Source organism: Bradyrhizobium sp. LTSP857, from assembly GCF_000938285.1.
GTDB lineage: Bacteria > Pseudomonadota > Alphaproteobacteria > Rhizobiales > Xanthobacteraceae > Bradyrhizobium.
Map to the genome: position 1 here is coordinate 112811 of NZ_JYMS01000046.1, position 223931 is coordinate 336741.

Genomic DNA, 223931 nt, shown 5'->3' on the forward strand with positions numbered 1-223931 from the left:
GCTGAAGGCTTCCATGGCGCGGAAGATCACAGGCTGCCCGCCGATCTCGCGATATTGCTTCGGGCCGCCGGCACCGGCGCGCAGGCCGCGTCCGGCCGCGACGAGGACGACTGCGGTGCGTTGTGATTTCGCCATAGGACTCAAATATTCAGTTGATGGTGAACAGTCGGGGAGTGGGTAATTGACGGCATGCCTCTAGCACGGCAGGCCCGCAAAAAAAGGGGGTTTCCCCGGATTGTGGGAAACCGCACTTTGCTGCACCGCACTTGAAAGATTTGCAGAACTGTCTAAAGTGTAGGCATGACGCTTGACTGCACAAGAATTGTGCGCAAGATAGGTCATGGCAGCGCGATCAAGCCCTGCCAAGTCAACGAGACCACCGTGACCGGCCCGGCAAGATCAGGCTCTAAGCCGTTGAAAATAGGCGACATTGAAATCGCTACCCCGGTCTTCCTGGCACCGATGTCGGGGGTGACGGACTCGCCTGTCCGACGGCTCGCCGCCGTGCTCGGGGCCGGTCTGGTCGTGTCCGAAATGACTGCCAGCGATGATCTCGTCAACGGCCATCCGATGTCGCGGTTGCGATGCGAAGCGGCTGGAATTGGCCCGCATGTAGTTCAGCTCGCTGGTTGTGAGCCGCACTGGATGGCGGAAGGTGCGCGGATCGCCGAAGCCGAAGGCGCAGATATCATCGATATCAACATGGGCTGTCCGGCCCGCCACGTCACCGGCGGCCAGTCGGGCTCGGCGCTGATGCGCGACCTCGACCATGCCGTCAGCCTGATCGAGGCGACGATCGCGGCGGTGAAGGTGCCGGTCACGCTGAAGATGCGGCTCGGCTGGGACGACCGTAGCCGCAACGCGCCGGAGCTGGCACGTCGCGCCGAAGCCGCCGGCATCAAGCTCGTCACGGTCCATGGCCGCACCCGCTGCCAGTTCTACAAGGGCGAGGCCGATTGGGATGCGATCCGCGCGGTGCGCGATGCCATCTCCATTCCCCTCGTCGTCAATGGCGACATCACGTCGTATGAGAAGGCGCTCGCAGCGCTCGAAGCGTCCGGCGCCGATGCCGTGATGATCGGCCGCGGCGCCCAAGGCCAGCCCTGGCTGCCCGGCCAGATCGGCCGCCGCCTCAAGGGCGGGGCGGCGGAAGCCACTCCGTCGCTCGAGAGCCAACTCCATTATGTCCGCACCCTCTATGAGGGCGTCTGTGCGCTCTATGGCCTGCGCGTTGGCCTCAGGCATGCACGCAAACATCTCGGCTGGGCGCTCGACGTCGCAGCCGATGTGAGCCGTGCGCCGGCTGAGAAGCTGAAAGCCTGGCGCCAGAAGATTCTGACCTCCGAAGATCCGCACCTCGTCCACCACTCACTGCAAGATGCCTTCGACGACTTCGCATGGAGCGCTGCTGCATGAGCTCAGCTGCTGAACATCGTCGGCCTGTTTTGTCCGACAGCGATGCGATCCTGGACGCTTTGCCCAATCCCGTGCTCCTGATCGGGCCGGACGGCAAGATCGTCGGCGCGAATATCGCCACCGAAGCCTTTTTCGAGATCTCGACGCAGTTCCTGAAGCGGCAGTCGCTGAAGGAACTGGTGCCGTTCGGCAGCCCCTTGCTGGCGCTGATCGACCAGGTGCGCTCGTCGAACTCGCCGGTCAACGAATACAAGGTCGATCTCGGCACGCCGCGCATGGGCGGCGACCGTCAGGTCGATCTCCATGTCGCCCCGCTCACGGAGCGGCCGGGCCATATCGTGGTGATGCTCCAGGAGCGCACCATCGCCGACAAGATGGACCGCCAGCTCACCCACCGCAGCGCCGCGCGCTCGGTGATAGCGCTAGCAGCAATGCTTGCGCATGAGATCAAGAACCCGCTTTCCGGCATCCGCGGCGCGGCACAGCTGCTGGAGCAACAGGCTTCCTCCGAAGACCGCATGCTGACGCGGCTGATCTGCGATGAGGCCGACCGCATCGTCACGCTGGTCGACCGCATGGAGGTGTTCGGTGATGAGCGGCCGGTGGTGCGCGGTCCCGTCAACATCCACTCCGTGCTCGATCATGTGAAGCGGCTGGCGCAGTCCGGCTTTGCCCGCAACATCCGCTTCATCGAGGACTACGATCCCTCACTGCCACCGGTGCTCGCGAACCAGGATCAGTTGATCCAGGTGTTCCTCAATCTGGTGAAGAACGCCGCCGAGGCCCTGATCGATGTCGCCGACGGCGAGATCCAACTCACAACCGCGTTCCGCCCCGGCGTGCGCCTGTCAGTCCCCGGTCAAAAATCCCGGGTATCCCTACCGCTCGAATTCTGCGTCAAGGACAATGGACCAGGCGTACCGGACGATCTTCTGCCCAACCTGTTCGATCCCTTCGTGACCACCAAGCAGACCGGCAGCGGTCTCGGCCTGGCGCTGGTCGCAAAGATCGTCGGCGATCACGGGGGCATCATCGAATGCGAGTCTCAGCCACGCAAAACCACCTTCCGCGTGCTGATGCCGATGTACTCGACATCGGTCAAACATGCCGATCACAGCAGTCGCGACGGCTCTGCCGGGAAGTCGTCGTCTGCATCACAGGGGGCAAAATGAGGATTAACGATGCCCGCAGGTAGCATTCTCGTCGCTGATGACGATACCGCCATCCGCACGGTTCTCAACCAGGCACTTTCCCGCGCCGGCTATGAGGTCAGGCTTACCGGCAATGCCGCGACGCTGTGGCGTTGGGTCAGCCAAGGGGAGGGCGATCTCGTCATCACCGACGTGGTGATGCCGGACGAAAACGCCTTCGACCTGCTGCCGCGGATCAAGAAGATGCGGCCGAATTTGCCGGTCATCGTCATGAGCGCGCAAAACACCTTCATGACGGCGATCCGCGCCTCCGAACGGGGGGCGTATGAATATCTGCCAAAGCCCTTCGACCTGAAGGAGCTGATCGCCATCGTCGGCCGCGCGCTCGCAGAGCCGAAGGAGCGGGTCTCGACGCCGGACGACGACGCAGAGATGGAGGCAATCCCCCTGGTCGGCCGCTCGCCGGCGATGCAGGAAATCTACCGCGTGCTGGCGCGGCTGATGCAGACCGACCTCACCGTGATGATCACGGGCGAGTCCGGTACCGGCAAGGAGCTGGTGGCGCGCGCGCTGCACGATTACGGCAAGCGGCGCAACGGCCCGTTCGTTGCGGTCAACATGGCCGCGATCCCGCGCGACCTCATCGAGTCCGAGCTGTTCGGCCATGAACGCGGCGCCTTTACCGGCGCCAACACTCGCGCCTCCGGCCGGTTCGAGCAGGCCGAAGGCGGCACGCTGTTCCTCGACGAAATCGGCGATATGCCCATGGAGGCACAGACCCGGCTGCTGCGTGTCTTGCAGCAGGGCGAATACACCACCGTCGGCGGCCGCACTCCGATCAAGACCGACGTGCGGATCGTTGCCGCCTCCAACAAGGATCTGCGCGTCCTGATCCAGCAGGGCCTGTTCCGCGAGGATCTGTTTTTCCGCCTCAACGTCGTGCCGCTGCGGCTGCCGCCGTTGCGCGAGCGGATCGAGGACCTGCCGGATCTGATCCGTCACTTCTTCGCGCTCGCCGAGAAGGACGGCCTGCCGCCGAAGAAGCTCGACGCGCTGGCGCTGGAGCGGCTGAAGCAGCACCGCTGGCCCGGCAACGTGCGCGAGCTCGAAAACCTCGCGCGGCGTCTCGCCGCGCTCTATCCGCAGGACGTGATCACGGCCTCGGTCATCGACGGCGAGCTCGCGCCGCCCTCGGTCAGCCCGGGTGCTGCGGTCCAGCAAGGTGTCGATAATCTCGGTGGCGCCGTCGAAGCCTATCTCTCCTCGCACTTCCAGGGCTTCCCGAACGGCGTGCCGCCGCCGGGCCTCTATCACCGCATCCTCAAGGAGATCGAGGTGCCGCTGCTGACGGCCGCGCTCGCCGCCACCCGCGGCAACCAGATCCGCGCCGCAGACCTGCTCGGCCTCAACCGCAACACGCTGCGGAAGAAGATCCGGGATCTCGATATCCAGGTGTATCGGAGCGGGGGCTAGTCTTCCGGGACGGTGGCTCAGCTCCCCCTACCAAAGGTGAGCTGAGCCTGTCCGGATCGCGCTGGCCCTTGTGGCTGAAGCGGTGAGCAGAAGTCCGAATCGGGCTGAAATGTTCCGCGTTCGCGCCGAGATTGGTCGTTCGGCCGTGAGGCACCGCGTCGCACTCATCTGATCAGGCGACTTGATACCGGCAGTACGCTGGCCACGTCCGCCGTCGGCTCCATGCCGGGACCATTGACCAGCAGATCAGAGGCCACGATCAGCAGCAGCACTGCTGAAACCATCATTGCGAGAAAGAACCTGTCCATGCCGGGTCAAGCCGGAATGGCGGGATTCCGTTCCCGGTCATCGGCGTCTGGTTGAGACGGCCTCCTGTGGATGCGCCCGTCCGTCGCGACGAGGGCGCCGCGGAATTGTCGCAATTCGGCAACTTTGAGGGTTCAAATTCAAGGATTACGGTGGGCCTTACGCGCGGATAATTCCTATTTCTTGCTGAATCGAATAATTCCGTCCCAACTCTCCGCGGGAGGCTCTAGCAGGAAGCCTGCCACACGATCCAGATAGATTCCGGCCAGCACGTCTTCTGGATAATCATCCGCAAACGTCTCGATGGCGTCGAGCGCACGTAACCAATCCTGGCTGGCATACACCTCGTAGACGTGGTCCCAGTCCTCGACGAGCTTCCTTATTGCCGGCGAGACGCGAAACTCGTCAGGACCGTTGATGGTGCCGAGCAGTTCAAAAATATCGATGGGTTTGTCGACACCCTTCGGCCGGCTGCGGTCGACGTGCCGAAACAGAAATTCATCCGAACAGACATCCGCGATCAGCCCGCTCGTCAGAATGCTGCTGCCGTAAAACTTATTCAAACCTTCCAGGCGAGCAGCGATGTTCACATTGTCGCCAACCGCCGTGTAATCAATTCGGTCGGATGATCCGACGTTACCCAGTACGGCTTCCCCGACGTGAATTCCAAACCTCGTGTGCCAGGCAGACAGCCCCTTGTCGACCCACTGCACATTCAGGCGTCTCGATGCGGCGCGACATTCCAGCGCCGCCATGCAGGCCACGTGTTCGTGGCGCGCGACCGCCAACGGCGCGTTCCAGAAGGAAAAAATGGCGTCACCGATAAATTTGTCGACCGTTCCGTTTGACCTGATGATCAGGGACGCCAAGTGTTCAAAGTACTCAGACATGTGGGCCGTGAGGTTATCCGGCGACATGGCCCCGACAATCGGCGTGAAGTCCTTGACGTCAGTGAACAAGATGCTGACGCGACGGGTCTGGCCACCGACCGCAACCTCGCTCTCGCTTTCCAGGATGTCCTTCACAAGGGCTTTGGGCACGAACTTGGATACTTCGCGAATGGTCCCCTTCATGCCCGACATCGATCGGATCAGCGTGTTTACTTCATGTACGCGGGACCGCAGCTTGATCGGATCATCGAGCTCGAACGCACGTATTAGTTCCGCTTCTTTGGAGAGCTTGGCGAGCGGCATCGAGATCGATCGCGCGAGATAGATGATCGCGGGCAGCGTGAGGAAAAAAATCAGAAGTGCGACGGGAATGCTTCGACCGGCGGCGTCGGCCAGGCTGCCCTGGAAATCGGAAAGGGGCGCTGCGTACAACTGAAAGAACGCGCCGCCATCCCTGGCGACTTGACGGTCCACGGTGGCCAGATACGTCATGCCGGCCACCTTGAAGTCCGCCAGGCCATAGGCGCCCTTGTCGGAGAATATCCGTAGCGCTTCTCGGACCACCGGGTCCGTCAGGTCCGCGGTCGTCGCTAGATCGATCGCGGGAGCGTCGCGGAGGCCGGAGCGCTTGAACAATTGTTGTGGATCGAAGTGAGCCAGCAGGCGATTCTTGTCGTCGAATGCCATGAAGCGATGCGCGTCATTAGCTCTGATCGAGCGGATGTAGAGCATCAACCGATCAAGCGTGAGGTCGACCCCGACAACGCCGCCATGCTCAAGCGCCTGCGCCAGGGTCATCCCGACCTGCGACGTTGCCGCGAACAGATAGGGCAGGGTCCGGATGATCGTCTTCGGACGTTCCATGGCGTCACGATACCAGCCGCGGCTCCGAGGGTCGTATGGCGGCGACGGATTGGTGAGCGTTCCGATCTGTCGGGCCTCGCTATCGAAGAACAGCCATGTCTGCAAGCGAGTGCCATCGTCGCCAGCGCGGATTTCCTGAATGGCGAACCGGGTAAGAGGCGGCGCTTGTAGCTCTTCGAGGAAAGCCTTTTCCGAGTCGGAGATCGATAATGCGTGAAAGAAATTGCCGTTCTCGTAGCCGACATAGATGGCCGAGATCTGCGGGTTGACCTTCAGGCTGCTCAAGATCAGTTGCCGAACTGCATCCTTGGATCCGGCTGACGATTGCAGAGAAGGCATGTTGCGAAGAACGTTGGTCAGCAAATAGGCTGGCGTAAAAAATGCAAGGCGCTGTTCGTTGATCCGGTTGATTGTACTTCGGAAAGTCTCCGCGGCGACTTTGAGGGCTGTCCTGCGGGTTTCGAAATAATTGGTGACCGTGACAGCGGTTCCGACCAGTAGCGCGACGATGAGAAACAGCGACAGAACCGTCGTGAAGAGTGTGAGGCGAGGTGGGCGGGGCTGCGACATGTCCATTACGCTGCTCAATCAAGCTGGCGCGGACAAATCGATAACGCGCTGCGAGAGATAGTCGACCCAGTAACGGAGAAAGGGATCGGCTTCCTCGAGCTTCTGCTTCAGCTTCGCCTCGCTCACCGCCAGCACCTCGCAGCCCTGTGTCGTCACCGCCGTGGCGGTGCGATTGGCTCCGGCCATCAACGCGTGCACACCGAACATTTGCCCGGACCTCAAGGTGGTGACCGTGCGCTGTTGGGGCGTGCCGAAGCCTATGAAAATCGTGGCATCGCCGCGAAGCAGGATGTAAGCAAGCGTGCCTACTTCGCCTTCGGCGAAAATGGTTGCTCCCGCAGCGAAGATCCTGCGGCTCAGATCCTTGCGCACCGACTGAACCGATCCTTGTGTAAGTCCGGGCTCCGAAGTCATCCCGGCACCCCGCTTGCTAGCAAGCACTGAAGCTCAGGCCGCGTCATTTTACTGTTCCGGGAGGTCTGTGCTGAGTTCGGGCGCTGGCCGCCCTGATCTCGCTGATGGCTGCGAGCAAGGTCGTGTCCTGTAACGGTTTCCGCAGATAGGCCTCGGCCCCCGCAGCAGCGCAGAGTTCGTGCATACCGCTGTCGGTATGGGCGGTAATCACGATGGTCGGAATCCGGATTCCCACGTGATTGAGATGACGCTGCAGTTCAAGACCGTTCATTTCCGGCATCTGCAGGTCGAGGATGAGGCATTCGGGCAACGCATCGGACGTTGCGTCGGGAAGCGCAGCAAGAAAGTCGCGGGCCGAGCCGTATGTTCTGGCCTCGATGGCGCGCGTCTTCAACAGCCGCGCCAAGGCTTTCAGCACCGGCGGATCGTCGTCAACGATTGCAATCCAGGGCGAGGGTTGCGTCATGGGGCGAACGATGGACCCCGCCACCACACGTTGTCGAGTTGGCCCTAGGGCCAACAGCGCGGCGTTGCGAATTATGGTCGGCTACCGTCAATTCCGGCTTTTTCTGCGAGGCGGACGAGGTCGGCGACGGAGCGTACTCCGAGCTTGCTCATCACCCGGCCGCGATGGACTTTCACCGTCTTCTCGACAGTTCCGAGGTCTCCCGCGATCTGCTTATTGAGCCGTCCAGCAACCACATGAGTCATCACTTCGCGCTCACGCGGCGTCAGCATTGCCAATCTGGCCTGGATCGAGCCCAGGCTGGCGTTGGCGGAGCGGTGCTCCGCATCTTCCTTTTCAGCCCGTCCAATGGCCGCTAGTAGGTCCGTATCGTTGACCGGTTTAGTCAGAAAATCGATGGCGCCGGCCCGCATGGCGCGCACGCTGGTGGGAATGTCACCCTTACCGGTCAGGAAGATGACCGATCTCTGTGATCCGCCGGCGCTTAGCGCCTGCTGCAGTGCCAGTCCGTCCAGATCGGGCATTGAGACGTCGAGGATGGCACAACCGCGGATCAAGGCGTCGTGGCTGACGAGAAATGCCTGCGGCGAAGTGAATGACCGCACGTCGTACCCTCTCGCTCGCAATAGTCGACCAACTGCCTTCAGCACGCCGGCGTCGTCATCAACGAGAAAGACGGTGACTGCACTATCCATCATTGGGCCGCCAGAAGCATGAGGCGAGCAGGCAGCGAAATCTCGGCAACAGCTCCCCCCGCGTCGTCATTTCTGAGGTTGAGGGTTCCGCCGTGCTTTCGAATAATAGTCGAACAGATCGTCAGGCCAAGCCCCAGGCCATGATGCTTGGTTGTGTAGAACGGCGTGAACACCTGCTTTTCATCGACCGGCCTGATCCCCGGTCCTTGGTCCTTCAGCCGAATCGCGATGTCTCCGTCCGGGGTCCGGCTCGTTCGAATGTTGACGCGGCGCTGCTCTACCGGGGTCGAGGCCATCGCGTCCATCGCATTGACGACGAGATTAAGGAGCACTTGCTGCAGTTGCACGGAATCGCCGAGCACGGTGGGAAGACCGGCAGCAAGATCAGTCTCGACCATAACGCGCCGGCGGATCAGTTCACTGCGCAGCAGTGTCGTCGTGGAATCGACCATCTCGTTGAGATCGATTCGCTCAGATCGGCTCTCACCCTTTTTGAGCAGGCCGCGCAGCCGCTGCACCACCTCGCCGGCACGATTGTCCTCCAGCACGATATCCCTCAGCGTGTCCCGCACCTCGGCGAGGTTAGGAGGATCCTGGTCCAGAAGATAAATCGCCGCCTGCGCGTTCGACAGGATCGCCGTCAGTGGCTGGTTGACTTCGTGCGCGATCGCCCCGGACAGCTCGCCCAATGCAGAGACCCGCATCAAATGCGTGACTCCTGTCTCTGCAACTCCGCCTCGGACTCCGCCGCTTTCTGGTCGGTGATATCGACGAGCATTCCGCTGAGCTGATCTGGTGCTTTTATGCCGTCGAAAGGAGCACGCGCGCGAATCCTGAACCAGCGGATCTGGCCGTCGAGGCGGACAATGCGGATGTCAGTAACAGCGGCGTGCCCGCGCGATACCCCGCGCAGCGTCCGCACTGCGATGCGCCGATCTTCAGGGTGGACCGCCGCGAGAAACGTCTCGCGTGTGAGAAGCGTATCGCTGGCAAGACCAAACATCGTCCGGCAATGATCGGTCGTCCATAGCTCGTCGGTCGTCCGATCGAACTGCCACAATCCGATATTCGCGGTTGCGGCCGTAAAGGTCATTCGGTCCTCGCTCTCCTTGAGCGAACGCTCGGCCTGCCGTCGCCGGCGCAGTTGAACCAGCAGGACAGCGACGCCCCCCATCAGCAAGGCAATGACCAGCGCCACCGCTGACATGAGGTAGCGATGTTCCTCCCAGAGGCTCGGTTCCTCGAACAAAACATCCGTACCGGGCGGAAGATTGCCTTGCTTCAGGCCCCACCGCGCCATCGCTCTCGAGTCCACATGGAATGCTTGGGTTGGATTGACTTTCGGTGGGAGCGAAGCAGGATCTTTCCCGGCGCTGACTGCAAGAACCAGCTCGGCCGCGGCAGCTCCGTGCGATGTGAACGTCTCGAAAAATCCGCCCACGACCCCGGTGTCGAGGTAAGTGTTGTATGGTCCATAGATCGGGGCAGGGGAGATCCGGACGAGTTCGCGGGCTACCTCCCTGCCGACAAAAGCTTTCCCTGTACCATCAGCAAAGAAAGTCAAAAAGATAACAATCGCGTCGTTCGGTATTCGCGAGACCTCGCTGACGAGCGCATCGAAAGAAAGTCCAAAAAGATAAGTCGTTTCAAATTTTCTGTCATGTCGTTCGATGGCGCCGCGAGCCGCTTCGTGCCATCGACGGTCTTCGAGAGTAACATTGCTGCCGATTACAATGAGCCGGCGTGTGGTGGGCTGAAGCAGTTCAGCCAGATGGAGGGTTTTCTCAAAGTCGAGGCCGACGAGGACGCCAGTAACATTGGCAGGAGGATGCAGGGCGGAATAGGTTGCTTGCGAAACTCCGGCAAACACCACTGGAATCTGCGGAGCTACGACGTCGCGGTAGTTCATGATGAACTGGAGTGCCGTACCACCCACCACAACGAGCACGTCCGGCGGTCGCGCGGCATATTTTTCGCGCAGGAAGGTGGCCGTCCGCACCTCGTGCGCGTTATCGGCGACGCGCACGAGATCGAGAAACTCAGCGTCGATTGCGAGCTTTTGCGAGCTTCGTTCGCGAAGGCGACTTTCTATGCCGTCTATGACCTGAGTGGCTGCGGGAAACGTGTAGTTATAAGCGCTCAGGATAAGGATGCGCCGCGGTGCGTCGTCCGCGCGCGAATGTATGCCTGGCAAAGAGAGCGCAACAGCTATCAGCAGGAAAACACTGGCCAAGGTGCCGCGATTCACTCTTGTTGTTGGTCGTTCAAATCGATCGACGTTTTTCACGAGTTGTGACCCAGCTTCGGGCACCAACGGTAAGCTAAAACCTGTGGTCGCGACTTGTCGAGTCCAGCGGATTGTAGCTGGAGCGGAACTGACCGGAGCCAAACCTCAAGACGATCTGCGCTATGCACTTTGTGCCATTTCGTCCGAGCGACTATGCAGTTTGTGCCAATTCGTCGAGAGGGCACTTGCACGCCGGCCTGGACCTAGGTCCAAGTTTGTACAGCAGCCTTGCGGGTTAACGTCCTCTGGGAATGCGTCTCGCCAGGTATCACCCGGCTAAGACCCTCCGCGCCCAGGTGAGTGAACACAGCCTCATCGTCTACTGCAAGCAGCATCCCGAGATGAAGATCGTCGAGGCGATCGACGTGATCTTCAAGCGGCAACAGTGGACCAAGGTCCAACTAGGCTCATCGACGCTGCGCTTTAGATTTACCGCCCTGTCCGGCGATCATCATACGAACCGCTGCTGAGTGTGTTTACAAATACGGAGCATCCGACGTGAGCTTAGCGCACGCAACGGTCGCAGACGTCTGTGAAAACTGCCCGCCGAACTCGATCTTCATTCCGGGCGGAACGTTTCGTATGGGATCGGATCGGCACTATCCCGAGGAAGCTCCATCCCACAGGGTGAGCGTCGATGGCTTCTGGATTGACCGCACGCCGGTGACGAACCGGCAATTCAAGGAGTTCGTGCGCGCTACCGGCCATGCCACGTTCGCCGAGGTCGCTCCCAATCCGAAGGACTACCCGGACGCCCTGCCACACATGATCTTCGCAGGGTCGCTCACCTTCACGCCCCCGGATCATCCTGTCGATCTTCACGACTACAGCCAATGGTGGACACTGCTCAAGGGCGCCAACTGGCGCCATCCTGACGGCCCGGAAAGCAATATCAAGTCACTAGACGATCATCCCGTCGTGCACATCGCCCATGCCGACGCGCTCGCCTATGCCCGATGGGCCGGCAAGGATCTGCCCACGGAAGCAGAGTGGGAATTCGCCTCGCGTGGCGGCCTCGATGAGGCCGAGTACGCCTGGGGTGACGAGCTTGTTCCGGGCGGTGTCCATCAAGCCAACATTTGGCAAGGTCACTTCCCGTTCGAGAACCGGAGCGAGGATGGCTACGAGCGCACCTCGCCGGTATCGACCTATCCGCCAAACGGTTACGGCGTCTTCGACATGATCGGGAATGTCTGGGAATGGACCAGCGACTGGTGGGCGCCGAAGCACCATGCCGATGCAACGAAGGCCTGCTGCATTCCGCAAAACCCGCGCGGCGGCTCCGAACATGACAGCCACGATCCGTCGCTGCCACTCAGCCGGATACCGCGCAAGGTGATCAAGGGCGGCTCGCACCTCTGCGCGCCAAACTATTGCCGGCGCTACCGACCGGCTGCGCGCCATGCCGAACCGATCGACACGTCCACCAGCCACCTCGGGTTTCGCTGCGTCACACGTCCAGGGAGAAAGTGATGACTGAGAAGAAGACGACTGAAGACTTCAGCCGCCGCAAACTGCTTGCGGCCTCAAGCTCGCTTGCCACCATTGCCGCCTTCTCGGCAATGGCACCTGTCCAAACTGCTCAAGCGCAGGCGACCACGCAGCCATCGTCCTCGGCCGGCGGATCAAAGCCGAACATCATCCTTATCCTGTCGGATGACTTTGGTTATGGCGACTCCGGGCCCTACGGCGGCGGCGAAAATCGCGGCATGCCGACGCCGAGCATCGATCGTCTCGCGGCCGAAGGACTGCAATTTATGTCTTTCTACGCACAGCCGAGCTGCACGCCGGGACGTGCCGCGGTACAGACCGGCCGAATTCCAAATCGTAGCGGCATGACCACTGTGGCATTCCAGGGGCAGGGTGGGGGCTTGCCGGCGGCGGAATGGACGCTTGCGTCGGTTTTGAAGACGGCTGGCTATAGGACGTTCTTCACGGGCAAATGGCATCTCGGCGAGGATGATTATGCGATACCGAACGCCCAGGGTTATGACGAGATGAAGTATTGCGGGCTCTATCATCTCAATGCTTACACATACGCCGATCCGACATGGTTTCCCGACATGGACCCTGAACTGAGGGCGATGTTCACGAAGGTCACCAAGGGTGCGCTGTCCGGAAACGCCGGCCAGCCGGCGAAGGAGGATTTCAAGATCAACGGACAGTACGTCAACACGCCGGACAAGGGCGTGGTCGGCATTCCGTTCTTCGACGACTATGTCGAGAAGGCCTCGCTTGAATATCTGGATCGCAACAAGGCATCGGGCCCCTTCTTTATGAGCATCAACTTCATGAAGGTGCATCAGCCCAATATGCCGGCGCCCGAATTCCAGGGCAAATCGATGTCGAAGAGCAAGTTCGCAGACTCGGTCGTGGAGAACGACACGCGTATCGGCCGCATCATGGAAAAGGTGCGGTCCCTCGGGCTCGACAAGAACACTTATGTGTTCTGGACGACCGACAACGGTGCGTGGCAGGACGTTTATCCGGATGCCGGGTATACGCCTTTCCGCGGCACCAAAGGCACCGTTCGTGAGGGCGGCAACCGTGTCCCGTCCCTCGCATGGGGGCCCGGCATCAAGGCCGGCACGAAGAACTCCGACGTCGTCGGCGATCTTGATTACATGGCGACTTTCGCGAAGCTCGCCGGCGTGAAGCTGCCGGAGAACGACCGCGAGGGTAAGCCCATCATCTTCGACAGCATCGATGTGTCACCGATCCTGTTCGGAACCGGCAAGTCGGAGCGTAAGAACTGGTTCTACTTCACCGAATCGGAGCTGACGCCCGGTGCCGCCCGTGTTGGCAATTACAAGGCCGTGTTCAATTTGCGCGGTGACAACGGTGCCCAGACCGGTGGCCTGGCGGTTGACACCAATCTCGGCTGGAAAGGACCGGAGTCCTATGTAGCGACGGTTCCTCAGGTTTTTGATCTCTGGCAGGACCCGCAGGAGCGGTACGACATCTTCATGAATAACTACACGGAGCACACGTGGTCCTTGGTTACGATCAATGCCGCGATCAAGGATCTGATGCAGACTTACGTGAAGTACCCTCCACGGAAGATTCAGAGCGAGACCTACGCAGGACCGATCACGATACAGCAGTACGAGCGATTCCAGTTCTTCAGGGATTCGCTCGCCAAGAACGGCTTCCAGATCGGCATGCCCAATGGCAACTGAGGTCAATCGACGGAACGGCCCCGGATCGCGGGGCCGTTCTGCTGTTCGGGCGCGAACTGAATTACAAGGGCCGGGGACCTATGAACGGAAGCTTCGTTGATCGTCGCATGATGCTGCTGGTGGCTGCGGGGATGCTGTCGTGGGCGATAGCCATACGTCGAGCTGCGGGTGCCTCTGCTGTTCAACCTCCACCGCGCAAGATTCGAGAGAACTGAGAAAGCGGTCGAACACCGTCGAATCCCAAGCTCGGCGTTTTGATAAATCGTGGCAAAAACAAGAAGCTGAATTTGGTAAGCCACTGAGATCGCGTGGCTATTTGACACTGTCGCGTCTCGGCAACAATGTGGTACGAATACATCAGTATCCGCCGCCGCCGCGGACCCTTTTTCAGCACCCCATTGCCGGAATGACCAGCGCAGACACCTCGGCCGCATCCTTTGACACGGCCCCAGCCGAAGAGCCCCGGCGCTGGTCGGTGCGACGCTGGCTGGCGCCGTTTGCCGTGGCGCTGGCGCTGCTGTCGGCCTTCCTGACCTTCCTGGTCCTGACCGGACTGACAAGTATCGACCCGACGCCCGAGGTCGTCCGCTCGTTCTATCTGATCAATGCAGGCACGATCCTGCTCCTGGTCGGGATCATCATCCGCGAGCTCTGGCAGCTGATCCTGGCCCGCCGGCGGGGCCGGGCGGCGGCGCGCCTCCACGTTCAGATCGTCAGCCTGTTCTCGATCGTGGCGGTGCTGCCCGCGGTGCTGGTTGCCGTCGTCGCCAACGTCACCCTCGAGCGCGGCCTCGACCGGCTGTTCTCCGGGCCGACCAAGGAGGTGATCCAGAACTCGCTGACGATCGCGCGGGCCTACATGCAGGACCATGCGCAGCTGATCCGCGGCGACATTATCGGCATGGCCAACGACATCGCGCACGCGCGGCCGCTCTACGACCAGGATCGCCGCTCGTTTCGTGAATTGCTGACCTCCAGCGCCAGCTCCCGCAATCTGCCGGGCGCGATGATCATCGACAAGAACACCAACATCCTGGAATCCGCCGACACCGGCATGCGGCTGGCCTATTCGCCGCCGGCGCCGGACTTCCTCAGCAACGTCAACGAATCCGAGCCCGAGATCGCGGTCCTGCCGGACGCGAACTTCGTCGCCGCGGTGATCCGGCTGCGCGCCTTCAGCGACACCTTCCTCTATGTCGCGCGGCCGCTCGATCCCAACGTCGTCAACCAGCTCAAACAGACCGAGGTGAGCGTTGCCGAATACGCCCAGATCGAGTCGCGCCGGCTCGGCATCCAGGTCGCCTTCGCGCTGATGTTCGCGGTGATCGCGCTGACCATTCTGATGGCCTCGGTGCTGATCGGATTGAACTTCGCCAACTCGCTGGTGGCGCCGATCCGGCGGCTGATGAACGCAGCGCATACGGTTTCGACCGGTGATCTCAACGTCAAGGTGCCGGTGCACCAGTCGGAAGGCGACCTTGCCCAATTGGGCGAGACTTTCAACAAGATGACGCAGGAACTGCGCAGCCAGCGCGACGAGCTCGTCAATGCCAGCGATCTCATCGACAGCCGCCGCCGCTTCATCGAGGCCGTGCTGTCGTCGGCGAGTGCCGGCATCATCGGCGTCGATACGTCGGGCAGCGTCGGCATCCTCAACCGCTCCGCCGAGAAGCTGATCGGGCACTCCGAGGCGGAGACGCTCGGCCATCCGCTCTCCGACGTGCTTCCCGAGCTCGACGAGATGATGAAAGCCGCGCGGGAAGGGACCCAGCGCCTGGTCCAGGGCCAGATCACGATCACGCGCGACGGGCAGGAGCGCAACCTCTCGGTCCGCGTCAGCGCCGAGAAGAACCAGCCGCACGACAGCTACATCATCACGCTCGACGACATCACCGAGCTGGTCTCGGCACAGCGCACCTCGGCCTGGGGCGACGTGGCGCGCCGCATCGCGCACGAGATCAAGAACCCGCTGACGCCGATCCAGCTCTCGGCCGAGCGCATCCGCCGCAAGTTCGGCAAGGACATCACCGAGGCCAAGGACAAGCAGATCTTCGAGCAGTGCACCGACACCATCGTGCGCCAGGTCGACGATATCAGGCGCATGGTCGACGAGTTCTCGCGCTTCGCGCGGATGCCCAAGCCGGTGATGGAGGGCGAGGACGTCGCCGACGCCGTGCGGCAGGCGGTGTTCCTGATGAAGGTCGCTCATCCCGAGATCGATATCGAGGCGGAGTTCAAGGAAGATCCGCTGCGCGCCCAGTTCGACCGGCGGCTGATCTCGCAGGCGGTCACCAATATCGTCAAGAACGCCACGGAGGCGATCGAGCAGGTCCCGCCGGAGGAACTCGGCCAGGACAACGGAAAAGGCCGCATCGACGTCGTGGTGTCGCGCGAGGGCGAGGACGTGCTGATCGATGTTATCGACAACGGCATCGGCCTGCCCAAGGTCGCGCGCTCGCGCTTGCTGGAGCCCTATGTGACAACGAGGGCCAAAGGCACCGGCCTTGGGCTAGCGATCGTCGGCCGCGTGCTGGAAGACCATGGCGGCCGCATCGAATTGAAGGACGCCTCCGACTTCCGGGAAGGCCAGCGCGGCGCCTGGATGCGGATGCGCTTTGCGATCTCCGGCACGCCGGCGAAGGCTGAGGGGACCGAGCTGGCACCCGCCGCCAAAGCAACCGTCACGGAAATCGCCAAGGAAATCGTCAAGGATACGGCAACAAAAGAGCCGGTAGCCGAAACCAAAGAGCCGGCTGAAAAGACTAATGATTCAACGAAGATCGAAGCCTCAACAGGCATCTGACAAGACAGGCGCGTCCCATGGCAAGTGAAATTCTGATTGTCGATGATGAGGCCGATATTCGGGATCTCGTTGCGGGCATTCTCGAAGACGAGGGCTTCGTGACCCGGACCGCGCGCGACAGCGATACGGCGCTGGCCGAGATCGGCAATCGCAGGCCGCATCTGGTGTTCCTCGACATCTGGCTCCAGGGCTCCAAGCTCGACGGCCTCCAGTTGCTGGAGCAGGTCAAGAAGGACAATGCCGATTTGCCGGTCGTGATGATCTCCGGCCACGGCAACATCGAGACCGCGGTCGCGGCGATCAAGCGCGGCGCCTATGACTTCATCGAAAAGCCGTTCAAGGCCGACCGGCTGATCCTGGTCGCCAACCGTGCGCTGGAGAACTCGCGGCTCAAGCGTGAGGTCAAGGAGCTGAAGCAGCTCGCGCCGAGCGCAAGCTCGCTCGTCGGCCGTTCGCCGAGCATGAACCAGCTGCGCCAGACCATCGACCGAGCGGCGAAGGCCAACAGCCGCATCCTGATCGTCGGCCCCGCCGGCGCCGGCAAGGAGTTGACCGCGCGCACGCTGCATACGGCCTCGGGCCGCGCCGATGGCCCCTTCGTCGTGATCAATGCGGCCGCGATCACGCCGGAGCGCATGGAGCACGAGATGTTCGGCGTCGAGCAATCCAACGGCGAGCACGCGCGCAAGCCCGGCGCGCTCGAGGAAGCCCATGGCGGCACGCTGTTCATCGACGAGATCGCGGACATGCCGCGCGAGACCCAGAACAAGATATTGCGCGTGCTGGTCGAGCAATCGTTCCAGCGTGTCGGCGGCACCGGCAAGGTGCAGGTTGACGTGCGTATCATTTCGTCGACCGCACGCAATCTCGAGGAGGAGATCGCGGCCGGCCATTTCCGCGAGGACCTTTATCATCGCCTCTCGGTGGTGCCGATCCGCGTGCCGGCGCTGTCGGAGCGGCGCGAGGATATCCCTGAGCTGATCGACTATTTCATGGAGCAGATTTCGGCGGGAAGTGGCCTGCCCAAGCGGCAGATCGGACAGGATGCGATGGCGGTGCTGCAATCGCATGTGTGGCCGGGCAACGTGCGACAGCTCCGCAACAACGTTGAGAGAGTCATGATTCTGGCCGCAGGCGGGCCGGAGGTGATCATCACCGCGGACATGCTCCCGCAGGACGTCGGCTCGATGGTGCCGGCAATGCCGACCAGCAACAATGGCGAGCACATCATGGGCCTGCCGCTGCGCGAGGCGCGGGAAGTGTTTGAGCGCGACTATCTGATCGCCCAGATCAGCCGCTTTTCCGGCAATATCTCGCGCACTGCGGAGTTTGTCGGCATGGAGCGCTCAGCGTTGCATCGGAAGTTGAAGGCGCTCGGCGTCGGTTGACGCCGCCCAACGGTCACATCACGCGAGGAGAAATCACCGATTTCCGTAGTTTTTCGGGGCAATTCGGCGGGTTCTGCCGCTTGAAGCGGCTTGCCTAATAAGCCGACCTGTCCTCTAATCATACCGCTGTCCCTCCGAGGGGGATCTCATGAGGGACGGCAACCGGAAGAGGCTCCAAAATTTTCAAAAGAGAGCCGCAACCGGTGCAATAAAAAGAAACTCAAAGCGAGAAAAAAACAATGGCGGCAGACCGCGCACAAAACCTACAGGACACCTTCCTTAATCACGTTCGCAAAACCAAGACGCCACTGACGATCTTTCTGGTCAACGGAGTGAAGCTCCAGGGCATCGTGACCTGGTTCGACAATTTCTGCTTGCTGCTTCGGCGCGACGGTCACTCGCAGCTTGTCTACAAGCACGCGATCTCGACCATCATGCCGGGCGCTCCGATCCAGCTGTTCGAAGGCGGTGAGGATCAGCCGGCTTGAGAGTGATCTGATTGGAACCCCGGAATTTCGACGGGGATGCCGACCGTCCGCGGCCGGCAGGGGCTAAGCAAACGGGGCGGGTGCTTGTCATCGGCCCCTATTTGCGGGTGCGCGCAGGCGATGCCGACGCGCAATCGGAGAGTCATGTCGTACGAGACGTCGAAGCCCGGCTCGACGAAGCCGCCGGCCTCGCGCGCGCGATCGATCTCGTTGTTGCCGACGCCATCATCACACCGATCAGCCAGATCCGCCCCGCGACCTATATCGGCAAGGGCAAGGTCGAGGAGATCGCCGCGCTGGCCAAGAGCTTCGACGTCGAACTCGTGGTGATGGATTGCGCGCTGGCGCCGATCCAGCAGCGCAATCTCGAGAAGGAGTTGCACGCCAAGGTGCTCGACCGCACCGGCCTGATCCTGGAAATCTTCGGCCGCCGCGCCAAGACCAAAGAAGGCTCGCTCCAGGTCGAACTCGCCCATCTCAACTACCAACGCTCGCGCCTTGTCCGCTCCTGGACCCATCTCGAACGCCAGCGCGGCGGCTTTGGTTTCATGGGCGGTCCCGGCGAAACGCAGATCGAAGCCGACCGTCGCCTGATTCAGGAGCGCATCTCCAAACTCGAGGGCGAACTGAAGAAGGTGCAGGCGACGCGCCGTCTGCACCGCGCCGGCCGCCAGCGCGTGCCGTACCGCGTCGTGGCACTGGTCGGCTACACCAATGCCGGCAAATCGACGCTGTTCAACCGCTTGACGCGCGCCGACGTGCAGGCCGCCGACATGCTGTTTGCAACGCTGGATCCGACGTTGCGCGCGCTCACCCTGCCGCATGGCGGCAAGGCGATGCTGTCGGACACCGTCGGCTTCATCTCCAATCTGCCGACGCAGCTCGTCGCCGCCTTCCGCGCCACGCTGGAAGAGGTGCTCGAGGCGGACGTCATCCTGCATGTGCGCGACATCTCGCACGAGGATGCTGAGGCGCAACAGAGCGACGTCGACGCGGTGCTGCGCCAGCTCGGCATCAATCCTGATGACTCTGGCCGCATCATCGAAGTCTGGAACAAGATCGACCGTTACGACGCCGAACAGCGCGAGGAGCTGCTCAACATCGCCGCGCGCAGGCCCGAGGATCACCCGGCGATGCTGGTCTCGGCCGTGTCAGGCGAGGGGATCGACGCACTGCTCGCCACCATCGAGGAACGCCTGGCTGCAACGCGCACCACGCTCGATCTCTCCATCGACGCCGCTGACGGCGCCGGCATCTCCTGGCTGCACCGCAATTCCGAGGTGCTGGCGAAAGAGCTGCACGACGGCCGCTTCGACATGACGGTGCGGGTGGACGAGACCAAGCGGGATATTGTCGTGAACCGTTTCGATGCCGTGCCGCGCCTGTCCGCGTAGTTGGTGTCGTCCCGGCGAAGGCCGGGACCCATACCGCGTGATCTTTCGATTGCGATTGGTAGAAGTACAGAACGACGAGTCTTCGCCAAACTCCTCCCTGTGGTTATGGGTCCCGGCCTTCGCCGGGACGACAATGGAGTTAGCGGTGAGCTTCCTTGCGTTCTTTTGACACCGACTTCTCATCCCCCTTCGCCGCATTCCACAGCGCATCCATCTCCGCCAGCGACGCCTGCTCCAGGGTCCGCCCCTGCGCCTCGAGCGCGCGTTCGATATAGGCAAACCGCCGCTCGAACTTCGCGTTGGTTGCGCGTAGCGCCGCTTCCGGATCGGCGTCGACATGGCGGGCGAGGTTGACCAGGGCGAACATCAAGTCGCCGGTTTCCTCGGCAAGCTCCTGTTTGTCGTTGCGGTCGAGCGCGGCCTCGATCTCGTCGGCTTCCTCACGGATTTTTGCCAGCACAGCGCGCGGGTCGTTCCAGTCGAAGCCGACGGTGGACGCCTTGCGCTGAAGCTCCATGGCGCGGGTCAGCGCCGGCTGGCCGGCCTTCACGCCCGCGAGCAGTGACTTGTGCGACGGCGTTGCTTCCGGCGGTCGGCGCGCGGCGCGCTCGGCTTTCTCCTCGGCCTTGATGCGGTCCCAGACTTCCTTGACGTGGGAGGAGGCGAGGTTGCCCTCCTTGTCGGCGAAGACGTGCGGATGACGCCGGATCATCTTGCGGGTGATGGCTTCGACGACATCACCAAAAGCAAAAGCGTTCTGCTCCTCGGCCATCTGGGCATGGAATACGACCTGCAACAGGAGATCGCCGAGCTCTTCGCGCAGATCGTCGAGATCGCCGCGGTCGATGGCGTCGACCACCTCATGGGCCTCCTCGATCGTGTAGGGCGCGATCGTCGAAAAATTCTGCTCGAGGTCCCAGGGGCAGCCGGTCACCGGCGTGCGCAGTGCCGCCATGATCTCGATCAGCCGGGAAATGTCGCGGGAAGGGGTCATTGCGGGGCAGTCTCCTGGGTCCAAAACCTTATGCCAAAAGCGGGCCGCCGTTCCCAGCGCCGGCATGCGGAACAGGCCGATTTCCACCGATTGGCGCGCAGGTCGCACAGTGCTAAAGCGCGGACCATGAGTGACGCATTTTCATCACAAACCGCACTGGTGCTGTTTTCCGGCGGCCAGGATTCGACCACCTGCCTTGCCTGGGCGCTGAGCCGTTTCGCGCGCGTAGAGACGCTGGGGTTCGACTACGGCCAGCGTCACGCCGTCGAGCTTGACTGTCGCGAGCGGCTGTTCGACGGCATCAAGGGCCTGCGCGCGGATTGGGCTTCCAGGCTCGGCGAGAGCCACACGCTGTCGATCCCGACACTGGCGTCGATCTCGGACACGGCGCTGACGCGCGACGTCGCCATCGCCATGGGCGCCGACGGCTTGCCGAACACGTTTGTGCCCGGCCGCAATCTGGTTTTTTTGACCTTCGCCACGGCGCTGGCCTACCGGCGCGGCATCACCCACATCGTCGGCGGCATGTGCGAGACTGACTATTCCGGCTATCCCGATTGCCGCGACGACACCATCCGCGCCATGCAGGCCGCGCTCTCGCTCGGCATGGCGAGATCGTTCGAGCTGCATACGCCGTTGATGTGGATCGACAAAGCCGCGACGTGGAAGCTCGCGCATGACCTCGGCGGCGATGGGCTCGTCGACCTCATCCGCGAGCAATCACACACCTGCTATCTCGGCGAACGCGGGGCGCAGCATGATTGGGGGGATGGATGCGGGGAGTGCCCTGCGTGCAGCCTGCGGGCGAAGGGGTGGCGGGAGTATGTGGCGGGACGCAAATAGCACTCCAACCTCTGTCGTCATCGCCCGCGAAGGCGGGCGATCCAGTATCCCAGAGACTGTGTTTGAGCCGAGACGCCGCGGCGTACTGGATTCCCCGCCTTCGCGGGGAATGACAGCGGTGTTTGGAGCGACTACCGCGCAAAATCCTCAGGCCGCAACTCGATCGGCTTGCCATGCGGCGTGCGGTCCGCGGCGTGATCCCAGGCGTCGCGATAGCGGTGCAACGTCTCCGTCGATGCGACGCCCTTGCGGGCGACCAGCCCTTCCAGCGTGGCGAGCCAGTGCAGATAGTAGGTCTCGCCGGTATCGGGATCACCGGCGGCTTGCGCGCGCTTGATCTCGGAGGCCAAGGCTGCGGCCCATTCCGGCCAGGTGAACACGCCGCGGTCATGCAGCGTCAGCGCCATCGCGAACGCATGTGCCTCCCATGGTGCGCGGAACACCGGGCCGTCATCATCGCGCGGGATGCTCGGAATAGCCGCCGTCGCGGCGGCAGCAGCCGTGCTGCTCATTATGCTGGGTCCAGATAGGGCTCGAACGCATCGATCGAGACCTTCAAGGTCGGATCACCGTCGGCGCCCCAGAGATCGCGGCCTTCGAACACGACCGTGTAGAGCCATTGCGGATTTTCGCCGAGCTCGATCGCCGCCGAGTCCGGAAACACATGGCAGCCATGGTTGAGCTCGACGACACCGACATGGCCGCGCACATAGCGCGGCAGCCTTGTGTGCGTGCTCGGATGAATGTTCTTCGCGCGCACGCGATCGCCGATGTTGAATTTCGCCGGCGCCGGAGCAGGGCGGGCGAACTTGCCGCGCACCATGCTGCGCTCGACGCCGGCAAGCTCCAGCCTGCCGGGCTTGAGCGCTTTTGCAGATTGCACCGCGTGACCGGCGGCGACGTCCTCCCGCGAGATATAACCCTTCTCGATCAGCATCTCCTCGAGCCCGAGAAACCATTTCTTGTAGTAGGAGCTCGAGAGATAAACATGCGGCGGCAGCGTCTCGCGATAGAAGCGCGAGGTGTCGATGTTGAAGGCGCCGGCAGCGCCCATCGCGCGCACCATTGCCAGCACGCGACCTTCCCACGCCGCGTGAAACACCGGCTCTTTCGGCTCGGGCTCGACCTTGCCGAACCCGTCCATGCCGCCCATGTCGTGCACGCCGTTCATGACGCCGCTCCGGGCGTTTTCGCAAAGCCCGTGCCAATCATGGAATCGCGGGTGACCAGATCGGCAAGCTGCTCCTCGCTCCAACCCTCTGTGCCCTCGGGTCGCATCGGCAGCACCAGGAAACGCGTCTCGGCGGTGGAATCCCACACCCGGATTTCCATGTCTTTCGGCAGCGTAACGTCGAAATCGGCGAGCACGCCGCGCGGGTCTTTCACCGCGCGCGAGCGATAGGGCGAGGCCTTGTACCAGACCGGCGGCAGCCCGAGCATTTCCCAGGGGTAGCAGGAGCACAGCGTGCACACGACCATGTTGTGCCGCTGTGGCGTGTTCTCGACCACGACGAGATGGTCGCCGACGCGGCTGACATGGCCAAGCGTGCCGATGGCTTTCGAACCATCCTCCAGCAGCGCCGCCTTGAAGGCTGGATCGGTCCATGCCTTGGCGACGACGCGCGCGCCATTATGCGGACCGATCTTGGTCTCGTAGGCCTGGATGATGGCGTCGAGCGCGGCCGGCTCGACATAGCCTTTTTCGGTCAGGATCGTCTCGAGCGCGCGCACGCGCAGCTCGGTCTCCGACAATTCCGAATGATCGTGGTCGTGGTGATGATGGTCGTGATCATGGCTCATGGGCGAAAGATTAAGCGAATCTTTCCCTGCCTGTCGAGGGTTCGTTGCAGCGCAACCAGTCCCATATTCGTGACGCCGTTTGTGCGCTAACATCGGCGAAAATCAGCTTCGGCAAAAATAAGCTTCGGAGAGGCCTGATGAAAGAGTTCGTCAAGATCGAGAAGGGTCACGGGCCCGAGGGGCGGATTGCGGTGGTGCGGTTCGACCGCCATGACGGCATCAACGCATTGTCGCCGGAGGTGCTGCGCCAGCTCACTGCGGCGGCGCGCAGCTTTGAGGATGACGCGACGACGTCCGTCGTGGTGCTGACGGGCAACGCGGGCGCGTTCAGCGCGGGCTTCGACCTGAAGGATGCCGAAGGCCGCTCGCGCAAGGAGATGGATCTTGGCACGCTGCGGCGGCATCTCAAGCTGGGGCCGCGGCTGACCCATGCCTGGCAGGAGATGGAGCAGGTCACGATCGCTGCCATTGAAGGCTTTTGCGTCGGCGGCGGCGTCGCGCTTGCGGTCGCCCTCGACTTTCGCATCATGGGCAGCGATGCGCATCTGCGCGTGCCCGAGATCGGTCTCGGCATGAACATGAGCTGGCAGAGCATCCCGCGCATGCTGCATCTGATCGGGCCTGCCCGCACCAAGCAGGCGGTGATTTTGGCCGACGAGCGCATCAGCGCGGACGAGGCCTACGAATGGGGCCTGGTGGAGCAGGTCGTCGACCCCGGCAAAGCATTCGATGCCGCCATGGATCTCGCCCGGAAGGTGGCCGTGCAGCCGCCGCTCTCGGTCGCCATGACCAAGCTCACCGTCAACCGGCTCGCGCATGCACTGGATGATCTCACAAGCCACATGGACCTCGACCAGTTCGCGCTGGCGAGCCTCTCCGAGGACCACAAGGAGGGCGTCGATGCGTTCCTGGGCCGCCGCAAGCCGCGGTTCAGGGGACGATAGAACGCACCCCAGGCCATTGATCGCGCCTCGGACAGTCCTTATACGCCGCGGCAGGGACAAAACGGCTCGGCCAACGGGCCGGCAAAATGCGATGAAAACTGAGGGGGAGGGCTCATGACCGCCAACACGCAGGCGCCCGAAGCGAAGGGGTTTCGCTGGAAACTGATCGCGCCGCTCGTGGTGTGGCTGGCGATCTATTTGTCGCCGGTGCCATCAGGGCTCAACGTCAACCAGTGGCACTATTTTGCAGTTTTCGCCGCCGTCATCACCGGCCTCATCCTGGAATCAATGCCGGTCGGCGCGGTCGGGTTGATCGGGCTCACGGTCGCCGGCGTCGGTGGCTATATCGATCCCGATCCCAGCAAGTCGCTGCGCTGGATGCTGTCCGGCTTTGCCGAGAGCACGGTCTGGCTCATCGTCGGCGCTTTCGTATTCTCGATCGGCTATCGCAAGAGCCAGCTCGGCCGACGCATCGCGCTGGTGCTGGTGCGACGCCTCGGCAGCAACACCCTTGGTCTCGGCTATGCGGTCGCAATGTCGGACTTTCTGCTCGCGCCGGCGACGCCATCGAACACCGCACGCAGCGGCGGCATCGTCTATCCCATCATCAGCAACATCCCGCGCATCTACGGCTCCGAGCCCGGCCCGACCGCGGGCAAGATCGGCACCTATGTGATGTGGACCGCGTTCGCGGCGACCGCGATCACCAGCTCGCTGTTCTTCACTGCGCTCGCGCCCAATGCGGCCGCACTTGCGATTGCCAAGAAGACGGTCGGGGTCGATGTCAGCTGGGGCCAATGGTTCATCGGCTTTGCGCCGCTCGGCCTCCTGCTGATGATCCTCGTTCCGCTGCTGAGCTACGCGATCTGCCGGCCGGAGGTGAAGCACAGCCCCGAAATCCCGGAATGGGCGGCAAAGGAGCTCGCCGAGATGGGCCCGATGTCGCGCAACGAGTGGATCATGCTGGCGCTCATCATCCTCGCAATGTTCCTGTGGATTGCGGGCTCAAGCCCGGACATCCACGTGCCTTTGCTCGGCTCGAACTTCGTCAATGCGACCACCGTCGTGTTCATCGTGATCTCGCTGATGCTGGTCACGGGCGTGATCGAGTTCGTCGACATCGTGAGCGAGAAGAGCGCCTGGGAGGTATTCTTCTATTTCACCTCGCTGCTCACGCTGGCCTCAGGCCTCAACGACATCGGCTTCATCAAATGGTTTGCGAACGAATTCGCAAAGCCGCTCGTCGGGCTGTCGCCATCGACCGCGATGATCCTCTTGGTCGCGCTGTTCTTCTGGATCCACTATTTCTTCTCGAGCATCACCTCGCATGCGGCGGCCGTGCTGCCGGTGGTGCTGGCGGTCGGCTCGGGCATCCCTGACCTGCCGGTCACGACGCTCGCGATGCTCTGCATGTATTCGCTGGGCCTGATGGGCGTGATCTCGCCTTACGCGACCGGGCCGGCGCCGATGTATTTCGGCAGCGGCTATATCGGGAAGGGGCAGTTCTGGGGCTTTGGCCTGATCTTCGGCGTGCTCTATTTTGCCGGACTGCTGGTAATCGTGATGCCGTGGTTGCAGATGGTTCGCTAGGCTCGGCCGCAGGCTGATACCCCCGGGCAGACGAATTTTCTTCGTCGAGGGGGATCGGGAAAACTTCGTCCTACGCCCCGCAAATATCTGAAATTGCAGGAAAGTCCGGATTGGGCGATGGTGTACTGCAGTGCAGCGCGCCTGACCGGAGCGACCTGCCGCTGTTCCACCTCCAGTCGCTTGGATAGCGGCCCGGGTCTCGTGCGCTTTTCGGGCGGGCGAGCTAATGATCGTGAATGAAAGCCGCTTCCATGAACGCGCACCCATCGCTGTTGGTCGGAGAACAGATCGAGACCCGAGACGCCGCTGCCACGGCTGAGCCGGACGCGATGGTCCGCTTCGAAGGCATCTCGAAAACCTATCCGGCCTATCGCGGCAAGCCCGGCGTCAACGCGCTCGAGGGGATCGACTTCGCGATCGCGCGCGGCTCGATCACCGGCGTGATCGGCCGCTCCGGCGCGGGCAAGTCGAGCCTGGTCCGGCTGATCAACGGGCTGGAAAAGCCGACCACGGGCCGCGTCGTCGTCGATAACAGCGATATCTCTGCGCTCGCAGGCCGCGAATTGCGGCTGGCGCAGCGTTCGATCGGGATGATATTCCAGCACTTCAACCTGCTGTCGTCGCGCACCGCGGCTGCCAACATCGCGCTGCCGCTGGAGATCGCCGGCTGGTCCAAGGCCGACATCCGCGCGCGCGTCGCCGAACTGCTCGATCTCGTCGGGATCGCCGACAAGCACGACCGCTATCCCTCAGAGCTCTCCGGCGGCCAGAAGCAGCGCGTCGGGATTGCCCGCGCGCTGGCGACGCGGCCGAGCGTGCTGCTGTCGGACGAGGCCACCTCCGCGCTCGATCCGCAGACCACGCGCGCGATCCTCGATCTGCTGGCTAACATCAATCGCGAGTTAGGGGTGACCATCGTGCTGATCACCCACGAGATGTCCGTGGTGCGCCAGCTCGCCAAGGAAGTCGTCGTGCTCGATGCCGGCCATGTCGTCGAGAGCGGCCATGTCGCCGACATCTTCACCCATCCCAAGCATCCGATCACCCAGTCCTTCCTGGCCGAGGTGATCGGCGACAGCCTGCCGGTCTCGCTGGCGAGCCGGATCGTGCAGGAACCGGTTGTGGGCAGCCGCGCCGTGATCCGCGTCCAGGTGCGCGGGGCAGGGGCCGGCGACACGCTGATCGCGCGGCTTGCCCGCGAGCTCGGCCTCGACGTCGCGCTGCTGTCGGCGCGCATCGACGAGATCGGCGGCCAGCATGTCGGCTCGCTGGTGCTCGGCATTCCCGGTGGCGAAAGCGCGGCGACGCGCACCCTCGCATGGCTGTCCCAATATCAATTCTCGGCGGAGCGTCTCGGCTATGTCGCCTGAACTCATCAATCTGATCGTCCAGGCTACCTTCGAAAGCCTGTACATGGTCGGGGTCGCGGCGCTGCTCGGCACCGCCTTCGGCCTGCCGCTCGGCGTGTTTCTCGCGACCAGCCGGAAGGGGGAGCTGTTCGCGGCGCCCGCCGTCAATCGTGTGCTCGGCATCGTCGTCAATGCGACGCGCTCCACGCCCTTCATCATCCTGGTCGTGGCCATCATCCCGTTCACGCGGCTGGTGGCCGGCACCTCGATCGGATCGACGGCGGCGATCGTGCCGCTGACGATTGCGTCCACGCCGTTCATTGCGCGCCTGGTGGAAGCCGCGATCCGCGAAGTCGATGGCGGCCTGATCGAGACCGCGTCCTCGTTCGGCGCGTCGCCGCTCCAGATCGTGTTCAAGGTGCTGATCCCCGAAGCGCTGCCAGGCCTGCTGCTGGCGCTGACGCTCGCGGTGGTCAGCCTGCTCGGCTACTCCGCCATGGTCGGCGCCGTCGGAGGCGGGGGTCTTGGCGATCTCGGCATCCGCTACGGCTACCAGCGCTTCATGCCGGAGATGATGCTGGCCGTCGTCGTGGTGCTGATCGCGCTGGTGCAGCTCGTCCAGAGCGCCGGCGATTATCTGGCGCGCCGGGTCAACCGCAGGCTGCGGCATCGCTGAGAGAAAGTCAGGCAGCCAACCTCGCGCGGCGCAGCGTCTCCGAGGGCAGCTCAGAGAAGTGCCGCTTGTAATCCAGCGAGAACTGGCTGAAGTGCCAGAAGCCGTGCTGCACGGCGACGTCGTAGACGGACGTCTCGCCAGCGCCGGCGCGCTTGAGGTCGCGCCGCACGCAGTTCAGGCGCATCGCGCGCCAATAGTGCATCGGGCTCGTGCCCAGCACCTCCTGAAAGCAATAGCCGAGCTTGCGGGGGCTGGCGCCGACCGCCTTGCAGACCTCCAGCAGCGAGAGCGCGCGATCGCCGCTGCTGTGCATCAGTTCGCGGGCACGATCCACGGTGCGCTTGCGCGCGGTCGCACTGCGGCCGGGATCACTCGGCCGTGCTGTTGGCAGCATGTCCATGATCTCGACGAGGAGGGCGTCCTCCAACGCCTGCCGCGCGGCCGGGTTGCCGAACCGTTCGGGCGCGGTGGTGATGGTCTCCTGGATGGCGGCAAGATGGGCGCGCAGCCGCGCGACCGGCGCCTCCGCCATCTCGATCACCCGCATCTGGTGCCAGACCGCGCGCGGCAATTCGATATCGAGACGTGAAGCCAGCTCCTCGATCAGCGCCGCGCTGGTGACGACTCCGCGGAGCTCGAACGCCTTCGGTGTGCACATGTCGACTTCGGCATCGATGCAGGCGATGACGTTGGCGCCGGTGGCGCTGGCTCCGTTGCAATTGACTTCGCCGTCGCCGTGCCAGGGCAGCCCAATGCCAAAGCTGCCAGCGCCGAGCTGGCCATATTGGCGCACCTGCTGGCTGGTGATCTCGCGAAACACTTCGACGCGGGGCAGCGAAAGCTGGGTAAAGCTGCCTTGGAACGCGCCGGCGCTGATCTGGTCGTAGCTCAGCCGCCAGCGGCCGAGGCCGGCGCAGTGCTCATCGACATCGCTGCTGCTGGCTTGGAACAGGTTAGCAGCCGAGTCCTGAATCGGAAGATTTGCGCTTAAGGCCATGATAGAACGCCGGAATCTGTAAGCCGAACAGCCAGCAAGAACCACGCCAGAACTGGCACGGCCCGCGCCGGTGTCCAGCAAAATATTGCTGGATCTCGATAACGCCCGATGGCGGCGAGATGCAGTGTCCTCCTCCTCGACACCGGCGTCGAGATAGCCTTGCGGAGGATCGAGATGCGACCGACCGAGATCATGCGCGGCAGCCCGGCCGCGCCCGAGGCCCAGGTGACCCGCGCCAACTGGCGCAGCTTTCCGGCGATCCGCTGGGGCTTTACCCATACACGCGAAGTGCTGCCGACTGCCGAGGTGCGCCGCTCGGCCCATCCGACGCCGATCACGAGCGCGCCGCGCGAACTCGCAAAGCTCGGCTTTACCGCGCCCGACGGCAAGCCAACCACGATCGAGGCGACGCTGCGCGAGACCTTTGGCGATGCGCTGCTCGTCATGCACCGGGGCACGCTGATCCACGAATGGTACGGCGACGGCATGAGCGTGACGACGCCGCATCTGATTTGCTCCATCAGCAAGTCGGTCGCAGGCACGCTCGGCGGCGTGCTGGCCGCGCGCGGGCTGGTCGATCCGGAGGCGAGGGTGGTGCGTTACGTGCCGGAGCTCGAGACTTCGGTCTACGGCAACTGCACCGTCCGCAACGTCCTCGACATGGCGGTCGCCATCAAGTTCGAGGAGGACTATGAGGACCCGGCCGGCGACGTCGCGCGCTATCGCTTCTCCTCGGGCTGGGATGTGCCGCCGCCTGGTGTCGAGGCCGGCCATCAGCGCGCCTATCTCACCACGCTGCGCGGCACCGGCAAGCCGCACGGCAAGGTGTTTCACTACGTCTCGACCAACACCGAGGTGCTGGGCTGGGTCTACGAGCGCGCCTGCGGCATGCCCTATACGCGCATCCTGTCCGAATATCTGTGGCAGCCGATGGGCGCGGAGGAAGACGGCTCCATGACGCTCGACAGCCACGGCATGGGCCGTATCGCCGGCGGGCTCTCCGTCACCGCGCGCGACCTGCTGCGCTTCGGCGAGATGATCCGCTGCCGCGGCGTCGTTGGCGGACGACAGGTGGTGCCGGGCTGGTGGATCGACGACATCCACGAGAACGGCGATCCCAAGGCCTGGGCCGACGGCGACCTCGCCGAGTTCTTCCCGGACGCGCGCTACCGCAGCAAATGGTACACGCTGGATCCCTCACGCAACGATCTCGCCGGGATCGGCATCCACGGCCAGTGGCTCTATATCGACACGGCCTCCGACACCGTGATCGTCAAGCTTGCGACGCAGCCGAAGGCGATGGATGTGCCGCTCGACCATCGCTGGCTCGCCGCCTTCCACGCCATCACTGCGCATCTCGCTTAGCGCTGACTTCTGGACATCATCATGCTCGATACCGTCAAAGCCAAATCACAGACCGTTACGCCACATGCGCTCGATCCGCTGACGGCTGAAGAGATCACCGCGGCCTGCACGCTGGTGCGCGCCGCAGCGATTTCGCCGGAGAATTGCCGCTTCCCGACATTGCGGCTGGAAGAGCCGACCAAGCAGGAGCTTGGCAGTGGGGCAGGGCTGCCGCGCCGCGCGTTTTTGCTGACGCTCGACGTGACCACCGATGAGGCGATCGAGCATATCGTCGATCTCGGCCGCAACGAGATCGTCGCGCGCAAGGTCATTCCGAACCGCGAGGCGCCCTATGGGCAGCCGCCGGTGATGCTAGAAGAGTTCTTCAAGTGCGAGGCCGTGGTCAAGGCCGACCCTGGATGGCGAGCGGCGATGCAGCGGCGCGGGCTGACCGACAAGGATATCGAGCTGATCCAGGTCGACCCGTTCTCCTCGGGCTTCTTCGACATGGAGTTCGAGCGCGGCGCGCGTATCGTCCGCGCCGTCAGCTATTTTCGCGAGCACCTCCAGGACAACGGCTACGCCCATCCGATCGAGGGCGTGGTCGCCGTCGTCGACCTGATCGGGGGGAGGGTCATCGACCTCACCGACGAGGACCCGATAATCCCGATCCCGCGCAAGAAGCGGAACTACGGCGCCCACGAAGTCACGAACCCGCGCACAGACATCAAGCCGTTGCATATCGAGCAGCCCGAAGGCGCGAGCTTTCGCGTCGATGGCTGGAAGGTCGACTGGCAAAAATGGAGTTTTCGCATCGGCTTCACGCCACGCGAGGGCCTGGTGCTGCATCAGCTCGCCTACCAGGACGGCGAGCGAAAGCGCGCGCTGATCCATCGCGCCAGCGTCACCGAGATGGTGGTGCCTTACGCCGATCCGACCGCCAACCATTTCTGGAAGTCGGCGTTCGATGCCGGCGAATACGGGCTCGGCATGCTCGCCAACGCGCTCGAGCTTGGCTGCGACTGCCTCGGCAACATCCATTATTTCGACGTGCCCGCTGCCGACAACAAGGGCGAGCCCTTCGTCATGCAGAACGCCATCTGCATGCATGAAGAAGACTACGGAATTGCCTGGAAGCACTACGAATTCCGCAACGGCCTGTTCGAGGTCCGTCGCTCGCGCCGGCTCGTCATCTCGTTCTTCGCCACCGTCGGCAATTACGACTACGGCTTCTACTGGTATCTCTACCAGGACGGCACGATCCAGCTCGAGACCAAGCTCACCGGGATCATCCAGACTGCGGCCGTGCAACCCGGCGAGAAGTACAAATGGGGCGGCATGGTCGACGACAATCTGGGTGGACCGACGCACCAGCACTTCTTCAACGTGCGCCTACACATGGATATCGACGGCGGCGGCAACACCGTCAGCGAGCACGACTTCGTGCCGCGGCCCTGGGGCCACGACAATCCGCATGGCAACGTGTTCGACACCACCACGCGTGTGCTGTCACGCGAGCGCGACGCGGCGGCGATCGCCAATGGCGAGACCGGCCGGTTCTGGAAGATCAGCAATCCCAACCAGACCAACTCAGTCGGCAACGCGCCGGCCTACAAGCTCGTCGTCAATCCGAGCCCGCTGATGCTGGCGCAGGAGGGGAGTTACGTCCGCAAGCGCGGCGGCTTTGCCACCAAGCACGTCTGGGTCACCGCGTTCGACAAAGACGAAAAGTACGCCAGCGGCGACTATCCCAACGTCCATGCCGGTGGCGACGGCCTGCCGCGCTATGCAGCCCAAAACCGCAACATCGAGAATGCCGACATCGTGCTGTGGCACTCCTTCGGCCACACCCATGTCTGCAAGCCCGAGGATTTCCCGATCATGCCGGTCGAATATACCGGCTTTGTCCTGAAGCCGACCGGCTTCTTCGCGGCGAACGCGGCTGGCGACATTCCGCCGGACCGCAACAGCCGCAGCGTGCCCGCGGGCGAGGGGAAGGGCGCCGGCGGCGGAGGGGCGTGCTGCCACAAGAGCTAGAACGGAATGAGGTTCACCTCTCCCCGTTAGGGAGGTCTGATATTTTGCCGCAAGACGTGACTCATCCTGAGGGCCCGCCGGAGGCGGACGTCTCGAAGGATGGGCTGCAAGGCGACCTTTACTCAGCCACCAGTTCGACGTCGCTCAAGCGCGGCGGTCCGACCGACGCCGGGCCAGCAACGAGCTTTTTGAGGTCGACCAGCAACAAATCCGCAATGTGCGTGAGTTGGTGGAGGGGGATGCTCGTCTCACCGCTTTCGGCACGCGACACAAACTCGGGCGAGACGCCAAGCAGGTTCGCAATCTCGATCCCGGTATAGCCGCGCGCCTCCCGCGCGCCTCTCACCTGCGCGCCAATATGCTGCCTGTGCAGAGCCTGCTCTGCTTCGGTCATCATCAGGACCTGTTCGTCCGCGCTCGCAACGCCATCCGCGAACGCGATGCCGAGCAGCCGCCGCTTCTGCCATGCAACACGACAGGCCTTTCGTAAGCCGTCGGCAAAGATCAGCGTCGCCTCTGTCGGAAACGCCAGTGACCAGTCGAGCTTCAGTCTTGCTCCCGTGCCGGACACGTCGCTGATCGTGCACGGCACGCTCACGGTGCCCCTGGCGCCCTCAAACGCGATAATCCCGGTCCTGGCCGTGGATTGCCTGGTCGCAGCGCGCAATTCGCTCATGGATGTCGAACCCTGGATGTCCAGCACCCGCTGGCACAGAACCTTGCGGCCGTTCCGCATGATCAACGAAGACCCCGCAGATGATTTTACCTCCGGGGTTACCTGGGCTCAATCAAACCCCGAGGGCATGGTGAAGGATTCGTTCTCCGCGCTCCCTTCGCGGATGAACCTTCCCGCCGCGGACCGGCACAAAGACTGGAGATTGCTCCCAGTCTACGGATGTCGCATGAGATCGCTCGCCTTGCTCTGCCTGCTCGTGTTCGCCACGCCCGCACATGCGGCCGCGCCCGAGCAGCACTATCTCGATCTGCGCGACCGGGGCATCGCCAAGTTCTCGAAGGCTGCGGAAAACGATGAGACCACCAAGCAGCACGACGCGGCGATCAAGGAGCTGACAGGCGTGTTGCGAAGCCTGGTGGGACCGGTCACGATCAAGGGGCTTCCGGCAGACGGCAAGTCCAACGTGGACACGCTGTACAAGGGCGACTCGGGCTTCGGCCATCTCGACGGGCTCGGTTTCGCGACGGAAGGCGACAAGCTTCAAGCCGTGGTGACCACCACCGCGCTGCTCAAGCATTGGCTTGCCGAGCACCGCGAGGACGGGATGCCGCAGGAGATCGACGCGGCGTTCAAATCGGACCGCTTCTACTATCAAGCGATCCAGGACTCCGCGTTCGGAAAATATGCGGAGCTGCCGATCACGAAGCCCGCATCGGCAAGTGTCGCGGTTGCCGTGCTGGGCCTGCGCGGCAATGGCGATATCAAGGGACCGCCGACCGAAATCGACGTCGTCGCAATCCAGGGCGACAAGGTCTTCTTCCTCGCCGCCAGCGACGCCGTGAAGACGGCTGAAATCCCGGCCTGCGAGAAGGTCTGGAAGCAGATGATGGCAAAACCCATCAACAAGAAGGACCCGCGCGGCGACATGACCCGCGAAGACAACGCGATGACGGCGTTTACCGCGTGCTTCGCCAAGGAAGCGCCGAGCCAGGGCTGGTTCGCGGCAGCCGTCAAGAAGGCGCAAATCCAGCTCGACATGCTGCCGCTGCGCTGAGGCCGAGACTCCAGCCGCAGCCGCCTTCGCCAAATATCCCTAGCTGATCTATTTCAGAGGGCGCCTTGACGGCAACGACCCTATGCTTTCAACTTGAGGTATAGACGACCGGGGGCGGGCGGCCATGGAAGCAAATAGCCACGAAGCTCTGGTGGGCGAGTTTCTAGCTGAGATCAACACAGCAATCGAAAATCATGGAAAGGCCTACACCTGGGATACCTTCTGGTATCAGTCCATCGTCGTGACCTCTGCCATTTGCGGAATCCTTTCGTTGATATTTGGAACGGCGGCGAACGACCCAAAGGTTGCCGGCATTTTCGGTGGGATAACCACAATCGGGACGGTTTTGACGCAAACATTGCATTGCGTGAAGGCTCAGGGCTGGCAGTCCGCAATGAAGACTGAGCTGGAAGCAATCAGACTTCAGCTCGTATATGAGCATGCTTCACCGCCGTCAGCCGAAGCGCTTGCTGATCTGTCGAAGCAGTACCGGGATCTGAAGTTGAGAATGGCTGCTGAATGGCAGCGACTGATAAGCTCCCAACCCGGCGGCATCAATCTCAAGGGCAAGGGCAACAAGAACGCAGCCGAATAGCGGAAACAAGGGCCCTCCTGAGAGGGCCTTAACGCCTGCTGCCGCCCCCGAGATTCCAGCCGCGGCCGCCTTCGCCAAAGATCTCGTGGCCGGTCGGCGTCACCACCACCGTGTCCTCAAGCTTGATAAACCCGCGCTTGGGATGCTTCATCGTCGTCTCGATCGAGACCACCAGGCCGGGCTCGAGCGGCAACCTTGCATCGACATCGTCGTAGGGCACCGGCCCCTTGGCGGTCAGGCGAGGGGCCTCGTGGCTGACGAGGCCCATGCCGTGGGCCAAAAACTCCGTGCAGCCGTGTTGGCTGATCTGGGCGAGCTGGCGCTCGGCTGCGACGTAGATGTCGCCGCCCATGGCGCCCGGCCGGACTGCTGCAAAGGCGGCGCGCTGGACCGCTTCGATCTCGGCGAGACAATCCTTCAACTCGGTGTCCGGCTCGCCGAGCACGGCCATGCGCGCGAGATCGCCGATATAGCCGTGATAATTGCCGCCGGAGTCGAGCGACAGCACATCACCTTGCTCCCAGCGCTGAGATGACGGCGCGCGGTTATGGCTGCTGCCGCAGGCGAGCAGGCAATACTCGAACATCAGTCCGCAGTTGGCTTCGGCGACACGCAACGCATCCGACAATTGCTGCTTGGTGGTGCCCGGGCCGTGCTGCGAGATCACCTCCAGCATCGAAGCGATCACGAGCTCCGAGGCTGTCTTGAGCTGTGCCAGTTCATTCGCCGACTTCACCGCGCGCAGCCGCTCCAGCACCAGCAGCGCGTCCTTGAGCTCGGCGCCGGGCAGGGCGTCGGCCAGCGCCTTCCCTGCGTCCATGGGCAGGAACGCCATCTCGACGCCGACCCGCTTCAACGGCACGCCGGCATCCCGGATCAGCGCGACGGCCCGCGCGATGGCATCGACCGAGCCGTTGGACTCGGTGCGGACCTGCGGCACCCATGGCGGCGTCACGGCGCGCTGATGGGTCTCCAGCCGGTGGCCGATATAGACGGCCTTGTCCGGCGCGCCCTTGGGATAGACCAGGACCGGCAGATAGCGGCTGACGCCCATGGCATCCATGTAGTCGAAGAAGATCGCGCGCTCGGCGCCAAGCAGGTACTGCACATTGTGCTTCGACGTCGCAACCAGGACGTCGAGGCCGGCGGCCTCCATGAGACGATCGAGCTTGGCGGCGTCGAATGGAATGGCGCGCGAGCTGCTCGTGCGGGCGACGTTCTCCTGCATGACGAAACCTCCCAATGGCGGCGCGGCTTGAACGCCTTCGTCCGCTTGTTGCCTTGGTTCTTGTTTTGATCGTTGTCCTTAGCTTCACCGCAGAGTCTGGAACGGGAGCGGGGGCCTGGCTAGCCTCGGATTTGGCCGGCCTGATCTGCACAAAGCTAGAGGCGGGACTTGCGGCGAGGGGTGGATACCGCCGGCACGTGAATCCGGGCCCTGTCGGACGAAGGGACGTCCTTGATGTAATCGACAAAGGCGCGTAACGGCGCAGGCACCAGCCGTCGCCCGGGATAATACAGATACGGCCCCGTGAAGCGCTGCCACCAGGGCTCAAAAACCGGTTCGAGCGCGCCGCTTTCAAAGTACGGGCGCAGCCAGTCCTCGAAAAGCGGCACGATGCCGGTGCCCGCGATCGCGACGTCGACGAGGAGATCGGTGGCGCCGCCGAGCTGCACAGTCAACGGCCCCATCACGTCGACCCTGACGACTTCGCCGTCGCGCTCGAATTCCCAGACCATCGCCGTCCCGCTCGGAAACCGGCCCTGGAGACAGGCATGGCCGAGCAGATCGCGCGGGTGCTCCGGTCTTCCGCGTCGATCGAGATAGGCCGGTGAGGCGCCGAGAGAAAAGCTTTGCTGACGCGGCCCGATCGGCACTGCGATCATGTCCTGCTCCAGGCGTTCGTCATAGCGGATGCCGGCGTCGCAACCGACGGCGAGGATATCAACGAAACTCTCCTCGACGATGACCTCCAGTCGAATGTCCGGATAGGCGGCGAGAAACCCCGGAACGATCGCTGGGAGCACCAGCCGGGCTACGCTGACAGGGACATTCAGCTTGAGCGTTCCCGCCGGCTGGTCGCGCAGCCCGTGCGCCACGTCGATCGCGGCCTCGATCTCGCTCAACGCGGGACTAAGCCGCTCGAGCAGGCGATAGCCCGCCTCGGTCGGACTGACGCTGCGGGTTGTCCGATTGAGCAATCTGACGCCGATCTGCGCCTCGAGCCTGCGAACCGCCTCGCTCAGGCCGGATGCGCTGAGACCGCTGATGCGGGCGCCATCGCGAAAGCCGCCGGCGCGGGCCACGGACACGAATGCGTGGAGATCAGCGATGTTGGATTTTCATTGTTCGCAATTTCGTACAAGCTGTACGAACTGTGCCTATTTTCGCGCACCCCGACAAGGCCTAACTGCGGTGGGTCAAAGGAGACCGACCATGAGCATTGTTCAAAAATCCGGCACGTTCAAACTCGGTGACCGCACCGTCTATCGCTCAGGCTACGGCGCCATGCAGCTTGCAGGGCCCGGCGTTTTCGGGCCGCCCAAAGATCGCAACGCGGCCGTGCGCGTCCTGCGCGAGGCCGTCGCTCAAGGCGTCAATCATATCGACACCAGCGATTTCTACGGACCGCACGTCACCAACCAGATCATCCGCGAGGCGCTGCACCCTTACCCCGACGACCTCACCATCGTCACCAAGATCAGCGCCCGGCGCGGTGCGGATGCATCGTGGATTCCAGCCATGTCACCGGCGGAACTGACACAAGCCGTGCACGACAATCTCCGCAATCTCGGGCTCGATGTGCTTGACGTCGTCAACCTGCGCAGCATGCTGGACGTGCATGGCCCCGTCGAAGGATCACTGGAAGCGCCGCTCACCGTCCTGGCCGACCTGCAACGCAAAGGATTGGTGCGCCACATCGGGCTCAGCAACGTCACCCCGACGCAGGTCGCGGACGGGCGCAAGATTTGCGAGATCGTTTGCGTGCAGAACTACTACAATTTGGCGCACCGCGACGACGACAGGCTGATCGACGATCTCGCGCGCGCCGGCACCGCCTATGTGCCGTTCTTTCCGCTTGGCGGCTTTAATCCGCTGCAATCCTCGGTCCTGTCCGAGGTCGCCGCGCGACTTGCCGCGACACCCATGCAGGTCGCGCTGGCGTGGCTGCTTCGCCGCTCGCCCAACATCCTACTCATCCCCGGCACGTCGTCGGTCGCTCATCTGAAGGAGAACCTGGCGGCGACCGAGCTCGTTTTGCCCGACGATGTCATCCGCGAGCCCGAGGGCGTCGCCAGCAAGGCTTGATGGTGCCGGTATTTCGGCGGACGCAAGCGCGCGGGGAGAGTGACGGCCCCGCGGATCCAGAATGGCGGGGAGGCCGTAACAGCCGATTGGCCTCGCCATCGACGAGCGCGCACAGCCGCTGCAGTCGCACGATCTTGAGGTTCGGTGCGAGAGTGCTCACCGATTTGTGGTCAAATCGCCCGCTTCATTACCGCGAAGTAACATCGCGCGGCTTTCACTTCTGACTTCCGATTTCTAAGTCTTCCATCAACCGCAATACTGGCCGCGTGAAGCCGGGAACGCGACCGGCGTTTATCGAGCACGTATTCGTCGACCCTCGAACCAAGAACATCCAGGAAACGCAGGAGGCTGGGCCGCGCGGACATCGTCCGCGTGCAACGCTTTACTGCTGGTCTGGACGTCACGGAGACCGCAAGCGGCCGCCGTGGGACGAGGAGTGCCCCGATGGGTATCGTTCGTTTCGCTTTGCGATTTCCGCACACGTTCTACGTGGTCGCCGCGTTGATCCTGTTCCTGGGCGCCGTCACCTTATTCGCGATGCCGACTGATATCTTTCCGGATATCGACATTCCGGTCGTCACCGTGATCTGGAGCTATACCGGCCTGAGTACGCCGGAGATGGAGCAACGCGTCACCACCTACAGCCAGTACTCGATCAGCTCGAACGTCAATGGCATCAGGAATATCGAAGCGCAGACGATGGCCGGCCTGTCGGTGCAGAAGATCTACTTCCAGCCCGACGTCAACCTCGACCTGGCCATCTCACAGATCGTCTCCGCCACCAACGCCATCCGCGCGCTGATGCCGCCCGGCATCCAGGCCCCGGTCGTCGTGCAGTTCAACGCGTCGAGCGTGCCTGTGCTCCAGGTCAGCCTGAGTTCCGACACGCTGAGCGAGCAGCAACTCTACGACTACGGCATCTACCGGATCCGACAACAACTGGCGCCGATCCCCGGCATCACGCTGCCGACACCCTCGGGCGGAAAATACCGGCAGATCATGGTCGATATCGATCCCGCCAAGTTGGTCGCGAAGGGGCTGACGCCGCTCGACGTCGTCAATGCGGTCAACGCCCAGAACCTGACCCTGCCGGCCGGCACCGCGAAGATGGGCGACAAGCAATATGTGGTCAGAACCAACGCGACGCCGCCTTCGATCGGGGACCTCAACGACATCCCGATCAAGGTCGTGAACGGCGCCACCATCTTCGTCAAGGACGTTGGCCAAGTTCACGATGGCTGGCTGGTGCAGCAGAACGTGGTGCGTCAGAACGGTCGTCGCTCGGTCCTGCTCAGCATCATCAAGAACGGCAACGCCTCGACCGTCAGCGTGGTCAAGGCGGTCCACAAGGCGCTCGTGGCCGCACGCGCCGCCGCGCCTCCGGGGATGCAGATCAACGAGCTGTTCGATCAGTCGGTGTTCGTCAAGCAATCGGTGGAAGGCGTGCTGCGCGAGGGCGCAATCGCTGCCGGACTGACCGCGCTGATGATCCTGCTGTTCCTGGGATCATGGCGATCGACACTCGTGGTCATGATATCGATCCCGCTGTCGATCCTGACCTCACTGATCGTTCTCTACTTCCTCGGCGAAACCCTCAACACCATGACGCTGGGCGGGTTGGCGCTGGCCGTAGGTATTCTGGTCGACGATTCCACCGTCACGATCGAAAACACCCATCGTCTGCTAACAGAGGAGGGGATGCCGCTACCACAGGCGACGCTGCACGGAGCGGCCGGCATCGCCGTACCGACGCTCGTATCGACGCTCGCGATCAGCTGCGTCTTCACCTCCGTTGTCTTTCTGGAGGGACCGGCCAAATATCTTTTCACGCCGCTTGGCCTTGCCGTGGTCTTCGCGATGCTGGCGTCCTACGGCCTGTCGCGGACATTGACGCCGATCATCATCGGCCTCCTGCTCAAGGGCGAGCGCCACGACGCACCCGGTACCGCGCCGCGCGGGCCATTCGGGCGATTTCACGCGGCGTTCGAGCGGAATTTCGAAACGATGCGCCACGCCTATTCGCGCTCGCTGACCGGATTGATCGAGCATCGCTTTATCATTCCGGCCGGGATGGCCGCCATTCTGGTCCTCGGCGTCGTGCTGTTTCCGCTGGTCGGCCGGGATTTCTTCCCGGTGATCGACGGCGGGCAAATTCAGCTCCACGTGCGCGCGCCGGCAGGTACCCGTATCGAGAACACGGAAAAAATCTTCCAGGAGGTCGAGGACAAGATCCGCCAGGTCATTCCGGACAAGGACCGCGCGTTGATCGTCGACAATATCGGCTTGCCGGCGCGCTCCTATAATCTGGCGTTCAGCGACGGCTCGACAATCGGCGTCAATGACGGTGTCATCCTGGTTTCGCTGAAGGAGGGGCACCAGCCCACGGCCGACTACGTGCGCAAGCTGCGTGAGATCCTGCCGGCCGCGTTTCCGGAAGACACGTTCTACTTCCAGGCTGCGGACATCGTCACCCAGATCCTCAATTTCGGGCTGCCGGCTCAGATCGACGTACGCACCGTCGGCTACGACAAGGCGAACAATCTGAAGGTCGCGGGCGAGTTGCGCCAGCGCATCGCCGCGATCCCCGGGATCGTGGACGCCCATCTCCAGCAGGAGGTCAACGCGCCAGCCTTCTATGCGGATATCGACCGCCCCCGCGCGGCGCAACTCGGCCTCAACGCCGATACGATCGCGACCAATCTCAATGTCAGCCTGAGCTCGTCGGAGCAGGTCACGCCGAATTTCTGGACCGACCCGACCTCCGGCATTCCCTATTACTTCGCGGTCCAAACGCCGGAGCGCCAGATCGCCTCGCTCAACGATCTCGCCAATACGCCGGTGTCGACGTCGCTCGCGGCGGCTCAGACCGATACGCCAATTCCCGGCCTCCTGGGCAACGTCACCACCTTCCGGCGCACCACGATTCCGACCAATGCCAACCAGGCCAATGTGCAGCCGGTTTACGAAGTCTATGCCAGCGTCCAGGGCCGCGATCTCGGTAGCGTGTCGAGCGAAATCGACAAGGTCACGGCCGATCTCCAGAAGCAGCTCAAGCCCGGCAACACCATTCAGGTGAGCGGCCAGATCCAGAGCATGAACAGCGCCTTCATCAACCTCGGTATCGGTCTCCTGTTTGCGGCCGTCCTCGTCTATTTGCTGATGGTCGTGAACTACCAGAATTTCGGCGACCCCTTCGTCGTCATTCTGGCCCTGCCGGCGACGCTGTGCGGCATCCTGGCGATGCTGTTCATCACCGGCACGACCCTCAACGTGCCGTCCTTGATGGGAGCGATCATGGCGGTCGGCGTCGCCTCCGCGAACTCGATCCTGCTCGTGACCTTTGCCCGCGAACAGCAACTTGCAGGCAAGACCGCTTTCGAGGCCGCGATCGAGGCCGGCCACACCCGAATCCGCCCAGTGCTCATGACCGCCGCCGCGATGATCGTCGGCATGATTCCAATGGCCATTGGCGCAGCCGGCGAGGAGCAGAACGCCGCGCTGGCCCGCGCCGTCATCGGCGGGCTCCTGTTCGCGACGCCAACGACGCTGCTGGTCGTGCCCTACCTGTTCGCCATGCTTCGCAAGGGCAACGACGGCAAGACACATCACGGGGTATTTGACGAGGTGCTGGAATGAACTTCAACGGACCCATCGACGCCGAGCGCGTGACGGAGACGGATCGGGACCAGGACGTCGCGCCGCGGCGGAGCGCGCGTCGGGGAGGGCGCCTCGCCGGCTTTGGCCTGATCCTCGTAGCCGGCACGGCGCTGGCGACCGGCGCCTGGAGCCACTACGCGGAGCACCGCGAGGTACTCGCAACGGCCGAGCAGGCGCGCGACTTCGTCCCGCAGGTCCGCGTCGCCACCGTCGAGCCCAGCGACGGTATCGACGTCGTGAAGCTGCCGGCGACGACCTCCGCCTTTGCCAGCGCCAACATCTTCGCGCGTGCCAGCGGCTACATCGCCACCCGGGCGGTCGATATTGGTGACCACGTCAAGGCAGGGCAGCTGCTCGCCGAAATCGTCGCTCCCGAGCTCGATCACCAGATCGCCCAGGCCGAGGCGACACTCGCCCAGCTCAATTGGTCGTTCCAGCAGGCTCAAGCCAACCGGACGCTCGCCCAAGTCACCTGGGACCGCGACCGGCCGCTGGTCGACAAGGGATGGGTCACGGCCCAGCAAGGCACCATCGACGAGCAGACACTCAAGGCCCAGGAAGCCGCGGTGTCGGTGGCGCAGGCCAACATCAGGGCGGAGGAGGCGCAGTTGCAGGTGCTCCGCCAGCAAAAGCTCTATCAGCGCGTGGTGGCCCCGTTCGACGGCGTCATCACCCAGCGCAACATCGACGTCGGCAGTCTGGTCCAGGCCGATGCGACCTCCGGCACGTTCATGTTCACGCTCCAGCAGGGCAACGTCATCCGCACCCAGGTGTTCGTGCCGCAAGACGCCGCATTCGGCCTGAAGCCCGGCATTGCCGCGGTGGTCCGTGTGCCGGAGATCCCGAACCGGACCTTTCCAGGCACCGTGACCCGGATTGCGGATGCGCTCCAGCCGAGCTCAAGGACGCTGCTGACCGAGGTCGATATTCCCAATCCGGACGCTGCGCTCACGTCCGGGATCTACTGCACCGTGGAACTGCACATCCCACGCCAGACGCCCAGCTTCCGGGTCTCCGCCGACGCGGTGATCTTCAATGGGGACGGCATGCAGGTCGCCGTCGTCGACCATGGCGTCGTGCACCTGAGGAAGATCGGCGTGCTGCGCGACCTCGGCCGCGAGCTCGAAGTCGACAGCGGCATCAAGCGCGGCGACCAGGTCATCCTCAATCCGACCGTCGATCTCGCCGACGGCGCCAAGGTCCGAGCCCGGCCGCCAACCGCCGTGTCATAAGCCGCGGGGGCCTGGATCGCGCCGAAAGGCGAGTGGCGCTGGGAGCAGCGTCAGGTGTCCGTGTGCCTCCAAGGGCCCGTGGACATCTATATCCATGATTCGCATAAGGTATATTATGGAATATATTTATATATAATTAGATCAGATATTTAGAGGGAGTTCCTGCCACGGCGTCTGCGATCCAGCGCTCACCTCGCACCTCGCTCTGTCCTTGACGGCTACTGTGCATGGGGTTGTTTTTCACATTTTGAATCCGGCCCATCGCGCCGAAAGCCGATATTGCCGCAACGATGTCCGGCTGCAATAAGCGAGGCTTCGCGAGATCGCAGATGACCTTCAGGCCTTCCGTCCGTATAGGTTTGCGTCTCACAACAAAAACAAACGTTTGAGGAAGCAGACCCATGAGTTTCTCCCGCCGCACGCTTCTCAAGGCCTCCGCCGCGACCGCCGTCTTTGGTGGCGTCAGCGCACCTTATGTGGCCCGTGCCCAGGCTGCCGAGTTCTCCTACAAGTTCGCCAACAACCTGCCGGAGTCGCATCCGTTCGTGGCGCGCGCCCGTGAGATGGCCGCCGCCATCAAGACCGAGACCAATGGCCGGTTCGACTTGCAAGTGTTCCCGAACAGCCAGCTCGGCTCCGACACCGACATGCTGAGCCAGGTGCGCTCCGGCGGCATCGAGTTCTTCACGCTGTCCGGCCTGATCCTCGCGACGCTGGTGCCGGCGGCCTCGATCAACGGCATCGGGTTTGCGTTCCCGGATTATCCCACGGTCTGGAAGGCCATGGACGGCGACCTCGGCGCTTACGTCCGCGGCGAGATCAACAAGGCCGGCCTCGAGGTCATGGACAAGATCTGGGACAACGGCTTCCGCCAGACCACGTCCTCGACCAAGCCGATCAACGGCCCGGACGACTTCAAGGGCTTCAAGATCCGCGTGCCGGTGTCGCCGCTGTGGACCTCGATGTTCAAGGCGTTCGATGCTTCGCCCGCCTCGATCAACTTCGCCGAGGTCTATTCGGCGCTTCAGACCAAGATCGTCGAGGGCCAGGAGAACCCGCTGGCGCTGATCTCGACGGCGAAGCTCTACGAGGTGCAGAAATACTGCTCGATGACGAACCACATGTGGGACGGTTTCTGGTTCCTCATGAACCGCCGCGCCTGGGCTGCGCTGCCGGACGATATCAAGACCATCGTCGCCAAGAACGTCAACGCGGCCGCCGTCAAGGAGCGCGAGGACACCGAGAAGCTCAATATCAGCGTCAGGCAGGAACTGGCGGGCAAAGGCCTCACGTTCAACCAACCCGAGGTCGGGCCGTTCCGCGACAAGCTGCGCGCGGCCGGCTTCTACAACGAGTGGAAGGGCAAGTACGGCGACAAGGCCTGGGATCTGCTCGAGAAGTCCGTCGGCAAGTTGTCGTAACGCATCAACAATAGGGGCCCTGCCATGGCTCATGTCGACATGACGCCAGCCGTGGCCTGCGAGGTGGGCGAGCCCCCTCGCCGCCGGCCTGTGCTTGGCTCCATCGAGCTTGCGCTGAAATGGCTGGTCGAGATCCCGGCGGCGATCCTGGTCGTCGCCGAGGTCGTGATCCTGTTTGCCGGCGTGGTCTCGCGCTACGTGCTGCATGCGCCGCTGGTGTGGTCGGACGAGCTGGCCTCGATGCTGTTCCTGTGGCTGGCGATGCTGGGCTCGGCGGTCGCATTCCGCCGCAGCGAGCACATGCGGATGACGGCGCTGGTCGCAAGCGTCGGACCGAGGCTCTGGGCTTATCTGGACGTGGTCGCGACCTGCGCCGCGCTGGCGTTCCTGCTGCTGATCGTTCACCCCGCCTATGAATACGCCTACGAGGAAAGCTTCATCACGACGCCTGCGCTCCAGATCTCCAACACCTGGCGCGCCGCGGCGCTGCCGGTGGGCATCTGCCTGATGGTGCTGTTTGCGCTGTTGCGGCTGCTGCGCGTCGGCGACCTCAAGACGCTGCTGATGGCCGCGGCAACGGTCGTGGTTCTGATTGCCCTGTTCTGGCTGGCGCAGCCATTGCTCAAGCCGCTCGGCAACATCAACCTCATCATCTTCTTCGTCGGCGTGGTCGGGTTCTGCGTGTTTGCGGGCGTGCCGATCGCGTTCGCCTTTGGCCTCGCGATCTTCGGCTATCTGGCGCTGACCACGCGGACGCCGCTGATGGTGCTGGTCGGACGCATGGACGAGGGCATGAGCCATCTGATCCTGCTCTCGGTGCCGCTGTTCGTGTTCCTGGGGCTCCTGATCGAGATGACCGGCATGGCGCGGGCCATGGTGGCGTTTTTGTCGAGCCTGCTCGGCCATGTCCGCGGCGGCCTGCACTATGTGCTGGTCGGCGCCATGTACCTGGTGTCCGGCATCTCCGGCGCCAAGGCGGCCGACATGGCGGCCGTTGCACCCGTGCTGTTTCCGGAGATGAAGCAGCGCGGCGCCCGCCCCGGCGATCTCGTCGCGCTGCTGGCTGCGACCGGCGCGCAGACCGAAACCATTCCGCCGAGCCTGGTGTTGATCACCATCGGCTCGGTCACAGGCGTCTCGATCTCGGCGCTGTTCACCGGCGGGCTCTTGCCGGGCGTCGTGCTAGCGCTGACGCTGTCGGGGCTGGTCTGGTGGCGCTATCGCGGCGAGGATCTGAGCCACGTTCGGCGCGCGACGTCCGGCGAGATCGGCCGTGCGTTCGTGGTCTCGATTCCTGCCCTGACCCTACCCTTCGTGATCCGCTACGCCGTGGTCGAAGGCATCGCAACGGCGACGGAAGTCTCGACCATTGGCATCGTCTATGCGCTCCTGATCGGGCTCCTGATCTACCGGCAATTCAACTGGCGGCGGCTGTTGCCGATGCTGATCGAGACCGCCTGCCTGTCCGGTGCGATCCTGCTGATCATTGGCACCGCGACCGGCATGGCCTGGGGCCTGACCCAATCCGGCTTCTCGCGGGCGCTCGCGGCCTCCATGACCGGCCTGCCCGGCGGCTCCGCAACCTTCATCGCGGTCTCGATCCTGGCCTTCGTGGTCCTCGGCAGCGTGCTGGAGGGCATTCCCGCAATTGTGCTGTTCGGGCCGCTGCTGTTCCCGATCGCGCGCCTGGTCGGGGTGCACGAGGTGCACTACGCCATGATCATCATTCTGGCGATGGGTATCGGGCTATTCGCCCCGCCGTTCGGCGTCGGCTATTATGCCGCCTGCGCGATCGGAAAGGTCGATCCGGCCGAAGGCATCAGGCCGATCTGGGGCTATCTGCTGGCGTTGCTGGTGGGATTGATCATCGTCGCGGTCTTCCCGTGGATCTCGATCGGATTTCTTTGAGCGGCCGTGAAGGAGAATGTCGATGAGTGAGCGGCAGAACCAGTACACTATCGGCCTGGACAAAACGCCCGCCAACTACGTGGCGCTGACGCCGCTGAGCTTCCTTGCGCGCAGCGCCGCCGTCTACCCGGATCATCTCAGCACGGTCTATGAAGGCCGCAGCTTTACCTGGGCGCAGACCTACGAGCGCTGCAGGCGCTTTGCCTCCTATCTCGCAGGCAAGGGCATCGGCGTCGGCGACACCGTTGCAGCGATGCTGCCGAACATCCCGGCAATGAACGAAGTCCATTTTGCCGTGCCGATGGCCGGCGCCGTGCTCAATGCACTCAACATCCGCCTCGACGCATCCTCGATTGCGTTCCAGCTTGAGCACGGCGGAGCCAAGATCATTCTGGTCGATCCGGAATTTTCCGGCGTCATCACCGACGCCCTCGCCCAGATGAGCGGCCCAAAACCGTTCGTGATCGATGTCGACGACGCGTCATTCAAAGGCGGCAAGCGGATCGGCGAAATCGAATATGAGGCGGCGGTCGCGCAAGGCGATGCGAGCTTCACAGCGATCCCGCCCAAGGACGAATGGGACGCCATCGCGCTGAGCTACACCTCGGGTACGACGGGCAATCCCAAGGGCGTCGTCACCCATCATCGCGGCGCCTATCTGAATGCCGTCAGCAATATTCTCGCAGGCCAACTCGGCCAGCATCCGGTCTATCTCTGGACGTTGCCGATGTTCCATTGCAACGGCTGGTGCTTTCCCTGGACCATGGCAGCGGCTGCCGGCATCAATGTCTGCCTGCGCAAGGTCGAGCCGACCAAGATCTTCGAGCTGATCAAGACGCACGGCGTCACGCATATGTGCGGCGCGCCGATCGTCTACAACACGCTGATCAATGCGCCGGACGCGCCGAAAGGCAACGCCATCCGCCGCGTCGTCGGCCTGATCGCCGGCGCCGCACCTCCGGTCGCCGTGCTCGAAGGCGCGGAGAACATCGGCATCAAGCTCACCCATGTTTACGGCCTGACCGAGGTCTACGGTCCTGCCTCCGTCTGCGCCGAGCAGCCGGGCTGGGACGAGCTCCCCGCCGCCGAGCGCGCGCGGATGAAGCGCCGGCAGGGCGTGCCCTACCCGCTCGAGGAAGGCGTCACGGTCATCAATCCGCAGACCATGCAGGAGGTGCCGCGCGACGGCGAGACCATCGGCGAGGTCATGTTCCGCGGCAACATCGTGATGAAGGGCTATCTCAAGAACGAGAAGGCCACCAAGGAGGCGTTCGAGGGAGGCTGGTTTCACACCGGCGATCTCGGCGTGCTCGACGAGCACGGCTACGTCATCATCAAGGATCGCTCCAAGGACATCATCATCTCGGGCGGCGAGAACATCTCCTCCGTCGAGGTCGAGGACATCCTCTACAAGCACCCGGCCGTGCTGTTCGCAGCCGTGGTCGCCAAGCCCGATCCGAAATGGGGCGAAGTGCCCTGCGCCTTCGTCGAATTGAAGGACGGCGCGAGCGCGACGGAGGCTGACATCATCGCCTTCTGCCGTTCGCATATGAGCGGCTTCAAGACGCCGAAGGCGGTCCTGTTCGGGCCGATCCCGAAGACGTCCACGGGCAAGATCCAGAAATTCCTGCTGCGCAATGAAGTGGGCTCGGCGAAGGCGATTTCGGCCTGAGCCGACCGCCCGTCCCATATTCCCGTAGAAGCGCGGATTGACGTCGCGTCTCCGCGGTCGTGGTGATTCGAGCTGAAACCGTTCGTGCACGTTTGACGACATCGAGACATCACAGGAAAAGATTGGAAAACGTTAGAGACGCATTTACGTTTCCCTCCCGTCGGATTCGCTGTTTCCACCTGATTCGCCGCGCGAGCTGCGCGGCCGGCGGCCGGCGCGGTTGGGGCGCTTCATGCGGTTGGTGTCGTGAGCGCAGACGCGCGCGTGCGTCTGCCGCTGCTGCTATTGACGGCCGGATTGCTGCTGCCGCACGCGGCTGAGGCGCAGGTGATGCGCGAGTTCGGCGCATTCGGAGGCACGGAAAATTTTGGACCTCAGGGTCCGAACGCGCCAGGAGGCGGCTTTAACAATTTTGGCGGCAACATGGGTGGTCCCATGTTTGGTGGCCCGCAAGGATCGGGATTCGGCGGCGCGCCGTACGGCAACGGCAATGGTGGCGGCGCAGGGATGCAGCCGAACTACGGCTGGAACGCCGAGCCGCCAGGCCTCGCCGGCGCGGCGCGGTTCGGCATGCGGCAGGCCTTTGGCGGCGGCTCCGGCGCCTCGTCACAGACCGAAACGGCGCAGGTCACGTTCCTGGCGATGACGCAGTTCACCCAGACCCTGCTCGATCCCGCCATCGAGGGGCGTGGGATCGACCGCGCCGAGTTCGATGCGGAGCTCTCGGCCTATGCGGATATGGGCAGCGACCGCACGCATGGCGGCATCGGCCGCGAAGCGTATGAGGCGATCTACGGCAAGCCTTCGCTCGCAGCGGCGCACTGGAGCATCTGGGCCGCCGGCTTCGGCGGCTCGCAAACGTCGACCAGCGGCTCAGGCTCGGCCGACCGGAGTTTTGCGACCGCGGTCGGTGCCGACTATTCGCTTTCGCCGCAGACACGGATCGGTTTTGCGCTCGCCGGCGGGGGTACTGGCTTTGCCAACAATTTTTCCAGCGGCCGCTCCGATCTGTTCCAGGCCGGCACCTTCGTCAGGCACTCCGTCGGCTCGGCCTATGTCGCGACTGCGCTCGCCTATGGCTGGCAGGCCATCACCAACGACCATTCAGTGACGCCGGCCGGCACGGACCCGCAGCTCAACGCGGCCGTCAACGCCAACGCCTATTCCGGCCGCATCGAGAGCGGCTACCGCTTTGCGATGCCGTGGCTTGGCATCACACCTTACGCGGCTGGCCAGATCACGATGTTCCGCATGGTCACTAATCCTGGCCAGCCAGCCTACTCGGCCGATGCACCCGCGGTGACCTCCGGCAGCAACAATTTCACCGATAGCCGCAGCGAGCTCGGCCTGCGCGTGAGTACATCGTTCCTACAGGCTGGCGGCCTCCTCGACTTGCGTGGCCGTCTCGCCTGGGCACATGATTTCAGCGCAACGCAATCGATGCCGGCGGTATTCCAGGCCGTATCCCCTCAAGGCTTCGTCATCGGCAGCACGGCGCTTGCGCCGAACTCGGCACTGACAGGCGTGTCGCTCGAGCTGCGCGCCATCAACGGATGGTCCGCCTCGGCGAACTTCGACAGCGAGCTGTCGAGCCTCGTGCGCTCCTATACCGGCAAGGCCGTGTTGCGCTACGCTTGGTAGATTAAAGCATGATCCGGAAAAGTGCGCAGCGGTTTTCCGAAAAGATCATGCTCAAACAATGATCTAAAGCGCGATGGCGATTCATCCTAATCGCATAGCGCTTTAGTGCGTCTCCAGCCGCAGTCCGTCATAGGCGGGCACCACGCCCGCGGGCAAAGATTGCCGGATCACTTCGTAATCGACGTCGGCCGTCATGTTGGTGATGACGGCGCGCTTCGGCTTGAAGCGTTCGATCCAGGACAGCGCATCGTTGATGCTGAAATGGCTGGGATGGCCAGTGTAACGTAAGCCGTCAACGATCCAGAGATCGAGATTCTCCAGCGCGCCCCAACTCTCGCGCGGAATGTCGTTGAGGTCGGGCGTGTAAGCGGCATTGCCGATGCGATAACCGAGCGCGGAGATCTGGCCGTGCTGGACCACGAAGGCGGTCATCGTGACGTCCCCGCCCTTGCCACTGATGGTCTGGCTCTCTCCCGCCTCGATCGAGTGATGGCTCAGGATCGGCGGATAGTCGCTGCCCTCAGGCGAGATGTAGCAATAGGAGAACCGCGCCATGATGTCGTTGGCGGTGGACTGGTTCATGTAAACCGGAATGCGCTTGCGCATGTGAATCACGACCGAGCGCAGATCGTCCATGCCATGAGTCTGGTCGGCGTGCTCATGGGTCAGAAAGACCGCGTCAATGTGATCGACATCCGTCGAGATCAACTGCTCACGCAGGTCGGGCGAAGTGTCGATCACGATGCGCGTGGTGCCGTGGCCTGATGTCTGTTCGACCAGCAGGGAGCAGCGTCGGCGGCGGTTCTTGGGATTATGGGGATCGCAGGCGCCCCAGCCGAGTGCCGGGCGCGGCACGCCGGCGGAGGAGCCGCAGCCCAGGATCGTCAGCGTCAGTAGTGTCATGCGGCTCCTGCTCTTACGCTTTCACCTTGGAAAACAGGCGGAAGAAGTTTTCGCTGGTCTGGCGCGAGATCTCCTCGAGCGACACGCCGCGCGTCTCGGCGAGCACCTTTGCGACCTCGACCACATAGGCCGGCTCGTTGCGTTTGCCCCGAAACTTGCCGGGCGCAAGATAGGGCGAATCTGTTTCAACCAGAATACGGTCGGACGGCAGTTCGGCCGCGAGCGCGCGCAAAGCCTCCGACTTCTTGAAGGTCAGGATGCCCGTGAAGCCGATATAGAGCCCCAGCGACACCGCCTTCAGCGCCAGCTCGCGCCCGCCCGTGTAACAATGCAGCACGGCGCGAAACGATCCCTTTGCCGCTTCCTCCTCCAGGATGCGGCCGCAATCCTCGTCGGCCTCGCGGGTGTGGATCACGAGCGGCAGGCCGGTGGCGCGAGCCGCGGCAATGTGGGCGCGAAAGCCCCTCGCCTGCGCCTCCGGCGAGCCGTCGTCGTAGAAATAATCGAGCCCGGCCTCGCCGAGCGCGACGACCTTGGGATGCTGGGTCAGCGCGATCAACTCGTCCGGCGCGATACCGTCTTCCTCATCCGCGTTGTGCGGATGGGTGCCGACCGAGCAATAGACGTCGTCGTAGCGCTCGGCGATCGCCAGCAGATCCTTCAGCCGCCGCACCCGCGTCGAGATCGTCACCATCCGGCCGATGCCGGCCGCACGTGCGCGCGACACGATCCCGTCGAGATCCTCCGCAAAGTCGGGAAAATCCAGATGGCAGTGGCTATCGACCAGCATCGTGCGAGCGCCTTACGCCGCCGGCTCGATGTAGCGCGGGAACGCCGGCGTCGGCGCCGGCAGCGTCGAGCCGTGCGCGATGCGCCTGGCGCCGCCAAGCATGGCGAAGTCGCGCTCGCCCGCGGGGACGCCGAGGCTGTCGAGCAGCAATCCCGAGGCGGTCGGCATCGCCGGCTGGGCCAGGATCGCGATCTGGCGCACGACCTCGGCGGTGACATAGAGCACCGTCTTCTGGCGTGCCGGATCGGTCTTGGCGAGCGCCCACGGCGCCTCGCCCGCGAAGTAGCGGTTGGCTTCCGCAACCACGGCCCACACGGCGTTGAGCCAGTGATGGATCTGCTGCGTCGCCATGGCCTCGCGGGACGCTGCGAGCATTGCGTCCGCCTGGGCCAAAATCGCCTTGTCATTGTCGCTGAATTCGCCGGGCTCCGGCAGCACACCGCCGAGCTGCTTGGCGATCATCGACAGCGAGCGTTGCGCGAGGTTGCCGAGATCATTGGCGAGGTCGGCGTTGATGCGCGCAACGATGGCTTCGTGGTTGTAGTTGCCGTCCTGGCCGAACGGCACCTCGCGCAGGAAGAAATAGCGCGTCTGGTCGACGCCATACTGGTCGGCGAGGTTGAAGGGGTCGACCACGTTGCCGACCGACTTCGACATCTTCTCGCCCCTGTTGAACAGGAAACCATGGGCATAGACTCGCTTCTGCACGGGAATGCCGGCCGACATCAGGAATGCCGGCCAGTGCACCGCATGAAAACGGATGATGTCCTTGCCGATGATGTGCAGGTCGGCCGGCCAGTAGCGCCAGTTCTTGTCGCTTTCGTCGGGAAAGCCGACGCCGGTGATGTAATTGGTTAGTGCGTCGACCCAGACATACATCACGTGCTCTTCGTCGCCGGGTACCTTGACGCCCCAGTCAAACGTGGTGCGCGAGATCGAAAGATCGCGCAGACCGCTTTTGACAAAGCTGACCACCTCATTGCGACGCGCATCCGGGCCTATGAACTCGGGATGCTCCTCGTAGAGCTTCAGCAGCTTGTCCTGGTAGGCCGACAGGCGGAAGAAATAGCTCTTCTCCTCAACCCACTCGACCGGCGTGCCTTGCGGGCCAAGACGCACGCCGTCGTCGTTTACGCGCGTTTCTTCCTCGGCGTAATACGCCTCGTCGCGAACCGAATACCAACCGGAATAGGCGTCGAGATAGATGTCCCCATTGGCAGCCATGCGCCGCCAAATCTCCTGACTGGAGCGATGGTGCTGCTCTTCGGTGGTGCGGATGAAGCGGTCGAACGACACGTTCAGACGCTCATCCATCTCCTTGAAGCGGGCGGCATTGCGGGCGGCGAGCGCCGACGGGGTGAGACCCTCGTTCTGCGCGGTCTGGATCATCTTCAGGCCGTGCTCGTCGGTGCCGGTCAGGAAGAACACGTCCTTGCCGTCGAGCCGCGCAAAGCGCGCCAGCACATCGGTCGCGATCGCTTCATAGGCGTGGCCGATATGCGGGCTGCCGTTGGGATAGGCGATCGCGGTCGTGATGTAGAAGACGTTGTCACGGGCGGGGGCGGGAACGGGCGCTGCTGCCTTCGGTGTGGCCGCCGGCTTCGGCGCAACGACCGCTTTCGGCGCACGGGGCGCCTTTGGCTTGGTTACCTTCGGCGGAGCGACAGGAGCCGGCGCCACAGGAGCGGTCACCGTGGCCTTCTTGGTCACCTTTGTCGCCGGAGTCTTGGCCGGCTTCCCCGCAACCTGTTTAGCGACCTTTTTCTTTGATTTCTTTGAAGCCTTTTTGGCGACGACCTGCTTCTTCGCGGCCTTCTTGCCGGACTTCTTTGCGCTCTTTGCCGTGCTCTTCTTCACGCGTGACTTCGCGACAGTCTTCTTGGTCTTCTTGGCAGCTTTCGACGCACGCGCCTTCACAGCCTTTTTCGTGGCCTTCTTCGCAGCCTTCTTGCCGCTCTTGCTCTTGACGGTTTTCTTCGCTCGCGATGCCACCACGAATTCCTTTACCGGCTTCTCAAAATTTGGAAACGAACCTGCGTTCGGTTATTGTTCTGAGCATGATCTTATCGGAAAACCGCTACACACTTTTCCGGATCATGCTCTAGCGCGTTGCGTCCGCCAGCCAGCCGAACACCGAGAAAACCAAGGGCTTTCGCTCCAGATTGTAGGTTTCGGTGTCGCGCGCGGCGCGGATGATCTTTTCCCATACCTCTGCAAGGCGCGCAAGGCGCGGCAGGTTCTGGTTGGCATTGGCGTCGTCGGCATGCAGGCGTTCGGCGATCCAGCGGTCGATGCCGTCGATGAAGGCGGCGAGTGCGACACGATCGCTGGTACCGAGCGAATCGCCGAGCGTGTGCAATTCGCGCGGATCGACCTGAGGCAGGCGCGCCAGCAGTGCCGCCGTGCGCTGTTGAAGCTTGAGCGCATCGCCGCCGAGCAGCGTCAACGCCCGCGCGACGCTGCCCTCGGAGGCCTCAGCGGCTTCGCGCAGCGCCAGGTCGGTCGGAGCGAGCTCAGCGGTTGCGGCCGCAGCAGCAATCACCTCGTCAGTTGTGAGCGCGCGCAGGCGCAGCTTGCGGCAGCGCGACTGGATCGTGGCGAGCACGCGGGCGGGCGCGTGGCTCACCAGCAGGAACAGTGATTGCTGCGGCGGTTCCTCGAGGATCTTGAGCAGCGCATTCGCCGCATTTGGATTGAGCTCATCGACAGTGTCGACGATGCAGACGCGCCAGCCTTCGGCTGCCGCCGTCGAGCCGAAGAACGAGATGGTCTCGCGCGTCTCGTCCACCGTGATCACGGTGCGCATTACGCCGCGATCGTTGGCTGTCCGCTCCAGCGTTAACAGGCCGCCATGCGAGCTGGCCGCGACTTGCCGCGCCACGGGGTGGTTAGGATCGATCGCGAGGTTTTCGGCGCGCTGCACGGAAGGTGCCAGCGGCTGGCCGTGCGCGAGCACGAAGCGCGCCATGCGATAGGCCAGCGTCGCCTTGCCGATGCCCTGCGGCCCGCCGATCAGCCAGGCATGCGGGATGCGGCCGCTGCGATAGGCCGCAAGCAGCGCGGTTTCGGCCTCGCGGTGGCCGTACAGAAGGCTGGTCTCGCGCGGGTGCGGAATGGTGCTCTCGCGCTCGACCTGACGCGGGCTCATGCTGAAACCACCGATGCCGGCGTGGGAAGCAGACGTTCGCACAGCGCGGTCCAGACGCGGCTGGCGACCGTGTCGAGGTCGGAATTGGCGTCGATCAGCACGCAGCGCCCGGGCTCGTCCGCCGCGATCTTGCGATAGGCCTCGCGCAGGCCCTGATGGAACTTGAGATTCTCCCCCTCGAACCTGTCAGGTGTGCCGCTGCCGCGCCGCGTGGCGGCGCGCTGCAAGCCGATCTCGACCGGCAGGTCGAGGACGATGGTGAGATCGGGCTTGAGATCGCCGATCGTGACCCGCTGCATCGCGTTGATGAGCGCAGCCGGCACGCTGCCGAGACTGCCCTGATAGGCCCGTGTCGAGTCGGCAAAACGATCGCACAGCACCCAGGTGCCTTGACTGAGCGCGGGCGCGATCAATGTGCGGACATGGTCGTCGCGCGCGGCGGCAAACAGCAGCGTCTCGGCCTCGGGTCCGAGCAGCTTGCCCATGCCCGACAGCACCAGATGGCGCATGATCTCGGCGCCAGGGGAGCCGCCGGGCTCGCGCGTGACGAGGGTGCGCAACTTGGCCGCATTGAGGCGGTCGGCAAGCTTCTTGATCTGGGTCGACTTGCCCGTCCCCTCGCCGCCTTCAAAGGTGATGAAGCGTCCGCGTCCGGACGGCCGCTGTCCCGCGATCTCATTCATGATCAGAGCTTCTCGGCGCCTGCGCGAAACATGCCGATCACGAGCTCGCTGGCGCCGTCGATCGCGCGCCGAACGGTCGAGCCGGTACCGATCGCTTCGGCGGCATAGACCGGCGTCTCCACCGCGATGTTGCCGCTGCGCCAGACCCGCACCACGCCGACCTTCTGGCCGGCCTCTACAGGCGCACGCACCGGGCCGCTATAGACGACGCGCGCGATCAGCTTGTCGCCGCCGCTCTTGTGCACCATCACCTTCACGGGCTCTTTCGCGACGAGCTTCACCGAGCGGCTCTCACCGCCAAACACCTTGGCGTAGCCGACTTGCTGGTCGGCAGCGATCAGCGTGCGGGTCTCGAAATTGCGAAAGCCCCATTCCAGCATTTTCTTGGCTTCGGTGGCGCGGTCCTCGGGATCTTCCAGCCCGTTGACCACGACGATCAGCCGCGTGCCGTTCTGCACGGCCGAGCCGACCATGCCGTAGCCGCCTTCCTTGGTGTAGCCGGTCTTCAGGCCATCAGCGCCTTCCATCGAATTCAGCAGCGGATTGCGGTTGGGCTGGCGGATCTTGTTCCAAGTGTACTCCTTCTCGCCGAACAGCTTGTAGAATTCGGGGAAGTCCAGGATGATATGGCGGGCGAGGATTCCGAGCTCGCGCACCGTCATCTTGTTGCTGGGGTCCGGCAAACCGTTGGAGTTGCCGAAGGTCGATTTGGCGAGGCCAAGTTCGCGAGCGCGCTTGGTCATGAAATCCGATGCGAAGATGCGCTCGCTGCCGGCGATGCCTTCGGCGAGCGCGATGCAGGCGTCGTTGCCGCTCTGGATGATAGCGCCATGCAGGAGGTCGTCGACCGAGACCTTGCTGTTGATCGCGGCGAACATGGTTGAGCCGCCAGAGGGCGCCCCGCCCTTGCGCCAGGCATTCTCACTGATCCGGTATTCGTCGGTCAGCTTGACGTCGCCCTTCCTGATCGCGTTGAACACGACTTCCGCGGTCACAAGCTTCATCATGCTGGACGGCGCGCGCAGCTCGTCGGCGTTCTTCTCGAACAGCACGCTGCCAGAGGAGGCCTCGATCAGGATCGCGGTGGGGGCATCGCCGTCAAAGCCCGCGTCCTCGGTTTTCTTGGCGCCCTGGACGCTCTGGTTGGCGGCATAGAGGACCCCGCCCCAACTGACGCTCGCGACCAGCAGCCCGGCAACGAGCCCGCGCATCAAGGCTCCGGCCGTGAACCGGGTGAGATGCAGCGAAGTGAGAGGAAATGCCATGGCGAAGCCCTGAGAGCGGCGTTCTAACAGTTGGAACCGGTGCGAACAACACGAGGATGGCTGCTTGCCCCGGAGATTGCACGATTCTCATCGCGCCCCTATCGTGGCACCTGATGTTTCTCGACCAAACCCCTGAAACAAGGCGGAAAAGCGATGTCCTCCACCCGCGTCATCAAGGCCCATGGGATCGACCTCTTCATCCGCGAGGCCGGCCAGGGACCGCTGGTGGTGCTGTGCCATGGCTGGCCGGAATTGTCCTATTCCTGGCGGCATCAGATTCCGGCGCTCGCGGCCGCCGGATTTCACGTCGTCGCCCCCGACATGCGCGGCTACGGCGAAAGCTCGGCGCCGTCCGACGTGGCCGCCTATTCAATCTTCGACATGGTCGGTGACGTGGTGGGCCTGGTCCAGGCGCTCGGCGAGACCAAGGCGATTGTGGTCGGCCACGACTGGGGCGCGCCGGTCGCCTGGCATGCGGCGCTGTTCCGTCCCGATGTCTTCACGGCTGTCGCGGGTCTCAGTGTGCCGCCGCCGTTCCGCGGCCGCGGCAAGCCGCTCGAGTTGTTGCGCAAGAGCGGCGTGACCAACTTCTACTGGCAGTATTTCCAGACGCTGGGTGTCGCGGAAGCCGAGTTCGAGCATGACGTCGCCCGCACCATGCGCACCGTGCTCGGCGGGCGTGGACTTGCCGATCCGGCCGCCGCGATGTTCGTCCAGGAGGGCAAGGGCTTTCTCGGGCACGCGACGGAAGAGGAGCCACTGCCGGCGTGGCTGAGCGAGGCCGACCTTGCTTATTTCACCGAAGCCTTCCGCAAATCCGGTTTCCGCGGCGGGCTGAACTGGTATCGCAACCTCGATCGCAATTGGGAGCTGACCGCGCCCTGGCAGGATGCGCAGATCCACCAGCCCTCCCTCTTCATTGCCGGCTCGACCGACGCCGTTATCACCGGCCTGATTGGCGCCAAGCGCGTCAACGAGTTGGAGCGCGTGCTGCCCAATCTCACACGGAAACTGATCATCGAGGGGGCCGGCCATTGGGTGCAGCAGGAGCGGCCCGACGAAGTCAACGCCGCGCTGCTGAAGTTCTTGCGCGAGGCGTCGGCGCGCTAGTACAGCCCGCGACCGCTCAGGATGCCGCGGGCTTCGGCAGCGCCGTCAGACGGGCCATTGTCTGTCGCGTAGCGGCCGTCCTCGTCATAGGACACGGCGCGGGCGTTCTGGAGCGCGCGGCCACGGCTGCGGCTCGAGGCCGACATCTCCGAGGTCGCATTGATCGAGGCGACATCGGCTGAAGTGTTGCCGAGATTGTAGGGCCGCCCCTCCGGCGTCGGAACCTCGCCGCGGATGGCGCCGCGGGTCGATGACGGCAGCTCCGGCACGAAGGGCCTCGCCGAGGCGACCCGGACCATCGAGGGCGACGGCGCCGGAACGCCGGTGCGCAAGGTGGCCATCAACTGGCGGTCGTCGGAGCCTTCAAGCGGCGCCCGGCCGACGTATTCGACGCGGACCCTGGCGACACCATTGCCTTTGAATTCAAGGAGTTCGGCGGCTTTGTTCGAAACATCGATAAGCCGGTTGCCGTGATAGGGCCCGCGGTCATTGACGCGGACGATCAGAGACATGCCGTTCGAGAGGTTGGTCACCCGCGCATAGGACGGCATCGGCAGCGTCGGATGCGCCGCCGTCAGCGAGCCCATGTCGAACACTTCGCCATTGGCAGTCTGGCGGCCGTGGAAATCGTCGCCGTACCAGGACGCCATGCCCTCGGCGCGGTAGTTGACGTCCTCCTCCGGCACATAGGTCCGCCCTCCAACCACGTAGGGCTTGCCGACGCGGTAGGTGCCGCCCCCCTTCGGGACTGGATCACCCCAGGCCACGACCCGCGGGCTCGAGGACACGCCGTATTTCGGGTCGACGCGGCTGGCGAATTTGCCCGACGAGGCGCAATTGGCTAGCGCTAGGCAGGTGGCGACCGCCGCAACGCTACGCGCGGCCCGCACCACCGAATCTGACCGACGGATCCCCATTCGCCCCAAATACCATTTCGCCGGAGATGGACCCAACCCGCTTTAGCTACGAGGAGCACCTTCCGGTCCGCAAGCTCCGAGGCGGCCCACCACCGCGCTCGGAAGTCGCGACGATAACGCAACCGGAACACGGCGGAAATGGGGAGCCCACAGCGTTCGCGCCGAGATGGTAAACAGGACCTTCGCCCTTCCCCGTTGATCTACGGAGCAAGACGGCCTCGTTTGTGCCAGTCCTGAACAATCTGTTGCGCCAAATCCTCACCCCACCCCCATTGTCTCGATTCTCACTGGAATTCTTTTGACTGTGCAGGGCCGCCCGCGTTTTCTCGCGTGCAAGGGCGGATTGGAATTTAACGATGATCGAGACGGTTTCGGCACTGCTGGGTTTGGTAAGCGCGGGGATCTTCCTGGCCCATGCGTTTGAAGGCTACCGCACGAGGGCCTGAAGGCACTCGCGCGGGCGACATTGCATCACCTCTTCATGACAGCGCGTTCGGACAATTTTAATCGATCCGACCGAGCATCAAAGACGAGAGCAGCAGGTGTCCCATGCGCAACCATGACCTCGTATCCGATGGCTTCCTGGCATTGACCGCTGGCGGTCTGTTCCTGCTCTGCTCGAGCCTTGTGGCTCTGGCCTTCGGCTGATCCTCCAACCGCGCTTCCACCTTGCGAGACCGCTGCACTACTGCGACGCAGCATGCGTATTTGTCCGGGATAGCTCTGCTCCCGTTTAGTTGATTGAATTTCCGCGGTCGGCGCCTCGACTCATTTCAAGAGGCCATCACCAACGAGGGTGACGCACATGCTTGCCGAGAAATTCTTCCTGGTCCTGGAATCGCTGATCCGCGGCGACCGCACCTATCCTGACGGAAGTCCCCGGGTCATCAGCACCTCCCCGCATGTGCCGGTGAAGCTGCCGAACCAGAAGTAACTGAGGCTACTTCTCAGGCTCAGCCACGCGCCATTCAGCGCAAACCCAACAGCGAGCGGCGGTAGCGGCTGTCGCGGGCTTCATTCAGGCAGACGAAGCTGCCATCGAAACCCTGGCCGTAGCGCTTCTGTCCCTTGGCGTAGTAGACGCCCTTCCTGAAATCCAGCCACACCACCCTGTCGACGGGGCAATGCCGCTGCGCCTGCGCCTCGTCGCGAAACGGCGTCAGCGGCAATGCCGACACACCCGTGGTACCGGCACAAAGGATCACGATCGCGCTGAGCGCGATGCCGGCGATATTGCAGGACATCTGTCGGCCTCCGATCCGGGCCGTGTGCGTGACGGCCTTTCGACAGGATAGCATGCGATCCCTAGGCGGCGAGCAGGATCGCGTCTTCCGTCGGCCATCATGCCGGGCTACATGGGACCAGCATCACTTCAACGCGTGGACACCGAATGTCGGCCGAGCCTGAAACCAGAACCGGACCCCGCCCGCCAGCGCCGCGCCTAGCCCTGTTGCCGATGATCATTTTCGGCTCGCGCTGGCTGCAACTGCCGCTCTATCTCGGGCTGATCGTGGCGCAATGCGTCTACATCGTGCTGTTCCTGAAGGAGCTCTGGCACCTCTCCTGGCACGCGATCGACCTCACCGAACAGCAGATCATGATGAGCGTGCTGGCGCTGATCGACGTCGTGATGATCTCGAATTTGCTCGTGATGGTCATCGTCGGCGGCTACGAGACTTTCGTCTCGCGGCTCGATCTCCAGGGCCATCCCGACGAGCCGGAATGGCTCGGCCACGTCAATGCGAGCGTCCTCAAGATCAAGCTCGCGATGGCGATCATCGGCATCTCCTCGATCGCGCTGTTGCGCACCTTCATCGAGGCCGGCAATCTCGGCTCGGACCGCGCCGGCTTTACCGAGACAGGCGTGATGTGGCAGGTGCTGATCCACATCACCTTCGTGGTCTCGGCGATCGGTATTGCCTATGTCGACAAGCTCAGCGACAGCGGCATGCGCAAGCACGCCGAGTGAGGCGGTCGCCTTAGCCCTTCGCCTCAAGCCACGGCACAGCTTGGTGCAGGCCGACCGGACGTGCCCGTCAGGTCCGCACCAGTCTGATCGGCTAAGCGACGATGTTTACTGTTCGTTAAGCAGACTCACGGCCGTATGGCTTTGGGGACATCGAGAGCCGACGCATGAACAGAGAGCTTCGGGAATTTCGACGGCTTGAGCGTGTGTGCCTGGAGCAGGCTGCGCTCTCGACCATGGACCTCGCCCGAACCGGGCTTCTGAAGGTGGCCGACGACTGCCGCCTCGCAGCCGAAGCCATCGAGGCGCACGCCCCGGCCCGCGGGCCATTGGCTGGTGCCGTCCAAGCATTGAAGATCGCCCTGAACGCCGCGCGCCCTTCCCGGCACTAAGCCAGGCCATCTGCGTTTAGTGAGAATACCTGCGCGAGGCTTCTCCAGTCAGCCTTTGCTCGAGGCCGTCTCTTTGCCAGCAGCTTGCTCGCGCGCGAGCCGTTCGGCCCTCAGCCGTTCACGGTTGGCATAAAGCGCCTTCTGCGCGGCCTCATGGTCGCGCATGGCCTTTTCCGCCTCGATCCGGCGCGAAGCATCGCGCGCCTGGCGCTGTTCAGGAGTCAGGGGTTTGCGTCTGAAGGAAATATCTTCTGTCATGGCGCGATAACGCGGGGGTGAGGAGAAAGTTCCACGAGACGCACTTGACGGTGCATTTGGATCCGACGGAAAGAGGTGAGTATTCAGCCTCTTAACGGGATAGGAGGAGCATCGGTTCTCAAGGCGGGTTCCCTCGGCCTCCCCTTCCCTTGGCAAGCGGCGCTCGTCGCACGATCAGGGTCAGCACAAAAAACTCGAAAACAACCCCATGCACAGTAGCTAAGTCCCAGCGGCACAATACTTTTGGCATCCGCGGCAACGCCGTTTGACCCGTCGGGCAAAACAATGGCATTCTGCCATCTTCGGAAAATCTGTTGAGAGCTTTGTCGAGGCTGTTTACGTTGCGCCCCTCGCCCCAGCATCTTGCCGATCATCGTCATACCCAACTCACGCTCGGCTGCATTGCTGCTGCGATCGGCGCAATGTTATGCTCGTCGCAGAACCGGGAGTTTCTTGATGAGCAAAATCGCCGTCGCCGTCATGCTTGCCCTGATCGCCGCCCCCGCGCTGGCGCAGGACCATGTTCAACAGTATGGCGAACAGCCCAAGGATAAGACGCCTTCGGAGAAGGCGGACGACGATCGGGCTGAGCGCGCCTATCAACGCTCCCTCAGCAATGTTCCGAACCAGAAACCGGTCGATCCGTGGGGAACTGCCCGCGGCGATGATACGTCGAAGAAGTCGGCCGCGCCGGCCAAGCCGGCTGTGAAGCAGTCGTCCAAGGCCAAGAGCGGCAGCACCGCCAATTAGCAAAGATGCGTGAAACGGCGGGGTCGCTTGGTCCGCACCACGACGCGCAGTAGCTCGGGATTGAGAATTTGACTCGTGCCGGCGCGCCGCTTCGATTGGTGGCATGCCTTGATCTGTCCGCCGCCACACGCCTACGCACGCCGACGGCCGGCCGATCAAGATTACCTTCGGCGAGATGCGGGAGATGGGAGTGCGCGGCGTCCTCGTCTATTGCCATTGTGGCCATCATGTTGCTCTGGACGCCGACCGCTGGTCGGACAAGGCGGACACTTCGATGGCGCAAGCGAATGGGAAATCTCACCGCACTGAAAGTGAAAAACGCCAAGGCCGGCGACAAGTTCGCCGACGGTGATGGGCTAAGGCTGGACGTCGACAACAACGGGAACGCGAGTTGGGTCTTCCGATTCAAATCGCCTGCGATTGGCAAATAAAGGTTCATGGGCTTTGGTCCGTTCCGGGACGTGGGCCTGGCGTCATTTCGTTGCCGCTTCCACGGCATCCAGGAGCGGCATGTCGCGGTGTGATTCGCAGAACCGCGAGACCCTGTTGGCATTGCGGTTGAGAGCCTGCGTGTCGACGATGGGATTATTCCGGCGACCGGCATAGAAGCCGCTCAGCCAGACATTGACGGTTTGGCTATGGGTAATGCGCTGCGTGATATACTGATCGCAGGTAATTTTGGAAACGTCGACCATGACCTGGGCTTTGGCTGCTTCAATCGGAGCCATCGTGCCTAACAGTGCGAAGACAGGTCCGAGAACTCTGAATCTAGCCATCTGTAGTCCCACCAGCGACTATCCCTTTTTCACACGGTTCTGCATGCGATGAAGCATCCGCTTGACCTGGATCAAAGGAAGCGGGGCATGTGGAAAATTGCGGCGAGATAGCCAATTTGGCACGACGCCGCCGGAATGCGGCGGTCTCGTCTTGGGACGCGGTTGGCCCGTAAAGGCCGATCAACCCAATTCCAGCTCCAAGTGAATCGCCTGTGGGTCTCGCATCGCCGCGGGTTTGAACCCGAGTTTTTCGAACACCCGACGCATCGCGGTATTCTCCGGCAACACCTCTGCTGTCAGTCCCTTGAGCCCGGCCTCGCGCCCGAGTGCGGTAAGGTGACGCGCCAGCATGGCGCCGACGCCGCGGCCTTGCCAGGCATCAATGACGACGAACGCCATCTCGGCGCGTCCGGGTTCGAAGACGACGTATCGGCCGCCTCCTATGATCATTGTGCGGCCGGCCTGCTCGACCTGGGCCACCAGTGCAACGTGATTACTGAAATTGATATCCATGAAGAACGCGCGCTCCTTGTCGGAGAAATGGCGCTTGGTCCCGAAAAATCGGCGCTGCAACGACTGCGCGCTGGTCTGGTCCAGCGCACCGAGCATGCCGTCCTCGTCTTCCGACCGAAGCGCCCGGATTTCGACCAGGCTGCCGTCGCGCAGTTGCTCGCATACACTGTAGTTGGCGGCATCCGACATGCGGCTGTCATCTCGGGAGATTCGGACAGGGCAACTGCCCGGACGTAGACATGAGCCGACGGCCGGCCGCGGTCGCTTGATCTGGATCAAGTGCGCGGTATGAACGCGGCGGCCATGCTTGGCAGCCAGTCAGTGCACAGTCGACCCATGCAGGTGGGATCGCGGAGCCGCGGGGGCTTGGTCTAGATATCGTTCATAATACCTTGGCGGAGCGGCGTGATGATCACAGTTCCGGAATTGGTGTCACAAGCTCTGGGCGCGTTTCTAACGACGGAAACCAGAGACAGGTTTGGCGCTTCGCACGCCGGTCTGACCGAGCTGCTTCCTTTTGCCGCCAAGCTCACCCTGGAGTGCATCGGCAACAGCGACGCCCTGTACCACAATATCGAGCATACGTTGCTCGTGACCCTTGCCGGGCACGACATCCTGACGGGACGAGCGCTGCTGCGGCCTACCACGGCAAATGACTATGCGAACTTCATTCTGGCATGCCTTGCTCATGACATCGGATATGTGCGGGGCGTCGTTCAAGGCGATGAGGACGAGCTGTTCGTTGCAGACGTGAACGGCCGCACTATTCGCCTGCCGCGAGGATCGTCCGACGCAGCGCTGGCGCCATATCATGTCGATCGATCGAAACTGTTCGTGCTGGAGCGGCTGGATTCCGTCGAGGCGCTGGACGCGGACAGGGTCGCCCGGGCAATTGAATATACTCGGTTTCCCTACACCATGTCTTCGAATGACAGCCTGATCGAAGAGGAGGGGCTGTTGCTGCGGGCCGCCGATCTCATCGGCCAGCTTGGCGACCCCAACTATCTGAGGAAGTCGAACGCGCTGTTCTACGAGTTTGAGGAGATTGGGCTGAACAAGACGTTGGGTTACGCAACGCCAGCGGATATCGTCTACAAATATCCCCAGTTCTATTGGAGCAACGTCGCTCCCCAGATCCAGCCGGCGATACGCTATCTCAACGTGACGTCTCGCGGGCGTCAGTGGATAGCCAGTCTCTACGGCAACGTGTTCAGGGCCGAACGCGAGATGAACCTGTCCGGACCGCAGCTATAGCAGGCGCCGATCGTCTTGATCTGAATCATGCTCTCAGCTCCGGCCGAAGCTGCGCCCCTCCCCCGGTGCGTTCAGCTTCCTTTGCGAGCGGTCCCTGACTGCGCCTCGCCAAGGCCGGGATTGATGGCGAGCGACGCTCCGGCGGCGCCGCCGGCTTCATAGGCCGTCATCGACACCATCCGGCTGGTGCTCCGCTGGGTCCGGATCTTGAGGTCGAGCTTGTCGAATTCTGCATCGACCACCGAGGTCTTGAGGACGACCAGCCCGCGGCCGGTGCTTTCGTTGACCTGATCGCGACTGACCTTGATCGCCACCAGCCTGTCCGCGATTGACGCCACCATCCCGAGCGCGAAGGAGGCATTGGCCAGATGCCGCTCCTGGTGCCGGAACCGTGCGTAGGCGACCGAGGTCTTGAAGCGGCCAAGCTCAGTGCGCACGGCGCCGTCGATCAATTCGGCCAGATAATGCGCGACCTCGACATCCGCGCCGAGACCGAAGAACACATAGCTGCTCTCGCCGGCCGCGTTCTTCTCGCGCCAGACCCGACAATCGCAGAAATGAGCGATCGCGCCGATGCAGTCGTCCAGAGGAATTCGCTTCTTGCGATGGGTCTCGTAGACCCTCCGTTCGCACGGCGAGGCGCGCAGCTCGACGTCGGAGAGCGATAAATCGTGGCGATCCAGCAGTTCGGCGACCTTGGCGGCGGCAGACAGCGCCTCGTCCTCGGTGCAGCCATTGGCGATGGTTTTGGCGCGCAACGCCTGAATGCGGAGCTTCAGCTTGTCGAGCGCGGCCGGATTGAACGTCTGATTCACCGATCACCTGCCCGGGAAAGCCCAACCGACAGGCCCCGGTCGGATTTACTGGTGGGGGTGTGCCCCGTCAACGCCTTGAAATCAAGCGCCTTATCGACCTTGGGTGCAAGACATCGACGGTCCTGGCTACGGAGCGTCCTGCTGTCCGGCTCTTCCGATGTGATCGACCAGCTGGACCTGTGGTGTCACTTCATCGAAATCGTGATCTGGCTGATGTTGGCCGCGAGCTCAAGCCCCGCCTTCGGTCCCTGCAACGCGATGGTCACGCCCTTCTCGTTGCGCAGGTGGACGCCGTTGACGCCTCCGACCAGCGCGAAGCCGCCGCCGACGGAGCTGTAGGTGCCGGCGAAATCGCCGACGTCGCCGATGCCGGACGCCCAGCCATCAAACCGGCCGACCGTCGCGCCGACGGTGATGCCGAAGCTCATGCCGGTGATGCTGAAGGGATAGGACTTGCCGCGATACGTCAGCACACCGCTGCCGGCGCCGCCGCCGATCAAGAGGCCGGCCTTGACGACCCTGGCGCGGACATGGCCGGCGGCTTGCGCGAAGGATTGCGTGCACGGGGCGGCAAGCGCGAGCGTCAGGACGAGGATCACGATCAAGCGAGATGCCAGCGGGCGCAGCATTATTCGCCATTCAGGGTTTCGCAGCATCGACCTTCTTCCAGGTCTGGTCGGGATCAAACAGCGTCGTGCGCGGTGCGACGAACTCGGTCCGCGGTCCCAAGTCTTTCTGATAGACAGTGCCGGCGTGATTGACCAGGAAGGTCATGACGCCGGAATTGCCGTACTCGGCGGGCCAGGCGATCAGTGCAAAGCCGCCGATCATCTTGCCATTGACGACATAGTTGAGCGCGCCGCCCGGCGCGTTTGACCCCTGCCCCTTCAGGATACGGAAATAGTAGCCGTGATAGGGCGCCGGCCCGTCCTCGGCCTTGTAGCCCTCGCTCGATGCCTGTGCCGCCAATGCGCCGAGCGGGCTAGGGTCGCTGTCGTCGCGCCAGAACAACCCGTCCTTCTTGCCTGCACTGCTGACAATGCGCTGCGCGTACACGCCGGCCCCCTCGCCGCGATCCTTGTCGGCGTATTCGTTCTCGGCATCGGCGAAGGCGAGGCTGGTCTGGATCGCATCGAGCTCATTGCGGCCGATACGGCGATACAGCACTTCGATGCGGCCTTCGGCGGTATCGAATTCCCAGCCGGTCTTGGTGTTGGCGAGTGGAATCGGAAACGGGAAGTCATCCGGTCCCAGCATCAGCGTCGCCTTCTTGTTGCCCTCCGTCTTGATCGAATGTTTGGCGTCATACATCGAGCTGAAGCGTTGCCGGATGTCGGCGTCGGCGACCTCGTCGCCGGACGAGACGATGTCCTGGGCGGCGCTGCCGAGCACTTTCAGGATGGCCCTGTCCGGGCCGCTCTTGACGGCTGCCGCGAGCGCTGCCGCAGCCTCCTCCGGTGTCGGATAGGACTGCTGCGCCTGGGATGGCGAACTCATGAGCGCCAGCGCCATGATGACCGGCAAGGTCGCACGAAGAAGCAATTTCAAGCTCATCATGGCGTCACCTCCGCGGGGATCCTCGCGCCACCGGCGAGCCAATCTCGGTAGGTGCGAAGCTTCAAACCGAGCTTTTCGTAATAGACCCGGAGATAGCCATCGGCTCCTCGGGTGACCGCTTTCGGCATCACCTCTTCGACCTCCTGCGCGATGACGCCGACATAAGCCTTGTCGCTGCCGATATAGCTGAAGCGGTAATAGCCGAGGCCGTTTGCGAGGTGGCCGAGCAGAACAACATCATGCTTCAGCGCGATGTCGGAGCGCCGCCCACCGCCACCACCCCCGCCGCGACCGCCTCCTCCGCCACCACCATGGAAGCCACCGCCCCCGCCACCGCGTCCCGCGAAGCTCGCGCCGCCACCGCCGCCACGCGGCCCCGCGCTCGCCATGCTGGACCGACCGCGGGCCGATGCCGCTGCCGCCGAGCGGCCCGACGACACGTTCAACGCGCCGCCGCCACCGCGGTTCGCGGCCTTGGCGCCGCCGCCCTTTGCACCAACGTTCTTGGCACCAGCATTCTTGGCACCAGGATTCTTGGCACCGGCGTTCTTGGAACCACCCTTGGCGGCACGATCGCCGCCGCCCTTTGCACGATCACCACCAGCCTTGGCGCGATCCCCCGCGCCCTGACGGTCACCTCGATCGCCTGCGCGGTCTCCTGCACGATCTCCAGCGCGATCTCCAGCACCTGGCCGGTCCTGTCCCGGCTTCAACACCTGCTGTCCGTCGCGCCCGCGGAAATCCATGCGGTCGGCCGCACCGGCCTTCAAATTGCTATTGCCGAAGCGCTGCTGAACATTCGCGTTGTTGTAGCGTACGCCCTGGCGATGCGCCGGATTGTGCTGCCAGCCGTTTCCAATGTTCGTGGTCCGGTGATTGATATAGACGTTGCGGTTGCCCCAGTTGCAGCCGCCGCCCCAATAATTGCCCCAGCGGCCGATGGCCCAGGCCGTGCCGAAGGCAAGACCCGCCGCGACGACGCCTGCACCGATGTAGGACGGGTAGCCGAAATAGTAGGGCGGATACTCCGTGTAGGGCCACGCTCCGTAAACCGTTGCCGGCTCGTAATACGGCACGTACATCGTGTCGGCCACGGCCGGTTCGATCACGATCACCTGCTTGCTTTCCTGGGTCTGGACGCTGACCTTTTGCTGCTTGGTGGTGACAAGCTTCTTGTTGTCATAGGCCTTGGTGCGCAGGCGCTGGACCGCATCCATCACATCCGGCTGCTGCGCGAGCACGGCGTCGCCGAGCGCCTTGGTCCAGTCGAGCTTGTCGCTCATCATCGTGAGGACCTCGGCAGTCGAGGCCAATGCCTTGATGCTGTCGTCCCAGGACTGCTTCTCGACCTCGGTCTTCAGCGCATCGCCCTTCAGGCTCTTCTCTTTCAGCCAGCGATCGGCCTGCACGACCTCCAGGGGATAGGTCGATGCCGCCAGCACATTGGCGAGCAGCTCGTCGGGATAGAGGGCGATCGGGGCCACCAGCGCCTCGAGCTGCTCGGGCTTCAGCAGCTCGGCAACCGGCGCCGGCGGACTTGCCGGCTGCACCTGCGTGCTCGGGGCTGCCGGCGGCGTGGCCTGCGCCATGGCAGCGCTGGGAACCGCCGCCACAAGCGCAAGCGCCATCAGGGTCTTGCCGCAGTGAAACATCACAACCTCCCCAAACATACTGCCCGCGAGGATCGTGCCGGAGCGTCGGCGTTTGTTGATCGAGATCAAGGAAAGGCTGCTCCGAGACCTTGTTGCGGCGCGACAGCGGCAGGGCAGCCGGATCTCGGTGTCAGCGAGTGATCGGGAGCCTGATCGAAAACACCGCCCCGCCCCGCGGCAGGTTCTCGACGTCGATCGTGCCGTGGTGAGCCTCGACAATGGTCTTCGCAATCGCAAGTCCCATGCCCATGCCCTGCGGCTTGGTGCTGAAGAACGGATTGAAGACGTTCGCGAGATCGCCGGACGAGATGCCGGGACCGGTGTCGGCGATCTTGATCTCGGCCTGGTTGCCGACCCGTACCGTCGCCACACTGACCTCCCGCTTCCTCATGTCGGCATCGGCGACCGCATCCATGGCATTGATGATCAGGTTGAGCACGACCTGCTGGAGCTGCACGGCATCACCCTTGACATGCAGGTCGGTGGACGGAGGGACATAGGTCAGCGCGATGCGGCGTCCGTCGGCAACGGCCGCCACCAGGCCGATCGCCTCCCGCACCGTGTCGTTGAGCTTGAGGTTCTTGATCTCGAACGGCGTCTTCTTCAAGACGCTGCGCAGCCTGCGGATCACCTCGCTCGCCCGCTGATCGTCGCGCCTGATATCGCCGAGGATCTGCCGTATCTCGTCGATGTCGGGCGAGGCGCCCTTGAGCATGAGCTCCGCCGTCTCCGCGTTGGTCAGGATGGAGCCGAGCGGCTGGTTGAGCTCATGCGCGATCGAGGTCGTCAGCTCACCAACCGCCGAATAGCGATTGGCGTGCGCGAGCTCGGCCAGACGCTGCAGCGATTCGACCTCCGCAACCTGACGACGCCGGCGCTCATGCAACAACACGCTGATCAGGCCGGTCTGCACCAGGATCACGGCGGCGATCAGCAGCAATTGCCAGCGGTAGGTCTCCCACAAGCCCGGATCACGGAACATGATCTCGCTCCCGGGAGGCAGATTGCTCTCGCTGATGGACCAGCGTTGCAGCTCCCGCCAATCGTAGCGCGGCGTTCCGAATTCGATCGTCTCGTATTTGATGCCGGCCGGCTTCTCGCCACCGAGGATGCGGATGACGGCATCGACGGTCTTCCGGCTCGTCTCTCCGGTCAGCTGCATCGGGCCGCCGACGGTGCTGCCGAAGAAGGCCTCCTGGTAGGAGAAGATCGGGGCGTTGGCGACCGCGTGGAGGCTGCGCAAGGCGATGTCGCCTTCGTAGACGATTCCCGCGGCATCGACCGACATCAGGCCCCAGAACAGCACCGTGTTCGGCGGAAGATTCGCGGCGCGCTTGAGGACCTCATCGAACGCCAGGTCCGAATACCACGTGAGGCTGACGCGATTCCCCAACGGCTTCAGCTCCCGCTTCACCTCGTCGATCCAGAACTTCTCGAGCGGAGATGCGCCAATCACCATGGCAACCGTCTTCGTATCCGGCAGAACACGGAGAATGTCGTCGAACACGGCCATGAAGTCATTGTGGACCGACACGACGACGTCATTGTCGGTGAGGTCGAGGCGGTTCACGAGCCGCTGTTCGACCACTGTCAGCACTATCGGCGTATCGGGAAAGAGGGTTTGCCGATATCGCTGCACGAACCGCGCCGCCGGCGCGCCGATGCTCAGCACGATGTCAGGCGGCGCGCCCTCGTAGAGCGAGTGCAGATAGTCGACGAAGGGCGCTTCCGGACCCGGATTGTTGAAGCGCGCGGAGAGCAGGGCGTGCTCCTGGATATCGAGGGGCCAGCGCGACTGCTGCTCCAGCCCTGCCTTGATGCTGCGCGCATATTCGCTCCAGGGCCGGAATTCGCGGCCGAAGGAATGCAGCACCAGCACGCGCTTGAGTTCTCCGCGCGCGCTGCGTTCGGCGGCTCCGGCCGCGCCGGACAGGAGGCAGACGGCGAGCAACAGGCCGAGCAACGCGGCCGCGACTGACCGCGGCATGACCGAGGCTATCAACCTGCGCCCTCTCATCCGCCTCCCCGACGGCTCTCTCCGGCCGTTGCTGGCCACAATTCTAGCGGGAAGTGAGGCGCTTCGACAGGCCTCACGCAGGCCACTCGCCGGCTTCAGTGCCCGCTCAGCACCAGCGTCTTGATCGGCAGCAGCAACGCCTGGATTCGCAGCAGCATGGCGTGCACGAGGCCGACGCCGTCGACGACGTGCAAGGCAATGGCCCGGCCGTTGCTAGTCTCCTTCGCGGCGATCTCCTCATGGTTGCTGGTATAGGCGTTGACGATGCAACTGCTGCCCGGCGTCACGCCTTCGAGCCCTCCCTTATAGAGCGGCTCCATGAATGCCAGGATCGTGCCGGGTCGCGCGACATTCTGTGCCTCGATGAGCTGCTCTCCGCTTCGGAACTGTCCGGCCGCGATGTAGTCCTGCACATTGGTGATGACCATCGGAATGATGACCCAGGGCCTCGATATGCAGGTCGCTTCCGCCACCATGCCGACTTGCAAGACCTGAGCCTCGATCTGGCCAAAGCCCGCCTGCAGACCCTGCCGGCCCGCGCCATCCGGGACAAGCACGCCCGCCGGCCGCAACAACTGATTGACCACGTCGCCGACGCGGACCAGGAATTGCTCCACCCGGCCGTCAACGCCGGCGCGGACAAAAGTCTTGTCCAGATCCACCTGCGCCTCGGCCAGCGTCGCTTCGGCGCTGGCCTTCTCGGCCGGCAAGAGCGTCGAAACGCGCAAAGCTGCCGACTGCCTCGAAGCCGTGGCGGCGTCGACCCCGGCCTGCCGCTGATTGACGATCACCTGCAGCTTTTCAATGTCGCGCTGCGGCACGATGCCGGGATTGCGACGCTGCAACTCGGACTTGACGTCCAGTTCATCCTTGGCCTGCTGAAGGTTGGCCTTGGCTTCCTCGATCTGCGCGTCAGCCTTGATCACGTCGGATTGCGCGGTCGTCAGCGACGCATCGACCTCAGCGATCTTGCGCTTGGCGGTTTCCAGAGCCGCGCGTTGCTTCGAGCTGTCGAGGCTGAAGAGCACGTCACCCTTCTTTACCGCCTGGCTGTAGCCGACATTCACTTCCGCGACCCGGCCCGAGCCCTCGGGCAGGATCGGCACCGTACGGTAATAGAGCGTCGCCGAGGTCGTTGACGGGTGAAAGTAGAAGATCATGGTGATCAGCGACACCGTGAGCATCAGGCAGCCGGTGATGCCCCATCGCAGCTCGTACCAGACGGAAAAGAACGTGATCTCCTTGCCGAACCGCTTGCCCTGGGCATAGCGGCGGTAGAGGTAGTCCGGCAAGATCGTCAGAAGGGAGCAGAACATGAGCTCAAACATGGCTGTGCTCCTTCTCCTTCGGGACTGACTTCTCTGCCGGCGGGCCCGGTTGATCGGATTCGCGCCCGTCGCTCGGCGCGGCGTCGGCGATCCTCTCGACGGAACCGGCAATGCTACGCAGTGGCGTACCGAAATCGGGCAGGTCGATCATCGCGAGCAACAGGCCCGCCACCCAGAAAATGTGCAAGTGCGTAAAGAGCGAGATGATGCCCAGCACCGCCACGATCTCGAATTGCAGCTTCTGCGACTTGTGCGCCATTCGCTCGGGCAGGCTGTGCAGCTTCCAATAGAGCGTGCCCACCCAGAGTATGGTGCCGATCAGGAAGATGCCCATCACCACCGTCAGCGTATCGATCCCGCTTGCCGGTGCGAGATAGAAGGGCAGATGATGGGGGGCCATCGGATGAAGCTGATCGCTCAAATCTCTCTCCCGGTCAGAAATGCGGCTCACTCGGAATGTGCGACAGCGTGCGCAACGAGGTTGCGAGAACGGTTGATTTGAATCAAGGGAATGCCCCTTGCCAGACCTAGCCTACCTCAGAAGCCAGAATGCACCTATAGGAGCGCGTCAGTCATGCCCGGCATCGATGATCTGATCCCCAGCGCCATGCAGATCCGGAAAGAAGCCGCGCTCAAGGAGGCCGAGAAGGCGGAGGAATATGTCCGCCTCGCCACCGCCACCGAGGCCGAGAAGCGCGCGTTGATCGAGCGACTGAGCAAGCCGTCCGGCAAGACCGAGGAAGAGAAGGTCAAGCTCGCCTCGACCATCATTCAGCGTGCAGTGCGAAACGGGCTGACCGAGGTGCAGGTCTACCGCTTTCCCAACTCGCTCTGCACCGACAAAGGACGCGCCATCAACCAGATGGAGAAAGGCTGGGAGACCACGCTGACCGGCATCCCCAAGGAGATCTTCCAGCTCTGGACCGACCATCTGAAGCCGCGCGGCTATCGCATCGCGTACCAGATCATCGATTTTCCCGGCGGTGTGCCCGGCGATATCGGCGTGATCATCTCATGGGGTGACGACTGATCATGGCCAAGGACAAGCCTGCGGAGAAAATGAAGCGCAAGGACTATGAGCAGGAGCTGGAAAAGCTCCAGGTCGAGCTGTGTCACCTCCAGGAATGGGTTAAGGCGGAGAAGCTGAAGATCATCATCATCTTCGAAGGCCGCGATGCCGCCGGCAAGGGCGGCACCATCAAGGCCTTGACCGAGAAGGTAAGCCCGCGGGTCTTCCGCGTCTGCGCCCTCCCCGCGCCGTCCGACCGACAAAAGTCCCAGCTGTTCCTGCAACGCTATATCGAGCAGTTTCCGGCCGGCGGCGAGATCGTGATCTTCGACCGCAGTTGGTACAACCGCGCCGGTGTCGAATACGTGATGGGCTTCTGTACGCCCGCCGAGCACAAGCGTTTCCTGGAACTGTGCCCGCTGGTCGAGAAATTCGCAGTGGACGCCGGCATCATCCTGATCAAGCTGTGGCTGGAGGTCGGGATGGAGGAGCAGGAGCTCCGCTTCCATGCCCGTATCGAGGATCCGTTGCGGCAGTGGAAACTGAGCCCGATGGACACCGAGTCATTCGGCCGTTGGTACGACTACTCACGCGCCCGCGACATGATGTTCGAGGCGACCGACACCCGGCACGCGCCATGGCGGCTGATCCGCTCCGACGACAAGCGCCGAGCGCGGCTCAACGTCATCTCGCACATCCTGAAGACGATCCCCTACAAGAAGATCGCGCCGGCCAAGGTCAAGCTGCCAAAGCGCTCTCACAAGGGCCGCTATAACGATCAGGCGAGTTTGCGCAGGATGAAGTTCGTCGAGGAACGGTACTGAGGCAAAGCAGGCCGCGCCGGGAGCGCGGCCCGATCGTCCTGTCTTTACTTCAGCCGGATCGTGACGCCGCCGACCGCAGCCGACACTTCCGCGCCGACCCTCGGGCCGCTGAGCTGAAGGATCACGCCATTGCCGTTCTGCAACTGCACGGCGCCTGCACCCGCCGCAACCGCCCCACCTGCTCCGCCGGCCGCGTAAGAGCCTTCGATCGATTGGGGCCCCCTCAGATTGAGAGCGCGGCCAACGAACTTGGTGGTGGAGGCACCGATCGTGAAGCCCACGCTCATGCCGGATACAGTGAACGGATACTTCTTGCCGTGAAGCAGGAGGACGCCCTCCCCGCCGCCGACGCCAATGATGAACCCGCCTTTGGTGAAGACGACCGCAACCTGCCCGGTCTCGGCCCGCGATGCCGTGCTGAAACCGACGACGCTTGCAAGCGAGGCGACAACGGCGGCGCAGATGGCGACTTTTCTCATGACTTTCGTTCCCCTTTGGTTGTGACGCCGAGCTATTAGGCCAAGATCATCGCGAAGTAGCCAAACACGGTGAGCAGAATGCCCGAGACGGCATAGCCGACCGGAAAACCGATCCAGGGCACCGAGCTCTGGATTTCGACCGCGGCCTCGCGGCACGGACCGGAATGCGACCGGGCACCGGCAACGCCGCCCATCAGCACAGCCGGGTTGATCTTGAAGACGTGGAAGCCGATCGCCCAGACGATGAACGGCGGGATCGTGCAGGCGATGAAACCCGCAACGAAGATCTTCAAGGCAACGGCACCGGTCAGCTGCGCCAGCAATCCGGCGCCGGCATTGATACCGACGATGGAGACGAAGACAACGAGGCCGAGATCCTCCAGCACGTTGCGCGCCGCGTTTGGCGTGTTGCCGAAGAACCGCAGCCGCGACACGGCCGAGGACACGATCACGCCCGACAGCAACAGACCGCCGGCGTTCCCGAGGCCGATCTTGGCGCCGAAGGCCGGGAATTCGATCATGCCGATCAAGAAGCCGAGGATCATGCCCGCGGCCAGTGTCAGCAGGTCGGTGGAGGTGTTGGTGCGCGCGATGCGCCCCCACATCTCGCCGAGCTCGTTGACGGCCGACTTCAGGCCGACGACCGTGATGATGTCCATCCGCTGCAGCTCGGTCTTGAGACCGGCCGGAATCTGCACCCCACCGCGTTCGACCTTGCCGATCTGCAACTGACCAGCAATGGCCTGCTCCCGGAAGGATTCGAAGGTCCGTCCGACCATGTCCTTGTTGGTGACGAGAATCTCGGCCTGATCCAGGGGAACACCGAGCGCCTTGGCATCGGCGACCTCCGGGCCGATCAGGCCCATCTTGTCGGTGAGATGCGCGGTTGCGCCGCCGAGCGCGACGACGTCACCCTTTTGCAGCACGAGGCCGGAATCGGCTCCCAACGGCTCATCGCCGCGCACCACGTTGAGGATGCGATATTCCGGATTGACCGTGCGGAATTTGGCGATGCTCATGCCGACCTGCGCCGGATTTTCGAGCCGGTAGGCGCGCAGGCCGAACTGCCGATAACCGGTTAGGCCGCCGCCTTCGAGATCCTTGACGCCGAACTCCTGCTCGTACTGCCTGGCCGCCGCCTTGGCATCGACGCCCCACCAGCGCGGCAGGTATTTGCAGATCAGGATGATGCCGACGGTGCCCCAGATATAGGTGATGCCGTAGGATAGCGCGATCATGCCTGAGGCGTCCTCGGGCTTCATGCCCTCGGGAAGCTTGACCACTCCCGAGGTGATGGCCTGCTCGGCCGAGCCGATCGCGGCCGACATGGTCTGCGATCCCGCCAGCATGCCGCCGGCGGCGCCAATCGGCAGCGCGAAGAGCCTCGAAAGGATGACGACGAGCGCCAGACCGAGCACGCTGGACACCAGCGCCAGGATGCAGAATTTAAGGCCATCTCCCCTGAGGCTGTTGATGAAGGACGGACCCACGCGAAGGCCGACCCCATACATGAACAAATAGTAGAACAGGCTCTTGGCGAAAGTGTTCAGCTCGAGCTTCACACCGTAGACCGACGCCCAGACCGACAGGCCCGCGCCGACCACGATGGCGCCGGCAACCATGCCGAGACCATAGCCTTTGATGCTGGCTCGCCCGATCCAGACGGCGAGCCCGACGACGAAGAACAGCAGCAGATATGGATTCTGCTGCAAGAACGTGAAAAAGCCCTGCATGTTCGCCCCCTGTTATGACGCAGCCTTGAGCTTCGGCGGAGCGCTCGGCTTTGGCCGGCCGAGCTTCGCCAAGGCTTCGGTACGCACGAGCTTCAGCCCTTCCTTGGCGTCGTAGCCATGGATCTCCTTCACATCGAGCTTGCGCATGAAGTCGATGGTCTCCTGGGTAATGACCTGCCCCGGCACCATGATCGGGAAGCCCGGCGGATACGGGATCACGAAATTGGCTGAGACGAGCTCCGGACCGGCCTTGAGTCGCCGGTCAATCTCGGAATCGCCAAGGCGGATATGTTCGCAACCCGCCGCGTCATAGGCGGAGTAGAAGCCGCTGCGGATGTCCCCTTCGTTGGTCTTGGTGCCGGCATCGCCGCGGAAGCTCGGATGGAAATGCGAGAAATTCGGCAGGTCAGGCACGTCGGTCATCAAGCTCTTGACCCGCGCTTCGAAGGTCTTCTTGGCATTGGCACCGCCTTGCGCAAGCCCGCGATCGACCTCGCCCGCGATCTCGGCGAGGACGCGGATCAGATGCGCGACGTCGCTGCGGGTGTTGTTGATGTTGGACTGGACCAGCACCGAGTTGCGTGAGGTCTTGTTGACTTGGATGTTGTACTCGTTGGCGAGGATGCCCTTGAATTGGGTACCGTCAAAGCCGGCCATGCCGCACACCAATGTCATCCGGGTCGGATCGAGGCAGAACTCATCCTCGTCCAGGCTCTTGAGCGTATTCGCCCAGTTGACGCCGGGTGCGAGATAGTCGGTGAAACCGCTTTGGCGGTATTGCGTCGGCACCATGACGTCGGCGCCGAGAATGCGGAAATACTTCGAGAGCAGCGCGTTGTTGTTGACGGCATGACGGATGGCGAGCGCGATTTCCATCGCATTGGCGACAAGACCGTACCCCTCGAGCTCCATCTGACGCCGCGAGATGTCGAGGCTGGCGATAAGCTGCTGGTTCGGACTGGTCGAGGCATGGGTAAAGACGGCCTCCTTGAACTGCTGCTCGACCGTGTGGAATTCGACGTCCTTGACCGAGAGCATGGAGCCCTGCCGGATCGCCGACATCGACTTGTGGGTCGAGTTGGTCTGATAGACGCGCAGCCGGATCTGTCGCGGATCGGGAATCAATCGCGTCTTGAGCAACACCTCGTCCGACGGAGTCTTGCCGAGCTCTGCCTGCTGCTTCTCGTAAGCCGCGACCGACTTCGGATCGTGCATCCAGACCTCGATCTCGTTGGCGGCCCCCATGGCTGTGCGCCGACGCAGGAACGGCGAGAAGCGCGCGAAGCCGAACCAGGCTTCATCCCAAAGGAAGATCAGGTCCGGCTTGATGGCGAGACATTCCTCCATCACCCGGCGGGTGTTGTAGATGTGGCCGTCGAAGGTACAGTTGGTAAGGTCCAGCATCTTGACCCGATCGAGCCGGCCATCGGCCTTCGCGCCGAGCAGCGCCTGCTTGATCGTCTTCAGCGGCACCGCGCCATACATCGAATATTCCGTCATCGGAAAGGCTTCGACATAGAGCGGCTGCGCGCCTGCGAGCACCATGCCGTAATGGTGCGACTTGTGGCAGTTGCGGTCGACAATCGCGATATCGCCCGGCGCAAGCAGCGCCTGCACCGCCATCTTGTTCGAGGTCGAGGTACCGTTGGTGACGAAGAAGACGCGGTCGGCGCCGAGTGCCCTCGCCGCCTTCTCCTGCGCCTTCTTGATGGTGCCGGTCGGTTCCAGCATGCTGTCGAGGCCGCCCGTGGTGGCGCTGCTCTCTGCCAGAAACAGGTTCGGGCCGTAGAACTCGCCCATGTCGCGAATCCAGTCGGACTTGAAGATCGACTTGCCGCGGGCGATCGGCAGCGCGTGAAACGTCCCGATCGGGCGTTGCGCATATTTCTTGAGATTGTCGAAGAACGGCGTGTCGTAACGATCCTGGATGCCTTCGAGGATCGATAAATGCAGCTCCAGCAACTCCTCAACCGAATAAAAGATACGGCGAACGACGCTGGCTTCAGGGTTGCCGGCCAGCTCCTCGACGTCGCGATTGGAGATCATGTAAAGATCAAGCTCGGGACGGACCCGCTTGATGATCTGGGCGAGCCGTAGCGCGGAAGCATCAGCCTCGTCGTTGAGACCCGCCGATGCGGTGATCGAGCGAAGCACCGGCGCATCGTGCCGCGAGCGCAGGCCGAAACCCTCGTTGACGACGACAGCCCCGAGATTGGGATTGAGCATGGTCGCGCAGAAGGCATCCTCCAGGCTGCCGACGATGACGGGCTCATAGATGAAGCCATCCTCCGGACGGCGCAGCTTGCGCCATTCGGCGGCGAGCGCCGGCCATTGGCCAGGTGACACGCCGGTGACAATCAGGGTTTCGAAATAGGGCCGACGTGCCTTATGCGTGCCGAAGGTGGACGACACCAGTTCGGGCGTATCGCCATCGCCATCGTCCTTCGCGCTCCAGTCTCCGGCGTGCTGGCGAAAGGATCGCGTCGCCAGGGCCTGGGTTATCCGGGTCGCAAGCGACAGCGACGCGGCCGCATCGCCGGCCGAGGCTGCTTCGCGCAGGGCCGCCATCAGTTGCAGGCCGGGATAACCGTGGAATTCTTCCGTCACCGACAGGCTGGCCAGCGCCGCGTCATAGGCCGCGCGATCGCCGCCGCGGGCCCAGCCCTTTGCGGCCTCGACCAGATCACGCCAGTCATCGGCTCGCGCGCCGGGACCGGAAAAGAACTGGTCGATGCGCTTCTGCGCGGGCTTTGCGTCCTTTGCCATGCGTCTCTCCCGATCCTTTGGGGCGAAAAGTGATGCGGGATCGTGCTGTCGGCACGGGGCGCTCCATTGATCCAAGTCAACGGTCGGATGCATTCCGGAGGCATTTGTCATCGCCGAGAACGCTGTCGAGCGACCGCAGCCACTGGCCGCTGTCGGTCTTCTCGGCCAACCCCTCCGCCCGCAAGAGATCGCGCAGTTGCGCATGCGCGCCGACGATGCAGAAGGCGATGTGCCGGGAGGCGAGCTCGTCGTAAAGGTCGTGCAACATGCGCGCGCCGGCCAAGTCGATGTAGGGCGACGCCGAGAGGTCGCAGGCCACCAACTTGACGTCAGTCGATCTGTGGAGGGCGTCGAGAACCGCCTGCTGGATGGTCTCGGCGTTGATGTAGAGTAACGAAGCCTCGGGGCGGAAAGCGATGACGCCGACGAGCGGCTCGACGCCGTCGTGCCTGGCGTTATCGGAATAGCGGCCGGTGCCCGGAAGCCGGCCGAGGAACGCAATGTTCGGCTGCGATGCACGCGCGAGCAGCAGAAAGATCGATGCAATCGACGCCAGCAGGACGCCTTGCAGAATTCCGAGCAGCAACACGGCCACCAGCGCAATCGCGGCGGCATAGAAGTCTATCCGGCTGACTTTCCACATCCGCAAGAGCGCGCGGACATCGACCAGCTTGTAGACGGCGGCAAAGACGATGGCGGCTAGCACGGCCTTGGGCAGATTGGTGAGCAGCCCTGTGAAGAACAGGAGACACAGCCCGAGCGTCACCGAACAGATCACCAGGGCCAGAGGTGTTCGTGCGCCGGCACTGTCGTTGACCGCAGATTGCGACAGGCCGCCGGCGACGGGATAGCCATGGCCGAGCGCCGCTGCGAGGTTCGCCGCGCCCAGCCCCAAAAACTCCTGCCGGACGTCGAGCGGATAGCCGTGCTTGGCGGCAAAGCTGCGCGCCGCCGATACGCCCTCGATATAAGCCAGCAGCACGCAACCGGCAGCGAGCGGAAAGAGATCGTCGAACTCCAGCAGTCCGAATGTCGGTAACCCCAGCGCCGGCAGCCCTTCCGGGATCTTCCCGGTAACGGGCACGCCCAGGGCCGGCAAGCCAAGGAGCGTGGTGACCGCGATCGCAAGCGCCACGATGGTGATCCCGACCGGCTTGCCCGGCAGAAGCCGCTCGCCAAACAGCAGCAGCAGAAGCGCAACCGCGCCGATCGCCAGCACGAGTGGATCGAGATGACCGAGTTGCCCCATCAATTTGACCGCACGGTCGAAGAAATTGTGGCCGCCGCCGGCAACGCCGAGCAGGCTCGGCAACTGGCTCATGATGATGGTGAGCCCCGCGCCGGCCTTGAAGCCGACCAGAATGCTGTCGCTGACGAGGCGGACCAGCACACTCAGCTTGAACACCCAGGCGATGAAGCATAGCACCGCGACCGCAAAAGCGCCGAGGCTTGCGATCTGCGCGTAGCGAACCGCATCGCCACCGGCGAGCACGCCGACGGTCGCAGCGATCATCAGGGAGATTGCCGAGGTCGGGCCGATTGCGAGCTGCCGCGACGCCCCGAGCAAAGCATAGCCAATGCCGCCGAGCATGTAGCCGTAGACGCCGATCTGCGGCGGAAGGCCGGCGAGCGCGGCATAGGCAAGCGAGACCGGAACAGCGTAAGCGGCGAGCGTGATGCCGGCCACGGCGTCGGCGGGAAGCCATTCGCGCCGATAGGCGGCGAGCCAGCCGCACGGCGGAAAGAACCGCGTCCAGCCTGGGGCGGACGACGCTTTCATTGCGGTACCTCTCGGTGTGACCTCTCGCAGCGCAACAGCACGACCAGCAGCGCGACCACGGGAACACCGAGCGCGAGATTGGGAATGCTCTTGGTCGCGAAGGCGCCAACCGCTGCGCCGAAGCCGAACACTGCGCACAACGCGAAAAAGATACCCGACAGGCGCAGCGTTCCGACCGGTGCATCTCCGGCGGCAACTACAAAGATGTTTTCGATAGCTTGGCGCATGTTTCCGGTGATCATCACTGTGCTGCAAACGGCGCCTTTGACCTTGGTGAATATCGCGGTCTGCATGGCTGCAACGACCGAAATTCCGAGCGTGCCGGCCATATTCGGCAGCCTGTTGTGCAAAATTCCGATTGCGATCAGCAACAGGATCTCGATCAGCGTACTGATCGCGCTGGCCCGTTCGCCGGCGGCGCGGCGCAACCAGGCGGCAATCACAATACCGACCGCAAACGCCAGGATCGGGGGCACGAAGTGGAGCGCCTTGGCCCAATTGCCGGCGGTCGCATAGACCCAGAGGAAGATCAGGTTAGCGGTCTGGGCATTCGCCATCACACCGTGGATGATCCAGGTATAGGCGTCGATATAGCCGCCGGCGAAGGCAAGCAGCAATACGATCTCGACCGTTTCATCGCGGCGGATCGCGCCGGCTGCGACCTCCAGAGTGCTCATGGTGACGATGCGGGCTCACGCGCGTTCTGCATGACCACATAGGCAACGCCGTACCGCCGGCGTGGATTGATCTGGATCAAGCATTGCTTGCGATCTTGAGACTCAGATCGCCGCAACTGGTCTGGCGAGACTTGCACCATGGATACCGTCAAGTGGGTGATCTCTACGGCTCCGGAAATCTTCCTGCTGCTGTCGATCGCGCTCGGCACCATTCTCGGCCGCGTCCGGATCCTAGGATTTTCGATCGGCACCACGGCGTGCACGCTCATCGTGGCCGTCCTGATCGGGCAGCTCGGGACCTTTACGTTCCCGTCCCTGCTGAGGGTCTTTCTCTTCAGCCTGTTCGTCTTCACGATCGGCTACCGGTCAGGACCCGAGTTCTTTGCTTCGCTGAGCATCCGGACCCTGGCGCAGGTTGCGCTCGCGCTCGTACTTGGCGGCACCGGCCTCGTCATCGTTCTCATATTTGCCAATGCGTTCGCGCTCGGTCCCGGCACCGCTTCCGGCCTTGCTGCGGGCGCCCTGACGCAATCCTCCGTCATCGGCACGGCGTCCGGTGCCCTGTCCCAACTCGGACTCGCCAAGGATGTGCTGGAGCAGCAGAACGCGAACATCGCCGCCGGTTACGCCGTCACCTACGTTCTTGGCTATATCCTCACGCTCCTGTACGTGCCGTTTGTCGCGCCGAAGCTGATGCGGATCGATTTGAAGGCGGAAGCCGCAAAGCTCGAGGCGGAACTGGCGGGGGGCAGCCCGCCACAAACTGAAAATCTGCATTATCGAAAATTCCAGGCGCGTGCCTATCGGGTGTCGGTCGCGGCGGGGCGGACTGTCGGCGCCGTCGAAGGCGAGATCGGCAGCCGTAGCGTGGTCGAGCGGATCGTGCGTCAGGGCACCGATGTCGAGCCGCATGTCGACACAGTTCTTCAAGCAGGCGACGACGTCGTCATCGCGGGACGAACCGCCGCCCTTGTCGCCGCAAAACCGATCATTGGCGCCGAGATCGACGCCGACGAGATCCTGAAGGCGCTTCCGGGCAACGTGATCGATGTCCTCGTCGATAACCGCAAACTCCATGGCCGCTCCGTCAAGGACGTGGCTGAACGCGTCGGCGACAATGCGCGCGGTGTTTTCCTGCGCAAACTCACGCGGATGGGTCGAGAGGTTCCCTTGAGCGCGGACACCCGCGTCTATGTCGGCGACGTCATGACGCTGGTCGGCAGCACCCGCAACATCGAGCGTGCCGCCGCGAACGTCGGACAAATCCTGCGCTCCGAAGATCGTACCGACATTGCATTCCTTGCCGCCGGCATCGCCGTGGGCCTGCTCGCCGGTCTCGCGAGCGTCAAGATCGGGTCGGTGCCGTTGACGCTGGGCGGCGGTGGCGGCGCCCTGATTGCAGGGCTCTTCTGCGGCTGGCTACGGTCGCGGCGGCCGACGATGGGCGCAATGCCGCCTGCGGCGCAGCAGACGCTGAGCGATATCGGGCTCGGCGGATTCATCGCAGCGATCGGCCTCGGCAACGGCCATGCGGCCTGGGTCGCGATCCAGTCACATGGCATGCTTCTGGTCGGCATGGGCCTCGTCGTCACGCTGGTACCGCTGATCGTGACGACCTTGTTTGCCCATCGCGTGCTCCACATGAATCCGGTCATCATCTGCGGCGCGCTGGCCGGCGCCATGACGGTCGACGCTGCCGTGACTGGTGCCTGCGAGGTCGCCGAAAGCCAGACGCCGGTGCTCGGCGTCGCCGTGCCCTACGCCGTCGGCAACGTCGTACTGACCGTGCTCGGCCCGATCATCGTGGCCAGTACGTTCGCCGGTTGAGGGAGGCGCGTATGAATCTCCGGCACGCACCAACTCCAAAGTCGATGGCGGCGGCGTTGCTCCTCCTGGCCTGCCTGCTCGCTCCGGCGCGCGCCGAGGACGACGTCCGTATTCAGGAGGAGGTCTGGACGCTGCCGCTGCCGCTCCCGATGCTCGCCTATGTGGTACGCCCCGTTGGCGACGGTCCCTTCCCGCTCGCGATCATGAACCATGGTGTGTCGCTCAAACCGGTCGATCGCAGCTTCTTTCCGCTAGTAGAATTCCGCGACGCCGCGAAGTGGTTCGCCAAACGCGGCTATCTCGTCGTGGCACCCGTCGGCACCGGATACGGCGCAGCCGCCATCGACATTCCAGAGCGCGGTCTCTACGGCCCGTTCTTCGCCAAGGTCGGCAACTGCACCAACCCGAACTTCCATGACGCCGGACGTGCGTTGGCGCTGGCCGATCTCTGGATCATCGACTACATGATCGCCGAGAAACGCGTCCTCCCGAAGGACGTCGTCGTCATCGGACAGTCCGCCGGCGGCTGGGCTTCCATTGCGCTGTCGAGCGTGAACCCGCCGCAGGTCAAAGCGATCATCACCTTCGCGGCAGGTCGTGGCGGACGCGTCGACGGCAAGCCCAACAACAACTGCGCACCGGACAAACTGGTCGAAGCGACAGCGGATTTCGGCCGGACCTCAAGGGTGCCGATGCTGTGGTTCTATATCGAGAACGACACGTTTTTCGGCCCTGCTCTGTCGCAGCGTATGCACCAGGCCTTCACCACAGCGGGTGGGCGGGCCGAATATCACCTGATACCGCCGTTCGGCAATGAGGGGCATTTCTTCATCGGTTCGCCTGATGCGATCCCGATCTGGTCGCCGCTGGTGGCGGAGTTTCTCGACGCGCAGAAATGAGTGCGAATACGGATGCCTGGAGGCTGAGCCATGATCAGCGCACGTGACTGTCTCTCGGGCCTTCTCGTGGCAGCGATTGCCGGCGGGGCGTCGATCGCGGACGCGGCGGCGCGAGAGAAATCTCATGCGGCGACGCCCGCCGAAGTCGCAACGCGCGGCCAGCGGGAGGCAAAGGACATCACCTATGGGAGTTGGCGCAAGCTCTGTTTCAAGGCGGGCGGCGCGCCGACGCTGTGCCGCACGTCGATCACCGGCACTTTTCCGACCGGTCAAATGGCCGTGCGCCTGGATCTCATCGAGCGTGAAGGCGACCGCAACGGACGACTGCAATTGTTCGTGCCTGTCGGGATGTATTTGCAGCACCCGGTCAAGCTGACCGTCGACCAAGGCAGCTCCTATCGCGTGCCCTACACGTGGTGTCTCGCCAACGCCTGCATCGCGGCCGACGTTGCCGATCCCAACATCATCAAGGACATGGAATCGGGAAAAGCGCTCGTCCTTGAGGTCGTCGATTTCAACCTTCTTTCGCTGACGACCTCGCTGCCGCTGGCGCAGTTCGCCGCAATCCACAAGGGTGCACCGGCACAGACGCTGGAGCAGGAGATCGATGAATGAGCAGCCGCCGCCCCTGCTAGATTGCTCCTGAAACAGCGCGCTGGATCGGCTCCATCAACGACTGCGCCCTGAAAGGCTTGGTCAGATATGCAATGCATCCCGACTCGACCGCGGCGGAGCGGTTCGCATGGCTGTCATTGCCGGTGATGTAGATCACCGGCGCCGTGACGCCCTCCTCCGCAAGCCGACGACGCAGATCGACGCCGGACTGACCATCCAGATTGATGTCAATGATGATGCAGGCGGCATTGTCGTGCTCGCCGTGATCGAGCAGCGCATGCGCCGAGTCGAACAACAACACGGTGAAGCCGTGCTCGCGCAAGAGCCGCTTGATGCTCGTGCGCATCGATGAATCGTCGTCAACGACAATGATAGGTCTGTGCGGCGACAATATCGTCGGCCTCTATCTTGACCATCGGGCAATGTACGGGCGTAGCGACCAGTTCCAAAGCTTGACCTGACGGCGCGCCACGAATTGATCCACGCGCTCTCTACAGCACCGTCAAGAAGCTTTCATATTGTCCCATTGGACAGGTCGCTCAGCGGGTCCCTTCGGTGGAAGGTTCCGTCTAGGCGGATGGTCTGCTTTCGGGATCGAGCATTCCGAGCCGCTCCGCGAGCGACACCAGCTCCGCAAGCGAGGACACCTGCATTTTCTCCATCACCTGGTGGCGATGGGCCTTCACGGTGCGCTCGCTGGTTCCGAGCTCGTAGGCGATCTGCTTGTTGATCTTGCCGCGCACGATCAGATCGAACACCTGGCGCTCGCGAGGTGTCAGCGACGCGACCAGAGTGCGGAGCAGATCGAGCTTGCCGCGCTGGCTTCGCTCAGTCGCCTGACGAGCCAAGGCGCGCTCAAGCGCGTCGATCAACTGCTCCGACGACACCGGCTTGGTCAGAAAATCCTCGGCACCAGCTTTGATGGCCCGCACCGTCGTTGCCGTATCGGCGTGCCCGGTCAGGAAGACGATCGGCAGCTTCGAGCCGAGCCGGGCGAGATGGTTCTGCAGCTCAGGACCGGTGAGCCCCGGTATCTGCACGTCGAGCAGGATGCATCCCGGCCGCTCGTCGTCCGGCAGACGATCAAGCAGATCCTGGGCGGACGCATAGGTCGCGACGTCATAGCCGGCAAGTTTCAACCGGCGCTCGATCGCTGTCCGGAACGAAGCGTCATCGTCGACGATGTGAACGAAGCCAGGCAACTTTCACCTCTTGAGAAGACAATGCCGATAGGGCGTTCGAGCCAGTTGGAGAAGCCGATGATCAGTTCAACGGGCCGACGATATCGGTCGCATCGGCACGTCTACTAATCGAATCAAAATGAGCAACGCTGGCGAAAAGGCCTTCTCATTCCGTGCAGGAAAATGCCGCCCTGTCCTTTCGTACAATGACCTTAGATACAATGGTTGATAATACGGCCTTCGTCGTACATCAACCACAGCGCGACACGGCGGGGCGCATCCCGAAAAACGAAATGGGTCCTAGTTTCTGACAGACCAATTCAGCGATTAGTTGAGGAGTTGGGCCATGTTTGTGCGCATCGCAACCGACCAGTCACCGCGCCCCAATTCTCTCCGCGACTTCGGAATGACCAGCGCGTCAAATCCAATCGTGAGTTTGAGCGAATTCACCTACAAGAAGGGCACCGAGGTCTACGGCGAGAAGGAGCCTGCCGAGTACGTCTATCAGGTCAAGTTTGGTGCGGTGCGGAGCTACAAGCTGCTGACCGACGGACGGCGTCAGATCGGCGCGTTTCATCTCGCCGGCGACATTTTCGGGCTTGAGAACGGCGGCGCACACCGTTTCACGGCGGAGGCGATCGTCGACACCACCGTTCGCCTGATCCGGCGGCAAAGCCTCGAACTGGTGGCCGAGAGCGATGCCATGGTCGCCAAGAACCTGCTCGGCATGACCACGACCAATTTGCAGCACGCCGAAGATCACATGCTGCTGCTGGGACGCAAGACCTCGCTGGAGCGGGTTGCCGCCTTCCTGCTCGAGATGGACAAACGGTTGACCGCCGCCGGCGTCATGGCGCTGCCGATGTCGCGCCGCGATATCGCCGACTATCTCGGCCTGACATTGGAGACCGTGTCCCGTGCGTTGTCGCGGCTGCACGAGTTCGGCGTGCTCGGCTTCATCGGCAACAACCAGCGCCAGATCGTGCTGCTGGACCGGCTGAAGCTCGCGAGCCTTGATTTGCAGTCTTGAGCAGCCGTCACTGTCCGCGAATGGCACAAACTGCACATCACATCGGCTCAATCTAATGTTAGCCTCGATCCATGTGGAACGAGGTCGCATTCCGGATCACCGTCGTCGTCATCGGGGCCCTGCCCGTCGCGTTCACGGCGATCATCCTTTTCCTGAGGTGAATTTGCCTCTGCGGGATACCGTTCGTCCCATCGGGATCATTTGAGGCCCGGCGCTTCGGTCACGCCGAGGTGTTCGAGTGTCTTACGCAAAACCTCGAACAGGATGGCGGCCGACCAGCCGAACAGCAGCACGCCGTTCATGGCGGTCAGCGGGCCGATGAGCCGCCATTCGCGTACTGGTGTGATATCGCCGTAACCGAGCGTGGTGTAGTTGACGAAAGCGAAATAGAGCAGCTCGCTGCCGGGTGCCGCGGCCTGGATGATGCCGTACGTCCAGGCCCATGCCAGGATTTCCAGCGTGTGCGCGACCTGCAATACCGCAGCCGTTGCGATCATCACGCCCATCAGATGCAATCTTGGTCTCTCCGTTTGCCGAAGGCCTGCGCCGCGGGCAATCGAAACGGCGACGACGGTCACCAGGGCATGGATTCCGATATTAGTCATACTGACCAGCGCGCCGACGAGGAACTGAAGCAGCATAAAGGACCGACCAGTTTTTCAGCTTCAGGGACTTGCGTCAGCGCGACGACGGCCCGTTCAGCAAGAACGCCAACGTATGCCGCGCGATCGCAAGTTCATCATCGTAGGGTTGGCCATCGCTTCCAGCCGCTGGGCTGAGATGAAACGCACTGTCGAAGCAGGCGACTTGCACCAGCGCCGGATGGTTGGCGCGCATCGAACGGATCGGTGCGAGATTATGCGGCAGACGCAACGGCGCCAAAGCGACCAACTGCTCCAGTCGAACCATCACGGCGTCATCGATCAAGACCGGTTGGGCGTCGTTCGGCCCGGCGTGAGCGACGCGATGTCCCACGGCCAGCGGCTCGACCCCCAGTTCGTCCCGAAGCCATGCGTCGACGACCGTGAATGCCGCCGCGACATCACTGACATCGTCACTGCGGTAAACGCGATGCGCCAACGAATCTCCGTTCATTCGGTGCGCCTTAAGGCGCGGACAGCTGCCCAATCCGCCAAGCCTTCCCTTGATTTGCTGTTCCAGCCTCCCCTCGCCTTGCACGGAGAAGAGCTCGAAGCTCACCCCCGCCACATCGGCATCGATAGCGAGGATTGAGTCCATGGCGGTCAATCACCAACCAGGAGCACCCGGCCGGCCACCGAGGACACTTGTCTGAGTGCGCAATCACTCTGCGGCGCCTGATGATCCATCGACATGCCCGAGGTCACACCTCACCTTCTCGCACTCAAGGCGCGTGAGAAGTTCAGGGTTTGACTTATGTCAAAGGTGCGACAGGTGTCCGTGATGCGCGCGCATTCAAGCCGTGGCACGCTCGATCCGGATCCACGCCGCCGCCAGTTCCCAGGCAACCGACAGGATGATCGGCCCGATAAAGAGACCGATGATCCCATGTGCGAGCGTTCCGCCGATGACCCCGATCAGGATCACGAGCGTCGGCGTCGTCAGGCCACGTCCCATCACGAGCGGCTTCAGGATGTTGTCGAGGAGGCCGACAGCGATGAAGAACGCGGTGAGAAGCAATGCCGTGGTGACATCCTTCGCTGTCCAGATCCAGATGATCACAGGAAGGAGAACGAGGAAGGGGCCGATCTGCACGATCGACAGCAACAGTGCGACGAATGCAAGCAGGCCGGCACTCGGGACGCCTGCGAGCTTGAAGCCGATGCCGGCCAACAGCGACTGCAAGATCGCGACTCCAATGACGCCCTGTGACACAGCGCGGATGGTCGCGCCGGCGAGCTCCAGAAAATGCTCGCTCTGCTCCGGCACGATGCGGAACAGAAAGCTGCGAACGGCGGCAACAAGCTGCGGTCCGTACGGGAAGAGGAAGCCGGCGACAAACACCGACAGCAGGAACTGAAGGGTACCGAGGCCGGCATCTCCGGCGAACGACAGCATCATCCCTGCAAGCGGTTTGAGATACGGCGCCGCCTCGCGCAGAATGGCGCGAACGTTCGTGTAGGCTTGGTTCCAGAGATCGTAGAGCTGCGGACCGATCACCGGCCAGTCCTTGATCCGCTCGGGCGCGGCCTGAAGCACGAGATCGCCGGTGCCGATTTGGCTCGCAAGATCCCTGATCCCTTCGACTGCGCTGACGCCTAGCCAGGCTACAGGACCGATGATGATGCCGAGCGTGACCAGGGTGAGGATGGCCGCGGCCAAGCGTGGACGGCCGCCGAGGCGCTTGGCGACCCAGCTGAAGGCCGGATAGAACGCCACCGCCAGCACCGCGCTCCAGGTCAGGATCGGCACGAACGGCTGGATGATCAGAAACGTCCAAAAGATCAGCAGCGCCAGCAATCCTAGCCGGATCACGAGCTGAATGATGCCTTCGGCGGGCAGGAGTTGGCGAAGTGTTCTCAAGGCTTGAGGCCTGACTCTCGACGCACGGCAAACTCTCGCGGAGTCTAACGGCTCGTCTTGAGCGGCAGGCTTGATCCATGTCAAGCCAAGGGCAATCGCTTCGCTCAGGAAAAACGCAATTGCCTCAACGCATTAGCGCCAACAATTGGACGGAGTGGTGAGCAGCATACTGGCGGAAGGGGTGTCCGCCGATCTGAATTGATTTTACATGACAAATCACGTCTATTGGCTCCGTACCCCTGTTTTGGCCCCTGCCAAGCTTTGGAGCACCGTAGAATGCCGCCTGACGCACCCGCACAGCCGCAGACCAGTAGCACGCTTGCGACGCCCACCGCTCCGGCAGTCACCGCCCCGGTAAGCCCGCAGCCGCAGCAACCCTCCAAGGTCGAGGCACCGGCTGCCGCCCGCCCCGTTCCCGGCTCGAAGGCATGGGCTCAGATGACGCCCGAGCAGCGTCACGAGCAGCTCAGAGGGCCGGAAAATCCCCGATCGCGCGGACACTCCCCTGCCCGCGACATGCGCGAAGCCGCAGCAGAAGCGGCGGGCGACAATGTACCCAAGCCCGACGGCGAGCAGCAGGCAGCATCACCTGCAAAAGTTCAGGTCGGCAAGTACGAGGTTAGCGAGGACGAGCTCGCCGCCATGATGGACCGCCAGGCGCAGGACGATCTGCGCAAGGCCACCATCCCGCCGACGCCCGCCGACTACAAACTGCAAATTTCCCCCGATGCGAAATTGCCGGGTGGTGTCGAATTCAAATTTGATGCGAGCGATCCATCGCTGACCGCCGCCAAGAACTGGGCTCACAGCAAGGGGCTCGACCAGGGCGCCTTCTCCGAAATGTTGACGCTCTACGCTTCGCACGTTGCGCAGCAGCAGGCGGCGCTCGCCGAGGTATCCCGCGCCGAGATCGCCAAGGCCGGCGTGAACGCTCCGCAGCGGGTCGACGCGATCGGCAAATGGATCAGGGCGGAAGTCGGCGACGCCGACGCAAGGCCGATCTTGGCGACGATGGTCACCGACGCGCATCTCCGTTTCTTCGAGAAGATGCAGCACAGGGTCACGTCTCAGGGCGGCGCCTCGTTCTCTCAGTCGCATCGCGTACCGGCCGACGACAAGGCCATCCCTGGTTACGCCAAAATGAGCTTCGAACAGCGCCGGTTTGCGCAGGATCAGCGCGCGGCGCAGCGCCGATAAATCTCAGATCAACGAAGGGACTCCGCAATGGCTTTAGCTGTCATCACCGTCAACAATCCATCGCCCGCCTTGGACAAGCGATTTCAGGAAGTGCAGATCGTCGCCCGCGCACTGGATATCGCGGAGAGCCAGATCCGCATAGCCGGCGGCACCGTAGCATCGGGCACCATGACGGACGCTGGCGTCACGCTGGGGACCTGGACGTATACCGCGGTCGCGGCATCGTGACGGCAGCCCAGCCGGAGGCGCGGCAGCCAGGCTGCTCGCTGTGCTGGATCGATGGCATCTGGTCGAAGCCGATCAGGGGCTGGACCGGCTTTCCCATCTGCCGTGAGCACGTGGCCGAGACGCTTGCTCGCGTTGGCGGCTTCCCGCCCGTCACCTGCACCATTGATCCATCTAGTCAGTCGCAATCGCTTCACTGAGGGGAGCATGATCACCAGCTATTCGGAGTTGATCGCCGCCATCAACGCGCAGCGCGAGGCTCTCGGCGTCCGCCAGCAGGACTTCGACGAGCTTGCAGGATTTACCCCCGGCATGACCGGCAAGGCGTTCGGACCCGGAATGGTCCGGCGCCTCGGCCCTGAAAAATTGTTTGATGCCATGAGGGCGGCCGGGCTCGCAATCCACCTTGAGCCGGACCCGGAGCAGGTGGAGCGCATGAAGCGGCGGATCGCGGAGAACTATCTCCCGCGACAGGCAAATCAAGCGCGGCCGAACAACCGTGCAAATATCGACGGGAAGACTGTCGAGCGCGTTTTGGATTTTCTCACGCAGCCGAAAAAGGGTGGCATCTTGCGGCTTAAGCGGGCCGTCGCGGAATACCGCGCGAACGCGGCACGTCTTGGAGCGATGACCACAAACCGGAAGCGCCGCGGTGCAGCGCCGCCGTGTAATCAGCCAGTACGGACCACGAGGCTTTCAAAGTATGCCTGACGCGCGACGCGAACGCATCATGACGACGGAAGCAAATTGGAAGCGCGTCCAGGAGGCGCCCCGGGGTATTGGCCATGTGCTTCTGCGCATTGGAGCGGGCTCGCTCGATGGCGTCTTTGTCGGCTACAAAGATCCGGACACAGGCCGGTGGCTCGACCAGGAGAGCCGCGAAGTGCAGCCGGCCTATTTCGCGCTGATCCCTCTGTTCGACTGCGAGGACGATCAGCAGTGAGCGAACGGGAGACTGCGGCCATCGTCGGGTTGAAGCGCGAGATCAAAACCGTCCGCGCGAACGCCCGCGAGTTGAAGGACCAGGCCGCGCGCTGGCGCAAGGTCTGCGCCACGCTCCGCGGCCTTGCCGGCATCGACGACGGCCAGTTCCGCAACTTGCTCAAGGCAGAATCCCTGCCTTGCGACTGACGAGGTAGCGCGCACCGCAAGCGCGTTTCGGATTGAGCTGTCTCCGTCAAACAGCTCCGACTTGGACACGTCGCTAACGACCTTCGGCGCTCGACCGGCTCGAGCCGCGCCTCAAGGTCGGTCCGATGTTCTCTCGTTTCGCGCGCCAAGCCGCGCTTGCTGCTTCGCTGCTTGCATGGATTGCCCCGGCTCTTGCACAGGCCCCGTCGCCTGTCCCCGCGCTTCCGGATGCCGAAAGGCGCACCAGCTACAGCATCTCGAGCTCGACCTGCCAATGCGCTGTGAATTTCGCGATTTACGGGGATGCCGCGGATTTCAGTAGCTGGATCGAGGTCTGGCTGAACGGTGCGCGCGTCAACTACAACGACGCCTCGCTCGGCTGGACGATCACAAGCCCGTCCAATGCCGACCTCTCCAAGCTCGCCCGCCCGATCACCAATGCGGTACTGACCTTCAACCAGGTCCAGACTGGCACGGTGCAGATCGTCGGCGCCCGCCGGCCGCGGCGCGTCTCGCAATTCACCGAGAACCGGGGCGTCGCGGCGCGCGATCTCAACCAGGCCATCACCGACATCGTCGCGATGCTGCGCGAGGACTGGGACAAGATCAACGACGTCTCAGGCCGCGCAGTGCTAGCGCCCCCGGGCGAGACGCTTAGCGTGCTCTCGACCGCCGCGACGCGCGCGAGCTCCGGAGCCTGTTTCGACAGCGGCGGCCAACTTGTATCCTGCGTGTCGATCCCGAGCACGACGTTCACAGCCGGAAACGGCATCACGATCACGGGCACATCGCCAAAGACGATCACGAACAACATCCAGGCCTCGGCGCCGATCGTCATCAGCGGCACCAATCCGCTGACGGTTTCCTGCCCGACCTGTAACACCTCGCCCGCCGCGGCTTCGCCCGCCGTGTTCGTTGCCTCGCGCGCCAACGCGATCACCTTGGATCTGCACACTTACACGGTCGTGCGCACTGGCGGCTACACGGTCGGAGGCGATAGCGGCGACGCGACGTTCAAAAACGTCGGTAGCGCTCCCTTCATCGACACCCGGATCAACACCGGAAACCTGACCGCGGCCGGCACCGGCTGCTCGACACCGGGCACTTATCTCGGCGTTCCCTTGACCGGGGGCACGGGCACAGGTGCCATCGCGACCATTATCGTTGCCGGCGGATCGGTCACGACCGTCACCATCACCGGAACTGGCGGCAACGCCTTCACTGCGGGCGATGTCCTCTCTGCCGCGGCGGCGAACATTGGTGGTGGCTGCGCCGGCTTCACTTGGACGGTCTCGACGGTCACGTCTCCAACCGGCAGCTTCACTGATTCCGCCGGCACGCATTGGCAGATCGTCGTCGACGAAGGCAACTACATCAACGTAAGGCAATTCGGCTCCAAGGTTAATTTCACTGTCGCGGCTGGCGATGCTGGCTCAAATGACGACACGGCGACCAATCAGAACGCGCTCAACTTCGCCGGCGCGATCACTCCACCCACGATCGACGCGGGCGGCGTCAACGGCCAGACCGTGCTCATTCCCCGCGGCCTGTCATTGTCCGGGGCACTCCAGGTGCCGAATGGCGTGACCTTCAAGGGTCAGGGGCCATGGTCATCAGGACTGAAGATGCTAGATGCTCTTTCCGCGTCTTTGCATTTCATCACGTTGTGCGATCCCACCACGCATGCCGCCTGCTTCGGAACCTACCTGCAGGACATGCTGATCTTCACGGGATCAGGCTCAGCGAACGCAAACATCTCCGCCATCTACTCCAACAATATCCAGGAGCAGGACACGATACGGCGGGTTTCGATATTCCCCGGCCAGCGCGTCTGCATTTATCTCGAGCAGGGCTTCGGCGGCGCGAGCCAGGTCAACATCGAGAACATCTACTGCATTCCGAGAAACGGCAGCGTGAACGCGGGCATTCAATTGGTTCTCGGTGGCTCACAGACCCTGATCGGCTTACACAACATCACCGTCGCCGGCGGCAGCCTCAATATCAACGCCATCCAGATCATCGGTGGCTATACCGACATTCTCAACTTCCACTGCGAAGGCATCGTCACCTGCGTTTTCATCAACGTTCCGGCCAATAGTGGCCTGCAATCGCTTCACAATGTGATCGGTGGGGCTGGATGCACGGATCTGGTTGTTCGTGCGGCCGCCGGTACGGCCAACGTCAATGTCGGGGGTCGGCTGGCCCCAAATGGCTGCACCCACACGATCAATAATGGCGGGACCATCACGACCGGCAATGTTGTGGCCGACACGGTGTTTTGAGGAAGCGGTATGACCAGCGAGATTGCGACCATCGATCGGCCGAAGCCGCTTAGAAGTGAAAATAGATGAACTCGAAGCTTTCACTCGAGTTCAGCGCGAGCACGGCGCATGCCGCTAAGAGCCCGAAGCCAACAGCATAGATCGGTCTCGATTGGATTCGCGATACCAGCTCGGACGTGTTCGGAAGCAGGAAGGCGAAAAGCGACGCAATGCAGATGACGGTTACCGAGGAAGCTGGATCCAGATGACTGTCGCTGCCGGCTCTCCTGTTCCAGATAAGTGCCTCATAGATCCGAATGGCTGTGCCAAAATGTTGGGCTCTGAATAGCACCCAGCAAAACACAACGAACAGGAATGTCAGGGGCCAACAGATCAATGCTGGCATTGGTAGTGTCGAGCGTCGCCAAAGAACGTCTATACCAAGTCCTGCGCCATGCAGAACGCCCCAAGCGATGAAAGTCAGACCGGCGCCATGCCACAGACCGCCGAGCGTCATCGTGGCAAGAAGTGCCCAGAGCTGAACGGCCAGCCCATAGCGATTGCCGCCAAGCGGAATGTAGAGATAGTCACGTAGAAAGCGCGACAATGTCATATGCCAGCGTCGCCAAAAATCCTGAAGCGACGCCGCACGATATGGCGCATTGAAGTTTTGCGGTAGGGAGATGCCAAACAGCAGTGCCGAGCCGATGGCCATGTCGGTATAGCCTGAGAAGTCGAAGAAGATCTGGAACGTGAAGGCGAGACTAGCCAGCCATGAATCTACGGGCGTCACCGCCGCCGTGTCGGCTGCTTTGAAGATTGGGTTGGCGATAGCGGCAAGGTTATCGCCTAGCATGATCTTCTGGCACAGACCGAGGATGATCAACATGAGCCCGCTCGTGGCTCGCTTCCACTGGTCTTCGTCGACGAACGGCGATGCGACGAACTGGTACATGACCTCGCGCCATCTGACCAATGGACCTGCAAGGACCTGTGGAAAGAACGCGATATAGAGGCCGTATTCGATGAGCGAGTATTGCGGCGCCAGCTTCCGCCGGAAGTCCGTCAGGTACATCACGTGATGGAAGGTGAAGAAGGATATGCCGAGCGGTAGCGCCACGTCGCAGTGCGGCGCGCCCCAGCGCTGCGGCAACAGGCCTGCAAAGAAGTTGAGATACTTGAACACGGCAAGCAGGATCAGGTTGCCACAGATCGCGCCGTAGACGATCCATGAGCGTCCTGCCAAGGCAAACCAGCGTGCAGCGAGCCAGTTGAGCAGAATTGGGAGAACGATCAGCGGGATGAAGTGCCAGTCCCAATAGCCATAAAAGGCGATCGAAAGGGCAAGCAGAACGGCGAGTCGCCAACTGGGCAGCCATTTGCAGCAGCCAAGGTAGATGAGCCACGCCCCGGGAAGAAAAATGGCGAGGTAAGCGAAAGAGTTGAACAGCAAAGCTACGGCCCCTTAAGTGCGGTCGGAATTGCTTCCGCGACGTCGCTTTCGATGCGAGCGGCATAGGGGCGTCGGTAGTGAATGGGGTCGAAGAAATTTGCTGCATCGTTGTTTTCGGGGCGATCGGCCTCCGACCAATCCAGCACCCTGACGTTCGGGAGGGGGGAAGCCGCTTGTGCCAGCTTCGATTTGCAGCCGCGGTCAGTCGCTTCAGCGTCGCTTCCTGGTGCGGGCGTATAGCTGACGTAACGTGGCGTCCACAAGATCACAAAAAACGCGGATGACGGGCTCTCGATGAAGTTTATGAGCCTTTGAAGCACCGGAAAACTGCCGCTCGGATTGGTGGATTTTTCCGGTCTCACACCGCCGTCAAGGCGCGACCGGACGAAGTTGATGTCGCTATAGCTTGCCTGTTCGAACGGGCCGATGAATCCGTGGTAACCGTCGGCCGCTATGTATGGACGGTAGCCGTCGACCTTCGCGGCTCGTCGCCCCTTGAATATCGTTTTGAACATCTCAAACGATGTGTCGACTGAAAGTCCCCACAGATAGCGCGGCAGCGAGGAATAGAGCCAAAACGGAAAGGGTCTCGGCTCGTCGAAACTGGCGTCGCACCATACTTCCGGCAGCAGCGCGACGACCACGATCCTGGCGTCCTCGTGGTGCGCGAGAAAGAACGTCATCGCCGCAATGGAAGCCGGAGCTCTGGTCCCGGAGATCGAGAGCGACACAAATCGTTGTCCGGTCAATCTGCTCAGATTTTGGGGCATCAACGGCATCGAGGCAGAGTTGCCGATGATGGCGGAGTTGAATTGAGGATCGATCGCCCGAGATACCATCACTGGTCGTTCTTCGGTGAATCCGATCTCGCCGTCCTTGCTGTAGCTGAGGCGCCCGAATGGATCCAGCGCCACCATGATTGCGAATGCTATGAGAAGGCTGCCAACAGTAGAGCCTGTTCCAACCGCAACAAAGGTGGGCCAACTCGCGCGCCGAGCGAATAATCCGAGCAAGGCAGCCCCCGCCGCAAGATCTACGTGCATAAACGGACAACACAATAAAAACGTGCATACACGGAAGAATTGTGTCCGTCCAGAAACACTTTCGAACGGGACGCGCCGAGGCGCCCCGAATGGGGATGGACTTCGTTAAGCAAATCATGATGGGATGTCCGTGGGCGTGAGAACCCGGACCAGAGCTATAGCCGCACATCCTTGGTCAGGATGCTCCCGATTGGCGTCGGGGGTGACGGCTGAATGAGTGTGGCGCCTTTTCGGTACCGCGCTCGACGGACGCACTTGGCGGTGCGGCTCCGAACCCTGCCTATATGGCCGGGGTCGGGCGTGCTGTCCAGCCCTCACGGGTAAAAGCGCTCGGCTCGTCGCTCTGGCGAGTTCTCACCCCCCGGCTGCCGGTCTGACACCGGCGCGGGCCGTGAGAAGCCCAAACGCAGAGCAACCACCATGACCATCGAAAGACCTATGTTTCCGCCGCGAGCGGAGTCCGTGGATTCGTTTTCATCCCACCCCGCCACCGGACAGCCTGAACCGGGAAAACGCATCAGCGAGTCCCGCAAGCCCGCCGAGGGCCTGTCCCGCCGCACCATGCTCGGCGCCCTGGCCGTGCTGCCCGTTGCGTTGCCGGCTGCCGCGGCAGTGCCCGATCCGGTCTTCGCGGCGATCGAGCGCTACAACGCGCTTTCGGCCGAATACACGGCGGCCGTGGATTGGCGGGCCCCCATGGAGGAGGACAATCCGGACCTTTTTGAAGCCGAGGATGAGGCGTCGCGGACGTGTGCGGCGCTGTACGAGCAAATGGGCCTCCTTTTCAGCTACCGGCCGGCAACGATTGCCGGCGTGGCGGCCCTGCTGAACTACATCTCGACGCTGGAAGAATGGCAGATGCCCCCAGGGCTGGAGGACGGTGATGGTAAGGAGGCCGTGCAGAGGCTTTGCACCTGTCTTGCCGCGGCGCTCGAGCAAAACGGAGCGGCAGCATGAGCAACGTCATTGACCTGTCTGCGATGCGAGCAGCGCGCGTGCTGCCTCCCCAAAACGTGGCCGAAGTCGAGATGGCGCCGCGCGAGATGCAACGGCAATTGCGCTGGCAGCAAGAGCCGCCTCAGACCGAGACCGCCAGAAACACGCGTTTGCGGCATCGGCGCCGCGACGCTTGGTATGCAGCAGAGGCGCGCACGCGGTATTGGTCTGCCCGGATGAAGCTGCACAGCGCGATCGATAGCGCAGGCCGGTGGGGAGCCTTTCCTAAGGGCTTGCTGGAAGAGGAGCACGACCACGAGCCGGACACTTGGATGTCCTTGGTCCGCTGTTTCAGGTCGGCCCTTGCGAAACAGCTTCTGACGCCGGCTTGGCAAACAGCCGGCGTCACATGGAAGCAAAAGGCCCTGGCGGCCGGGAGGCACAAATACACTGACCTCACGGACGAGCAGATTGAAAGCGCGATCCAGCAGGATATCGAGTTTTTGGCCGCTCATCCTCGCCGCCGCAAGCGCGAGGAGGCATCGGCATGAAGCGCCGTCGGAGGCTCCACAAAAAGCGCGACCGGCAGCGGCTGATGACGCACCGCCGGCGGCTGAGAAGGTAGTTTTCCACAACGACGGTTGCGTGCGTCTCCGGATGCGCGCAGCCTGTCCTTAATCCAAATACCCAAATCAGGGAGAGAGCGGTGCCTAGTCAGAAAGTTGACCGCGTCGTTTCGCGTGCGGCTGATCGAATATCGAAGGCCATCGACGACATGATCCGAACTCTGCCGGCCGACGCAGCTCCGCATATGGCAACCGTGTTCCTTGTCGGGGAGCTCACAAGCCGTCAGCGACAGGCGATGCAATGGATCATGGAAGATCCTTTGGTTCGCGACAGATTTGAAGCCTCATTGGCCGAATTTCCGGCGACCAGGGGAAGCACGACGCATTTCTGAATTTGCCTTCGCGCCGGGCCGGCCGGCACCGATCTCGGTCACTGGTCCCTCTTTAGCTTGCGCCGGCCCCAATGCGGCTCTTTGCCCTTGGGGTTGAACTCGGGAACGAAGTGCCGGTTCAGCGCGCGCATGACGCCGATCCGGGCGAGCATCGTCGGCCCGCCACTTTCCGCTACCAGGATCAGCGCCTGCATCGCCGCTTGCCACTCTGGCGCGGCGTGTTCCTTCTTCGGCAGCGCGGCGATGTACGCGCCGGCATCGAGCAGCGTTGCCAGCGTGCGGCCGTCGACCTCGATCGGCTCGTCGAAAGGCCGTCTCCAACCCCGCTCGGTCACGCTGCCCCCGGTTACCGATAGCCCATGCCACCGATAGGCCCTTTGCGGTTCCAGTTGAAGTCCGGCCGCACGTCGGCGCCGCGGCTACCGCAGGCGCTGCAAACAAAGCGCGGCTCGAGATCCGAGAGCCTTACCACTTCTGACCAGCGGTCGGCGTCCAGAGCAACATGACGGCCGCAATGGCAATAGACCAGCACGCCGCGCACACCCATCTCCCGCATCTCGCCGAAGGTAATCTTGATCGGCCGGCCGTCGGCGTGCGTAGGCGTGTGGCGGCGGACAGATCGAGGCATGCCGCCATCGAAACGCGGCGCAAGCCAGAGTCAAATTGTCGATTACTGGTGGCTGGGAACGCGCGCGAGCTACTGCGCCTCGGGGCGGGGGTTCGAGATCGTGGCCGGCAACTACCGCGCGCTGCACTGCTTGACGTCCACGTGCTGAACCATGCATTTGTATTGTTCGATATCGGTCCGAAGCTCGTAGACGGTGGACCAGCCCTTGAGCAGGAGGGCAAATCCCGCCAGCAGGGCTAATGAGATGACCACCTGTCGGATGTCTTGAGGGGTCATTTTGACGGCGAACAAACCTGGTAGAGCTAGACCGTCATCAACAGAGCGCGTGGTGTTGCGTGCTTGTGCGGCAAGTCGCCATCCAGCGACGTCGGCAGCGTTGCCGCAATACTCGCAAGTCAGATCGCCTATGAGAATCGCACGACCGCGCGAGAGATTAGCTGACGATGCTTCTCTGAAACAATTTGGGCAGATCAACGGGAGCTTTCGCACCCGCCAGCGCTGCAAAAGGAAGGGGAGCATGACGCATTGCCCGACCTGATAGAACGCGATCAAAGGTTGTAAAGACGTCAAAATGACGTCGGCGAGTGGCCTTGACGAGTTCTGGCCGCCGGAGTCTGATCGGCCGCATGGGGCAACATCAGCACGACATCGACGAACTCGCGCGCATGGAGCGCATCTGCCCGTCATGTAGTGCGTTGCGGCGCGGCCGCGGACGGCGCCACGCTCGACCATGACAAACGCCACGCCAGCGAAGCGCGCCCTCGCCGCCCTCGACCGCGAGCCCGCGGAATCCCGTGTTCCCAGGCACCGCATCACCAAGAAGGTCGCCGCCGCAATCGACCTGCTCGTCAAGGGCGAATGCAAGCAGGTCAAGGAGGCCGCCGAGCAAGCCGGCCTCACACGCGAGACGCTGAGCCGGGCCCTCGCAAAACCTCATGTCGCCGACTTCATGCGCCAGGAAGTGGTCCGAAACCTCAACCGGGCGACCATGCGCGCCGGAGCAACCAAGGTCGAATTACTGGACAGCAATTCGGAGCTTGTCCGCGATCGCGCATCCAGCTTCGTGCTCGCCCTCGCCGGCATCGCCCCGGCAGAGCAGCCGAGCATCAGCCTCAACGTGGAGATCCGCGCCGGCTACGTCATCGACTTGTCGGACGATCCAGCACCGGCGCCCAGGATCATCGATCATGTCTGATTTCCCCACCCCTGCCCGGCAATTCCCCACCCGGCAGGCCGAAGCCATCGAGGGCCGATCCCGCCGCGGCGCCGTCACCGGCAAGCTCAAGGCCGCGCTCGAATTGATGGTGTGGGAAGGCCTTCCGCGCAAGGAAGCCGCCGCAAAGGCCGGCCTCGCCGACGCATCGCTCCGCTTCGCCTTCCGCAAGCCGCATGTGCTGGCGCATCATCGCGCCGAGCTCGCAGCCCTTCGCGAGAACCTCCGCGCCCGCAACGTGCACCGGCTCGACGGCATCGCCGACAACAGCCGGAACGACATGGCCAAGGTCGGCGCCATCAAGGCCCTCGAAGCCATCACCGACCAGGCGGAGGAGCGCGACCCCCGCAGCACCGTCCAAATGCCGGGCGTGCAGATCGTGATCGTGCAGCCGCCCGCCGGCCCTCAGCTCGAGCAGCCCCGCACCGTCGCTCCCCTTGAGATCATCCCCGCGACCTGAGCGACGCCCCTCCCCGAGATATATGCTGGGCACGCGGCCCGACCGCGCCAGAGTCACAGCAGCGCCGCAGCCCCCATAAGCTGCACTCCGCGCCCGGTCGCTGTCCGAACGCACCACGGGCCGCCTAAAGCCCGCCTAGACGTGCTCCAGCGTGTCACCTTTGAGCACCACCGTGATGTAAGACGCGAAAAGGCCCCAGCCTATGGCCCCCGCTCAGCCCGCCAAATCCAAGGGCGACCGGCCATCACGTCAGGGGAATGAGCGGCTGTGGGACGTGTCTCGACCACGCAATCGGCGCCCCGAATACTCCCGTCGAGGATCGGCCGGAGGGTATTTCACCCGCGCGCTCTCTCAAGACCTTAAGCACTCTAGGAAGGAAAGACCCGGCGCCGGCGCGCGAGAGAACACGGGTCGGAACGGGGGTAGCCGTCAGGTCGAGGCACAAAGCCAAATGATTTCAACGGTCCTCGGAGGAAACACCATCCGCCAGCCAGGTCGAGCGCCGACGGGAAACCGAGCGCGAAGCACCCCCGGGGGGTCTCGATATCTGGCGCGCGCCTACAGACCGATGGGGGCCGAAAAAACGTCGTCGCCGACCAGGGCTGGTGAAACGAAGGCACGATTGACCAAGAGAACACCCCGGACCCCTCCTGATTTTTTGGCAGACCTGAGATTTTTGGCTGCCTTTCTTTCGTCCTCCAGGGTGCCGCCCGTGGGGCCCGTCGAGGGCCCAAAGCGGGGGGCTACCCGCTGGGGGTTATAGGGGGTGAGAAACCCCCCGGGGGTCGGTCGGGGTAGGCCGGGGGATAACCCTAGAGGTAGGCCGGGGGGTCGCCCCCGGGTCGCCCGGGGGGTAGCCCCCTCAAATCGAGGTGGTCCGCTCGATCCGCTTGGCGTCTTTGGAGGGTTTCCCGAACGGCACGTTGGCGATCTTGCCGGCGGCGAAAAGGCGCTCCTGGGCCTTGGCGAGCCCCTGCCATGTCATGCCGTTGGCCTGGGGCATGTCGGCGAACACCTTGGGCGCATGGCCCTTGCCGGGCATCGGGAACACGTTGCGGCCTTGTGCGGTCGCAGCGTCGAGGCAGGCGAGATAGGCCTGATCGGCGACGTTGAAGGCGGCAGCCTGGGCTGGCGCGCTCTCCGAACCCTTCATGACGAAGCTCCCCTCTTCCCAGCGGATCGCCACGCGCTCTCCCGCCGGGCCGTAGTTCGTCTTCTTGACCTCGAGCACGCGATCAGTGCCCCCGCCCTCGTCCTGCACCGTCTCGAGGTGCAGCCGCGCGCGGGTGGCGTTCTGCCAATCCATCGAGCCGCCCCGCCCCGTGCCGCTGGTGATGCCGGAAAGGCTCGGATGGTCGAGCAGCATCACGGCGCAATCGGCCTCGCGCGCCAGCTTGCGGAACATGCCGACGAAGGATCGCGCGTGTGTGCGGTCGTTCTGGTTGCCGCCGAAAACCGCCGCGATGGAGTCGACGACAACCAGCACCGGCCGGATGTCGAACACGGCAGCCGCCAGGGCCTCGAACAGCGGCGTGGGGGCGATCGGACCATTGGGACGCGCAACACCGAGCAGGCAGCGGTCGGGGTCCGCAAAATGGAAGTGCAGGTCCTCGATGTCGCTGGGGTCGATACCGCGCTTGCGTGCCACGCGATCGAGCCGCCGGCGCATCTCCTGGTCGGGCTCCTCGCCGCTGAAGAAGATCACGGGCCCGGCTTCGCAGACGGTGCCGAGCCAATCGCCTAGCCGCTGCTCGACCGAAATGGCGAGTTGCAGCGCCACCGTGGTTTTGCCGCCGCCGCCGTCGCCCGAAAGGATTGTGACGTCGCCCGCGGGGATCCGGTTCGTGGCAAGCCAGCGCATCGGAGGCAGCGGCACGCCGCGCCATGTCGGCGGGCAAATCAATTCCAGCGGCGGCGTAGTAGCCGCAAGACCTTCAGCCAGCCCCGTGTCCGGCGCGCCGTCGGCGCTCTCAGGGTATTCGGTCGGGAACGGCGCGTCATCCATCGGCCCGCTGTCCTGCGGCGGGATAGCGCCAGCCCTTGCAAAGGCCTCTTCCATGCGATCGGGCGCGAGCATTATTTCCTGCCCTTCTTCCAGATTTTAAACAATGCGGGAGCGTCGTCAGGATGAGCAGCAAGCCAGCGCTCGATGTGATCTGGATCGCCGAGCCCGGCGACGTACCAAAAGGCCGCAATCGTGGTCGGCGCCGGCTCACGCGGTCGCACAACCGCCGGTGCCGCACGAGGCAATACGGGCGGTAATTCTCCGGTGTGCCGGTGCCTGTCCCGAGGGTCGGACAATTCCCATTCCCGAACGAGCTCGGCCGCGCGCAGCATGATTTCCTGCTCGACTGCGTCGGCCAAATCCTCGCCCTCGTCCGGCAGGTCGAAGGCGAACAGCACGCCGCCGTGCAGCAAAGCATCGCTCGGCCAGGGGCCAATCATTCGGCAGCCCCTTCGCCTTCATCATCCGCGATCAGGCCTGCCCGGCGCGCTTCTTCAAGCGCCCTCGTGAAGGCCTGCACCAGCCGCGGCAAATGCTTCACCGAACAGGCAAAGCCCTTGCCCGGCCGCGAAATGCCCCCGGCATCGGCCCGCCAAGTCCTCAAGTCGACAATGTTGCATCCTTCGAAAGTGCTGAGCCGGATATAAACGGCGTCCCCGCCTCTGTTCTTCCACCAGCGGTCCACCATGATTGGTTCGGCCAGCGTCGGCCCCGTTCGCCTGGACCTCGGTGCCGCCGATGAGGATGGCCGCCCCTCGCCTTGCGCCGGCACGCTCTGTCCGCGCGCGCTTTCGGTGCCGCGATCTCGAATGCGCTTCTCGTCGCGCACCGCCGACCAATTCATGCGGCGGCTCATGTGATCAAATCCAGCGCGGCGCCGATCGGGCTTGCAGCCGCGCCCCGGCTGTCCCGCTTCAGCGCGTGGCGCAACTCGTCCATGCTGGCCCCGTATTGCAGGGCGAGGCTAGCAAGGATCGCTGCGTCGCTCATGAGAACATCGAGCAAGGAATCCGCGCGGTCAGCGTTCAGAAAAACTTCGCCTGGGCGGCCGTCCGGGTAATAGCCGACGGTCATCTCGTATCGAGAACGCTCGCGCTCGAAAGCGACGGTCTCGGCGGGCCGCCGGTTAGGCAGCCGATAGCGTCGCAGTGCGTCGCGCTGTTCTGATTTGTGCTCTATGTCCATCGGGCCTGATCCTGTTGCCTGATCCCAAAACAACGAAAGCCGCCCATGGCCGGGCGGCTTTTTCGTCAGGCGGGTTCGACTTGGAGACCGCGCGCAATCATGCGATCGATCGTCGCGATGCTCAGGCCGGTAAGCTCAACCGCCTTCTTGCGCGTGACGGTCCGGGGATCATCGGGAGTCGGCTCGCATTCGAGCACGTCGAGCAGGCTTTGATACTGGATCAGGCGCCGCTCGCCGACCACGACGGTCCGGAGAACGCAAGGGCGCTTCGGCTTGGAAACCGCAGAGGGCTTGGCAACCGCAGGAAGTGTCATGTTCGCCTCGTCAAGTACGGCATCGCGCCGTGTTGACGAGAGGTGATCCGATTTGCGGCGAAGCGTCCGCTACATCATCGCGGGTCGCTCAATTCGGTACTACTGAATTGCCGGCGCCCTAATTTCGATAGTCCCTATTTCCTCGGCTGAAATACGTGGACGTTGTTCGGGACCACCGCGCCGAGCGTTTCGGTCTCGAATTGCAAAAACAGCTCCGCCATTTCGGCCGACAAATCCAGCGGCAGGTTGCTACGCCAAAGGCGTAGCAACGCCGCGCCGGCTGGGTGCGCTTCGATCTCGGCAACGGCCGCATAGTATTTCGTTGACAAGCTCTCCGGGGACAACATCCGGCCGCCAATCTTGCGGCTCGCCGCGGTTCTAATCGCCTCGGCTTCGTTGATTTGCTCGGCCGCGGCGAGCCCTTCGATCATCGTGACAATATTGAAACGCTCGGGCTTTTTGCGCCGGCCCGGCTTCGTGCCGCTGCCGACATTCACGGAAAAGCCGGGAACGTATCTCTCGGCAATCGCAAGGGCGAGAGCCGGAAAGTTTCCTTTCGGTACGCCGAGATATTCGCGGAGCACATCAAGCCGCTCGATGCCGGCGGTGGCCTGCTGGGCGACGATTCGCGTCAGGTCCTGTGATCGTATGCTGGCGGTTTCAGCGTCGGACAGAGCCAGGGAGCGGCCGGCCGCGCTCCAACCTTCAATCTCAACCGGCTCAAATTTCGGCGCCGGCGGGCGTTTCGTTTTGGACATGATCGCCAATCCCTCGGAGAACAGCAGCCTCGTTATACCAGCGCAGTCACTGCACCGAGCGCAGCTCGAATACATTGTCACCAGTTTTTGCAGGATCGCTACCTGCAAACGTCGCCCAATCGTCCATCATCTTTTTGCGGAGCTCAAAGAAGGTGGTCCGCTTGTATGCGGCAATGACAGCATCTGAAACCACGTGCGCCAGGGCGGCCTCGGCGACCGGATCGGGATAGCCGCGCTCGGCGGCCCAATCGCGGAAGGTCGAGCGGAAACCATGCGGCACAATCTCATCATGCCCCATGCGGTCGAGCAGCGCGCTCGTTGCCGCATCGCTCAGCGCGCGCCCGTTCGCAGGGCTGTAGAAGACAAACTCGCCGCCGTTGCTGATCTTCTCCATGCGGTCGAGCACCGCAAGGGCGGCCTCGCTCAAAGGCACCTTGTGTTCGCGGTCGCCTTTCATGCGCTCGCCGGCGATCGTCCAGACTGCAGCCTTCCTATCAAGATCAGTCCAGCGCGCGCCGAGCGCATTGCCCGGTCGGGCCGCAGTCAAAATCTGAAACTCGAGCGCTGAGGCCGCGATGCCCTCGCGCTTGCGAAGATCCTGCATGAAGGCCGGGAGATCGGCATAGGGCAAGGCTGGGTGATTGCGCACCTTGCTGACCTTCGATCGCTTGGGAAGTAGGTTTTCAAGATGCCCCTTCCACCGAGCCGGATTTTCCCCGGCATACTCGCCGCGCGCCTTGGCGGCGTCGATCACGGTTTCGATGCGACCGCGGACTCGGCTGGCCGTCTCGGACTTAGTCGACCAGATCGGATCAAGCACTCTCATCACCAGCGCCGTATCGATCGCCTGCACCGGCAGCGCGCCGAGCAGCGGATAGGCGTAGGTTTTCAGGGTCGCTTCCCACTGGCCGGCGTGCTTGACGTTTTTCCAGCCCGCGCGATTTGCCGCGATGTACCGCGCACAAGCATCTTTGAACGTGATCGCCTTCGCGCGCTCCAACGCCTTGCTGGCCTCGTCGATGCGGCGCTGCTCGATCGGGTCGATGCCTTGCTTGATGAGCTTGCGCAGCGCATCGCGCTTCTCCCGAGCCTCGGCCAGGGAGAAGTCAAACGCCGAGCCGAGCCCCATTTCGCGGGGCCGCTTGTGGAGGGCGAATTTCAGGAGCCAGGATTTCGAGGTTTCGTTGCGAACCTGAAGGTAGAGGCCGCGTCCGTCGAGATAGTCACCAGGGCGCTTTTCGCTTTTGACCCGGGCCGCGCTGAGAAGATCAATCTTCGCCATCGTGACTTTTCCCCTGTTCTTACCCCCTTTTATATGTTGATTTGAGGTGCGTCAAGGTGATTGGAGGTGATAGCGAACAGCGGGATAATCCCCAGCAATTTCAGGGGTTTTTGCGTCGATTTGATGTGGTGTGATGGGAAAAGGGAGCGGAAGGGGTGGGATTCGAACCCACGGTACCCTTTCGGGCACGCCGGTTTTCAAGACCGGTGCCTTAAACCACTCGGCCACCCTTCCAAGCTCGGAATGGCTGTCGCTTAACGCAGTCGGTGGCGCAAGGCAACGCGAAGTTGGGCCTCGCTCCAACCTGCCCCCTTCACTGAGCCCCGGTCTGTCAGGTGAGCGTCAGGCTGTCTCTTTAGCTTGGGCAACATGCCGGCCGCACCAGCAGCGGCCGTCCCCGCAGCAATCCCAGACACTGGCGACACCTCCCAGGGCGTCGCTGGTTGCGAGGCCCGGTTGGATTAGCCTCCGTTTCCGGGCCTCGTTTGGCTGCCCGCAAAAGAAAACGCGGCGCCCCGTGAGGAGCACCGCGCGAAGTTTTCTTCGTTGCGCTGATTTCAGTAGCCGCAGTTACCGCAGCTCGGGGCGACCGGGGCGTAATAGGAATAGCCGGGCGAGACCATCTCGACGCGCTGGCGCGTGGCGTATTGCGGCGGGATGCGCTCGTACTGGACGCTCGGCGGCGCCACCATCACGGTCTGCGGGACCATCACGGTGCGATACTGCGCGGGCGCACGATGCGCGACGGTCGCGCCGGGCGAAACCATCACGGTCTCGTCGACAGTGCGGTATTGCGGCTGCACATATTGCTGCTGGTAGCAGGTCGTGCACGGCGGCGGCGTGTAGCAATTGTAACAGCCGGCGGAGGCAGCGCTCGTCATCGAAATCGCGGCGACGACTGTTGAGAAAACGACAGCAAGAGTACGAGACATTGTGGTGGTGCCCCAGTTGCCCGAAATGGATTTGCGAAGCTCGCGCGCAGTATACGCCGCGAAATCCCGGGCCGCCGAAGTTCGTCGGGGCATCCTTAATGCGAGCGACCGATTTTTGCCGGTCGCTAAGAACTTGTTGACCATGCGTGAGGCGTGACCGCGACAACCGCGATCACGCCCGCGCAAGACGCGCTTACTTCGCGCGCCGCTTCACTTCGCGCACGGCACCGCGCGCGGCGCTGGTGGTCAGCGCGGCATACGCCTGGAGCGCGGTCGAGACGTTGCGCTTGCGGCCAATCGCCTGCCAGGCGGCATCGCCCTTCGCCTCTTCCGCGGCGCGGCGCTTGGCGAGCTCCTCGTCGGAAACCTCCAGGCTGATGCTGCGGTTCGGAATGTCGATTGCGATACGGTCGCCGGTGCGCACGAGGCCGATGTTGCCGCCTTCGGCGGCTTCCGGCGACAGATGACCGATCGACAGGCCGGACGAGCCGCCGGAGAAGCGGCCGTCGGTGACGAGCGCGCAGGCTTTGCCGAGGCCCATCGATTTCAGATAGCTGGTCGGATACAGCATCTCCTGCATGCCGGGGCCACCGCGCGGGCCTTCATAGATGATGACCACGATCTCGCCGGCGACGACCTTGCCGCCCAAAATGCCCTCAACGGCGGCGTCCTGGCTCTCGAACACGCGGGCGGGACCTGCGAATTTCAGGATCGAGGCGTCGACGCCGGCGGTCTTCACGATACAGCCGTCCTGCGCGAGGTTGCCGTAGAGCACGGCGAGGCCGCCGTCCTTGCTGAAGGCGTGCTCGAGATTGCGGACAACGCCCTTCTCGCGATCGGTATCGAGCTCGTCGTAGCGGCGCTCCTGGCTGAAGGCGACCTGGGTCGGAATTCCGCCGGGCGAGGCACGGAAAAAGGTGCGGACCGTTTCGCTCTTGGAGCGCTTGACGTCCCAGCGCTCCAGCGCATCGTTCATGGTCGGCGCATGCACGGTCGAGACGGAGGTGTCGATCAGGCCGGCGCGATCGAGCTCGCCCAGAATGCCCATGATGCCGCCGGCGCGGTGCACGTCCTCGACATGCACGTCGGCGACTGAGGGGGCGACCTTGCAGAGCACGGGCACGCGGCGCGACAGGCGGTCGATATCCTGCATGGTGAACTCGACCTCGCCTTCATGGGCAGCGGCGAGCAGATGCAGCACGGTGTTGGTCGAGCCGCCCATCGCGATATCGAGCGTCATCGCGTTCTCGAACGCTTTGAAGTTTGCGACTTTGCGCGGCAGCACCGAGGCATCGTCCTGTTCGTAGTAGCGGCGCACGATATCGACGATGGTGTGGCCGGCTTCGACGAACAGTCGCTTGCGATCGGCATGGGTCGCCACCACCGTGCCGTTGCCGGGCAGCGCAAGACCCAGCGCCTCGGTCAGGCAGTTCATCGAATTCGCCGTGAACATGCCCGAGCAGGAGCCGCAGGTCGGGCACGCCGAGCGTTCGATCACCTTGACGTCCTCGTCGCTGACCTTGGAGTCGGCGGCGGCCACCATGGCATCGATCAGGTCAACCGCCTTGGTCTTGCCCTGGAGCGTGACCTTGCCGGCCTCCATCGGGCCTCCCGAGACGAACACCGCGGGGATGTTGAGGCGCAGCGCGGCCATCAGCATGCCGGGCGTGATCTTGTCGCAATTGGAGATACAAACCATGCCGTCGGCGCAATGCGCGTTGACCATGTACTCGACGCTGTCGGCGATCAGCTCGCGCGACGGCAGGCTGTAGAGCATGCCGTCATGGCCCATGGCGATGCCGTCGTCGACCGCGATGGTGTTGAACTCCTTGGCGACGCCACCGGCCTGCTCGATCTCGCGCGCCACGAGCTGACCGAGATCCTTGAGGTGGACGTGGCCGGGCACGAACTGGGTGAAGGAGTTGACGACCGCGATGATAGGCTTGCCGAAGTCGCCGTCCTTCATGCCTGTCGCGCGCCAGAGGCCGCGGGCGCCCGCCATGTTGCGGCCGTGGGTGGTGGTGCGGGAGCGATAGGCTGGCATGGCGGTTTCCGTCCTGGTTGGGTCAGCCGGGCGGGAAAATCGAGCCGCCTCAGGCCTTTCCGGCCGGATAGCGCACGGGGTGGCCAGGCGCAACGGGAACTTGGCCCGGACGGGGCCGGATCGGCCTTTCGCAGGCCTCCCCTGCTCCCGGCGCGGCCCATAGCCAAGGTCGCGTCAGCGTCGGACAGACGCCGCAGCTAGCGCTTCGGCTTGGGCAGCACAACTCTCCCCTGCGAGGCAATGCCGCCCCACTTGGCGGACCACCCGACTTCCGAGGCCGAGGCCGGCTCGATGCCTGCGGGACCTCGCGCACCCTGCAATGCAAACAGGGCGCCCTGGGGATCGACGCATCGCGCGATCCAGCAGCCATCGGGTAATTCGAGCGGCCCCTGGAGAATGCGGCCCCCGCCAGCGTTCACCTGCTTCGTCGCAGCGCCGATGTCCTCGACATTGAAGTAATGCAGCCAGCTCGGCTGCGCCACGCTCGGGACTTTGGTGAGCACGCCGCCGACGGTCTGCCCACCCGCCGAGAACAATTGATACAAGTCCGCGGAATCAGTTTGAGCGTCGGCCTTCTGCCAACCGAACAGCTCGCTGTAGAAATCGAAGATCACGGTCCGGTCGGCGGCCATTAGCTCGTGCCAGCCAACGTGCCCGGGCGCGTCAAGCCGGCCTGGTTTCCCTCGGCCATATATCGGTGTTTTGATCAGCCCGAACGTCGCGTTCTGCGGATCGGCAACGACTGCTATGCGGCCAATATTGGTGTCGGTCGGCGGCACAAAGATCGTGCCCCCGAGCCGCCTGATCTGCACGGCAGTCCCGTCCAGATCGTCGACCGCGACGTAAGCCATCCATCTCGGCGTTGCTCCGGATTTCCGCCCCTCTTCCGGGATATCCATAAGCCCGCCCAGCGCAGCGCCGTCGCTCCGAAGCACCGTGTAAGGCATGTCTGGAGTCGATTCGTCCTTCATGCTCCAACCGACGGTCTTCCGATAAAACGCGCCTGCCGCCGCGACATCCGTGGTCATGAGTTCGTACCAAGCGAAACGTCCGCTTTGATCCGCCACGCCGATCTCCCCGTTCAAGCCTGGATGCGATTGCGGCACTGCACCAAGCTGCACGCGCGCACACTGTGCGGATCACCGATGCATTCTGTCAACGAGGCGCGCCGATTCTGTTCATGAAGATGAATGCATGCTGAACGCGCAACGAGATGTTTTAATGCGCGCGAGCGTTGATTGCGCTATATCCAAGGCGTAGACTTAGCGCGACGGGGACGTTTCTTGCAATGCTCGGAGGTTCGACCATGCGGCAGGCGAAACAAATTTCTAAAGGGAAGAAGCGCGTCACTAAAGTCGCCGTACCGGCGTTGGGAGCCGCAGGGCTGACGTTTTCGCTGGCGGGAAGCGCATTGGCGTCCGCCGTGCCGACACCCGACGTACACCAATCACCGCACTTTGGACCGGGTCAGGCCATCACGTTCGGTGAAGAGGAAATGGCCGACGTCAGTCTCGCCACCTTCCATCTCTTCGACAAGGAAGACCTCAGTGGTCGCGTGCAAGTGGCCTGGCGCGGCTGCGGCGGCTGTCGCGGCTGCGGAGGCTGTCGCGGCTGCCGGGGTTGCCGATGTGGCGTCGGTTGCCGAGGCTGCGCCGTTGGTGTGGTGGGATGCGCCGTCGTATCATGCGCAGGGTGCTGCGCATCGTGGGGCCGCTGCCGCTGGTGCTAAACCTCAGCGCATTCCGAATGGCGTGTGCAAAAGCCGACATATCATTGGCCGGTCCTGCAAAAGGGTCCGGCCAATTGCTTGGTTTCGCTCCTGCGCTTGCGCCGGCGATCTGACGTAACGGCAACAGGATCAGCGTGCTGACTCAATGACTGCCAATCGCAAGACCCGCGTTGCGCGGCAGACCCGCAAAGACCTTCTCCGATTTGCACCGAACTTCACCGCCTACGTACTCCCGCCCGATGCGGTTTGCCTCTATTCCGAGGATCGCAAGTTCTTCCTGCACGGCGAGCTCTACTGCGCCCTCGCTACGGCGATTGGGCAACAGGGCAAGGCCAGGCCGGAGATCATTCGCCTGCTTTCAAAGCGCTTCCCGGCCGACAAGATCGAGGAAGCGATCAAGCGGCTGCTCGATCGACGGTATGTCATTGCACGGACCCCGCAAGCATTCGACGAGACCGTCGGCGGTTTCTGGGCAGGCCTCGGTCTGTCTTTGGAGGTCGCCGAACAAAATCTTCGCGATTGCCCCGTGCAGGTCGAGGCGATCGACGTCAAAGGCGCCAAGGAGCTGACCGCAGCCTTGAGTAAGCTCGGCGTTCAAATCGCCAAGCGCTCGCCGAAGCTCACGATCACGCTGGCGAACGATTATCTTGACCGGCGGCTCGGCGAATTGAACCAGGAGCGTGTGGCCGGCAAGACGCCATGGCTGTTGGTACAGCCGTCCGGCGCATTTCCGCTGGTCGGGCCCGTGTTCAAGCCGGGCGAGAGCGCCTGCTGGACCTGCCTGTTCGATCGCATGATCCGCAACCGGGAGATCAAGGGGTTTCTTGACCGCGAACAGGCGCGTGCGGTCGCCGCATCGTCACTTGTCAGCGACAGCGTCGGACAGACTGCAATCCATTTCGCGGCCGTCGAGATCGCCAAGGCGATCGCCTCGGGCTTTCGCACCGATCTGCACGATCACATCGCGAGCTTCGACCTCGCCGGCGCCGTCATTGCCAAGCACTACGTCGCGCGACGCCCGCAATGTCCGACTTGCGGCAGCAGTAAGCTGAACAACCCGCGCCGGTCTCCGACGCCGGTCGAGATCGCCGAAGGCAAGAAGCTCGTCATGACCAGCGGTGGATATCGCACCGTGACGTCGCGGGCGACGGTGTCGCGCTTCCGCAAGCATGTGAGCCCGCTGACCGGCGTGGTCACCCGGCTCGAGCGGATCGACGCCGATCTGCCGATGAACACCAACTACTTCGCCCAGCACAATTTCTCCGCGCCGGCCCATAGCATCGACCAGCTCAGGTCCGGATTGAGCGGCGGCAGCTATGGCAAGGGCTCGACCGCCGAGCAGGGCGAGGCCAGCGCGCTGATGGAATCGATCGAGCGCTATTCGGGCATTTTCCAGGGTGATGAAATCAGGACCACGCGCCGCTTTGGCGATTTCGCGCCTGGCGATGCGCTTCTTCCCAACGATGTCCAGCTCTTCAGCGAAACGCAGTTCAAGAATAGGTTTCTCCAACAGCCGGACGATTCCCATCCGGTTCCGGAGCCATTCGATGCCTCGGCGAAGTCCGAGTGGTCGCCGGTCACATCGTTGCGCGACAAACGCTTCAAATATCTGCCGACCGGCCTCCTGTACTTCTTCTACGGTGGCTTCCATACGGATTCCAACGGCTGCGCAGCCGGCAACACCCGCGACGAAGCCATCGTCCAGGGCTTCCTCGAACTGATCGAGCGCGATGCCTATGCGATCTGGTGGTACAACCGGGTGCAGCGCGCCGCGATCGACCTCGAGCAGTTCGACGATTTCTATGTCCGGGACCTCCAGACTCAATTTGCGGAAGCCGGGCGCAAGCTGTGGGTGCTCGACGTCACCAGCGATCTCGGCATTCCCACTTACGTGGCGATCATGCACTGGATGCAGAATGGTCACGAGAATATCGAGTTCGGTTCCGGCGCGCATTTCGACCGCCGTATCGCCCTGCTGCGCGCCCTCACCGAGCTGACCCAGTTCATGTCCGTCGGCATGATGGGCGGCGCAAGCGGCGAGAAGCCGAGCCTTGACGGTGTCACGCCGCTGCGCCTGGAAGATTACCCGTTTCTGATACCGAGCGACCGCCCGGTCGTCCCCCCGGCGCCGAGCCTCAAGCTTCACGACAATACGCGTGACCAGGTCATTGCCTGCGTCGAGATCGCCGCCCGTGCCGGCTACGATTTCCTCGTGCTCGACCAGACCCGGCCCGACGTCGAGGTTCCCGTCGTCAGGGTGCTCGTTCCGGGCTTGCGTCATTTCTATCGCCGCTACGCGCCCGGCCGCCTTTACGATGTCCCGGTGAAGCTCGGATTGTTAGACCGGCCGCGACTGGAAAGCGAGTTGACCTCGTTCCTTCCGCACACCTGAAGGGCTGCTCTTTCGTGCGCGCTCCCCGGAAAAAGCCGACCAGGACAATCGCGCCAGACATTGCCGCCCGATTGAGCCATCGTTTCTCCCTTCAGATGCAGCTGGACGGAAACATCACCGCCTCTCTGGGCGATTATTCCGTCAACCTTGGACAGTTCAGCGCGGCCGCGATGGATCGCGCGCGACATCTGAGCACCGGCCTTCCGCTCGCGTCCTTTGCAGGCAAGAGCGCTCTCGCCAAGGAAGTCGACGCGCTGGCGCATCGGCTGGCCCGGCAAGGACTTCTGGAATACCGCCTCCCCTCCTCTCGTGACGAGCAAGACCTCGTGGTCATCGAGCCCCAGGTCGCCGAATACTGGCCGCGACGCGCGAAGCTCGGCAGCCGTGATACTGTTGTGTTGTCTCGCTTTGCCTATCTGCGCCGTCGCGGCAATGAGATGGCGCTGGAATCCCCGCGCGCCGGCGCGCTGTTCCGGATTGGCGATCCCACCATCGCCGCGACCCTTGCCGTGCTGTCGCAGCCTCGGAAGATCAGCAAGCTCAACCTGCGGGCTGGCTCCTCGACGCTCTATCTGCTCGAACTGTTGCTGGACAGCCAGATCCTGCTCAAGCTCGCTGCGAAAGATGGCGACGGCCTGCGGGTGAATGAAGGCGACGGCAATCTCGTTCTCTGGGATTTCCATGATCTGGTGTTTCACACGCGGAGCACCGAGGGCCGGCAAGCCAATCCGGTCGGCGCCGCCTTCACCTATGCGAGCGTCGTTCCGCCGTCGCCCGCCGTGCGTCCGCCCTGGCCCGGCAGCAAGATCGACCTGCGCAAATTCTCCTCCTCCGAACCAGACTCACCCTTCCCAAAGCTGTTGCGCGAACGTCATTCGACGCGGGATTTCGACGACAAGCATCCGATCACGCTCGGCGAACTCGCGCAATTTCTCGACACCACCGCGCGCGTGATGTCCGAATGGAAAAGCGGCCCGTATTTTGACGGCGGTTCCGAGGTCGACTACAGCACACGGCCTTATCCGGCGGCGGGGAGCGCCTACGAGCTGGAATTGTACCTGACGGTCTCGAGCTGCGAAGGGCTTGCGCGCGGGCTCTACCACTACGATGCAGGAAGCCACGCGCTGGCCGCGATCAGCGCCTCCACTCAACAACTCCAGGCGCACTTGGCAGCAGCCAAGTTTGCCATGGACGCGCCGGGTCAGCCGCAAATCCTGATCACGATCGCCGCGCGCTTTGGCCGGATCTCCTGGAAATATAGCGCAATCGCATATTCGCTGATCCTGAAGGATGTCGGCGCCCTGCTCCAGACGTTCTACCTGGCGGCGACTGATATGGGCCTCGGCGGCTGCGCTATTGGCAGCACCAACATCGATCTGTTCGCGAAGATGACGGAGCTGGAATTCCATGTCGAGAGCCCGGTCGGTCAATTCGCGCTCGGGCGCGGCAGGACGCCGGATATCCAGGATTAGCTATTGCAGCGTCGGATCGAGCTTATCGCGCAGCCAGTCGCCGATCACGGAAACGGCCAGCGTAGTCACGACAATGGTGGTGGCCGGCGCCAGCATGATCCAGGGCGCCCGGGTCAGATATTCGCGGCCATAGCCGACCATGTTGCCGAGGCTGGTCATCGGCGGCTGCACGCCGAGGCCGAGGAAGGACAGGCCGGACTCCATCAGGATCACCTCGGGGAAGACCAGCGTGGTCGAGACGATCAAGGTCGAGGCGATGTTGGGCAAAATGTGCCTGAGATAAATCCGCGCCGGCGTCGCACCGAGCTGTCGGACGGCAGCGGCATAACCTTGCGCATTGGCGGAAATGGCGAGGCCGCGGGCGATGCGGGCATAGCGCTCCCAGCCGAACAGTCCCATCAGGCCGATCAGCAGCGGCAGCGAGTTGCCGAAGAAGGCGAGCACCGCGAGCGCCATGATCAGGAAGGGCATGCTGGCCTGGAAGTCGGTCAGCATCAGCACGAACTGCTCGACGACCCCGCGGAAATGCGCGGCGAGGAAGCCGAGCGTGGTGCCGACGACGGCCGAAATCGCGGTTGCGCCGAAGGCGATCAGCAGCGAGATGCGGATCGAGACAAGCAGTCGCGACAGCACGTCGCGGCCGAGCTCGTCCGTGCCGAGCCAGTGCGCGACATTGCCGGGCGCGGACAGGCGATTGCGCAGGTCGAGCTGGGTGTAGCCATAGGGTGCGATCTTCTCGGCGAAGGCAGCGATCACCAGCATGGCGATGATCCAGGTGACTGCCAGCGCGACCGAGACCGGTATCGCCGGCAGGCTGATGCGCCGGCGGACGGCGCTGTCCTTCAGCGTAGCATCTGTCATGCGTGGGCCCCTTTGGCGCGCAGGCGCGGATCGAGGAAGCCATAGAGGAAGTCGACGATCAGGTTCGACGTGACCATGGTCAGTGCGACCAGCAGCAGGATGCATTGCACGACGGCGAGGTCGCGGTTGGCGACGGCAACGACGAGCAGGCGCCCTACCCCCGGCCACGAAAACACGCTCTCGACCACGACGGCACCCGCAATCAGCGTACCCACCATGAAGCCCAGAATGGTGACGGTCGGGATCGCCGCGTTCGGCAGCGCGTGCGAGATCACAACTCGGTGCCAAGGCACGCCTTTCGCCGACGCCGTGCGGATATAGGGCTGGCCCAGCACTTCCAGCATCGCGCTTCGCGTGAAACGCGCCAGCACGGCCGCACCGCCGAGGCTCAGCGTCGCGATCGGCAGGATGGCGTGACGCCAGCTGTCCTGCCCACCCGACGGCAGCCATCCAAGCTGCACGGCGAAGACGAGCACGAGCACCAGCGCAAGGACAAAACTCGGGACCGTGAAGCCGGCCACCGCCGTCATCATCACGGCGCGGTCGATCGTGGTGCCTCGGTGCAACGCGGCGTAGATGCCGGCGGGAATGCCGAGCGCCACCTTGAACGCGAAGGCCGGCAAGGTCAGCGCCAGCGTCGCCGGGATCCGCTCCAGCACGAGCTCGATCGCAGGCCTTCCGTCGCGCATGGAGCGGCCGAGCTCGCCCTTAGCGATGGCGCCAAAATAGTCGAGATACTGAAACCAGATGGGATCGTCGAGGCCCCAGGCCTTGCGGAAGGCGGCGAGGACCTCCGGCGGCGCTTCCGGTCCCAAAATCATCAGCGCGGGATCGCCGGAGAGACGCAGCACGATGAAGGCGAAGGTGACGACGAGGACGATCGTCAGGGCCGCGCGTCCGATGCGAATGGCGAAATAGCGTGCCATCAGGCCACGTCCCGCGTTTGGACTTGCGGCCCCGTCACGAGATGGCAGGCGACTTGCCGGTCACCACCGACGGCCGAGAGAACCGGCGTCTCGGTCGCGCAACGCGCAACCGCGCGCGGACAGCGTGGATGGAACGCGCAGCCGTGCGGACGCGCGGCCGGGTTCGGCGGATCGCCCGCCAACACGATGCGGCCTGCGCTGCGTCGGCCGGGCGCGGGCGAGGCCGAGACCAGCGCTTGCGTATACGGATGCTCCGGCCGTGCAAAGAGATCATCGGCGCTGCCGATCTCGACGATGCGGCCGAGATACATCACCGCCACGACATTGCTGATCTGGCGGACGACGCGCAGATCATGGCTGATGAACAGCAGCGTCAGTGCGAGTCTTTCCTGGAGATCGGCGAGCAAGTTCACCACCTGCGCCTGGATCGAGACATCGAGCGCGCTGACCGGCTCGTCGCAGACCAGGAAATCGGGTTTTGTCGCAAGCGCCCGCGCCAACACGATGCGCTGGCGCTGCCCGCCGGAGAGCGCCCCGGGATAACGCACACCATGCGCCGGGGTTAGCTCGACCGCGCGCAGCAATTCGCGGACGCGGTCGTCGCGCTCGGCCGGCGTGCCGAGCCCGTGGATGTCCAGCGGCTCACGGATTTGCGCTGCGACCGGCAAGCGCCGGTCCAGCGCGCCCAACGGGTCTTGAAAGATCATCTGCATGCGCGCCCGTTGCGCACGCCACGCCGGTGTTCCAGGCGCAGCCATCGGCTTGCCGTCGAACCGCACCTCGCCGCGATCCGGCGGCTCGAGACCGAGCACGATGCGGCCCGTGGTGGATTTGCCGGAACCGGACTCGCCGACGAGGCCCAGCGTTTCGCCTTTGGGAATTGTGAGCGACACGCCGTCGACCGCGTGAACTGCGGTGCTTCGGCCGAACATTCCGGAGCGCATCGCATAGCTGCGCGAGATCGAGGATACCTCGACGAGCGGCGTGCTCATTCGGCGGCGATCCCGAGCAGCGCCCGGCGCGAAGCCTCGGCACGAATGCAGGCGACGGCGCGGTCGTTCGCGATCGGCGCCAGGCTCGGCGCAGCGAGGCCGCACGGCTCGGCCGCCAGCGCACAACGGGGCGCGAAGGCGCATCCATCAGGCATGTTCGCGGGATCGGGCACCGTCCCGGGAATGGCGGTCAGACGTCGGCGCGGCCCGTCGAGCGGCGGCAGCGCGCCGATCAGGCCTTGCGCGTAAGGATGCACGGGATCGGCAAAGAGCTGGTTGGCCGGCGCCTGCTCGACGATGCGGCCGGCATACATCACGGCGACGCGGTCGCAATTTTCCGCGACGACGCCGAGATCGTGGCTGATCAAGACCATCGCCATGCCCAGCTCGCGGCGAAGCGACGACAGCAGCTCCAGGATCTGCGCCTGAATGGTAGCATCGAGCGCCGTCGTGGGCTCGTCGGCGATCAGCAGATCGGGATTTCCGGCCAAGGCCATCGCGATCATGATGCGCTGGACCTGGCCGCCGGAGAACTCATGCGGATAGGCCGAGAGCCGGCGGCCTGCGTCGGGAATGCCGACGAGATCGAGCAGCCTCAGCGCTTCCGCTTTCACAGCCACGCCCGAGAGATCGCGATGCAGCGCCAAGGCCTCGCAGAGCTGCTTGCGGATGGTCAGCACCGGGTTGAGCGCGCTCGCCGGGTCCTGGAAGATCATGGCGACCCGCCCGCCCCGCACCTGGTCGAGCTCGGCGGAAGGCGCGCCAAGAATCTCGCGCCCGTCGAGACGAACGGAGCCAGAGATATGCGCCTGCCGCGGCAACAGCCCCAGCGCGGCAAGCCATGTCACCGACTTGCCCGATCCGGATTCGCCGACGAGACCGAGGGCCTCGCCCTTGTGCAAGATCAGGTCGACGCCGCGCAGCACGGGCACACCGTTGAAGGCGACGCTCAGGCCCTCGATGCTGATCAGCGGCGTCACCGATCAGACCTCGAAATTGCCGGCGCGGAAATCCATCGCGAAGGCCGGCGACGCCTTCCACTTGATCGATTTCGGCTTGGCCGTGAAGGTCGCGTTCTGGTGCAGCACCGTATAGGCGGGATCCTCGCGCTCGGCGATCTCCAGCATGCGGTGGAACGCCTTCTTGCGGGCGGCACGGTCGGTCGAAGTCTCCAGGAATTCGGAGAGTTTGTTCAGCTCGGCGTTGGTCCACTCGCCGATCTGCTGCTGCTGGCCGTTCGGGCCATGCTGGGCCACAAGCGAAGATACGGGGTCGTTGAAGGCGGCGGAGTTCGACCAGTCGCGCACGGCGCGGTTCGGCGCCCGTTCCATGATCTGCGACCAGTTCTCCTTGGTCTCGATCTCGACGTTGAGGCCGACCGATTTCCACATCTCGACCAGTACCTGCGCGGTCGCGACCTGGTTGGTGTAGTAATTGTTGAGCAGGCGATACGGGATCGGATCGCCCTTGTAGTTGGCCTGCTTCAAGAGATCCTGCGCAAGCTTCGGATCATAGGCCGGCACGCTCCAGTCGGCGTGGAACATGTCGCCGTAGAATTCCCACTGCAGCCCCTTCGGCACGCGGGTGCGGCCGGCCCACAGGCTGTCGACGATCGCCTGACGGTCGATCGCGTGGGTGAAGGCGCGCCGCACCAGCGGATTGGCAAGCTGGGCGTGGTTCTTGTCGAACACGGTCAGGCGGTGATTGAGGATGGTGCCGCCCTGCACTTCGAACGCCGCGTTCTTCTCGATGCCCGCGATCTGGTCGGGCGGGATATCGCAGGCGAACTGGTATTCGCCCGACAGCAGCCCGTTGATGCGGCTAGCGACCTCGGGCACCTCGAGGAAGCGGATGCGCTTGAGCGGCGGCCGGCCGCCCCAATATTCGTCATGTGCTTCGAGCGTCAGCGACACGTCGGGCTTGAGCTCGACGACCTTGTAGGGGCCGGTCGTGATCGGCTTGCGCGCCCAGTCGAGATAGCTCGCGGATTCAGCCCAGGCGCGGCGGTTTGCGATGTCGGAGCCGTAGCGCGACAGCCGGCCCTCGATGGTGACGTCGGGCGTCGCGTTGTAGAAGCGCACGGTGTACTTGTCGACGGCGTCGACACGCACGAGGTCCGGCCAGATGCGGCGGGCGACCGCGGGCACATCCGGCGGCAGTTCCTTGCCGGGCTTCGGCATCGGGATCTTCTCGAACGCCTGGATGGTAGAGCGGCTCTTGGCCTCGGTCTCGCCGAACATGCGCTCGCGGCTGAACGTGAAGACGACGTCTTCTGCCGTCAACTCGTCGCCATTGTGGAACTTCACGCCCTGACGCAGCTTCACCTCGACGGTCTGGTCGTCGATACGACGCCATTCGGTGGCAAGCCCCGGCACGGCCTCAAGGCTGCCGCGCCAGTTCTTGGAGATCAGGCCCTCCCAGATCGAGGAGAAGAACACGCGCTCGCCGACATTGGACTGCTCGCGCAGCACGTCGAGCACGTTCGAGTTGGTGACCTTCTGCACGGCGATGGTCACCGACGGACGGTTGTCGGCTTGTCCGATCGCAAAGCGTGGCAGCAGAAGTGTGCTCGCGGCAGCGCCGCCGGATTTCAGGATGGTGCGACGGGTGAGCTTGCGCATGACGATGGACCCCTGCCCTCTGTGATGTCTGTTATTCGGCGAGCTCGAGCGCGGCGAGATACGCGGCGCCGGCGCGAACGTCGTCGTGATTGCGAAGCTCGAGGATCAGCCGCGGGTTGGACGTCAGCCGGCCCAACGCGCGGAACACGGCCTCCCAGGGAATGTTGCCTTCGCCCGGCGCCCAGTGCCGGTCGGCAAAGCCGTCGGTGTCCTGGAGGTGCACATGCGTCAACATGTCACCGGCGGCCTCGACATAATAATCGACCGGCGGCGCGCCGGTGGACCCATGCGCGTAGTTGGCGTGTCCGGTGTCGAGCGAGACGCGGACCTTGCTGCTTTCGAGCGCCTTGGCGAGCCGCACGCGGTCGCGCGGATCCTTGTCCTCGATGTTCTCGATCACGATCTCGCAGCCGATCGTTTCGGCACGCGCGATCACTTCGGCGAGCGTCGCTTTGACGCGTTCGACGAGATTGCCCCGGTTGTCCGGATAGAGATCGAGATTGTTGTGGTCCCAGGTCGTGAACGGCGAATGGATCACCATCTGCGTTGCGCCAAGGAATTCAGCGGCATCAAGGCCCTGAAGCAGGCGCTTGGTCACCGCCTGGCGGATCAGGGAATCGTGGCTGTCGATCTTGAAGCCCCAGAACGGGCCGTGGATGCCGAGCCGTCCGGTATGGCCTGAGAGCATCTGTTTGATGTCACTGGCAGCGCTACGCCAGTCGCCGTCGAGCAAATCCGCGCGAAAGAAATCCTGAACCTCGAGATCGCGCTGCCGTTCGAGAAGCCAGTCGCGGTGAGCGGGAATCGATTTGATGGACAGTGCGGCGCCCAACAACGGCTTCGACATGGCTTGCTTCCCTGATTGTCAGCGATGACAAGGACAGCGCTAGACCAGTTCAGTGACAGGCCAGTGAAATGCAGGTTCCGCGGCGCTGGGGAGATGTGGACATCGCGGCGATCGCGTGCATCGAATTCAGGCAACGGCGAGCGCAGCGCGTGCAGACGCATGCATTCGCGCGCGAAATCAAGCGCGTTCGAGTCCGTAGTGATCCGGAATGGAATCCTATTTAGATCTCGCGTACATCGCGGACATCGATCGGCGGCCTTCCAAGGGCATCACCCTCTGATCGCGCACCACGGGGTTGGGGGACCACATGGGGCGGGGGGATCAAAGGCTGGGGCAAGGTTACGAGGTCCGGACTCCTAGGCACTCCGGACCTCGTGCTTTCTAAGATTGAACGTGATTTCGCGCCGCCGGCCATATGGGCCGCGCGGCGCGAAGTCGTTTCAGCCTGCCCTCTTCGATCAGTTCGGCACGTTCCGCTCGAGATCCTCAAGCCATGCCGCCGCGCTCGAATCCGACGGCGCGCGCCAGTCGCCGCGCGGCGACAGCGAGCCGCCGGACGATACCTTCGGCCCGTTCGGCATGGCCGAGCGCTTGAACTGGCTGAAGGCGAAGAAGCGGCGCAGGAACACCTCCAGCCAGCGGCGGATCTCGGGAAGATCATAGGCCTTGCGGCGATCGCCCGGGAACGCCGGCGGCCATTCGCCCCTGGCGACATCCTTCCACGCCTGCAACGCCATGAAGGCGATCTTGGACGGCCGCATGCCGAACCGCAGCGTGTAGAACAGGTTGAAATCCTGAAGCTCGTAGGGCCCGACCGAGGCTTCAGTGCTCTGCGGCTTCTCGCCCGGCTTGACCGGAACCAGCTCCGGCGAGATTTCGGCCGACAGGATCGAGGCAAGCGTCCGGTTGACGTCGTCGCTGAACTGCTTCGAGGCGATCACCCAGCGGATCAGATGCTGGATCAGCGTCTTCGGTACCCCGGCGTTGACGTTGTAATGCGCCATCTGGTCGCCGACGCCATAAGTGCACCAGCCGAGCGCAAGCTCGGAGAGATCGCCGGTGCCGATGACGATGCCGCCGTGGTGATTGGCGAGGCGGAACAGATAGTCCGTACGCAGGCCCGCCTGCACGTTTTCGAAGGTGATATCGTAGACCTTCTCGCCCTTGCCGAAGGGATGGCCGATATCCTTCAGCATCTGCGTGGCGGTGGTGCGGATATCAAGTTCCTGCCAGTTCGTCTGCAACGCCTTCATCAGCGCGAACGCATTGGCCTTGCTCTCACTGCCGGTGGCAAAGCCCGGCATGGTGTAGGCGAGGATGTTTTCACGGGGCAGGCCGAGCAGGTCGACGGCCTTGGCCGCGACGATCAGCGCATGGGTGGAATCGAGCCCGCCCGAAACGCCGATCACGACGCGCTTGGTACCGGTGGCGCGCATGCGCTGCACGAGGCCGGCGACCTGGATGTTGTAGGCCTCGTAGCAGTCCTGCTCGAGCAGGCTCTCGTCGCTCGGCACGAACGGAAACCGTTCGACCTTGCGCAGGAAGCCGATATCGTCCGTTGGCGCCTTGAGCTCGAATGTCACCTTGCGGAAAAACGCCTCGCGCTGCCGGCGGTTGTCGTCGAACGTGCCCATCGAGGCGCGTTCCTGCCTGAGCAGGTCGAGATCGACGTCGGCGAACGTGATCTGGCCCTCCTGCCGGAACCGCTCGCCTTCGGCCAGCAGCACGCCGTTCTCATAGATCGAGGTCTGGCCGTCCCAGGCAAGATCGGTGGTCGATTCCCCTGCCCCGGCCGCGGAATAGACGTAGGCGGCAAGGCAGCGCGCCGACGTCGACTGGCACAGCAGCGCGCGGGAGCGCGCCCGTCCGATCGTGATCGGGCTGCCGGAGAGGTTGATCAGCACGCTCGCGCCCACAAGCGCGAGCTCCGAGGCCGGCGTCACTGGGATCCACATGTCTTCGCAGATCTCGACGCCGATGGTGAGGCCCGGGACATCCTCGGCCGCAAACAGCAGATCCACACCGAAGGGCGCGCGAAGCTTGCCGACCACAATGGTCTCGCCGACCATGCCAGCACCGGAGGCGAAATGGCGTCCTTCGTAGAATTCCCGATAGGTCGGCAGGTAGGTCTTGGGCACGACGCCCAAAATGCTGCCGCGGTGAATGACGACGGCGCAATTGTAGATGCGGGCCCCAAAGCGCAGCGGCGCGCCGACGATCAGGACGGTCATCAGGGTCGAGGACGCCTCGACGATCGCGGCGAGCCCGCGCTCGACCGCATCGAGCAGCGGATCCTGCTTCACGAGATCCTCGATCGCATAGCCGGACAGGCACAGCTCGGGAAACACGGCGACTGCCGCCGACTGCTCATGGCAGTCCTTCGCCGCCGCCAAAATCGCCTTCGCATTGGCCGAGGGATCGGCCACATGCGAGGTGGTGACGCAGGCCGCCACGCGCGCAAATCCGTGGGCGTAGATCGAGTGGAAACTCATCGAGCAAAGGACCCTTAAATCTTGTCGGACCGGCAGTCGCCAGCCCTGGGCCCTATTTAACCCATCGCCGTGGCTCCGTGCAGGCCATCCGCCGTCATGCATAACGGACTTGCACCTGCGCCGCCCCCTTTGGCTGCGTCAGGCGCTGCGCGCGAGCACACTGGCCAGATCGCTACGCAGCCATTCGGCAATCCGGGGCCAGGCGTGGGCGTGGGTCCTCGCGCCCATGAAGAGGCCAAGATGGTTGCTGGGCTCCGAGGCCGCTGCGACGAAGGCCGGCGGCGTGCCAACGAGCTTTGCGGTGGCAAGTGCCTGCCCAGCCGGCACGACGTCGTCGTCGAGCCCGGCCAGAAGGAAGACCGGCGACTTGACGTCCTTCAGGTCGATCGCGCGGCCGAGGGCTGTGAAATTGCCGCTGGCGATGCGGTTCTCTCGAAAGATCCAGTTGACGATCTGGAGATAATAGGTGCCGGGCAGATTGAGCGCTTCCGTATTCCAGCGGTCGAAGTGCGCGAGCAGGGCCGCGCCCTCCTCGTCGGCGAGGTCCTTCTGCAACGCCGCCGCGATGTCGTCGCGGCCGGGCCGCTTCGACCAGACCCGCAACATCTCCTCGCCGCTGACATTGCCGCCGCCGCGTGCGACGAGCTGGTCGTAGACCATCCCCGGCGCGTTGCGGGCGAGCTGCGACAGCGAGGAGTCGATCGAGAGGTCGACCGGCGCACCAACCAGCACGAGCCGCCGCACCTTGGCCGGGAAGCGCGCCGCGTAGAGCAGCGATAGCCATCCACCCTGACACAGGCCAACGAGATCGACCGGCGCGCCGATCTCGTCGACGGCGACGTTGAGATCGCCGAGATAGCTATCGATCGAGAGATAGCGCATCTCCGGCGAGGCCGAGCGCCAATCGGTAAGATAGACCCGGTCGACGCCGCCATTTTGCAGGGAATGCACGACGCTGTGGCCGGGCGCGAAGTCGGCGATGAGGGCCCGGTGCAGCGCATACGGCGCGCAGACCAGGGCCGGCTGCCCGGACCGCGTCCGCGTGCAATCGCGCAGGCGCATGGTGGCAAGCTCCAGCGCAACGGAATTGGGCGTCGTCCATGGCAGGCTGCTGTCGCCCTGCTCGGCTGGAGCGCGGTCCAGCCACCCAAACCAGGCGTCCATGGCAAGACGGGCCGCCGCGAACGGCCACTGCAAGGGATCCTCGGGGACATGCCCGGGTCTACTTGGCTGTTTGCCGGTCTGCTCCGCCATCGTTACCTCGCGATCCTCACAAGAACGCCTCCAGGCTGACGATCGAAATGTCACGCTCCCGAAAACTCTGGTGCGTCGCCGCGACCGAGCCGTCGAGGTCGATGCCGCGGCAGGCGTCCTCGATGACGGCAACCTCGAACCCCGCCTTGCGCGCATCCTCCGCCGAAAAGCGGACGCAGAAGTCGAGCGCGAGGCCGGCGACGAAGACCGTCTTCAGATCGCGCTCGCGCAGATATCCGAGCAGGCCGGTCGGCGTCTTGTGATCATTCTCGAACAGCGCCGAATAGGAATCGATGCTGCGGCGAAAGCCCTTGCGCACCACGAGGCTGGCCCGCGCGACATCCAGCTCCCTATGGAATTCGGCGCCCTCCGTGTCCCGTACACAGTGCGTCGGCCAGAGCACCTGGGTGCCGTAGTCGAGCTCGATGGCCTGGAATGGCTGCTTGCCGGCATGGTTCGGCGCAAAGGAGACGTGGTCGCGAGGATGCCAGTCCTGCGTCAATACCACATTGGCGAATTTTTGGGCGATGCGGTTGATGGCGGGCACCACCTTCTCGCCGCCGGGAACGGCGAGCGCCCCGCCGGTGCAGAAATCATTCTGCACGTCGATCACCAGCAGCACGTCGCGGTCGGAAATCTTCATCGCAGGTCCCATTCCATCGGCCCGGCGCGACAGACGCCGGCCGCTTCAATGTCGATCTTCCCGCGCTGCTTCGCAACCACCGGCATCCTGCTACGATGTCGCGCGAACGGCCGGCTGATCCCTCCCGGATGCAACGCTTTGGCCTCGTCCGTGTTGACTAGCTGTACCCGAGGGCGGAATCTCTGATACCCGCGACATGCGGATCGCGGCGAAGGCGTGGAGGAAAATGGTTCCCAAAGCCTGCAAGGCTACGGCAGCCAAATGGTCATGAGTATCGGCAAGACAGGAAACATTCTTCTCGCCGATATCGGCGGAACCAATGCGCGCTTCGCGCTGAGTAATGGCGAGCAGATCGGACCGATCGACTATGTGAAGGTCGCCGATCACCCGACGGTCCGGGAAGCCATCACCCACGTCCTTCAACGAGCCAGCGACGAGAAGCCTGTGAGGGCCGTGCTGGCCGTCGCGGGTCCCGTCACCAACAACCGCTGCGTCATGACCAACAGCCCGTGGGTCATCGACGGCAATGAGCTCCAGCCGGCGCTCGGCTTCGACAGTGTCCATGTCCTCAATGATTTCGAAGTGGTGGCCTGGTCCCTGCCCGCCTTGCAGCCAGCCGATCTGATCCCGCTCGGCGGACAGGACGGCATGCCAGGAGAGCCCCTTCTGGTGGTCGGCCCTGGAACGGGCTTTGGGGTTTCCTGCCTGGTCGAGCGCCATGGCGCCCGGCTGGCCGTCGTCACCGAGGCCGGCCATGCCACCCTGCCGGCGGAGAACGAGCGCGAGGAACGCGTGATCGCGTGCCTGCGCCGTCGCTTCGGTCACGTCTCGATCGAACGCGGCGCGCTGTCCGGCTCCGGCCTCCAAAGCCTCTACGAAGCGCTGGCGGAGGTCGATGGCGCCCAGGTGCCGCACCGCGACGCGGCCGCTATCACCAAGGCGGCCCTGGACGGCACTTGCGAGCTCAGCCGCGCGACGCTGGACATGTTCTGTGCCATCCTCGGCTCCGTCGCGGGCAATCTCGCCGTGACCTTTGGCGCCCGCGGTGGCGTCTACATTGCCGGCGGAATCGTGCCGCGCTTTCCCGAGTTCCTCGCGGCCTCCGCGTTCCGGGCGCGCTTCGAAGCCAAGGGGCGTTTCCAGGACTATCTGCGCAATATCCCGACCCGGCTCGTCACGAAGCCCGATGCGAGTTTCGTCGGCCTGAAGATGTTCGCCGACCACAATCTGGATTGAGGCGCGCGCGGCTCCTGCGATCCCCGGTTAACTAATTCACAGCTGATTGCATCGAACGCGCGGTTCCACGCAGGATCGTGCTTGCCCGTTTGTGTGCGATGGGAAACAATCCAGTCGTGTGTGGCGTAGGTACGGGGGCGTAACATGCGTAAACAGGATCTGGGCTTCGACTATCACCGCTATCACCGCCTGCTGATCGAGGCGGATGATGACAACAAACGGCAGGCACTGATCGAGCTCTTGATCGAGGAAAAGGCCAGGGACCGGCTGGCTGCGCAACGCGCCTCGGACCGCGCCGCCATGACGGCCCATACCATTGCGACAGTGCTGAAGGCTGGCGGCCGCAACTGAAGCGTGCGGGATCGCATGCTGCTCGCGCAAACACGCGAGCGATTGCGATTCCGTTAACGATCCCTCGCAATCTCACGTCAAACTTTTTGCTCTAAGAGTTCCCTCACCTGATGCAATTCAGGATCAACAAGGGGGGAATGAACATGAGCATGATTTCACTCACCGCGATTCCGGCCGGCGTCGAAACGCAGTCGAGCGACTACTCCTTCAAGGCCATCATCCTGTTCTGCTGCATGGGGCTTTTCGCCTCGTTCAGCCTGATGGCGCACGGCGTCGATCTCAGCGCCGGCCTGATGTAAGACGATCCACGTGTTGGAATACAACGGCCGCCCCTCTGGCGGCCGTTTTCGTCGCGCTATGGCAGAATCCCTGACCTAACAAGTTTCATGACCACGCGATCAAAGCGGCGCCTTGGCGGCGGCCTCCGGAAACAGCGACTCGATCATCGCCTTTAGCTGATCCAAGGCGATCGGCTTGCGCAGGATCGGCCTGCGCCGGAGCAAGGACGGCAGCAATTCCGGCCCGTAGCCCGTGGCGAACAGAAACGGTTTGCCGCGGCGCTCGATCAGGTCGGCGACAGGGTCGACATAGAGGCCCATCAGATTGATGTCCAGAATGGCGAAATCGTACTGCGCGGTCATCGCGAAGGCGCAAGCGTCCCGCACGTTGTCCGCTTCCGCAACGACATGGTGGCCAAGCTCCTCCACCATGTCGGCGATCATCATTCGGATCAACGCCTCGTCTTCGACCAGGAAAACGGAGAGTCCGCCCGCCATATCAACCCCGCAGCCATCGTACGAAGCTAATCATACCCGAAGCTGCGGGAGGATTCACGAACTCGTGGCGACTAAAATTCTTCGAAAGCATGTAATCCGATTCAAGTTCGATCAATCCAGGCCGCGCTCGTGGCTGAGGCGCACCATCTCCTGGATGAAAACCTGCTTCTGCTTGTCATCGAGACTCGAATACAGTGGTTCAGCGGCATCGGCGACGCTGCGCTGATCGGAGGCGCGGTCGATCAGGAACTGCGCCTCGTTGCGCATCTGCTCGATGATGTCGTCGGGCGGATCCCGCTTGGCACGCTCAACCCGCAGGTTGAGGCGCTCCGCGCCATTATGCCCCAAATAGTGCATCGAGCTGGAGAAGCCGAACCAGTGCTTCTCCTGATCGGGGGTCAAGTTCAGCTCGGTCTTGATCCGCTCGATATAGGAATCGCTGTTGGCGACGATCTGGTCGGCAGTCAACTGCGGCGCGCCGTCCTGGGTCAGGACCGTCACATCCTTGTCCTGCGGCGCGTTCTTGGCTTCCTTGGTCGCCTTGGCGCCTTTGGCAGCCTTGACGCTCTTGCCATCCTTGTCCTTGGCACCGGCCGGCTGCTTCGTGTCCTGCTGCTTTGCGTCCTTGCCCGCATCCTTGGCGGACGGCGCCTGATTGCCGCTATTGTTGTTGACGCCGAGCACGCCGGTGAAGACGCCAACCACGCCGCCGATCGCGCCGCCCAGGACGCCCCCGACGGGACCTGCCGCCTTGTTGCCGGCGGCCGCTCCGTCCTGAACGCCCTTGACCAAACCTTGTGCATTCGCAACCGCGGCCGCGCCGAGCAGCAAGGTGAATACGGACCCGAGTGCGAGCCATCGTCGCAGGCCAAGCCGCGCTGGCGGCGCCGGGGTGATCATTCTGGTCTCCATGTCGATCTGCTTACCCTCTCAGAGCGGCAGGCATCCTGCCGGTTGCAACTCTATCGTTCTCACCGCGCTGGGGTCTAGGCGCGCGCGGTCACCGTCCCCATCCGAAAGCTCTTTCGCGCGAAGCGCTTATGCAGGCTTATTCGGAACTGCGGCGTAATTGCGCATGGACCGGTTCGAGCTGGCTCGCTCCGAAGTGTGCGTCGCAAAAAGAGCCGCCGCGGTTCACCGCCGACACACGGTGCGGCCTTTTCATACGCAACGTTAGTTCTAGAGAGCAAGGCATTCGGATTTCTCGACAGACGCAATCAATCATGATCTGATCGCGCTACCAATTTGCCGCGTCCCCCGCGCGATTAGCCGCTGGGAATGACGGCGCCAATCAAGAAACGTCCAACAACAAAATCAAAAACAAACTCAGGAAAGTCAGAGGAAACGACAGAACAATAAAACACACCCAAGCGAGGAAACGAGATGTCACGCAAGAAACTGACGCGACGTCAATTTGTGGCTGCCACTGCAATGTCCTCCGCCGCGCTGATCACGGCGCCTTATGTCCGAGGCGCATACGCCGCCGGCAAGCTCTCGATCGGCTTCTGGGACCACTGGGTGCCCAACGCCAATGACGCCTCCACCGCCCTCGTCAAGGAATGGGCCGACAAGGAGAAGGTCGAAGTCTCGATCGATTACATCACCAGCAACAACAACAAGATTCAGCTCACGGTTGCGGCCGAAGCCCAGGCGAAATCCGGCCACGACATCTTGCAGATGCCGACATGGTGGCCGCATGCCTATTCCGAAAATCTCGAGCCGCTCAATGACGTCATGGAGCCGCTCATCAAGCAGAATGGCGCGGTCAACGACACAGTCAAATATCTCGGCCAGGCCGGCGGCAAATGGCTCGGCGTACCAGCCACTCCGGGCAGCCAGATCAAGGGACCTTGCTCCCGCATCGACCTGATGAAGAAGCTAGCCGGCATCGACGTCCAGGAGATGTATCCGATAGGCGGGCCGCCAAAAGCCGACAATTGGACGATGGAGACGTTCCTGAAGGCGGCCGAGGCCTGCCAAAAGGGCGGTTCCCCATTCGGTATCGGCCTCGGTGAGACCACAGACAGCGTCGATACGGCCGGCGCGATCTTCCAGTCGTTCGGCGCCGAGCTCGTCGACGCCAAGGGCGACATCACAGTGAAGACCGACGCCGTTCGCCAGGCGCTCGAATACTACAAGAAGCTGATTGCCTTCCTGCCGCCGGATGCTCCGTCCTGGGATGACGCTTCCAACAACAAATGGCTGATCTCAGGCCGCGGCGCGCTCATCCTGAATCCGCCGAGCGCCTGGGCCGTCGCCAAGCGCGACGCACCGCAGGTCGCCGAGCAATGCTGGACGCACGGCATGCCGTCCGGTCCAAAGGGCCGCTTCGCGCCCTTCCTGCCGTACTTCTGGGGCCTCTGGAGCTTCAGCAAGAACAAGGAAGCGGCCAAGAGCCTGCTCACCCACCTGTCGCAGCCGTCATCGATCGAAAAATTTGTGGCAGCGAGCGGCGGTTATGATCTGCCCGCCTACGCCAATATGACGACGCTGAAAACTTGGGCGGAGGAAGGGCCACCGAAAGGGACGCTCTACCACTATCCGAACCCCTTCAACCATCAGACGCTGTCGATCGCGGCGTCTCCCGCGCCGCCCAAGATCGCTCAGCAGATCTACTTCCAGGCGACGCTGACCAAGATGGCGCTGCGCTTTGCGCAAGGCGAGAAGATGGAGACGACGCTCGCCTGGGCCGAAGGCGAATGCGAAGGCTTCATGCGAAGTTGATGCCGGGCGTGTGCCAGGCGGTTCACGCTTAACGCGTGAGCCGCCTGGTGCTCCGGCCCACCGTTCGCATGCACTTACGAAGCCGGCCAATCTGGCCGACCGCCCATTCGACATCTCACATGAAAGCCCATGTCATGGCCGACATCGTCGTTGAGCAGGGTCGTGCGGTCCGCACGGCGAGCAAACGCAAACGCACCAGCCTCCGCAATGCCATGGGACGAAAATCGACGGTGGCGTTCTTCCTGACGCTGCCGCTGATCTTGCTGATTGCGCTGCTCGTACTCTATCCCGCCGTCTATTCCGTCCATCTCGCAACGCTGAACAAGTCGATGCAGAGATTCGTCGGCTTCGGCAACTTCACCTTCCTGTTCAACCGCGACACGTTCTGGATGGTGGTGAAGCAATCCTGCATCTTCGCGGTCACCGCCGTGTTCTTCAAGGCGCTGATGGGCTTCATCGTCGCGCATTTCGTGCACAACATTCCGGCCAAGGGCCAGCGCAAATGGCGCGGCATGCTGCTGGTGCCCTGGGTGATCCCGCCGGCGATGAGCACGCTGGCCTGGCTGTGGTTGTTCGACCCCTCCTACAGTGCCTTCAACTACACGCTGTCTTTCTTCGGCATCGGCCCCATCAACTGGCTCGGCGATACCTCGTGGGCCCGCTTTTCCGTCATTCTCGTCAACGTCTGGTACGGCGCACCGTTCTTCATGATCATGTATCTGGCGGCGCTGAAATCCGTCCCGGACCAGCTTTACGAGGCTGCGGCGATCGACGGCGCCAATTGGTGGCAGAAGATCTGGTTCATCACCCTGCCGATGATGCGCAATATCATCGCCATCACCACGTTGTTCTCACTGATCGTCACCTTCGCCAATTTCGACATCGTCCGGATCCTGACGTCGGGCGGTCCGCTGGATCGAACCCACCTGTTTGCGACCTGGGCCTTCAAGGTCGGCATCGAGGGTAGCGACATTCCGCTCGGCGCCAGCGTCTCGTTGTTCATGGTGCCGATCCTCGCCATCGCGGCGATCTTCATCCTTCGCGATGTCAACAAACGTGGGAACGAAGCCTGATGAGCACATTGGCAATCGACAAGGCTGGGCCGAGCCGCAAGGTCAAACTCGGCAGCATGAGCCGGGACCGCACCTGGGCGCTGCGCTGGTCCTACTTCTTCCTGGTGCTGTTTGCGATCTTCTCGCTGACGCCCCCGCTCTATATGCTGATCACGTCGCTCAAGAGCAGCGCGGAGATATCGGCCGCGACCAATCCCTGGTGGGTGTTCCATCCCACGCTGTCGAACTACGTCGAGCTCCTGACCTCGCACCAGTTTCTGCGCTTCTTCTGGAATTCGGCCCTGGTGTCGATCGTAGTCGTGACCATCACCATGCTGATCAGCGTCCCCGCTGCCTTCGCGCTGGCGCGGATGAAGTTCTGGGGTTCGGCAACGCTCGCAACGGGCGTGTTCCTCACCTACCTGATCCCGGACAGCCTGTTGTTCATCCCGCTGTTCAAGATGCTCGCGATGGTCCAGGACCTGACCGGCATCACTCTGCTCAACCGATGGTACGTGCTGGTGTTCGTCTATCCGACGCTGACCGTGCCGTTCTGCACCTGGATCATGATCGGTTATTTCGCCTCGATCCCGAAGGAGCTCGATGAAGCCGCCATCATCGATGGAGCGTCATGGTTGCAGACGCTGACGCGGATCTTCATTCCCGTTGCGTTCCCCGGACTGATCGCAGCGACCATCTTCGCGTTCACCGTTTCCTGGGCACAGTTTCTCTATCCCCTGGTCTTCACCACCTCCGTGGACCAGTTGGTGCTCCCCGTCGGCATCACCACCACGCTGATCAAGGGCGACGTCTTCAACTGGGGCCAGATCATGACCGGCGCGCTGCTCGGCGCAGCGCCTCCGCTGATCATCTACGCTTTTCTGATGGACTACTACGTCGCTGGCCTCACCGCCGGCGCGACCAAGGGCTGACATCGAGAGGTTGACGATCCATGGCTGATGTTACTTTGCGCAAAGTGATCAAGCGTTACGACGATGTCGAGGCCGTGCGCGGCATCGATCTCGACATCGCCGACCATGAGTTCATCGTGCTGGTCGGCCCCTCGGGCTGCGGCAAGTCGACGACGCTGCGCATGATCGCGGGCCTCGAGGACATCAGCGACGGCGACATCATGATCGGCGGCGACGTCGTCAACGACGTACCGCCAAAGGATCGCGACATCGCGATGGTGTTCCAGAACTACGCGCTCTATCCGCACATGACGGTCGCGGAGAACATGTCATTTGGGCTGCGCCTCAAGCACTATCCCAAGGCCGAGATCAATGCGCGGGTGACGGAGGCAGCCCGGCTCCTGGATATCACCGACCTGATCAACCGCAAGCCGAAGCAGCTCTCCGGTGGGCAGCGCCAGCGCGTCGCCATGGGACGGGCCATCGTGCGCAACCCAAAGGTCTTCCTATTCGACGAGCCGCTGTCCAATCTCGACGCCAAGCTGCGGGTGCAGATGCGGATCGAGATCAAGAAGGTGCACCAGAAGGTGCGTACCACCACAGTCTACGTCACCCACGACCAGGTCGAGGCGATGACGCTGGCCGATCGCGTGGTGGTGATGAACAAGGGCCGCATCGAGCAGATCGGCACGCCAAACGAGCTCTACCACAAGCCGGCGACGCGCTTTGTCGCAGGCTTCATCGGCTCGCCTGCGATGAACTTCATCCCGTGCCGGCTGGAGGATTCCGGCGGCAAGCTTCAGATCCGCCTGGCCGACCGCATCGCCTTTGCGCTGCCGCCTGCACGCGCCGCCCGCTATAATGCGCTACCTCGAACTGAAAACCTTCTGCTCGGCCTTCGTCCCGAGCATCTCACAGAATCGAATGCGCATCTGGAGCCCGGCGTCGAGAGCTTCGACACGGTGCTCGACGTCACTGAGCCGATGGGGATGGAGACGCTGGTCTATTTCGGGCTCGAAGGCACGCCGGTCTGCGGCCGTGTCAATCCCAATGCCGGCGCCAAGGACGGAGCACCCATGCGTTTGGCGATGGACCTCAACAACATGCACCTGCTAAACGAGGCGACCGGCGTCGTGCTGTAACGGCCGGCCAAGAAACGCGAGCAGGCGGGGAGCAATGGCGACCAACAAGAAGAAGATTTTCGTTACACAAACTTTGTCGCAAGGGGCACGCGCCCTCCTCACCCAGCGGGACGATATCGAGCTCGTCGAGTTTCCGAACATGATCTCGGCCAAGGACTTCGAGGCGCTGCTGAAGAGCCATGCGCCAGTCCATGGCGTGGCGCTGGGTGCCACCGCCTTCGGCGAGACCGAGCTCGAGGCATCCAGGGACATGAAGGTGGTGACGCGGATCGGCGTCGGCTACGACGCCGTCGACGTGCCCGCCCTCTCCCGCCGCAAGGTGCCGCTGATGGTCGCCGGCAGCGCGAACTCACCCTCGGTCGCCGAGCAGGCGCTGTTCATGATGTTGACGCTGGCTAAGCGCGCGCAGGAGATGCACGCCTGCGTCAAGGACGGCAGATGGGCCGAGCGGCTCGGTATGCTGCCGTTCGATCTCTACGGCAAGACCGTGCTGATCATCGGCTTCGGCCGCATCGGCGGTCGCACCGCCAAGCGCTGCCTGGCGATGGAAATGAACGTCCAGGTCTATGATCCCTACAAGCCGGCCGCCGACATCAAGGCCGCCGGTTGCGAGCCGGTCGCCGATCTCGACGCGGCACTGCCCCGCGCCGATTTCGTCACCATCCATTGCCCGAAGACGCCGGAAACGATCGGTCTGTTCAACGCGGCGCGGATCGGCCTGATGAAGCCAAAATCCTATCTCATCAACACCGCGCGCGGCGGCATCGTCAACGAGAAGGCGCTCTACGAGGCGCTGGTCTCAGGTAAGCTTGCCGGCGCCGGCATCGACGTGTTCGAGCAGGAGCCGCCGCCGGTCACGAACGCACTGCTCGCACTGCCGAACGTCATCATGGCTCCGCACGTCGCCGGCGTTACGGTCGAGGCCGTCCAACGCATGAGCGAGCAGACCGCGCGCAACATCCTGAGTGTGCTCGACGGCGATCCGATCCGGCAGAACATCATCAATCAGGACGTTCTCGGCTGAAGTGAATCCGAAGGGCGGGTGGCCAATCTGCCCGCGCCTTCGGAAGGCCAGAATACGTCCCATTTTGGTGCAGATCGGGCCCCAACTCAGCCTTAATCAAACCCGCGTAATAAGGTCGGCCGCGGCGGCAGTGGGACAGACTTGCCGGCCACGTCGAGCTGGAGGATGGACACTTGTCAGAGATCGACCCGACCGACCAAGCGCTGGCGACCATCGCCAGCATTTTCGAGCACCCCGAGCCTGCCTTTGTCGCCCGAGACACCACCGAGACAGAAGCGGCCGTCGTCGATGAGCATCCGATCGTTGCCGAACATTCTGCTGTCGACGAGCACGAGCATCCGGTGGTCGAGGAACAGCCGCTGGTGCCGGAGCCGGCGGATGCCGACGGCTATAGCAAGGTCGGTCCAGGGCCGATGGTGGCGATCCGCCTCAAATGGACGGTCCATCGCGGCGATGACGGCCAATACTACGTGCACGAGACCATCGGCGAGCAATCCGCGCCGGTGATCAGCGGCCCCATGACGAGCGAAGCCGCCGTGCATTTCGTCGACGAGCACACGGACGAGGCCCATCGGCGCTTCGAGCTGCTGCGCAGCGAAATCGCCGGCCGCAGTTCACTCGCCGATTACGAGCGCAAGGGCGAAGCCTAAAGGCTTACTTCCTTCCGAGATAATCCTTCTTCACGAGCTCGACGCCTGCGTGCCGCAGCAGGTCGTAGGACGTCGTGACGTGAAAGAAGAATTGCGGCATGCTGAACGTCAGCAGCAGCATCCGCCCGGTGAACGGCAGCTCGGTTCCGTTCTTCAGCTTGAAGAAAACTTGCTGCTCCGACGCGGCATCGATCTGGGCGCGTGGCAGGCTCTCGATGAACTCGATCGAGGTTGCGATGCGCGCCTGAAGGCCGGCCATATCGTGCTCCAGCGCCGGCAGCACCACGGGTTCACACCCTGCCAGCAAGGCCGGAGCGACCGTGGCGTGGCGGCAGGCCTCGCCGACCTGCTGCGCCAGGTCGTACATGTTCGGCGACAGCCGCATGCCCAGCAGGACGGCTGGATTGAATTTGCGGGTCTCGGCATAGGCGACGCCCTTGTCGAGCAGGCCTGACAGATTGCGCAAATTCGGCACGAACAGGCCAACCGAGGCCTCGTACATCGAGATCGTCACCTCAAAATTCCTTTCAATTCCGGCTCGCCAGCGACTGGCATCTGGTCTAAATCCAACCTCAAGGGCTGCACAATGACAGCTCATGCAGGGGTCGAGAAGACATGATCGTTCGAATCGTGGCGGCTTTGGTCGTGATGTTGCTGGCAAACCTTTCGGCCCAGGCGCAGCAGGCGCCTTCGCGCCTCGACGAGATCATCAAACGCGGCACCCTGCGCGTCGGCATGACCGGCGACTACAAGCCCTTCACCTATCTGGACAAGGCTACGCAGCAATTCAGCGGCTTCGACGTCGACATGGCCGAAGCGCTTGGCAAAGCGCTCGGCGTCAAGGTCGAATATGTGCCGACGGCGTGGCCGAAGCTGATGAAAGACTTTGAAGCCGACCAGTTCGACATCGCGATGGGCGGGGTCTCCGTGACGCTCGACCGCCAGAAGAAAGGCTTCTTCTCGATGCCGATCATGCGCGAGGGCAAGACGCCGATCGCGCGCTGCACGGACGTCAGCAAGTACCAGACCATCGCCGACATCGACAAGAAGGGCACGCGCGTCATCGTCAATCCCGGCGGCACCAATGAGCGTTTTGCGCGGGCCAACGTCAAGGACGCCGAGATCACCGTATTCCCCGACAACACCGTCATCTTCGACGAGATCGCCAAGGGCAATGCCGATCTGATGATGACGGACGCGTCCGAGACGCGCTACCAGCAGAAGCAGCATTCCGGCGTGCTCTGCGCGGTGCATCCGGACAAGCCGTTCGACTTCTCGGAGAAAGCCTACTGGCTCCAGCGCGACACGGCGCTGAAGGCCTTCGTCGACCAGTGGCTGCACGTTTCGACGGAGGACGGCAGCTACAGGAAGATCTACGCCGCCTGGTTCGATTGATCCGCATCCCCCTGTCGCTGCCTCGGCCAAACTTTGGACCCGCTTAAGGTCCATTGAACCCGGACCGTCGGGACAACGACTCATACCGAGAACAGTGATCTAGATCACTTTCTGCGATCGGGCCGAGGCGTAAGCTCGGTGCGGGGACCACCTGCTAGGAGACGGAAATGAGGAAGTTGTTGGCCACGGCCGCATTCCTTTTGGCAAGCACCGCAGCGCAAGCGCAGTACACCTTCGAATATGGCGGGCGCACCATCCGCATCGATCCCGACCGCGGCACGGTGTCGATCCCCGGTGTCTATGACAACACCGGCCAGGGCAAGGCGAAGAAGGCCAAGAACGACGCCAAGGGGACCCCGAAAGCGGACCCGCAGGCGCCGCAACAAGCCAAGGCCGATCCGCAGCAGCCGGCCAGTCCCGCGCCGGCTCCCGCACCCGTCGCCGCGCCTCCGGCGGCCGAGCAGGCCCCTGTACAAGCTCCCGTCGCCGTGGCGCCTCCTGCCCCGCCGGCACCTTCGGCCACGGCGGCAAACACTGGTCCGGCTGAAGACGCGCTTGTGCCCCCGCCTCAACCGGCCCCAATTACTGCCCCGACGGTGGCCGCGGTACCGCCCGCACCGCCTCCGCCGCCTGCTCCGACCGTAGCTGCCGCACCGCCAGCGCCCCCGGCGCCGCCTCCGCCACCTGCTCCGGCGCCAGCACCCGTTCAGTCGGCTGCCGTCGCCCCGGCTCCAGCAGCCGCGACCGGGCGTGATCCCAATTCACCGCTGGGCGTCTGGCTCACCGAGGAGAAGGAAGGCAAGGTTCGCATCGAGCAATGCGGCAACAATCTCTGCGGCTATTCTGTCGACAGCAAATCGAACCAGAACGGCGAGCAGGTTTTGATCAACATGAAGCCCGCGAAAGAGCAGAACAAGGACCCGAAATGGTCCGGCCGCATCCTTGATCCCAACACCGGCTCGACCTACGACTCCACGATCGCACTGAAGGGCACCGATCGCCTGCGCGTGCAGGGCTGCGCCTTCGGCGGCATGTTCTGCGGCGGCCAGACCTGGACGCGCGTGAACTAGGCTCGCGCACGCCAGGCACGTCTAGCGACACGGCCTCATGGCGGTTGGACGAATACCTTCCTGACGTGGGAGGATTCGCGTACACGTCCACAAACGCAGGCGCGTTTGCTGGGACAATTCATGACTTTGCCGCCCGCTCGAAGAGGCCCCGCCGCGCCCAGAATTGTCATCCCGGCGTTTGCGAGCTTCAGCGTCTCCGGGCATTCATTCAATGAGCTTCTGCTTTTCAAAAACGAAAGCCTGGATATCGGCCTGACGCCCCGGATCCTGGTGCCTCGCTCGACTGACGAGCGGGTTGCAGCGGAAATCGCGGCGGATCGTGTTCTGGAGTTGCTTCCTGCCTTCGAGGTCAACGCCGAGAACTTCGTTCTCTCCACGGTGACGTTCGCTGACACCGCCCGTCTTTTCGCACCGTTGCGCACGTGGCTGGATGCGGAATGTCTGGATTCCTCCGACATCATCTACTTCCCGCGTGGACACCCGGTCCTCATCAGCGGTATCGGCCGATGGCTCTCGCAGCAGCCGGAAGGCAAGCGCCCGGCTGTATTTTTCCGCATCATCGGCGACGAATTGACAGACCTGGACACAGGACGCTTCAAGCCGCGGGCGGCTTTCTACCGACTTGCGTCTGCGGATCTCGACAACGCGTCAGCCGGCGAGCGCGTGTTCTTCCTGGTGAACTCGTGGGCCAAGGCGCGCTCGGTATCCCGCGTGTTGCGCCGGCGTCCGTTCATGATGCAGCATCATTTCGGCAGGCCCCCGGATACCGCGCTGGCAACGGAAACAATCGAGCCGACGGTCTATGTGCACGTGAACAGCAGGTCAGGCCGATGCTTGACCGATCTCGGCGAGACGATCAAGCGCGTGCGTGCGGTCGAACCTGCCACAAGGTTCGTGATCAAGCCTGCCGGCGATATCTCGGAAAAGATGGCTGCGCTCGATCTCGGAGGCAGTGCGTTCGTCGAGGTTCTTCCGTTGCAAATGAGCACGACGGAGTACTTTGGAAATCTCGCGCGATCGACGCTGGTCGTGTTGGCCTATGAAGCGCAGCCATATCGATTTTTGACCTCCGGCGTCTTCACAGAGGCCGCCAGCCTGGGCAAGCCTGTCATTGTGCCGCACAGCACATGGATGGCCGACAAGATCACGGAGGGCTACGGCGTCGGCATGTCGTTTGAAAACCAGCGACCGGAATCATTGGCTGACGTCGTTCTGAAAGCTCTTCAGGACTCGCACCGACTGGCTTCCGCGGCGCAAGCAATCGCCCCGCGCCTTGTGGAAGAGACCGGTTGCCGGCGATTCATCGAAACCATGGTGTCTCTTTCAAAGACTGCTCCCGACATGGGGCCGAGTTACCGGATCGGCGATGAGATCAATTTCAGCGATCCGCTCGATTCACGCGGGTTCATGGGCAGCGGCTGGTCAGAAACCGAGCCATGGGGCACCTGGACCATCGGCGGCCGCGCCGAACTGTCAGTGAAGCTCGGTGCAAAACCGGACAGACAGCTTTTCCTGAATGCTTTCGCCTTTGCCCATTTGCCACGGCAAGACCACGAGGGTGTCAACGTCCGGGTTTACTGCGGCGATGAACCGATAGCCGAGTGGAAGCTCACTCCGGCAGAAGCGCAGGGCGGCCGGCCGCGTTGGTTCTCCGTACCCCTGCCCGCTCCCGATCATCTTGGCTGTGCTTTGGACTTTGTCTTCGAGATTGAGGGCGCGACTTCGCCCTATGCTGAGGGATTGAGCCATGACAGGCGAATTCTCGGGCTGGCGCTTTGCAAGTTGACGATTGCAGAGACTACGGAGGCCTCCATGATCTCGATCGAGCAAAGGGTTGAGCAAGGGTCCAAGAATGAGCAACCGGCTGCGCCTCAAAAAGTCCACCTGCTCGCCCGCCTCGTCAATCGAATGAGGAGCTGAGCCCGACCTGCATCAACGAGCGCCGCGGCCGCCGCGGCCTTGCCGCAATGTGCGCAGGCTCACAGAGCCCCCTCGGGGCGTGACTGCCCTCACATCGCCCGCCCCACATCCACGCCACGATGCCCGCAGGTTCAACCACAGGGGCGTGTCATGAATTGTTTTCGCAAAGGGCTGTTCGTTAGCGTGTTCGTCTTGGCTCTGCCGGTCGCGCAAGCGAGCGCCAACACGTTCGACGGGGCATGGAATGTCCGCATCGCGTCATCGAGCGACACCTGCGGCAACGGCGCAACCGTCGCGATCGGCATCAACAATGGTCAGATCGCCTCGAGCAGCGCGATGGTGACGGCGTCCGGCCACGTAGCGGATGCCGGCGCCATCAACGTCACCTTGAGCACCGGCATCAAACGCGCCGTCGGCTTCGGCCGGCTCAGCGGCACCTCCGGCTCCGGCACATGGCGCGGCGCCATGTGCACGGGAACGTGGACCGCTGAGCGGATGTAATCAGCCGATCGCCGCGCCGTACTCAGCGTCCGTCACAGGCTCCAGCCAGGTCGAATAGACGCCGTCGAGCGCTTCCTGCATCGCGATGTGGGTCATGCCGTTGGTCGGCGTGGCACCGTGCCAATGCAGCTCGCCCGGCGGAATCCAGACGGTGTCGCCGGGACGGATCTCGCGGATCGGGCCGCCCTTGGCCTGAACCCGGCCGACGCCGGAGATGACGTACAGCGTCTGGCCCAGCGGATGGTGATGCCAGTTGGTGCGCGCGCCGGGCTCGAACGACACGCGTGAGCAGTTCAGCCGCGCTGGCGCGGGCGCCATGATCACGGGGTCCTGCAACACGGTGCCGGTGAAGTTTTCCTTGGGCGCGCGGCGGGTGGGCCGCGTGCCTGCGACAGTGATTTCCATTGGGGTATTCCTCGCTTGTGGTCGTTACTTCTTGCTTGCCGCGTAGCGCGCCTTGGTCTCGGCGTTCATGGGATAGAGGCCCGGCAGCACCGCGCCGTTGTTCACCTCGTTGACGATCCAGGCTTCCATCCGCTCCTGCTCGACGCCTTCGGCCAGCACGTGGTCGAGCATCGCCTGCGGGATCAGTACGCAGCCGTCCTGGTCGGCAACGACGATGTCGTTCGGGAACACCGCGACGCCGCCGCAGCCGATCGGCTCGCCCCAACCGACGAAGGTGAGGCCTGCAACGGAGGGCGGCGCGGCAAAGCCGTCGCACCACACCGGAAGATTGGTGCCGAGCACGCCCTCGACGTCACGCACCACGCCATCGGTGACGAGCGCAGTGACGCCGCGCTTCATCATGCGCGCGCACAGAATGTCGCCGAAAATGCCGGCATCGGTGATGCCCTTGGCATCGACCACGGCGATGCAGCCGTCCGGCATCGCCTCGATCGCGGTACGGGTCGAGATGGGCGACGACCAGGATTCCGGCGTCGCCAGATCCTCGCGCGCCGGGACGAAGCGCAGCGTGAAGGCCGGTCCCACCAGGCGCGGCAGACCCGGGCGCAGCGGACGCGCGCCGCGCATCCAGATGTTGCGCAGGCCCTTCTTCAGCAGGACCGTGGTGATGGTGGCGGTGGTGATGCCGGCGAGGGTCTTGCGGGCTTCGGGGGATAGCGACATGGACGGCAACGAGCTCCGAAATGGGCGGGAAACGACGCCGCGCATCTTGCGAGGCGGGCGCTTTCCGTCAAGGGCCAAGAACGCAGGCCCGCAGGGCGGTTATGCGACGCGATAACAAGGCTTTATCGTTTGGCCTTGGATTAATTTATTGGACTTGCGGGCGCATTTACGCGAAGCAGGGCACCGCGGAACTCAAGGACGAGCCCGCGTTTCTTCAGAAGCCCGATTTCGACAGCTCTTGATAGCTCATGGCCGCGACGCTTCCCCCGCCCCGCCTCCTGCCCAGTGGCGACAGCGCCGTCACGGTCGAGTTCAGCCGTACCATCGACGATGCCGCCAACCAGCGCGTGCTGGCGCTCGACAAGGCGCTCGCAGCAAGCGCCATCGATGGCATTACCGAGACGGTGCCGACCTATCGCTCGCTGCTGGTGCATTACGATCCCGGCAAGATCGGCTTTGACGCGCTTTCCGAAAAGCTGCTCCCCATCGCCAGCCAGCCGCTGCCGCCGACCGCGAAGGCGAGACGCTGGCGCGTCCCCGTCGCCTATGGCGGCGAGCACGGGATCGATATCGAGGATGTCGCGAAGGCGCTCAAGACCACGCCCGACGACATCGTGGCCCGCCACACCGCCGGCGACTATTGCGTCGCCATGATCGGCTTCACGCCGGGCTGGTCCTATCTCAGCGGCCTGGACAAATCCCTCCAGATGTCCCGGCGGCAAAATCCGCGGCTGCTGACGCCAGCCGGCACGGTCGCGATCGGCGGCATCCAGACCGGCATCCAGTGCCTGGCCGGCCCGAGCGGCTGGCACCTGCTCGGCCGCACCCCGGTGCGAACCTACCAGCTCCACCGAAATCCGACCTTTCTGACCGAACCCGGTGATCGCGTGACGTTTTTCGCCATCGACCACAAGACCTTCGAGGAGCAGGACCGCGCCGCGGAAGCCGGCGAGATCATCGCCGAGCAGGTGGTCGCATGAGCCGGCTCGTTGTTGGCAGCATTGGACCAGCGAGCTCCGTCCAGGACGGTGGCCGCCCTGGCGCGCAGCGCTATGGCCTGACGCCGAGCGGCGCAATGGATCGCATGGCGCTGGCGGCGGCGAATACGCTCGTCGGCAACGAGCCGTTCGCGGCCGTTGTCGAGATCGGCCCGTTTGGTGCCACGTTCACGGCCAAAGACGGCGCCGTGCGCGTCGCGATTGCGGGCGCACCGCGCAACGCGGACATCGCTGGGCGACCGGTCGCCATAGACACGTCCGTGACGCTGAAGGATGGCGAGACCCTGACGCTCGGCTTCGCCCGCGGCGGCGCGTTCAGCTATCTCGCGATCGAAGGGGCTATCCGCGGCGAGCCGGTGTTCGGTAGCCTCGCGGTGAACGCCCGCGCCGGCCTCGGCAGCCCCTACCCGCGTCCGCTCCAGGCTGACGACGAATTCACTGTCGATGCCGCGAGCGGCGCGCCTGAACTGCGGATCGAATTGCCAAAGCCGTCGAGCGATCCGATCCGCGTCGTGCTGGGCCCGCAGGACGACGAGTTCGACGACGCCAACAAGGCGCTGTTCCTCGACAGCGAATGGAAGATCTCGGCGACCTCCGACCGCATGGGCTACCGGCTCGAGGGCCCCGCGATCAAGCATCTGCACGGCCACAACATCGTCTCCGACGGCACCGTCAACGGCAGCATCCAGGTGCCCGGCAACGGCGCGCCGATCGCGCTGATGATGGACCGTGGCACCAGCGGCGGCTATCCGAAGATCGCAACCGTGATCACGGCGGATGTCGGCCGGCTGGCGCAGACCTCGGCGGGAACGGCGTTCCGCTTCAAGGCCGTCAGCATGGCCGAGGCGCAGGACGAGGCGAAGAAGTTCGCGCAAGCGATCCGGACCCTGCCCGATCGCTTGCGCTCGGCCGACACCGTGGCGCTCAACATCGAGGCGCTCAGCGATGCCAACGTTGCGGGTTATGCGGTGAGCGCCGTGGATTCCGGGACGTGGCAGGTCGCGGCGGAGCCTTAAACCACAAGACGACCAGAGGCGGAGAGCAACCATGAAGACGATCGATCTCAATTGCGACCTCGGCGAAGGTTTTGGCGCGTGGGAGATGGGCAACGATGCCGCGATGATCGAGCTTGCAAGCTCGGTCAACGTCGCCTGTGGCTTCCATGCCGGCGATCCCGATATCATGCGCAGGACGGTCGAGCTGGCGAAGGCGCGCGGCGTCTCGGTCGGCGCCCATCCCGGCTACCGCGACCTCCACGGTTTTGGCCGGCATCCGATCGCGGGCCTGAAGTCCTCCGAGATCGAGAACCTCGTCGCCTACCAGATCGGCGCGTTGCAGGCGATCGCGACCGCCGCTGGCCACAAGGTGACGCACGTGAAGGCGCATGGCGCGCTCTCCAACGTCGCCTGCGAGGACGATATGACGGCGAAGGCCATTGCCGCCGGCATCAAGGCGGTCGATCCCAGCCTGATCTTCGTCGTGCTCGCCAACTCGAAGCTGGTGAAGGCCGGCGAGGACGCCAATCTGCCGATGGTGCATGAAGTGTTCGCCGACCGCGCCTATGAGGACGACGGCAACCTGGTCTCGCGCAAGAAGCCCGGCGCGGTGCTGCACGATGCCAAGGCGATCGCCGAACGCGTGGTGCGCATGGTGCAGGACGGTGCGGTGGTCTCGGTTACGGGCAAGGTCATCAAGATGCGCACGGACACTGTCTGCATCCACGGCGACACGCACGGCGCTGTCGATATCGCGCGCGGCTTGCGTCAGGCGTTGAAGGAGGCCGGGATCGAGGTCGCGCCGTTCAAGCGCGGGGCGTGATCAGAACGGGTGCACCGAGAGCGTGCCGAAGACGATCGCCGCAATGACGGCGAAGGCGCTGTAGAGCCCGATGTGATGGGCGTTCGCCGCAGTCCGACGCGAGAGCGAGCGCGCGTAGAAATGCAGCCTGGCTTCCGCCGATAGTTCGCGCATGGTCGATCTCCAACGCCCCATTCGCGTGATTATGAAGGGTCGACCCGGGTGGCGGGCAAGATGGCGGCGGAAATAGCGATGAGGGTTCTCTGGAGGCCGCCCTTCGCAGGCGCAAATTCTCTTCGCCCACGGGTTCCAAGAATCTTATTCGTTAAAGTCCGAGCCAGATGGAACCCGCGCGGATGACGATCTCATGACAGTCGGACTGACGCGTCAAAGCCTGTCAAACAAAAATGTCGAAAACAACCCCATGCACAGTAGCCGACGACTGACGCCGGAACGCCTTGCGTCTGCGCCGCCAGGGCGATTCATCAAGCTCCCATCGCGCCTTAGTACACGTCAGCCTGGAAGCGGCCCGTCTTCTTGAGCTCGGCGACAAAACTGACGGCTTCATCGGTCGAGCGGGCGCCGAACTGGGCGACGATGTCGACCAGCGCACGCTCGACGTCCTTGGCCATGCGCTTGGCATCGCCGCAGATGTAGAGGTGCGCGCCCTCGGCAAGCCACGTCCACACTTCGCGGCCGACCTCGCGCATACGGTCCTGCACGTAGAACTTCTTCTCACCATCGCGCGACCAGGCCAGCGACATCCGCGTCAGGAGACCAGAGGTCTTCATCGCGTTCAGCTCGTCCTGATAGAAGAAGTCGCAATCGCTGCGCTGGTGGCCGAAGAACAGCCAGTTTTTTCCCGGAGCACCGGTCGCCTTGCGATCGAGCAGGAAAGCGCGGAACGGCGCGATCCCGGTGCCGGGGCCGATCATGATCACCGGTGTCTTCGGGTCCTGCGGCAGGCCGAAGCCGTGCGCCTTCTGCACATAGACCTTGAGTTTGTCGCCCTCGATGATGCGCTCGCCGAGGAAGGTCGAAGCCACCCCAATGCGCTTGCGCTTGCCGACGACGTAGCGCACGGAATCGACCGTGAGCGACAGCTTTCCGGGCGTTGCGTTATGCGACGAGGAAATCGAATAGAGCCGCGGCTGGAGCGGCTCCAGCGCCTCGACGAAGGCCTCGGGATGCGGCCGCGTGCCGGAAAATTTCTGAAGCGCCGCCATCACATCCAGCGTCGCGGCATCGCCATCGGGATCCTCGCCCTGCGCCAGCGCCCGCGCCTTTTCGCGTTGCGCGCCGCCGGTGATGAAGGAGATCAACTCGAACAGCGTGTCAGGCGCCGGCGACAGCGAGACGTCGTCGATCAGCACCTGGCGCAGCGTCTTGCCGTTGACCTTGGTCGTGTGGGAAGCGCCGAGCAGCGCGATGATCTGGTCGGCGAGGCCGACATCGTTGCGCGCGAACACGCCGAAGGAATCCCCGACAACGTAGTCGAGCTTGCTCTCGGCGAGGTCGAATTCGACGTGATAGGTTTCCTTCTCCGAGGCGCCTTTGTTGAGCAGGCGCCGCGACAGGAAAGTTGCAGCGACCGGATTGTCGCGCGAGCGGCCGGGCTCGGCGATCGTCACGGTCACGGCTGGTGCTGCCGCGTCGAGAGCTTTGGTCGCCGGCGCCTTGTCCAGCTCTTCGTGCAGTGCCTTCAGCATCCGCGCGGTTTCCTTGCCACCAGGGACACAAAGGTTGAGCCGCGCTTCGCTGCGGGTGGCGATCGCTTCCGAATAGTCGTTGCAATTATAGCCGCACTGGCCGCAATCCTGCTGCGCCATCGCCGCCATCATCTTGCGTCGCACGGGGCGCCCTTCGGCGAGCTTCATGCGATCGGCAATCGGCATGGTCTGGTCGTGCCATGGCGCTTCGCCGTCGTCGCCGTCACCGGCTTGCATGATCGCGGCGCCCTGCTCTGCCGATAGTGGCGCCGCTGCATCAGGCGACAGCAGCCCGGCAAAGAATCCGTTCAGCCAGGAGCGCTGGGCATCGGAGAACGGTGCGCTCGCGGGAATGATATCGAGCTTGGGCGGAGGGCTGATCTGGTTCATGCGGACACCTCTGCATCGGCAAGCTTGCGCAGCGTCTCGCCGTCATGGCGGCGCGCAAAGGAGAGGAAGGTTTCGTCGGGAGACGAACGATGGGCGATGTAGGCCTTGAGCAGACCTTCGACCGTCTTCGGCGCGTCCTCGGCCTTGAGGTCGTGATAGACCTCCTGCCCGACATCCGCGTCAGGCCCGAACCCGCCACCGGTGAACAGGTGGTACCCCTCGACCGTGTCCTCCTCATTCACCGGCACCCTTGCCCCGATCAGACCGATGTCGCTGATGTAGTGCTGCGCGCAGGAATGGTGGCAGCCGGTGACGTGGATGTTGACCGGCGTATCCATCTCGACGCGGGGCTCGCACCAGTCGCCGATTTCGGCCGCGTGGCGCTTGGTATTCGAGGCAGCAAAGCGGCAGCCGGCATTGCCGGTGCAGGCGATCAGGCCAGCGCGGATATGCGAGGCCTCGACCGCGAGCCCGATCTGCTTGATCGCGGCAATGGCAAGCTCGACGTTCTCGTCGCGCACGCCCGGGATCAGCAGGTTCTGCCAGACCGTGAGACGAATTTCCCCGTCGCCGAGGTCCCGCGCGACCTTGGCGAGGCCCCGCATCTGATCGGAGGTGATCTTGCCGAGCGGCAGCGACACGCCGATCCAGTTCACATCCTCCTGCTTCTGCTTGTGCACGCCGATATGTGCCATGCGGTCCGACGCTGGGCGCGGGGCAAACGCTTCTTCCGGCACGCGCGTGAACGGCTTCTTCAGCCGCTCCTCGACGTGCCCAAGGAAGCCGTCATGGCCCATCGTATCGAGCACGTATTTCAGCCGCGCCTTGTTGCGGTTGGTGCGGTCGCCATGCTCGATGAACACGCGCACGATGGCGTCGGCAACAGCCGTGGCTTCGTCCGGCTTGACGATGATGCCGGAGTATTTGGCGAAATCCCTGTGTCCGGTGATGCCGCCAAGGCCGAGGCGAAACCAGACCCCGGGCTCGACGCCGAAGCCATCCTTCACCTCGAGCGCGGTGAATGCGATGTCGTTGGTCTCCTCGAGCACGGCGATCCTGCCAGCACCGTCGAAGGCGACGTTGAACTTGCGCGGCAACCCGTACAGCGAGCGGTCATTCAGGATGTGATAGTGCCACTCGCGCGCGTAGGGGCGCGTGTCGATCAGCTCCTGCGGATCGATGCCGGCTGTCGGCGTTCCCGTCACGTTGCGGATGTTGTCCGCGCCGGAGCCGCGCGAGCACAGGCCAAGGTCCTGGATACCCTCGATCAGCTTCACGGCGTTCTTCGGCGGAATCTCGCGAAGCTGAAGATTGGCGCGCGTCGTAACGTGGCTGAACGGGCCGCACAGTTCGTCGGCGAGCTCGGCAAGGCCGGAGAGCTGCCAATGCTTCATGATGCCGTTGGGGATGCGCAGGCGGCACATGTAGGAGTCCTGCGTCGGGGCGACGTAGAAAATCCCGAAATAGCGCCAGCGGAAATTGTCCGCTGGACTCGGCGGCGCGTTGTCGAGCGCTTGCTGGCGCAGCTGCGGATAGGCATCGAAGGGATGCTCGTCGCGCTTGAATTTTTCCTGGTCGGCGAGCTTCTTGCCCGAGGCGATGACCTTGTCCTGCGCCTTGAGGTGCACGGCATCGGGTCCGGTCGGCTCGGCATTCGCCTTGCCCGCGCCACCAAGGCCACGACCAACGCGGCTGATCTGGAGACCGGTCGTGAAGCCTTCGAGATAGCGCTTCTGCTCGTCGGTAAAGTCGACTGAGACGGTTTCGAGTTTCATGGTCGGTAACGAAGCTCCTGCGGCCACCTGGGTGGCATCGAGGGAATGGGACACGACCCGCGAGGAAACTCGGCTGGCTCAATGGCCTGCTCTGTTACCCAACGGTCCGATCAGCTTCGTTGCTGGGGACTTGGCTCAGCAGGCGTCTGTGACAGGCTGGCCGCACTGCAACATACAAGTTGCGTGCCAGCTTCGGCGGAATGGAAATTGTCGTGATTTCAAACGACTAGAAAGAGCCCGCGAAGCTGTCCATTCCGGAACTCTTCCGAAATTCGAGCAGGCGGCTCAAAATTTAGCCGATGACCCGGCTCGCCCAAAAACGGTGCAGGGCCGAATCACGCCTTCCAGCGGCCGACTTCGAAGGCCTCGAGGTGCCCACGAATGTCGTCGGGATCGAAGGCTGGACCGGCAAAAGCCCCGAACGGCGCAGGCGCTTCCGCGGGCTTTCCGTGGCCCAGGGCCGCGTCATAGAGATCGGGCCTGAACACGCTCATTGCAGTCTTGACGCCGTCCGGCGTCAGCGCCGTCTGTCCCCAGCGGACCATCTGCGCGTAGAGCCAGGCGGCCTGAACCGGATCGGGGCGCCCTGCCCCTTCGCGTCCGACCAGTAGGTAGCGGCCGCTTTCGCGGAAGGTGCCGTCGGGCGAGACCTTCAGGCGACCCGTCAGGGTGCGCTGGATGACTTCGGCATCGACGCCGATCCGCTCGGGCTGCGCCAAGATCCGCGCCGCCTCGGTCCGGTTTTCGGGAAGCTCGATGAACTCGGCCGCCTTCACTGCCGCTCGCACGAGGGCTGCGACCACATCCGGATTCTTGTCGGCCCAGGCTTGGCGAACCGCCAAAACTTTCTCCGCCGCGCGCTCGAGAATGTCGGAGACGAAATGCAGGATATGGCCGATGCCGAGATCGACCGCGACCGAGTTCCAGGGCGCGCCGACGCAGAACGCATCGACATGGCCGTTGGCGAGGCTGTCGACCATGTAGGGCGGCGGCAGCACGACCAGGCGCACGTCCTCGTCCGGATCGACGCCGGCCGCCGCCATCCAGAACCGCAGCTGGTAATTGTGGGTCGAGAACGGGAAGGTCATGCCGAAGGTCAGCGGCTCGGCGCCCGCCTTGCGACGCGAGGCAACCACCCGTGCGAGGGCTTTGGCGGTGACGAGCGGATCGGAACGATCGCCGTCGACCTCCGCCATCAGCGCGGCATGGAGCGCCGGCGATACCGTGATCGCGTTGCCGTTGATACCAAGATTGAAGGGCGCGGCGATCGGCACCTTGACGTGGCCGAGCCCGAGCGAGGACGCGATCGCAACAGGCGCGAGCAGATGCGCGGCGTCGAACAGGCCGATATTGAGCTTGTCGCGAACGTTGGACCAGGACACTTCGCGCACAAGCGTAACGTCGAGCCCTTCGGCGGCGGCAAATCCCTTGTCGACGGCCACGATCAGCGCGGCGGCATCGACCAGCGGGATGAACCCTATGCGGAGCGGTCCAGTCATTTCAGCATCTCCGACGCGGTGATGATCGACTGGGCGATCTCGCCGATTTTCTTCTTCTCGCGCATCGCGGTGGAGCGCAGCAGCACGTAGGCCTCGTCCTCGTTGAGGCCCTTGATCTTCATCAATATCCCCTTGGCCTTCTCGATGATCTTGCGGTCCTCGAGCTGCGACTTGGTGCGCTCCAGCTCCTCCTGGAGTTTTGCGAAGGCGTTGAAGCGGGACACGCAGAGGTCGAGGATCGGCTTGATGCGCTCCTTCTTCAACCCGTCGACGATGTAGGCTGAGACCCCCGCCTCCACCGAGGCCTGGATCGAAGCTGAATCGCTCTGGTCGACAAACATCGCGATCGGCCGGCGCACGGCACGGCTGACCTGGAACATCGCTTCGAGCACGTCGCGGCTGGGGTTTTCGAGATCGATCAGGATGATGTCGGGGTCGACGGCGTAGATGCGCGCAAGAAGGCTCTGCATCTCGCTGATATGGACGACCTGGGTGAAACCCGCCTCCCGCAACCCTTCCTGGAGGATCGCGGCCCGGATCGGGCTTTCGTCGACAATCACGATTTTGGGCGACTGTTCGGCGCTCATTGCTCACTCACCACCGGCGATTCATCCTTAGCACGCCGGAACGCCCTGCAAAGGGTTGTAATTAACGGCAATTAGGACTAGCTCCTGCCGATCAATCAGGCAGATTTTTGGATATGGAACAGACGGCTGCGCCCAAGGTCAGCTTCGTGTCGCTCGGGTGTCCCAAGGCATTGGTGGATTCCGAGCGCATCATCACGCGCCTGCGCGCCGAGGGCTATGAGCTCGCCCGCAAGCATGACGGGGCCGACATCGTCATCGTTAACACGTGTGGCTTTCTCGACAGCGCCAAGCAGGAGTCACTCTCGGCAATCGGCGAGGCCATGGCCGAGAACGGCAAGGTAATCGTGACCGGCTGCATGGGCGCCGAGCCCGAGCAGATCGAACAGGCCTATCCCGGCGTGCTCTCGATCACCGGCCCGCAGCAATATGAGAGCGTGCTCGACGCCGTGCACCGCGCGCTGCCGCCCGCCCACAATCCGCATCTTGATCTGGTGCCGCCGCAGGGCATCAAGCTGACGCCGCGCCACTACGCTTATTTGAAGATCTCCGAAGGCTGCAACAACCGCTGCACCTTCTGCATCATCCCGAAGCTGCGCGGCGATCTCGTCTCGCGTCCCGCCAACGATGTCCTGCGCGAAGCCGAGCGACTGGTTGATGCCGGCGTCAAGGAGCTGCTTGTCATCTCGCAGGACACCTCGGCCTATGGCGTCGATCTGAAATACGCCGAGAGCCCGTGGAAGGACCGCCAGGTCCGCGCCAGATTCCTCGACCTTGCGCGTGAGCTCGGCGAACTCGGGGCCTGGGTCCGGCTGCAATATGTCTACCCCTACCCGCATGTCGACGAGGTCATCGCGCTGATGAACGAGGGCAAGGTGCTGCCCTATCTCGACATCCCGTTCCAGCATGCGAGCCCCGAGGTGCTGAAGGCGATGAAGCGCCCGGCGGCGCAGGACAAGACGCTGGCGCGGATCAAGCGCTGGCGCGAGGAATGTCCCGATCTCGCCTTGCGCTCGACCTTCATCGTCGGCTTCCCCGGCGAGACCGATGCCGATTTCGCCTATCTGCTCGACTGGCTCGACGAGGCCGAGATCGATCGCCTCGGCTGCTTCAAATACGAGCCGGTCGCCGGCGCCACGTCGAATGCTCTCGAAGGCGCTGTGCCCGCCGAGATCAAGCAGGAACGCTACAACGCGCTGATGGCCCGCCAGCAGAAGATCTCCGCACGCAGGCTGAAGCGCAAGGTCGGCACGCGCCAGCAGATCATCATCGACGAGGTCGGGCCGACAGTGGCAAAAGGCCGCTCCAAGGCGGATGCACCGGAGATCGACGGCGCGGTCTATCTCACCAGCCGCCGGCCCTTGCGCGTCGGCGAGATCGTCACCGCGAAGATCGAACGCGCCGATCAGTATGATCTACACGGCACCGTCGCGGGGTTCTGACGGCGCTTCCCCGCTGGTCTCAAACCACTGTCGCCCGGTAAATGCCGTCTTCGCCGAAGTGATAGAGATGGTTGCCGCGCCCGTGCAATCGGCCGGGTGGACGGCCTGAGCCGTCGGGCATCAACAGGCGTGCTCGCTTGGTATATAAGACCCCCTCTCGATCTAATTGTCCGATATGCGCGGTCTCAGAGGACTCCTGATACTGCGAGGAGAAGAGGATTTCGGTCGCTGACATCGCGAACGCATGACAGCCTTGTAGCTCCGTTTGCCACCAGCTCAATTGGAAATCAGCACCAATCTTGCAGATCGGGAAATCCGAGTAGAAGAAAATGGCAGCGTCTGCGCCTGTCACATTGAGCGCGTAGCAGTCGTCAATTGTGTGGTCCGCATCTGCTGGAAATTCCCAGACTTTCTCTCCCAAATCCGAGAAACAAACCAGACCGGCCTGCCCGACCGAACTGCCAAAAACACCCTCGTCGAAATACCCAACCCAGATCCGGCCACGCTGATCGATCTGGAGATCGCTAATGCCGTCGCCCAGGCCGACGCGGCTTGCTTGCCCGGTCTGGGGATCGAAGATGATTCCATTCAGATTGTAGTCCGTCTCGACCTGGAAGTTCCATCTGGAGCTCGCCAGCAGGACGCGACCGTCGGGAAAGAGGTCGATCTTGGAGGCGTGGAGTTCAAGGGGAGGCAGATCGATCCATAGCTCCGATCCGGCATTCGACTTAAGCAAACGGTAACGTTTCAACCTGCCCATCTTCGGATGTGGCAGTACGCCAGAGGCGCGCAACGCAGTCGCTGTCGATGCGCCACCGTCCGAGAACTCGAACAAGAACAGCAGCGACTGGTCGCCCGCAACCCCGCTTGCAGTGAGCGAAAATCCGGGAAGCGTCGGCGCGGTGCCAATCTTCTCGAACTGTATTGATCTGATCAAACCAGCCCCCCCGATGCTGCCCCGAGGCAGCATCACCAAGCACGCGTCGGGCGCAAGGGCGAAGTAGCGATCAGGCTTCAGTCAGCCATTTCGGCACCCAGCGCTCGGGGCGCGGAGCGCGGGCGAGATCGGCTTTGGCTTCGGACAGCAGCGCCGGCTCGCCATCGATGGTCGGGCGCACATCGTACTCGAAGTTCGGCATGACCCGGCCCTCGGCGTAGAGCCCAAAGCTCATCGCGTGCCACAGCCCGAGCTCGGGCTGCTCCGCCGCATGTCTTCGCGCAATTCGCGCAGCAGGGATTCGATCGAACCGGATTCCTCGAATGGCTGCGGCCCGCGCGTGAGGATCCGCGCCTGGTATTGCTTGCCGACGATCGCCACTTCGAAACGGGTCTTGTCCCAGTCGTTCTTGCCTTTCGGCAGATGCGCAGCAAGCCGCCAGCCGAGCTCGGCCATCATCCGGTGATTGGCCCAATAGTCTTCGCGATCCCGGCTCCATTTCTCGACGAAGCCGCGAAAGTCGGGCAGGTCTGACGAATGATCTTCGGGCGCTACCCTCTCGTCGGTCGGCCGTCCGGCGAGCCATTGCGCCAACGCGACGGTCTGACACTCGACCTCGTCGTGTGGCCGCAGATCGTGCCAGGCCTTGTCGAACTGCTGTGACGTGAGTTTCGCGAGCAACCCGTCGAGGGTCGGCGCCAGCAATTGATAGTCGCCCTCCGACCCCAGCCCGACGATCGGGGGATCGTCGCGGTCGAGACCGGCGCCATACCAGCCGCCGACGGCGGAGCCATCGGGCAAGCGCATGAACAGCGCGAAGCGGTCGCGCAGCGGACTGCCGTCGAAGATCGGGGCCTGATCGGAGAACTGGCCTTGCAGCGAAAAGCAGCCGACGCTGCCCCAGGGACGCCCGTTCAGCCAGCCGGCAAAGTCCAGCAGCAGGGATGGCGCTTCGATGCCCGGCGGAAACGCGCCGTGAATGCTGTCGAGGTCGATCGGGTAAGGCGTATCGGACAAGGCTGAAAACTATCTGGTTGGTCCCGCCCTTTTGGTCTCGCCGGTGGTGCGTCCGGTTCGAACCAATTCGCGTTGTCTGATCACAAACGCGCTAGAGGCTTGATGGTTTCCATCGAGCGACGCGCAGTTGTTCAAGGCCCGGCGCGCGCGGGCGCGCCGGTTGGTACGAAGTGCGGACGCGACAAACTGCGCACTTTTTTCCTAAAGCCGAGCGCAACACGATGCACGCCAGGCGGGTGTTTCGCAAAAGGCCTGCTTGACAAACCCTGCCATTCGCATGTATTGCCGCGCCCTATGATCAATTCTCGGACCCACCTGCGCCAAGCCATGCGTCGTCGCTCCCGCGACGATGATGGGTTGCGCCATGTCCGACGACGCCGCTGAAGCACTGAATTCAGCTTAGTTTTCGAGAAGGCCGCACCCGCAAAGTGCGGCCTTCTTGCATTCTGCGTCCATTTTCCACCCGCCCCAGATCTTCGCTAACCCAAGAGGAGTTCGACATGACCACCGCCACCCATCCGTATGATGCGCTGATGGATATCACTGCACGGCCCAAGGCCGTGTTCGTCCGCGGCGCTGGCTCCTACCTCTGGGATGACAGCCGCAAGCGCTATCTCGATTTCGTGCAGGGCTGGGCCGTCAACTGCCTCGGTCACTCACCGCCTGCGGTTGCGGGCGCGCTTGCTGCGCAAGCCAAGCGGCTGCTGACGCCGAGCCCGGCGTTCTACAACGAGCCGAGCCTCAAGCTCGCGCAGGCGCTCGTCGACAACAGCGCCTTCGACCAGGTGTTTTTTGCCAATTCCGGTGCGGAGGCTAATGAGGGCGCGATCAAGCTCGCGCGCAAATATGGCAGCCTGCACAGGAACGGCGCGTTCGAGATCATCAGCTTCGAGGGCGGCTTTCACGGCCGCACGCTGGCGACGATGTCGGCGTCGGGCAAGAAGGCGTTCGAGCCGCTGTTCGAGCCGAAGGTCGCGGGCTTCAAGAAGGCGAAGCTCAACGACATCGCCTCCGTCGCAAGGCTGATCAACGACAACACCGTCGCGGTGATGCTGGAGCCGATCCAGGGCGAGTCCGGCGTGTGGCCGGCGACCGATCAGTTTTTGCAGGAGCTGCGCGCGCTCACCGACGCACATGGCCTGCTGCTGATCTTCGACGAAATCCAGACCGGCATGGGCCGGACCGGAAAGCTCTTCCACCATGAGCACACCGGCATCGCGCCCGACATCATGACGCTCGGCAAGGGCATCGGCGGTGGCGTGCCGCTCGCGGCCCTGCTTGCAACCGAACGCGCGGCCTGTTTCGAGCACGGCGACCAGGGCGGCACGTTCAACGGCAACCCGATCATGTGCGCGGCCGGACTTGCGGTGCTGGAGCAGGTCAGCCAGCCGGACTTCCTGAAGGCTGTCACGGAGACCGGCCTGCTGCTCGAAAGCGAGCTGCAGAAGGTTTCGGCCCGGCACGGCCTCGGTGAGGTCCGCGGCCGCGGCCTGCTGCTGGCGCTCGACCTCAAGCTGCCGATCGCGCCCGGCATCGTCGCCCAGGCGTTCGAGGCCGGCGTGCTGCTCAACGCACCGCAGGTCGACGCGCTGCGCTTCATGCCGGCGCTGAACGTCACAAAGGGAGAGATCGCAGAGATGATCGATTGTCTCGACGGGATTTTAACCAAGGCCGGCGCAGCCAGACGCGTGGCGTAGGGTGGGCAAAGCGAAGCGTGCCCACCATTCAAAACCGTCGTTGCGAAATGGTGGGCACGGCGCTTCGCGCCTTTGCCCACCCTACGAAAGCTGTCTCAACCGACGATGACGGTGAGTTACGGCTTCAGGATCGACGCCCCCGTCGTATTCCGGCTTTCGAGATCGATATGCGCCTTCGCGGCGTCCTTCAGGGCGTAGGCGTGGTTGATCGGCACGTGCAGCTTGCCATTGATGACGGCGGCGAACAGCGTGTCGGCGCCTTCCAGAAGCTCCTTGCGCGTGCCGATGTAATCGTTGAGCTTCGGCCGCGTCGCAAACAGCGAGCCGTGATTGTTGAGCTCGGCAATCGAGAACGGCGGCACCGGACCTGAGGCATTGCCGAACGAGACGAACATGCCGCGCGGCTTCAGGCAGGACAGCGAGCCCGGGAAGGTCGCCTTGCCGACGCCGTCATAGACGACGTCGCAGCCCTCGCTGCGGCTGATTTGTTTCACGCGCGCGACAAAATCCTCCTCGTTGTAGAGGATGACGTGATCGCAGCCATTGGCCTCGGCAATCTCCGCTTTGGCGCGCGAACCGACCGTGCCGATCACATGCGCCCCAAGCGACCTCGCCCATTGGCAGGCAAGCAGGCCGATGCCGCCGGCCGCGGCGTGGATCAGCACGCGGTGATGCGGCTCGACCTTGAAGGTCTTGTGCAGGAGATACCAGACCGTCAGGCCCTTGAGCATCAGCACGGCGCCCTGCTCATAGGTGATGTGGTCGGGCAGCTTGACCAACTTCTCCCAGGGGATGTTGCGCTCGCCGGCATAGGCGCCGAGATTGTGATAGTAGGCGACGCGGTCGCCGGGATGGAAATTCGTCACGCCGGGTCCGACCGCAACGACTTCGCCGGCGGCCTCGTTGCCGGCGATGAAGGGCAGCCCCGGCGCCTTGTAGAGGCCGGTGCGGTAATAGACGTCGATGAAGTTCAGCCCGACCGCATGCTGGCGGATGCGCACCTCGCCGCTCGCCGGCGCCGGCACCTCGACGCTTTCATAGACCAGCGCTTCGGGGCCTCCGACCTTGTGCACACGGACGGCTTTGGTCATCGCCTGGGCTCCTCGTCTTCTTGCTCTCGGTCGTCCTGACAGCAAGCGAAAGACATCGCGCCCGCCTTGTCAACTCGACGCCGGGTGGAACGCCTAAACCGACGGCTTGCCGGCCCTCTTGCGGTTGCTCTTGGCGAGCACGTTGAAGAACTCCACCGCCGCCGAGAACGCAATTGCGAAATAGATGTAGCCGCGCGGGATGTGGAATTTGAATCCGTCCGCAACCAGCGCGACGCCGATCAAGACCAGGAACGCCAGCGCCAGCATTTTCGTGGTCGGATGCTCCGCGACGAATCGCGCCACCGGGCCTGACGAAATGTACATGATCAGGCAGGCGATCACGACGGCCGCGATCATGATCTCGATGTCCTGCGCCATGCCGATCGCGGTGATGATCGAATCCAGCGAGAACACGATGTCGATGACGACGATCTGGGCGATCACCCAGAAGAAGGCATTGCGGCCGGATTTGCCGTCGCCCTCGCCGCCGTCGGCTTCCACCTCGGCATGGATCTCGTGCGTCGCCTTCGCGATCAGGAACAGGCCACCGCCGATCAGGATCAGGTCGCGCCAGGAGAAGTCGTAGCCCTTGAAGGCAAACACCGGCGCGGTCAGGCCGATCAGCCAGACCAGCAGGCTGAGCAGGATGATGCGGAAGATCAGCGCCAGCCCCAGCCCGATCTGGCGGGCGCGATGGGCCTGCTTCTCGGGGATGCGCGAGACGATCACCGACAGGAAGATGACGTTGTCGATGCCGAGCACGATCTCGAGCGCGGTCAGGGTCAGCAGTGCGGCCCAGGCCTCGGGGCTTGTCAACAGATGCATCATGCGAAGGATCTTGCCAGCCGGATCATGGCGTCGCTGAAGGTGATCCAGAGCGCGATCGCGCAGAGCGCGACCGTTACGCCAGCGCCGACCCGAAAATCCATCTCCAGCGCATAGAGGGCCAGCAGCGCCCAGATCGCGATCAGCGACATCGTCAGCCAGCGCAGCCGCACGACACGGACCGGATGCAACACGTGGAACGGAACGAAGGTCAGCACCACCAGGGCTGCGACCAGCAGCGTCGACAACAGCGGCGACCAGTGCAGCAGGAACAGGTAGAACGCCGCCGCATTCCACAGCGCCGGAAAGCCGCGAAAGTGATTGTCGTCGGCCTTCATGCGCAGATCGGCGAAATAGAGCGCGCTGGTGACGATGATGGCGATACCGAGCAATGGGGCGGCCACCGGCAGCAACAGGCCGCTGGCAACGATCGCGTAGGCCGGCACGAAGACATAGGTGAGGAAGTCGACCACGAGATCGAGCACGTCGCCCGACCAGTTCGGTTGCACGTCCTTGACGTTCAGCCGGCGTGCGATCGGGCCGTCGATCGCATCGATGATCAGGGCCACGCCCAGCCATTGAAACATCGCCGCCCAATGCTCGCGCACGGCCTCCAGCATCGCCAGCAGCGCGATCGCCGCCCCGAACGCGGTGAAGATGTGCACCGAAAACGCCGCGGCGCGGATCGCGGTCGTCGGCTTGAGGGAATCCTCTTGGCTGTCCATGGCTTCTGCTACCAGAATGGGACCGATTTGCACATCCGCCATCGCGGCGATCGGTCGCGCAATTCGCCATAAAATCAAGGAAATATAGGTGGGCTTGAATTTGCCGCGGAGCATGTCATGTGTCGTTCCATGACAGATGGATCGGCACTCTTTGACGCAGCAATCGTCGGCGGTGGACCGACTGGGCTCGCGGCGGCAATTGCATTGGCGCAGGCCGGCGCACGGACGGCGCTGGTGGCGCGGCGCCTGCCCTATGCCGACAATCGCACCACTGCGCTGTTAGGTGCCTCCGTCGGTCTGCTGGAGAGCCTCGACGTCTGGCCGCGCTGCAAGGACAAGGCGGCCGCGCTCGAAACCATGCGGCTCGTCGACGACACCGGCCGGCTGTTCCGCGCGCCGGAGGTCCGGTTCTCCTGTCATGAGATCGGCCTCGACGCCTTCGGCTACAACATCGACAACCGCTCGCTGATGCTGGCGCTGGAGGCACGCGCGGCCGAGTTGCCCGCACTCGTCCGTTTCGACGATGAAGCCGAAAACGTCCTGATCGAAGCCGATGATGTCGCGATCCGCACCGCTTCCGGACAATTTTTGACGGCCCGGCTCGTGGTCGGCGCCGACGGCCGGCATTCGCTGTGCCGGGAGGCCGCCGGCATCGCGGTGACGCGGCGCGAGCTTGCGCAGACGGCGCTGACCTTCAACGTCAGCCATGCCAGGCCGCATCGCAACGTCTCGACCGAGTTCCACACGCCGCACGGCCCTTGCGTGTTCGTGCCCCTGCCCGGCAACCGCTCCAGCATTGTCTGGGTTTCGGCGCCTGCGGAGGCCGAACGGCTGCGCGCCCTGAGCGACGAGGAACTGTCCGCTGCGATCGAGAAGCAGTCGCATTCCATTCTGGGACGGATGACGGTCGAGCCCGGCCGCAACCTGTTCCCGCTGGCGATCGAGCGGCCCAAATCCTTTGGCCGCGACCGCATCGCGCTGGTTGGCGAAGCCGCCCATGTGGTGCCTCCGATCGGCGCCCAGGGCCTCAACCTCGGTCTTCGCGATGCCGCCGATATTGCGAGGCTCGCGGGCGACGCGATCGCGGCCGGCGACGATCCCGGTGCGGCCGAGGTGCTCAAGCGCTACGACCGGGCGCGGCGTCCGGACATCCTGAGCCGGACGTTTGCGATCGACATCGCCAACCGCTCTCTGCTCAACGATTTCCTGCCGCTCCAGCCGGTCCGTGCGATCGGCATGCACTTGCTCGGCGCCATCGGCCCGCTGCGGCGCTTGGCGATGCGCGAGGGGCTAACGCCAACCTGGCGCAAGTAGCATCTTTACGGAAACGCCAGCCGGCCGGTCTGGAGCAACCACATCACGCTGGTCAGCGTCACCACGGACGCAAACGTCCCGAGCAGCACGGCGACGGAGGCGGATTCGATCCAGGCATCGTTCTGCCGGGCTATGACGAACACGTTCAGCGCCGGTGGCAGCGAGGCCACCAGCACGGCTGTGGCAGCCCAGGGCTGCGCGAACGGGCCGAAGGTCAGCATCAGCGCGAACGACATGAGCGGATGGATCAGGAGCTTGACCGCGATCACGCCCGGCACCTCCCACGGGACGCGATCGAACGGCCGCAACGCCACCGTTACACCAAGCACGAACAATGCCGTCGGAGCCGCCGCGTTCTGGAGGAAGGTGATGGTGCGATCGAGCGCGACCGGCAGCTCGATATGGAGTGCTGCGACCGCCGCGCCAAAACAGGCCGACATGATCAGCGGGTTGAGCACGATCTGCTTCAGCACGACGCCGAAGGCATGCACGATCGAGGGATGGTCGCGGTCGGAGAGCTCGATCAGCAGCGGCACGATCGAGAACAGGAAGATGCTGTCGCAGCAGAAGATCAGCGCGGTCGGCGCCGACGCCTTCGGTCCAAGCACGGCCAGCGCCAGCCCCGGCCCCATGTAACCGATATTGCCATAGCCGCCGGAGAGGCCCGCGAGCGTCGCCTCGCGCAGCGTCAGCCGGCCGAGAAGCTTGCCGACAACGAGCGCGATGGCGAACGCTGCGACCGTCGACAGCGTGGTCGCAACCAGGAACGGCGGGTTGTTCAATTCCGAGAATGGCGTCTTCGACATGATCGCAAACAGCAGCGCCGGCAGCGACACATAGAGCAGGAAGAAGTTCATCCAGGCGAGGCCCGATTCCGGCAGCGATTTGGCCTTGCCGCAGGCGAAACCGACGAAGATCAAGCCGAAATAAGGTAGTGCCAGATTGAGGATATCGACCATTGATGAAGTATTTTCTGAAGGCTTGGGGGCTATCTGCCCCACAACGGCGGGTTAATTCCAAATCAGGCCACTAGCATCGGCCACAATCCTGGTCTATCGACGGGGAATGATTAAAGCGCGGACCGCCAAATTCCAGATCGGACAGGTCGTTCGCCACCGGATCTTCTCGTTCCGGGGCGTGATTTTCGACATCGATCCGGAATTCAACAACACCGAGGAATGGTGGCTGTCGATTCCTGAAGAGGTGCGGCCTCACAAGGATCAGCCGTTCTACCACCTGCTCGCGGAGAACGCGGAGTCGGAATACGTCGCCTATGTCTCCGAGCAGAACCTCTTGCCCGACGATTCCGGCGAGCCGATCCGCCATTCCCAGGTCGCCGAGATCTTCGTCAAGGACAAGACCGGCGGCTACCGCCCGCGCAATCCCTCGCTGAACTAGATTTGGTTTTGACGAAACGCTTTGAAGTTTCGGCGCGCCAACCAGCGGCCAGCAAAAAAGGCGCTCGAACCGAGCGCCTTTTTCATGTCCGGGATTTGAGCCCCGATTACTTCTGAGCGGTTGGAGGTGCGCCGGGCGCGCCACCGTTTTGCTCGAGCTTCTTGCGCTGCTCGTCAGCCTTCTTCTGAAGCTCTTCCTGGAGCTTCTTCTGGGTTTCCTCGAACACCTTCGGATCGGTCGGCGGACCGTCATAGGCCTTCTGGAATTCGCCGGCGAGCGGCAGTGGCAGGGTCAGCGGCGCGCCGTTGGCGTTGATCGCCTGCACCACGAGGTTCTGGCCCTTCTTCATGTTGGCGAGGAGCTCGGGCGTCGCCTCGTAGTCCGACATGCAGCCGTTCTGGAAGCAGATCACATACGGGCTCTGGAGCGGCGGATTGTTGTCCACGATGATGCGGGTGCCGTGCACGAGCTGCATGCCGAGCGGCAGCGTCACACGCAGGATCTTCTTGGGCTCGCCTTCCGGCTCGATGATCACGGCCGCGATGACCGGCTGGCCCGATTCGATACGACCGTCCTTGCCGGTGAAGCACACCTGCTTGGCGTTGGCGTCCTGGCCCTTGAGGCAGAACTTGGTCCAGGGCGCATAGATCAGCTGGATCTGCTGATCAGCGGGCTGGGCCGCGCCCTGCTGCGCCGGAGCGCCCTGAGCGGGCGCTGGCTGGGCGGGCGCCTGAGCGGCCGGCGCTGGAGCCTTGGGGGCAGCCTTCGGAGCCGCTTTCGGGGCTGCCTTGGGTGCGGGTGCGCCCGGGGCCGGCGCAGGGGCCTGAGCCTCGGCGGCAACCGGAACGGCCAGCGCCGTCGCCGTCAACAGGGCGAAAAGTCGCCCGCGCGGCCGGACGGACGCGGCCAAGTAACGGAAATTCATTGCGGAAAACCCTTTCTGAACGGGAAGTGCCCCGAACCGCTCCGAAGCACCGAACCGAGCCGCCTGGCGCGGCTCTCTCCCCGTCAATTGAGGCAGATAAGTGACGGGCTCGGCGCTCCTGCGCGATTGCCCGCCTTCTTAGCGTGGCCGACAGAAAGATCAATGCCGACAAGCGTCTTTGACGGGATCCGGGCCCGCGCTCAGTGAAATCCCTGTGATAGGATTCAGGCCCGCCGGTCCTCGAATCAGCGTGTCGCGATGTTCATGTTCCAGCGCCTGCTCGAGGGGCCCGGCGTCCGTCTTTGCAGTCTCGCCTTCGCCCTCACCATCAGCCTGTCGGCAAGCGGCGCACGGGCCGAGGAAGCCCACGCGATCGCCATGCACGGCCAGCCCGCGCTGCCTGCCGATTTCACCCACATGCCCTATGCCAACCCCGACGCGCCCAAGGGCGGCCGGCTGACCTGGGGCCTCCTCGGCAGCTTCGACAGCCTCAACCCCTTCATCGTGAAGGGATTGGCCGTGCAGCAAATGCGGAGCTACGTGGTTGAGAGCCTGCTTGCGCGCGGCCAGGATGAGCCGTTCACGCTCTATGGCCTGCTCGCCAGGACCGTCGAGACCGACGACGAGCGGACCTATGTCACCTTCCGCCTCGATCCCCGCGCCCGCTTCTCCGACGGCAAGCCGGTGCTCGCCGAGGACGTGCTGTTTTCCTGGCAGCTTCTGCGCGACCACGGCCGCCCGAACCTTCGGCAATATTACGCCAAGATCGCCAAGGCCGACGCGCCCGATCCCCTCACAATCCGCTTCGACCTCGCAGGCGCCAATGACCGCGAATTGCCGCTCATCCTCGGCCTGATGCCGATCCTGCCGAAGCATGCAGTCGACGTCGCGACCTTCGAGGAGACGACGCTGACCGGGCCGGTCGGCTCGGGCCCCTATCGCGTCACGGCGGTGAAGCCCGGCGCCAGCGTCACGCTGACCCGCAATCCCGACTATTGGGGCCGTGACCTCCCTATCAATCACGGGCTCTACAATTTCGACGAGATCAGGCTCGACTATTTTCGCGAAGCCAACGGCCAGTTCGAAGCCTTCAAACGCGGCCTCTATGATTTCCGCGTCGAGAACGAGCCGCTGCGCTGGCACGACGGCTATGATTTTCCGGCAGCCAAGAGCGGCGAGGTGATCCGCGACACCGTCAAGCCCGGCGTGCCGCAGCCCTCGGAATTCCTGGTGTTCAACACAAGGCGGCCGATCTTCGCGGACATCCGGGTGCGCCAGGCGCTGACGCTGCTGTTCGATTTCGAGCTGGTCAACCGCAACTATTTCTTCTCCCTCTATTCGCGCGTCGCCGGCTATTTCGCAGGCTCGGACCTCTCGGCCTATGGCCAGCCCGCGGATGCGCGCGAGCGCGAGCTGCTCAAGCCCTTTGCCGCGCAGATACCGTCCGACGTCATGGACGGCAGCTACCGCCTCCCCGTTACCGACGGCTCGGGGCGCGACCGCACCACGCTGCGCGCGGCGCTGAAGCTGTTGTCGGAGGCCGGCTACGATCTCGACGGCACCGTACTGCGCAACCGCGCGACGAAAGCGCCCCTCACCTTCGAGATATTGGTCACGACCCGCGACCAGGAGCGCATCGCGCTCGCCTTCCAGCGCGACCTCAAGCGCGCCGGCATCGAGCCGAGCGTGCGATCGGTCGATCCCGTGCAGTTCGACCAGCGCCGGCTGGCTTACGAGTTCGACATGATCCAGAACCGCTGGGACCAATCGCTCTCGCCCGGCAACGAGCAATATTTCTATTGGGGCAGTGCAGCCGCCGACAACCCGGGCACCCGCAACTACATGGGTGCCAGGGATCCCGCGGTCGACGCCATGATCGGCGCCCTCCTGGAGGCCCGTGATCATACGGCCTTCGTCTCGGCGGTGCGGGCGCTCGACCGGGCGCTGATCGCAGGCTTCTACACAATCCCCCTGTTTAACGTCTCCGAGCAATGGATCGCGCGGTGGAATCGGATAGAACGACCATCGACCACCGCGCTCTCCGGCTATCTGCCGGAGACCTGGTGGTCGAAGGGTCCGCCTCCAGCGAAGTGACGCCGTGAACCAGCCAGCAATATCGCCGACGCTCGACACGCTGTTCCAGCGCACGCTGACGTGGCAGCCGCACGCGCCCGCCTTGCTCGATCCCCTCAACAAGGCCCGCGTCACCGGGCACCAGCCGCGGCGGCTGACCTATGCCGAGGCCGATACGGCGATCGAAGCGCTGTCGGCGCATTTCGTCGAATCGGGCCTGCCGGCCAATTCCGTCATCGCGGTCCAGCTGCCGGCTACGGTCGAGTTCGTGCTGACGGTGCTCGCCGCCCATCGCGCCGGCCTCGTGGTCGCTGTGCTGCCGCTGCTCTGGCGGCATGCGGAGCTGACCGCCGCGCTCAACCGCACCGCGGCGCGCGCCGTCGTCACCATGAGCAAGGTCGACGGCGTCAGCTATTGCGACCTCGCAATGCATGCCGCAGCGGAAGCCTTCTCGATCCGCCACGTCTTCGGTTTCGGCTCCGACCTGCCCGAAGGCATGGCCTCGCTCGACGAGGTGCTGGCGCGCCCGCCCGGCACCACGCGCGCCGTGATCCAGGACGGCCGCAAGGCGGCCATGATCTCCTTCGATGTCACGGCGGAGGGCTTTCGTCCGGTGCCGCGGCCGCATTTCAGCCTGATCGCCGGCGGGCTCGCGATGTCGCTCGAAGCCGACATCAAGCAGGGCGCGACCGTGATGGCGGCGTTCGCGCCGATGTCGTTCGCAGGCCTCGCCTCCTCGCTCGCGGTTTGGCTGCTCTGTGGCGGCACGCTGGCGCTGCATCATCCCTTCGAGAGCGATGTGCTGGAGCAACAGATCAACGAGCACGAATGCGACGTGCTGATCGCGCCGGCCCAGCTCGCTTTGCGCCTCGGCGATTCCGACCTTGCGGCGCGGATGCCGACCTTGCGCAACGTCATCGGCCTCTGGCGCGCGCCGGAACAGGTGGCGGCAAGTGAAGCCTGGATCGCGCCGCATGCGCCGCTCACGGACGTCTATCTGTTCGGCGAGGCCGGGCTGTTCGGCGCAAGGCGTGGCGAGGACGGCATGCCGGTGGCGGTGATGCCCGGCCCGCACGGCGCACCGCGCGAGCAGTCCGGATCCTCGATCGCCGGCGACATCCTGCTGACCCCAAAGGGCACGCTCGGCCTGCGCGGACCGATGGCGCCGATCGCGGCCTACGCCCCGCCGCAGCCGGTTGGCGACACGCTGATCGCGCAGCCGCCGCGCGACTATGTCGACACCGGCTATGCCGCACGGATCGACCGTGCCAGCGGGGCGATCTGCATCACCGCGCCGCCCTCCGGCATCATGGCGGTCGGCGGCTACCGCTTCCTCTCCAACGACCTCCAGGAATGGGCGCGACGGCTCGGCCAGGGCGCGCTTTTGACGGCGCTGCCCGACCGGCTCTCAGGTCACCGGCTGGCGGGCCGGGCCCAGGACAATGCCCGCGCCCGCGAAGCGCTCAGCGAACTCGGGCTTAACCCTCTGATGGTCGAGGCTTTTCGCGACCGCTCCGGTCCGGTTTGAGCGCAGTTTCGGCTCGTTCGTTGACGCTGCATTAAGGCGGCCAAACTAGATTGCGCAGCATCGATGGCGTGATCAGAGTTTGTGATGTCCCAGGCGGGCCCGATCCTCTTTGTGTCCAATGCGGAGCGCCCCGCCTTCATTGCGGCGCTGGACGAGGCGCGACTCTTTCCGGTCGTCGACACCGATTGGGCGAGCGCCGCGCGCGCAGTCGAGCAGGTGCAACCGGCTGCCGTTCTTGCTGCGATGCATGGCGGGCACGAACCGCATATCGCGCTGCTTGCAAAGAAGATCGCGGACCAGCCGCTCTATCTGCCACTGATCGCCATGGATGCGCAGGGCACGCTGCCCCACAACGCCCTGCCCTTCGCCTCACGCGGCGGCAATGCCGACCGCCTGACCGCACGGCTGCGCGCCGCGATGCGCGTGCGCACGCTGCATGCCACGGTGCTGCGCCGGCTGCCGGAAATGAAGGTTGCGCTGCCGGAGGCGGATCCCGTGCGCGATGCCACCGTGCTCCTGATCGGCCGCGGCACGGCTTACCCCGCACTCTCTGTCGCGCTCGGCGAACGCATGGGCGTCATCGGCGCACTCTCGATCGAGGCCGCCGCAAAGCATCTCAACTCCCGCGACATCGACGGCGTCGTGCTCGCCGAAGGTTTTACCCCGCGCGTCACGGATGCCTTCCTCACGGTGCTTGCCGAGGACACCCGCTTCCGCAACCTGCCCGTCGTCGTCACCGCGCACCAGCTCGTGCAGAGTTATGATCTGCCCAATCTCGAGCTGATCACGGGCGAGCCGCCAAAGGTCGCCGCCAACGCGTTGCCGCTGATCCGCCAGCATGCGATGGAAGCGCAACTGAGCCGCACGCTGCGCTCGATCGACGCCGGCGGCTGGCTCGACCCGCGCAGCGGCCTCCTGACGGTGGAAGCCTTCGCCCGCGATTTTTCCAAGGCGGTCGAGCAGACGCTCGCTCGCGGCGGCGGCCTGTCGGTGGCGCGCTTCGCCTTCGATCCCGGCAATCCTCGCGCCCAGCTCGACGCTGCGCGGATCCTGAGCCGCCTGATGCGGCAGATGGATTTCGGTGCCGCGCAGAAGGACGGCTCGGTGGTCGTCGTGTTCGCCGAGACCGACTTCCGCACTGCCCACATGATCGCCCGCCGCCTCTCCGCGGTGATGCGGCACACCAGTCACGGCAAGAACGAGATGCACAGCGACCCCGTCGTCAGTGTGGACTCGCTGTCGTCATCGGATACGGCAAGATCGCTGCTGGGGCGGCTCTCCGCCGACGCGTCGCGCGCGGCGTCGTAACGGCTTTCTTAGGGTGGGCAAAGGCGCACTTGCGCCGTGCCCACCATCCCTCCACGATCGCAGCAGATGTGGTGGGCACGCTTCCGCTTTGCCCACCCTACCGACTACGCGCTGTTGCGGGTTGACCAAGGAATCTCAGATGCATCCCACCGATCTGCCTGCCCAACCCGGCGTCGTTCGTCCTGGCGCGATCGGTCACAGCCGCGCAATCGTCGGCCGCAATTTCGCGTTCATACCGCCTGAGGGCGTCTTGAAGAGCCGGCTGCCGGCGTGGACGTCAACGACTGTCCGTTTTCTGGCGGCGCCGACGCTCGGGGCCGACTTTGCCCAGTTCATGCTGGAAATCGAGCCCTCGGGCGGCACGGCTCAGCCGATCTGCGTGGACCTTCAGCATTTCTTCTACGTCGTGACGGGAACCGTCGACATAAGCATTGGCACCGGAGCCTCGACCTCGCTTACAGCCGGTGCCTTTGCCTATGTTCCGCCGGGCATGTCATTCGCGATGCGCTGCCATCCCACCGCTCCCGCCCGCGTCATCACGGTCAAAAAACGTTATGAAACGGCTGAGGGCATATCGGCACCGACGGCCATCATCGGCCAACAACAATCGATGCCGATGACGAACCATACCGGACTGGAGGGGCGCGGCTTCAAGCACCTGCTACCAATGGGCGACCTCCGGTTCGACTTCGAAATGAATCTGATGTTCTTCCAACCCGGCGTCTGTTTTCCGGCCGTCGAGACCCACATCATGGAACACGGATTGCTCATGCTGGAGGGGCAAGGTTTGTATTATCTTGGCGATACCTGGCACGAAATCTGGATTGATGACTTCATCTGGATGGGATCGTTCTGTCCGCAGCAATTCTATCCGACAGGTTCGAGCCAGTCGGTCTATCTTTTGTACAAGAACGTCAACCGGGATGTTGTGCTCTGAGGAGTGGCCGGCAGGATTCTCGCGTTAAATGCCACTCTTCGCTGTCGCGTTGGCCGGTAGAGCCGGACTGGCCAGGAGAAAACCGACAGAGTCGTGCAAGAGCTCGTAGGCACGGTCGACAATGTCGTCCAAGGATATCGTCTTGGCGAACATGCGCTGCGCTTCGGCCAGCAACTGATCTCGCGTCGGCATGCTCGACAGACGCAAGTCGGCACGGTGCTGCAACAGACTGAGCGCGTCACGGACCGACAATTCGGTCTCATGGATCGACGTTCTGATCGCAAGCGCGATGTGTTCAGGATTAAAGCGAGCGGCGAGCTGCTCGGCGGCTTGCCTTATCGCGCGTGATCCCAGCCGATGCTCATTGCGCAGAACCTGCACGGGCGGCGACTTCAGATCCCAGACAATCCCGAGCCAGGACAAGGCAACCAGGGCATAATAAGTGAGATCAATCTCATACCAGCGGAAGCCCTGCCGGGCGCTGGCCTGGTAGGCGTGATGGTTGTTGTGCCACCCCTCACCCATCGTCACGAGAGCGAGCAGCCAGTTGTTGCGGGAGTCATCACCGGTCACATACCGCGTGCGTCCGTGAACATGTGCGAGCGAGTTGATGCAGAACGTGGCGTGATACAGCAGCACCGTGCTCCAGAGGAATCCGACCACGAGTCCTGACCACCCGGCAACAAGGAAGCACAGACCCGCGAGCACGACCGCCGGCAAGAGCTCCAGCCTGTGCAGCCACATCAGCTCGGGATACGAGGCCAGATCCGATACCTTCACCAGGTCAGTCGCATCGTGCTGCCGATAAAAGATCCAGCTGACATGGCTATAGAGGAAGCCTTTGTGCCGGGGGGAATGCACATCCTGCACTGTGTCCGAGTGAAGATGATGATGGCGGTGTTTGGCAGCCCACCAGAGAACGCTTTTCTGGGCACTGCTCTGAGCAAGGAAGGCAAGGATGAACTGGAACACCCGGCCTGTCGCGTAGGCCCGATGCGAGAAGTACCGATGATATCCGCCAGTGACCCCGAACATGCGCAACCAATACAGGGCGGCACAAATTGCAACGGCTTGCCACGAGACGCCTGTCCAGATCGCCGCGACGCATCCGGCGTGGATCAATACAAACGGCAGGACCTGCGGATACATGACGTCGTCGTGTTCCTGATCTGATTCCTGGTTTGAATCGATATTGATGGACACGCTCGCGACCTCTGCTGTCTCAATGGGCGGGCCAACCCGCAACCGGTGCAAAAAACCCGCGTCCGGTAAACCAGTCGCGGGTGGATGGATGTCGTTCGGCGGAACTCGACGAGCCGAACATGGCTGTTGTTCGGTCAATCTGCAAGTGGCCATATGTCGCTTCAACCCAAGTGCGGCGCACCGTTTCGCGCTACGCCGCCTCCGGAATACTACGGGCCTACGCCGCCTTCTTGCTGTGCGCAAGCTGTGCGAGCTGGCGCATGATCTCAGTGGTGCCGGCGAGCCGTTCTTCCGGCGTCTCCCAGTCCTGGAAGAACACCACCTTCATGTCGGGCCGCACCTTCGCGGCCTGGCCGTGGCTGCGGATGAAGGTCACCAGGCGGTCGGGATGGGCAAAGGAATTGTCGCGGAAGGTGATGACGGCGCCCTTCGGACCGGCGTCGATCTTCCCGACATTGGCTTGGCGGCAGAACGCCTTGATCGCGGCGACCTTGAACAGATAGCGCACCTCGTCCGGCAGCACGCCAAAACGGTCGCGCATCTCGGCACCAAAGTTTTCGATCTCTTCCTCGCTGTCGAGATCGGCGAGGCGCCGGTAGAGCGACAGCCGCACCGAGAGGTCGCCGACATAGTCTTCCGGAATCAACACGGGCATGCCGATCGTGATCGACGGTGACCAGCGGTCGGCGGCCGGCTCAGACACGCCGGCCTTGAGGTTGACGATCGCCTCCTCCAGCATCGATTGGTAGAGCTCGAAGCCGACCTCCTTGATGTGGCCGGACTGCTGCTCGCCCAGAATATTACCGGCGCCACGGATATCGAGATCGTGTGAGGCGAGCTGGAAGCCAGCGCCGAGCGTCTCCAGCGATTGCAGCACGGTCAGCCGGCGCTCGGCCTGCGCGGTGATCTTCTGCTGCGCCGGCAGCGTAAACAACGCATAGGCGCGCAGCTTGGAGCGGCCGACGCGGCCGCGCAGCTGATAGAGCTGGGCCAGGCCGAACATGTCGGCGCGGTGCACGATCAGCGTGTTGGCGTTGGGAATGTCGAGGCCGGATTCGACGATGGTGGTCGAGAGCAGGACGTCGAACTTGCCGTCGTAGAACGCGGTCATGATGTCCTCGATCACTGCCGGCGGCATCTGGCCGTGCGCGACCGCGACCTTCATCTCCGGCACGTTCTTGTCGAGGAAGTCCTTGACCTCGGCGAGGTCGTCGATGCGCGGCACCACGTAGAACGCCTGGCCGCCGCGATAGCGCTCGCGCAAGAGCGCCTCGCGGATCATCAGCGGATCGTGCGGCGCGACGAAGGTGCGCACAGCGAGACGATCAACCGGAGGCGAGGCAATAATCGAGAGCTCGCGGACGCCGGTGAGCGCCAGTTGCAGCGTACGCGGGATCGGCGTTGCCGACAGCGTCAGGACGTGCACCTCGGAGCGAAGCGCCTTCAGCCGTTCCTTGTGGGTGACGCCAAAATGCTGCTCCTCGTCGACGATGACGAGGCCGAGGTCGCGGAACTTGATCGCCTTGCCGAGCAGCGCGTGAGTGCCAACGACGATATCGACCGAGCCGTCGGCGATGCCCTTCTTGACCAGGTTGAGCTCCTTGGCCGGGACCAGGCGCGAGGCCTGCGCCACGTTCACTGGAAAGCCTTTGAAGCGCTCGGTGAAGGTCCTGTGATGCTGGCGCGCCAGCAGCGTGGTCGGCACCACGACCGCGACCTGCTTGCCTTCGAGCGCGACCGCAAACGCCGCACGCAGCGCAACTTCCGTCTTGCCGAAGCCGACGTCGCCGCAGATCAGCCGGTCCATCGGGCGGCCGAATTCGAGGTCCTTCAGCGTGGCTTCGATGGCCCCTAGCTGGTCCTCGGTCTCGTCATAGGGGAAGCGCGCGCAGAACTCATCATAGAGGCCCGGCTGCACCGGCAGCTTCGGCGCCTCGTGCAAATGGCGCTCGGCGGCGATCTTGATCAGCTCGCCCGCGATCTCGTGAATGCGATTCTTGAGTTTCGCCTTACGGGTCTGCCAACCTGAGCCGCCCAGACGGTCGAGCTCGACTGTGGTCTGGTCGGAGCCGTAGCGCGACAACAGCTCGATGTTCTCAACGGGGAGAAACAGTTTCGCCTCGGCGGCATAATGCAGCTCGAGACAGTCATGCGGCGCGCCGGCGACGTCGAGCGTCTGGAGACCGATGAAGCGGCCGATGCCGTGATCGGCGTGGACGACGATGTCGCCGGCCGCCAGGCTCGTGATCTCCGAGATGAAATTGTCGAGCTTGCGGCTGGCTCGGCGCGGCCGCACCAGGCGGTCGCCAAGAATGTCCTGCTCGCTGATGACGGCGATCTCGTCGGTCTCAAAGCCGCTTTCGAGGCCGAGCACGGCGAGGATGGTCTCGTTGCGCGGGGTTGCCTGCACCGTCCGCCAGCTGTTGACGCTGGTGGTGTGGGTCAGCTTGTGGTCGCGCAGCATCGAGGTCATGCGGTCGCGCGAGCCTTCGGTCCAGAGCGCGATCACGACCTTCTTGCGCTGGGCCTGCAAGCCCATCACGTGGCCGACGACGGACTCGAACACGTTGACGGTGGTGTCGTTACGCTCGGGCGCGAAATCGCGGCCCTTGCGCGCGCCGGCATCGACAACGCTCGTGCCGTCCGCCGGCACGGAAAACTGCGTCAGCCGCGCCAGCGGCACATCGCCGAGGCGCTTGGCCCACTCGTCCTCGGTCAGATAAAGCCGATCCGGCGGCAGCGGCTTGTAGATCGCGCCGCCGCCCGGATGCTCCATCGCATCGCGACGGGCCTGGTAGTAGTCGACGATCTGCTTGAAGCGCTCGCGCACGGCGTCCTCGGCCTGCGGCTCGATCGCGACGGTTGCCCCTTGCAGATAATCGAACAGCGTGTCCATCCGGTCCTGGAACAGCGGCAACCAGTGCTCCATGCCGGGATGGCGGCGGCCTTCGCTGACGGCCTCGTAGAGCGCGTCATCGCGCTCGGGCGCGCCGAATTCGGCGACATAGCCCATGCGAAAGCGGCGGATGGTGTCGGTGACGAGCTGGAATTCCGAGATCGGGACGAGATCGAGCGAGCGCATGTCGAGCATCGTGCGCTGGCTCTCGGCGTCGAAGGAGCGGATCGATTCCAGGCTGTCGCCGAAGAAATCGAAACGCACGGGCTGGTCGAGGCCGGCCGGGAACAGATCGAGGATACCTCCGCGCACGGCATATTCGCCGGGCTCGCGCACGGTCGAGGAGCGATTGTAGCCGTTATGCTCGAGCCAGGCGATGATGCTGTCCATCGGCACGACATTGCCGGGCGCGACCGACAGCGCCTGCGCCGCGACGAGATCGCGTGCGGGCACGCGCTGCACCAACGCATTCACCGTGGTCAACACGATCAGCGGCTTGTCGCTGCCGGTGAGCGAAGCAAGCCGTGCCAGCGTGGTCAGGCGTTGCGCCAAAATGCCGCCATGGGGCGAGACGCGGTCATAAGGCTGGCAGTCCCAGGCCGGGAAAGTCAGCACCGGCAAATCCGGCGCGAAGAATTGCAGCGCGCGTTCGAGCTGCTGCATCCGTGGCCCATCGCGGCAGACCACGGCAAGGCTGACGGCCGGCTTCTTCGGCCGCGCCGCGATGGCGCGCGCGAGATCGGAGATGATGAGGCCTTCAGCGCCTTCGGCGACATTGGCAAGCGTCAGCGCGCGGCCGGGGGTGAGCAGCTCGGCCGGCGACTTCAAGCCCGGTTTCATAGATTGCCGTCCGTAATCGGGAACGCCTTGATGCGCGCAAACAGCGCGTCGGTGGCATCAGCTGGCAGCACCTTGTCGCCGATGATGGCGGCATAGAGATCGGGATCGGACTCTTCGAGCAGGCGTTCCAGCTCATCGAGCTCGGCGTCGGACAATTTGCCGATCTCGGCGTCGGCAAAGCGGCCGAGGATCAGATCCATCTCGCGCGTGCCGCGGTGCCAGCAGCGGAACAGAATCCGCTTGCGGCGGTCGTCCAGCCCGTCACTTGATCGTGTCGTTCCCGTCATGTCTCGATTCCAGTCAAACGCCAAAAGCCCGGACGTGCCGGGCCGGCGTGATATAGCCACTCGGACCGCCGGTGTCAGCTCTTTGTTGCGGCAATTCAGGCCCTCGTTTCCTCATGACCGCACCTTCGCTCCGCGAGACGAAAAAAGACGTGGATGCCCGGCATAAAGCCGGGCATGACCAGCCGAAACGGTCCTAGATTCACCTGATGCGCCCCAGCCTGCTCAATCCGCTGTTTGCTCCCGTGACCAGCCTGCCCGGCGTCGGTCCGAAGCAGGACAAGCTGTTGCAGTACCTGCTCAGCCGCAATGAGACGCCGCGGCTGGTCGACCTGCTGCTGCATCTGCCGAGCCAGGTCATCGACCGCCGGGCGCGGCCGAAGATTCGCGACGCCGTGCAGGGAACCATGGTGACGCTGGAGGTCACCGTCGACCGCCACCGCCCGCCCCCGCCGCGTAACGCGCGCGCGCCGTATCTGGTCTATGCCAGCGACGATACCGGCGACGTCGTGCTGACCTTCTTTCGCGCCAAACCCGGCTATGTCGAAAAGCTGCTGCCGATGGGCGAGAAGCGCTACGTCTCCGGCACGCTCCAGATGTATGACGGCATCCCGCAGATCGTGCATCCCGACCGCGTGCTGGACGGGGAGGCGATCTCAAAGCTCTCCGGCATCGATCCGGTCTATCCGCTGACGGAAGGGCTGGCGATCGGCTCGCTCCGCCGCGCGGTCGCGCAAGCGCTGCAAAAGCTGCCGGCGCTGCCTGAATGGATCAGCCCGGACGTGCTGCGCCGCTGCAATTTTCCGCCGGTCGCCGAGGCGCTGCATCGCGTGCATCAGCCGGTCGAGCTCACCGACATCCTGCCCGAAAAGCAGTTCTGGTCGCGCCTCGCCTTCGACGAATTGCTCGCCGGGCAGCTCGCGCTCGCCTTGATCCGCGCGCAATTGCGTCGCCCGGCCGGCGTGCGCAACGCCGGCGATGGGCATTTGCGCAGCAAGATCATCGACGCCCTGCCCTACGCGCTGACGTCCTCCCAGCGCGACGCGGCCGCGGCGATCGCCAACGATCTGCAACAACCGGTGCGGATGCTGCGCCTGCTTCAGGGCGACGTCGGCTCCGGCAAGACGGTGGTGGCACTCCTCGCGGCAGCCGCCGTCACTGAAGTCGGCAAGCAGGCCGCGCTGATGGCGCCGACCGAGATTCTGGCGCGCCAGCACATCAAGACCATCACGCCGCTGGCCGAGCGCGCCGGTATGCAGGTCGCGATCCTCACCGGCCGCGAAAAAGGCAAGGAGCGGCGCGAGATCATCGAGCGGCTCGCCGCGGGCGAGATTGATCTGCTGGTCGGCACCCACGCGCTGATCCAGGACGACGTGATCTTTAGCGATCTCGCGCTCGCCATCGTCGACGAGCAGCACCGATTTGGCGTGCGTGAAAGGCTCGCGCTGACGTCGAAGGGCGAAGCTGTCGACGTGCTGGTGCTGAGCGCAACGCCGATCCCGCGCACGCTGGTGCTGACCTATTTCGGCGACATGGACATTAGCGAATTGCGTGAAAAGCCGGCCGGTCGCCAGCCGATCGAGACCCGCACCATATCGATGAGCCGTCTCGGCGAGGTCACGGACAGCATCGGCCGTGCGCTCGAAGCCGGCAAACTGGTCTACTGGATCTGCCCACTGGTCGAGGAATCCGAGGCTGAGGGCACCGAGCACCTGACCAATGCAACCAAGCGCTTCGAGAGTTTGCAAAAGCGTTTCGGCGATCGTGTCGGCCTCGTCCACGGCCAGATGAAGGGCACTGAGAAAGATCGCGTGATGGGCCAGTTCGCCGCCCACGAGATCGGGCTCCTGGTCGCAACCACCGTGGTCGAGGTCGGCGTCGACGTGCCGGCGGCGACCATCATGGTGATCGAGAATGCCGAACGCTTTGGCCTTGCGCAGCTGCACCAGTTGCGCGGCCGTATCGGACGCGGCTCGGAGGCCTCGACCTGCCTGCTGCTCTACTCGGAGCCGCTCGGTGAGATGTCGAAGGCCCGGCTGAAAGTGATCCGCGAGACCACCGACGGGTTTCGCATTGCCGAGGAGGATCTGAAGCTGCGCGGCGAAGGCGACGTACTCGGCGTGCGCCAGAGCGGCCTGCCCGGCTACCGCATCGCGCGTTCGGAAGTCCACGGCCAGCTCATCACGCAGGCCCGCGACGAGGCGCTGCGCATCATGAAGGACGATCCGAAGCTGAAGGGCGAGCGCGGCGAAGCGCTGCGCTGCCTGCTGTATCTGTACGAGCGAGACGAGGCGATCCCGCTGATTGGGGCTGGTTAGCTCGCCGCTCTTCGACGCCCAACTTCGTAGGCCGCGACATGCGCGCGGGCCAGATCCAGCAACGGCGTGTCGATGCCGAGCGAACGGGCCCGATTGGCCATATCGCCGAGGATGTGCTCGGCCTCGGTCATCGAGCCGCGCTCGATATCACGTAGCATCGAGGCCTTGAGTGGCGAGTCCAGTGTGGTGAACAGCTTCCGGTCAAATTCGATAAACGGCGCGCGTGGCTCAAAACCTGAAGCCGTCGCAACGGCGCAGCATTCCGCAAACAGTCGGAAAATAGACCGCTCGCCGTTAGGCACGGCCAAAATGTCGCCGACGCTCGCGCGCATCAGGCAGGTGATGCCGGCGAGCGTACTGAGCTGAACGAACTTCTCCCACATGTCTTGCATGATCGCTTCGCTGGCGCGCACGTCGATGCCGGGGACCTTGAGCAGTTTCTCCAGCGCGAGCGCACGCTCGCTCAACGGCCCCTTGATCTCGCCGAACACAATCGTCTGATTGGCCATGAACTGAACCACACGACCATCCCCGTCGAGCCCGGCGCTGACGTTCGCCAATCCGCCGAGGACGCGCGCGGCGCCGAACTTCGCGGTCAGAGCGTCGACATGTTTCAACCCGTTGAGTATCGGCAGAACCATGGTGTGGGCGCCGACAGCGGGAGCGAACTGGCTCATCGCGTCGTCGAGTGAGTAGGCTTTCACGCCGACGAGCACGATGTCATACGGCTCCTTGAGATCGCTTGCCTGAATGACCTTTGGCTGCAAGGCAAAATCGCCATGCGGGCTCACGACTTGCAATCCGTTGCGCCGCAATTGCTCGGCCCGCTTCGCGCGAACCAGGAAAGTCACGTCGCCACCTGCCCGCACCACGCAAGCGCCGTAGTATCCTCCAAGCGCGCCCGCGCCGATCACCAACACTCTCATTCGAGCTCCCATTGCATGCGGCGTTCATAGAGCCATCCCGCCTCGCGAACGGCAAGTTGAAATCCAAACTTTCACTGCGGCTCATTTCGTGAAACCCTCGCGCCATGCGCCGGATCATCGTCGTAGGCAGCCAGGGAAGCGGAAAGACCAGCCTCTCCCGAAATCTTGGGCGAAAGCTTGGGCTGCCGGTGGTGCATCTCGACGTACTTTACTGGCAGCCGGGCTGGAAGGCGTCCGATACAGCAAGCTTTCGCGTGCGCGTCGCTGACGCCATCGCGGGCGACGAATGGATCGTCGACGGCAGCTTCTCGGGGCTGGCCTTCGATCTCACGCTCGCGCGCGCAGAGACTTTAGTCGTCATCGACCGCCCGCGCTGGCTCTGCCAGTGGCGCATTCTCTTGCGTTCGGCCTTCGATCGCGACACGACGCGGCCCGACCTGCCGGAGGGATGTCCGGAGCAATTCGACTGGAAATTGATGCGGGAAGCGTGGCGCTATGACACCGAACGCATGCCCGTGATCGAGGCTGAACGCATCCAGTATGGCGCCCACGTCCCGGTCGTACGCTTGAGAAGCGACCGGGACATCGCGGATTTTCTGAGGGCTCTTACTCCAGGTCGGGACCCGTCTTTGCAGGTTGTGGCGCAACGTCGCGATCCATGACCGCGCGGCATCCCGGGCTGAGCTCCGATTTGTGCTGCACCATGCACGCGGTAATGCGGGAGATGTTCGGAATCTCGGAGCTGCAAAGACGGAAGGCATCGCTGGTGCACATCTGCTGGGCTTCTGCAGTATAGGCATGGCCGCTGGTCGGCAAGGCAAAGGTGGAAGTGGCGGCAATCGCGATGGCGAAACTGATCTGGCGAAATGAATGAGACATGATCAACCCCCTTGTTGATGAGAGGACGTTAGCCGGGGCCGATTTCCAGGAGTCTTCGCGGCCAGCGCGAATTGGCTTCGCCCGCTGCACGGAACGGCTTCGTGGACGCCGGACGCGCTTCGTCCCACGTGACGCACGAAGTCAGCTCTCGGGTTCGCGATCCCAAGGCGCAAGCTAAGGGGCAGCTAGCCTGACATATCCGGCGGCAAGGGCCGGATAGCTAGGCTTTCTTCGCGATTCTCGCAGCGAACGCCTTCAGCAGCGTGGCATCCGCGGCCTCGCCCTTGGCATCCCCCGCGAGATGCTCGAACCATTTCGCAAAACCCTCGTAGATCTGACTGGCCGGATGGTCCGGCCCGAGGAAGCCGGAGATCTCCCGCATCTCCGCGACCCAGCGATAGGCCTTCGGGATCATGTCGGGCAGCGCGACTTCGAGCCGCGCCAAAATCGCGGGCTGGCTCAGCGCGAGCTCGTCACGGAGCGCATCCGCAGCACCCGCATTCGTCGCCGCGACCACCATGGCCGAGCTGATTCCGGCAAGACCCTTCACAATGCCGGCGTAGGACATCTTGAGCGCCGACGCCGCGCCGACCGGGCCCGCGACGATCCGCACATCGAGCCCGAGATCTTTCAGCACGGCGACGTCCTTGGCGTGCTCGCCGGACATGTAGAACGCCGGGCTCTTGCCGCCGGGCTGCGGCGGGAAGCCGATGATGCCGGCATCGACGAAGGGTGCCTGCGCCGAGCCGATGATCTCCTCGATCCGGAGCACGGTGTCGACATTGACGGCGTTGCAGTCGACCACGACCGGCTTCTTCTCGCGCCGGACGATCAGCGCCGCCAGCCGCTCAGCCAATGCGACCGCCTCGCCCGGTGGCACAATCGAGAGGATGATGTCGGCGTCCGCGATCGCGGCGTCCTCGGCGCCGACCATGCCGGCATCGGCTGCCCGCTTCAGCGTCGCCTCGCTCCGCCCCTTCAACGACGTCAGCACGCGCGCGCCGTTCTCGCTGAGGCGGCGGGCCACCGCGCTGCCCATGGCGCCGGGTGCGAGGATCGCAATGGTTTTGGACATCGGGCACTCCAGTTCGAATTCCGAGCGATGGGCTCAATTCAACTGGAACAATAGCAGAGGACGCGAGTCCTTGCGTGAACGCGGCCATCCCGCCGGGGAATGGCCCTACTCCACCTTCGCAGGCTCGGGCCGGAGCGTGGAGGCGTTGGCAATGCGCGCGGCGTTCGCCATGCCCGCGAGCGCGGCGGCCTTTTTCGGGTCGGGCGCCGAGCCCGGCTGCACCACGCCAGCCGACATGATCAGCGTCGCTGCATCCTCGGTGCTCATGTCGACTTCGATGATCTTGCTCTTGGGCACGTAGAAGAAGAAGCCGGTAGTCGGATTCGGCGAGCACGGCAGAAACACCGAGACATGCTCCTCCTGTCCCGGCAGACTGCGCGCGACGTCTTCGTTCGGCGACTGCGAGATCAGCACGATCGACCACATGCCTGGCGACGGAAACTCGACCAGGCCGACTTTCCGAAAGCTCGAGCCCTTGCCCGAGAACAGCGTCTCGAACACCTGCTTCAGGCCGCGGTAGATGGCGCGCACCGCCGGAATCCGGCCGACAAAAGTCTCGCCGAGATCGACCAAGGTGCGGCCGATCAGATTGGCGGTCAGGAAGCCCAGCAGCGTCAGGGCGAAAACCGCGACAATCAGTCCCCAGCCGGGAACGACGTACGGCATATAGGTTTCGGGCCGATAGGCCAGCGGTATGAACGGCCGCACTACGCCGTCGACCCAGGTGACGAACCACCAGACCAGATAAAGGGTGATCGCAATCGGCCCCGTCACGATGAGGCCGGTGAGGAAATAGTTGCGGAAACGGCCCATCAGGCCGGTATGCGGTTCCGGGGCGGGATCAGGCAGAGGCGCAGGCGCGTCGTCGCGGGCGGTCATTCGGGTTCCAGGTCGGTCACTGCATTCAAGCTAGGGGCTTGTAGCAGGTTTTGGAAGACCACCTAGCGTCCCGGCCCGATCCCGTCTGCCTATTCCACCGTCACCGATTTGGCGAGATTGCGCGGCTGGTCGACGTCGGTGCCCATCACCACCGCTGTATGGTAGGCGAGCAGTTGCACGGGGACGGCATAGACCATCGGCGTGAAGGCGGCCGCCATGTCGGGCATGACGATTGTGACGAGGGACTCCACCGTCGCCTCCTCCGCGCCTTTGGCGTCGGTCATCAGGATGATGTTGCCGCCGCGGGCGGCGACCTCCTGCATGTTGGACACGGTCTTCTCGAACACCCGGTCGTAGGGCGCGATAACGACGACCGGCATGGTCTCGTCGATCAGCGCGATCGGCCCGTGCTTGAGCTCGCCGGCGGCATAACCCTCGGCGTGGATGTAAGAGATTTCCTTCAGCTTCAGCGCGCCTTCGAGCGCCAGCGGATAGCTGGTGCCGCGGCCGAGATAGAGCACATCGCGGGACTTGGCGATCCTGTGCGCTAGCTTTTCGATCTGGGGCTCGGTGGTGAGCGCATCCGCCATCAGGCGCGGGATCTCGACGAGGCCGTGAACCAGCTTGGTCTCGTCCTCCTCGGACAATTCGCCGCGGGCCCTGCCGGCCACAATGGCGAGGTTCGCCAGCACCATGAGCTGGCAGGTGAAGGCTTTGGTCGAAGCGACGCCGATCTCGGGGCCGGCCAGCGTTTGCAGCACGGTCTCGCTCTCGCGCGCGATGGTCGAGGTCGGCACATTGACGACGGCAACCGTGTGCACGCCCTCGGCCTTGGCATAGCGCAGTGCGGCCAGCGTGTCGGCGGTTTCGCCGGATTGCGAGATGAAGATGGCGAGATCGCCCTTGCGCAACGGCGCTTCGCGGTAGCGGAATTCGGAGGCGACATCGACCTCGACCGGCACGCGCGCAAAACGCTCGAACCAGTATTTCGCGACGATGCCGGCATAGCTCGCGGTGCCGCACGCCGTGATGTTGATGCGCTGGATATCCTTGAAGTCGAACGGCAGCTTGACCGGCAGCGAGACGCGCTCGGTCGCCATGTCGACATAGCGCGCCAGCGTATGGCCGACCACTTCCGGCTGCTCGTGGATCTCCTTCGCCATGAAGTGGCGGTAATTGGCCTTGTCGACCAGCGAGGTCGAGGCGGCATGCTTGATCTTGTCGCGCTGGACGGCATGGCCGTCCTTGTCGAAGATGGTGGCGCTGTTGTGGGTCAGCACGACCCAGTCGCCGTCCTCGAGATAGCTGATCGTGTCGGTGAACGGGCCGAGCGCGATGGCGTCGGAGCCGAGATACATCTCGCCGTCACCATAGCCGATCGCGAGCGGCGGACCGTTGCGGGCGCCGATCATCAGATCGTCGTCGCCCGCGAAAATGAAGCCGAGCGCGAAGGCGCCGCGCAGCCGCGCCAGCGTCAGCTTCACCGCTTCCACCGGCTTGTTGCCGCGCGTCAGCAGATCGTCGACGAGGTGCAGCACGATCTCGGTGTCGGTCTGGGTGTGGAACACCGTGCCCTTCTTCTCGAGCTCTTCGCGCAACTCGCGGAAATTCTCGATGATGCCGTTGTGGACGACAGCGACGCGCTCGGTCGCATGCGGATGGGCATTGTTGACGGTCGGCTTGCCGTGGGTGGCCCAGCGGGTGTGACCGATTCCGGTGGTGCCTTTCAACGGCTCGGCTTCCAGCCGCTTCTCCAGATTCTTCAGCTTGCCCTCGGCGCGGCGGCGCTCGATGAGCCTGCCTTCGAGCGTGGCGACGCCCGCGGAGTCGTAGCCGCGATATTCAAGACGTTTGAGCGAATCCACCAATTGCTCTGCAACCGGCTCGCGCCCGAGAATGCCGACAATCCCGCACATGCGGATCAATATCCCCCAAATCGTCGAAAAATCGCCTAAACGACACGCTCGGTTCTTAGCGAAATTCCTAAGGAACCAGATACTCAATAATTATGACGGATTGCGACAGCATCGGATGATGGCACACCTTCACCTGCGTCGATGTGGCCGGCCTTTAACCGCGCACATTAACTCGTTGTCAACAAGTTTGGCCAACCATTCCCGCCCGGGAGATCAAGGCCATGAAAGCCACGTCCGACCGCAAAGGTCTGCCACCCAAATATCTGCTCGCCAGCGAGACCGCGGGCACGCACCTCGCGCATTGGCCGCCGCCCCACCGCGGCAAGGAAAGCAAGCCGGTCTTGGTCTTCACGAAGCTTGCCGAAGGCGAGCCAGCGAAGCGTGCAAGGCCGCGTGGCTGGCGCCTGACGCGCGCGATCTTCTCCGAATTCGCCGACGACGAGTAACGCCGCTCACTTCTCCGGCTTCTTTTCCGCTTTCTTGCCGCTGGTCTTCATCTCGCGGTAGCGCGCCGCGCCGCCTTCCCTGATGGTCTGCTGGCTACGCTCCAGCGCCATCGCATCATCGGGCACATCGCGCGTGATCACCGAGCCAGAGCCGATATAGGAGCCGTTGCCGATCGTCACCGGTGCGACCAGCGAGGAGTTGGTGCCGACGAAGGCGCCCTGCCCGATCACCGTCTTGTGCTTCTTGAAGCCATCGTAGTTGCAGGTGATGGTGCCGGCGCCGATGTTGGAATTGGCACCGATTGTGGCATCGCCAATGTAGGAGAGATGGTTGACCTTGACGCCGGCCTCCAGGATCGCGGCCTTGGTCTCCACGAAATTGCCGATGCGCGCGCCATCGCCGAGCGAGGTGCCGGGCCGCAGCCGCGCATAGGGGCCGATCGAGACGTTCTTGCCGAGGGTGGTCTGCACGATATGCGAGAAGGAATGGATCACCGTGCCGTCGCCGATCGCGACGCCCGGTCCGATCACCACGAACGGCTCGATGGTGACGTCCTTGCCGAACACGGTGTCGGCGGCGAGGAAGACGGTTTCAGGTGCGATCAGCGTGACGCCGGCTTCCATCGCCGCCTTGCGCAGCCGCGCCTGCATCACGGCTTCGGCTTCGGCAAGCTGCGCCTTGGTGTTGATGCCGCGCACTTCGTCCTCGCTGGTCTCAATCACCACGGACTCCCATCCCTGTTCGCGGACGATTCCGACCGCGTCCGTCAGATAATATTCGCCCTTCGAATTCCCATTGCCGATCTTCTCAAATATCGCGAGCGCGCGGCGCCCGTCGATCGCCATCACACCGGCATTGCACAGATCGATCTTGCGCTCTTCAGGGCTGGCGTCGGCCTGCTCGCGGATCGCAACCAGGCGATCGCCCTCGACGATGAAGCGGCCGTAGCCCGTGGGATCGGCCGCGCGAAAACCGAGCGCGGCGATGGCCGCGCCCTTGGCAAGCGGCGCGCGCAGCCGCGCAAAGGTCTCGGCCGAGATCAGCGGTGTATCGCCGAACGCGATCAGGAGATCATCCACGCCACGCGCGATCGCCTCGCGCGCCGCCAGCACCGCATGCGCGGTGCCGAGCCGTTCGGCCTGCACGAAGGTGAGCGCGTCGGGGCGGATGCGCTTGGCCTCGTCCGCGACCGCCTGATGGTCGGGACCGATCACGACCGCGAGCGAGGTGCCGGTTCCCTTCGGCGCGGCGGCGAGCACATGGGCGAGCAGGCTCTGGCTCGCGACAGGATGCAGCACCTTTGGCAGGCTCGATCGCATGCGCGTGCCTTCGCCGGCGGCGAGCACGATCGTGAGGCTTGAGCGGGCGGTCATCGAAATCCTGTCAGATACGGCCGAATCGGTTAGCGGCGGCAGGCCGATGCCGTCATGAGCTATCCGCCTTGCTACCCCCGCAAACGCCCGGAATTCAAGTGCGGCACATTTTTACTGCTAATGTTCCCTGATTGATTCGGGGAAGCCGGACAGGGGCTGGGCACTTAAACGTTCATGGCAAAGGATTCCGACCCACTGGCGGATGCCTTCGGCGCCAAGGAGACAGGCGGGCTGTTCTCCGGACTTTTGGCCGAGGAAGGCACGTTCGACCGGCGCATGATGTGGCGGCTGGGCACGTGGGGCGTGGCGGCCGTCGGCGCCGTCGTGCTGTCCGTGTTGGCCAATCAGGCCCAGCTCGGCTGGCGGCGCGACCAGGTCGCCTCGGTCGATCTGTCGCGCCAGGCCGACCGGCTCCAGTTGCTGACGAAGGAAAGCCAGAACGAAGCCCGTCGCCTGGCCTCCGCCATCGAGACGCTGAACACCGATCGCGACCGGCTCTATTCGCGTGTCACCGTGCTGGAGCAAGGGCTGGAGTCCGTCACCGGCGCCATCGCCAAGCAGACGACCACATCGCCGCAGGCGCCCGCGTCGAAGCCGCAGGACGCGCCGGTCGCGGCGGCGCAGCCCGCAGCGCCAGCACCGGATGTCGCGCCGGTCGCCTCCACGGCAGCATCGTTGGTCGACAAGCCGCGCGCAGGTAGCGCGAAGGAGCCAAAAGACACTTCGAAAGAAGCCGCGAAGGACCAGCCGAGCCTGCCGCCGCAGACCGCCGCTGCCGCCTCGCTGGTACCGCAGTCGCCGGCGACGACATCGGCACTGCCAAGCCTGCCGCTCGTGCCATCCAAGTCGATGATGGCGCCGCCCGATCCGGCCGCATCGAAATTGATTCAACCAGAGACGATTGAGAAGGCCGCCGAGAAAAAGCCCGAGCCGGCGCCCGCGCCCACCGAAGTTGCCGCCGCAGTCGCCAAGCCGCCGGAAGCAACTGAAGCCGAGTCTCCCGCGATCGCCGTCCAGCAGACGCGATTTGCAATCGACCTCGGCGGCGCGAACTCGATCGACGGCTTGCGTGCGTTGTGGCGCGGACTGAGCAAATCCAATCCCGAGATCGCAGCGCTGCGGCCGATCATCATTATCAAGGAAGGCAACACCGGCCTCGGCATGCAGCTCCGCTTAGGTGCCGGTCCCCTGGTCAATGCTGCGGCCGCGGCAAAACTCTGCGCGGGCCTGAGCGAGAGCGACCGCCACTGCGAGACCACCGTGTTCGACGGCCAGCGCCTGTCGATGCGCGGCCAGGACAAGCAGGACAAGGGATCGGACAAGACTTCCGAGAAGAGCCAGGACGCCGTGCCGCAAGCCGAGGCTGCGCCTGCTCCCGCCCCCACCGTCAAGCCCGACAAGCACCGCCGCAGCTACTCCTCCAAGCGCTCCAAGCGCGAAGAGCCCGCGCCTGCGCCAGCAGCGCAACCGGCCGCTGCTGCGGCGGCGAAGCCGGAGACGGCGTCGGCGGGATCGACGCTGTCATCGTTCTTCAGGCGGTAGAGGATCGGAGCTCGTGGTTGATCACGGGCACGACTTGCCTGAGCGACTCCGCCCGACTGTCATCACCTGGATTTTTGGCTAAACGGCCGCCAATAACTGGCTAATCTTGATTGCCGCACAGACGATCATGCCCCAAAGCGCGAAATTGATCTGCAACGCCTCAGTCATTGCCATCCCCGCTCGTTTCCTGGCAGTCGCGTTCTTGAACGACGTGATCTGCTGCTGATTGGATCAGCAATCACGCCTGCGATTCACGTCAAATGTTAGGCGTCGCCGACGGTCTGGCAAATCCGTATCGCTACGGTGGGGACACTTCGGTCTGAGCAACCTCCCGCTCTGTTGCCGCGGTGGGTACAAAAATCCTCCTCCCCTGTTGCCCCATCCTCCCTTCCCGACCATATTGCGCCCATGAAGAAAAAGCCGTTTCGCCTCACGCCCTATCAGGTGCAATTCCTGCTCGTCGTCGGTTTCGTCACCGTCGGCTGGGCGCTCTATGTGCGCTATCTCGCGATCGAGTTCTCGCAAGTCGCGCTCGCCTGCGATGCCGGCTTGCAGACCATGATCTGCAAGGCGCGCTCGGTGTCGACGTCGCTGTTCAAGAATTCGGTGTTCGGCATCGTCGCGCTGGTCATCGCGACGCTGAACGTGATGCGGCCTTCGATCGTGCTGCTCACGCTCGGCGTGATCGCAGCCGGCCTCGGCATCGTGCTTTACAACATCGTGCTGGCGGGGCTGGCGATCGGCCTGCTCATCCTTGGCTTTGCTCGGCCCGCGCCCGCCACAGCGTGAGCGCGAACAACAGGTAGATCGCGCAGGTCCACATCGCCTGCCAGTTCTCGCGACCTTCGTTCAGAAGCATGTAGGCCGCCGATAGCGCCAACACCCCTGCGAACACCGCTTCCGCGATCGGACGCACGCCGATCTGCGGACGGTTCAGCATCAGCAGCGCGAACGGCACCACCGCCATCGTCAGCGAGGCATAGGGAAAGTCGCGGTAGCGCGGATCGAACACGAAGCCGAGCGCGGTCTCGGCTGCGATCACGGCGGTCACCGCGAGCGTCAGGCCGAGCACGGCGGTGAGCTTCGACCATTTCCGCTCCTCGCGCGGGCCGAGAATATCGAGGAAGGTCGGCAGGCTGCGGCCGATGACGAGCGCCTGCGCGCAGAAGATCGGCGAGAGGATGCCGGCCAAAAGCAACGTGCCCCATTGCAGCCAGCCGCCCCAGCCGTAGCTCTCGTAAAACATCTTATCGGCGCCGATCCCGAGCAGGATGCCCGCCGAAGTCGCCGAGATGCCGACGCCGAGCCAGGCTGAGAAGCGCGGCGTCCAGGGTCTGCGCCGCAGCGTGATGCCGGCGACCGCGAACACCAGCACGCTCAGGCCCATGCCAGCGCCCATGTACCATTTCCACAACGGGAAATTGCTGATCGGCTCGCCCGGCGGATATTTCAGTTGCCGCCGCACGGAATCGAACAGGCCCCAATAGCCGCCGACGGTGCCTTCGAGCCGCCGCTTCCACGGCTGGTCATAGGCCTCGATCAAATTGACGCGGAATTTCTGCGCTTTTGCGATGCCGAGGATCTCCGAGACCACGCGGGCCTGGTTGGTGCGCGAGGGCAGCGCGCCGTCGCGCATGCGGCCTTCGCTCGGCCAGCCGGTCTCGCCGATCAGGATCTCCTTGCCGGGAAACGCGACCGCCATACGCTCGCGGATTGACTCGACATGGGCGGCGGCGAATTTCGCGCGCACCGGCATGTCTTCCCAATAAGGCAGGATGTGAATCGTGACGAAGTCTACGGCGTCATAGACCTCGCGGTTCTTCAGCCAGTATTCCCAGACATCGGCATAGGTGACGGGCACGGTGACCTGCGCCTTCACCGAGCGGATGATGGCGGTGAGGTCCGACGTCGTCATCTCCCCGCGCAGCAGCACCTCGTTGCCGACGACGAGCGCGGAGATGGTGCCGGGGAAGTCCTTGGTGAGGCGGACGGCGGTCGCAACTTGCGCCAAATTCTTGGCGCGATTGCTGCCGAGCCAGATGCCCTGGATCACCTTCAGCCCGCCGATCTTCGCCGCGATCGCCGGCACCTGGTCGAGCCCGTTCTCGATCGAATAGGTGCGCACGCAGTCGGTGATCTCCTTGAGCTGGCGCAGATCCTGCTCGAGCTGGTCGGCCTCGATATGGGTCCATTCGTTCAGCGGCGTCTGGTCGCCGCGGAACGGCGCGTAGGAGACGCATTGAACCTTGTCATTGGGATCGATGGGCGCGCGCGCGAGCGTGATCGGCGTGGCCAGCCACCACCACACGGCCGCAATCGCACAGAGGGAGACGAGCAGGAGCGCCAGTGGCGTACGAAGTGAAATCGGTTCCGTCCTCCGCGAAGGGTCCGTCGATTACCTGCTCGCACGCCATCTGCCAAGGGGGGACGCAGGTGGGCTGCGCCCTCTCCCCCGGCGAATTGGCCTGCGGCCGTTCGACCAAGCCATAGGATCGTGACTTTGCTGGACAACAATCCAAATAAAGGCCATGGAATTTTGCGGGACTTTTCCGCCGCATTGGAGACCCATTTGGACGCCATCACCGACGCGTCCGCGATGTCCTCCGCGCGGGCGGTCAGCTGAGATATTGGGGAATTCATGCGGCGACGGGTGTTCGAGTTACGAAATGCGGCCCTGCGGCAGTTCGCCGCCACCTTGGCCGTGTCCGGCCTTGTCCTCCTGGCCGGCCTCGGTGCCGCCTCCGCCCAGAGCGGCTCACCCGCCCCGGACCAGGGCAAGGCCGCGACCCAGCCCGCCGACGCCGCCAAGGACGCGGCCCAGAACCAGCGCCGCACCGATGAGTTCGCGGAAGCAGCCCAAGTCATCAACGGCCCGGCCGGCAATCCCGAATGCGTCTGGCTCGGCCGGCGCGTGGTCCGGCTGATGTGGCGGGATGACCTCGATACCGCGTTCCGCCACCTCGACCTCTATGACCGCTTCGGCTGCCCCGGCGGCCACATCCAGGCGGCGTTCCGCTGCCTGACCCGCTTCGGCGCCCAGATCGATCCCAAGGTCGCCGAGACCCTGGACAGCCGTGTGCACGCTTGCTGGATCAACCCGGCCTCCCAGCCGCAGCAGGCATCGGCGGCGGGATCGCAGCCGGCGGCGCCGACCACCGGCAATTCGCAAAGCCCCCAGCCGGCCGCAAGCCCCTCGCCTGCGGCAAGTCCGTCGCCCGCGCCCCAGAAATAGCTGCGAACGTTTCAGCCGCCGTTCAGGAACGATCGGCGATAGCAATTGTTGGCACAGCCGCGCTCCCAAAAAGGCCATGCCCTTATCCGGACATGAGGCCATGACAGTTGTGAAACCGCGCGGCAGAGGTATGCTCCATTTGCCGCGGACTCGGTCGGATCTCGGGGTCGGATCCGCTTCCCTGCCACCCCAGCCCCTTTTGGTTTAGCCGCGATGCGCGTTGTCGCCGCCGTTTTGTTGCTCGTGTCCGTGCTTCACGCCGGCATCTGGGGAGTCTTGCGCGACAGGGAACCCGCGCCCGACTTCAGGGGCCTGCTGCCGAGCCTGTCCTATACGCCGTTCGAACCGGGACATGTTGTCGACGACAACGTCGACCCCGACAAGATTCGTGCCGATCTGAAAAAGCTCTCGACCCTCACGCGCGCCATCCGATCTTACTCCGCGACGGAAGGCAACGAGCTGGTGCCGCCGATCGCCGCCGAGTTCGGGCTCAAGGTCACGGTCGGCGCCTGGATCGGCAAGGACCCGGACCGCAACGAGCGGGAGATCAAGGCCGCCATCGAGCTCGCCCGCAAGAACAGCAACGTCAACGGCGTCGTGGTCGGCAACGAGGTGATCTACCGCGGCGAGCAGAAGGTCGAAGACCTGATCGAGATGATCAAGCGGGTGAAGAGCGCGGTCCGCGTGCCCGTCACCACCGGCGAGATCTGGAACATCTGGCGCGACAATCCGGACCTCGCTTCCAACGTCGATTTCATCGCCGCCCACGTGCTGCCTTATTGGGAAAACTTCCGCTCGGACCAGGCGGTCGACCAGGCCGTCGACCGCTATAACCTCCTGCGCAACCTGTTCCCCGGCAAGCGCATCGTGATCGCCGAGTTCGGCTGGCCGAGCGCGGGCTACAATTTGCGCAACGCCGACCCCGGTCCGTTCCAGCAGGCGCTGACCTTGCGCAATTTCGTCAGCCGCGCCGAAGGCCTCGGCATGGAGTACAACATCGTCGAGGCGATCGATCAGCCCTGGAAATATTTCGAAGGCGGCGTCGGGCCCTATTGGGGCATCCTCAACGCCAGCCGCGAGCCGAAATTCGCCTGGACCGGCCCGGTCGAGAATCCCGACTATTGGAAGCTGATGACGATCGCGCTGCTGGTCGGCGTCCTGCTGTCGCTGCCGATCCTGCGGCTGGAGCATCCGACCGCGCGTCAGGCGTTCCTGCTGTCGGCAACCGCCAATGGCGTCGGCGCCTGGGCCGCGACCGTGTTCGCGTTCTGGAACGGGCACTATTTCATCTTCGGCTCGGCCTTCGCGCTGACGCTCGGCATGATCCTCCTTGTTCCCCTTGTGCTGATCGCGATGGCGCGGATCGACGAGGTCGCAGCCGTGGCCTTCGGCCGGCCGCCGCAGCGGCTCCTCACCAAGGGCAAGCCGGTCGCCGACGTGCCGGAGAATTACTACCCAAAAGTCTCGATCCACATCCCCGCTTATTTCGAGCCGGTCGAGATGCTCAAGCAGACGCTCGATGCGCTGTCGCGGCTCGACTATCCGAACTACGAATGCGTCGTCATCATCAATAACACGCCCGATCCCGCCTTCTGGCAGCCGATCCAGGACCATTGCCGCACGCTCGGTGAACGCTTCAAGTTCATCAACGCCGAGAAGGTGAAGGGTTTCAAGGCGGGCGCGCTGCGCATCGCCATGGACCGCACGGCAGTGGATGCCGAGATCATCGGCATTCTCGATGCCGACTATGTCGTCGATCCCGACTGGCTCAAGGACCTGGTGCCGGCCTTCGCCGATCCGCGCGTTGGCCTCGTGCAGGCGCCGCAGGAGCATCGCGACGGTGATTTGTCGATCATGCACTACATCATGAACGGCGAGTACGCCGGCTTCTTCGACATCGGCATGGTCCAGCGCAACGAGGTCAGCGCCATCATCGTGCACGGCACGATGTGCCTGATCCGCCGCGCTGCGATGGACATGGCCGGCGGCTGGTCGAGCGACACGATCTGCGAGGACTCGGATCTCGGTCTCGCGATCCAGGAGCTCGGCTGGGTCACCCACTACACCAACCACCGCTACGGCCAGGGCCTCTTGCCCGACACCTACGAGGCCTTCAAGAAGCAGCGTCACCGCTGGGCCTATGGCGGCCTCCAGATCGTCAAGAAGCACTGGCGGCACTTCCTGCCAGGACGGAGCCGGCTGGCGCCCGACCAGAAGCGCGAATATGGTCTCGGCTGGCTGAACTGGCTCGGCGCCGAAAGCCTCGGCGTGGTCGTGGCACTGCTGAACCTGATCTGGGTGCCGATCGTCGCCTTTGCCGACATCGCCATCCCCGACAAGATCTTGACGCTGCCGATCATCGCCGCCTTCATCGTGTCGCTGGCGCACTTCCTGTCGATGTACCGCCTGCGTGTCGCGATCAAACCCGGCCAGATGCTGGGCGCCATGATCGCGGCGATGAGCGTGCAGTGGACGGTGTCGCGCGCGGTGGCACAGGGATTGATCACCGAGCACATTGCGTTCGCGCGCACCTCCAAAGGCGGCCTGTCGCGGATGTCGATCGAGTTCCAGGCATTCTGGGAAGCCGTGATCGGCGCCCTGCTCCTGATCGGCGCCGGCGTCCTGATCGCCTCCAACAGTTTCCGCCAGATCACCGAGATCTACATCTTTGCCGGCGTGCTGGTACTGCAAAGCCTGCCGTTCCTGGCCGCGGTCGCAATCGCCATCCTCGAGCTCAGCCGCATCAACTCGTTCCAGTTCTGGCGTGACAGCGCGATCCGCACGGCCGAGCTGATCGGCCTGCGCCCCGTCGCCCTGCCGACGCCCGCCGGCACCGCGCAGCCGGTGCCGAGCGAGGTGCGGCAGGAGGCGAACTGATCCTCGGTGCCTCGAAGGCTTGCTCCGGGCGCCACGGACCCGCGCCCCCAAGGGGTGTCGCTCTTCGGCGTGGATGACGAGCGACCAATCAGGTTGAAAATCCCGGGCTAAGCGACGGAAACGTCGTGCAAATCCCCGCCTCTGCCGCGATCTTCGGCAGCCGCGTGCGCTATTGACCTCAGCGCCCCATCCCCCTACACAGCGCGGGCCGAAAGCATGATCCGGAAACAGCCTCACCGGCTTTCCCCGCAACGCTTAGTCAAACGTGGCGGCAAGACATGCTTCTCCAAATGACCGACGACGATGGCGATCGATTTTTAGAACCATCAGCGGCCATGGGAGCGCGTAGCTCAGCCGGTAGAGCACGTGACTTTTAATCACGGGGTCCTGGGTTCGAGCCCCAGCGCGCTCACCACCCAATGTCGATAACTCGCGCCAGATTGCGAAGACGCGGAGAGAGCCATGCGTTGGCAAAATCGATTGCCGCCCCTGGGCGAGCGCCACGTTAATTCGCCTTCGGCTGGCGCAACCGTTCCCCAACTAAAACGTTAAGCATTGTCGTCGCCCGATCCGTGGCCGTTGCCGGCGATGAGAACGCCGGTCGCGCTCCCGCCCATGATAGGGAGCAGCGCATGCGAGTTCGCATCAAGCAATCATCGACGCTCGGAGATCGCCTCAAGAAAGAGGCGCGGAATTTGCGCAAGCAAGCTGAAGGCATGCCGCCCAGCATTCGCCGCGACGAGCTTCTGAGGAAGGCTGAGCAAACAGATACCGCTGCTCACATGAATGAGTGGCTATCGTCGCCGGGATTTCAGCCGCCGAAATAGGCTGTGAAACCAAACCACCCCTCGTTCCGCACGAGCGTCGCCAAGCGTCGGTTTGAGCTTGATCGCGTGATGCGTCCCACCAACGAACCTTTTGGCTGGCTGTCCAGACTAAGAAGAAGCCGGGATTTTGTTAGTTCCCTCCCGGGGCTGGACCGGCGCCGTCTGCGAGTTGATTTCAAGCGGGCGGCGTTGTGTTGTCCACACCGACGATGGCGCGTCTGGCCAGGAACCACAACGCAGCTCAGAGATTGAGATAGTGGTCTGTGGCGCGATACTAGTTTCGCGCCATCCACCCGGAACGGCCCATCGTCGGACGCGCGTTCGGAGATGGGCCGGTTCTCGTTTAGGGCCGGGTTTGCCTTTGTTAACTTTTCCGGCATGAGCAGAATTGACCATATGTCCGGTGCCGGACATGCGAAACTCGGCCGGTCACCGCACGGTCCTTGGCTTTTATCGGTGATGAGAACGCCACCGGCCGCATCCCTTGAAGAACGTCTTGCCGAACAAACGCAGCGCCTTCGCGAGGAAGCCAATTCGCTTCCGCCAGGTATCGCGCGTGAGCAAGCAATCCGCAAAACCCGGCAAGCCGAGACCGGCGCACATATCAGCGAATGGCTAAGTTCGCCGGGATTGCAGTCTCCGAAGTGAACTTTGAAGCAGCGACCGCCCTGTACGATCCACGACATTTGCGGTGACAGTGCATCTCACTATCCGGAATGCAGCCGGCATCGATTGACATGAAGCCCCGCGCAGCGTGGACCTGCGGGCGAGCTAGCACGGACACAGTCCCAAGCGTTTTGCTTGACTTGACGTGCCTTCAGCTTTCCGGGGCTGAAACTGTAGCCGGCACAGTTAGGGGCGCTCCTCCAACCGAAATGGGCCCTATAGATTTCGATTGCCGAACCAGCCGTTTGCGCATCGCGGCAGACAGTCCATACCGAGCATGCGCTCTTCGAATGGAGGACGTGACGTCCGACATCATTGCACCTTGCAGCGCATCGATTTTCGCGATGAGCGTCGAAAGCTGCGGCGATATCTTCTTCACGTCGACCCGTTCGTCCGTGATGCTCTGTCGCAAAGAGAGGAGGATCGTTGAATCCTGCTGCCGCAGAGCCGCATTTTGCTGCAACGAGGAATTGATCTCCTGCAGCGAGGCGACCTGATGCTGCTGGGCCGATTGAATATCCTTCAAGGCAGCGACAACCGGATCCGGTTTTGGCGCGGAAGCTTCCCGCCGCGGAAGCAGTTCAGCTAAATTGCTGACATTCTGCGACAGAAAATCAGACGGCAAGGTATAGATGGCCGCCGAGCCATTGATGGCCAACGCGCACACTGACAGTGCCAGGATCGATTTCCTGCTGGACCGCTTGCTCGGTCTCGGGGCTGGAGCTTCCGGGGCTGCGGGTTCGGGTGCCGCGGCTGCGAGTGCCAGTGCTGCGGGGTCGAATTGTTCGACCAGGCCATGCATTTCAGATATCGTGGTCACCTGCATTGACCTCACGTGAGGGAGCAAGAGGAAGCCGTCGCCGGAACGTCCTCGCGACGCCTCCTCTACGCAGCACCCATCTACACAACTGCCTAGAATTGTGGGGTTTTTGGATTAATTCCACGTTAGCGACGTGACCGCCTGGCACGCCCAGCCACCCCGGCTGATTACGGGGCTATGCGATGGAATTGCCCGCCCGGCGTGTCCCGACTCTCACCGAAGCAAAGTGTTGTGCTCCCCTGAGGAATGGGGCAGCCTGCTTCAAAGCGCGACAAAAGCCGCAGACAACTCACGCGAAAAGTGTAGGATTCGACAAAACGGGAGGAGCGGCATGTTTGAAATCAACGGTTTCGACACGGCAGGCATCGTGAGCCTCAAGCGGCCGTCACTCGCCGCCGCCCTCAAGAAAGCCAAAGAGCTTATCCAGGACGGGTGCTGGGACGTTCAGATCGTTGATCCAAATGGTCGCGCATATACCTCGTTTGAGGAACAGGCCGCTTAGCCACCCCGCCTCCCTCATCTCCTTCGGTTGTTAGCCGCCCCGGCCGACATTGGACGAGGCGTTGTTCAGCCATCGCTGCGTTGCATCATCACTCCACCCGGGGACCGCGAAACGCGCCCGCGAATTCACATCCGCGCTCGGACGTTCCACCACCGGTTGGCGGGCACGAGAGTGGCGCACCATTGCAGCGTTTGCAGAGGTGCACAGGACGATCAGGAAACTCACCGCCAAAACAGACCGCATCGCATCAGCTCCAATCGCGCAGCCGCTCGCTGTTATCTGATGCGCCGATTGTTCCGGCACAATCTGTAGCGGGTTCACAGCTGCGAGATGGAAGCGAAAGCAGCGCTGTCGCGGTGCCATCAGCTAGCCCTGAGTGCCGCACCGTTGCCAATCAACCGGTTTGGGAGCACGCTCTCCTCAGGCGCGCAGACGCCGCAGGGAGAGAGACATGAAGGAACCGGGCCTGGATGGTCGCCATCGGGACAAGGATGGCGCGATCGGCAAGAAGCACGGCAACACGCTGGTCGGTACTTTGCGCAAGATCTACGGCAAGGGCTTTGCGGCCGGTTATCCCGATGCGACCCAGCTCAGTGAGGTCCTGCATCAGTTGAACGAGACGTCGCTGAGCCAGTTGCGTCGCGATCACGACACCGGGCATTTGGGGCACAAGATCGACCACGCCCCGAAGTGATGGACCTCACTCGGCAAACTTCATGTCGTGCACAGCCTTGGCACCGTGCTGCGCGCGGTTAGCGGCTGCGGTGCATGAGGCGGAAGCAGATACCGGCAATCTCTCCACCCCAGTTCCGGTTTGAGCGTTCCGACGCTCCGCGCTAGGATGAGCCTTTTACGGAGGCTCATTTTGAAATACCTCATTTTCATCACCGCCATTGCGCTGGCTGCAACGGCTCCCGCCCGGTCACAGGCCCTCGTCGATCCCACCAAGGTCGCTCCCGAATATCGTGAGGCGGCCGAAAAACGCCGCGCCGAGCAGATGCGTCAGCGCGAATGCGCCCTGAAGGCGGATCTCGACAAGGTGCTGCCCAGGGATCGCACCGACTATCTCAACCATTGCCTGAACGCGCTGGCTGCCAAGCAATAGCGCCTGATTGGGCTGTTTTGACGAACTGAGCCTGCCGCCTGTCGCGGCGGGCTGATCGCGCAATCCGCAAGTGCCGCCGAGAAAACACGCGATCACGTCGTAACCAGCCTTCAACCTTTCTTCAGACCTTCGGGCTCACCCTGCCGGCTGATTTTCAATCATCATTGATTGCCCACCCATGAGCTACGTCCAGGTCCAGTGCACGCGCTGCAAGACGATGTTTCGCGATCGCGCGGGGCGGTTGCAGGATGGCTATTCCCGACAGTGCCCCGGTTGCGAAGTCGTGTTGTTCTTCGCCGAAGACTCGCAACACCCCTTCATCAAGCGCGCAATGCGAAGCGCGCGAAAAGCACGCAAGGAACAGCACGAGGCCGACGCGATCAGGCGTGCTGCCCCGCCGGAACCGCGCATGGCTCCCCGGTCGCGGTCGTCCAGCGCACGGGCACGGGTGCAGGAGCGATCGGAGTAGCGCTTAGGACGTCGCCTCTATCCAGATCCCGGCATCGGAATGCGTGCGGATGTGGTCGACCAGGAAATCCGAGAACACCCTGATCTTGGCCGGCAGCCGGACGCGGTTCTGATAGGCCACGTTCATCGTGAGCAGCGGCAGCTCCCAATCCATCAGCACCGGCACGAGCTTCCCGGCCGCGATGTCGCCTTGCACGATGTAAAGCGGCTGGATCAGGATGCCGAGGCCCGCAAGCGCCGCGCCGCGGATGACCTGGCCGTCATTGCTGTCCAGCGTCGGCGCGATGCGCACGGTCTGCGCCGTATTGCCTTGCTGAAGCCGCAGCGAATAAGGGTCGTTGGCAAGGTTGTAGATCAGCATGTCATGACGCGCGAGATCGGCGGGATGCTCGGGCTGGCCGTGTGTGGCGATATAGGAAGGTGCTGCCGCCAGCACCCGGCGCATCTGTCCGATGCGACGGATGATGATGTTGGAATCCGGCTCCTGCTCCCTTGTGCGGATCGCGACGTCGATGCCGGCTTCGATAAAGTCCGGATAGCGGTTGGCAGCGATGATCTGAACGTCGAGCTTAGGGTAGAGCTTGCGAAACGCCGGCAGCATCGGCGCCATGTAGATCATCGCAAAGGACAGCGAGCTCGTGACGCGCAGCATGCCCTTGGGCGACAGCGCGCGGTCGCTGACCGCATCTTCGGCTTCGGCGAGCTCGTTCAGGAGCGTGCTGCATCGCTGCAACAACTCCTGCCCTGCCTCGGTCAGCCATTGCCGGCGTGTGTTGCGCTCGATCAGCCGGACCGCGAGCCGCTCCTCCAGCGCACTCAGGTGCCGGCTCGCCGCTGCGTTCGACATCCGCAGGATGTCGGCAGCCTTGGAGAGGCTGCCGAGTTCGGCTGTCCTGGCGAAAACCTCGAGCTGGAGAAGCCGGTCCATTCTTCCTCATACTGGAAAAGAGACTTACGAAATTTGACCTTTATTTCCGATTTCTGCAAGGCAAAATGGGCCCAACAAGCAAGGTGCAGGCGAGGAAATCTGGGAAATGTCGGGCCCGATCAAGCACATCGTGATGTGGCGGCTGCGCGGGGAGACATCCGCGGAGCGCTCCGCGGCCCGCACCAAGGTCAAAACCCTGTTTGAGGGCCTCAAAGGCCGGATCGACGGCCTTACCCATATCGAGGTCGGCGTCGATGTCAGCGATGTCGATTATGCCTGCGACGTTGTGCTGGTCTCCGAGTTTACCGACAGTGCGGCCCTGAAGGCCTACGCCACCCATCCGGAACACCTGCGGGTGCGGGAAGAGCTCGGCGACTTGCGGATCGGTCGGTTCCAGGTCGATTATCCCATGAAAGAGACCGGCGCATGATCGGTTCGTTCACCTTTGAAAATCTGCCCTGCCGCGTCGTGTTCGGCAGCGGAACGCTTGCCTCGGCCAAGGCCGAGATCGAGCGCCTCGGCGGCAAGCGCGCGCTGGTGCTGACCACGCCGCAGCAGGAAGCGCAGGGCACCAAGCTCGGCGCCGCGCTCGGCCCGCTTTATGCCGGCATCTTTGCAGGCGCCACGATGCACACGCCCGTCGAGGTGACCGAGCGGGCGCTTGCAGCGATGAAAGCCTGCGATGCCGATTGCGTGGTGGCGCTCGGCGGCGGGTCGACCACCGGCTTGGGCAAGGCACTCGCCCTGCGCACCGGAATCAACCAGCTCTGTATTCCTACCACCTATGCCGGCTCGGAGATGACCCCGATCCTCGGTCAGACCGAAAACGGCCTGAAGACCACGGTGCGCGACACAGCCGTTCTGCCGGAGACCGTAATCTACGACGTCGATCTGACCCTGACGCTACCGGTGGGGCTTGCCGCCACCTCCGGCATCAACGCCATCGCACATGCGGTGGAAGCGCTCTACGCGCGCGACACCAATCCCGTCACCTCCCTGATGGCCGAGGAAGGCATCCGCGCGCTGGCGCGTGCCCTGCCCGCCATTGCGGCCAAACCCGATGATCGCGCCGCCCGCAGCGATGCGCTCTACGGCGCCTGGCTGTGCGGCGTATGCCTCGGCACCGTCGGCATGGCGCTGCATCACAAGCTCTGCCACACGCTCGGCGGCACCTTCGATCTGCCGCATGCCGAGACCCACACCATCGTGCTGCCGCATGCGCTGGCCTACAACGCGCCCGTAGTGCCCGAGGCGATGGCGCGGATCTCGCGCGCGATCGGAGCGGCCGATGCGGCGCAAGGTCTCTACGATCTCGCCAGGCGGCTCAACGCAAAGCTGGCGCTCCGCGACATCGGCATGCCCGAGAGCGGCATCGACAAGGCGGCCGACCTCGCAGTCACCAACGCCTACTGGAATCCGCGCCCGCTCGAGCGTAGCGCCATCCGGGACCTGATCGCGCGCGCCTGGGCCGGCGAGCCGCCGGTCGCAACCAAAGCTGTGGCCTGATTGAGATGCAGCGCACCCTGATCAGATCCGCAACAATCATCAGCATGGACGCTTCGATCGGCGATCTCCGTGCCGGTGACGTGCTGGTCGAGAATGGACGGATCGCCGAGGTGCGCGCCGGCATCGACGCCTCTGATGCCGAGATCGTCGACGGCCGGGAACGCATCGTCATCCCCGGGCTCATCAACGCGCACATGCACACCTGGCAAACGGCGTTGCGCGGGTATGCTGCGAACTGGACGCTGCTCGAATATTTCCGCCGCATGCATGCGGGGCTCGCGACCTTGTTCGCCCCCGACGACATCTACATCGCCACCCTCGCCGGCGCGCTGAACCAGATCAATTGCGGCGCAACCACGCTGGTCGACTGGTGCCACAACAACCCGACACCGGAGCATACCGACGCGGCCGTGCGCGGCCTGATCGAGAGCGGCATCCGCGCCGCCTTCTTCCACGGCTCGCCCAAGCCCGAGCCGAAGCCGGGCGAGCCGCACTTCTCGGAGGTGCCCCACCCGCGCCGCGAGGTCGAACGCCTGCTGGCGGGTCCCCTGGCGGACCGCAATGGCCTCGTCACGCTTGGGCTCGCGATCCTTGGTCCGCACTATTCGACACTCGAGGTGTCGATGCATGATTTCCGACTAGCGCGGGAGCTTGGCCTGATCGCCTCGATGCATCAGGGCGGCGGTCCGGCGAAGACTCCCGGCGGCTGGGAAAAGCTGATCGAAGCGGGCTTGGTCGGCCCCCACGTCAACATCGTCCACGGCAACGACCTGCCTGACGAACTCCTGCAACGGCTGATCGATCTCGGCGCATCGTTTTCGGTGACGCCGGAGAACGAGATGATCCAGGGTCACGGCTTTCCGATCACCGGTCGGCTACTGAAACGCGGCGTCCGGCCCACCATCGGCATCGATCTGGAATCCGTGCTGGCCGGCGATCTCTTCTCCGCCGCGCGCGTCGCTTTGTCGATGCAGCGCGCGCTCGACAACGCCGAGTCACGCAAGAGCCAGGGCACCATTCCGGCGACGACAACGATCCCGGCACGCGAGGCCCTGCGCTGGATCACCACCGAAGGCGCGCGCATGCTCGGCCGCGAGAGCCAGATCGGCTCACTGACGCCGGGGAAGCTTGCCGATCTCGTGGTCATCAATGCCGACGACCTCAACCTCTTTCCGGTCCACGATCCCGTCGCCACCGTGGTGATGCAGACGAGCCTCGCCAATATCGAGTCGGTGATGATCGGAGGCCGCTGGAAGAAGCGGAACGGAAAACTACTGGTCGACGGGCTCGCGCAGAAGAAAGAGCTGCTCGCCCGATCCGGCCAGCGGCTGGTGCAGGACATCGAACGACAAGGGCACGCCGCCAGATAGCGGCCAACGGACAACAAAAATGACTGACACAACCAAGCAAATCGCCTTCATCGGGATCGGCAAGATGGGCCTGCCGATGTCGCAGCTCGTCGCCAAGGCCGGCTACAGCGTCACCGCTTTCGATCAGAGTGCCACGCGTCTCAACGAGGCCCGCGAACAGGGTATTGCGATTGCAAGCTCGCCGGCCGACGCAGTCAATGGCCGCCCCGTGGTCATCACATCGCTCCCCGACGATGCAGCGTTGCGCGCCGTGATGCTCGGACCGACCGGCCTCGTCAGTGCGATGGCGCCAAAATCGGTTCTGATCGAGACCAGCACGGTCAGCGCCGAAGCCTCGGCCGAGGTCGATGCTGCTGCGCAAGCGCGCGGCATCGCCTATCTGCGGGCGCCGGTCTCCGGCAATGCCAGCATCGTCCATACCGGCGCGCTGAGCTGCTTCGTTTCGGGGCCCAAGGACGCCTTTGAAAACGCCAAGCCGCTGTTCGCGAGTTTTACCCGTGCGCAGACTTACCTCGGCCCCAGCGAAGAAGCGCGCTACGCCAAGCTCGCGGTCAATCTCATGATCGCGGTCTCGGCCGCGATGATGGCCGAAAGCCTGGCGCTGGCGCGCAAGGGCGGCATCGGCTGGCAGGACATTTTGAAGGTGCTGGACGAGAGTGCTGTCGCATCCCCCATGGTGAAGTACAAGACCGCACCGCTGCGCACCCGCGACTTCGTCTCGTCCTTCTCCTGCAAGCAGATGGCCAAGGACCTCGACCTCATCTTGGGGGCCGGCCACGCCGTCGGCGTGCCGTTGCAGCTCGCAGCGCAAGTGCGCGAGACCTACGGCGCGCTGGTCGCGCAAGGCGACGGTGAGACCGACTTCATCGCGACCGTCAAGCATCTCGAACGGTTGTCCGGCCTTGGCGAGCCCAAACTCTGATCGACGGAGGCACACTTGCGTAACTTCAACGAAAACACGATCACCGACGCAGTGCTTGAGCGCATCAGCGGCGCGACCGATCCGCGTATCAAGGAAGTCAGCGAGGCGCTGGTACGGCACCTCCACGCCTTCGTGCGCGAGGTCCGGCCAACCCAGAAGGAATGGGAGTTCGGCATCGACTTCCTGACCCGGACCGGCCACATGTGCGACGACAAGCGTCAGGAATTCATCCTGCTGTCGGATACGCTCGGCGTCTCCATGCTGGTCGATGCGATCAATCATCCGGTGCCGGAAGGCGCCACCGAGACGACGGTGCTCGGTCCGTTCTTCGTCCAGGCTGCGCCCGAGAAGCAGAACGGCGACGACATCTCCGGCGCCATGGAAGGCGATCCCATGATCGTCACCGGTTTGGTCTCGACCGTTGACGGCCGGCCGCTCGCGGGCGCCGTGGTCGACGTCTGGCATTCCGACAATGACGGCTATTACGACGTGCAGCAACTCGACGAGATCGGCGATCTCGCGATGCGCGCGCGCTTCCATACCGACGCCAACGGCCGCTTCCATTTCTGGTCGATCAAGCCGGCGGCCTATCCTATCCCGCATGACGGCCCGGTCGGCGACATGCTGGAAGCGCAGGGCCGTCATCCCTGGCGCCCCGCCCATGTGCACTTCATGATCTCGGCGCCGGGCTTCGAGCAGCTGGTGACGCATGTGTTCGTGGCCGGCGACAAATATCTCGACTCCGACGTGGTGTTTGGCGTCAAGGACAGCCTGATCCATGATTTCGAGCGCTGCCCGGCCGGCCGTGCGCCTGATGGTCGCATGGTGGATAGCGCGTACTTCCATCTCAACTATGATTTCGGCCTGAAGCAGGTCGCAAGCAACGCAAAAGCGGCGTAAGCCGGAGAGAGACCGAACGGACTGACAACAGTCCGCACAAGGACGGAAGACGGGGAGAGACGATGGGACCGCGGGTCAGCATAGCCGCATTGGCTGAACGCCTCACAGGCGTGATCGGTCCGCGCACGAGCATCGCACGCGGCGTGCTCGATCAGCATGGCCAGAGCGAGTCCTACTATCGCGCCCTGCCCCCGGACATCGTCGTGTATCCCGAGTCGACACAAGAGGTCGCTGAGATCGTCAAGCTCTGCGTCGGCGCGGCCATGCCGATCGTGCCGTTTGGCGCCGGCACCTCGCTCGAGGGCAACGCATCCTCGGTCGAGGGCGGCGTCTGCATCGACTTCGCGCGCATGAACAAGGTGCTGACCGTGCACGACAGCGACATGAATGTCGTGGTTCAACCCGGCATCACCCGCAAGCAGCTCAATGCCGAGCTGCGCGGCACCGGACTTTTCTTTCCGATCGATCCCGGCGCCGACGCCTCGATCGGCGGCATGACGTCCACGCGCGCGTCCGGCACCATGGCGGTGCGCTATGGCACCATGAAGGACAACGTCACGGCGCTCGAAGTGGTGCTGGCGGACGGTCGGGTGATCCGCACCGCCAGGCGCGCCCGCAAATCGGCCGCGGGCTACGATTTGACGCGGCTGTTTGTCGGCGCGGAAGGCACGCTCGGGATCATCACCGAGGTCACGCTGAAACTGCATCCGCTGCCCCAGGCGATCTCGGCGGCGGTGTGCAGCTTCGACACTCTGCACCACGCCGTGGATACCGCGATCGAAATCATCCAGGCCGCCATTCCGGTGGCGCGCGTGGAGCTACTCGACGACGTCATGATGCGCGGCATCAATGCCTACGCAAAACTCGGCTATCGCGAGGCCCCGACGCTGTTCTTCGAATTCCACGGCTCGGAGAGCGCCGTCGCCGAGCAGGCTGAGCTGGCGCAGGCCATCGCGGCCGAGCATGGCGGCCGCGGCTTCGAATGGGCCAAGGCGCCGGAGGACCGCAGCCGGCTCTGGCATGCCCGCGACAACACGCTCTATGCCGGCCTGGGCTTGCGGCCCGGCGCGCGCGCCGTCATCACCGACGTCTGCGTGCCGATCTCGCGGCTCGCGGAATGCCTGACCGACACGCGTCGCGACGCCGACGAGCACGGCTTCACTGCGCCCATCGTCGGCCATGTCGGCGACGGCAATTTCCACATGCTGATCCTGGTTGATCCCGCCAAGCCTGAAGAGATCGACGGCGCCAAGGCGATTCAGGCCCGCATGGTCGCCCGCGCCATTGCGATGGACGGCACCTGCACCGGCGAGCACGGCATCGGGCTCGGCAAGATCGACTATCTCGCCGATGAGCTCGGCGAAGCCGTCGACGTCATGCGCTCGATCAAGACGGCGCTCGATCCTGACGGATTGATGAATCCCGGCAAGATCTTTGCGGGAGCGCGGCCATGAGCACAGCGTTGCAGATGGCTCCCGCGCCCAACGAGGTGACCGCGACGCCGCTACTGGAGCTGCGCGGCATCAGCAAGGAATTTCCCGGCGTCAAGGCGCTGGACGACGTATCCTTTGCGCTCTACCCCGGCGAAGTCCACATGTTGCTGGGCGAGAACGGCGCCGGCAAATCCAGCCTGATGAAGGTCCTGTGCGGTGCCTATAAGGCCGACGCCGGCGAGTTCTTCCATAAGGGCGAGAAGGTCACGATCAACTCCACCGCGGACGCGCAGAAGCTCGGCATTGCCGTGATCTTCCAGGAATTCTCGCTGGTCCCCTATCTCGACATCGCGCAGAACATCTTCCTCGGACGCGAGCCGAAGGGCCGCATCCCCGGCACCATCGACCGCCGCAAGATCCTGGCCGACGCCAAGCGCCTGCTGGATATGATCGGCTTCGACATCGACCCATCCGTCGTCGTCAACACGCTTGGCGTCGCCCAGCAGCAGATGGTGGAGATCGCGAAAGCCATCAGCCAGAACGCGCGCATCCTGGTCATGGACGAGCCGACCGCCGCGCTGTCCGACCGCGAGACCGAGCTGCTGTTCGCGCTGATCGCGCGGCTGAAGGCCGACGGCGTCTCCATCGTCTATATCTCGCACCGCATGGCCGAAGTGTTTGCGCTCGGCGACCGCATCACGGTCATGCGCGACGGCCGCCGCATCGACGGCGTTCGCCCGGCCGACGTCACGCCCGACCAGCTGGTCCGCATGATGGTCGGCCGCACCGTCGACATGACCTATCCGCGCAACTTTGCCGACAAGCCCGGCGAGCTGCTGCTTGAGGTCAAGGGCCTGACTTCGCCAACCGGAATCTCCGATATCAACATCGAGGTGCGCCGCGGCGAGATCGTCGGCCTCTGTGGCCTGGTCGGATCCGGCCGCAGCGAGGTGGCACGCGCGATCTTCGGCGCAGATCCGACGACGTCTGGTGAGATCATCTTCGATGGCAAGCCGATCTCGGGCGAGCCTGATGTCGCCGCCCGCCGCGGCATCGCGTTGATCCCCGAGAGCCGCAAGAGCGAGGGTCTCGCGCTGCTCCGCTCGGTCGGCGACAATCTCGTGGTGTCGGCGCTGCGCAAACTGTTTCCGAGTGGATTGTTCGATCCGCGCAGCGGCCAGCGCACCGCCGACGGCCTGATCCGGCAGCTTCGCATCGCAACGCCAAGCGCGCGCCAGACGGTGGGCCTGTTGTCCGGCGGCAACCAGCAGAAGGTCGTGATCGGCAAATGGCTGGCCGCCGGCGCCAAGCTCTTCATCTTCGACGAGCCGACCCGCGGCATCGACGTCGGCGCCAAATCGGAAATCTTTGCGTTGATCGACCGGCTGGTCGCCGAAGGCGCCGCAGCCCTGATGATCTCCTCCGAGCAGGTCGAGATCTGCCATGTCTGCGACCGCGCCTATGTGATGCGCGAGGGCCGCGTCGCCGGGCACCTGGCACGCAATGAGCTGACCGAGGAGAACATCGTGCGATTGGGGATGCATCATGCGTGAGGCTGCGGTCGTTTCACAACCCAATCCGCTCCAGCGCATTCCCGGCGTCGCCATCGTGCTGGTCGCGCTGATCGTGCTGTTCGGCGCGATTGCGCCGGGCTTCCTTTCGGCGGCTAACCTCTCCAATGTGCTCATGCAGTCGACCATCCTGACCATGCTGGCACTGCCGATGACGCTGATCATCATGACCGAGGGACTCGACCTCTCGATGGGTGCGGTACTGACGCTGACCTCGCTCTGCGTCGCCATCGTCTCGCTCGCGACCCAATCCATGCTGCTCGGGCTGTGCGCCGGCATCGCCGTCGGCGCCGCCTTCGGCACGATCAACGGCTGGCTGGTTGCAATTTTGGGCATTCCGCCCTTCGTCGCGACGCTCGGCACCCTCGGCATGGCGCAGGGCCTGTCGCTGATCGTCTCCGACGGCCAGAGCGTAGTCGGCATTCCCCACGCCGTCCGGGATATCTATTCGGCGACCCTGCTCGGCATTCCCGTGCCGATCGTGATGGCGCTCGTGACCTACGCCGCCTTTCATGGCCTGCTCTATCACACCCGTTTCGGCAGCTACGTGTTCGCGCTCGGCGGCAATCGCGAGGCGCTCAGATATGCCGGTCTCTCGCCCAACAAGCTGCTGATCGCGGTCTACGCCATCGGCGGCACCATGGCCGGAATCGCCGGCCTGTTGATGACGGCTCGGATGAATTCCGGGCACCCGACCGCCGGTCTCGGGCTCGAATTCGATGCGATTGCCGCGGTCGCGGTCGGCGGCACCTCGTTCGAACGCGGCAATGGCTGGCTGCTCGGCACTTTGCTCGGCGTCATCGCCGTCGGCGTGCTGCGCAACGGGCTCAATTTGATCTCGATGCCCTCCTCGGTGCAGGTCGCAAGCGTCGGCGTCCTTGTCATCGTTGCCCTATTCCTCGACGGCCTGCGGAGCCGGGCATGACCGACATCACCAAGGACGCCCTGTCGCCGCCGCGCTCCTTCCTGTCCCAGGACGCCATTCAGCTGTTTTACCGCCTGCTCGCCGTATTCCTGATCTGCGCCGTGCTGGCAGTGCTGAACGACTCGTTCCTCAGCCTCGGCAACATCCTCAACGTGCTGCGGCAGGCGAGCCTGACCTTCTTCATCGCCTCCGGCCTGACGCTGGTGGTGCTCACGGCCGGCCTTGATCTCTCCGTCGGCGCCAACGTCGCGCTGTCGGCTTGCGTCGCCGGGACCGTGATCCACACCACCGGATCGCCAACGCTTGGTATCCTCACGGGGCTTGCCTGCGGCGGCATCGTCGGGCTCCTCAACGGCGTCATGGTGACGGCGCTGCGCATCCCCTCCTTCATCGCCACCTACGGTATGCTCTGGGTGCTGAACGGCCTGACCTATTGGTACATGGCCGGCGAAACCCTCCACGGCTTCCCGGCCGGCTTCCGCCAGATCGGCAGCGGCTATCTGTTCGGCCTGCCGATCCCGGTCTATCTGCTGCTGGTGTTCCTCGGCATCGGAACGCTGTTTGCCCAGCGCACCATCTGGGGTCAGGAGATCTATGCGATCGGCGCCAATCCGGTCGCTGCCCGCCTCTCCGGCATCCCGGTCGCGCGGCGATTGCTGCTGGTCTACGCCGTCTCCGGCACCATGGCGGGGCTCGCCTCGATCATCTTCCTGTCGCGGCTCAATTCCGCGGAGGCCGATATCGGCGAGAGCCTGACCTTGCCGGCGATCGCGGCCGTGCTGATCGGCGGCACCTCGCTGTTCGGCGGCGTCGGCACCGTGTTCGGCACTTTCATCGGGGCACTGATCCTGACGCTGGTGCTGAACGGCATGAACCTGTTGTCGGTCAGCGCCAACTGGCAGCCGCTCGTCACCGGCATCATCGTCATTCTCGCGGTCTGGCTCGACATGAAGACCCGACGCCGGACGTAAGGAATTTTCAAGCAATCCAACAAACCAAAATGAGGGATGGAGATCACATGAAACAGAAATTGGGCTATTTCGCACTGCCGCTGCTGATGGCCGCCGCGTTCACCACGCAAGCCCGTGCCGACGGCGAGACCATCGCCGTGTTCACGAAAAATCAGACCAACCCGTTCTTCCAGACGGTTCGGGTCGGCGCTGACAACATGGCCAAGACGCTCAACGCCAAGACGCTGCAATACATCCCGACCAAGCCCGACTCCATTCCGGAGCAGCTCAGCCAGATCGAAGACGTCGTGGTGAAGAAGCCGAGCGCCATCGTCTTCACGCCCGTCGACTACAAGGCGATGGTGCCCGGGGTCGAGAAAATCAACGACGCCAAAATCCCCGTCGTCAATATCACCGACCGCTCCGCCGGCGGCAAGTTCCTCTCCTTTATCGGCGCCGACGATTACAGCCTGGGGCTTGAGACCGCGCGCTTCCTGCTCAAGACCTTGGGCGGCAAGGGCAACATCGTCATCATCGAAGGCGTCAAGGGTTCGCTCACCAATGTCGACCGTGTCCGCGGCTTCAACGACGCGCTGAAGGAGAACGCGGGTGCCAAGCTGCTGGCCTCGCAGCCCGGCAACTATCAGCGGCTCCAGGCGCTTCAGGTCATGGAAAACCTGATGCAGTCGAATGCGCAGATCGACGGCGTGCTCGCCGCCAACGACGCCATGGCGGTCGGCGCGATCGAAGCGCTCGACGGCGCCAACCGGAAGGCCCAGGTGATCGGCATCAACGGCACCAAGGAAGCCATCGACGCCATCAAGTCCGGCAAGCTGCTGGCGAGCGGCGACTACAACGGTTTTGCGCAAGGCTGCCTCGGCACCATGATGGCAATCCGCGCCCTGCGCGAACAGCCCGTCATCGCCGAGATCGTGCTGAAGCCGACCGTCATCACCAAGGACAATTACCAGCCCTTCGACCAGCCGCTCGAGCAGCGCACCTGCCCGACCTTCGAGGAAGCCAGCAAGCTCGGCGCGAAGTAGAAGCGCCTGTCCTGATCAAGCATCGGGACGGCTGAAACGACAGCCGTCCTCAAAAATCCCGGAGACATCATGCTGTTTGCCATCCATGCCCTCGACCGCACCGGTGCACTGCCGACGCGGCTTGCCAATTACGACGCCCACAAGGCGTTCCTCGGCGATCCCTCGCGCTTCGGCATCAAGATCATCATGTCGGGGCCCTTGGTGGCCGACGACGGCGCAACGATGATCGGCAGCCTGTTCCTGATCGAGGCTCCCGGCCGCGCCGAGGTCGAGGCCTTCAACAGCGCCGACCCCTTCGCGGCGGCCGGCATCTGGGAGAAGGTCACAATCACGGGGTTCTTGCGCCGGCAGGGCTGATGCACGGGATCGACGCGAAAAACCCCAGTGCTTGGAGACACTGGGGCGTTTCAACGAAAATGAATTGGTAAGGCAATGACGCCTTCGTAGCAGCTCGCTCAGAGACAGTATGTGAACTGGTTCACATACTCGCAGTGGCAGCACAGGACTATTTGTCACACCCAGGGCGGTATTGAGCTTAGCTCCGCCGCCGCGGCTTCCTCGGAAACAGGCGATCGCGGATGTAGCGCGAGGTCGCGGTCAGGCGGATGCCGCGAGGCTTCTGCCAGGCAGCGCGGTCGATTTCCTTCTTGTCGCCGATCGCAAGCCTGCCTTTGGCGCCCTTGGCAATGAAGATGGCGTCGCTCATCTTGCGACCGGAACGCTTGTTCCTGGCCGTCACTTCCTTCCAGAGGCTGATCCTGCCGAGCTTCAGCTTGGGCAATTCCTCCTTGATCTCGCGGCGCAGGCAGTCCTTGTCGGACTCGCGCGCGCGCTTGCGGCCGCCCGGGAACATCCACAGGCCGTCCGATCGCCGCCTGACCAACAGAACCTTGCCGCGCTTCGCGGCAACCAGCTTGGAAGACTTCGCCATTGCTGCCGTAATCGAGAACAGAATCGGACCATGGTAACTTGTCTATTTCATTAGACAAGTTCGAGGCCGCTCCGGTTACCGTCGCTGCCCGCAATTGTCCACACGCGTGCGAGGTGCGGCAGATGTCACTCGAGCCCCTCAGGGCCTGCGGCGCTAACGAACCTCGTCGGCTGGCGGCAGTGCATTCCGCTTCACAGCCTCCGTCCGGTCCTCCGTCCGGATCCACGCCGCCGCCATCTCCCACGCCACCGACAGGATGATCGGTCCGATGAACAGGCCGACGATTCCATGGGCGAGCGTGCCGCCGATCACGCCGACAAAGATCACGATCGTCGGCGTGTTGAGACCGCGTCCCATCACGAGCGGTTTCAACATGGTGTCGAGGAAGCCGACAACGACAAGGAACACGGTGAGCACCAGCGCCGTGGTGACGTCCTTGGCGGTCCATATCCAGATGATTACCGGCAGCAGCACCAGGAATGCGCCGATCTGCACGATCGACAGCAACAGCACGATGAAGGCGAGCAGGCCGGCGCTCGGCACGGCCGCAAGCTTGAAGCCGATGCCGGCAAGCAGCGCCTGCACGATGGCGACGCCGATCACGCCCTGCGCCACGGCGCGGATGGTGGCGCCGCCGAGCTCGAGAAAATGCTCGCCCTGCTCCGGCACGATGCGCGACAGGAAGGCGCGCCCGGCCGCAACCAGCCGGGGCCCGTGCGGAAACAGGAAGCCGGCGACAAACACCGAGACCAGAAACTGGAGCGTTCCGAGGCTGGCATCGCCTGCGAGCGACAACAGCGGTCCCGCCAGCGGCTGAAGATAGGGCGCGACCTCGCGCAGCACCGCGCGGATGTTGTTGTAGGCCTGATCCCACAGCTCGAACAACGTCGGGCCGATCACCGGCCATGACTTGATCGCCTCCGGCGCCGTCTGAAGCGCGAGGTCACCTGTGCTCAGCTGATGGGCCAGCTCCCTGCCCCCGTCCACGGCACTCACGCCGAGCCAGGTCGCCGGGCCGAGGACGATGCCGAGCGTGATCAGGGTCAGGATGGCGGCCGCGGTCTTGGGCCGGCCGCCGAGGATTTTGGCGACCCAGCTGAAAGCCGGATAGAACGCCACCGCAAGCACGGCGCTCCAGGCCAGGATCGGCACGAACGGCCGGATGATGAGGAATGTCCAGATGATCAGCAGCGCCAACAGGCCGAGCCGGATCACAAGCTGTATGACGTCCTCGCCCGTCAGGAGCTGACGCAGACTTTTCACAGGCACGGCTTTCCTTGCGGCATCGACGCGGGTTCCGGCACTTGCGCGGGGTAGCGTTATTGCCAGCAACGAGCCGGGCGTCAAGACGACCGGGACTATGGCCGATCCCCTGGGGGTGGCCGGAGGCGATCGGGTGAAATCCAGCTGTCCGGTCAAGGGCGCGCACCGGCGGCGCGATTTGGACTGACGGGCGCTCCGCCGAGTGGGAATATCCTGCAATATCCGCGACCGAAGCAGACTTGGCTAACGGCAATTAACCGGATTTCCGACGGCCGGTTTACGTCGATGCAAAGGCTCGCACCTACGCTTTGTCTCAAGGTCACAAAAAACAATTGCGGTGCAATGGCCAACAGCATCTGGACGATCGAAGAATTCACCTGCCCCGGTTGCAGCATGAACTACACCGCGACAAGGGAGGAGCACGCCGAGCCGCACGCCGGCAGCTTCAAATGCAGCATCTGTAGCGGCGTGGTGCATAGCTGGTCCGGCAAGCATCATTTCTTCGGCTGGCAGGCGGTGAAGACAAAGCCGGCCGTGTTCGGACGGCGCTGGGCGGGGGTTGGGTGGTAGGCTTGCGGAGGTCACCAACCGAAAAGTGAGTTGGCTTGGAAGATATCCGACGCGGGCTGAGTCGATGGGGATACTGTTCGCCGTCGCGCTAGTTTGCATTTCCGCTTTCGTACTTGTGTGGTTCCCGTCCACTAATCGAGCGACAGGTTTCGGCTCAAATTGGGACTGCAAGAGTATCCCCAATAGTGAGCCGGTCTGCATAAAGAGGATCAATCCGTAGCTGCCCGTCCGGGCAAAACACGCCATAGCTCGGTCAATCCGGTCGCGCGCAATATTCCACTTTACCGAAATTCGGATTTATCGTACAGACAAAACACCCTGGCCCGAGACAAGGGGCGGATCGCGATCGTCACGAACCGCGGGCCCGGGAGCGATGGACGCGACGGCGTCGGGCGCGACGAGCCTTGCAGGGCGGGATTTCCCGTGAGCAACGGCTCTCGCGCATACGACACGGCGCCGACAGCGTCTTCGCATGGCTTCGGGCGTGAGCACACGCCAGCTCTCGAAGTCCCAGCGAAGGCGTGCGCGGACGGCCAAGTCGTGTGGTCCTGACGCCCGGAGTCTGTGCGTCAAGTCTTGTGGTGATGTGTGGTGCCCGACCGGGTGCGCGCGTCAGCCATCCGCAAGGCGACGGGGGCAATAGTGCATCGCTCCCCGGGGAGAGCACGAAGTAAGCCGTAAACCACCGCGCAGGGAAGGCCGGGCGATTGGCTGACCTGTGGTCCAACCCGTGTGCATTTTTTCCAGCGCACGGATCTCGGGTGCCAGCCGGCGCCCGGCCTTCCCTGCGCCCTTGTTTCGATGAGGGCGATGCGAGGAAGCAAAGCTCGGGTGGACACGCCGCGAGAAGGCGTAAGTGCGTCTGCGATTTGAGAGGAGAGTTGAATGAGCGACATAGCGCCCCACACTCCGTCATTGCGAGCGGAGCGAAGCAATCCAGACTGCCGCCGCGGAGGGATTCTGGATTGCTTCGCTCCGCTCGCAATGACGAGCTCGCTGAAGCAGCGGCGCCCAACACCCTCCCGGCGCATGCAAACCCAACTCCCGATCAATGCCATCTGCGAAAACCGCGACTTCTGCTCCACCGCGACACCGGATAAACTCCCCCCCGCAACCGAATCCGACATGCCAATGACCGCTCCTTTCGTCCCCCAGATCGCCCTCTATCGCAATTGGCTCGCCGCGCACCGTGGCCTCACCTTCGCGAATTACGAGGACATGCGGCAATGGTCGGTGCGCGATCTCGACGGATTCTGGCGCAGCATCTGGGACTATTACGATCTGCAATCGCCGACGCCGTTTGCGGCCGTCATCACCGAGCGCAAGATGCCCGGCGCGGTCTGGTTTCCCGGCGCGCAGGTCAACTACGCACGCCAAGTGTTTCGGCATGTTGAGGCGGCCGAGGCCGTGGGGCTGCCCGCGATCGTCAGCGGCGGCGAGGACGGGAAACTGACGGAGACGAGCTGGCCGGAGCTGCGGCGCAAGGCCGCCGCGCTCGCGCTGCATCTGAAGGACAAGGGCATCAAGCCCGGCGACCGCGTCGCGGCCTATCTGCCCAACATCCCCGAGACCATCATCGCGTTCCTGGCGGCTGCCAGCATCGGCACAGTCTGGAGCGTCTGCGCGCCCGACATGGCCGCGCCAGCCGTGATCGACCGTTTCAAGCAGATCGAACCAAAGGTGCTGATCGCTTGCGACGCCGTCACCTATGCCGGCCGGCAGCATGATCGGCGCGACGTTCTCAACGAGCTCCGGCGGTCGTTGCCGACGGTCGAGCATGTCATTCTGCACAGCGATGCTGGCGCAGCAGCAGCGCCCGATGCACTGTTCTCCGACATCACCGCGAGAACGGGCGCCGCGGTCGACGCGTTCGAGCCGATCTGGCTGCCGTTCGATCATCCGCTCTGGATCGTCTATTCCAGCGGCACCACGGGCCTGCCCAAGCCGATCGTGCACGGCCATGGCGGCATCGTCATCGTCGTGCTGGCGTTGCTCGGCCTGCACAACGACCTCGGCTGCTCCTATCATCCAAACTCATTCGGCGAACGCTATCACTGGTACAGCTCGACCGGCTGGATCATGTGGAATTCGCAGGTCGGCGGCCTGCTCAGCGGCACCACCTGCTGCATCTTCGACGGCAGTCCGGGCGGTGCAAAGGACAAGCCGGACTGGACCACGTCGTGGCGCTTCGTGGCCCAATCGAAATCGACCTTCTTCGGCGCCGGCGCGGCGTTCTTCGCCAACTGCGCCAAGGCCGAAGTGGATCTAACTACTGCCGGCGATCTCTCGCAGCTGCGCTGTCTCGGCTCGACCGGCTCCCCGCTCAGCGCCGACACGCAGGCCTGGTTCAATGAGCGCTTCGCTGGCTTGTCGAAGACCAACGGCAGCAAGGCGCAGGCCGACATCTGGTGGGCGAACATCTCCGGCGGCACCGATTTCGCCGGCGCCTTCATCGGCGGCAACCGCGAGCTGCCGCAGACCCCGGGCGCGATGCAGTGCCGGCTGCTGGGAGCCGCCGTCGAAGCCTTCAGCGAACAGGGCCGCGCTGTCATCGACGAGGTCGGCGAGCTCGTCTGCACCGAGCCGATGCCGTCGATGCCGCTCTACTTTTGGAACGACAAGGGCGACGTACGCTATCGCGCCAGCTATTTCGAGACCTATCCGGACAATTTCGACGGCAGCGGCCGCGGGCCGGTGTGGCGGCACGGCGACTGGCTCAAGGTCAATCCGGACGGCTCCTGCGTGATCTATGGCCGCAGCGATGCGACGATCAACCGGCACGGCCTGCGCATGGGCACGAGCGAGCTCTATTCGGCGATCGAAGCGCTGCCGGAGGTGCTCGATAGCCTCGTCGTCGACCTCGAATATCTCGGCCGCGACAGCTACATGCCGCTGTTCGTGGTGCTGCGCGACGGCGTCGCGTTCGATGGCGCGATGCGCGCGAAGATCAACAAGGCGATCGAGGCCGGTCTGTCACGCCGCTTCCTGCCGAACGAGATTTTTGCGGTCGCCGAGATCCCGCGCACGCTGTCCGGCAAGAAGCAGGAGCTGCCGATCAAGAAGCTGCTGCTCGGCCAGGCCGTCGAGAAGGTCATCAACAAGGAGGCGATGGCCAATCCCGCCTGCCTCGACTGGTATCTCGCCTTCGCGCGCGACTATCTCGCACGAACAGCGGCGTAAAGGACCGTGGCTCAGCCGCCGCCGAAATTGGACGGGTCGAGATTCCTGTTCTCCGACGGCGGGATCGGCGGGCGGCCGGGAAACTTGTACCAGCCGGGCGGCACGGGCGCGTCCTCGGCGGGACGGACGACGACGGGATGACGTGGGTGGGCGCGACCGGCCGGCGCGGCGGCGGCCGGCGCACATGCTGAAATCAAGAGGACCAAGACCAGAATAGACCGCATCGTTGGAGCTCCAGACGTCCCACCCGCCCCATCATATGGTTCGGGAACTGGCCTCGCCTACGCGCCTGCGGCGTCACATTCGGTCACATCAATGGCATCATGGGCGCCGCGGGCGTCCGAGATTCAACCCAATTGCACCATCGGCATTTGCACTCCGTTCACCGATCGCCGCTAGATCGGAAAGGACCTCTCTCAACAAGTGCCAGAGATGCCCGACCTCAACGCCGTCCTCACTAGGCTGAACGACCGCCTGCTCCGCCTCGAGGGCGAGCTGTTCGTGCTGCGCTCGCTGGCGCGCGCGACACTGACGGCCGGCGACGATCACGCCACGCGGATGCGCAAGCTGGTCGAGGCTGCCAAGATCGCGCTCGAGGACGAAGCCAAGCGTCAGCTCGACAAGCCGACGCGCAAATATGTCGATGCGGCAACCGCGCTGGTGGAGGAGCTCCTGGTCGAACCAACCCCGGCGCGGCCCCTGTTCACCGTCATCGACGGCGGCAAGCGCGACTGAGCCCTTCAGACAGGTCGGGTCGCCGCGAGATCGGCCGCATCCGCCTTCAGCCGGCTCAGCCCTGCCTCGATGATCGCGATCTCCTCATCGATCTGGCCGATCGGCAGGCTGAAATCATAACCGGATTTGCTCTTCAGATCGACCGCGAGGCGCTGCCTGTGCATCATCAGCTGGTCGAGGCCACGGCGGTTCTTCAGCCGCACATAGGTGTCGACGATCTGCTCAATCGCGCTCGGCATGAAATCGGTCCCGGCAAAAAGGCCCGCGCGGCGCGCCCGCGCCGGCGGGACATTCTTGGTGTCGCGGTACGCAATACTAATCCGCGACGGATTCGTCGATACGACAGCCAGGTTGAGAACGTATTACCGTCAGATGATTTCTCGACACGCGGCACGAAAAAGCCGCTGGCGAGTAGGCCAGCGGCCAAAGCCGGGTTCGAAAACGGATGCGGAATCAAATGTCACCAGCCCCGGTAGGGCTGAATTCTAACGGCGAGGCGGATTCCGTCTGTCCAAAATGAACCATAGGAACCGGCGCCTCGACGATTTGCCGTCGGTGGTGCCCTGCGGCAACGCTAGCCCGTCACGCAAAAATACGTCCGCGGCAGCCTGCGATAGGCGCTGTAGCGGTAATACGGCCTGTAGGCGTAGCCGCGGTAGAGCGCCGGGGGCTCCTCGCCGTAATAGGCGCCGTGATAGAAATTGGTGGTGGGCCCCTGGGCGCAGCGATAATTGTCCCAGGTCGGGCCGATGAAGGGTGCCGCCCCGACCTCGGGCGGCACCGCCGGGTACGGTGGCCCGCCGGCATGAGCGGGCGCTGTCACGATCAATCCGGCGAGAAGGATCAGCCACACGCTTCGCATTCGCCCGCTCCGAGCTGGTGGAATACACGCATGGAAGCACCGGAGCGGGCGGCTGCGCAACCGCGGAGTTCATTGCCCCTTGGGCCCCGCGCATTGTTGATAACCGGCGCAAACGCGCCGCGGGTGGTGACAGGACGGCCTGACGTGTTATCGGGGAACGACGCAGTTGCGAGACGGATCAGACAGCCATGCGCATTACCCTCGTCGGCTCCCGCCATTTCGGCGTGACCACCCTGAACATGCTCCGGGAGCATGGCGTCTCGATCGTGCGGGTCGTTGTGACCGACGCCGAGGATCGCCTGGCCACGACCGCGAAGGCGGCCGGCATCGAGGTGGTGGTCCAGGCCGACCCAAAGCTGGTGGTCGCCTCCGAGATCGCCCCTGACACCGACCTGATCATCACGGCGCATAGCCACGCCCGGATCGGCAAGGACGCGCTGGCTGCCGCGAAGCTCGGCGGGATCGGCTATCACCCCTCGCTGCTGCCCCGCCACCGCGGCAAGGCCGCCGTGGAATGGACCATCAAGGAAGGCGATCCGATCGCCGGTGGCACGATCTATCATCTGGCCGACCGCATGGACGCCGGCGCCATCGCCGCGCAGGACTGGTGCTTCGTCAGGAAGGGCGAGACGGCGCGGGAGTTGTGGGAGCGTGCGCTGGCTCCGCTCGGCCTCAAATTGCTGGCCGATGTGATCGATTATGCCAAGGTCCACAAGGCACTGCCGGCCAAGATCCAGGACGAGCAGTTTGCGACCTCTGCGCCGAGTCTGTCCTGAGACTTTGCCCTGAGTCGCTCCGACGTTTACCCTTAACGTGAAGCGGCATTGATTCTACTTCGAAAATTGGACCCGGAAACACAAATAAACCATTGTTTCCACAGGAACAATTTTCGATTTGGCATCGCACCAAATTTCCGTCACATTTCGTCTGAATAAGGGGCATCAATTCAGACATATTCAAGGACGGAATTCATGCGTTTTGGTCGCATTGCGGCGTTCTGTGCCGCTTCAGTTTTAATCACTGCCCCCGCCTTCGCCCAGACCCCCTATGACGGCAACTGGCAGGTCACCATCGTCACCAAGAGCGGCACCTGCGAGCCGACCGCGAGCTCCTTGCTGACGGTTGCCGACGGCAAGATCACCGCGCCCGGCGCTAACGTTTCCGGCACCATCGGCAGCGGGGGACTTGTGAAAGTTTCGATCAATGGTGCATATGCCAACGGTCAACTCAGCGGCAACGCCGGATCGGGGAAGTGGAATGGAGCATCTGCAGGCATACCGTGCAGCGGGCGGTGGGAAGCATCGCGCCAATAAGCAATTCGGAACCAGCGTCCTCAACCGGCGGCTGCTGATGGCGGCCGCCGTTTTGTTTGTGGCATCTATCGCCAACTCTGAAAGCAAGGCCCAGTCCGGCCCCTTCGCGCCGATGGCAGGAAGCTGGAGCGGCGGCGGCACCGTGACGCTGGATGACGGCTCGACCGAGCGGATCCGCTGCCGGGCCAAATACACCCCAATCGGTCCCACCATGGAGATGTCGCTGACCTGCGCCAGCGACGCCTACAAGTTCAACCTCGGGGCCAATGTCCGGGCAGAAGGCAGCGCCATCACCGGCAGCTGGAGCGAGGCCAGCCGTAACATCTCTGGCTCCTTGCAGGGCCGCGGCAATGGCGGAAATTTCGAGGTGGTCGCCTCGACCGCCGGCTTCAACGCCAACATTGGGCTGAAGACGAGCGGCAGCAAGCAGACCGTCACGATCCGCGCGGACAGCCAGTTCCGCGGCGCCAACATTTCGCTGTCGAAGTAAGACGACAGCACGGTGACACGACAATCGATCCGGCGTCCGCGCCGGATCGATTTTTTTATGTGCCCGGAACGAACGCCGTCACCTCGATCTCGACCTTGGCGCGGTCGTCCACGAGACCACCGATGTAGAGCAGCGTCGAGGGCGGAAAATTGCGCCCGAGCGTCTCCTTCCAGGCCGCGCCGATGCCGGCGCCCGCGGCCTCATATTCGCTGCGGCTGGTCAGATACCAGGTCAGGCGGACGATGTGCTCGGGACCGGCACCAGCCTCCGCGAGAAGCTTGATGATCCGCTTCAACGCGGTGGCAATTTGGGCTGCCATGTCAGGCGCGTAATTGCCGGTCTCGTCGCCGCCGGTCTGCCCGGCCAGCACGACCCAGCGGCCCGGCCCCTCTACCGCCACGCCATGTGAAAAGCCGCGCGGTTTCGACCATTCGGCCGGCTGCAAGATACGCATGGATACCTCCCGATTTTCTCGTTGTTCGCCGAAGCCTTAGCACGCCGGCCTGCAACGCTGCACCCGCAGATTTGGCCGTTGCAAACCGCATTGATGTCGCCGATACCGGCCCTCCCTCAAGATTCAGATCTCCCGCACCCTGCCCGATGAGCACGACACCATCCAAAACGATGGCTGCATTCTGGATGGCCGGCTGGCTGTCGCTGACGCTGGTCATGGCGGTCGCGGGGCGCGAGGCCGTGCGCGAGATGAACGTCTTCCAGGTGATGGAGGTGCGCTCGCTGCTCGGCCTCTGCATGCTCTATCCGATGATCCGGCGCGCCGGCGGCTTCGGAACGCTCAAGACCACCCGCCTGCCCCAGCACATCGCGCGCAACCTGATCCACTACGTCTCGCAACTCGGCTGGTTCTTTGCGCTGACGCTGATCCCGATCGGCCAGGTCGTGGCGATCGAGTTCACCATGCCGATCTGGACCGCGATCCTCGCCGCCAGCTTCCTGTCCGAGCGCATGACATCGTGGAAGATCGCCGCGATCGTGCTCGGCCTCGTCGGCGTGATCGTCATCGTGCGGCCCGCGACCGGTGAGATCAATCAGGGCCAGTTGATCGCACTCGGCGCCGCGATCGGCTTCGGCGTATCCATGGCCCTGGTCAAATCACTCACCCGCACCGAGAGCGCGCTGGCGGTTCTGTTCTGGATGCTGGTCGTGCAGTCGGTCGCAGGCTTCCTGCCGACGCTCTATGTCTGGGCCTGGCCGCCCACCTATGTCTGGGGCTGGGTGGCCGTGATCTCGGTCTGCGGCACTTTCGCGCATTATTGCCTCGCCAGCGCGATGCGCTACGCCGACGCGACCGTCGTGGTTCCCATGGACTTCTTGCGGGTCCCACTGACCGCCACAGTCGGCTGGCTGCTGTATTCCGAGCGGCTCGACACCTGGACCGTGCTCGGCGCAGCACTGATCCTGTTCGGCAACCTCCTGAATTTGAAGCCGGCCGTGCCGGTTCCCGCCCGCGCGCAGTGAACCGCGCGCTGCTTTCGCGCGACAAAACAGAGTGGTCGAGCGTGATTTGGATCACGTTGGAGGGGCATTCCATCGTGCACACTCGGCTACAAAGCAGCAGGTTGGGCGAACTGTCGTTTTGCTGGCGCGAGGCCGGGCGTTTTCGTGTAAGTTCGCTGCCAATTTGTTGCCGTCCATTATTCGATTCTGTTGGGGATTACAGATGCGCACTCTCACCATCCTCGTCTCATTGATGTGCATGGCGCTGTCGGTCAGCGCCGCAAAGGCCGACCGCCGCGTCGCATTCGTCGTCGGCAACGGCGCCTACAAGAACGTCGCGCAATTGCCGAACCCGCCGATCGACGCCAAGGCGATGGCGGCGACGCTGCGCAATGTCGGCTTCGAGGTGATCGAAGGCTCCAACCTCACCCGCGACCAGATGACGGAAAAGCTGCTAGACTTCGGCCGCAAGGCGCAGGGCTCCGATGTCGCGGTGTTCTATTATGCCGGCCACGGCATCGCCGTCGGCGGCAGCAACTATCTCCTGCCAGTTGACGCCGACATCAAATCGGAGATGGACGTCAAGCTGGGCGCCGCCATCAATATCGACCTGACGCTCGACCAGACCATGGGCGACGCCAAGGTCAAGCTGGTCTTCCTCGACGCCTGCCGCGACAATCCCTTCGCCGCCAAGATCAAGTCGAATTCGGCCACCCGCAGCGTCAACGTGCAGAGCGGCCTTGCCGAAATGAAGTCGGGCGAAGGCACGCTGATCGCGTTCGCCACCGGCCCGGGACAGACCGCGCTCGACGGCCAGGAGGGCAACAACAGCCCGTTCACCCGCGCGCTGATCGACAACATCACCAAGCCCGGTATCGAGATCCAGCAGGCGATGACGTCGGTGCGGGCCCAGGTCAATGAAGAGACCCACAAGGGCCAGCTTCCCTGGGGCCACACCAACCTGATCGGCGCCGTCTATCTCAACCCGGCGCAGCAGACCCAGCAGGTCGCCAACGCCGCACCGACCACGTCGAGCAGCACGCCGACGGCTGCCGCCGCCAGCAGCTCCGACGGTGTCGAGCTCGAATACTGGCGCTCGGTGAAGGAGACCAACAAGCCGGAAGAGCTTAACGCCTACCTCTCGGCCTATCCGAACGGCCAGTTCAAGGCGCTTGCCTTGGCGCGTATTGCCGCGATCCAGAACGGACCGTCGACCACAACCCGCAACCTCAATGCCGGCGTCGACCCCGCGACCTTCACCGATGACGCCAGCCAGCTCACCGAGGACCAGATCGGCCTCGACAAGGGTCAGCGCCGCGACGTGCAGCGCCGCCTGAACGGCCTCGGCTTCGACACCAAGGTCACCGGCGCATTCACCGATGACACCCGCACCGTGCTGAAGCGTTGGCAGGCCGCCCGCGGTTATCCGTCGACGGGCTTCCTCAACAAGCTCCAGCACAAGGCCCTGCTCTCCGAGATCGTCGCCTCGACCTCGCCGAGCGCCAGCAGCGACGACAGCTCCGACAAGCGAGCTCCCCGCCGGGCTGCCGCGCCATCCAGCGGCGGCGGCGGCGGTGGTCATCGTGGCGGCGGCGATCCCGGCGCGGCCTTCATGGGCGGAGTCGTCGGCGGAATGATGGGCGGCATGTTCCGCCGCTGAGCCCGCAAAGCCTAACTCCCAATCAAAAAGCCCGGCTCGCGCCGGGCTTTTTCGCGCTAGTAATCCTGGGTGAACCAGGGCACGAGCGTCCGGATACGCGGCATTGCCTGCGTCGTAATGCTCGTTCGCGCCATCTCGGCGATGCGCGGCGCCAGGGATGAGAGATCTCCACGGCGGGTCACCAGCAGCAGCTCACGAAAAAATCCGGGGCTCGGCAGAGGGAGAGCGCTGACTTGAGCAGCGTGAGCGAGCCCCTGCAACAGACACAGCGGTGTCGTGATCGCCACGCCCATGCCGGTGGCTACCATGGCGACCAAGCTGTCCGATGTGTCAAATTCAAAGGCCCGCGGCGGCCGAATGCCCAAACGGCTCAGATGGCGCTCGACCTGAGCACCCACATAGGAGCGTTCACTGTGCCGGACCAGACGATGCCGGGCGAGGATTTCGCGCAAATCAAGCTCGGCAAATTCGGTTTCGAGTCCGCGCGGCACCACCAGCAGGTACGGTTCGCGATAGAATGGGAAGCGCTCGACATCGTAGAGATCCTCCATCGCATCGCATGTGATCGCCGCGTCGATCATGCGACGCACCAACGCCTCCGCATGCGAATGAGCAAGACCCGACCATGCGGACAGGCTTAGCGCGATCGACCCCGTCATGAGCTCCTTGACGAGGTGCGCGCCGACCGTGCCAGCGTAGGAATCGACGAGACCGAGTCTCAGATCAACCCGTTCAGACTGTTCGGCCGCGGCCCGGAGCGTGCTCAGCAGCGCATCAAAGTTACGGTTTAGATCGAGAACGCGGCCTGCAAGGATGCGCCCCGCCCGGGTCGGCACCAGCGGCCTCCGGCTACGGTCGAAGAATGCGACGCCGACCGAGGCTTCGGCACGTCGCACCGCCTGAGACACCGCGGATTGCGTCATCCCGAATTGGCGCGACGCTTCGAGCATGCTGCCTGAGTCCGCGACGGCGGCGACAATCTGCAAGCTTCGCAGGTCTGGAATGGAGGACGTCATGTCGTGAATTAAGCAGAACTTATACTGGTATGCAAATTTGCTTAATTACATGAATTATCCTTGTCTCAGAGCTGATTTGAAAGGCAAGCTCTGCGTCATCTTAATAATTGAGCAGCTTCACGTCATGAGCGAACGAGCGGACATTGTGGTGATCGGCCTCGGTGCCATGGGCAGCGCGGCTCTCTACCAATTGGCCAAGCGAGGGGTAAAGGCGGTCGGCATCGATCGGTTTGCGCCTCCCCACGTGATGGGATCCAGCCACGGTGAAACCCGCATCACACGGCAGGCCGTCGGTGAAGGCCGCGATTACGTTCCCCTGGTCCTGGATACGCATCGGATCTGGCGCGAACTCGAAGCCGAGACCTCTGACCAGCTCCTGAATCCGTGCGGCCTCATCGTTATGGCGCCCGGCGTTGGCGAGACGTCGCACCACGGCAAGCCGGATTTCGTCGCACGTTCGATTGGGGCAGCGCGTGACTTCGGCATCGCGCATGAAGTGATCGACGGGCGCGAGGTGGCGCATCGCTTTCCACAGTTCTTGAACCTTCAGGGCAACGAGAAGGCCTATTACGAGCCCGGCGGCGGATACGTTTTTCCGGAGCGCTGTGTCATGGCGCAACTGACGCGCGCGAAGCAGCTCGGTGCGGTGATCCGCACGGGCGTCGAGGTCCTCTCGATCGCGCAGACAGGCTCCGTCGTTCGGGTGGAGACGTCTTCGGGCAGCCTTGAGGCGGACCAGGTGGTCGTGTCGGCGGGCAGCTGGAATGCTGACCTGCTGGGCGCGCCGTTTGACCGTGTGCTCACAGTGAAACGTCAGGTGCTCCATTGGTACGAGCTCGAGGACACGAGCGCGTATCACGCAAACGCCCCGGTGTTCATCTGGATGCATGGCGCGACGGATGTCGACTACCTCTACGGCTTCCCGCCCCTGCCAGGCGATCGTAGCCTCAAGGTGGCGACCGAGCAGTATGAAACCAGCACAACGGCCGATACCGTCGATCGCACCGTCGATCCAGCGGAGTCGGCCAAGATGTACCGGGACCACGTCAAAGGGCGGCTCGCAGGCGCCACGCCACGCGTCGCGCGGACGGCCGCCTGTCTCTACACGGTGACACCCGATCGGGGCTTCATCATCGACCGGCATCCCGACCAGGATAGAGTCTTTGTCGTCTCGGCGTGCTCCGGTCACGGCTTCAAGCACTCAGCCGGTATCGGCAACGTCGTGGCCGAGAAGATGGTCGATGGTCGAAGCTCGATCGACCTCGCCCCTTTCTCCGTGTCCCGTTTTTTGTGACCTTTGGCACGAACTTTGTACTACGAAAAGAGTGCGCGCCGGTCGCGTCGTGTTTCAATCCCTGGAGGTGTCATCCGATGAGAAATATGCTCCGGTCCATGATGACAGGTGCCACGGTGCTGCTGATGCTCGGCAGCGCTCAAGCGGCTGATGGCGTCGATGCCATCAAGCAGCGCGGCACGTTGAACGTCGGCGTCAAGGCAGACTACAAGCCTTTTGGATACCGCGATCCCAGCGGAAATGTCGTCGGCATCGAGCCGGATCTCGCCGCCGATATTGCCAAGCGCCTCGGCGTCAAGCTCGAGCTCGTTCCAGTCGGGGCTTCGAACAGAATTGAGTTTCTTCAGCAGGGAAAAATCGATCTGCTGATCGCGACCATGTCAGATAGGCCCGAACGTCGCCGCGTCGTTCAGGCCATCGAACCCCTGTATTATTCGGACTATGTGAACATCCTTCTCAACAAGAAGGCCGGCATCAAGGATTGGGCCGACCTCAAGGGAAAACCCGTATGTGCGACGTCAGGCGCCTGGTACAACAAGGACGTTGCCAAATCCTACGGCCCCGAAATCGTTGCATTTGACGGTTCGGAGAAGCCTCTGTTTGCCATGAAGCAGGGCAACTGCATCGGCTATGTTTATGATCAGACCTTCCTGCAAGGCAAGCTGCTCGAGGATGAGTGGAAAGCGGACTACGACCTTCCCCTGAAAGGTGTTCTGCCTTCGCCATGGATGATCGCCGTCGCGCTCGAGAACACCAGTCTTCAGAAGCTGCTCGAAGATACGACAAAAGATTGGATGAAGACGGGTTTCATCGTGGAAGCCGAAAAGAAGTGGGGCATTACGCCGACGGAATATTCTCTCTCCATGCACGAGCAATACAAGGACAAATAGACGCACGAAGCGGAGCGCCGGATTCATCTCGTGCTCCGAACAGGTCAAGCCCATGCACTGATCCGGGGTGATTGCCTCAACAATTCGGTGTCACGCAAAATGCAGGCAATCGGCAACTGGTTTCAGCATCTCTATGAAACGACGGGGCTGAATTTCTCCGTATTCTACGACGCGTACGACTGGGATCGTTATCTCAACGGGCTCAAGATGACGCTGTTTCTCAGCGTCACGACCATCGTGCTGAGCTTGATCATCGGCGCGGCCGGAGCCTTGATGCAGGGTAGTCCGTCCAGATTGTTGCGGCTGGCCGTCAATGCTTTCGTGGTGGTGTTCCGCAACACACCGCCACTGGTCCAGATCTTCTTTTTCTATTTCGGCCTCGGCACGATGCTTCCCGCTGTCGAGGCGGCGGGCATGCGCGTTCCATTGCTGAGCAACGTTCAGTGGGCGATCATTTCGCTGTCACTGTTTGCGGCTGCCTTCAACGTGGAGATCTTCCGCTCAGGCATCGAGGCCGTCCCGAGCACGACGATTGAGGCCGCGGAAGCGCTCGGATACACGCGTCTCAAGGCCTACACCCATATCGTCCTTCCGCTGGCCATTCGCGTCTGCCTTCCCGCACTGAACAACAACCTCGTCAACCTGCTCAAGACGACCACGCTTGCCTACGCGATCGCCGTTCCCGAAACGCTGTATGCGGTCAAGCAGATCTGGTCGGAGTCGCAGAATGTTTTCGAGATGATGATCCTGTTGCTCGCGACCTACGGCATCCTCGTCGGTGTCCTCGTCTGGCTGATGCATCGCTGGGAGCGGGCGATGCGCATCCCGGGGTACGGACGATGAAACCCGCCGAGCCCGTACACGGCTTTGCCGTCCTCCTGCCGTATCGTCTCGTGCCGACCCGGATGTCCGTTCGGATCAGCCCGCTGTCCGCTGCGATCATCTGTTTCTGCGCCATCATGGCTGTGTCCACGGCGTGGGCGCAGACTACGCCAACGATGCTGTCACCGCTCCAGATCATCTTGAAGTGGTCACCACTCCTGCTGCGCGGGTTCGCCTTCAATATCCTGATCTCCTTGCTGGCCATGCTGCTGGGTACCGTCGCCGGACTTGGCCTGGGCCTGGCCTTGTTGTCGGAGTTCCGGCCGCTCGCCAGCGTCAGCTGGCTCGTGACTCAATTCTTTCGCAACGCGCCCTGGCTGGTGTTGTTGTTCTTCGTGATGTTTCTGGTGCCCTTCCAGATCACCATCTTCAAGACAACCATCCCCTTGCCGGACTGGGTCAAGGCCACGGTGGGCTTCGCCCTGCCCGTCATGGCGAATGTCGCCGAGGTCGTGCGCGGGGCCGTGCGTTCCGTCCCGTCGACGCAATGGGAAGCGGCGGAGTCGCTATCATTCACGCGGCGCCAGATGATGTGGCTGATCATACTGCCGCAATGCATTAAGAGAATGCTGCCGCCCTGGATGAACATCTATGCTCTTGTCGCCATGGCGACGGTGCTCGCGTCGATCGTGGGCGTCTCGGAAATGCTCACCCTGACGGCGCAGGTGCACGCCGCCGAAGGCGGCAGACCAGAACTGTTTGCGCCGCTCTACGGCTTCGCCCTGCTGTGCTTCTTTCTCTACTGCTATCCGATCAACCTTTGGACGGCTCGCCTCGAGCGTCGGTTCCGCATACGCTGAAGGAGCAGAGCATGGCTGCGAGCTGGACCCCGGATCAGCCCATCGTTCAATGCGTCGACGTCAGAAAATCATTCGGGGCTTTGGAGGTTCTGAAAGGCATCAGCCTGTCGGTCAAGAAGGGCGAGGTGATTTGCATCATCGGCCCCTCGGGATCAGGAAAGTCCACCCTGATCCGCTGCATCAATGCGCTCCAGCCGATCTCGTCCGGCAGCATTCAGATCGAAGGCATCGAAGTCACTGCCCCCAAGCTCGACAAGTTGGCGCTGCGCCGCAAGGTCGGGATGGTATTTCAGCAGTACAATCTTTTTCCGCACAAGACTGCGCTCCAGAATGTGATGATGGCGCCGATCCATGTTCTCCGCCAGAACCGCGCCGAGGTTGAAGTCCGAGCCCGAGCCTTGCTTGCGAAGGTGCGGCTCGCCGGGAAGGAGGACAGCTATCCCGGCGAGCTCTCCGGTGGACAGCAGCAGCGCGTGGCCATTGCCCGTTCGCTGGCGATGCGGCCGGATATCATGCTGTTCGATGAAGTCACGGCCGCGCTCGATCCGGAGACGGTCAAGGAGGTCCTGGTCACCATCCGCGAGCTTGCGGAGGACGGGATGACGTGCCTCCTCGTCACCCACGAAATGAACTTCGCGCGCGAGGTCGCCGATCACGTCTACTTCACCGATCGCGGTGTGATCGTCGAGCACGGGCCGCCGGAAACTCTGTTTACGGCGGCCAAAGACGAGCGAACGCAACGGTTTCTGTCGCAGGTCCTCTGAGCAAGTTGCGAGGATCCCGTCTAAAACTCGCTTCTGAGCGGGGTGGTTTTCTAACGCCCCCGAATCCGGCGGTAGGAGCCTACTTCCCCGCCGCCTTGCGCAGCGCGTCGTTGATCCGGTCCTGCCAGCCGGGACCGCCCGCCTGGAAATGCTCCAGCAC

The 223931-nt window shown here is 63.5% G+C and carries 217 protein-coding genes and 2 tRNA genes (2 of these 219 running past the window's edge); 112 read left to right on the forward strand and 107 right to left on the reverse strand.

Going from position 1 to position 223931, the window contains the following annotated elements; genetic code table 11:
- A protein-coding gene (locus tag UP06_RS29960) for a bifunctional 2-C-methyl-D-erythritol 4-phosphate cytidylyltransferase/2-C-methyl-D-erythritol 2,4-cyclodiphosphate synthase (RefSeq protein WP_045007295.1) crosses the window boundary here: on the reverse strand, positions 1-135 show its start. Its footprint begins 1047 nt before the window's first position; only the first 135 of its 1182 coding nucleotides appear in the window; the start codon lies at positions 133-135; its stop codon lies beyond the left edge, outside the window.
- 279 nt (positions 136-414) lie between these two features.
- Here UP06_RS29960 and dusB point away from each other — a divergent pair, with 279 nt between their 5' ends.
- The 3 genes from dusB to ntrC are packed head-to-tail and all read left to right on the forward strand — an operon-like array spanning position 415 to position 4040.
- Positions 415-1416, forward strand: a complete 1002-nt coding sequence (gene dusB / locus UP06_RS29965) for a tRNA dihydrouridine synthase DusB (RefSeq protein WP_197087425.1) — start codon at positions 415-417, stop codon at positions 1414-1416.
- On the forward strand, positions 1413-2588 hold the full coding sequence (locus UP06_RS29970) for a two-component system sensor histidine kinase NtrB (RefSeq protein WP_045007613.1): 1176 nt from the start codon (positions 1413-1415) through the stop codon (positions 2586-2588). The genes dusB and UP06_RS29970 overlap by 4 nt, the downstream gene beginning before the upstream one ends.
- 9 nt (positions 2589-2597) lie before the next feature.
- The gene (gene ntrC / locus UP06_RS29975; protein ID WP_045007297.1) at positions 2598-4040 is read left to right on the forward strand and encodes a nitrogen regulation protein NR(I); all 1443 of its coding nucleotides are present in this window, start codon (positions 2598-2600) and stop codon (positions 4038-4040) included.
- A 164-nt stretch (positions 4041-4204) separates the two neighbouring features.
- On the opposite strand, the gene UP06_RS42470 is transcribed toward ntrC, so the two are convergent.
- From UP06_RS42470 to UP06_RS40285, 7 genes are all read right to left on the reverse strand, one after another.
- Positions 4205-4327 (reverse strand): hypothetical protein, encoded by a 123-nt coding sequence (locus UP06_RS42470; protein ID WP_283806046.1) that lies wholly within the window; start codon positions 4325-4327, stop codon positions 4205-4207.
- A 195-nt stretch (positions 4328-4522) separates the two neighbouring features.
- Positions 4523-6676, reverse strand: a complete 2154-nt coding sequence (locus UP06_RS29980; RefSeq protein WP_045007298.1) for an adenylate/guanylate cyclase domain-containing protein — start codon at positions 6674-6676, stop codon at positions 4523-4525.
- Between the two features lie 12 nt (positions 6677-6688).
- Complete coding sequence (locus tag UP06_RS29985; protein ID WP_050032227.1) at positions 6689-7042, reverse strand: cyclic nucleotide-binding domain-containing protein; 354 nt, start codon at positions 7040-7042, stop codon at positions 6689-6691.
- 85 nt (positions 7043-7127) lie between these two features.
- Positions 7128-7550 carry a response regulator transcription factor gene (locus tag UP06_RS29990; RefSeq protein ID WP_045007299.1) on the reverse strand — a complete coding sequence of 141 codons (423 nt, stop codon included), beginning with the start codon at positions 7548-7550 and terminating at the stop codon, positions 7128-7130.
- 71 nt (positions 7551-7621) lie between these two features.
- Complete coding sequence (locus UP06_RS29995) at positions 7622-8248, reverse strand: response regulator transcription factor (protein WP_045007300.1); 627 nt, start codon at positions 8246-8248, stop codon at positions 7622-7624.
- A complete protein-coding gene (locus UP06_RS30000) occupies positions 8245-8949 on the reverse strand; it encodes a sensor histidine kinase (RefSeq protein WP_050032230.1) in 705 nt (234 codons plus the stop codon). Before UP06_RS30000 ends, UP06_RS29995 begins: the two co-directional genes overlap by 4 nt.
- Positions 8949-10532: a PAS domain-containing protein gene (locus UP06_RS40285; protein WP_197087427.1), complete on the reverse strand. Its 1584-nt coding sequence runs from the start codon at positions 10530-10532 to the stop codon at positions 8949-8951. The genes UP06_RS30000 and UP06_RS40285 overlap by 1 nt, the downstream gene beginning before the upstream one ends.
- A gap of 296 nt (positions 10533-10828) precedes the next feature.
- Here UP06_RS40285 and UP06_RS30015 point away from each other — a divergent pair, with 296 nt between their 5' ends.
- From UP06_RS30015 to hflX, 7 genes are all read left to right on the forward strand, one after another.
- Positions 10829-11002: a hypothetical protein gene (locus UP06_RS30015; RefSeq protein WP_156163316.1), complete on the forward strand. Its 174-nt coding sequence runs from the start codon at positions 10829-10831 to the stop codon at positions 11000-11002.
- Positions 11003-11030: 28 nt separating this feature from the next.
- Positions 11031-12005, forward strand: coding sequence for a formylglycine-generating enzyme family protein (locus tag UP06_RS30020; RefSeq protein ID WP_045007304.1), 975 nt, complete (start codon positions 11031-11033; stop codon positions 12003-12005).
- Entirely contained in the window at positions 12005-13711 is a 1707-nt protein-coding gene (locus UP06_RS30025; protein ID WP_045007305.1) for an arylsulfatase, read from the forward strand. The genes UP06_RS30020 and UP06_RS30025 overlap by 1 nt, the downstream gene beginning before the upstream one ends.
- A gap of 406 nt (positions 13712-14117) precedes the next feature.
- Entirely contained in the window at positions 14118-16514 is a 2397-nt protein-coding gene (locus UP06_RS30030; protein WP_045007306.1) for a sensor histidine kinase, read from the forward strand.
- A gap of 17 nt (positions 16515-16531) precedes the next feature.
- The gene (gene ntrX, locus UP06_RS30035) at positions 16532-17902 is read left to right on the forward strand and encodes a nitrogen assimilation response regulator NtrX (RefSeq protein ID WP_045007307.1); all 1371 of its coding nucleotides are present in this window, start codon (positions 16532-16534) and stop codon (positions 17900-17902) included.
- Positions 17903-18141: 239 nt separating this feature from the next.
- Entirely contained in the window at positions 18142-18390 is a 249-nt protein-coding gene (gene hfq, locus UP06_RS30040) for an RNA chaperone Hfq (protein WP_007591126.1), read from the forward strand.
- Positions 18391-18401: 11 nt separating this feature from the next.
- The gene (hflX, locus tag UP06_RS30045) at positions 18402-19784 is read left to right on the forward strand and encodes a GTPase HflX (RefSeq protein WP_045007308.1); all 1383 of its coding nucleotides are present in this window, start codon (positions 18402-18404) and stop codon (positions 19782-19784) included.
- A 139-nt stretch (positions 19785-19923) separates the two neighbouring features.
- Here the strand turns inward: hflX and mazG are convergent, their stop codons facing one another.
- Entirely contained in the window at positions 19924-20778 is an 855-nt protein-coding gene (gene mazG, locus UP06_RS30050) for a nucleoside triphosphate pyrophosphohydrolase (protein WP_045007309.1), read from the reverse strand.
- A 126-nt stretch (positions 20779-20904) separates the two neighbouring features.
- On the opposite strand from mazG, the gene queC reads away from it, so the two are divergent.
- Positions 20905-21621 carry a 7-cyano-7-deazaguanine synthase QueC gene (gene queC / locus UP06_RS30055; RefSeq protein WP_045007310.1) on the forward strand — a complete coding sequence of 239 codons (717 nt, stop codon included), beginning with the start codon at positions 20905-20907 and terminating at the stop codon, positions 21619-21621.
- Between the two features lie 131 nt (positions 21622-21752).
- On the opposite strand, the gene UP06_RS30060 is transcribed toward queC, so the two are convergent.
- The 3 genes from UP06_RS30060 to nthA are packed head-to-tail and all read right to left on the reverse strand — an operon-like array spanning position 21753 to position 23421.
- The gene (locus tag UP06_RS30060; RefSeq protein WP_045007311.1) at positions 21753-22133 is read right to left on the reverse strand and encodes a nitrile hydratase accessory protein; all 381 of its coding nucleotides are present in this window, start codon (positions 22131-22133) and stop codon (positions 21753-21755) included.
- Positions 22133-22792: a nitrile hydratase subunit beta gene (gene nthB, locus UP06_RS30065; protein ID WP_045007312.1), complete on the reverse strand. Its 660-nt coding sequence runs from the start codon at positions 22790-22792 to the stop codon at positions 22133-22135. The genes UP06_RS30060 and nthB overlap by 1 nt, the downstream gene beginning before the upstream one ends.
- Positions 22789-23421, reverse strand: a complete 633-nt coding sequence (gene nthA, locus UP06_RS30070; RefSeq protein WP_045007313.1) for a nitrile hydratase subunit alpha — start codon at positions 23419-23421, stop codon at positions 22789-22791. Before nthA ends, nthB begins: the two co-directional genes overlap by 4 nt.
- Before the next feature lie 137 nt (positions 23422-23558).
- On the opposite strand from nthA, the gene UP06_RS30075 reads away from it, so the two are divergent.
- From UP06_RS30075 to UP06_RS30090, 4 genes are all read left to right on the forward strand, one after another.
- Positions 23559-24365 carry an enoyl-CoA hydratase/isomerase family protein gene (locus UP06_RS30075; RefSeq protein WP_045007314.1) on the forward strand — a complete coding sequence of 269 codons (807 nt, stop codon included), beginning with the start codon at positions 23559-23561 and terminating at the stop codon, positions 24363-24365.
- Positions 24366-24479: 114 nt separating this feature from the next.
- Positions 24480-25955 carry a DASS family sodium-coupled anion symporter gene (locus tag UP06_RS30080; RefSeq protein WP_045007315.1) on the forward strand — a complete coding sequence of 492 codons (1476 nt, stop codon included), beginning with the start codon at positions 24480-24482 and terminating at the stop codon, positions 25953-25955.
- Positions 25956-26206: 251 nt separating this feature from the next.
- Positions 26207-27325, forward strand: a complete 1119-nt coding sequence (locus tag UP06_RS30085; RefSeq protein ID WP_045007616.1) for a methionine ABC transporter ATP-binding protein — start codon at positions 26207-26209, stop codon at positions 27323-27325.
- Positions 27315-27980, forward strand: a complete 666-nt coding sequence (locus tag UP06_RS30090; protein ID WP_045007316.1) for a methionine ABC transporter permease — start codon at positions 27315-27317, stop codon at positions 27978-27980. Before UP06_RS30085 ends, UP06_RS30090 begins: the two co-directional genes overlap by 11 nt.
- 7 nt (positions 27981-27987) lie before the next feature.
- On the opposite strand, the gene UP06_RS30095 is transcribed toward UP06_RS30090, so the two are convergent.
- Entirely contained in the window at positions 27988-28977 is a 990-nt protein-coding gene (locus tag UP06_RS30095) for a helix-turn-helix domain-containing protein (RefSeq protein ID WP_045007317.1), read from the reverse strand.
- 174 nt (positions 28978-29151) lie between these two features.
- Between UP06_RS30095 and UP06_RS30100 the strand changes: the two genes are divergently transcribed.
- Positions 29152-30342, forward strand: a complete 1191-nt coding sequence (locus UP06_RS30100; protein ID WP_045007617.1) for a serine hydrolase domain-containing protein — start codon at positions 29152-29154, stop codon at positions 30340-30342.
- A 21-nt stretch (positions 30343-30363) separates the two neighbouring features.
- Complete coding sequence (locus tag UP06_RS30105) at positions 30364-32358, forward strand: primary-amine oxidase (RefSeq protein ID WP_045007318.1); 1995 nt, start codon at positions 30364-30366, stop codon at positions 32356-32358.
- 118 nt (positions 32359-32476) lie between these two features.
- On the opposite strand, the gene UP06_RS30110 is transcribed toward UP06_RS30105, so the two are convergent.
- Positions 32477-33034, reverse strand: a complete 558-nt coding sequence (locus UP06_RS30110) for a helix-turn-helix domain-containing protein (protein ID WP_045007618.1) — start codon at positions 33032-33034, stop codon at positions 32477-32479.
- A gap of 226 nt (positions 33035-33260) precedes the next feature.
- On the opposite strand from UP06_RS30110, the gene UP06_RS30115 reads away from it, so the two are divergent.
- Positions 33261-34088 (forward strand): hypothetical protein, encoded by an 828-nt coding sequence (locus tag UP06_RS30115; protein WP_045007319.1) that lies wholly within the window; start codon positions 33261-33263, stop codon positions 34086-34088.
- 124 nt (positions 34089-34212) lie between these two features.
- Complete coding sequence (locus UP06_RS30120) at positions 34213-34683, forward strand: hypothetical protein (protein WP_045007320.1); 471 nt, start codon at positions 34213-34215, stop codon at positions 34681-34683.
- A 28-nt stretch (positions 34684-34711) separates the two neighbouring features.
- On the opposite strand, the gene UP06_RS30125 is transcribed toward UP06_RS30120, so the two are convergent.
- Both UP06_RS30125 and UP06_RS30130 read right to left on the reverse strand, forming a co-directional pair.
- Positions 34712-35911, reverse strand: coding sequence for a M24 family metallopeptidase (locus tag UP06_RS30125; RefSeq protein WP_045007321.1), 1200 nt, complete (start codon positions 35909-35911; stop codon positions 34712-34714).
- A gap of 155 nt (positions 35912-36066) precedes the next feature.
- Complete coding sequence (locus UP06_RS30130; RefSeq protein ID WP_045007322.1) at positions 36067-37017, reverse strand: LysR family transcriptional regulator; 951 nt, start codon at positions 37015-37017, stop codon at positions 36067-36069.
- A gap of 103 nt (positions 37018-37120) precedes the next feature.
- Between UP06_RS30130 and UP06_RS30135 the strand changes: the two genes are divergently transcribed.
- The 3 genes from UP06_RS30135 (at position 37121) to UP06_RS30145 (ending at position 42882) form a co-directional block, all read left to right on the forward strand.
- On the forward strand, positions 37121-37993 hold the full coding sequence (locus UP06_RS30135; protein ID WP_045007323.1) for an aldo/keto reductase family oxidoreductase: 873 nt from the start codon (positions 37121-37123) through the stop codon (positions 37991-37993).
- Positions 37994-38437: 444 nt separating this feature from the next.
- A complete protein-coding gene (locus tag UP06_RS30140) occupies positions 38438-41629 on the forward strand; it encodes an efflux RND transporter permease subunit (protein WP_045007324.1) in 3192 nt (1063 codons plus the stop codon).
- Positions 41626-42882, forward strand: coding sequence for an efflux RND transporter periplasmic adaptor subunit (locus UP06_RS30145; RefSeq protein ID WP_050032244.1), 1257 nt, complete (start codon positions 41626-41628; stop codon positions 42880-42882). Before UP06_RS30140 ends, UP06_RS30145 begins: the two co-directional genes overlap by 4 nt.
- Before the next feature lie 136 nt (positions 42883-43018).
- On the opposite strand, the gene UP06_RS30150 is transcribed toward UP06_RS30145, so the two are convergent.
- Entirely contained in the window at positions 43019-43285 is a 267-nt protein-coding gene (locus tag UP06_RS30150) for a hypothetical protein (protein WP_045007325.1), read from the reverse strand.
- On the opposite strand from UP06_RS30150, the gene UP06_RS30155 reads away from it, so the two are divergent.
- The 4 genes from UP06_RS30155 to UP06_RS30170 all read left to right on the forward strand — a co-directional run bounded on the left by UP06_RS30155 (position 43284) and on the right by UP06_RS30170 (position 49524).
- The gene (locus tag UP06_RS30155; RefSeq protein ID WP_045007326.1) at positions 43284-44303 is read left to right on the forward strand and encodes a TRAP transporter substrate-binding protein; all 1020 of its coding nucleotides are present in this window, start codon (positions 43284-43286) and stop codon (positions 44301-44303) included. The genes UP06_RS30150 and UP06_RS30155 overlap by 2 nt on opposite strands.
- A 24-nt stretch (positions 44304-44327) precedes the next feature.
- Positions 44328-46211, forward strand: coding sequence for a TRAP transporter large permease (locus tag UP06_RS30160; RefSeq protein WP_045007327.1), 1884 nt, complete (start codon positions 44328-44330; stop codon positions 46209-46211).
- A 22-nt stretch (positions 46212-46233) separates the two neighbouring features.
- Positions 46234-47883 carry an acyl-CoA synthetase gene (locus UP06_RS30165; RefSeq protein WP_045007620.1) on the forward strand — a complete coding sequence of 550 codons (1650 nt, stop codon included), beginning with the start codon at positions 46234-46236 and terminating at the stop codon, positions 47881-47883.
- Positions 47884-48129: 246 nt separating this feature from the next.
- Positions 48130-49524 carry an autotransporter outer membrane beta-barrel domain-containing protein gene (locus UP06_RS30170; protein ID WP_050032248.1) on the forward strand — a complete coding sequence of 465 codons (1395 nt, stop codon included), beginning with the start codon at positions 48130-48132 and terminating at the stop codon, positions 49522-49524.
- A gap of 102 nt (positions 49525-49626) precedes the next feature.
- Here the strand turns inward: UP06_RS30170 and UP06_RS30175 are convergent, their stop codons facing one another.
- The 6 genes from UP06_RS30175 to UP06_RS30200 all read right to left on the reverse strand — a co-directional run bounded on the left by UP06_RS30175 (position 49627) and on the right by UP06_RS30200 (position 56313).
- Positions 49627-50427 carry an MBL fold metallo-hydrolase gene (locus tag UP06_RS30175; RefSeq protein WP_045007328.1) on the reverse strand — a complete coding sequence of 267 codons (801 nt, stop codon included), beginning with the start codon at positions 50425-50427 and terminating at the stop codon, positions 49627-49629.
- Positions 50428-50440: 13 nt separating this feature from the next.
- Entirely contained in the window at positions 50441-51217 is a 777-nt protein-coding gene (locus tag UP06_RS30180) for a TatD family hydrolase (protein WP_045007329.1), read from the reverse strand.
- A gap of 12 nt (positions 51218-51229) precedes the next feature.
- Entirely contained in the window at positions 51230-53209 is a 1980-nt protein-coding gene (gene metG, locus UP06_RS30185; protein WP_082081743.1) for a methionine--tRNA ligase, read from the reverse strand.
- Between the two features lie 109 nt (positions 53210-53318).
- On the reverse strand, positions 53319-54365 hold the full coding sequence (locus tag UP06_RS30190) for a DNA polymerase III subunit delta' (protein WP_045007330.1): 1047 nt from the start codon (positions 54363-54365) through the stop codon (positions 53319-53321).
- Positions 54362-55048, reverse strand: a complete 687-nt coding sequence (gene tmk, locus UP06_RS30195) for a dTMP kinase (RefSeq protein WP_045007331.1) — start codon at positions 55046-55048, stop codon at positions 54362-54364. Before tmk ends, UP06_RS30190 begins: the two co-directional genes overlap by 4 nt.
- Positions 55049-55050: 2 nt before the next feature.
- The gene (locus UP06_RS30200) at positions 55051-56313 is read right to left on the reverse strand and encodes a D-alanyl-D-alanine carboxypeptidase family protein (protein ID WP_045007332.1); all 1263 of its coding nucleotides are present in this window, start codon (positions 56311-56313) and stop codon (positions 55051-55053) included.
- Positions 56314-56466: 153 nt separating this feature from the next.
- Here UP06_RS30200 and UP06_RS30205 point away from each other — a divergent pair, with 153 nt between their 5' ends.
- Positions 56467-57423 carry an alpha/beta fold hydrolase gene (locus tag UP06_RS30205; protein ID WP_045007333.1) on the forward strand — a complete coding sequence of 319 codons (957 nt, stop codon included), beginning with the start codon at positions 56467-56469 and terminating at the stop codon, positions 57421-57423.
- On the opposite strand, the gene UP06_RS30210 is transcribed toward UP06_RS30205, so the two are convergent.
- A complete protein-coding gene (locus tag UP06_RS30210; protein ID WP_045007334.1) occupies positions 57420-58340 on the reverse strand; it encodes a septal ring lytic transglycosylase RlpA family protein in 921 nt (306 codons plus the stop codon). The two genes, UP06_RS30205 and UP06_RS30210, sit on opposite strands and share 4 nt — an antisense overlap.
- Positions 58341-59145: 805 nt before the next feature.
- Here UP06_RS30210 and UP06_RS42475 point away from each other — a divergent pair.
- Positions 59146-59274: a hypothetical protein gene (locus tag UP06_RS42475; RefSeq protein WP_283806047.1), complete on the forward strand. Its 129-nt coding sequence runs from the start codon at positions 59146-59148 to the stop codon at positions 59272-59274.
- 34 nt (positions 59275-59308) lie between these two features.
- Here UP06_RS42475 and UP06_RS30215 read toward each other — a convergent pair whose 3' ends face one another.
- Complete coding sequence (locus UP06_RS30215) at positions 59309-59584, reverse strand: hypothetical protein (RefSeq protein ID WP_045007335.1); 276 nt, start codon at positions 59582-59584, stop codon at positions 59309-59311.
- A 146-nt stretch (positions 59585-59730) separates the two neighbouring features.
- On the opposite strand from UP06_RS30215, the gene UP06_RS30220 reads away from it, so the two are divergent.
- Both UP06_RS30220 and UP06_RS30225 read left to right on the forward strand, forming a co-directional pair.
- On the forward strand, positions 59731-60309 hold the full coding sequence (locus UP06_RS30220; protein ID WP_045007336.1) for a TIGR00645 family protein: 579 nt from the start codon (positions 59731-59733) through the stop codon (positions 60307-60309).
- A 164-nt stretch (positions 60310-60473) separates the two neighbouring features.
- A complete protein-coding gene (locus tag UP06_RS30225; protein WP_045007337.1) occupies positions 60474-60698 on the forward strand; it encodes a hypothetical protein in 225 nt (74 codons plus the stop codon).
- 48 nt (positions 60699-60746) lie between these two features.
- Here the strand turns inward: UP06_RS30225 and UP06_RS30230 are convergent, their stop codons facing one another.
- The gene (locus UP06_RS30230) at positions 60747-60956 is read right to left on the reverse strand and encodes a hypothetical protein (protein ID WP_045007338.1); all 210 of its coding nucleotides are present in this window, start codon (positions 60954-60956) and stop codon (positions 60747-60749) included.
- 456 nt (positions 60957-61412) lie between these two features.
- Between UP06_RS30230 and UP06_RS30235 the strand changes: the two genes are divergently transcribed.
- Positions 61413-61706 carry a hypothetical protein gene (locus UP06_RS30235; protein ID WP_045007339.1) on the forward strand — a complete coding sequence of 98 codons (294 nt, stop codon included), beginning with the start codon at positions 61413-61415 and terminating at the stop codon, positions 61704-61706.
- A gap of 287 nt (positions 61707-61993) precedes the next feature.
- Positions 61994-62137 (forward strand): Arm DNA-binding domain-containing protein, encoded by a 144-nt coding sequence (locus UP06_RS42740; protein WP_502691618.1) that lies wholly within the window; start codon positions 61994-61996, stop codon positions 62135-62137.
- Between the two features lie 42 nt (positions 62138-62179).
- Here UP06_RS42740 and UP06_RS30240 read toward each other — a convergent pair whose 3' ends face one another.
- Both UP06_RS30240 and UP06_RS30245 read right to left on the reverse strand, forming a co-directional pair.
- The gene (locus UP06_RS30240; RefSeq protein ID WP_082081721.1) at positions 62180-62482 is read right to left on the reverse strand and encodes an HdeA/HdeB family chaperone; all 303 of its coding nucleotides are present in this window, start codon (positions 62480-62482) and stop codon (positions 62180-62182) included.
- 180 nt (positions 62483-62662) lie between these two features.
- Positions 62663-63184: a GNAT family N-acetyltransferase gene (locus tag UP06_RS30245; RefSeq protein ID WP_045007340.1), complete on the reverse strand. Its 522-nt coding sequence runs from the start codon at positions 63182-63184 to the stop codon at positions 62663-62665.
- A gap of 219 nt (positions 63185-63403) precedes the next feature.
- Here UP06_RS30245 and UP06_RS30250 point away from each other — a divergent pair, with 219 nt between their 5' ends.
- A complete protein-coding gene (locus UP06_RS30250) occupies positions 63404-64249 on the forward strand; it encodes a metal-dependent phosphohydrolase (protein ID WP_045007341.1) in 846 nt (281 codons plus the stop codon).
- Between the two features lie 71 nt (positions 64250-64320).
- On the opposite strand, the gene UP06_RS30255 is transcribed toward UP06_RS30250, so the two are convergent.
- The 7 genes from UP06_RS30255 to UP06_RS30285 all read right to left on the reverse strand — a co-directional run bounded on the left by UP06_RS30255 (position 64321) and on the right by UP06_RS30285 (position 72018).
- Positions 64321-65064, reverse strand: a complete 744-nt coding sequence (locus tag UP06_RS30255; RefSeq protein WP_045007342.1) for a DUF7168 domain-containing protein — start codon at positions 65062-65064, stop codon at positions 64321-64323.
- Positions 65065-65249: 185 nt separating this feature from the next.
- A complete protein-coding gene (locus tag UP06_RS30260) occupies positions 65250-65693 on the reverse strand; it encodes a hypothetical protein (RefSeq protein WP_245305588.1) in 444 nt (147 codons plus the stop codon).
- 10 nt (positions 65694-65703) lie between these two features.
- Positions 65704-66621: a DUF2950 domain-containing protein gene (locus UP06_RS30265; protein WP_045007344.1), complete on the reverse strand. Its 918-nt coding sequence runs from the start codon at positions 66619-66621 to the stop codon at positions 65704-65706.
- Entirely contained in the window at positions 66618-68273 is a 1656-nt protein-coding gene (locus UP06_RS30270; protein ID WP_045007624.1) for a DUF3300 domain-containing protein, read from the reverse strand. The genes UP06_RS30265 and UP06_RS30270 overlap by 4 nt, the downstream gene beginning before the upstream one ends.
- A gap of 130 nt (positions 68274-68403) precedes the next feature.
- Positions 68404-70290, reverse strand: a complete 1887-nt coding sequence (locus tag UP06_RS30275; RefSeq protein WP_045007345.1) for a sensor histidine kinase — start codon at positions 70288-70290, stop codon at positions 68404-68406.
- A gap of 95 nt (positions 70291-70385) precedes the next feature.
- Positions 70386-71618 (reverse strand): HlyD family secretion protein, encoded by a 1233-nt coding sequence (locus tag UP06_RS30280; RefSeq protein ID WP_045007346.1) that lies wholly within the window; start codon positions 71616-71618, stop codon positions 70386-70388.
- Positions 71611-72018, reverse strand: a complete 408-nt coding sequence (locus tag UP06_RS30285) for a hypothetical protein (protein WP_045007347.1) — start codon at positions 72016-72018, stop codon at positions 71611-71613. The genes UP06_RS30280 and UP06_RS30285 overlap by 8 nt, the downstream gene beginning before the upstream one ends.
- Positions 72019-72192: 174 nt before the next feature.
- Between UP06_RS30285 and UP06_RS30290 the strand changes: the two genes are divergently transcribed.
- Positions 72193-72648, forward strand: a complete 456-nt coding sequence (locus tag UP06_RS30290) for a hypothetical protein (RefSeq protein ID WP_045007348.1) — start codon at positions 72193-72195, stop codon at positions 72646-72648.
- 2 nt (positions 72649-72650) lie between these two features.
- Positions 72651-73451 carry a polyphosphate kinase 2 gene (ppk2, locus tag UP06_RS30295; RefSeq protein ID WP_045007349.1) on the forward strand — a complete coding sequence of 267 codons (801 nt, stop codon included), beginning with the start codon at positions 72651-72653 and terminating at the stop codon, positions 73449-73451.
- A gap of 44 nt (positions 73452-73495) precedes the next feature.
- Here the strand turns inward: ppk2 and UP06_RS30300 are convergent, their stop codons facing one another.
- The 5 genes from UP06_RS30300 to UP06_RS30320 all read right to left on the reverse strand — a co-directional run bounded on the left by UP06_RS30300 (position 73496) and on the right by UP06_RS30320 (position 80886).
- Entirely contained in the window at positions 73496-73930 is a 435-nt protein-coding gene (locus UP06_RS30300) for a hypothetical protein (protein WP_045007350.1), read from the reverse strand.
- Positions 73931-73965: 35 nt separating this feature from the next.
- A complete protein-coding gene (locus tag UP06_RS30305; RefSeq protein WP_045007351.1) occupies positions 73966-75663 on the reverse strand; it encodes an aspartate:alanine exchanger family transporter in 1698 nt (565 codons plus the stop codon).
- Between the two features lie 12 nt (positions 75664-75675).
- Positions 75676-78429 carry a decarboxylase gene (locus UP06_RS30310; protein WP_045007352.1) on the reverse strand — a complete coding sequence of 918 codons (2754 nt, stop codon included), beginning with the start codon at positions 78427-78429 and terminating at the stop codon, positions 75676-75678.
- Positions 78430-78505: 76 nt separating this feature from the next.
- Positions 78506-80209, reverse strand: coding sequence for a SulP family inorganic anion transporter (locus UP06_RS30315; RefSeq protein ID WP_045007353.1), 1704 nt, complete (start codon positions 80207-80209; stop codon positions 78506-78508).
- Positions 80206-80886 (reverse strand): YoaK family protein, encoded by a 681-nt coding sequence (locus UP06_RS30320; protein ID WP_045007354.1) that lies wholly within the window; start codon positions 80884-80886, stop codon positions 80206-80208. The genes UP06_RS30315 and UP06_RS30320 overlap by 4 nt, the downstream gene beginning before the upstream one ends.
- A 138-nt stretch (positions 80887-81024) precedes the next feature.
- On the opposite strand from UP06_RS30320, the gene UP06_RS30325 reads away from it, so the two are divergent.
- Genes UP06_RS30325 through UP06_RS30335 form a run of 3 tightly spaced genes read left to right on the forward strand, consistent with a single transcriptional unit; the run spans position 81025 to position 84227 of the window.
- Positions 81025-82713, forward strand: coding sequence for an aspartate:alanine exchanger family transporter (locus UP06_RS30325; RefSeq protein WP_045007355.1), 1689 nt, complete (start codon positions 81025-81027; stop codon positions 82711-82713).
- 11 nt (positions 82714-82724) lie between these two features.
- Positions 82725-83612, forward strand: coding sequence for an alpha/beta hydrolase family protein (locus UP06_RS30330; RefSeq protein ID WP_045007356.1), 888 nt, complete (start codon positions 82725-82727; stop codon positions 83610-83612).
- Positions 83613-83642: 30 nt separating this feature from the next.
- Positions 83643-84227 (forward strand): invasion associated locus B family protein, encoded by a 585-nt coding sequence (locus tag UP06_RS30335; protein WP_045007357.1) that lies wholly within the window; start codon positions 83643-83645, stop codon positions 84225-84227.
- 16 nt (positions 84228-84243) lie between these two features.
- On the opposite strand, the gene UP06_RS30340 is transcribed toward UP06_RS30335, so the two are convergent.
- Entirely contained in the window at positions 84244-84618 is a 375-nt protein-coding gene (locus UP06_RS30340; protein ID WP_082081722.1) for a response regulator transcription factor, read from the reverse strand.
- 178 nt (positions 84619-84796) lie between these two features.
- Positions 84797-85429 carry a response regulator transcription factor gene (locus tag UP06_RS30345; RefSeq protein ID WP_045007359.1) on the reverse strand — a complete coding sequence of 211 codons (633 nt, stop codon included), beginning with the start codon at positions 85427-85429 and terminating at the stop codon, positions 84797-84799.
- 325 nt (positions 85430-85754) lie between these two features.
- Between UP06_RS30345 and UP06_RS30350 the strand changes: the two genes are divergently transcribed.
- Positions 85755-86438 carry a helix-turn-helix domain-containing protein gene (locus tag UP06_RS30350; protein ID WP_045007360.1) on the forward strand — a complete coding sequence of 228 codons (684 nt, stop codon included), beginning with the start codon at positions 85755-85757 and terminating at the stop codon, positions 86436-86438.
- Between the two features lie 197 nt (positions 86439-86635).
- Here the strand turns inward: UP06_RS30350 and UP06_RS30355 are convergent, their stop codons facing one another.
- The 3 genes from UP06_RS30355 to UP06_RS30365 all read right to left on the reverse strand — a co-directional run bounded on the left by UP06_RS30355 (position 86636) and on the right by UP06_RS30365 (position 88940).
- Positions 86636-86944 (reverse strand): potassium channel family protein, encoded by a 309-nt coding sequence (locus UP06_RS30355; RefSeq protein ID WP_349509949.1) that lies wholly within the window; start codon positions 86942-86944, stop codon positions 86636-86638.
- A gap of 172 nt (positions 86945-87116) precedes the next feature.
- Positions 87117-87677 carry a hypothetical protein gene (locus tag UP06_RS30360; RefSeq protein ID WP_082081723.1) on the reverse strand — a complete coding sequence of 187 codons (561 nt, stop codon included), beginning with the start codon at positions 87675-87677 and terminating at the stop codon, positions 87117-87119.
- A 195-nt stretch (positions 87678-87872) separates the two neighbouring features.
- The gene (locus UP06_RS30365; RefSeq protein WP_045007362.1) at positions 87873-88940 is read right to left on the reverse strand and encodes an AI-2E family transporter; all 1068 of its coding nucleotides are present in this window, start codon (positions 88938-88940) and stop codon (positions 87873-87875) included.
- A 438-nt stretch (positions 88941-89378) separates the two neighbouring features.
- Here UP06_RS30365 and UP06_RS30370 point away from each other — a divergent pair, with 438 nt between their 5' ends.
- The 6 genes from UP06_RS30370 (at position 89379) to UP06_RS30395 (ending at position 93775) form a co-directional block, all read left to right on the forward strand.
- A complete protein-coding gene (locus tag UP06_RS30370; RefSeq protein ID WP_156163322.1) occupies positions 89379-90137 on the forward strand; it encodes a hypothetical protein in 759 nt (252 codons plus the stop codon).
- A 27-nt stretch (positions 90138-90164) separates the two neighbouring features.
- Positions 90165-90365 (forward strand): hypothetical protein, encoded by a 201-nt coding sequence (locus UP06_RS30375; protein WP_045007364.1) that lies wholly within the window; start codon positions 90165-90167, stop codon positions 90363-90365.
- Between the two features lie 204 nt (positions 90366-90569).
- A complete protein-coding gene (locus tag UP06_RS30380; RefSeq protein ID WP_045007365.1) occupies positions 90570-91073 on the forward strand; it encodes a hypothetical protein in 504 nt (167 codons plus the stop codon).
- 19 nt (positions 91074-91092) lie between these two features.
- Positions 91093-91305: a hypothetical protein gene (locus UP06_RS30385; protein ID WP_156163323.1), complete on the forward strand. Its 213-nt coding sequence runs from the start codon at positions 91093-91095 to the stop codon at positions 91303-91305.
- Complete coding sequence (locus UP06_RS30390; protein WP_045007367.1) at positions 91302-91493, forward strand: hypothetical protein; 192 nt, start codon at positions 91302-91304, stop codon at positions 91491-91493. Before UP06_RS30385 ends, UP06_RS30390 begins: the two co-directional genes overlap by 4 nt.
- A gap of 125 nt (positions 91494-91618) precedes the next feature.
- Positions 91619-93775, forward strand: a complete 2157-nt coding sequence (locus UP06_RS30395; protein WP_156163324.1) for a hypothetical protein — start codon at positions 91619-91621, stop codon at positions 93773-93775.
- A 49-nt stretch (positions 93776-93824) separates the two neighbouring features.
- On the opposite strand, the gene UP06_RS30400 is transcribed toward UP06_RS30395, so the two are convergent.
- Both UP06_RS30400 and UP06_RS30405 read right to left on the reverse strand, forming a co-directional pair.
- Positions 93825-95207, reverse strand: a complete 1383-nt coding sequence (locus UP06_RS30400; protein ID WP_045007369.1) for an MBOAT family O-acyltransferase — start codon at positions 95205-95207, stop codon at positions 93825-93827.
- A 2-nt stretch (positions 95208-95209) separates the two neighbouring features.
- Positions 95210-96124: a hypothetical protein gene (locus UP06_RS30405; RefSeq protein ID WP_045007370.1), complete on the reverse strand. Its 915-nt coding sequence runs from the start codon at positions 96122-96124 to the stop codon at positions 95210-95212.
- A 546-nt stretch (positions 96125-96670) separates the two neighbouring features.
- On the opposite strand from UP06_RS30405, the gene UP06_RS30410 reads away from it, so the two are divergent.
- Both UP06_RS30410 and UP06_RS30415 read left to right on the forward strand, forming a co-directional pair.
- Positions 96671-97207 carry a hypothetical protein gene (locus UP06_RS30410; protein ID WP_156163325.1) on the forward strand — a complete coding sequence of 179 codons (537 nt, stop codon included), beginning with the start codon at positions 96671-96673 and terminating at the stop codon, positions 97205-97207.
- Positions 97204-97737, forward strand: coding sequence for a hypothetical protein (locus UP06_RS30415; RefSeq protein ID WP_045007372.1), 534 nt, complete (start codon positions 97204-97206; stop codon positions 97735-97737). Before UP06_RS30410 ends, UP06_RS30415 begins: the two co-directional genes overlap by 4 nt.
- Before the next feature lie 445 nt (positions 97738-98182).
- Here UP06_RS30415 and UP06_RS30425 read toward each other — a convergent pair whose 3' ends face one another.
- From UP06_RS30425 to UP06_RS41145, 3 genes are all read right to left on the reverse strand, one after another.
- Positions 98183-98479 carry a hypothetical protein gene (locus tag UP06_RS30425; RefSeq protein WP_045007374.1) on the reverse strand — a complete coding sequence of 99 codons (297 nt, stop codon included), beginning with the start codon at positions 98477-98479 and terminating at the stop codon, positions 98183-98185.
- A gap of 11 nt (positions 98480-98490) precedes the next feature.
- Positions 98491-98772 carry a hypothetical protein gene (locus UP06_RS30430; protein ID WP_045007375.1) on the reverse strand — a complete coding sequence of 94 codons (282 nt, stop codon included), beginning with the start codon at positions 98770-98772 and terminating at the stop codon, positions 98491-98493.
- Positions 98773-98883: 111 nt separating this feature from the next.
- Positions 98884-99291: a hypothetical protein gene (locus UP06_RS41145; RefSeq protein WP_156163326.1), complete on the reverse strand. Its 408-nt coding sequence runs from the start codon at positions 99289-99291 to the stop codon at positions 98884-98886.
- A 211-nt stretch (positions 99292-99502) separates the two neighbouring features.
- Between UP06_RS41145 and UP06_RS30435 the strand changes: the two genes are divergently transcribed.
- Together UP06_RS30435 and UP06_RS39330 are read left to right on the forward strand one after the other, a co-directional pair.
- On the forward strand, positions 99503-99967 hold the full coding sequence (locus UP06_RS30435; RefSeq protein WP_045007376.1) for a hypothetical protein: 465 nt from the start codon (positions 99503-99505) through the stop codon (positions 99965-99967).
- Positions 99960-100445, forward strand: coding sequence for a hypothetical protein (locus tag UP06_RS39330; protein WP_050032255.1), 486 nt, complete (start codon positions 99960-99962; stop codon positions 100443-100445). The genes UP06_RS30435 and UP06_RS39330 overlap by 8 nt, the downstream gene beginning before the upstream one ends.
- 862 nt (positions 100446-101307) lie before the next feature.
- On the opposite strand, the gene UP06_RS30445 is transcribed toward UP06_RS39330, so the two are convergent.
- From UP06_RS30445 to UP06_RS30495, 11 genes are all read right to left on the reverse strand, one after another.
- Complete coding sequence (locus UP06_RS30445; protein ID WP_045007377.1) at positions 101308-102522, reverse strand: AAA family ATPase; 1215 nt, start codon at positions 102520-102522, stop codon at positions 101308-101310.
- Positions 102522-102890, reverse strand: coding sequence for a hypothetical protein (locus UP06_RS30450; protein ID WP_050032258.1), 369 nt, complete (start codon positions 102888-102890; stop codon positions 102522-102524). Before UP06_RS30450 ends, UP06_RS30445 begins: the two co-directional genes overlap by 1 nt.
- Positions 102887-103279, reverse strand: a complete 393-nt coding sequence (locus UP06_RS30455) for a hypothetical protein (RefSeq protein ID WP_156163327.1) — start codon at positions 103277-103279, stop codon at positions 102887-102889. Before UP06_RS30455 ends, UP06_RS30450 begins: the two co-directional genes overlap by 4 nt.
- Positions 103280-103302: 23 nt before the next feature.
- Positions 103303-103635, reverse strand: a complete 333-nt coding sequence (locus tag UP06_RS30460) for a TSCPD domain-containing protein (RefSeq protein ID WP_050032260.1) — start codon at positions 103633-103635, stop codon at positions 103303-103305.
- Positions 103636-103700: 65 nt separating this feature from the next.
- Positions 103701-103949, reverse strand: a complete 249-nt coding sequence (locus UP06_RS30465; protein ID WP_045007379.1) for a hypothetical protein — start codon at positions 103947-103949, stop codon at positions 103701-103703.
- Positions 103950-104083: 134 nt separating this feature from the next.
- Positions 104084-104707: a hypothetical protein gene (locus UP06_RS30470; RefSeq protein ID WP_045007380.1), complete on the reverse strand. Its 624-nt coding sequence runs from the start codon at positions 104705-104707 to the stop codon at positions 104084-104086.
- A gap of 46 nt (positions 104708-104753) precedes the next feature.
- Complete coding sequence (locus UP06_RS30475) at positions 104754-105989, reverse strand: tyrosine-type recombinase/integrase (protein WP_045007381.1); 1236 nt, start codon at positions 105987-105989, stop codon at positions 104754-104756.
- Positions 105990-106136: 147 nt separating this feature from the next.
- Positions 106137-106223: transfer RNA gene (locus tag UP06_RS30480), tRNA-Ser, on the reverse strand.
- Between the two features lie 323 nt (positions 106224-106546).
- Complete coding sequence (locus UP06_RS41700) at positions 106547-106870, reverse strand: hypothetical protein (RefSeq protein ID WP_045007382.1); 324 nt, start codon at positions 106868-106870, stop codon at positions 106547-106549.
- Positions 106871-107114: 244 nt separating this feature from the next.
- Complete coding sequence (gene ilvD / locus UP06_RS30490) at positions 107115-108965, reverse strand: dihydroxy-acid dehydratase (protein ID WP_045007383.1); 1851 nt, start codon at positions 108963-108965, stop codon at positions 107115-107117.
- 197 nt (positions 108966-109162) lie between these two features.
- Entirely contained in the window at positions 109163-110032 is an 870-nt protein-coding gene (locus tag UP06_RS30495; protein WP_245305590.1) for a VOC family protein, read from the reverse strand.
- 807 nt (positions 110033-110839) lie between these two features.
- On the opposite strand from UP06_RS30495, the gene UP06_RS30500 reads away from it, so the two are divergent.
- Both UP06_RS30500 and UP06_RS30505 read left to right on the forward strand, forming a co-directional pair.
- Positions 110840-113086, forward strand: coding sequence for a TOMM precursor leader peptide-binding protein (locus tag UP06_RS30500; RefSeq protein ID WP_045007385.1), 2247 nt, complete (start codon positions 110840-110842; stop codon positions 113084-113086).
- A gap of 95 nt (positions 113087-113181) precedes the next feature.
- Entirely contained in the window at positions 113182-114558 is a 1377-nt protein-coding gene (locus tag UP06_RS30505) for a SagB/ThcOx family dehydrogenase (RefSeq protein WP_045007386.1), read from the forward strand.
- Here the strand turns inward: UP06_RS30505 and UP06_RS30510 are convergent, their stop codons facing one another.
- The 9 genes from UP06_RS30510 to pncA form a co-directional block, all read right to left on the reverse strand.
- Positions 114559-115419 (reverse strand): ABC transporter permease, encoded by an 861-nt coding sequence (locus UP06_RS30510; RefSeq protein ID WP_045007387.1) that lies wholly within the window; start codon positions 115417-115419, stop codon positions 114559-114561. It abuts the gene before it with no gap.
- Complete coding sequence (locus UP06_RS30515) at positions 115416-116345, reverse strand: ABC transporter permease (protein WP_045007388.1); 930 nt, start codon at positions 116343-116345, stop codon at positions 115416-115418. The genes UP06_RS30510 and UP06_RS30515 overlap by 4 nt, the downstream gene beginning before the upstream one ends.
- The gene (locus tag UP06_RS30520; protein WP_045007389.1) at positions 116345-117337 is read right to left on the reverse strand and encodes an ABC transporter ATP-binding protein; all 993 of its coding nucleotides are present in this window, start codon (positions 117335-117337) and stop codon (positions 116345-116347) included. Before UP06_RS30520 ends, UP06_RS30515 begins: the two co-directional genes overlap by 1 nt.
- The gene (locus UP06_RS30525) at positions 117334-118317 is read right to left on the reverse strand and encodes an ABC transporter ATP-binding protein (RefSeq protein ID WP_045007390.1); all 984 of its coding nucleotides are present in this window, start codon (positions 118315-118317) and stop codon (positions 117334-117336) included. The genes UP06_RS30520 and UP06_RS30525 overlap by 4 nt, the downstream gene beginning before the upstream one ends.
- A gap of 3 nt (positions 118318-118320) precedes the next feature.
- Positions 118321-119958, reverse strand: coding sequence for an ABC transporter substrate-binding protein (locus tag UP06_RS30530; RefSeq protein ID WP_045007391.1), 1638 nt, complete (start codon positions 119956-119958; stop codon positions 118321-118323).
- 31 nt (positions 119959-119989) lie between these two features.
- Complete coding sequence (locus UP06_RS30535; protein WP_045007392.1) at positions 119990-120805, reverse strand: sugar phosphate isomerase/epimerase family protein; 816 nt, start codon at positions 120803-120805, stop codon at positions 119990-119992.
- Positions 120806-121263: 458 nt separating this feature from the next.
- Positions 121264-123297, reverse strand: a complete 2034-nt coding sequence (locus UP06_RS30540) for an NAD(+) synthase (RefSeq protein WP_045007393.1) — start codon at positions 123295-123297, stop codon at positions 121264-121266.
- A 138-nt stretch (positions 123298-123435) separates the two neighbouring features.
- On the reverse strand, positions 123436-124551 hold the full coding sequence (locus UP06_RS30545; protein WP_045007394.1) for an alpha/beta fold hydrolase: 1116 nt from the start codon (positions 124549-124551) through the stop codon (positions 123436-123438).
- Between the two features lie 16 nt (positions 124552-124567).
- Complete coding sequence (gene pncA, locus UP06_RS30550) at positions 124568-125206, reverse strand: bifunctional nicotinamidase/pyrazinamidase (protein WP_045007395.1); 639 nt, start codon at positions 125204-125206, stop codon at positions 124568-124570.
- A 255-nt stretch (positions 125207-125461) separates the two neighbouring features.
- Here pncA and glk point away from each other — a divergent pair, with 255 nt between their 5' ends.
- The 3 genes from glk to UP06_RS41705 all read left to right on the forward strand — a co-directional run bounded on the left by glk (position 125462) and on the right by UP06_RS41705 (position 127080).
- The gene (glk, locus tag UP06_RS30555; RefSeq protein ID WP_045007629.1) at positions 125462-126430 is read left to right on the forward strand and encodes a glucokinase; all 969 of its coding nucleotides are present in this window, start codon (positions 125462-125464) and stop codon (positions 126428-126430) included.
- Between the two features lie 144 nt (positions 126431-126574).
- Positions 126575-126781 (forward strand): hypothetical protein, encoded by a 207-nt coding sequence (locus UP06_RS30560; RefSeq protein WP_045007396.1) that lies wholly within the window; start codon positions 126575-126577, stop codon positions 126779-126781.
- A gap of 143 nt (positions 126782-126924) precedes the next feature.
- Entirely contained in the window at positions 126925-127080 is a 156-nt protein-coding gene (locus UP06_RS41705; protein ID WP_197087429.1) for a hypothetical protein, read from the forward strand.
- 99 nt (positions 127081-127179) lie between these two features.
- Here UP06_RS41705 and UP06_RS30565 read toward each other — a convergent pair whose 3' ends face one another.
- Both UP06_RS30565 and UP06_RS30570 read right to left on the reverse strand, forming a co-directional pair.
- Complete coding sequence (locus UP06_RS30565) at positions 127180-127557, reverse strand: response regulator (protein WP_045007397.1); 378 nt, start codon at positions 127555-127557, stop codon at positions 127180-127182.
- Between the two features lie 111 nt (positions 127558-127668).
- The gene (locus tag UP06_RS30570; protein WP_045007398.1) at positions 127669-128457 is read right to left on the reverse strand and encodes a Spy/CpxP family protein refolding chaperone; all 789 of its coding nucleotides are present in this window, start codon (positions 128455-128457) and stop codon (positions 127669-127671) included.
- A 483-nt stretch (positions 128458-128940) separates the two neighbouring features.
- On the opposite strand from UP06_RS30570, the gene UP06_RS30575 reads away from it, so the two are divergent.
- The 6 genes from UP06_RS30575 to UP06_RS41710 all read left to right on the forward strand — a co-directional run bounded on the left by UP06_RS30575 (position 128941) and on the right by UP06_RS41710 (position 135060).
- Positions 128941-130281, forward strand: a complete 1341-nt coding sequence (locus UP06_RS30575) for an ABC transporter substrate-binding protein (protein WP_045007399.1) — start codon at positions 128941-128943, stop codon at positions 130279-130281.
- A gap of 134 nt (positions 130282-130415) precedes the next feature.
- On the forward strand, positions 130416-131354 hold the full coding sequence (locus UP06_RS30580) for a carbohydrate ABC transporter permease (protein ID WP_045007630.1): 939 nt from the start codon (positions 130416-130418) through the stop codon (positions 131352-131354).
- Positions 131354-132265, forward strand: coding sequence for a carbohydrate ABC transporter permease (locus tag UP06_RS30585; RefSeq protein WP_045007400.1), 912 nt, complete (start codon positions 131354-131356; stop codon positions 132263-132265). Before UP06_RS30580 ends, UP06_RS30585 begins: the two co-directional genes overlap by 1 nt.
- A 20-nt stretch (positions 132266-132285) precedes the next feature.
- The gene (locus UP06_RS30590) at positions 132286-133386 is read left to right on the forward strand and encodes an ABC transporter ATP-binding protein (protein WP_045007401.1); all 1101 of its coding nucleotides are present in this window, start codon (positions 132286-132288) and stop codon (positions 133384-133386) included.
- 34 nt (positions 133387-133420) lie between these two features.
- Entirely contained in the window at positions 133421-134410 is a 990-nt protein-coding gene (locus tag UP06_RS30595) for a hydroxyacid dehydrogenase (RefSeq protein ID WP_045007402.1), read from the forward strand.
- A 173-nt stretch (positions 134411-134583) separates the two neighbouring features.
- Positions 134584-135060 (forward strand): hypothetical protein, encoded by a 477-nt coding sequence (locus tag UP06_RS41710; protein ID WP_045007403.1) that lies wholly within the window; start codon positions 134584-134586, stop codon positions 135058-135060.
- A 4-nt stretch (positions 135061-135064) separates the two neighbouring features.
- Here UP06_RS41710 and UP06_RS30605 read toward each other — a convergent pair whose 3' ends face one another.
- Entirely contained in the window at positions 135065-135562 is a 498-nt protein-coding gene (locus UP06_RS30605) for a DUF1993 domain-containing protein (RefSeq protein WP_045007404.1), read from the reverse strand.
- 113 nt (positions 135563-135675) lie between these two features.
- On the opposite strand from UP06_RS30605, the gene UP06_RS30610 reads away from it, so the two are divergent.
- From UP06_RS30610 to UP06_RS30625, 4 genes are all read left to right on the forward strand, one after another.
- Entirely contained in the window at positions 135676-136455 is a 780-nt protein-coding gene (locus UP06_RS30610; RefSeq protein WP_045007405.1) for a transporter substrate-binding domain-containing protein, read from the forward strand.
- Between the two features lie 167 nt (positions 136456-136622).
- Positions 136623-137525, forward strand: coding sequence for a DUF2147 domain-containing protein (locus UP06_RS30615; RefSeq protein ID WP_045007406.1), 903 nt, complete (start codon positions 136623-136625; stop codon positions 137523-137525).
- Positions 137526-137645: 120 nt separating this feature from the next.
- Positions 137646-139445, forward strand: a complete 1800-nt coding sequence (locus UP06_RS30620) for a glycosyltransferase family protein (protein WP_045007407.1) — start codon at positions 137646-137648, stop codon at positions 139443-139445.
- A 150-nt stretch (positions 139446-139595) separates the two neighbouring features.
- A complete protein-coding gene (locus UP06_RS30625; protein WP_045007408.1) occupies positions 139596-139946 on the forward strand; it encodes a hypothetical protein in 351 nt (116 codons plus the stop codon).
- On the opposite strand, the gene UP06_RS30630 is transcribed toward UP06_RS30625, so the two are convergent.
- Positions 139947-140351, reverse strand: a complete 405-nt coding sequence (locus tag UP06_RS30630) for a (R)-mandelonitrile lyase (protein ID WP_045007409.1) — start codon at positions 140349-140351, stop codon at positions 139947-139949.
- 24 nt (positions 140352-140375) lie between these two features.
- On the reverse strand, positions 140376-141074 hold the full coding sequence (locus UP06_RS30635; protein ID WP_045007410.1) for a ribonuclease activity regulator RraA: 699 nt from the start codon (positions 141072-141074) through the stop codon (positions 140376-140378).
- A gap of 248 nt (positions 141075-141322) precedes the next feature.
- Between UP06_RS30635 and pxpB the strand changes: the two genes are divergently transcribed.
- The 3 genes from pxpB to UP06_RS30650 are packed head-to-tail and all read left to right on the forward strand — an operon-like array spanning position 141323 to position 143890.
- Positions 141323-142054, forward strand: coding sequence for a 5-oxoprolinase subunit PxpB (gene pxpB / locus UP06_RS30640; RefSeq protein ID WP_045007411.1), 732 nt, complete (start codon positions 141323-141325; stop codon positions 142052-142054).
- A complete protein-coding gene (locus UP06_RS30645) occupies positions 142051-143088 on the forward strand; it encodes a 5-oxoprolinase subunit C family protein (RefSeq protein WP_045007412.1) in 1038 nt (345 codons plus the stop codon). The genes pxpB and UP06_RS30645 overlap by 4 nt, the downstream gene beginning before the upstream one ends.
- A gap of 31 nt (positions 143089-143119) precedes the next feature.
- Complete coding sequence (locus UP06_RS30650) at positions 143120-143890, forward strand: LamB/YcsF family protein (protein ID WP_045007413.1); 771 nt, start codon at positions 143120-143122, stop codon at positions 143888-143890.
- On the opposite strand, the gene UP06_RS41160 is transcribed toward UP06_RS30650, so the two are convergent.
- The 5 genes from UP06_RS41160 to UP06_RS30670 all read right to left on the reverse strand — a co-directional run bounded on the left by UP06_RS41160 (position 143891) and on the right by UP06_RS30670 (position 149829).
- On the reverse strand, positions 143891-144043 hold the full coding sequence (locus UP06_RS41160; RefSeq protein WP_187434626.1) for a hypothetical protein: 153 nt from the start codon (positions 144041-144043) through the stop codon (positions 143891-143893).
- Between the two features lie 329 nt (positions 144044-144372).
- The gene (locus UP06_RS30655; protein ID WP_045007414.1) at positions 144373-145968 is read right to left on the reverse strand and encodes a sulfite reductase subunit alpha; all 1596 of its coding nucleotides are present in this window, start codon (positions 145966-145968) and stop codon (positions 144373-144375) included.
- The gene (locus UP06_RS30660) at positions 145965-147743 is read right to left on the reverse strand and encodes a NirA family protein (RefSeq protein WP_045007415.1); all 1779 of its coding nucleotides are present in this window, start codon (positions 147741-147743) and stop codon (positions 145965-145967) included. The genes UP06_RS30655 and UP06_RS30660 overlap by 4 nt, the downstream gene beginning before the upstream one ends.
- Positions 147744-148078: 335 nt before the next feature.
- On the reverse strand, positions 148079-149242 hold the full coding sequence (locus UP06_RS30665; protein WP_045007416.1) for a CmpA/NrtA family ABC transporter substrate-binding protein: 1164 nt from the start codon (positions 149240-149242) through the stop codon (positions 148079-148081).
- Complete coding sequence (locus tag UP06_RS30670; protein WP_045007417.1) at positions 149239-149829, reverse strand: ANTAR domain-containing response regulator; 591 nt, start codon at positions 149827-149829, stop codon at positions 149239-149241. Before UP06_RS30670 ends, UP06_RS30665 begins: the two co-directional genes overlap by 4 nt.
- Before the next feature lie 113 nt (positions 149830-149942).
- Between UP06_RS30670 and rimO the strand changes: the two genes are divergently transcribed.
- A complete protein-coding gene (rimO, locus tag UP06_RS30675; RefSeq protein WP_045007418.1) occupies positions 149943-151268 on the forward strand; it encodes a 30S ribosomal protein S12 methylthiotransferase RimO in 1326 nt (441 codons plus the stop codon).
- A gap of 19 nt (positions 151269-151287) precedes the next feature.
- On the opposite strand, the gene UP06_RS30680 is transcribed toward rimO, so the two are convergent.
- The 3 genes from UP06_RS30680 to UP06_RS30685 are packed head-to-tail and all read right to left on the reverse strand — an operon-like array spanning position 151288 to position 153222.
- Positions 151288-152238 (reverse strand): YxiH-YxzG fusion protein, encoded by a 951-nt coding sequence (locus UP06_RS30680; RefSeq protein ID WP_245305596.1) that lies wholly within the window; start codon positions 152236-152238, stop codon positions 151288-151290.
- A gap of 37 nt (positions 152239-152275) precedes the next feature.
- A complete protein-coding gene (locus UP06_RS42240; RefSeq protein WP_245305591.1) occupies positions 152276-152440 on the reverse strand; it encodes a hypothetical protein in 165 nt (54 codons plus the stop codon).
- Positions 152437-153222 (reverse strand): hypothetical protein, encoded by a 786-nt coding sequence (locus tag UP06_RS30685; protein WP_245305592.1) that lies wholly within the window; start codon positions 153220-153222, stop codon positions 152437-152439. Before UP06_RS30685 ends, UP06_RS42240 begins: the two co-directional genes overlap by 4 nt.
- Before the next feature lie 500 nt (positions 153223-153722).
- On the opposite strand from UP06_RS30685, the gene UP06_RS30690 reads away from it, so the two are divergent.
- Positions 153723-154919, forward strand: a complete 1197-nt coding sequence (locus UP06_RS30690) for an acetylornithine transaminase (RefSeq protein ID WP_045007419.1) — start codon at positions 153723-153725, stop codon at positions 154917-154919.
- 116 nt (positions 154920-155035) lie between these two features.
- On the opposite strand, the gene UP06_RS30695 is transcribed toward UP06_RS30690, so the two are convergent.
- The 3 genes from UP06_RS30695 to pcsA all read right to left on the reverse strand — a co-directional run bounded on the left by UP06_RS30695 (position 155036) and on the right by pcsA (position 157602).
- A complete protein-coding gene (locus UP06_RS30695; protein ID WP_045007420.1) occupies positions 155036-156010 on the reverse strand; it encodes a quinone oxidoreductase family protein in 975 nt (324 codons plus the stop codon).
- A gap of 93 nt (positions 156011-156103) precedes the next feature.
- Entirely contained in the window at positions 156104-156838 is a 735-nt protein-coding gene (locus tag UP06_RS30700) for a TerC family protein (protein WP_045007421.1), read from the reverse strand.
- Positions 156835-157602: a phosphatidylcholine synthase gene (gene pcsA, locus UP06_RS30705; RefSeq protein WP_045007632.1), complete on the reverse strand. Its 768-nt coding sequence runs from the start codon at positions 157600-157602 to the stop codon at positions 156835-156837. Before pcsA ends, UP06_RS30700 begins: the two co-directional genes overlap by 4 nt.
- Before the next feature lie 87 nt (positions 157603-157689).
- Here pcsA and UP06_RS30710 point away from each other — a divergent pair, with 87 nt between their 5' ends.
- Positions 157690-158874: a UbiH/UbiF family hydroxylase gene (locus tag UP06_RS30710; protein WP_045007422.1), complete on the forward strand. Its 1185-nt coding sequence runs from the start codon at positions 157690-157692 to the stop codon at positions 158872-158874.
- Between the two features lie 5 nt (positions 158875-158879).
- On the opposite strand, the gene UP06_RS30715 is transcribed toward UP06_RS30710, so the two are convergent.
- A complete protein-coding gene (locus tag UP06_RS30715) occupies positions 158880-159833 on the reverse strand; it encodes an AEC family transporter (RefSeq protein WP_045007423.1) in 954 nt (317 codons plus the stop codon).
- 106 nt (positions 159834-159939) lie between these two features.
- On the opposite strand from UP06_RS30715, the gene hspQ reads away from it, so the two are divergent.
- Entirely contained in the window at positions 159940-160272 is a 333-nt protein-coding gene (gene hspQ, locus UP06_RS30720; RefSeq protein ID WP_045007424.1) for a heat shock protein HspQ, read from the forward strand.
- Between the two features lie 106 nt (positions 160273-160378).
- On the opposite strand, the gene UP06_RS30725 is transcribed toward hspQ, so the two are convergent.
- Positions 160379-161197, reverse strand: coding sequence for an invasion associated locus B family protein (locus tag UP06_RS30725; RefSeq protein WP_045007425.1), 819 nt, complete (start codon positions 161195-161197; stop codon positions 160379-160381).
- 258 nt (positions 161198-161455) lie between these two features.
- Here UP06_RS30725 and UP06_RS30730 point away from each other — a divergent pair, with 258 nt between their 5' ends.
- The 4 genes from UP06_RS30730 (at position 161456) to allE (ending at position 167043) form a co-directional block, all read left to right on the forward strand.
- The gene (locus tag UP06_RS30730) at positions 161456-163291 is read left to right on the forward strand and encodes an extracellular solute-binding protein (protein ID WP_045007426.1); all 1836 of its coding nucleotides are present in this window, start codon (positions 161456-161458) and stop codon (positions 163289-163291) included.
- A gap of 4 nt (positions 163292-163295) precedes the next feature.
- Positions 163296-164798 carry a class I adenylate-forming enzyme family protein gene (locus tag UP06_RS30735; protein ID WP_045007427.1) on the forward strand — a complete coding sequence of 501 codons (1503 nt, stop codon included), beginning with the start codon at positions 163296-163298 and terminating at the stop codon, positions 164796-164798.
- Positions 164799-164882: 84 nt separating this feature from the next.
- The gene (locus tag UP06_RS30740) at positions 164883-166106 is read left to right on the forward strand and encodes a hypothetical protein (RefSeq protein WP_045007428.1); all 1224 of its coding nucleotides are present in this window, start codon (positions 164883-164885) and stop codon (positions 166104-166106) included.
- 139 nt (positions 166107-166245) lie between these two features.
- Positions 166246-167043 (forward strand): (S)-ureidoglycine aminohydrolase, encoded by a 798-nt coding sequence (allE, locus tag UP06_RS30745; protein ID WP_045007429.1) that lies wholly within the window; start codon positions 166246-166248, stop codon positions 167041-167043.
- 24 nt (positions 167044-167067) lie between these two features.
- Here the strand turns inward: allE and UP06_RS30750 are convergent, their stop codons facing one another.
- The 3 genes from UP06_RS30750 to UP06_RS30760 all read right to left on the reverse strand — a co-directional run bounded on the left by UP06_RS30750 (position 167068) and on the right by UP06_RS30760 (position 172269).
- Complete coding sequence (locus UP06_RS30750) at positions 167068-168192, reverse strand: acyl-CoA desaturase (protein WP_045007633.1); 1125 nt, start codon at positions 168190-168192, stop codon at positions 167068-167070.
- Positions 168193-168463: 271 nt separating this feature from the next.
- A complete protein-coding gene (gene mfd, locus UP06_RS30755; RefSeq protein ID WP_045007430.1) occupies positions 168464-171982 on the reverse strand; it encodes a transcription-repair coupling factor in 3519 nt (1172 codons plus the stop codon).
- Positions 171979-172269, reverse strand: a complete 291-nt coding sequence (locus UP06_RS30760; protein WP_045007431.1) for a succinate dehydrogenase assembly factor 2 — start codon at positions 172267-172269, stop codon at positions 171979-171981. The genes mfd and UP06_RS30760 overlap by 4 nt, the downstream gene beginning before the upstream one ends.
- A 206-nt stretch (positions 172270-172475) precedes the next feature.
- Here UP06_RS30760 and recG point away from each other — a divergent pair, with 206 nt between their 5' ends.
- Positions 172476-174584, forward strand: coding sequence for an ATP-dependent DNA helicase RecG (recG, locus tag UP06_RS30765; protein WP_045007432.1), 2109 nt, complete (start codon positions 172476-172478; stop codon positions 174582-174584).
- Here the strand turns inward: recG and panE are convergent.
- Positions 174581-175510, reverse strand: a complete 930-nt coding sequence (gene panE, locus UP06_RS30770) for a 2-dehydropantoate 2-reductase (RefSeq protein WP_045007433.1) — start codon at positions 175508-175510, stop codon at positions 174581-174583. The two genes, recG and panE, sit on opposite strands and share 4 nt — an antisense overlap.
- 104 nt (positions 175511-175614) lie before the next feature.
- Between panE and UP06_RS30775 the strand changes: the two genes are divergently transcribed.
- On the forward strand, positions 175615-176172 hold the full coding sequence (locus tag UP06_RS30775; protein WP_045007434.1) for a P-loop NTPase family protein: 558 nt from the start codon (positions 175615-175617) through the stop codon (positions 176170-176172).
- Between the two features lie 437 nt (positions 176173-176609).
- On the opposite strand, the gene UP06_RS30780 is transcribed toward UP06_RS30775, so the two are convergent.
- From UP06_RS30780 to glmS, 3 genes are all read right to left on the reverse strand, one after another.
- Positions 176610-177464, reverse strand: coding sequence for an NAD(P)-dependent oxidoreductase (locus UP06_RS30780; protein WP_045007435.1), 855 nt, complete (start codon positions 177462-177464; stop codon positions 176610-176612).
- Between the two features lie 105 nt (positions 177465-177569).
- The gene (locus tag UP06_RS30785) at positions 177570-178343 is read right to left on the reverse strand and encodes a DUF502 domain-containing protein (protein ID WP_045007436.1); all 774 of its coding nucleotides are present in this window, start codon (positions 178341-178343) and stop codon (positions 177570-177572) included.
- An 89-nt stretch (positions 178344-178432) separates the two neighbouring features.
- Entirely contained in the window at positions 178433-180259 is a 1827-nt protein-coding gene (gene glmS / locus UP06_RS30790; protein WP_045007437.1) for a glutamine--fructose-6-phosphate transaminase (isomerizing), read from the reverse strand.
- 221 nt (positions 180260-180480) lie between these two features.
- Here glmS and UP06_RS30795 point away from each other — a divergent pair, with 221 nt between their 5' ends.
- Positions 180481-180705 (forward strand): hypothetical protein, encoded by a 225-nt coding sequence (locus UP06_RS30795; protein ID WP_045007438.1) that lies wholly within the window; start codon positions 180481-180483, stop codon positions 180703-180705.
- 6 nt (positions 180706-180711) lie between these two features.
- Here UP06_RS30795 and glmU read toward each other — a convergent pair whose 3' ends face one another.
- Complete coding sequence (glmU, locus tag UP06_RS30800; protein WP_045007439.1) at positions 180712-182079, reverse strand: bifunctional UDP-N-acetylglucosamine diphosphorylase/glucosamine-1-phosphate N-acetyltransferase GlmU; 1368 nt, start codon at positions 182077-182079, stop codon at positions 180712-180714.
- A gap of 174 nt (positions 182080-182253) precedes the next feature.
- Here glmU and UP06_RS30805 point away from each other — a divergent pair, with 174 nt between their 5' ends.
- Positions 182254-183621: a hypothetical protein gene (locus UP06_RS30805; RefSeq protein WP_045007440.1), complete on the forward strand. Its 1368-nt coding sequence runs from the start codon at positions 182254-182256 to the stop codon at positions 183619-183621.
- A 408-nt stretch (positions 183622-184029) separates the two neighbouring features.
- Positions 184030-184410, forward strand: coding sequence for a hypothetical protein (locus UP06_RS30810; protein ID WP_045007441.1), 381 nt, complete (start codon positions 184030-184032; stop codon positions 184408-184410).
- Here the strand turns inward: UP06_RS30810 and UP06_RS30815 are convergent.
- Positions 184370-185929, reverse strand: a complete 1560-nt coding sequence (locus UP06_RS30815) for a glycoside hydrolase family 17 protein (RefSeq protein ID WP_045007442.1) — start codon at positions 185927-185929, stop codon at positions 184370-184372. The two genes, UP06_RS30810 and UP06_RS30815, sit on opposite strands and share 41 nt — an antisense overlap.
- A gap of 330 nt (positions 185930-186259) precedes the next feature.
- Between UP06_RS30815 and UP06_RS30820 the strand changes: the two genes are divergently transcribed.
- The 5 genes from UP06_RS30820 (at position 186260) to UP06_RS42605 (ending at position 191205) form a co-directional block, all read left to right on the forward strand.
- Entirely contained in the window at positions 186260-186853 is a 594-nt protein-coding gene (locus UP06_RS30820) for a hypothetical protein (protein ID WP_045007443.1), read from the forward strand.
- Positions 186854-187066: 213 nt separating this feature from the next.
- The gene (locus UP06_RS30825; RefSeq protein WP_045007444.1) at positions 187067-189730 is read left to right on the forward strand and encodes a glycosyltransferase; all 2664 of its coding nucleotides are present in this window, start codon (positions 187067-187069) and stop codon (positions 189728-189730) included.
- Positions 189731-190069: 339 nt separating this feature from the next.
- Positions 190070-190145, forward strand: a tRNA-Lys gene (locus UP06_RS30830).
- 217 nt (positions 190146-190362) lie between these two features.
- Positions 190363-190557, forward strand: coding sequence for a hypothetical protein (locus UP06_RS40305; protein WP_082081756.1), 195 nt, complete (start codon positions 190363-190365; stop codon positions 190555-190557).
- 327 nt (positions 190558-190884) lie between these two features.
- Positions 190885-191205, forward strand: coding sequence for a hypothetical protein (locus UP06_RS42605; protein WP_349509950.1), 321 nt, complete (start codon positions 190885-190887; stop codon positions 191203-191205).
- Positions 191206-191374: 169 nt separating this feature from the next.
- Here the strand turns inward: UP06_RS42605 and UP06_RS30835 are convergent, their stop codons facing one another.
- Complete coding sequence (locus UP06_RS30835; RefSeq protein WP_045007445.1) at positions 191375-192049, reverse strand: hypothetical protein; 675 nt, start codon at positions 192047-192049, stop codon at positions 191375-191377.
- Between the two features lie 325 nt (positions 192050-192374).
- Here UP06_RS30835 and UP06_RS41715 point away from each other — a divergent pair, with 325 nt between their 5' ends.
- From UP06_RS41715 to UP06_RS30845, 3 genes are all read left to right on the forward strand, one after another.
- The gene (locus tag UP06_RS41715) at positions 192375-192545 is read left to right on the forward strand and encodes a hypothetical protein (protein WP_197087430.1); all 171 of its coding nucleotides are present in this window, start codon (positions 192375-192377) and stop codon (positions 192543-192545) included.
- Positions 192546-192996: 451 nt separating this feature from the next.
- Positions 192997-193239, forward strand: coding sequence for a hypothetical protein (locus tag UP06_RS30840; RefSeq protein WP_045007446.1), 243 nt, complete (start codon positions 192997-192999; stop codon positions 193237-193239).
- A gap of 171 nt (positions 193240-193410) precedes the next feature.
- Entirely contained in the window at positions 193411-193650 is a 240-nt protein-coding gene (locus UP06_RS30845) for a hypothetical protein (protein WP_045007447.1), read from the forward strand.
- A gap of 472 nt (positions 193651-194122) precedes the next feature.
- On the opposite strand, the gene UP06_RS30855 is transcribed toward UP06_RS30845, so the two are convergent.
- Positions 194123-195046 (reverse strand): LysR family transcriptional regulator, encoded by a 924-nt coding sequence (locus UP06_RS30855; RefSeq protein WP_045007449.1) that lies wholly within the window; start codon positions 195044-195046, stop codon positions 194123-194125.
- A gap of 106 nt (positions 195047-195152) precedes the next feature.
- Here UP06_RS30855 and UP06_RS30860 point away from each other — a divergent pair, with 106 nt between their 5' ends.
- From UP06_RS30860 to UP06_RS30910, 11 genes are all read left to right on the forward strand, one after another.
- Positions 195153-195476, forward strand: coding sequence for a Dabb family protein (locus UP06_RS30860; protein ID WP_045007450.1), 324 nt, complete (start codon positions 195153-195155; stop codon positions 195474-195476).
- Positions 195473-196552 carry a maleylacetate reductase gene (locus tag UP06_RS30865; protein WP_045007451.1) on the forward strand — a complete coding sequence of 360 codons (1080 nt, stop codon included), beginning with the start codon at positions 195473-195475 and terminating at the stop codon, positions 196550-196552. The genes UP06_RS30860 and UP06_RS30865 overlap by 4 nt, the downstream gene beginning before the upstream one ends.
- A gap of 5 nt (positions 196553-196557) precedes the next feature.
- Positions 196558-197922 (forward strand): amidohydrolase family protein, encoded by a 1365-nt coding sequence (locus UP06_RS30870; RefSeq protein ID WP_045007452.1) that lies wholly within the window; start codon positions 196558-196560, stop codon positions 197920-197922.
- Between the two features lie 19 nt (positions 197923-197941).
- Positions 197942-198844 carry an NAD(P)-dependent oxidoreductase gene (locus tag UP06_RS30875; protein WP_045007453.1) on the forward strand — a complete coding sequence of 301 codons (903 nt, stop codon included), beginning with the start codon at positions 197942-197944 and terminating at the stop codon, positions 198842-198844.
- Between the two features lie 15 nt (positions 198845-198859).
- On the forward strand, positions 198860-199744 hold the full coding sequence (locus UP06_RS30880; protein ID WP_045007454.1) for an intradiol ring-cleavage dioxygenase: 885 nt from the start codon (positions 198860-198862) through the stop codon (positions 199742-199744).
- Positions 199745-199806: 62 nt separating this feature from the next.
- Positions 199807-201198: an FAD-linked oxidase C-terminal domain-containing protein gene (locus UP06_RS30885; protein WP_045007455.1), complete on the forward strand. Its 1392-nt coding sequence runs from the start codon at positions 199807-199809 to the stop codon at positions 201196-201198.
- Positions 201195-202730: a sugar ABC transporter ATP-binding protein gene (locus tag UP06_RS30890; protein WP_045007456.1), complete on the forward strand. Its 1536-nt coding sequence runs from the start codon at positions 201195-201197 to the stop codon at positions 202728-202730. The genes UP06_RS30885 and UP06_RS30890 overlap by 4 nt, the downstream gene beginning before the upstream one ends.
- Positions 202723-203673 carry an ABC transporter permease gene (locus UP06_RS30895; protein ID WP_045007457.1) on the forward strand — a complete coding sequence of 317 codons (951 nt, stop codon included), beginning with the start codon at positions 202723-202725 and terminating at the stop codon, positions 203671-203673. The genes UP06_RS30890 and UP06_RS30895 overlap by 8 nt, the downstream gene beginning before the upstream one ends.
- Positions 203670-204644, forward strand: a complete 975-nt coding sequence (locus tag UP06_RS30900) for an ABC transporter permease (RefSeq protein WP_045007458.1) — start codon at positions 203670-203672, stop codon at positions 204642-204644. The genes UP06_RS30895 and UP06_RS30900 overlap by 4 nt, the downstream gene beginning before the upstream one ends.
- 47 nt (positions 204645-204691) lie before the next feature.
- Complete coding sequence (locus UP06_RS30905; RefSeq protein WP_045007459.1) at positions 204692-205666, forward strand: sugar ABC transporter substrate-binding protein; 975 nt, start codon at positions 204692-204694, stop codon at positions 205664-205666.
- A 69-nt stretch (positions 205667-205735) separates the two neighbouring features.
- A complete protein-coding gene (locus tag UP06_RS30910) occupies positions 205736-206023 on the forward strand; it encodes a YciI family protein (RefSeq protein WP_045007460.1) in 288 nt (95 codons plus the stop codon).
- Between the two features lie 178 nt (positions 206024-206201).
- Here UP06_RS30910 and UP06_RS30915 read toward each other — a convergent pair whose 3' ends face one another.
- Together UP06_RS30915 and UP06_RS30920 are read right to left on the reverse strand one after the other, a co-directional pair.
- Positions 206202-206597, reverse strand: coding sequence for an NUDIX hydrolase (locus UP06_RS30915; protein WP_045007461.1), 396 nt, complete (start codon positions 206595-206597; stop codon positions 206202-206204).
- Between the two features lie 153 nt (positions 206598-206750).
- Positions 206751-207866 carry an AI-2E family transporter gene (locus UP06_RS30920; protein WP_045007462.1) on the reverse strand — a complete coding sequence of 372 codons (1116 nt, stop codon included), beginning with the start codon at positions 207864-207866 and terminating at the stop codon, positions 206751-206753.
- 336 nt (positions 207867-208202) lie between these two features.
- Here UP06_RS30920 and UP06_RS30925 point away from each other — a divergent pair, with 336 nt between their 5' ends.
- Together UP06_RS30925 and UP06_RS30930 are read left to right on the forward strand one after the other, a co-directional pair.
- Positions 208203-208430 carry a hypothetical protein gene (locus tag UP06_RS30925; protein WP_045007463.1) on the forward strand — a complete coding sequence of 76 codons (228 nt, stop codon included), beginning with the start codon at positions 208203-208205 and terminating at the stop codon, positions 208428-208430.
- A gap of 1131 nt (positions 208431-209561) precedes the next feature.
- Entirely contained in the window at positions 209562-211610 is a 2049-nt protein-coding gene (locus UP06_RS30930; protein ID WP_045007634.1) for an acetoacetate--CoA ligase, read from the forward strand.
- An 11-nt stretch (positions 211611-211621) separates the two neighbouring features.
- Here the strand turns inward: UP06_RS30930 and UP06_RS30935 are convergent, their stop codons facing one another.
- The gene (locus tag UP06_RS30935; RefSeq protein WP_045007464.1) at positions 211622-211834 is read right to left on the reverse strand and encodes a hypothetical protein; all 213 of its coding nucleotides are present in this window, start codon (positions 211832-211834) and stop codon (positions 211622-211624) included.
- Positions 211835-212042: 208 nt separating this feature from the next.
- Between UP06_RS30935 and UP06_RS30940 the strand changes: the two genes are divergently transcribed.
- Positions 212043-212345: a hypothetical protein gene (locus UP06_RS30940; RefSeq protein ID WP_045007465.1), complete on the forward strand. Its 303-nt coding sequence runs from the start codon at positions 212043-212045 to the stop codon at positions 212343-212345.
- 5 nt (positions 212346-212350) lie between these two features.
- Here the strand turns inward: UP06_RS30940 and UP06_RS30945 are convergent, their stop codons facing one another.
- Together UP06_RS30945 and UP06_RS30950 are read right to left on the reverse strand one after the other, a co-directional pair.
- Positions 212351-212584 (reverse strand): hypothetical protein, encoded by a 234-nt coding sequence (locus UP06_RS30945; protein ID WP_045007466.1) that lies wholly within the window; start codon positions 212582-212584, stop codon positions 212351-212353.
- Between the two features lie 335 nt (positions 212585-212919).
- A complete protein-coding gene (locus UP06_RS30950; RefSeq protein ID WP_045007467.1) occupies positions 212920-213207 on the reverse strand; it encodes a hypothetical protein in 288 nt (95 codons plus the stop codon).
- 188 nt (positions 213208-213395) lie between these two features.
- Here UP06_RS30950 and UP06_RS30955 point away from each other — a divergent pair, with 188 nt between their 5' ends.
- The 3 genes from UP06_RS30955 (at position 213396) to UP06_RS30960 (ending at position 215010) form a co-directional block, all read left to right on the forward strand.
- Positions 213396-213983 (forward strand): formyltransferase family protein, encoded by a 588-nt coding sequence (locus UP06_RS30955; RefSeq protein WP_045007468.1) that lies wholly within the window; start codon positions 213396-213398, stop codon positions 213981-213983.
- 195 nt (positions 213984-214178) lie between these two features.
- Entirely contained in the window at positions 214179-214520 is a 342-nt protein-coding gene (locus UP06_RS40320) for a hypothetical protein (protein ID WP_082081724.1), read from the forward strand.
- Complete coding sequence (locus UP06_RS30960; RefSeq protein WP_045007469.1) at positions 214465-215010, forward strand: hypothetical protein; 546 nt, start codon at positions 214465-214467, stop codon at positions 215008-215010. Before UP06_RS40320 ends, UP06_RS30960 begins: the two co-directional genes overlap by 56 nt.
- Positions 215011-215065: 55 nt before the next feature.
- Here UP06_RS30960 and UP06_RS30965 read toward each other — a convergent pair whose 3' ends face one another.
- Positions 215066-215464, reverse strand: coding sequence for a RidA family protein (locus UP06_RS30965; RefSeq protein ID WP_045007470.1), 399 nt, complete (start codon positions 215462-215464; stop codon positions 215066-215068).
- 146 nt (positions 215465-215610) lie between these two features.
- On the opposite strand from UP06_RS30965, the gene UP06_RS30970 reads away from it, so the two are divergent.
- Both UP06_RS30970 and UP06_RS30975 read left to right on the forward strand, forming a co-directional pair.
- The gene (locus UP06_RS30970; protein WP_045007471.1) at positions 215611-216486 is read left to right on the forward strand and encodes a DMT family transporter; all 876 of its coding nucleotides are present in this window, start codon (positions 215611-215613) and stop codon (positions 216484-216486) included.
- 202 nt (positions 216487-216688) lie between these two features.
- Entirely contained in the window at positions 216689-218125 is a 1437-nt protein-coding gene (locus tag UP06_RS30975) for a caspase family protein (RefSeq protein ID WP_045007472.1), read from the forward strand.
- 56 nt (positions 218126-218181) lie between these two features.
- Here UP06_RS30975 and UP06_RS30980 read toward each other — a convergent pair whose 3' ends face one another.
- The gene (locus UP06_RS30980) at positions 218182-219141 is read right to left on the reverse strand and encodes a LysR family transcriptional regulator (RefSeq protein ID WP_045007473.1); all 960 of its coding nucleotides are present in this window, start codon (positions 219139-219141) and stop codon (positions 218182-218184) included.
- A 124-nt stretch (positions 219142-219265) separates the two neighbouring features.
- Here UP06_RS30980 and solA point away from each other — a divergent pair, with 124 nt between their 5' ends.
- The 5 genes from solA to UP06_RS31005 all read left to right on the forward strand — a co-directional run bounded on the left by solA (position 219266) and on the right by UP06_RS31005 (position 223771).
- Positions 219266-220435, forward strand: a complete 1170-nt coding sequence (solA, locus tag UP06_RS30985; RefSeq protein WP_045007474.1) for an N-methyl-L-tryptophan oxidase — start codon at positions 219266-219268, stop codon at positions 220433-220435.
- Positions 220436-220512: 77 nt separating this feature from the next.
- Positions 220513-221325, forward strand: coding sequence for a transporter substrate-binding domain-containing protein (locus tag UP06_RS30990; protein WP_045007475.1), 813 nt, complete (start codon positions 220513-220515; stop codon positions 221323-221325).
- A gap of 99 nt (positions 221326-221424) precedes the next feature.
- On the forward strand, positions 221425-222168 hold the full coding sequence (locus UP06_RS30995) for an amino acid ABC transporter permease (protein ID WP_045007476.1): 744 nt from the start codon (positions 221425-221427) through the stop codon (positions 222166-222168).
- Entirely contained in the window at positions 222165-223007 is an 843-nt protein-coding gene (locus UP06_RS31000; protein WP_045007477.1) for an amino acid ABC transporter permease, read from the forward strand. Before UP06_RS30995 ends, UP06_RS31000 begins: the two co-directional genes overlap by 4 nt.
- A gap of 11 nt (positions 223008-223018) precedes the next feature.
- Positions 223019-223771 (forward strand): amino acid ABC transporter ATP-binding protein, encoded by a 753-nt coding sequence (locus UP06_RS31005; protein WP_045007478.1) that lies wholly within the window; start codon positions 223019-223021, stop codon positions 223769-223771.
- Positions 223772-223850: 79 nt separating this feature from the next.
- On the opposite strand, the gene UP06_RS31010 is transcribed toward UP06_RS31005, so the two are convergent.
- Positions 223851-223931 carry the 3' end of a BrnA antitoxin family protein gene (locus tag UP06_RS31010; protein WP_045007479.1) on the reverse strand. 162 nt of this gene lie beyond the right edge of the window, so the window shows 81 of its 243 coding nt (coding positions 163-243); its start codon lies beyond the right edge, outside the window — the gene reads right to left on this strand; the stop codon is at positions 223851-223853.

Excerpts from the sequence above, each read along its gene's own strand:
- UP06_RS30760 (WP_045007431.1), bottom strand. The coding sequence starts at position 172,269 with ATGACGGGAACGACACGATCAAGTGACGGGCTGGACGACCGCCGCAAG.
- UP06_RS30360 (WP_082081723.1), bottom strand. The coding sequence starts at position 87,677 with ATGGACTCAATCCTCGCTATCGATGCCGATGTGGCGGGGGTGAGCTTC.
- UP06_RS30175 (WP_045007328.1), bottom strand. The coding sequence starts at position 50,427 with ATGACACTACTGACGCTGACGATCCTGGGCTGCGGCTCCTCCGCCGGC.
- panE (WP_045007433.1), bottom strand. The coding sequence starts at position 175,510 with ATGAGAGTGTTGGTGATCGGCGCGGGCGCGCTTGGAGGATACTACGGC.
- UP06_RS30590 (WP_045007401.1), top strand. The coding sequence starts at position 132,286 with ATGGCTGATGTTACTTTGCGCAAAGTGATCAAGCGTTACGACGATGTC.
- UP06_RS30240 (WP_082081721.1), bottom strand. The coding sequence starts at position 62,482 with ATGGCTAGATTCAGAGTTCTCGGACCTGTCTTCGCACTGTTAGGCACG.
- solA (WP_045007474.1), top strand. The coding sequence starts at position 219,266 with ATGAGCGAACGAGCGGACATTGTGGTGATCGGCCTCGGTGCCATGGGC.
- UP06_RS30210 (WP_045007334.1), bottom strand. The coding sequence starts at position 58,340 with ATGGGGATCCGTCGGTCAGATTCGGTGGTGCGGGCCGCGCGTAGCGTT.
- ntrC (WP_045007297.1), top strand. The coding sequence starts at position 2,598 with ATGCCCGCAGGTAGCATTCTCGTCGCTGATGACGATACCGCCATCCGC.
- UP06_RS30580 (WP_045007630.1), top strand. The coding sequence starts at position 130,416 with ATGGCCGACATCGTCGTTGAGCAGGGTCGTGCGGTCCGCACGGCGAGC.
- UP06_RS30810 (WP_045007441.1), top strand. The coding sequence starts at position 184,030 with ATGAAGAAAAAGCCGTTTCGCCTCACGCCCTATCAGGTGCAATTCCTG.
- UP06_RS30980 (WP_045007473.1), bottom strand. The coding sequence starts at position 219,141 with ATGACGTCCTCCATTCCAGACCTGCGAAGCTTGCAGATTGTCGCCGCC.
- UP06_RS30835 (WP_045007445.1), bottom strand. The coding sequence starts at position 192,049 with ATGCAGGTGACCACGATATCTGAAATGCATGGCCTGGTCGAACAATTC.
- UP06_RS30025 (WP_045007305.1), top strand. The coding sequence starts at position 12,005 with ATGACTGAGAAGAAGACGACTGAAGACTTCAGCCGCCGCAAACTGCTT.
- UP06_RS30245 (WP_045007340.1), bottom strand. The coding sequence starts at position 63,184 with ATGTCGGATGCCGCCAACTACAGTGTATGCGAGCAACTGCGCGACGGC.
- allE (WP_045007429.1), top strand. The coding sequence starts at position 166,246 with ATGCATCCCACCGATCTGCCTGCCCAACCCGGCGTCGTTCGTCCTGGC.
- UP06_RS30805 (WP_045007440.1), top strand. The coding sequence starts at position 182,254 with ATGGCAAAGGATTCCGACCCACTGGCGGATGCCTTCGGCGCCAAGGAG.
- UP06_RS30305 (WP_045007351.1), bottom strand. The coding sequence starts at position 75,663 with ATGCAGGGCTTTTTCACGTTCTTGCAGCAGAATCCATATCTGCTGCTG.
- UP06_RS41705 (WP_197087429.1), top strand. The coding sequence starts at position 126,925 with ATGAGCATGATTTCACTCACCGCGATTCCGGCCGGCGTCGAAACGCAG.
- UP06_RS30150 (WP_045007325.1), bottom strand. The coding sequence starts at position 43,285 with ATGGGTCTGCTTCCTCAAACGTTTGTTTTTGTTGTGAGACGCAAACCT.
- UP06_RS42740 (WP_502691618.1), top strand. The coding sequence starts at position 61,994 with ATGGGAAATCTCACCGCACTGAAAGTGAAAAACGCCAAGGCCGGCGAC.
- UP06_RS30665 (WP_045007416.1), bottom strand. The coding sequence starts at position 149,242 with ATGACTGGACCGCTCCGCATAGGGTTCATCCCGCTGGTCGATGCCGCC.
- UP06_RS30900 (WP_045007458.1), top strand. The coding sequence starts at position 203,670 with ATGACCGACATCACCAAGGACGCCCTGTCGCCGCCGCGCTCCTTCCTG.
- UP06_RS30110 (WP_045007618.1), bottom strand. The coding sequence starts at position 33,034 with ATGAGCGAATTGCGCGCTGCGACCAGGCAATCCACGGCCAGGACCGGG.
- UP06_RS30895 (WP_045007457.1), top strand. The coding sequence starts at position 202,723 with ATGCGTGAGGCTGCGGTCGTTTCACAACCCAATCCGCTCCAGCGCATT.
- UP06_RS30060 (WP_045007311.1), bottom strand. The coding sequence starts at position 22,133 with ATGAGCAGCACGGCTGCTGCCGCCGCGACGGCGGCTATTCCGAGCATC.
- UP06_RS30275 (WP_045007345.1), bottom strand. The coding sequence starts at position 70,290 with ATGAGAGGGCGCAGGTTGATAGCCTCGGTCATGCCGCGGTCAGTCGCG.
- UP06_RS30200 (WP_045007332.1), bottom strand. The coding sequence starts at position 56,313 with ATGGCATTTCCTCTCACTTCGCTGCATCTCACCCGGTTCACGGCCGGA.
- UP06_RS30145 (WP_050032244.1), top strand. The coding sequence starts at position 41,626 with ATGAACTTCAACGGACCCATCGACGCCGAGCGCGTGACGGAGACGGAT.
- UP06_RS30730 (WP_045007426.1), top strand. The coding sequence starts at position 161,456 with ATGTTCATGTTCCAGCGCCTGCTCGAGGGGCCCGGCGTCCGTCTTTGC.
- UP06_RS30355 (WP_349509949.1), bottom strand. The coding sequence starts at position 86,944 with ATGGGCGTGATGATCGCAACGGCTGCGGTATTGCAGGTCGCGCACACG.
- UP06_RS30925 (WP_045007463.1), top strand. The coding sequence starts at position 208,203 with ATGGCCAACAGCATCTGGACGATCGAAGAATTCACCTGCCCCGGTTGC.
- tmk (WP_045007331.1), bottom strand. The coding sequence starts at position 55,048 with ATGAATGAGATCGCGGGACAGCGGCCGTCCGGACGCGGACGCTTCATC.
- UP06_RS40320 (WP_082081724.1), top strand. The coding sequence starts at position 214,179 with ATGCGTTTTGGTCGCATTGCGGCGTTCTGTGCCGCTTCAGTTTTAATC.
- pcsA (WP_045007632.1), bottom strand. The coding sequence starts at position 157,602 with ATGGCGGATGTGCAAATCGGTCCCATTCTGGTAGCAGAAGCCATGGAC.
- UP06_RS30965 (WP_045007470.1), bottom strand. The coding sequence starts at position 215,464 with ATGCGTATCTTGCAGCCGGCCGAATGGTCGAAACCGCGCGGCTTTTCA.
- UP06_RS30610 (WP_045007405.1), top strand. The coding sequence starts at position 135,676 with ATGATCGTTCGAATCGTGGCGGCTTTGGTCGTGATGTTGCTGGCAAAC.
- UP06_RS30860 (WP_045007450.1), top strand. The coding sequence starts at position 195,153 with ATGTCGGGCCCGATCAAGCACATCGTGATGTGGCGGCTGCGCGGGGAG.
- UP06_RS30375 (WP_045007364.1), top strand. The coding sequence starts at position 90,165 with ATGGCTTTAGCTGTCATCACCGTCAACAATCCATCGCCCGCCTTGGAC.
- UP06_RS29970 (WP_045007613.1), top strand. The coding sequence starts at position 1,413 with ATGAGCTCAGCTGCTGAACATCGTCGGCCTGTTTTGTCCGACAGCGAT.
- UP06_RS30890 (WP_045007456.1), top strand. The coding sequence starts at position 201,195 with ATGAGCACAGCGTTGCAGATGGCTCCCGCGCCCAACGAGGTGACCGCG.
- UP06_RS30785 (WP_045007436.1), bottom strand. The coding sequence starts at position 178,343 with ATGACCGCCCGCGACGACGCGCCTGCGCCTCTGCCTGATCCCGCCCCG.
- UP06_RS30290 (WP_045007348.1), top strand. The coding sequence starts at position 72,193 with ATGCCCGGCATCGATGATCTGATCCCCAGCGCCATGCAGATCCGGAAA.
- UP06_RS29980 (WP_045007298.1), bottom strand. The coding sequence starts at position 6,676 with ATGGACATGTCGCAGCCCCGCCCACCTCGCCTCACACTCTTCACGACG.
- UP06_RS30605 (WP_045007404.1), bottom strand. The coding sequence starts at position 135,562 with ATGTACGAGGCCTCGGTTGGCCTGTTCGTGCCGAATTTGCGCAATCTG.
- UP06_RS30105 (WP_045007318.1), top strand. The coding sequence starts at position 30,364 with ATGCTCGATACCGTCAAAGCCAAATCACAGACCGTTACGCCACATGCG.
- UP06_RS30215 (WP_045007335.1), bottom strand. The coding sequence starts at position 59,584 with ATGTCCTGCAATATCGCCGGCATCGCGCTCAGCGCGATCGTGATCCTT.
- UP06_RS30950 (WP_045007467.1), bottom strand. The coding sequence starts at position 213,207 with ATGCGAAGCGTGTGGCTGATCCTTCTCGCCGGATTGATCGTGACAGCG.
- UP06_RS30265 (WP_045007344.1), bottom strand. The coding sequence starts at position 66,621 with ATGATGAGCTTGAAATTGCTTCTTCGTGCGACCTTGCCGGTCATCATG.
- UP06_RS30075 (WP_045007314.1), top strand. The coding sequence starts at position 23,559 with ATGAAAGAGTTCGTCAAGATCGAGAAGGGTCACGGGCCCGAGGGGCGG.
- UP06_RS30165 (WP_045007620.1), top strand. The coding sequence starts at position 46,234 with ATGAGTGAGCGGCAGAACCAGTACACTATCGGCCTGGACAAAACGCCC.
- UP06_RS30820 (WP_045007443.1), top strand. The coding sequence starts at position 186,260 with ATGCGGCGACGGGTGTTCGAGTTACGAAATGCGGCCCTGCGGCAGTTC.
- UP06_RS30370 (WP_156163322.1), top strand. The coding sequence starts at position 89,379 with ATGACGCCCGAGCAGCGTCACGAGCAGCTCAGAGGGCCGGAAAATCCC.
- UP06_RS30970 (WP_045007471.1), top strand. The coding sequence starts at position 215,611 with ATGAGCACGACACCATCCAAAACGATGGCTGCATTCTGGATGGCCGGC.
- UP06_RS39330 (WP_050032255.1), top strand. The coding sequence starts at position 99,960 with ATGTCTGATTTCCCCACCCCTGCCCGGCAATTCCCCACCCGGCAGGCC.
- UP06_RS30155 (WP_045007326.1), top strand. The coding sequence starts at position 43,284 with ATGAGTTTCTCCCGCCGCACGCTTCTCAAGGCCTCCGCCGCGACCGCC.
- UP06_RS30140 (WP_045007324.1), top strand. The coding sequence starts at position 38,438 with ATGGGTATCGTTCGTTTCGCTTTGCGATTTCCGCACACGTTCTACGTG.
- UP06_RS29990 (WP_045007299.1), bottom strand. The coding sequence starts at position 7,550 with ATGACGCAACCCTCGCCCTGGATTGCAATCGTTGACGACGATCCGCCG.
- pncA (WP_045007395.1), bottom strand. The coding sequence starts at position 125,206 with ATGGGACCTGCGATGAAGATTTCCGACCGCGACGTGCTGCTGGTGATC.
- UP06_RS30445 (WP_045007377.1), bottom strand. The coding sequence starts at position 102,522 with ATGCTCGCGCCCGATCGCATGGAAGAGGCCTTTGCAAGGGCTGGCGCT.
- UP06_RS30650 (WP_045007413.1), top strand. The coding sequence starts at position 143,120 with ATGAAGACGATCGATCTCAATTGCGACCTCGGCGAAGGTTTTGGCGCG.
- UP06_RS30405 (WP_045007370.1), bottom strand. The coding sequence starts at position 96,124 with ATGGTGGCGCTGGATCCATTCGGGCGCCTCAGCTACAGCAAGGACGGC.
- UP06_RS30930 (WP_045007634.1), top strand. The coding sequence starts at position 209,562 with ATGACCGCTCCTTTCGTCCCCCAGATCGCCCTCTATCGCAATTGGCTC.
- UP06_RS30635 (WP_045007410.1), bottom strand. The coding sequence starts at position 141,074 with ATGTCGCTATCCCCCGAAGCCCGCAAGACCCTCGCCGGCATCACCACC.
- UP06_RS30280 (WP_045007346.1), bottom strand. The coding sequence starts at position 71,618 with ATGTTTGAGCTCATGTTCTGCTCCCTTCTGACGATCTTGCCGGACTAC.
- UP06_RS42605 (WP_349509950.1), top strand. The coding sequence starts at position 190,885 with ATGGGCCGGTTCTCGTTTAGGGCCGGGTTTGCCTTTGTTAACTTTTCC.
- UP06_RS30395 (WP_156163324.1), top strand. The coding sequence starts at position 91,619 with ATGTTCTCTCGTTTCGCGCGCCAAGCCGCGCTTGCTGCTTCGCTGCTT.
- UP06_RS30960 (WP_045007469.1), top strand. The coding sequence starts at position 214,465 with ATGGAGCATCTGCAGGCATACCGTGCAGCGGGCGGTGGGAAGCATCGC.
- UP06_RS30320 (WP_045007354.1), bottom strand. The coding sequence starts at position 80,886 with ATGAGCACTCTGGAGGTCGCAGCCGGCGCGATCCGCCGCGATGAAACG.
- UP06_RS30450 (WP_050032258.1), bottom strand. The coding sequence starts at position 102,890 with ATGATTGGCCCCTGGCCGAGCGATGCTTTGCTGCACGGCGGCGTGCTG.
- UP06_RS30435 (WP_045007376.1), top strand. The coding sequence starts at position 99,503 with ATGACAAACGCCACGCCAGCGAAGCGCGCCCTCGCCGCCCTCGACCGC.
- UP06_RS41700 (WP_045007382.1), bottom strand. The coding sequence starts at position 106,870 with ATGACGAGCGCTGCCTCCGCCGGCTGTTACAATTGCTACACGCCGCCG.
- UP06_RS42240 (WP_245305591.1), bottom strand. The coding sequence starts at position 152,440 with ATGAGCTTTGGGCTCTACGCCGAGGGCCGGGTCATGCCGAACTTCGAG.
- UP06_RS30975 (WP_045007472.1), top strand. The coding sequence starts at position 216,689 with ATGCGCACTCTCACCATCCTCGTCTCATTGATGTGCATGGCGCTGTCG.
- UP06_RS30250 (WP_045007341.1), top strand. The coding sequence starts at position 63,404 with ATGATCACAGTTCCGGAATTGGTGTCACAAGCTCTGGGCGCGTTTCTA.
- UP06_RS30460 (WP_050032260.1), bottom strand. The coding sequence starts at position 103,635 with ATGGACATAGAGCACAAATCAGAACAGCGCGACGCACTGCGACGCTAT.
- UP06_RS30465 (WP_045007379.1), bottom strand. The coding sequence starts at position 103,949 with ATGACACTTCCTGCGGTTGCCAAGCCCTCTGCGGTTTCCAAGCCGAAG.
- mazG (WP_045007309.1), bottom strand. The coding sequence starts at position 20,778 with ATGACCCCTTCCCGCGACATTTCCCGGCTGATCGAGATCATGGCGGCA.
- UP06_RS41145 (WP_156163326.1), bottom strand. The coding sequence starts at position 99,291 with ATGCTCCCCTTCCTTTTGCAGCGCTGGCGGGTGCGAAAGCTCCCGTTG.
- UP06_RS30935 (WP_045007464.1), bottom strand. The coding sequence starts at position 211,834 with ATGCGGTCTATTCTGGTCTTGGTCCTCTTGATTTCAGCATGTGCGCCG.
- UP06_RS30505 (WP_045007386.1), top strand. The coding sequence starts at position 113,182 with ATGCAGCTGGACGGAAACATCACCGCCTCTCTGGGCGATTATTCCGTC.
- UP06_RS30225 (WP_045007337.1), top strand. The coding sequence starts at position 60,474 with ATGAACAGAGAGCTTCGGGAATTTCGACGGCTTGAGCGTGTGTGCCTG.
- UP06_RS30310 (WP_045007352.1), bottom strand. The coding sequence starts at position 78,429 with ATGGCAAAGGACGCAAAGCCCGCGCAGAAGCGCATCGACCAGTTCTTT.
- UP06_RS30090 (WP_045007316.1), top strand. The coding sequence starts at position 27,315 with ATGTCGCCTGAACTCATCAATCTGATCGTCCAGGCTACCTTCGAAAGC.
- UP06_RS30085 (WP_045007616.1), top strand. The coding sequence starts at position 26,207 with ATGAACGCGCACCCATCGCTGTTGGTCGGAGAACAGATCGAGACCCGA.
- UP06_RS30710 (WP_045007422.1), top strand. The coding sequence starts at position 157,690 with ATGACAGATGGATCGGCACTCTTTGACGCAGCAATCGTCGGCGGTGGA.
- UP06_RS30940 (WP_045007465.1), top strand. The coding sequence starts at position 212,043 with ATGCCCGACCTCAACGCCGTCCTCACTAGGCTGAACGACCGCCTGCTC.
- UP06_RS30205 (WP_045007333.1), top strand. The coding sequence starts at position 56,467 with ATGTCCTCCACCCGCGTCATCAAGGCCCATGGGATCGACCTCTTCATC.
- glmU (WP_045007439.1), bottom strand. The coding sequence starts at position 182,079 with ATGACCGCCCGCTCAAGCCTCACGATCGTGCTCGCCGCCGGCGAAGGC.
- UP06_RS30385 (WP_156163323.1), top strand. The coding sequence starts at position 91,093 with ATGACGACGGAAGCAAATTGGAAGCGCGTCCAGGAGGCGCCCCGGGGT.
- UP06_RS30585 (WP_045007400.1), top strand. The coding sequence starts at position 131,354 with ATGAGCACATTGGCAATCGACAAGGCTGGGCCGAGCCGCAAGGTCAAA.
- UP06_RS30535 (WP_045007392.1), bottom strand. The coding sequence starts at position 120,805 with ATGTCGAAGCCGTTGTTGGGCGCCGCACTGTCCATCAAATCGATTCCC.
- UP06_RS30500 (WP_045007385.1), top strand. The coding sequence starts at position 110,840 with ATGACTGCCAATCGCAAGACCCGCGTTGCGCGGCAGACCCGCAAAGAC.
- UP06_RS30415 (WP_045007372.1), top strand. The coding sequence starts at position 97,204 with ATGAGCAACGTCATTGACCTGTCTGCGATGCGAGCAGCGCGCGTGCTG.
- hfq (WP_007591126.1), top strand. The coding sequence starts at position 18,142 with ATGGCGGCAGACCGCGCACAAAACCTACAGGACACCTTCCTTAATCAC.
- recG (WP_045007432.1), top strand. The coding sequence starts at position 172,476 with ATGCGCCCCAGCCTGCTCAATCCGCTGTTTGCTCCCGTGACCAGCCTG.
- rimO (WP_045007418.1), top strand. The coding sequence starts at position 149,943 with ATGGAACAGACGGCTGCGCCCAAGGTCAGCTTCGTGTCGCTCGGGTGT.
- UP06_RS30840 (WP_045007446.1), top strand. The coding sequence starts at position 192,997 with ATGAAGGAACCGGGCCTGGATGGTCGCCATCGGGACAAGGATGGCGCG.
- UP06_RS30795 (WP_045007438.1), top strand. The coding sequence starts at position 180,481 with ATGAAAGCCACGTCCGACCGCAAAGGTCTGCCACCCAAATATCTGCTC.
- UP06_RS30270 (WP_045007624.1), bottom strand. The coding sequence starts at position 68,273 with ATGTTTCACTGCGGCAAGACCCTGATGGCGCTTGCGCTTGTGGCGGCG.
- UP06_RS30095 (WP_045007317.1), bottom strand. The coding sequence starts at position 28,977 with ATGGCCTTAAGCGCAAATCTTCCGATTCAGGACTCGGCTGCTAACCTG.
- UP06_RS30220 (WP_045007336.1), top strand. The coding sequence starts at position 59,731 with ATGTCGGCCGAGCCTGAAACCAGAACCGGACCCCGCCCGCCAGCGCCG.
- UP06_RS30655 (WP_045007414.1), bottom strand. The coding sequence starts at position 145,968 with ATGAACCAGATCAGCCCTCCGCCCAAGCTCGATATCATTCCCGCGAGC.
- UP06_RS30670 (WP_045007417.1), bottom strand. The coding sequence starts at position 149,829 with ATGAGCGCCGAACAGTCGCCCAAAATCGTGATTGTCGACGAAAGCCCG.
- UP06_RS40305 (WP_082081756.1), top strand. The coding sequence starts at position 190,363 with ATGCGAGTTCGCATCAAGCAATCATCGACGCTCGGAGATCGCCTCAAG.
- UP06_RS30080 (WP_045007315.1), top strand. The coding sequence starts at position 24,480 with ATGACCGCCAACACGCAGGCGCCCGAAGCGAAGGGGTTTCGCTGGAAA.
- pxpB (WP_045007411.1), top strand. The coding sequence starts at position 141,323 with ATGGCCGCGACGCTTCCCCCGCCCCGCCTCCTGCCCAGTGGCGACAGC.
- nthB (WP_045007312.1), bottom strand. The coding sequence starts at position 22,792 with ATGAACGGCGTGCACGACATGGGCGGCATGGACGGGTTCGGCAAGGTC.
- UP06_RS41715 (WP_197087430.1), top strand. The coding sequence starts at position 192,375 with ATGTTTGAAATCAACGGTTTCGACACGGCAGGCATCGTGAGCCTCAAG.
- UP06_RS30905 (WP_045007459.1), top strand. The coding sequence starts at position 204,692 with ATGAAACAGAAATTGGGCTATTTCGCACTGCCGCTGCTGATGGCCGCC.
- UP06_RS30115 (WP_045007319.1), top strand. The coding sequence starts at position 33,261 with ATGAGATCGCTCGCCTTGCTCTGCCTGCTCGTGTTCGCCACGCCCGCA.
- UP06_RS30945 (WP_045007466.1), bottom strand. The coding sequence starts at position 212,584 with ATGCCGAGCGCGATTGAGCAGATCGTCGACACCTATGTGCGGCTGAAG.
- glk (WP_045007629.1), top strand. The coding sequence starts at position 125,462 with ATGAGTATCGGCAAGACAGGAAACATTCTTCTCGCCGATATCGGCGGA.
- UP06_RS30350 (WP_045007360.1), top strand. The coding sequence starts at position 85,755 with ATGTTTGTGCGCATCGCAACCGACCAGTCACCGCGCCCCAATTCTCTC.
- mfd (WP_045007430.1), bottom strand. The coding sequence starts at position 171,982 with ATGAAACCGGGCTTGAAGTCGCCGGCCGAGCTGCTCACCCCCGGCCGC.
- UP06_RS30315 (WP_045007353.1), bottom strand. The coding sequence starts at position 80,209 with ATGAAAGCGTCGTCCGCCCCAGGCTGGACGCGGTTCTTTCCGCCGTGC.
- UP06_RS30715 (WP_045007423.1), bottom strand. The coding sequence starts at position 159,833 with ATGGTCGATATCCTCAATCTGGCACTACCTTATTTCGGCTTGATCTTC.
- UP06_RS30780 (WP_045007435.1), bottom strand. The coding sequence starts at position 177,464 with ATGTCCAAAACCATTGCGATCCTCGCACCCGGCGCCATGGGCAGCGCG.
- UP06_RS30560 (WP_045007396.1), top strand. The coding sequence starts at position 126,575 with ATGCGTAAACAGGATCTGGGCTTCGACTATCACCGCTATCACCGCCTG.
- UP06_RS30510 (WP_045007387.1), bottom strand. The coding sequence starts at position 115,419 with ATGACAGATGCTACGCTGAAGGACAGCGCCGTCCGCCGGCGCATCAGC.
- UP06_RS30125 (WP_045007321.1), bottom strand. The coding sequence starts at position 35,911 with ATGCAGGAGAACGTCGCCCGCACGAGCAGCTCGCGCGCCATTCCATTC.
- UP06_RS30180 (WP_045007329.1), bottom strand. The coding sequence starts at position 51,217 with ATGCTGGTCGATAGCCACTGCCATCTGGATTTTCCCGACTTTGCGGAG.
- UP06_RS41160 (WP_187434626.1), bottom strand. The coding sequence starts at position 144,043 with ATGCGCGAACTATCGGCGGAAGCCAGGCTGCATTTCTACGCGCGCTCG.
- UP06_RS30540 (WP_045007393.1), bottom strand. The coding sequence starts at position 123,297 with ATGAGTTTCCACTCGATCTACGCCCACGGATTTGCGCGCGTGGCGGCC.
- UP06_RS30475 (WP_045007381.1), bottom strand. The coding sequence starts at position 105,989 with ATGGCGAAGATTGATCTTCTCAGCGCGGCCCGGGTCAAAAGCGAAAAG.
- UP06_RS30570 (WP_045007398.1), bottom strand. The coding sequence starts at position 128,457 with ATGATCACCCCGGCGCCGCCAGCGCGGCTTGGCCTGCGACGATGGCTC.
- UP06_RS42470 (WP_283806046.1), bottom strand. The coding sequence starts at position 4,327 with ATGATGGTTTCAGCAGTGCTGCTGCTGATCGTGGCCTCTGATCTGCTG.
- UP06_RS30260 (WP_245305588.1), bottom strand. The coding sequence starts at position 65,693 with ATGCTGCGCCCGCTGGCATCTCGCTTGATCGTGATCCTCGTCCTGACG.
- UP06_RS30750 (WP_045007633.1), bottom strand. The coding sequence starts at position 168,192 with ATGTATCCGCAGGTCCTGCCGTTTGTATTGATCCACGCCGGATGCGTC.
- UP06_RS30285 (WP_045007347.1), bottom strand. The coding sequence starts at position 72,018 with ATGGCCCCCCATCATCTGCCCTTCTATCTCGCACCGGCAAGCGGGATC.
- UP06_RS30955 (WP_045007468.1), top strand. The coding sequence starts at position 213,396 with ATGCGCATTACCCTCGTCGGCTCCCGCCATTTCGGCGTGACCACCCTG.
- UP06_RS30615 (WP_045007406.1), top strand. The coding sequence starts at position 136,623 with ATGAGGAAGTTGTTGGCCACGGCCGCATTCCTTTTGGCAAGCACCGCA.
- UP06_RS30660 (WP_045007415.1), bottom strand. The coding sequence starts at position 147,743 with ATGAAACTCGAAACCGTCTCAGTCGACTTTACCGACGAGCAGAAGCGC.
- UP06_RS30230 (WP_045007338.1), bottom strand. The coding sequence starts at position 60,956 with ATGACAGAAGATATTTCCTTCAGACGCAAACCCCTGACTCCTGAACAG.
- UP06_RS30995 (WP_045007476.1), top strand. The coding sequence starts at position 221,425 with ATGCAGGCAATCGGCAACTGGTTTCAGCATCTCTATGAAACGACGGGG.
- UP06_RS30235 (WP_045007339.1), top strand. The coding sequence starts at position 61,413 with ATGAGCAAAATCGCCGTCGCCGTCATGCTTGCCCTGATCGCCGCCCCC.
- queC (WP_045007310.1), top strand. The coding sequence starts at position 20,905 with ATGAGTGACGCATTTTCATCACAAACCGCACTGGTGCTGTTTTCCGGC.
- UP06_RS30885 (WP_045007455.1), top strand. The coding sequence starts at position 199,807 with ATGGGACCGCGGGTCAGCATAGCCGCATTGGCTGAACGCCTCACAGGC.
- UP06_RS42475 (WP_283806047.1), top strand. The coding sequence starts at position 59,146 with ATGCTTGCCGAGAAATTCTTCCTGGTCCTGGAATCGCTGATCCGCGGC.
- UP06_RS30300 (WP_045007350.1), bottom strand. The coding sequence starts at position 73,930 with ATGAGAAAAGTCGCCATCTGCGCCGCCGTTGTCGCCTCGCTTGCAAGC.
- UP06_RS30515 (WP_045007388.1), bottom strand. The coding sequence starts at position 116,345 with ATGGCACGCTATTTCGCCATTCGCATCGGACGCGCGGCCCTGACGATC.
- UP06_RS30530 (WP_045007391.1), bottom strand. The coding sequence starts at position 119,958 with ATGCGCAAGCTCACCCGTCGCACCATCCTGAAATCCGGCGGCGCTGCC.
- UP06_RS30825 (WP_045007444.1), top strand. The coding sequence starts at position 187,067 with ATGCGCGTTGTCGCCGCCGTTTTGTTGCTCGTGTCCGTGCTTCACGCC.
- UP06_RS29995 (WP_045007300.1), bottom strand. The coding sequence starts at position 8,248 with ATGATGGATAGTGCAGTCACCGTCTTTCTCGTTGATGACGACGCCGGC.
- UP06_RS30775 (WP_045007434.1), top strand. The coding sequence starts at position 175,615 with ATGCGCCGGATCATCGTCGTAGGCAGCCAGGGAAGCGGAAAGACCAGC.
- ilvD (WP_045007383.1), bottom strand. The coding sequence starts at position 108,965 with ATGCCAGCCTATCGCTCCCGCACCACCACCCACGGCCGCAACATGGCG.
- UP06_RS30695 (WP_045007420.1), bottom strand. The coding sequence starts at position 156,010 with ATGACCAAAGCCGTCCGTGTGCACAAGGTCGGAGGCCCCGAAGCGCTG.
- UP06_RS31000 (WP_045007477.1), top strand. The coding sequence starts at position 222,165 with ATGAAACCCGCCGAGCCCGTACACGGCTTTGCCGTCCTCCTGCCGTAT.
- nthA (WP_045007313.1), bottom strand. The coding sequence starts at position 23,421 with ATGAGCCATGATCACGACCATCATCACCACGACCACGATCATTCGGAA.
- UP06_RS30680 (WP_245305596.1), bottom strand. The coding sequence starts at position 152,238 with ATGCTGCCTCGGGGCAGCATCGGGGGGGCTGGTTTGATCAGATCAATA.
- UP06_RS30545 (WP_045007394.1), bottom strand. The coding sequence starts at position 124,551 with ATGGCGGAGCAGACCGGCAAACAGCCAAGTAGACCCGGGCATGTCCCC.
- UP06_RS30690 (WP_045007419.1), top strand. The coding sequence starts at position 153,723 with ATGACCACCGCCACCCATCCGTATGATGCGCTGATGGATATCACTGCA.
- UP06_RS30330 (WP_045007356.1), top strand. The coding sequence starts at position 82,725 with ATGAATCTCCGGCACGCACCAACTCCAAAGTCGATGGCGGCGGCGTTG.
- UP06_RS30520 (WP_045007389.1), bottom strand. The coding sequence starts at position 117,337 with ATGAGCACGCCGCTCGTCGAGGTATCCTCGATCTCGCGCAGCTATGCG.
- ntrX (WP_045007307.1), top strand. The coding sequence starts at position 16,532 with ATGGCAAGTGAAATTCTGATTGTCGATGATGAGGCCGATATTCGGGAT.
- UP06_RS30575 (WP_045007399.1), top strand. The coding sequence starts at position 128,941 with ATGTCACGCAAGAAACTGACGCGACGTCAATTTGTGGCTGCCACTGCA.
- UP06_RS30000 (WP_050032230.1), bottom strand. The coding sequence starts at position 8,949 with ATGCGGGTCTCTGCATTGGGCGAGCTGTCCGGGGCGATCGCGCACGAA.
- UP06_RS30630 (WP_045007409.1), bottom strand. The coding sequence starts at position 140,351 with ATGGAAATCACTGTCGCAGGCACGCGGCCCACCCGCCGCGCGCCCAAG.
- hspQ (WP_045007424.1), top strand. The coding sequence starts at position 159,940 with ATGATTAAAGCGCGGACCGCCAAATTCCAGATCGGACAGGTCGTTCGC.
- UP06_RS30620 (WP_045007407.1), top strand. The coding sequence starts at position 137,646 with ATGACTTTGCCGCCCGCTCGAAGAGGCCCCGCCGCGCCCAGAATTGTC.
- UP06_RS30410 (WP_156163325.1), top strand. The coding sequence starts at position 96,671 with ATGACCATCGAAAGACCTATGTTTCCGCCGCGAGCGGAGTCCGTGGAT.
- UP06_RS30120 (WP_045007320.1), top strand. The coding sequence starts at position 34,213 with ATGGAAGCAAATAGCCACGAAGCTCTGGTGGGCGAGTTTCTAGCTGAG.
- UP06_RS30870 (WP_045007452.1), top strand. The coding sequence starts at position 196,558 with ATGCAGCGCACCCTGATCAGATCCGCAACAATCATCAGCATGGACGCT.
- UP06_RS30380 (WP_045007365.1), top strand. The coding sequence starts at position 90,570 with ATGATCACCAGCTATTCGGAGTTGATCGCCGCCATCAACGCGCAGCGC.
- UP06_RS30645 (WP_045007412.1), top strand. The coding sequence starts at position 142,051 with ATGAGCCGGCTCGTTGTTGGCAGCATTGGACCAGCGAGCTCCGTCCAG.
- UP06_RS30990 (WP_045007475.1), top strand. The coding sequence starts at position 220,513 with ATGAGAAATATGCTCCGGTCCATGATGACAGGTGCCACGGTGCTGCTG.
- UP06_RS30910 (WP_045007460.1), top strand. The coding sequence starts at position 205,736 with ATGCTGTTTGCCATCCATGCCCTCGACCGCACCGGTGCACTGCCGACG.
- UP06_RS30135 (WP_045007323.1), top strand. The coding sequence starts at position 37,121 with ATGAGCATTGTTCAAAAATCCGGCACGTTCAAACTCGGTGACCGCACC.
- UP06_RS30855 (WP_045007449.1), bottom strand. The coding sequence starts at position 195,046 with ATGGACCGGCTTCTCCAGCTCGAGGTTTTCGCCAGGACAGCCGAACTC.
- UP06_RS30625 (WP_045007408.1), top strand. The coding sequence starts at position 139,596 with ATGAATTGTTTTCGCAAAGGGCTGTTCGTTAGCGTGTTCGTCTTGGCT.
- UP06_RS30160 (WP_045007327.1), top strand. The coding sequence starts at position 44,328 with ATGGCTCATGTCGACATGACGCCAGCCGTGGCCTGCGAGGTGGGCGAG.
- UP06_RS30725 (WP_045007425.1), bottom strand. The coding sequence starts at position 161,197 with ATGAATTTCCGTTACTTGGCCGCGTCCGTCCGGCCGCGCGGGCGACTT.
- UP06_RS30740 (WP_045007428.1), top strand. The coding sequence starts at position 164,883 with ATGTCCCAGGCGGGCCCGATCCTCTTTGTGTCCAATGCGGAGCGCCCC.
- UP06_RS30100 (WP_045007617.1), top strand. The coding sequence starts at position 29,152 with ATGCGACCGACCGAGATCATGCGCGGCAGCCCGGCCGCGCCCGAGGCC.
- UP06_RS30915 (WP_045007461.1), bottom strand. The coding sequence starts at position 206,597 with ATGGCGAAGTCTTCCAAGCTGGTTGCCGCGAAGCGCGGCAAGGTTCTG.
- UP06_RS30470 (WP_045007380.1), bottom strand. The coding sequence starts at position 104,707 with ATGTCCAAAACGAAACGCCCGCCGGCGCCGAAATTTGAGCCGGTTGAG.
- UP06_RS30335 (WP_045007357.1), top strand. The coding sequence starts at position 83,643 with ATGATCAGCGCACGTGACTGTCTCTCGGGCCTTCTCGTGGCAGCGATT.
- UP06_RS30430 (WP_045007375.1), bottom strand. The coding sequence starts at position 98,772 with ATGCCTCGATCTGTCCGCCGCCACACGCCTACGCACGCCGACGGCCGG.
- glmS (WP_045007437.1), bottom strand. The coding sequence starts at position 180,259 with ATGTGCGGGATTGTCGGCATTCTCGGGCGCGAGCCGGTTGCAGAGCAA.
- ppk2 (WP_045007349.1), top strand. The coding sequence starts at position 72,651 with ATGGCCAAGGACAAGCCTGCGGAGAAAATGAAGCGCAAGGACTATGAG.
- UP06_RS30190 (WP_045007330.1), bottom strand. The coding sequence starts at position 54,365 with ATGAGCCCGCGTCAGGTCGAGCGCGAGAGCACCATTCCGCACCCGCGC.
- UP06_RS30565 (WP_045007397.1), bottom strand. The coding sequence starts at position 127,557 with ATGGCGGGCGGACTCTCCGTTTTCCTGGTCGAAGACGAGGCGTTGATC.
- UP06_RS30865 (WP_045007451.1), top strand. The coding sequence starts at position 195,473 with ATGATCGGTTCGTTCACCTTTGAAAATCTGCCCTGCCGCGTCGTGTTC.
- UP06_RS31005 (WP_045007478.1), top strand. The coding sequence starts at position 223,019 with ATGGCTGCGAGCTGGACCCCGGATCAGCCCATCGTTCAATGCGTCGAC.
- UP06_RS30030 (WP_045007306.1), top strand. The coding sequence starts at position 14,118 with ATGACCAGCGCAGACACCTCGGCCGCATCCTTTGACACGGCCCCAGCC.
- UP06_RS30325 (WP_045007355.1), top strand. The coding sequence starts at position 81,025 with ATGGATACCGTCAAGTGGGTGATCTCTACGGCTCCGGAAATCTTCCTG.
- UP06_RS30700 (WP_045007421.1), bottom strand. The coding sequence starts at position 156,838 with ATGATGCATCTGTTGACAAGCCCCGAGGCCTGGGCCGCACTGCTGACC.
- UP06_RS30595 (WP_045007402.1), top strand. The coding sequence starts at position 133,421 with ATGGCGACCAACAAGAAGAAGATTTTCGTTACACAAACTTTGTCGCAA.
- UP06_RS30875 (WP_045007453.1), top strand. The coding sequence starts at position 197,942 with ATGACTGACACAACCAAGCAAATCGCCTTCATCGGGATCGGCAAGATG.